Annotated in this window: 202 protein-coding genes and 1 tRNA gene (1 of these 203 only partly in view); 92 read left to right on the forward strand and 111 right to left on the reverse strand. The window is 52.1% G+C overall.

The window, feature by feature from the left end:
- On the reverse strand, window positions 1-335 hold the 5' portion of the coding sequence (locus CWE12_RS05775; RefSeq protein ID WP_126788728.1) for a PLP-dependent cysteine synthase family protein. The gene continues 631 nt to the left of window position 1, outside the view; 335 of the gene's 966 nt are visible here — the first part of the coding sequence; its start codon is at window positions 333-335; the stop codon falls past the left edge of the window.
- Window positions 336-524: 189 nt separating this feature from the next.
- Between CWE12_RS05775 and CWE12_RS05780 the strand changes: the two genes are divergently transcribed.
- Window positions 525-1,157, forward strand: coding sequence for a hypothetical protein (locus tag CWE12_RS05780; protein WP_241984144.1), 633 nt, complete (start codon window positions 525-527; stop codon window positions 1,155-1,157).
- A gap of 77 nt (window positions 1,158-1,234) precedes the next feature.
- Here the strand turns inward: CWE12_RS05780 and CWE12_RS05785 are convergent, their stop codons facing one another.
- From CWE12_RS05785 to CWE12_RS05805, 6 genes are all read right to left on the reverse strand, one after another.
- Complete coding sequence (locus tag CWE12_RS05785) at window positions 1,235-3,121, reverse strand: S8 family peptidase (protein ID WP_126788729.1); 1,887 nt, start codon at window positions 3,119-3,121, stop codon at window positions 1,235-1,237.
- 184 nt (window positions 3,122-3,305) lie between these two features.
- Window positions 3,306-3,938 (reverse strand): hypothetical protein, encoded by a 633-nt coding sequence (locus tag CWE12_RS05790; RefSeq protein WP_126788730.1) that lies wholly within the window; start codon window positions 3,936-3,938, stop codon window positions 3,306-3,308.
- Window positions 3,939-4,107: 169 nt separating this feature from the next.
- Window positions 4,108-5,664 (reverse strand): YifB family Mg chelatase-like AAA ATPase, encoded by a 1,557-nt coding sequence (locus CWE12_RS05795; RefSeq protein WP_126788731.1) that lies wholly within the window; start codon window positions 5,662-5,664, stop codon window positions 4,108-4,110.
- A 698-nt stretch (window positions 5,665-6,362) separates the two neighbouring features.
- Window positions 6,363-6,488, reverse strand: coding sequence for a hypothetical protein (locus tag CWE12_RS13710; protein ID WP_275540979.1), 126 nt, complete (start codon window positions 6,486-6,488; stop codon window positions 6,363-6,365).
- A gap of 711 nt (window positions 6,489-7,199) precedes the next feature.
- On the reverse strand, window positions 7,200-7,445 hold the full coding sequence (locus CWE12_RS05800; RefSeq protein WP_126788732.1) for a hypothetical protein: 246 nt from the start codon (window positions 7,443-7,445) through the stop codon (window positions 7,200-7,202).
- Window positions 7,446-7,601: 156 nt separating this feature from the next.
- Window positions 7,602-7,943 (reverse strand): HlyD family efflux transporter periplasmic adaptor subunit, encoded by a 342-nt coding sequence (locus CWE12_RS05805; RefSeq protein WP_241984145.1) that lies wholly within the window; start codon window positions 7,941-7,943, stop codon window positions 7,602-7,604.
- Window positions 7,944-8,224: 281 nt separating this feature from the next.
- On the opposite strand from CWE12_RS05805, the gene CWE12_RS05810 reads away from it, so the two are divergent.
- Genes CWE12_RS05810 through CWE12_RS05820 form a run of 3 tightly spaced genes read left to right on the forward strand, consistent with a single transcriptional unit; the run spans window position 8,225 to window position 10,694 of the window.
- On the forward strand, window positions 8,225-8,650 hold the full coding sequence (locus tag CWE12_RS05810) for a hypothetical protein (protein WP_126788733.1): 426 nt from the start codon (window positions 8,225-8,227) through the stop codon (window positions 8,648-8,650).
- Between the two features lie 4 nt (window positions 8,651-8,654).
- Window positions 8,655-9,134 carry a PH domain-containing protein gene (locus tag CWE12_RS05815; RefSeq protein WP_126788734.1) on the forward strand — a complete coding sequence of 160 codons (480 nt, stop codon included), beginning with the start codon at window positions 8,655-8,657 and terminating at the stop codon, window positions 9,132-9,134.
- 18 nt (window positions 9,135-9,152) lie between these two features.
- On the forward strand, window positions 9,153-10,694 hold the full coding sequence (locus CWE12_RS05820) for a PH domain-containing protein (protein WP_126788735.1): 1,542 nt from the start codon (window positions 9,153-9,155) through the stop codon (window positions 10,692-10,694).
- A 13-nt stretch (window positions 10,695-10,707) separates the two neighbouring features.
- On the opposite strand, the gene CWE12_RS05825 is transcribed toward CWE12_RS05820, so the two are convergent.
- The 7 genes from CWE12_RS05825 to ubiK form a co-directional block, all read right to left on the reverse strand.
- Entirely contained in the window at window positions 10,708-11,142 is a 435-nt protein-coding gene (locus CWE12_RS05825; RefSeq protein WP_126788736.1) for an EF-hand domain-containing protein, read from the reverse strand.
- Between the two features lie 80 nt (window positions 11,143-11,222).
- Window positions 11,223-11,939, reverse strand: a complete 717-nt coding sequence (locus CWE12_RS05830) for a response regulator (protein ID WP_126788737.1) — start codon at window positions 11,937-11,939, stop codon at window positions 11,223-11,225.
- Window positions 11,936-13,369 carry an ATP-binding protein gene (locus CWE12_RS05835; protein WP_126788738.1) on the reverse strand — a complete coding sequence of 478 codons (1,434 nt, stop codon included), beginning with the start codon at window positions 13,367-13,369 and terminating at the stop codon, window positions 11,936-11,938. Before CWE12_RS05835 ends, CWE12_RS05830 begins: the two co-directional genes overlap by 4 nt.
- Before the next feature lie 6 nt (window positions 13,370-13,375).
- Window positions 13,376-14,008, reverse strand: coding sequence for a PqiC family protein (locus tag CWE12_RS05840; RefSeq protein ID WP_126788739.1), 633 nt, complete (start codon window positions 14,006-14,008; stop codon window positions 13,376-13,378).
- Window positions 14,005-15,648, reverse strand: coding sequence for an intermembrane transport protein PqiB (gene pqiB, locus CWE12_RS05845; RefSeq protein ID WP_126788740.1), 1,644 nt, complete (start codon window positions 15,646-15,648; stop codon window positions 14,005-14,007). Before pqiB ends, CWE12_RS05840 begins: the two co-directional genes overlap by 4 nt.
- Window positions 15,632-16,894: a paraquat-inducible protein A gene (locus tag CWE12_RS05850; RefSeq protein ID WP_126788741.1), complete on the reverse strand. Its 1,263-nt coding sequence runs from the start codon at window positions 16,892-16,894 to the stop codon at window positions 15,632-15,634. The genes pqiB and CWE12_RS05850 overlap by 17 nt, the downstream gene beginning before the upstream one ends.
- Window positions 16,895-16,902: 8 nt before the next feature.
- Window positions 16,903-17,196 carry a ubiquinone biosynthesis accessory factor UbiK gene (ubiK, locus tag CWE12_RS05855; RefSeq protein ID WP_198675700.1) on the reverse strand — a complete coding sequence of 98 codons (294 nt, stop codon included), beginning with the start codon at window positions 17,194-17,196 and terminating at the stop codon, window positions 16,903-16,905.
- 93 nt (window positions 17,197-17,289) lie between these two features.
- Here ubiK and rep point away from each other — a divergent pair, with 93 nt between their 5' ends.
- The gene (rep, locus tag CWE12_RS05860) at window positions 17,290-19,305 is read left to right on the forward strand and encodes a DNA helicase Rep (RefSeq protein ID WP_126788742.1); all 2,016 of its coding nucleotides are present in this window, start codon (window positions 17,290-17,292) and stop codon (window positions 19,303-19,305) included.
- A 1-nt stretch (window position 19,306) separates the two neighbouring features.
- Here the strand turns inward: rep and CWE12_RS05865 are convergent, their stop codons facing one another.
- On the reverse strand, window positions 19,307-21,907 hold the full coding sequence (locus CWE12_RS05865; RefSeq protein ID WP_126788743.1) for a sensor domain-containing phosphodiesterase: 2,601 nt from the start codon (window positions 21,905-21,907) through the stop codon (window positions 19,307-19,309).
- Window positions 21,908-22,171: 264 nt separating this feature from the next.
- Window positions 22,172-22,597 (reverse strand): c-type cytochrome, encoded by a 426-nt coding sequence (locus CWE12_RS05870; protein WP_420836630.1) that lies wholly within the window; start codon window positions 22,595-22,597, stop codon window positions 22,172-22,174.
- 183 nt (window positions 22,598-22,780) lie between these two features.
- Between CWE12_RS05870 and dinB the strand changes: the two genes are divergently transcribed.
- The 11 genes from dinB (at window position 22,781) to CWE12_RS05925 (ending at window position 35,831) form a co-directional block, all read left to right on the forward strand.
- Window positions 22,781-23,851, forward strand: a complete 1,071-nt coding sequence (gene dinB / locus CWE12_RS05875) for a DNA polymerase IV (RefSeq protein ID WP_126788744.1) — start codon at window positions 22,781-22,783, stop codon at window positions 23,849-23,851.
- Window positions 23,852-23,931: 80 nt separating this feature from the next.
- The gene (locus CWE12_RS05880; RefSeq protein ID WP_126788745.1) at window positions 23,932-25,104 is read left to right on the forward strand and encodes a dicarboxylate/amino acid:cation symporter; all 1,173 of its coding nucleotides are present in this window, start codon (window positions 23,932-23,934) and stop codon (window positions 25,102-25,104) included.
- Between the two features lie 89 nt (window positions 25,105-25,193).
- Window positions 25,194-25,679, forward strand: a complete 486-nt coding sequence (purE, locus tag CWE12_RS05885) for a 5-(carboxyamino)imidazole ribonucleotide mutase (RefSeq protein WP_126788746.1) — start codon at window positions 25,194-25,196, stop codon at window positions 25,677-25,679.
- 4 nt (window positions 25,680-25,683) lie between these two features.
- Complete coding sequence (locus tag CWE12_RS05890) at window positions 25,684-26,781, forward strand: ATP-grasp domain-containing protein (protein ID WP_126788747.1); 1,098 nt, start codon at window positions 25,684-25,686, stop codon at window positions 26,779-26,781.
- A gap of 95 nt (window positions 26,782-26,876) precedes the next feature.
- Complete coding sequence (locus CWE12_RS05895) at window positions 26,877-29,111, forward strand: sensor domain-containing phosphodiesterase (RefSeq protein WP_126788748.1); 2,235 nt, start codon at window positions 26,877-26,879, stop codon at window positions 29,109-29,111.
- Window positions 29,092-30,582: a glycerol kinase GlpK gene (gene glpK, locus CWE12_RS05900; RefSeq protein WP_126788749.1), complete on the forward strand. Its 1,491-nt coding sequence runs from the start codon at window positions 29,092-29,094 to the stop codon at window positions 30,580-30,582. The genes CWE12_RS05895 and glpK overlap by 20 nt, the downstream gene beginning before the upstream one ends.
- A 38-nt stretch (window positions 30,583-30,620) precedes the next feature.
- On the forward strand, window positions 30,621-31,070 hold the full coding sequence (locus tag CWE12_RS05905) for a cytidine deaminase (RefSeq protein ID WP_241984146.1): 450 nt from the start codon (window positions 30,621-30,623) through the stop codon (window positions 31,068-31,070).
- Between the two features lie 16 nt (window positions 31,071-31,086).
- Window positions 31,087-31,884: a deoxyribose-phosphate aldolase gene (gene deoC / locus CWE12_RS05910; RefSeq protein WP_126788750.1), complete on the forward strand. Its 798-nt coding sequence runs from the start codon at window positions 31,087-31,089 to the stop codon at window positions 31,882-31,884.
- Complete coding sequence (deoA, locus tag CWE12_RS05915) at window positions 31,884-33,230, forward strand: thymidine phosphorylase (RefSeq protein ID WP_126788751.1); 1,347 nt, start codon at window positions 31,884-31,886, stop codon at window positions 33,228-33,230. The genes deoC and deoA overlap by 1 nt, the downstream gene beginning before the upstream one ends.
- A 14-nt stretch (window positions 33,231-33,244) precedes the next feature.
- Entirely contained in the window at window positions 33,245-34,447 is a 1,203-nt protein-coding gene (locus CWE12_RS05920) for a phosphopentomutase (RefSeq protein WP_126788752.1), read from the forward strand.
- A gap of 31 nt (window positions 34,448-34,478) precedes the next feature.
- A complete protein-coding gene (locus CWE12_RS05925) occupies window positions 34,479-35,831 on the forward strand; it encodes an NfeD family protein (RefSeq protein ID WP_126788753.1) in 1,353 nt (450 codons plus the stop codon).
- Here CWE12_RS05925 and CWE12_RS05930 read toward each other — a convergent pair whose 3' ends face one another.
- The 3 genes from CWE12_RS05930 to CWE12_RS05940 are packed head-to-tail and all read right to left on the reverse strand — an operon-like array spanning window position 35,832 to window position 38,999.
- Window positions 35,832-37,904: a S9 family peptidase gene (locus tag CWE12_RS05930; protein WP_241984147.1), complete on the reverse strand. Its 2,073-nt coding sequence runs from the start codon at window positions 37,902-37,904 to the stop codon at window positions 35,832-35,834.
- 14 nt (window positions 37,905-37,918) lie between these two features.
- Entirely contained in the window at window positions 37,919-38,578 is a 660-nt protein-coding gene (locus tag CWE12_RS05935) for an alpha/beta hydrolase (protein ID WP_126788754.1), read from the reverse strand.
- Window positions 38,579-38,615: 37 nt separating this feature from the next.
- On the reverse strand, window positions 38,616-38,999 hold the full coding sequence (locus tag CWE12_RS05940) for an OsmC family protein (RefSeq protein WP_241984148.1): 384 nt from the start codon (window positions 38,997-38,999) through the stop codon (window positions 38,616-38,618).
- 231 nt (window positions 39,000-39,230) lie between these two features.
- Between CWE12_RS05940 and CWE12_RS05945 the strand changes: the two genes are divergently transcribed.
- Window positions 39,231-39,680 (forward strand): Hsp20 family protein, encoded by a 450-nt coding sequence (locus tag CWE12_RS05945; protein ID WP_126788756.1) that lies wholly within the window; start codon window positions 39,231-39,233, stop codon window positions 39,678-39,680.
- Window positions 39,681-39,805: 125 nt separating this feature from the next.
- On the opposite strand, the gene CWE12_RS05950 is transcribed toward CWE12_RS05945, so the two are convergent.
- The 4 genes from CWE12_RS05950 to CWE12_RS05965 all read right to left on the reverse strand — a co-directional run bounded on the left by CWE12_RS05950 (window position 39,806) and on the right by CWE12_RS05965 (window position 45,742).
- Window positions 39,806-41,350 carry a leucyl aminopeptidase family protein gene (locus CWE12_RS05950; protein WP_126788757.1) on the reverse strand — a complete coding sequence of 515 codons (1,545 nt, stop codon included), beginning with the start codon at window positions 41,348-41,350 and terminating at the stop codon, window positions 39,806-39,808.
- A 75-nt stretch (window positions 41,351-41,425) separates the two neighbouring features.
- Entirely contained in the window at window positions 41,426-41,965 is a 540-nt protein-coding gene (locus tag CWE12_RS05955) for a choice-of-anchor V domain-containing protein (RefSeq protein WP_198675701.1), read from the reverse strand.
- Window positions 41,958-42,947: a Vgb family protein gene (locus CWE12_RS05960; RefSeq protein ID WP_126788759.1), complete on the reverse strand. Its 990-nt coding sequence runs from the start codon at window positions 42,945-42,947 to the stop codon at window positions 41,958-41,960. Before CWE12_RS05960 ends, CWE12_RS05955 begins: the two co-directional genes overlap by 8 nt.
- Before the next feature lie 122 nt (window positions 42,948-43,069).
- Entirely contained in the window at window positions 43,070-45,742 is a 2,673-nt protein-coding gene (locus CWE12_RS05965) for a bifunctional diguanylate cyclase/phosphodiesterase (protein WP_198675702.1), read from the reverse strand.
- Window positions 45,743-45,925: 183 nt separating this feature from the next.
- Between CWE12_RS05965 and CWE12_RS05970 the strand changes: the two genes are divergently transcribed.
- From CWE12_RS05970 to CWE12_RS05980, 3 genes are all read left to right on the forward strand, one after another.
- Entirely contained in the window at window positions 45,926-46,531 is a 606-nt protein-coding gene (locus CWE12_RS05970; RefSeq protein WP_126788761.1) for a hypothetical protein, read from the forward strand.
- A 101-nt stretch (window positions 46,532-46,632) separates the two neighbouring features.
- A complete protein-coding gene (locus tag CWE12_RS05975) occupies window positions 46,633-47,010 on the forward strand; it encodes a YidH family protein (RefSeq protein ID WP_126788762.1) in 378 nt (125 codons plus the stop codon).
- Between the two features lie 160 nt (window positions 47,011-47,170).
- Window positions 47,171-47,764 (forward strand): outer membrane protein, encoded by a 594-nt coding sequence (locus CWE12_RS05980; protein WP_126788763.1) that lies wholly within the window; start codon window positions 47,171-47,173, stop codon window positions 47,762-47,764.
- A 54-nt stretch (window positions 47,765-47,818) separates the two neighbouring features.
- On the opposite strand, the gene CWE12_RS05985 is transcribed toward CWE12_RS05980, so the two are convergent.
- Window positions 47,819-48,742 carry an SDR family NAD(P)-dependent oxidoreductase gene (locus CWE12_RS05985; protein ID WP_126788764.1) on the reverse strand — a complete coding sequence of 308 codons (924 nt, stop codon included), beginning with the start codon at window positions 48,740-48,742 and terminating at the stop codon, window positions 47,819-47,821.
- Window positions 48,743-48,956: 214 nt separating this feature from the next.
- Between CWE12_RS05985 and CWE12_RS05990 the strand changes: the two genes are divergently transcribed.
- From CWE12_RS05990 to CWE12_RS06000, 3 genes are all read left to right on the forward strand, one after another.
- Window positions 48,957-49,033, forward strand: a tRNA-Arg gene (locus CWE12_RS05990).
- Window positions 49,034-49,309: 276 nt separating this feature from the next.
- On the forward strand, window positions 49,310-50,641 hold the full coding sequence (locus CWE12_RS05995) for a HipA domain-containing protein (protein ID WP_126788765.1): 1,332 nt from the start codon (window positions 49,310-49,312) through the stop codon (window positions 50,639-50,641).
- Window positions 50,634-50,912: a helix-turn-helix transcriptional regulator gene (locus CWE12_RS06000; RefSeq protein ID WP_126788766.1), complete on the forward strand. Its 279-nt coding sequence runs from the start codon at window positions 50,634-50,636 to the stop codon at window positions 50,910-50,912. Before CWE12_RS05995 ends, CWE12_RS06000 begins: the two co-directional genes overlap by 8 nt.
- Window positions 50,913-50,974: 62 nt before the next feature.
- Here the strand turns inward: CWE12_RS06000 and CWE12_RS06005 are convergent, their stop codons facing one another.
- Genes CWE12_RS06005 through CWE12_RS06015 form a run of 3 tightly spaced genes read right to left on the reverse strand, consistent with a single transcriptional unit; the run spans window position 50,975 to window position 55,306 of the window.
- A complete protein-coding gene (locus CWE12_RS06005; protein ID WP_126788767.1) occupies window positions 50,975-52,204 on the reverse strand; it encodes a sensor histidine kinase in 1,230 nt (409 codons plus the stop codon).
- The gene (locus CWE12_RS06010) at window positions 52,204-52,908 is read right to left on the reverse strand and encodes a response regulator transcription factor (protein ID WP_126788768.1); all 705 of its coding nucleotides are present in this window, start codon (window positions 52,906-52,908) and stop codon (window positions 52,204-52,206) included. Before CWE12_RS06010 ends, CWE12_RS06005 begins: the two co-directional genes overlap by 1 nt.
- A 13-nt stretch (window positions 52,909-52,921) precedes the next feature.
- The gene (locus CWE12_RS06015) at window positions 52,922-55,306 is read right to left on the reverse strand and encodes a TonB-dependent receptor (protein ID WP_126788769.1); all 2,385 of its coding nucleotides are present in this window, start codon (window positions 55,304-55,306) and stop codon (window positions 52,922-52,924) included.
- Window positions 55,307-55,531: 225 nt separating this feature from the next.
- Between CWE12_RS06015 and CWE12_RS06020 the strand changes: the two genes are divergently transcribed.
- Entirely contained in the window at window positions 55,532-56,359 is an 828-nt protein-coding gene (locus tag CWE12_RS06020) for a MipA/OmpV family protein (RefSeq protein ID WP_126788770.1), read from the forward strand.
- 110 nt (window positions 56,360-56,469) lie between these two features.
- Here CWE12_RS06020 and CWE12_RS06025 read toward each other — a convergent pair whose 3' ends face one another.
- A complete protein-coding gene (locus tag CWE12_RS06025) occupies window positions 56,470-57,615 on the reverse strand; it encodes a serine hydrolase domain-containing protein (protein ID WP_126788771.1) in 1,146 nt (381 codons plus the stop codon).
- 61 nt (window positions 57,616-57,676) lie between these two features.
- A complete protein-coding gene (locus CWE12_RS06030; protein WP_126788772.1) occupies window positions 57,677-58,243 on the reverse strand; it encodes a helix-turn-helix domain-containing protein in 567 nt (188 codons plus the stop codon).
- Window positions 58,244-58,559: 316 nt separating this feature from the next.
- Between CWE12_RS06030 and CWE12_RS06035 the strand changes: the two genes are divergently transcribed.
- Window positions 58,560-61,514, forward strand: a complete 2,955-nt coding sequence (locus CWE12_RS06035; protein ID WP_126788773.1) for a di-heme oxidoredictase family protein — start codon at window positions 58,560-58,562, stop codon at window positions 61,512-61,514.
- A 37-nt stretch (window positions 61,515-61,551) separates the two neighbouring features.
- Here CWE12_RS06035 and CWE12_RS06040 read toward each other — a convergent pair whose 3' ends face one another.
- On the reverse strand, window positions 61,552-63,495 hold the full coding sequence (locus tag CWE12_RS06040) for a hypothetical protein (protein WP_126788774.1): 1,944 nt from the start codon (window positions 63,493-63,495) through the stop codon (window positions 61,552-61,554).
- 137 nt (window positions 63,496-63,632) lie between these two features.
- Complete coding sequence (locus tag CWE12_RS06045) at window positions 63,633-64,571, reverse strand: LysR family transcriptional regulator (RefSeq protein ID WP_126788775.1); 939 nt, start codon at window positions 64,569-64,571, stop codon at window positions 63,633-63,635.
- 96 nt (window positions 64,572-64,667) lie between these two features.
- Here CWE12_RS06045 and CWE12_RS06050 point away from each other — a divergent pair, with 96 nt between their 5' ends.
- The 3 genes from CWE12_RS06050 to CWE12_RS06060 all read left to right on the forward strand — a co-directional run bounded on the left by CWE12_RS06050 (window position 64,668) and on the right by CWE12_RS06060 (window position 66,410).
- Window positions 64,668-65,102: a DMT family transporter gene (locus CWE12_RS06050; RefSeq protein WP_126788776.1), complete on the forward strand. Its 435-nt coding sequence runs from the start codon at window positions 64,668-64,670 to the stop codon at window positions 65,100-65,102.
- A 9-nt stretch (window positions 65,103-65,111) separates the two neighbouring features.
- Entirely contained in the window at window positions 65,112-65,573 is a 462-nt protein-coding gene (locus CWE12_RS06055; protein ID WP_126788777.1) for a DMT family transporter, read from the forward strand.
- A gap of 132 nt (window positions 65,574-65,705) precedes the next feature.
- Window positions 65,706-66,410, forward strand: a complete 705-nt coding sequence (locus tag CWE12_RS06060) for a hypothetical protein (protein WP_126788778.1) — start codon at window positions 65,706-65,708, stop codon at window positions 66,408-66,410.
- 37 nt (window positions 66,411-66,447) lie between these two features.
- On the opposite strand, the gene CWE12_RS06065 is transcribed toward CWE12_RS06060, so the two are convergent.
- Window positions 66,448-67,005 carry a YqaA family protein gene (locus CWE12_RS06065; RefSeq protein WP_126788779.1) on the reverse strand — a complete coding sequence of 186 codons (558 nt, stop codon included), beginning with the start codon at window positions 67,003-67,005 and terminating at the stop codon, window positions 66,448-66,450.
- Window positions 67,006-67,162: 157 nt separating this feature from the next.
- Here CWE12_RS06065 and CWE12_RS06070 point away from each other — a divergent pair, with 157 nt between their 5' ends.
- The 4 genes from CWE12_RS06070 to CWE12_RS06085 all read left to right on the forward strand — a co-directional run bounded on the left by CWE12_RS06070 (window position 67,163) and on the right by CWE12_RS06085 (window position 74,164).
- Window positions 67,163-68,062, forward strand: a complete 900-nt coding sequence (locus tag CWE12_RS06070) for a cation diffusion facilitator family transporter (RefSeq protein ID WP_126788780.1) — start codon at window positions 67,163-67,165, stop codon at window positions 68,060-68,062.
- 476 nt (window positions 68,063-68,538) lie between these two features.
- Window positions 68,539-69,786 (forward strand): TolC family protein, encoded by a 1,248-nt coding sequence (locus CWE12_RS06075; protein ID WP_126788781.1) that lies wholly within the window; start codon window positions 68,539-68,541, stop codon window positions 69,784-69,786.
- On the forward strand, window positions 69,783-71,015 hold the full coding sequence (locus tag CWE12_RS06080; protein WP_126788782.1) for an efflux RND transporter periplasmic adaptor subunit: 1,233 nt from the start codon (window positions 69,783-69,785) through the stop codon (window positions 71,013-71,015). Before CWE12_RS06075 ends, CWE12_RS06080 begins: the two co-directional genes overlap by 4 nt.
- An 11-nt stretch (window positions 71,016-71,026) precedes the next feature.
- A complete protein-coding gene (locus CWE12_RS06085; RefSeq protein WP_126788783.1) occupies window positions 71,027-74,164 on the forward strand; it encodes an efflux RND transporter permease subunit in 3,138 nt (1,045 codons plus the stop codon).
- A 73-nt stretch (window positions 74,165-74,237) separates the two neighbouring features.
- Here the strand turns inward: CWE12_RS06085 and CWE12_RS06090 are convergent, their stop codons facing one another.
- The 6 genes from CWE12_RS06090 to CWE12_RS06115 all read right to left on the reverse strand — a co-directional run bounded on the left by CWE12_RS06090 (window position 74,238) and on the right by CWE12_RS06115 (window position 84,884).
- On the reverse strand, window positions 74,238-77,396 hold the full coding sequence (locus CWE12_RS06090) for an efflux RND transporter permease subunit (RefSeq protein WP_126788784.1): 3,159 nt from the start codon (window positions 77,394-77,396) through the stop codon (window positions 74,238-74,240).
- Window positions 77,397-77,401: 5 nt separating this feature from the next.
- Window positions 77,402-78,535 carry an efflux RND transporter periplasmic adaptor subunit gene (locus tag CWE12_RS06095; RefSeq protein ID WP_126788785.1) on the reverse strand — a complete coding sequence of 378 codons (1,134 nt, stop codon included), beginning with the start codon at window positions 78,533-78,535 and terminating at the stop codon, window positions 77,402-77,404.
- Between the two features lie 123 nt (window positions 78,536-78,658).
- On the reverse strand, window positions 78,659-78,967 hold the full coding sequence (locus tag CWE12_RS06100) for an antibiotic biosynthesis monooxygenase family protein (RefSeq protein WP_126788786.1): 309 nt from the start codon (window positions 78,965-78,967) through the stop codon (window positions 78,659-78,661).
- Window positions 78,968-79,083: 116 nt separating this feature from the next.
- Entirely contained in the window at window positions 79,084-80,466 is a 1,383-nt protein-coding gene (locus CWE12_RS06105; protein ID WP_126788787.1) for an efflux transporter outer membrane subunit, read from the reverse strand.
- Window positions 80,459-83,632, reverse strand: coding sequence for an efflux RND transporter permease subunit (locus tag CWE12_RS06110; protein WP_126788788.1), 3,174 nt, complete (start codon window positions 83,630-83,632; stop codon window positions 80,459-80,461). The genes CWE12_RS06105 and CWE12_RS06110 overlap by 8 nt, the downstream gene beginning before the upstream one ends.
- A gap of 10 nt (window positions 83,633-83,642) precedes the next feature.
- Window positions 83,643-84,884, reverse strand: a complete 1,242-nt coding sequence (locus CWE12_RS06115) for an efflux RND transporter periplasmic adaptor subunit (RefSeq protein WP_126788789.1) — start codon at window positions 84,882-84,884, stop codon at window positions 83,643-83,645.
- A gap of 478 nt (window positions 84,885-85,362) precedes the next feature.
- Between CWE12_RS06115 and CWE12_RS06120 the strand changes: the two genes are divergently transcribed.
- A complete protein-coding gene (locus CWE12_RS06120) occupies window positions 85,363-85,998 on the forward strand; it encodes a TetR/AcrR family transcriptional regulator (protein WP_126788790.1) in 636 nt (211 codons plus the stop codon).
- A gap of 103 nt (window positions 85,999-86,101) precedes the next feature.
- A complete protein-coding gene (locus CWE12_RS06125) occupies window positions 86,102-87,001 on the forward strand; it encodes an AraC family transcriptional regulator (RefSeq protein ID WP_126788791.1) in 900 nt (299 codons plus the stop codon).
- 7 nt (window positions 87,002-87,008) lie between these two features.
- On the opposite strand, the gene CWE12_RS06130 is transcribed toward CWE12_RS06125, so the two are convergent.
- Window positions 87,009-87,635, reverse strand: a complete 627-nt coding sequence (locus tag CWE12_RS06130) for a glutathione S-transferase family protein (RefSeq protein WP_126788792.1) — start codon at window positions 87,633-87,635, stop codon at window positions 87,009-87,011.
- Between the two features lie 120 nt (window positions 87,636-87,755).
- On the opposite strand from CWE12_RS06130, the gene CWE12_RS06135 reads away from it, so the two are divergent.
- A complete protein-coding gene (locus CWE12_RS06135) occupies window positions 87,756-88,700 on the forward strand; it encodes a helix-turn-helix transcriptional regulator (RefSeq protein WP_126788793.1) in 945 nt (314 codons plus the stop codon).
- 20 nt (window positions 88,701-88,720) lie between these two features.
- On the opposite strand, the gene nadE is transcribed toward CWE12_RS06135, so the two are convergent.
- The 5 genes from nadE to CWE12_RS06160 form a co-directional block, all read right to left on the reverse strand.
- Window positions 88,721-89,533 carry an ammonia-dependent NAD(+) synthetase gene (nadE, locus tag CWE12_RS06140; RefSeq protein WP_241984161.1) on the reverse strand — a complete coding sequence of 271 codons (813 nt, stop codon included), beginning with the start codon at window positions 89,531-89,533 and terminating at the stop codon, window positions 88,721-88,723.
- Window positions 89,534-89,591: 58 nt separating this feature from the next.
- Window positions 89,592-90,089 (reverse strand): CinA family protein, encoded by a 498-nt coding sequence (locus CWE12_RS06145; protein ID WP_126788795.1) that lies wholly within the window; start codon window positions 90,087-90,089, stop codon window positions 89,592-89,594.
- A 121-nt stretch (window positions 90,090-90,210) separates the two neighbouring features.
- Complete coding sequence (locus CWE12_RS06150; RefSeq protein WP_126788796.1) at window positions 90,211-92,601, reverse strand: zinc-dependent metalloprotease; 2,391 nt, start codon at window positions 92,599-92,601, stop codon at window positions 90,211-90,213.
- Window positions 92,602-92,706: 105 nt separating this feature from the next.
- Window positions 92,707-94,692 carry an acetyl-CoA hydrolase/transferase C-terminal domain-containing protein gene (locus CWE12_RS06155; RefSeq protein ID WP_126788797.1) on the reverse strand — a complete coding sequence of 662 codons (1,986 nt, stop codon included), beginning with the start codon at window positions 94,690-94,692 and terminating at the stop codon, window positions 92,707-92,709.
- A gap of 75 nt (window positions 94,693-94,767) precedes the next feature.
- Window positions 94,768-96,414 (reverse strand): methyl-accepting chemotaxis protein, encoded by a 1,647-nt coding sequence (locus CWE12_RS06160; RefSeq protein ID WP_126788798.1) that lies wholly within the window; start codon window positions 96,412-96,414, stop codon window positions 94,768-94,770.
- A 159-nt stretch (window positions 96,415-96,573) separates the two neighbouring features.
- On the opposite strand from CWE12_RS06160, the gene CWE12_RS06165 reads away from it, so the two are divergent.
- Complete coding sequence (locus CWE12_RS06165; protein ID WP_126788799.1) at window positions 96,574-97,314, forward strand: ZIP family transporter; 741 nt, start codon at window positions 96,574-96,576, stop codon at window positions 97,312-97,314.
- Between the two features lie 24 nt (window positions 97,315-97,338).
- On the opposite strand, the gene CWE12_RS06170 is transcribed toward CWE12_RS06165, so the two are convergent.
- Window positions 97,339-98,802, reverse strand: coding sequence for a phospholipase D family protein (locus CWE12_RS06170; RefSeq protein WP_126788800.1), 1,464 nt, complete (start codon window positions 98,800-98,802; stop codon window positions 97,339-97,341).
- A 186-nt stretch (window positions 98,803-98,988) separates the two neighbouring features.
- Here CWE12_RS06170 and CWE12_RS06175 point away from each other — a divergent pair, with 186 nt between their 5' ends.
- Window positions 98,989-99,834, forward strand: coding sequence for an oxidoreductase (locus CWE12_RS06175; RefSeq protein ID WP_126788801.1), 846 nt, complete (start codon window positions 98,989-98,991; stop codon window positions 99,832-99,834).
- 30 nt (window positions 99,835-99,864) lie between these two features.
- Window positions 99,865-100,821 carry an AraC family transcriptional regulator gene (locus CWE12_RS06180; protein ID WP_126788802.1) on the forward strand — a complete coding sequence of 319 codons (957 nt, stop codon included), beginning with the start codon at window positions 99,865-99,867 and terminating at the stop codon, window positions 100,819-100,821.
- Here CWE12_RS06180 and CWE12_RS06185 read toward each other — a convergent pair.
- Both CWE12_RS06185 and CWE12_RS06190 read right to left on the reverse strand, forming a co-directional pair.
- On the reverse strand, window positions 100,767-101,135 hold the full coding sequence (locus tag CWE12_RS06185; RefSeq protein WP_126788803.1) for a DUF6768 family protein: 369 nt from the start codon (window positions 101,133-101,135) through the stop codon (window positions 100,767-100,769). The two genes, CWE12_RS06180 and CWE12_RS06185, sit on opposite strands and share 55 nt — an antisense overlap.
- Window positions 101,136-101,139: 4 nt before the next feature.
- Window positions 101,140-101,682 (reverse strand): RNA polymerase sigma factor, encoded by a 543-nt coding sequence (locus tag CWE12_RS06190; protein ID WP_126788804.1) that lies wholly within the window; start codon window positions 101,680-101,682, stop codon window positions 101,140-101,142.
- A gap of 205 nt (window positions 101,683-101,887) precedes the next feature.
- Here CWE12_RS06190 and CWE12_RS06195 point away from each other — a divergent pair, with 205 nt between their 5' ends.
- From CWE12_RS06195 to zigA, 3 genes are all read left to right on the forward strand, one after another.
- Window positions 101,888-102,334 (forward strand): NfeD family protein, encoded by a 447-nt coding sequence (locus CWE12_RS06195; RefSeq protein ID WP_126788805.1) that lies wholly within the window; start codon window positions 101,888-101,890, stop codon window positions 102,332-102,334.
- 62 nt (window positions 102,335-102,396) lie between these two features.
- Window positions 102,397-103,332: an SPFH domain-containing protein gene (locus tag CWE12_RS06200; protein WP_126788806.1), complete on the forward strand. Its 936-nt coding sequence runs from the start codon at window positions 102,397-102,399 to the stop codon at window positions 103,330-103,332.
- A gap of 104 nt (window positions 103,333-103,436) precedes the next feature.
- Window positions 103,437-104,630, forward strand: coding sequence for a zinc metallochaperone GTPase ZigA (gene zigA / locus CWE12_RS06205; protein ID WP_126788807.1), 1,194 nt, complete (start codon window positions 103,437-103,439; stop codon window positions 104,628-104,630).
- A gap of 282 nt (window positions 104,631-104,912) precedes the next feature.
- Here the strand turns inward: zigA and CWE12_RS06215 are convergent, their stop codons facing one another.
- The gene (locus tag CWE12_RS06215; RefSeq protein ID WP_126788809.1) at window positions 104,913-105,743 is read right to left on the reverse strand and encodes a class II glutamine amidotransferase; all 831 of its coding nucleotides are present in this window, start codon (window positions 105,741-105,743) and stop codon (window positions 104,913-104,915) included.
- 3 nt (window positions 105,744-105,746) lie between these two features.
- Window positions 105,747-106,685, reverse strand: a complete 939-nt coding sequence (locus CWE12_RS06220; protein ID WP_126788810.1) for an ATP-grasp domain-containing protein — start codon at window positions 106,683-106,685, stop codon at window positions 105,747-105,749.
- A gap of 230 nt (window positions 106,686-106,915) precedes the next feature.
- Between CWE12_RS06220 and CWE12_RS06225 the strand changes: the two genes are divergently transcribed.
- Complete coding sequence (locus CWE12_RS06225) at window positions 106,916-108,703, forward strand: N-acetylglutaminylglutamine amidotransferase (RefSeq protein ID WP_126788811.1); 1,788 nt, start codon at window positions 106,916-106,918, stop codon at window positions 108,701-108,703.
- An 86-nt stretch (window positions 108,704-108,789) separates the two neighbouring features.
- Window positions 108,790-109,212: a CBS domain-containing protein gene (locus CWE12_RS06230; protein ID WP_126788812.1), complete on the forward strand. Its 423-nt coding sequence runs from the start codon at window positions 108,790-108,792 to the stop codon at window positions 109,210-109,212.
- A 64-nt stretch (window positions 109,213-109,276) separates the two neighbouring features.
- Here CWE12_RS06230 and CWE12_RS06235 read toward each other — a convergent pair whose 3' ends face one another.
- Both CWE12_RS06235 and CWE12_RS06240 read right to left on the reverse strand, forming a co-directional pair.
- Entirely contained in the window at window positions 109,277-109,558 is a 282-nt protein-coding gene (locus CWE12_RS06235; protein WP_241984149.1) for a hypothetical protein, read from the reverse strand.
- A gap of 136 nt (window positions 109,559-109,694) precedes the next feature.
- A complete protein-coding gene (locus CWE12_RS06240) occupies window positions 109,695-110,636 on the reverse strand; it encodes a YeiH family protein (protein ID WP_126788813.1) in 942 nt (313 codons plus the stop codon).
- 104 nt (window positions 110,637-110,740) lie between these two features.
- Between CWE12_RS06240 and dinG the strand changes: the two genes are divergently transcribed.
- Entirely contained in the window at window positions 110,741-112,867 is a 2,127-nt protein-coding gene (gene dinG / locus CWE12_RS06245; protein WP_126788814.1) for an ATP-dependent DNA helicase DinG, read from the forward strand.
- 9 nt (window positions 112,868-112,876) lie between these two features.
- On the opposite strand, the gene CWE12_RS06250 is transcribed toward dinG, so the two are convergent.
- On the reverse strand, window positions 112,877-114,253 hold the full coding sequence (locus tag CWE12_RS06250; protein ID WP_126788815.1) for an MBL fold metallo-hydrolase: 1,377 nt from the start codon (window positions 114,251-114,253) through the stop codon (window positions 112,877-112,879).
- 176 nt (window positions 114,254-114,429) lie between these two features.
- On the opposite strand from CWE12_RS06250, the gene CWE12_RS06255 reads away from it, so the two are divergent.
- The 3 genes from CWE12_RS06255 to CWE12_RS06265 are packed head-to-tail and all read left to right on the forward strand — an operon-like array spanning window position 114,430 to window position 117,250.
- Entirely contained in the window at window positions 114,430-115,974 is a 1,545-nt protein-coding gene (locus CWE12_RS06255) for a putative bifunctional diguanylate cyclase/phosphodiesterase (RefSeq protein ID WP_126788816.1), read from the forward strand.
- On the forward strand, window positions 115,937-116,497 hold the full coding sequence (locus tag CWE12_RS06260) for a gamma-glutamylcyclotransferase (protein WP_126788817.1): 561 nt from the start codon (window positions 115,937-115,939) through the stop codon (window positions 116,495-116,497). Before CWE12_RS06255 ends, CWE12_RS06260 begins: the two co-directional genes overlap by 38 nt.
- 15 nt (window positions 116,498-116,512) lie before the next feature.
- Window positions 116,513-117,250: a sulfite exporter TauE/SafE family protein gene (locus CWE12_RS06265; RefSeq protein WP_126788818.1), complete on the forward strand. Its 738-nt coding sequence runs from the start codon at window positions 116,513-116,515 to the stop codon at window positions 117,248-117,250.
- Between the two features lie 24 nt (window positions 117,251-117,274).
- Here CWE12_RS06265 and CWE12_RS06270 read toward each other — a convergent pair whose 3' ends face one another.
- Both CWE12_RS06270 and CWE12_RS06275 read right to left on the reverse strand, forming a co-directional pair.
- A complete protein-coding gene (locus tag CWE12_RS06270) occupies window positions 117,275-118,489 on the reverse strand; it encodes a GGDEF domain-containing protein (RefSeq protein WP_241984150.1) in 1,215 nt (404 codons plus the stop codon).
- 133 nt (window positions 118,490-118,622) lie between these two features.
- Complete coding sequence (locus CWE12_RS06275) at window positions 118,623-118,799, reverse strand: DUF1328 domain-containing protein (protein ID WP_126788819.1); 177 nt, start codon at window positions 118,797-118,799, stop codon at window positions 118,623-118,625.
- Window positions 118,800-118,952: 153 nt separating this feature from the next.
- On the opposite strand from CWE12_RS06275, the gene CWE12_RS06280 reads away from it, so the two are divergent.
- Window positions 118,953-119,468, forward strand: a complete 516-nt coding sequence (locus CWE12_RS06280; protein ID WP_126788820.1) for a protein tyrosine phosphatase family protein — start codon at window positions 118,953-118,955, stop codon at window positions 119,466-119,468.
- A gap of 36 nt (window positions 119,469-119,504) precedes the next feature.
- Here CWE12_RS06280 and CWE12_RS06285 read toward each other — a convergent pair whose 3' ends face one another.
- Window positions 119,505-120,053, reverse strand: a complete 549-nt coding sequence (locus CWE12_RS06285; RefSeq protein WP_126788821.1) for an Mpo1 family 2-hydroxy fatty acid dioxygenase — start codon at window positions 120,051-120,053, stop codon at window positions 119,505-119,507.
- A 102-nt stretch (window positions 120,054-120,155) separates the two neighbouring features.
- The gene (locus tag CWE12_RS06290) at window positions 120,156-122,144 is read right to left on the reverse strand and encodes a bifunctional 2',3'-cyclic-nucleotide 2'-phosphodiesterase/3'-nucleotidase (protein WP_126788822.1); all 1,989 of its coding nucleotides are present in this window, start codon (window positions 122,142-122,144) and stop codon (window positions 120,156-120,158) included.
- Between the two features lie 142 nt (window positions 122,145-122,286).
- On the opposite strand from CWE12_RS06290, the gene CWE12_RS06295 reads away from it, so the two are divergent.
- Complete coding sequence (locus CWE12_RS06295) at window positions 122,287-124,245, forward strand: DUF389 domain-containing protein (protein WP_126788823.1); 1,959 nt, start codon at window positions 122,287-122,289, stop codon at window positions 124,243-124,245.
- A gap of 14 nt (window positions 124,246-124,259) precedes the next feature.
- Here CWE12_RS06295 and CWE12_RS06300 read toward each other — a convergent pair whose 3' ends face one another.
- The gene (locus CWE12_RS06300; protein ID WP_126788824.1) at window positions 124,260-125,102 is read right to left on the reverse strand and encodes a prephenate dehydratase; all 843 of its coding nucleotides are present in this window, start codon (window positions 125,100-125,102) and stop codon (window positions 124,260-124,262) included.
- A gap of 104 nt (window positions 125,103-125,206) precedes the next feature.
- On the opposite strand from CWE12_RS06300, the gene CWE12_RS06305 reads away from it, so the two are divergent.
- Both CWE12_RS06305 and CWE12_RS06310 read left to right on the forward strand, forming a co-directional pair.
- Entirely contained in the window at window positions 125,207-126,829 is a 1,623-nt protein-coding gene (locus tag CWE12_RS06305) for a serine hydrolase (protein WP_126788825.1), read from the forward strand.
- Window positions 126,826-127,383 carry a hydrolase gene (locus CWE12_RS06310; protein WP_126788826.1) on the forward strand — a complete coding sequence of 186 codons (558 nt, stop codon included), beginning with the start codon at window positions 126,826-126,828 and terminating at the stop codon, window positions 127,381-127,383. The genes CWE12_RS06305 and CWE12_RS06310 overlap by 4 nt, the downstream gene beginning before the upstream one ends.
- Before the next feature lie 2 nt (window positions 127,384-127,385).
- Here the strand turns inward: CWE12_RS06310 and CWE12_RS06315 are convergent, their stop codons facing one another.
- Both CWE12_RS06315 and CWE12_RS06320 read right to left on the reverse strand, forming a co-directional pair.
- Window positions 127,386-130,448 (reverse strand): efflux RND transporter permease subunit, encoded by a 3,063-nt coding sequence (locus CWE12_RS06315; RefSeq protein ID WP_126788827.1) that lies wholly within the window; start codon window positions 130,446-130,448, stop codon window positions 127,386-127,388.
- 13 nt (window positions 130,449-130,461) lie between these two features.
- Entirely contained in the window at window positions 130,462-131,553 is a 1,092-nt protein-coding gene (locus tag CWE12_RS06320; RefSeq protein ID WP_126788828.1) for an efflux RND transporter periplasmic adaptor subunit, read from the reverse strand.
- Between the two features lie 136 nt (window positions 131,554-131,689).
- Here CWE12_RS06320 and CWE12_RS06325 point away from each other — a divergent pair, with 136 nt between their 5' ends.
- Window positions 131,690-132,622, forward strand: coding sequence for an SPFH domain-containing protein (locus CWE12_RS06325; RefSeq protein WP_126788829.1), 933 nt, complete (start codon window positions 131,690-131,692; stop codon window positions 132,620-132,622).
- Window positions 132,623-132,642: 20 nt separating this feature from the next.
- Here CWE12_RS06325 and ggt read toward each other — a convergent pair whose 3' ends face one another.
- From ggt to cysE, 6 genes are read right to left on the reverse strand one after another with little or no spacing between them, the layout of a single operon-like run.
- A complete protein-coding gene (ggt, locus tag CWE12_RS06330; protein WP_126788830.1) occupies window positions 132,643-134,382 on the reverse strand; it encodes a gamma-glutamyltransferase in 1,740 nt (579 codons plus the stop codon).
- On the reverse strand, window positions 134,357-135,700 hold the full coding sequence (locus CWE12_RS06335; RefSeq protein ID WP_126788831.1) for an amidohydrolase family protein: 1,344 nt from the start codon (window positions 135,698-135,700) through the stop codon (window positions 134,357-134,359). The genes ggt and CWE12_RS06335 overlap by 26 nt, the downstream gene beginning before the upstream one ends.
- A 57-nt stretch (window positions 135,701-135,757) precedes the next feature.
- Window positions 135,758-136,603 (reverse strand): ion transporter, encoded by an 846-nt coding sequence (locus tag CWE12_RS06340; protein WP_126788832.1) that lies wholly within the window; start codon window positions 136,601-136,603, stop codon window positions 135,758-135,760.
- Between the two features lie 13 nt (window positions 136,604-136,616).
- The gene (locus CWE12_RS06345; protein WP_126788833.1) at window positions 136,617-138,389 is read right to left on the reverse strand and encodes a serine hydrolase domain-containing protein; all 1,773 of its coding nucleotides are present in this window, start codon (window positions 138,387-138,389) and stop codon (window positions 136,617-136,619) included.
- Window positions 138,390-139,352 carry a cysteine synthase A gene (gene cysK, locus CWE12_RS06350; RefSeq protein WP_126788974.1) on the reverse strand — a complete coding sequence of 321 codons (963 nt, stop codon included), beginning with the start codon at window positions 139,350-139,352 and terminating at the stop codon, window positions 138,390-138,392.
- A gap of 54 nt (window positions 139,353-139,406) precedes the next feature.
- The gene (cysE, locus tag CWE12_RS06355) at window positions 139,407-140,216 is read right to left on the reverse strand and encodes a serine O-acetyltransferase (protein WP_126788834.1); all 810 of its coding nucleotides are present in this window, start codon (window positions 140,214-140,216) and stop codon (window positions 139,407-139,409) included.
- A gap of 131 nt (window positions 140,217-140,347) precedes the next feature.
- Here cysE and CWE12_RS06360 point away from each other — a divergent pair, with 131 nt between their 5' ends.
- Window positions 140,348-141,640: a metal-dependent hydrolase family protein gene (locus tag CWE12_RS06360; protein ID WP_126788835.1), complete on the forward strand. Its 1,293-nt coding sequence runs from the start codon at window positions 140,348-140,350 to the stop codon at window positions 141,638-141,640.
- Between the two features lie 13 nt (window positions 141,641-141,653).
- On the opposite strand, the gene CWE12_RS06365 is transcribed toward CWE12_RS06360, so the two are convergent.
- Both CWE12_RS06365 and yihI read right to left on the reverse strand, forming a co-directional pair.
- Window positions 141,654-142,106 carry a DUF2489 domain-containing protein gene (locus tag CWE12_RS06365; protein WP_126788836.1) on the reverse strand — a complete coding sequence of 151 codons (453 nt, stop codon included), beginning with the start codon at window positions 142,104-142,106 and terminating at the stop codon, window positions 141,654-141,656.
- 12 nt (window positions 142,107-142,118) lie between these two features.
- The gene (yihI, locus tag CWE12_RS06370) at window positions 142,119-142,634 is read right to left on the reverse strand and encodes a Der GTPase-activating protein YihI (protein WP_126788837.1); all 516 of its coding nucleotides are present in this window, start codon (window positions 142,632-142,634) and stop codon (window positions 142,119-142,121) included.
- A 651-nt stretch (window positions 142,635-143,285) separates the two neighbouring features.
- On the opposite strand from yihI, the gene CWE12_RS06375 reads away from it, so the two are divergent.
- Window positions 143,286-145,049 (forward strand): DUF885 domain-containing protein, encoded by a 1,764-nt coding sequence (locus CWE12_RS06375; RefSeq protein ID WP_126788838.1) that lies wholly within the window; start codon window positions 143,286-143,288, stop codon window positions 145,047-145,049.
- A 115-nt stretch (window positions 145,050-145,164) separates the two neighbouring features.
- On the opposite strand, the gene CWE12_RS06380 is transcribed toward CWE12_RS06375, so the two are convergent.
- The gene (locus tag CWE12_RS06380; RefSeq protein ID WP_126788839.1) at window positions 145,165-145,797 is read right to left on the reverse strand and encodes a c-type cytochrome; all 633 of its coding nucleotides are present in this window, start codon (window positions 145,795-145,797) and stop codon (window positions 145,165-145,167) included.
- A gap of 189 nt (window positions 145,798-145,986) precedes the next feature.
- On the opposite strand from CWE12_RS06380, the gene yihA reads away from it, so the two are divergent.
- Both yihA and CWE12_RS06390 read left to right on the forward strand, forming a co-directional pair.
- Complete coding sequence (gene yihA / locus CWE12_RS06385; protein ID WP_126788840.1) at window positions 145,987-146,631, forward strand: ribosome biogenesis GTP-binding protein YihA/YsxC; 645 nt, start codon at window positions 145,987-145,989, stop codon at window positions 146,629-146,631.
- Window positions 146,624-147,574: a DMT family transporter gene (locus CWE12_RS06390; RefSeq protein ID WP_275540980.1), complete on the forward strand. Its 951-nt coding sequence runs from the start codon at window positions 146,624-146,626 to the stop codon at window positions 147,572-147,574. The genes yihA and CWE12_RS06390 overlap by 8 nt, the downstream gene beginning before the upstream one ends.
- Here CWE12_RS06390 and polA read toward each other — a convergent pair.
- From polA to aroE, 5 genes are all read right to left on the reverse strand, one after another.
- On the reverse strand, window positions 147,571-150,354 hold the full coding sequence (gene polA, locus CWE12_RS06395) for a DNA polymerase I (RefSeq protein ID WP_126788842.1): 2,784 nt from the start codon (window positions 150,352-150,354) through the stop codon (window positions 147,571-147,573). The genes CWE12_RS06390 and polA overlap by 4 nt on opposite strands.
- 411 nt (window positions 150,355-150,765) lie before the next feature.
- Window positions 150,766-151,959: a DUF945 family protein gene (locus CWE12_RS06400; protein ID WP_126788843.1), complete on the reverse strand. Its 1,194-nt coding sequence runs from the start codon at window positions 151,957-151,959 to the stop codon at window positions 150,766-150,768.
- 38 nt (window positions 151,960-151,997) lie between these two features.
- A complete protein-coding gene (locus CWE12_RS06405) occupies window positions 151,998-152,717 on the reverse strand; it encodes a TetR/AcrR family transcriptional regulator (protein ID WP_126788844.1) in 720 nt (239 codons plus the stop codon).
- Between the two features lie 27 nt (window positions 152,718-152,744).
- Window positions 152,745-154,667 (reverse strand): SLC13 family permease, encoded by a 1,923-nt coding sequence (locus CWE12_RS06410; protein ID WP_126788845.1) that lies wholly within the window; start codon window positions 154,665-154,667, stop codon window positions 152,745-152,747.
- A gap of 62 nt (window positions 154,668-154,729) precedes the next feature.
- Window positions 154,730-155,536 (reverse strand): shikimate dehydrogenase, encoded by an 807-nt coding sequence (gene aroE / locus CWE12_RS06415; protein ID WP_126788846.1) that lies wholly within the window; start codon window positions 155,534-155,536, stop codon window positions 154,730-154,732.
- Here aroE and CWE12_RS06420 point away from each other — a divergent pair.
- Complete coding sequence (locus tag CWE12_RS06420; protein ID WP_126788847.1) at window positions 155,535-155,954, forward strand: group II truncated hemoglobin; 420 nt, start codon at window positions 155,535-155,537, stop codon at window positions 155,952-155,954. The genes aroE and CWE12_RS06420 overlap by 2 nt on opposite strands.
- 7 nt (window positions 155,955-155,961) lie before the next feature.
- Here the strand turns inward: CWE12_RS06420 and CWE12_RS06425 are convergent, their stop codons facing one another.
- From CWE12_RS06425 to dprA, 7 genes are all read right to left on the reverse strand, one after another.
- Window positions 155,962-156,657, reverse strand: coding sequence for a hypothetical protein (locus CWE12_RS06425; RefSeq protein WP_126788848.1), 696 nt, complete (start codon window positions 156,655-156,657; stop codon window positions 155,962-155,964).
- A 27-nt stretch (window positions 156,658-156,684) separates the two neighbouring features.
- Complete coding sequence (locus CWE12_RS06430) at window positions 156,685-157,527, reverse strand: pseudouridine synthase (protein ID WP_126788849.1); 843 nt, start codon at window positions 157,525-157,527, stop codon at window positions 156,685-156,687.
- Window positions 157,524-158,507, reverse strand: coding sequence for an oxygen-dependent coproporphyrinogen oxidase (hemF, locus tag CWE12_RS06435; protein ID WP_126788850.1), 984 nt, complete (start codon window positions 158,505-158,507; stop codon window positions 157,524-157,526). The genes CWE12_RS06430 and hemF overlap by 4 nt, the downstream gene beginning before the upstream one ends.
- A complete protein-coding gene (gene tsaC / locus CWE12_RS06440) occupies window positions 158,507-159,070 on the reverse strand; it encodes an L-threonylcarbamoyladenylate synthase type 1 TsaC (RefSeq protein WP_241984152.1) in 564 nt (187 codons plus the stop codon). The genes hemF and tsaC overlap by 1 nt, the downstream gene beginning before the upstream one ends.
- A gap of 101 nt (window positions 159,071-159,171) precedes the next feature.
- The gene (locus tag CWE12_RS06445; RefSeq protein ID WP_126788851.1) at window positions 159,172-159,729 is read right to left on the reverse strand and encodes a DNA topoisomerase family protein; all 558 of its coding nucleotides are present in this window, start codon (window positions 159,727-159,729) and stop codon (window positions 159,172-159,174) included.
- Window positions 159,730-159,732: 3 nt separating this feature from the next.
- On the reverse strand, window positions 159,733-160,206 hold the full coding sequence (locus tag CWE12_RS06450) for a DUF494 family protein (RefSeq protein ID WP_126788852.1): 474 nt from the start codon (window positions 160,204-160,206) through the stop codon (window positions 159,733-159,735).
- Window positions 160,207-160,209: 3 nt separating this feature from the next.
- Window positions 160,210-161,334 carry a DNA-processing protein DprA gene (gene dprA, locus CWE12_RS06455; RefSeq protein WP_198675703.1) on the reverse strand — a complete coding sequence of 375 codons (1,125 nt, stop codon included), beginning with the start codon at window positions 161,332-161,334 and terminating at the stop codon, window positions 160,210-160,212.
- Window positions 161,335-161,513: 179 nt separating this feature from the next.
- Between dprA and def the strand changes: the two genes are divergently transcribed.
- Genes def through trkA form a run of 4 tightly spaced genes read left to right on the forward strand, consistent with a single transcriptional unit; the run spans window position 161,514 to window position 165,735 of the window.
- Window positions 161,514-162,026, forward strand: coding sequence for a peptide deformylase (gene def, locus CWE12_RS06460; protein ID WP_126788854.1), 513 nt, complete (start codon window positions 161,514-161,516; stop codon window positions 162,024-162,026).
- Between the two features lie 3 nt (window positions 162,027-162,029).
- On the forward strand, window positions 162,030-162,995 hold the full coding sequence (gene fmt, locus CWE12_RS06465; RefSeq protein WP_126788855.1) for a methionyl-tRNA formyltransferase: 966 nt from the start codon (window positions 162,030-162,032) through the stop codon (window positions 162,993-162,995).
- Window positions 162,992-164,335 carry a 16S rRNA (cytosine(967)-C(5))-methyltransferase RsmB gene (gene rsmB / locus CWE12_RS06470; RefSeq protein ID WP_126788856.1) on the forward strand — a complete coding sequence of 448 codons (1,344 nt, stop codon included), beginning with the start codon at window positions 162,992-162,994 and terminating at the stop codon, window positions 164,333-164,335. Before fmt ends, rsmB begins: the two co-directional genes overlap by 4 nt.
- A 23-nt stretch (window positions 164,336-164,358) precedes the next feature.
- On the forward strand, window positions 164,359-165,735 hold the full coding sequence (gene trkA / locus CWE12_RS06475; RefSeq protein ID WP_126788857.1) for a Trk system potassium transporter TrkA: 1,377 nt from the start codon (window positions 164,359-164,361) through the stop codon (window positions 165,733-165,735).
- A gap of 38 nt (window positions 165,736-165,773) precedes the next feature.
- Here the strand turns inward: trkA and CWE12_RS06480 are convergent, their stop codons facing one another.
- The 3 genes from CWE12_RS06480 to CWE12_RS06490 are packed head-to-tail and all read right to left on the reverse strand — an operon-like array spanning window position 165,774 to window position 170,546.
- Complete coding sequence (locus tag CWE12_RS06480) at window positions 165,774-167,225, reverse strand: TrkH family potassium uptake protein (RefSeq protein WP_126788858.1); 1,452 nt, start codon at window positions 167,223-167,225, stop codon at window positions 165,774-165,776.
- Window positions 167,225-168,553 (reverse strand): Xaa-Pro dipeptidase, encoded by a 1,329-nt coding sequence (gene pepQ, locus CWE12_RS06485; RefSeq protein WP_126788859.1) that lies wholly within the window; start codon window positions 168,551-168,553, stop codon window positions 167,225-167,227. The genes CWE12_RS06480 and pepQ overlap by 1 nt, the downstream gene beginning before the upstream one ends.
- Window positions 168,516-170,546 carry a transglycosylase SLT domain-containing protein gene (locus CWE12_RS06490; protein ID WP_198675704.1) on the reverse strand — a complete coding sequence of 677 codons (2,031 nt, stop codon included), beginning with the start codon at window positions 170,544-170,546 and terminating at the stop codon, window positions 168,516-168,518. The genes pepQ and CWE12_RS06490 overlap by 38 nt, the downstream gene beginning before the upstream one ends.
- A 127-nt stretch (window positions 170,547-170,673) precedes the next feature.
- Here CWE12_RS06490 and fadB point away from each other — a divergent pair, with 127 nt between their 5' ends.
- The 3 genes from fadB (at window position 170,674) to tusA (ending at window position 174,372) form a co-directional block, all read left to right on the forward strand.
- A complete protein-coding gene (gene fadB, locus CWE12_RS06495; RefSeq protein ID WP_126788861.1) occupies window positions 170,674-172,815 on the forward strand; it encodes a fatty acid oxidation complex subunit alpha FadB in 2,142 nt (713 codons plus the stop codon).
- A 17-nt stretch (window positions 172,816-172,832) separates the two neighbouring features.
- Complete coding sequence (gene fadA, locus CWE12_RS06500) at window positions 172,833-173,996, forward strand: acetyl-CoA C-acyltransferase FadA (protein ID WP_126788862.1); 1,164 nt, start codon at window positions 172,833-172,835, stop codon at window positions 173,994-173,996.
- Between the two features lie 124 nt (window positions 173,997-174,120).
- Window positions 174,121-174,372: a sulfurtransferase TusA gene (tusA, locus tag CWE12_RS06505; RefSeq protein WP_126788863.1), complete on the forward strand. Its 252-nt coding sequence runs from the start codon at window positions 174,121-174,123 to the stop codon at window positions 174,370-174,372.
- A 5-nt stretch (window positions 174,373-174,377) separates the two neighbouring features.
- Here the strand turns inward: tusA and CWE12_RS06510 are convergent, their stop codons facing one another.
- Window positions 174,378-174,857, reverse strand: a complete 480-nt coding sequence (locus CWE12_RS06510) for a GNAT family N-acetyltransferase (protein ID WP_126788864.1) — start codon at window positions 174,855-174,857, stop codon at window positions 174,378-174,380.
- Between the two features lie 13 nt (window positions 174,858-174,870).
- The gene (locus CWE12_RS06515; protein WP_126788865.1) at window positions 174,871-175,464 is read right to left on the reverse strand and encodes a DNA-3-methyladenine glycosylase I; all 594 of its coding nucleotides are present in this window, start codon (window positions 175,462-175,464) and stop codon (window positions 174,871-174,873) included.
- A 100-nt stretch (window positions 175,465-175,564) separates the two neighbouring features.
- On the opposite strand from CWE12_RS06515, the gene glyQ reads away from it, so the two are divergent.
- The gene (glyQ, locus tag CWE12_RS06520; protein ID WP_126788866.1) at window positions 175,565-176,473 is read left to right on the forward strand and encodes a glycine--tRNA ligase subunit alpha; all 909 of its coding nucleotides are present in this window, start codon (window positions 175,565-175,567) and stop codon (window positions 176,471-176,473) included.
- A 13-nt stretch (window positions 176,474-176,486) separates the two neighbouring features.
- A complete protein-coding gene (gene glyS / locus CWE12_RS06525) occupies window positions 176,487-178,556 on the forward strand; it encodes a glycine--tRNA ligase subunit beta (protein ID WP_126788867.1) in 2,070 nt (689 codons plus the stop codon).
- A gap of 68 nt (window positions 178,557-178,624) precedes the next feature.
- On the opposite strand, the gene CWE12_RS06530 is transcribed toward glyS, so the two are convergent.
- From CWE12_RS06530 to dnaA, 5 genes are all read right to left on the reverse strand, one after another.
- Window positions 178,625-179,722 carry an alpha/beta hydrolase gene (locus CWE12_RS06530; RefSeq protein WP_126788868.1) on the reverse strand — a complete coding sequence of 366 codons (1,098 nt, stop codon included), beginning with the start codon at window positions 179,720-179,722 and terminating at the stop codon, window positions 178,625-178,627.
- 138 nt (window positions 179,723-179,860) lie between these two features.
- Window positions 179,861-182,275, reverse strand: a complete 2,415-nt coding sequence (gene gyrB / locus CWE12_RS06535; protein ID WP_126788869.1) for a DNA topoisomerase (ATP-hydrolyzing) subunit B — start codon at window positions 182,273-182,275, stop codon at window positions 179,861-179,863.
- A gap of 22 nt (window positions 182,276-182,297) precedes the next feature.
- A complete protein-coding gene (gene recF, locus CWE12_RS06540; RefSeq protein WP_126788870.1) occupies window positions 182,298-183,386 on the reverse strand; it encodes a DNA replication/repair protein RecF in 1,089 nt (362 codons plus the stop codon).
- Between the two features lie 3 nt (window positions 183,387-183,389).
- Window positions 183,390-184,490, reverse strand: coding sequence for a DNA polymerase III subunit beta (gene dnaN / locus CWE12_RS06545; RefSeq protein WP_126788871.1), 1,101 nt, complete (start codon window positions 184,488-184,490; stop codon window positions 183,390-183,392).
- 77 nt (window positions 184,491-184,567) lie between these two features.
- A complete protein-coding gene (gene dnaA / locus CWE12_RS06550; protein ID WP_420836632.1) occupies window positions 184,568-185,905 on the reverse strand; it encodes a chromosomal replication initiator protein DnaA in 1,338 nt (445 codons plus the stop codon).
- 288 nt (window positions 185,906-186,193) lie between these two features.
- Here dnaA and rpmH point away from each other — a divergent pair, with 288 nt between their 5' ends.
- The 6 genes from rpmH to mnmE all read left to right on the forward strand — a co-directional run bounded on the left by rpmH (window position 186,194) and on the right by mnmE (window position 190,936).
- On the forward strand, window positions 186,194-186,328 hold the full coding sequence (gene rpmH, locus CWE12_RS06555) for a 50S ribosomal protein L34 (RefSeq protein WP_055439485.1): 135 nt from the start codon (window positions 186,194-186,196) through the stop codon (window positions 186,326-186,328).
- 31 nt (window positions 186,329-186,359) lie between these two features.
- On the forward strand, window positions 186,360-186,731 hold the full coding sequence (gene rnpA / locus CWE12_RS06560) for a ribonuclease P protein component (protein WP_126788873.1): 372 nt from the start codon (window positions 186,360-186,362) through the stop codon (window positions 186,729-186,731).
- Window positions 186,686-186,964, forward strand: coding sequence for a membrane protein insertion efficiency factor YidD (gene yidD / locus CWE12_RS06565; RefSeq protein WP_126788874.1), 279 nt, complete (start codon window positions 186,686-186,688; stop codon window positions 186,962-186,964). The genes rnpA and yidD overlap by 46 nt, the downstream gene beginning before the upstream one ends.
- Before the next feature lie 4 nt (window positions 186,965-186,968).
- Entirely contained in the window at window positions 186,969-188,657 is a 1,689-nt protein-coding gene (gene yidC, locus CWE12_RS06570; protein ID WP_126788875.1) for a membrane protein insertase YidC, read from the forward strand.
- 104 nt (window positions 188,658-188,761) lie between these two features.
- Window positions 188,762-189,469: a hypothetical protein gene (locus tag CWE12_RS06575; protein WP_126788876.1), complete on the forward strand. Its 708-nt coding sequence runs from the start codon at window positions 188,762-188,764 to the stop codon at window positions 189,467-189,469.
- Between the two features lie 66 nt (window positions 189,470-189,535).
- Window positions 189,536-190,936 (forward strand): tRNA uridine-5-carboxymethylaminomethyl(34) synthesis GTPase MnmE, encoded by a 1,401-nt coding sequence (mnmE, locus tag CWE12_RS06580; protein WP_126788877.1) that lies wholly within the window; start codon window positions 189,536-189,538, stop codon window positions 190,934-190,936.
- A gap of 42 nt (window positions 190,937-190,978) precedes the next feature.
- Here the strand turns inward: mnmE and CWE12_RS06585 are convergent, their stop codons facing one another.
- From CWE12_RS06585 to CWE12_RS06595, 3 genes are all read right to left on the reverse strand, one after another.
- Complete coding sequence (locus tag CWE12_RS06585) at window positions 190,979-191,956, reverse strand: zinc-binding dehydrogenase (RefSeq protein ID WP_126788878.1); 978 nt, start codon at window positions 191,954-191,956, stop codon at window positions 190,979-190,981.
- Between the two features lie 61 nt (window positions 191,957-192,017).
- The gene (locus CWE12_RS06590) at window positions 192,018-192,692 is read right to left on the reverse strand and encodes a type 1 glutamine amidotransferase domain-containing protein (protein ID WP_126788879.1); all 675 of its coding nucleotides are present in this window, start codon (window positions 192,690-192,692) and stop codon (window positions 192,018-192,020) included.
- A 147-nt stretch (window positions 192,693-192,839) separates the two neighbouring features.
- The gene (locus CWE12_RS06595; protein WP_126788880.1) at window positions 192,840-193,433 is read right to left on the reverse strand and encodes a TetR/AcrR family transcriptional regulator; all 594 of its coding nucleotides are present in this window, start codon (window positions 193,431-193,433) and stop codon (window positions 192,840-192,842) included.
- A gap of 260 nt (window positions 193,434-193,693) precedes the next feature.
- Between CWE12_RS06595 and CWE12_RS06600 the strand changes: the two genes are divergently transcribed.
- A complete protein-coding gene (locus tag CWE12_RS06600) occupies window positions 193,694-194,368 on the forward strand; it encodes a DUF2959 domain-containing protein (RefSeq protein WP_126788881.1) in 675 nt (224 codons plus the stop codon).
- A gap of 40 nt (window positions 194,369-194,408) precedes the next feature.
- Here CWE12_RS06600 and CWE12_RS06605 read toward each other — a convergent pair whose 3' ends face one another.
- From CWE12_RS06605 to CWE12_RS06615, 3 genes are all read right to left on the reverse strand, one after another.
- Window positions 194,409-194,951, reverse strand: a complete 543-nt coding sequence (locus tag CWE12_RS06605; protein WP_157981935.1) for a YceB family lipoprotein — start codon at window positions 194,949-194,951, stop codon at window positions 194,409-194,411.
- 35 nt (window positions 194,952-194,986) lie between these two features.
- The gene (locus CWE12_RS06610; RefSeq protein WP_126788883.1) at window positions 194,987-195,571 is read right to left on the reverse strand and encodes an NUDIX hydrolase; all 585 of its coding nucleotides are present in this window, start codon (window positions 195,569-195,571) and stop codon (window positions 194,987-194,989) included.
- Window positions 195,572-195,656: 85 nt separating this feature from the next.
- Window positions 195,657-196,760 carry an AI-2E family transporter gene (locus CWE12_RS06615; protein WP_126788884.1) on the reverse strand — a complete coding sequence of 368 codons (1,104 nt, stop codon included), beginning with the start codon at window positions 196,758-196,760 and terminating at the stop codon, window positions 195,657-195,659.
- Window positions 196,761-197,018: 258 nt separating this feature from the next.
- On the opposite strand from CWE12_RS06615, the gene nhaD reads away from it, so the two are divergent.
- Complete coding sequence (gene nhaD, locus CWE12_RS06620) at window positions 197,019-198,461, forward strand: sodium:proton antiporter NhaD (protein WP_126788885.1); 1,443 nt, start codon at window positions 197,019-197,021, stop codon at window positions 198,459-198,461.
- Between the two features lie 16 nt (window positions 198,462-198,477).
- Here nhaD and CWE12_RS06625 read toward each other — a convergent pair whose 3' ends face one another.
- The 5 genes from CWE12_RS06625 to CWE12_RS06645 all read right to left on the reverse strand — a co-directional run bounded on the left by CWE12_RS06625 (window position 198,478) and on the right by CWE12_RS06645 (window position 203,202).
- The gene (locus CWE12_RS06625) at window positions 198,478-198,927 is read right to left on the reverse strand and encodes a hypothetical protein (protein ID WP_126788886.1); all 450 of its coding nucleotides are present in this window, start codon (window positions 198,925-198,927) and stop codon (window positions 198,478-198,480) included.
- Between the two features lie 34 nt (window positions 198,928-198,961).
- A complete protein-coding gene (locus CWE12_RS06630) occupies window positions 198,962-199,828 on the reverse strand; it encodes a patatin-like phospholipase family protein (RefSeq protein WP_241984153.1) in 867 nt (288 codons plus the stop codon).
- Between the two features lie 81 nt (window positions 199,829-199,909).
- The gene (locus tag CWE12_RS06635; RefSeq protein ID WP_126788887.1) at window positions 199,910-200,743 is read right to left on the reverse strand and encodes a patatin-like phospholipase family protein; all 834 of its coding nucleotides are present in this window, start codon (window positions 200,741-200,743) and stop codon (window positions 199,910-199,912) included.
- Between the two features lie 90 nt (window positions 200,744-200,833).
- Entirely contained in the window at window positions 200,834-201,694 is an 861-nt protein-coding gene (locus CWE12_RS06640) for a universal stress protein (RefSeq protein ID WP_126788888.1), read from the reverse strand.
- 26 nt (window positions 201,695-201,720) lie between these two features.
- Window positions 201,721-203,202, reverse strand: a complete 1,482-nt coding sequence (locus CWE12_RS06645; RefSeq protein ID WP_126788889.1) for a SulP family inorganic anion transporter — start codon at window positions 203,200-203,202, stop codon at window positions 201,721-201,723.
- Between the two features lie 330 nt (window positions 203,203-203,532).
- On the opposite strand from CWE12_RS06645, the gene CWE12_RS06650 reads away from it, so the two are divergent.
- The 14 genes from CWE12_RS06650 (at window position 203,533) to CWE12_RS06715 (ending at window position 216,001) form a co-directional block, all read left to right on the forward strand.
- Window positions 203,533-203,979: a flavodoxin domain-containing protein gene (locus tag CWE12_RS06650; RefSeq protein WP_126788890.1), complete on the forward strand. Its 447-nt coding sequence runs from the start codon at window positions 203,533-203,535 to the stop codon at window positions 203,977-203,979.
- A gap of 541 nt (window positions 203,980-204,520) precedes the next feature.
- A complete protein-coding gene (gene mnmG, locus CWE12_RS06655) occupies window positions 204,521-206,416 on the forward strand; it encodes a tRNA uridine-5-carboxymethylaminomethyl(34) synthesis enzyme MnmG (RefSeq protein WP_126788891.1) in 1,896 nt (631 codons plus the stop codon).
- 27 nt (window positions 206,417-206,443) lie between these two features.
- Window positions 206,444-207,082 (forward strand): 16S rRNA (guanine(527)-N(7))-methyltransferase RsmG, encoded by a 639-nt coding sequence (gene rsmG, locus CWE12_RS06660; protein ID WP_126788892.1) that lies wholly within the window; start codon window positions 206,444-206,446, stop codon window positions 207,080-207,082.
- Between the two features lie 81 nt (window positions 207,083-207,163).
- Window positions 207,164-207,955, forward strand: coding sequence for a ParA family protein (locus CWE12_RS06665; RefSeq protein WP_126788893.1), 792 nt, complete (start codon window positions 207,164-207,166; stop codon window positions 207,953-207,955).
- A 20-nt stretch (window positions 207,956-207,975) separates the two neighbouring features.
- Window positions 207,976-208,866, forward strand: coding sequence for a ParB/RepB/Spo0J family partition protein (locus tag CWE12_RS06670; protein WP_126788894.1), 891 nt, complete (start codon window positions 207,976-207,978; stop codon window positions 208,864-208,866).
- Window positions 208,867-209,040: 174 nt separating this feature from the next.
- The gene (locus CWE12_RS06675; RefSeq protein WP_126788895.1) at window positions 209,041-209,439 is read left to right on the forward strand and encodes an ATP synthase subunit I; all 399 of its coding nucleotides are present in this window, start codon (window positions 209,041-209,043) and stop codon (window positions 209,437-209,439) included.
- A gap of 14 nt (window positions 209,440-209,453) precedes the next feature.
- Entirely contained in the window at window positions 209,454-210,299 is an 846-nt protein-coding gene (gene atpB / locus CWE12_RS06680; RefSeq protein WP_126788896.1) for a F0F1 ATP synthase subunit A, read from the forward strand.
- A gap of 57 nt (window positions 210,300-210,356) precedes the next feature.
- Entirely contained in the window at window positions 210,357-210,596 is a 240-nt protein-coding gene (gene atpE, locus CWE12_RS06685) for a F0F1 ATP synthase subunit C (protein WP_111569431.1), read from the forward strand.
- Window positions 210,597-210,629: 33 nt separating this feature from the next.
- A complete protein-coding gene (gene atpF, locus CWE12_RS06690) occupies window positions 210,630-211,100 on the forward strand; it encodes a F0F1 ATP synthase subunit B (RefSeq protein WP_126788897.1) in 471 nt (156 codons plus the stop codon).
- Window positions 211,101-211,117: 17 nt separating this feature from the next.
- Window positions 211,118-211,651 (forward strand): F0F1 ATP synthase subunit delta, encoded by a 534-nt coding sequence (gene atpH, locus CWE12_RS06695; RefSeq protein ID WP_126788898.1) that lies wholly within the window; start codon window positions 211,118-211,120, stop codon window positions 211,649-211,651.
- 14 nt (window positions 211,652-211,665) lie between these two features.
- The gene (atpA, locus tag CWE12_RS06700; RefSeq protein ID WP_126788899.1) at window positions 211,666-213,207 is read left to right on the forward strand and encodes a F0F1 ATP synthase subunit alpha; all 1,542 of its coding nucleotides are present in this window, start codon (window positions 211,666-211,668) and stop codon (window positions 213,205-213,207) included.
- A 60-nt stretch (window positions 213,208-213,267) separates the two neighbouring features.
- Window positions 213,268-214,128 (forward strand): F0F1 ATP synthase subunit gamma, encoded by an 861-nt coding sequence (gene atpG / locus CWE12_RS06705; RefSeq protein ID WP_126788900.1) that lies wholly within the window; start codon window positions 213,268-213,270, stop codon window positions 214,126-214,128.
- A gap of 40 nt (window positions 214,129-214,168) precedes the next feature.
- Window positions 214,169-215,554: a F0F1 ATP synthase subunit beta gene (gene atpD / locus CWE12_RS06710; RefSeq protein ID WP_126788901.1), complete on the forward strand. Its 1,386-nt coding sequence runs from the start codon at window positions 214,169-214,171 to the stop codon at window positions 215,552-215,554.
- A gap of 18 nt (window positions 215,555-215,572) precedes the next feature.
- Window positions 215,573-216,001, forward strand: coding sequence for a F0F1 ATP synthase subunit epsilon (locus CWE12_RS06715; RefSeq protein WP_126788902.1), 429 nt, complete (start codon window positions 215,573-215,575; stop codon window positions 215,999-216,001).
- Window positions 216,002-216,088: 87 nt separating this feature from the next.
- Here CWE12_RS06715 and CWE12_RS06720 read toward each other — a convergent pair whose 3' ends face one another.
- A complete protein-coding gene (locus CWE12_RS06720) occupies window positions 216,089-217,072 on the reverse strand; it encodes a prolyl hydroxylase family protein (protein WP_126788903.1) in 984 nt (327 codons plus the stop codon).
- Between the two features lie 122 nt (window positions 217,073-217,194).
- Here CWE12_RS06720 and glmU point away from each other — a divergent pair, with 122 nt between their 5' ends.
- The 3 genes from glmU to CWE12_RS06735 are packed head-to-tail and all read left to right on the forward strand — an operon-like array spanning window position 217,195 to window position 220,711.
- Window positions 217,195-218,571, forward strand: a complete 1,377-nt coding sequence (gene glmU / locus CWE12_RS06725; RefSeq protein ID WP_126788904.1) for a bifunctional UDP-N-acetylglucosamine diphosphorylase/glucosamine-1-phosphate N-acetyltransferase GlmU — start codon at window positions 217,195-217,197, stop codon at window positions 218,569-218,571.
- A 15-nt stretch (window positions 218,572-218,586) separates the two neighbouring features.
- Complete coding sequence (gene glmS / locus CWE12_RS06730; RefSeq protein ID WP_126788905.1) at window positions 218,587-220,416, forward strand: glutamine--fructose-6-phosphate transaminase (isomerizing); 1,830 nt, start codon at window positions 218,587-218,589, stop codon at window positions 220,414-220,416.
- 28 nt (window positions 220,417-220,444) lie between these two features.
- Window positions 220,445-220,711, forward strand: coding sequence for a hypothetical protein (locus CWE12_RS06735; RefSeq protein WP_126788906.1), 267 nt, complete (start codon window positions 220,445-220,447; stop codon window positions 220,709-220,711).
- 12 nt (window positions 220,712-220,723) lie between these two features.
- Here the strand turns inward: CWE12_RS06735 and CWE12_RS06740 are convergent, their stop codons facing one another.
- From CWE12_RS06740 to CWE12_RS06765, 6 genes are all read right to left on the reverse strand, one after another.
- The gene (locus CWE12_RS06740; RefSeq protein ID WP_126788907.1) at window positions 220,724-221,737 is read right to left on the reverse strand and encodes a metal-dependent hydrolase; all 1,014 of its coding nucleotides are present in this window, start codon (window positions 221,735-221,737) and stop codon (window positions 220,724-220,726) included.
- Window positions 221,738-221,740: 3 nt separating this feature from the next.
- Window positions 221,741-222,346, reverse strand: a complete 606-nt coding sequence (locus CWE12_RS06745) for a TetR/AcrR family transcriptional regulator (protein ID WP_241984155.1) — start codon at window positions 222,344-222,346, stop codon at window positions 221,741-221,743.
- Between the two features lie 67 nt (window positions 222,347-222,413).
- Entirely contained in the window at window positions 222,414-223,088 is a 675-nt protein-coding gene (locus CWE12_RS06750; RefSeq protein ID WP_126788908.1) for an SDR family oxidoreductase, read from the reverse strand.
- A 92-nt stretch (window positions 223,089-223,180) separates the two neighbouring features.
- On the reverse strand, window positions 223,181-223,693 hold the full coding sequence (locus tag CWE12_RS06755) for an acyloxyacyl hydrolase (protein WP_126788909.1): 513 nt from the start codon (window positions 223,691-223,693) through the stop codon (window positions 223,181-223,183).
- Between the two features lie 213 nt (window positions 223,694-223,906).
- Window positions 223,907-224,467 carry a BON domain-containing protein gene (locus CWE12_RS06760; protein ID WP_126788910.1) on the reverse strand — a complete coding sequence of 187 codons (561 nt, stop codon included), beginning with the start codon at window positions 224,465-224,467 and terminating at the stop codon, window positions 223,907-223,909.
- Window positions 224,468-224,626: 159 nt separating this feature from the next.
- On the reverse strand, window positions 224,627-225,070 hold the full coding sequence (locus CWE12_RS06765) for a ferritin family protein (protein WP_126788911.1): 444 nt from the start codon (window positions 225,068-225,070) through the stop codon (window positions 224,627-224,629).
- Between the two features lie 208 nt (window positions 225,071-225,278).
- Here CWE12_RS06765 and CWE12_RS06770 point away from each other — a divergent pair, with 208 nt between their 5' ends.
- Window positions 225,279-226,607 carry a sigma-54 interaction domain-containing protein gene (locus CWE12_RS06770; protein ID WP_126788912.1) on the forward strand — a complete coding sequence of 443 codons (1,329 nt, stop codon included), beginning with the start codon at window positions 225,279-225,281 and terminating at the stop codon, window positions 226,605-226,607.
- Here CWE12_RS06770 and CWE12_RS06775 read toward each other — a convergent pair.
- The 3 genes from CWE12_RS06775 to CWE12_RS06785 all read right to left on the reverse strand — a co-directional run bounded on the left by CWE12_RS06775 (window position 226,604) and on the right by CWE12_RS06785 (window position 230,536).
- Window positions 226,604-227,320 carry a YebC/PmpR family DNA-binding transcriptional regulator gene (locus tag CWE12_RS06775; protein ID WP_126788913.1) on the reverse strand — a complete coding sequence of 239 codons (717 nt, stop codon included), beginning with the start codon at window positions 227,318-227,320 and terminating at the stop codon, window positions 226,604-226,606. The two genes, CWE12_RS06770 and CWE12_RS06775, sit on opposite strands and share 4 nt — an antisense overlap.
- 82 nt (window positions 227,321-227,402) lie before the next feature.
- Window positions 227,403-227,936, reverse strand: a complete 534-nt coding sequence (locus CWE12_RS06780; protein ID WP_157981936.1) for a DUF3617 domain-containing protein — start codon at window positions 227,934-227,936, stop codon at window positions 227,403-227,405.
- 143 nt (window positions 227,937-228,079) lie between these two features.
- Complete coding sequence (locus CWE12_RS06785; protein WP_241984156.1) at window positions 228,080-230,536, reverse strand: S8 family serine peptidase; 2,457 nt, start codon at window positions 230,534-230,536, stop codon at window positions 228,080-228,082.
- Window positions 230,537-230,686 lie beyond the last annotated feature (150 nt).

Raw genomic sequence — 230,686 nt, forward strand, 5'->3', positions numbered from 1 at the left:
ACTTCAGCGCCCATCGCTAAAAGGTTGTGCAGCTTCTCGCGGCTCATTTTGTCCGGCAGCACGATAACCAGCTTGTAGCCCTTTTGCATAGCAACCAGCGCTAATCCCAGACCGGTATTGCCAGCAGTCGCTTCGACAATGGTATCGCCTGGCTTCAGCTTGCCTTCTGCTTCGGCTGCTTCAATCATGCTCACGGCGATACGGTCTTTAATCGACAAGCCCGGGTTCTGAATTTCAAGTTTCAAATACAACTCGCAAGGGCCTGTATCAAGATTGCTAACGCGTAACATCGGCGTGTTGCCGATCATTTCCAGTGCATTTGCATATACGTTCATAGTGAATCTGCCTGTGGTGCTGGGTGAGTGGGTATGATACTAAAGCTGAAGACCAGTATCTATGCCAGCGTCTATGCCAACTGGTTATCAGCTATGTCTTTTATGTGCGTTCAAATGTAGCTAGACTGAGACAAATCGCAATTCGCGGACAATTCTGTTTACAAGATGCTTATAAATAAGGAAACCTGAATGCAACTTAGTACTTTTGCTTCTTCTCGCTTAACACGCGCTCTTCTCGGTGGCTCAGCGCTGCTCGCGCTGGCCGCATGCACGACTGCCGACGAGCCTCCTCAGGACCAGTTTTTTGATAGCCTGTTAGCACATTGTGGCAACGCGTACGCAGGTGAAGTCACAGAGGGAGACGAAGAACTGGATGCAAAATGGATCGCCAGTGACATTGTCATCGAATTACGTGAATGCAGTGAAGAACGGATTCGTATCCCACTTCACGTTGGCGAAGACCGGTCGCGTACCTGGGTACTCACCCGCACTCAAAATGGACTGGAACTAAAACACGATCATCGTGAAGAAGATGGCAGCCATGACCCGCTGACCATGTACGGGGGCGAAACCTTTAGTCCCGGTACCGCATCTTCACAATCATTTCCAGCCGACGAGTACAGTAAGCAACTGTTTGCCGAACTGGGGTCTACTGCTTCTATCCGTAATACCTGGTGGCTCGAACTACCTGACGAAAATACACTACGCTACCGGTTAGTGCGCGATGGACGCGAGTTCCAGGTCGATGTCGACCTCTCACAACCAGTTGAAGCGCCACCAGCACCATGGGGTTGGCAGGATAACTACGATTATCGCCAGTAAAATTTTTCCAGTATAAATAAAAAACCGGCCGCACTTAACAAAGTGACGGCCGGTTTTTTTATTCAGCGCTCAACAAATCATGGCTGATAGTTAGCTTCCAAATCTACGCCAGAATAAGCCTGATAAGCATGCACACCTAAATGCCAGGTGCCAGCCTGCGGGTTATCGATGGTGCAGATTTCATTGTTACCTGAAAGATACGGGCGACAATCCCAGTTCTGCAGGGTCGGAGACCCGGCGTTACGAACATATAGGTCAGCATCACCTGAGCCACCAGATATTTCGACCGTAAAGGTACTCATACCAGATGGAATATCGATGGTGAATCGGTTCCATTCGCCGGTTGCAGCGCTAAGGTTATCGACGCTGCCGCCACCTCCGGTATCGTCACCACCGCCGTTGTCGCCGCCATCACCTAACGCCAGTTGGACTGCTGCACCGGCATCCAGAATGCCCACGCCACAGCCACTGCACGACGCAGGGAAGCTGCGTGCACTGTCGGTCAGAATTTGCGCAACCTGATCTGGGGTAGCTGAAGGCAGTGCCTGTTTCACCAGCGCAGCCACACCAGCAACATGTGGAGCAGCCATCGACGTGCCCTGATTGAAGCGATAGCTGTCACTGCCAGGTGTCGTAGAACCTGAGTTATGAGTAGACAATACGCCTTCAGGGTCGTTGGCGAAACTCTGAGCCCCGCCCGGAGCCGCCAAAGTCACAGATGAGCCGTAATTAGAGTAGTAAGCACGGCCACCGTCACGATCGGTGGAGGCCACATTAACCACGCCTGAACAGTTGCCCGGGCTGAAGTTGTCCGCGTTTGAGTCGCTGTTACCTGAGGCAATCACCACAGTCGAACCGTTACTGCGCGCAGTATTAATTGCGCTTTGAGTAACCGACTGACAGCTGCCCTGCCCGCCAAGACTCATGTTGATCACATCGGCCGGGTTCTGATTCGCGGTTGTGCCGGGGACACTAGCACCAGACGCCCATAAAATGCCATCCGCGATATCGGCGGTGGTACCACCACAGCGGCCTAATACACGAACCGGAACAACCTGAGCGTCGTAAGCGACACCGGCGACACCCTGACCGTTATCAGAAACCGCCGCGATGGTGCCAGCGACATGGGTTCCGTGCCAGCTTGAGTCCTGGTCCTGGGCAGGTCGCCCACCTCCACAAGCGCCAGCGCTGACCCAGTCGCCCGGGTCACTGGCATCATTGTCACGGCCATCACCGTCGTTGCCAACAAAAGAGTCACTGATCATGTCGTAACCCGGTAACAGATTACCTGCCAGATCAGTGTGCGGTCGATAACCGGTATCCAGTACCGCTACAACCACGCCCTGTCCGGTAATACCCTGGGACCAGGCACCTTCGGTATTGGCACCGCCAACCGCTTCGTAATAGTGCCACTGCTGATTATATTGCGGGTCATTCGGCGCGTTTTGCGGATGGTGAAAGCGGTTTTCTTCAACCAGCTCAACACTTGGGTCACTGGCCAAAACTTCCATCATACGACGAACATTACGCCGTGAAGTTGGGTGCAACGATTGGGCGGAGCCACCAACAGCGTCGACCGCACGGAATACGTGGGTTCGGGCCAGGCCCATACTACGTACATAACTGATTTCCTGACCACTCAGCTGAGACATCTGCTGAGCCCGAGCTTGCATTAACGCGCCCCGTTCGCTCGGGTTGCCATTAACTTTAGCCATTACGTCAGGATCTTTTTCTTCTTTGAAGCGGATAATAAAACTGAGTTCGGGCCCGTTCTGACGCAATGACGTGCGACTCTGCCCGCTTTGTCCTGCGCCACCGCGGTTAACCTCTTTAACCTGTCCCGGAGGAGCTGGACGAGCGATCTCAGTCTGAGTCAGTTCATTCGCCTGAACGGCGCCGAGACCAAAGGAAGAAACTAGTGCTAAACCTAGCACGCTTAATTTTGTGTTTATAACTTTTTGCATAACGTTTTCTTTTTGTTTTAGAAAAGAAATCGGCTCAGATGAGCCCCGTAGTTCTGATTACTGCGGGTCTGATAAGGATCTAAACATCACCCAAAACGGCTAGCCCGTAAAGACCCTAACAAATTAAAAACGTTATTTTAACAATGTTTACAAAAAGATTACTAAACTGCTAGTCGGATTGGTTTTATTCTTCCCGGCATTGACGATAAAAGTCGCTGATCGAGTAGCGTTCTTCCTGCACCATGCGCTCATCCCAACGATAACGAATGTGCAGTTCATCCTCATCAATGTTCATATCGACTTCATTCACGGTCGCCAGACGGTCAAGATAGAGAATGTTTTTGTAGAGCAGCGTGTGATTACAGCTAAATACCACGTTTATTTGAGTGCGTTCTGCAACCTCCCCACCGCTGCGTACGGCATTAATCCGATACCCTTCACCTTCAATCGATTCAAGCACGGTATCGTCACTGACCTGGAACATGACAATAGCAAAGAGTGCCAGTAAGCCCACCAGACCGGTCCAGACCCAGGCCCCAATCCGTATCAACGGCCACTGCGGCATGTCGCCGACCGCGCGTTTGAGCATCACGACACCGGCAATCACTACAATCAGGTGAAGTACACTGACGATACTTTCAATCATTACCTGTTGCTCAGTCCAGCGCCAGGCAAACACATAAGTTCCCGGTTGCAATGCAATTTCGTACCATAAGGGAATCGTCAGAGCCACCATCGCCAGCGCCAGCCAGAGCAATCGCTGGCCGTCCGCTTTTGCATTTGAGCCTTGCGTTTTATTCATTCGTTGGTCAGTCATACTTGCCTCTTTTCACTTCCACTTCACTGGCTTGTCACAGTTGCGGCTGCTAAGCCCCAACATCGCTATCGTTCATTCTCTTTGCCAAGAGAGTACCGCTGCTTTAGCAACAGAGTACCACAGCAAAACTCACCATAGCAGAGCCTGGTATAGCGGAAGGCCTGTACAATCAGAGTTCACGTAACTGCCGTAACAATGCATCCAGCGCGCGGTAACTTAATGCTTCGCTCAAATGCTGACGACTAACCCGACCCGCAGCATCCAGATCAGCAATGGTTCGCGCCAGCCGTAAAACCCGATGGTAGGCGCGATGAGACATTTTAAAACGCTCCACTGCCGCGACCAGAAATTCATGGTCCGCCTCACTGAGCTGACAGATTTCGATCACGTCACAGGCTTTCAGTTCACTGTTAAGGCAATGCTGACGCTCAAGCTGCAGCTCCCTGGCTGCTTGCACCTTAGCTAACAGGCTCGAACTATCGGCGCTGTTCTCGCTGTTGTCCTCATTGCTACTTTGCGGACTGCGCTGTATGCCATGGCGCAACACATCAGGCTGCCTCGGCACTTCCACCTGCAAATCAATCCGGTCTAAAAATGGCCCGGAGATTTTACTTAAGTAACGCAGGATCTGATCCGGGGTCGCCCGGGCCGACGCGAGATCACCGTCAAAGCTACCGCACGGCGACGGGTTCAACGCACAGACTAGTTGAAACCTCGCCGGATACGAGGCCCGTTGCTTAGCCCGACTGATATGGACAATCCCTGACTCCAGTGGCTCCCGCAGACTGTCCAGAATATGACGATGGATCTCAGCCAGTTCATCAAGGAATAAAATACCGTGATCCGCCAGAGATATCTCACCCGGTCTGGCGTCCGAACCCCCACCAATCAAAGCCGCGGCCGACGAGGTATGATGCGGCGAGCGAAACGGCCGCTGACGCCAGCTTTGCGCCTGAAAGCCGTCCTGGCTTATCGACTGCACCGCCGCCACTTCCAGCGCCTGCTGTTCGTTAAGAGGCGGCAAAATACTCAACATGCGCTGCGCCAACATGGTTTTGCCCGTCCCCGGTGGCCCCACAAAGAGAATATTGTGCCCACCGGCAGCAGCCAGCAGCAACGCCCGTTTGGCCTGATGCTGCCCCTGTACGTCCTGCATGTCGCCATGGGCCATCGTCCTGACGGGCAAAGGTGACGGTTGGATAAGGGGGAGGCGTTGCGCGCCCGAAAGGTGCGCGACCACCTCCCGTAGGGTGGCGAAACCATAGGCCACCGCCTCACGCAGTAACGCCGCTTCTTCAGCGTTTTGGCTTGGGATCAGTGCTAAACGTTGCGCCTGTTGGCAGGCGATTAAACTCGGCAGGGTGCCGCGCACCGGGCGCAGCTCGCCATTGAGGCCCAATTCGCCATAGCATTCGATGTCATCAAGGTGCTCAAGGGTCAAGGTATCAGCCGCCAGCAATACCCCAACTGCAATAGCCAAATCGTAGCGCGCGCCCTGCTTCGGCAGCTCAGCCGGTGACAGGTTGACGGTAATCCGCCCCACCGGAAAACTAAAGTCACTGTTCAGCAGTGCCGTACGTACCCTGTCCTTCGCCTCTCGCACCGTGGTTTCCGGCATGCCAATAATCTGAAACTGGCCAATTCCCTTTGCCACACTTACTTCAACCTGAACCGCCGGCGCCTCCATGCCCAGCATCGCCCGGGTGTGCACCACCGCAAGCCCCATACGCCCTCTCCCTGGCCAATAACCTTCCCTAAGCCTAGTCAGCCGCGCGCCAGCTGCCTATGAGTCAATTGCGTATAGTGAAAAATCCGTCCTTTTACTGTATCGAGAATAATCGCTAAATCAACGGCAGGTGCATCACCGCCACGATCGCTCGCACCATGCTGTCATTGCTTGTTGAACTCAAGCAAAGAGACGCTCAAAAAATAGGGTTGTTGCTCTAACAGAGAGAAACGCAAGAGGCCACCAAATCAGGAAACTAGCCAAGGAAATCAAAACGACTTTTACGGTATTGCGCCTCTTCTGTATAAAAAGGTAGTAAGCACTCCCGATGACCCCAGAGAGGGCCAGCGCCAAAATACTCACAGTCTGACTTACCATATCTAAGGGCGCTAAAATCAGGACGAAGATGGGTAATAGATAAAGCGTATTTAATCTATTCTCTTGCATAATCCCCCCTTCGAGTAGCTATCACTTCAAACTAACTTATCTATGAGCGCTAGATAAAAAACCAAAAGTTTAATAACGTTACTTTGGCATCGACCAAGCTCGCCATTTTATTTCGGCCTTTCACAGACTGATAATAGCTAGTCCTGGCGCAACGCATGAAAGTAAAGCATCTCCTAAAACGAAAAAATATTGAGCGAGAAATTCTCAATAGACATCGCTATTATTCTAATTCTCAAAAATAACAATTAAAATCAAAGAACCTGCATTAAGCGCTCCAGCAAGTCAAAGAAACTAGTCGTTAAAACGTAACCAACGCCTAATCCACCAGTTAACCCAAGAACAATACCGAGTGAGTAAGAAAGCTGATCGTCTTTCATAGTACCAACCTTGCTATTCTAGAATTCAATAATGGCGAATATATTTCATCAGCTCATCGACTTCAAGCCCGATAACGACTCCTGAGCTCACGGAAACTACTTTCGTCCGGCGTGTAATATTAAATACCTCTGGACATGCTGGCATTACGCAAACGTCTGCAAGTCTAGGAACCTTTCTTTTTCTTCTTCTCTACCCACTCTAAATATCCGAACAGAGCTCCACCGAGTATGGCTACTCCAGACCATACAATCAATCCGAAAATGAAGTCTCCCTGTTCGCTGTACTCACCCCGAATGAACCCGGCCCCAAACATTATCAAAAAGAAAACGCCCCCCCATATCGCAATCCCTTTTATAAAAATAAAATTCCATATCGAACGATTGGCTATTTCTTTAGTTGATCTATCTCGCATTTTCATTTTATCCCCACCCAGTAAAAAGCAAGGGTAATTTGGCAGCATCTTTTTAAGGTCAAATATTTAGTCAGATTAGAATTACCAGGCTTCGACATCTGCGATAGCTAGTACCCTTATGCTTCAGTCTAACGGTTAAAATTCATAAGCCTAAGACGTAAAATGCGTCAGATCTCGAGCATCAAAAAATTAATTTGTTGAGTTTATCAATGGATTTCATATCCAAACATGGTAGATTTATAAAAACCTATTAGCCTACGTCAACTCGACAAGACTCCAATATGTCTAACACGCACTGCTAGCCAAGCCAATAGGGCTTGGTGAAAATAAGCACAAAAACTAAAAGCAACGGGTGAGCAAAAATTCTTGGGCCATCGTATTTCTTTTTATCTTGCTGAAACTCAGAAAATGACATACTTCCATATAATAAGTTTATCGGTAGCAGAGATATCGTTCCAATAATTGCGAACCCTATTTGATTCGTCAACCCAAGAACGATAAACAAGCCACATACAACGATTACACTCAAGGTCACTAATTTCATCTTCTTCTCCCAATTAGAGTAGCTTGCGAAAACAGGGGCTACTGGCCCCGAAACATCGAGTCTTATTGCGGGTCTTGAGCAGCGCTACCCATATATGTAGCAGCGCCCACGATAACACCAAGCTCAGCTCCAGGTAGAACTATTCCACCACTCACTTTATCCAATTCTTCGAACTTTAATTCTCGCATGAGAATCTCCAATAATACATTTCAAAGTTGCCCTTTCGGGCTTAACAGCATCCCCATAAGCGCGGATCTCTTGCGCAGCCAGCGTTGCTTCCACTCGGTATACTGGCTCCTGGGTTGCTTGCCCGGCCTGAACAAAGCCATAGGCCCTCGTTGGAATAAGTAGTACGGCTTTAAGCTCAGAGTTTTCGGGCACTATAGTTACAAGCGATTTTGCGGGCTGAAGATGATGACCGATCTCAGCAATTAAATTTGTTACTATGCCGTCAACTGGCGCGGTTATTAAAATTTCACCCCGCGCATTTAGCTCCAACTGTTACTGCTGGCGAACATCTTCCATCGCTAGCAACCTGGCGTTCGAGCTGGTTTTTACGGTTCGCAAGCAGATTAATTTGCTCGGTGAGGTTAGAGGCCATCAATGCGTTGAGGCTTTCGCCTCCAGCAAGATATTCAAGGGTACCTAGCAACATCAGGGATTGTCGCTGTTTTACCGAATCACCGTCCGCAACCCGTCGATAGGTCGCGGCCTACCAATTGCCGCCACTCGCGAAAACGCATACACTGACCTAGTAAAACAACAGGCATGGTTTAGGTATGTGGTTAGCAAACGCAGTCGGTAAAATCCCGTTCTGGATTCGGGTGGCTTTCGTGGTCGCCGTTTTTTCTATTCTGCTGGTGATGTCCGGTCCGGTTATCTTTAATCACGCCGGCTTTTTTCTGGTTTTGCTGTTCTTACTGTTTTTTGACCGCATTGTGGCCCGCACGGAACATAAGTCGGTGTATGTGGAAGATGTTATTGAGGCGGTGCAACTGGAAGGTGGCCGTCTGCGCATACTGGGCGAGTCCATTGAGGCGAGTCAGGTGCAACGCATTGCTATTGGCAGTAACGGTGAACAGGGTTACCTTCAGTTTCCGTTCAATCCTAAGTTCCGGGTCCGGTTGCTATTTCCTGCGGATCAGGTTGGTCAGCTCAGCCTGCATTTAAAACGCTTATTGCCCGACATTATTCTGGTGGAATAACGAAATGACCTTACCGGACTACCTGCATGTAGACCCCAAATATCGCCTGCAGCTGCGCATAGACGCGCTGATTAACTGGGGGCTGTTAATTGTGGCCAGCTTGATAGCGCTGGGGTGGATACCCGCTGAATGGCGCTGGGTTCCAGGCCTGGCGACAATTTTATTTATTTTGATCCTGTTGGTAATGCTGTTTTTTTGGGCGCCACGACGTTACCAGTTAACCGGCTACGCGGTCAGTGAACTGGACGTTCATTACCGCACTGGCGCCCTGTGGCGCACGCAAACCGCGGTGCCTGTGAACCGTATTCAGCATGTTGAAATAAGCCAGGGCCCGATTGAGCGCATGCTTGGGCTTAGTCGCCTGTCGTTGTATACCGCTGGCGGGGCTGGTTCAGACTTAGCGATACCCGGCTTAGCCAAATCACAGGCGGCGCAAATCCGCAGTCAGTTGCTCGGCCTTATCAACGAGCCGGACGAAGACTAAAGGAGCAGAGAGCTAACCGTGCAACGAGTCTCCGCCTATACGCTGATTTACTTTCTCGGCCGCTCGATCGTCCAGCTGGTCAGGCAAGGGAGTAACTTTATCCCGTTGCTGGTCATTCTTTTCGCTGGCGGCGAGCACCTACGCCAATTGGCGTTACCTGTGTTGCTCATTGCTATACCCGTTGGGCTTTGTTTGCACGCCGGGCTGTCGTGGTGGTTCTTCCGATACCAGAACGACAATACCCGGCTTTTTATCCGCAGTGGCATTTTTAAACGTACCCAGTTAACCCTGGATTATGCCCGTATTCAGCAGGCGGATATTCGCCAACCCTGGTACTTTCGCCCCTTAGGTCTGGCGGTACTCGGTGTCGACAGCGCAGGTTCAGAAAGCAAAGAGGTGGAACTCGCCGGAATTCCGTTTGCCCACGCACAGACCCTTAAAGAGCAAATGCTACATGAGTCACGCTCTAAAGGAAGCGTATCACAAGGCCACCCCGTCGACGGGAGCGAAGCCAGTGGAGACAACAGCCCCTCAACCATTTATCAGTTCACCCTTGGGCTAAAAGAAATCGCCCGCTATGGTCTGATGCATAATCCGGTGCTGCTAGCCCTGCCTATTCTGCTCTACCCACTCAGCCAGGGCGATATACTGGACGACCTGATTGATCAGCATCTGCAGCAACTGATGCAGTCTTTCAATCACATCAGTCAGGACGAAAGCGGCTGGGCGCTGTTAATAGCGCTGACCCTGGGTGCCATTGCGCTGCTGGTGGCGCTGTCGGTTGTTATCGCTATCGTTCGTTTCTATCGGTTCAGCCTGCATATTTTTGCTGGCACTTCAGATGGTACTGCAGCTGAGACTGCCAAAGACCCTGCGCATAAAAACCTGCACCGCTACCAGTCTCGTTTCGGCCTCTTTACTATCGCCTCACGTACCTTCCAGTACCTGCGGTTACAGCGTGTGGTCATTCAGCAAGGGTTGGTGGCACGCCTTATTTCACGCTACTCGATGCGGGTCAATCAAAGTGGTCAGGTGCAACGCCAGCAACAAAAAGCCTTTTTCCTGCCGGTACTGGACCAGTCTCGTCTCGATGACATAAAAATACAGCTCGGCTTAGCGCAGACCCCGGAATGGAAGCGGACCCACAAAGCCAGTATGGTGCTGCCGTTCCTGATTAGCGTCGCCTTTATAACTGCAGCTGCCACTCTGATCAGTTCATTCGATTTGAAAGTGATATTGCACGCTTTATGGATAAGCACGCTGGTTTCAGGGCTGGTGCAATGGTTGAGCTGGCGCAAACGGGCAGTATTTGTAAATGACCACTGGTTTGCGACCCAGCAAGGTATTCTCGGCAAGCAACAGCGTTGGGTGCCGGCACATAAAATACAGGCCCTGACATTACGCCAGGGCCCGTGGTTACGCTATTGGGGGATGCTCAGTCTGCAGGTATATAGCGCTGCCGGCCGTGAAACCATTAGCTGGTTGCCTGAATCTGAATTACAGCGAATTAGTGAGCACCTACTAACCAACAGCAAGACCTTCCATGGCCGATGGATGTAGTGTTGACGCTCGCTTAACCTTGCTGTTGCTGACGATCTGAACGATGGTTGCGCTCACCACGGTGTTTGTCACCCCGGGGGTGCCCTTCTTCCCGCCACTCGCGCATGCGTTCACGCATTTCCTGACGGCGCTCGGTTGTCCATTCACCACGTTTCTCGATCATTGCATTGAAATCATCTGCGGAAATTTCACCGTTGCCATCTTCGTCGATGCGCGCGAAGGCCGATGCCGCTCGTTCTTCCGCCCGTTGTATCGCGTTCGCAACAAATTCGCTTTCACTGATAATGCCGTCATTGTTGCTGTCAATCCGGGCAAACCAGTCGTGCTCCTCAACAGCCTCACCGGTTTCATCATTGGCCGTTGCAGCAGCACTTGCCAGCAGCATAGCCGAGGTTAAAGTTACCGCTGCAACGAGAGTTTTAAAGGTTAATTGCATTGATGTTTTCATGGTCGTTCTCCTTACCCGATTGGGTATCCTAAGTTGATACCTCTAATCTATTCCTCAAGTGTGCAGAGAGGGTGAGGGAATTAAGGAGAAACTGTGGAGATATCCGGTTCAAACCGGTAACCCACCCCATAGACCGACTGAATAAATTGCTGCTCTGCACGCACCTGTGTCAGTTTAAGGCGGATATTTTTGATGTGGCTGTCAATCGTGCGGTCCGACACCACACGATAGTCGTCGTACGCAGCATTCACCAGCTGGTCGCGTCTGAACACCCGCCCCGGGTTTTCAACCAGGGTCTGCAACAGGCGAAACTCAACCGGTGTTAACTCAATCGCCTGATTGTCCAGCTTCACTTTGAGTGCCGCCGGATCAAGCAATAAACCAGGTGTGCCCTGCTCTGCAGCGGAGCTACTCAGCCAGCGCTGACGCCGTAAAATTGCTTCCACACGGGCAACTACTTCACGCGGACTGAAAGGTTTGCAGATGTAATCATCGGCGCCAAGCCGCAGCCCCAACAAGCGGTCGATTTCGTCGTGGCGGGCGGTTAAAAATACCACCGGGACCTGAGAATGCTGGCGCAGTGACTGGCAAAGCTCCAGTCCATCAAGGCCTGGCAACATAATATCCAGAATCACCAGATCTGCCTCTAGTGCTCCTTCGGTTAGCGCAGTGAGGGCCCGGTCACCCTCGCCAAAGGTGGTTACTTGGAAGCCTGCATGCTGCAAATAGTCCGCCACAAGCTGCTGAATCTCCACTTCATCTTCAACCACGACGATATGGGCCTGCGGCTGGCTCATTGGCTGGTTACTCCCGGGTCCGGCAAGCTCAGACAAATTTGTAAGCCGCCCAGCGCGCTTTGCGTTGCTGTCAGGGTGCCCGCATGCGCCTGCGCAATCCGCTCACATATCGCCAGCCCCAATCCGCTGCCACCCAGTCGGCGGTTACGTGAAGCTTCGCCACGATACAAACGGCGGAAAATATCTTTCATTGCGCTTTCTGCCACGCCCGGCGCCGAGTCGCGAACGATCAATTGCACGGCATTGTCTGCCTGCGCTAGCTCAAGTTCAACCTCACCTGGCCCATCGGTATAGCGCATGGAATTGGACCAGACATTCATCAGTAACTGTTGCAATCGTTGCGGGTCAGCTTTGATGCTAAGGGGCTGCAACGGCAGTTTCAGCGTTGCTTTAAGGCCCGCCTGCTCTGCCTGATGGCTAAGCACCGGCCACTGCTCCTGTAACCAATTATTTAAGGTTAGCGGCTGCCACTGGTAACGTAACGAACCTGCATCGGCGTCAGCCAGCATATGCAGGTCGTCCACCAACTGCGTCAGTTGCCGAACCTGGCCCTGCAACAGGCCCATTTCCTGAGCGTCCAGATGGCGAATACCGTCTTCCAACGCTTCCAGCTCAGCCTGCAAAATAGTCAGCGGCGTGCGTAACTCGTGTGCAATGTCGGCCATAAACGCCTGTCGCTGGCCTGCTGCCGCACGCAGCGTTCGCGCCAGCGCATTAATATCGGCGGCCAGCGCCGTTAGCTCATCCCGCCCCTGCTGCGGCACTTCGACATCGTACGCTCCAGCGGCAAGCCGGCGGGTCGCCCGGGTCAGGGTACTCACCCGGCGTCGTAAACGTCGTGCCAGTATTGCTGCAACCAGCGCCGCGACCACCAAAGCAGCAAAACCCGCCAGCAGGATCGCCGCCATTTGCTGCTGTTGAAAGACCTCGTCTATTGGCTGCAACGGCCCTTGCGGCCGGCCCGTTCGTAAATAGCCCAGAGTCACTCCGCTGTCCGGCTCAACAATAGACACCTGAATAGGGTCATCAATCTCGCGGCCAAACAGTAAATCACCATCGGCGCTATACAAGGCAAGATTGCGAAAGCTGAAGCGTAGCGGGTCGAGCCCGTCGCTCTGGGGTTGCTGACGTGACTCACGCCACTGCGCGATGCTCAACCCAGCCAACAGTCGACGCACACCGCCCCGTTCAAGTTCACCGAGCTGCTCAAAGCGAAAATCCTCATCGCGTTCGGTCTGGCGTTCGTAGTAGTCGGCAATAAGCACAGCGAGCTCCTGCATCCGCTGCGTTTCCTGAGCACTGAGGTAATTATTGAAGTTATGAATAAAATAGAGGCGTATGCCGACCAGAGTGGCCATCACCAGAATCAATGCCACACCTGCGATGGCAATAAACAGCTGCCAGCCAGTGGATAAGCCAAGTTTTTTCACGCTGGGTTACTCGCCTTCGTCGGTATTCACGCTGCTTTCGCTTGCTTCGTTGAGGGTTCTCAGCAATTGCGTCGCAACTTCCTGCATGCTTCGCTGCCAGGCAATCTCCAGAGCCTCCACCATAGCGTCATATCCGTCCTCCGCCAATTGCTGATGTTCGCTAAAGCGACCACTGGCAAAGAAGTCCTGCTGATAGTTACGGGCCTGCCAGATCCCCGCCACCTCGACTTCCCCATTTGGCAACAGGTGAAAGCTGTCGATGTGCAGATCCAGGCGCAAGTCGTAGCTCCGCAAATGGCCGCTCCCGGCCACTGGCAGCCAATCGCTTCCAGCGAGTTGCTGGGTCAGACCGTGGCGAAGCTGCCGTTGCAGCTGGGAATGCAGAGGCTCAGCCCACTGGTGCTGCCGTGAGCGATGAATCTGCTGATTATTGAGTGCCTGAGTCAGGCTTTTTCCGGCCAGATAACTGGCCACTTCAACGTCGCCAACCACGACCCGTTTCTGCATCGAGTCGTCAATAACCTCAAATTCCGGTGTGCTCAACAGGTACGACACGGTTTGCGGCGGCTGGCTGCTGCACGCGCTGAGCCAGAAAATGCTCAGTACAAGGCTGATGTTTAAATAGATGGACTGCTTCATTGGCGAGGTCTCCGTGGCTCAGGATCGCGTTCCGTCGGGGGATTAAACAACAACGAGTTAGGTCGCTCACGCAGTTGCTCAGCAAACGGCTCCAGGTCATTGAGGATCTGTTGCAGGCTATCCAGCGAGCGTGACAAATCATTGTAGGCTGGTGCGTCACTGGAGTACCCAGCCATCATCCGTTCCAGTTCAGCTAATGTCGCATTCAGCCGGGCAGGCATATCTTCCATCGCCGGATCACTGAGTAAGCGGGTCACCTGCTGGCTTAACGAAGACACTGCTCGCAAAGTTTCTTCTGAAGTTGCCAGGGTCTGCTCCGCGTTGCTACCCAGTTGACCAAAATCGATCTGGTTGAGGTTGCTGATAAGTTCGCCCAGTTGTTTATCCAGACTGCCGCCGCTGCCTGACTGAACAGGGAAGACCGGGTAATCGGCATTGGCCTCCGTCACCGGGATGGTTCCATCCTCACTAAAACCAATATCCACGTACAAGGCGCCAGTCAGCAAGTTTCCGGCGCGCAAACTGGCGCTCAGTCCGCGCTCAAACAACCCTTCCAGCTGCTCTTCCCATAGATCCATATTAAAGCCGGCAAACCTGGGGCCTAATCGTTCTGGTTCCATCCGAATTAACACTGGTACCTGCCGTTCCAACAGATTTTGCCCCAGGTTTTCACCACCCGTATATGGAACCTGTAACACCGTACCGACTCGAATACCACGGTACTCAACCGGCGCTCCCGGGCTCAACCCGCGGACACTGTCCTCGACTAACAATAAGTAGTCTGCGTAATGCGTAAAACCTTCCTGCCGTGCCGCTTCCTGGTCTCGAAACAGGGTGAATTCGGCACCGTCTTCGGCCGGCTCGCCATAACGGGTGTCGACCAGGGTATCGAAGGTAATACCTCCGGCCAGCACTGATTCCAGCGAACCTATATCGATATTAACCCCATCAGCACCAAACTGCATCGAAACCCCAGAATTTTGCCAAAACCGTACGTCATCGGTAATAAGTGCCATAAAGGGTTCTTCAATAAATACTGAGAAGACGTTCAGCTGCTCTTCAATATCAAATTCGGTGGTTTCAATACGACCCACGGTGTGGCCGCGGAAGGTCACCGGGTCACCGGGGTTTAGCTGATTACCGTATTGGCCACGTAACTGAACTGTCAGACCATTCTCATCACCCCGTAGTACCGGAGGCTGAGCCAGGGCAACGAAATCTCGTTTCCCTGAGGCACCTTCGGCGGGCTGCATTTCAATATAGGCACCGGACAAAATAGTGCCCAGACCACTGATCCCTTCGCGTCCAATCCTCGGCTTTACCAGCCAGAATCGAGTCTGCTCAGTAAGCATGGCCTCGGTCCCATCAAACATTCGAATATCGCTAATGGCATGACTAAAGTCGTCCGACAAACGTACGCCTTCAACCCTGCCCACCGCCACATCTTTCACTTTAACCAGGGTTTGGCCCGCTTCAATTCCTTCAGCGTTGCGCAGTTCGAGTGTCACCAGCGGACCCCGCCCACTGACCGTATCAAAGGCCATCCACACGCCAATAGCCAGCGCCACCGCAGGGACTAACCAAATTGAGGATATCCGGCGCGCTTTGCGGCGAGAGGCTTTTTCAAAGGTGTCGTTCATGCTTCCATTCCTGTACGTCAAAGCGAGCTCGCTCGGGGTGCCAAAGTGCTTTCGGGTCAAAAGCCATAGCTGCAAGCATAGTTAAAACAACCACAGCTGCAAACGCCATCGCTGCAGGCCCCGGGTAAATGGACAACAAGGCCCCAGCCTGAATAAGTGCAACCATGATGGCCACCACGAAGACGTCAATCATCGACCAACGGCCAATAAATTCAACCACCCGGTACCAATACACCCGGCGCTCGACGCTAAGTGGCTGCGGCCGGCGAATGACAAAACAGAGCCAGCCCAGTACCGCTATTTTAGCGATTGGAATAATAATACTGGCAAAGAAAATAATTGCCGCGACCAGGTACGAGCCCATCTCGACCATTTGCCAAACGCCGCCGATAATCGTCGAATCGACGGTGCCACCCACAGTAACGGTTCGCATCATCGGGTAGAGGTTAGCCGGAACATACAGAATGCTCGCCGTCACCAGTAGCGCAAGACACCACTCAATACGGTGACGCCCGGGCATACGTAACTTACGAAAGCAGCGCCGGCAGTGGCCCTGTTCAATTCGATTAAGCAGGCCGCAACTGTCACAGCCAACCAGCCCCTGAGACAATGCATCCACGCCCACTTTGGCGACGTAAGGCGTTTTCGCCTCATGGCGCAACGCAAACCACATCCAGTCCGTGTCGATGTTAGAAACTGTCTTTACCAGCAGAATAACGTAGCCACAGAATGCCCAAAACGACATGCCCAGCTGGATATCTGCCATGCCCAACAATTTTACCAGGCTGACCAACACGCCGACCAAAAATACATCGGTCATTAGCCAGGGTTTGATGCTACTAATGGCCCTTGCTAACCAGATAGCGCCCGTCCAGTACTGGCGTAAAGCAATGGCGGAGTAGACATAGACCACCGCTAGTAAATACAAACCCGGTAACACCAGGACCGTTGCCGCGATCAGAATTGATAACAACGGCCAGTCGTTACTGCGAAAGGCAGTCGCGGTGTCCAGCAACACGATATCCTGTGCCTGCCCCCCTAAAGCGAAGGACATAAAGGAAAATGGCATGGTAAACGCCAGCATGATCAATGCCGACAGGGCATAGGCTAAAACACGTTCGGCAGGGGCGTGAGCACGGTAGGTTAATTCCCGTTTACAACGAGGACAATTCGCCGCCTGACCAGCCTTTAAAGCCGGCAAGGCGACGACAAGATCACATTCCGGACATGCTCGGCGCCGTTTCATGAATGCACTTAGTTCGTAGTATCCACTGGGTTCGCATCGTCAGCGCCCTTCGCCATGGCTGGCTGACTTGCAGTGTCTTCGTGCGCGGCTTTTTCCAGTACTTCGATACGCTGGCGCAGGCGTAACAGCATTTGTTGCTGAATTTCAAACTCTTCACGTGTTACCACATCGAGCTTGCTGAGCTGTTGCTGCAAGGTTAATTTCACCCGGTTTTCGATATTATCGGCCATATCACGTACTCCCGGCGGGATGCTGTCGGTGATCTGCTTGGCGAGTTGTTCAATTTTTTTGGTATCAATCATTAGGCTTAATCCGTTTTTACTTCATGTTTAACTCTTGCCTTAACTATAGCACGGGAAATGGGGTACACTCTGCGCGTTTTCTTCGAGGTATTTATGCAGTTAAATCCACGTCAGCGCGAAGCAGTCACCTACATTGGCGGCCCATTATTGGTGCTGGCCGGTGCTGGCAGTGGTAAAACCCGGGTCATCACCGAAAAAATTGCTCATCTGGTCCGCCATTGCGACTACCGGGCGAAGGACATTGCCGCGGTCACCTTTACCAATAAAGCCGCGCGTGAGATGAAAGAGCGCATTCACAAAACTCTTGGTCGCCAGGCCTGCCGTGGACTCCGTGTTTCCACCTTCCACACCCTGGGTCTCGATATCATCCGCCGGGAAACCGCCACCCTGGGTATGAAACCTGGCTTTTCGTTGTTTGACGACCAGGACTCAATGGCTCTGCTGAAAGCGCTGACCGACGATGAGCTGGATGTCGATAAAAGCTGGCTTAAATTAGCGGTCAGTAAAATCAGTAACTGGAAGAATGACATGCGCTCGCCTGATGCCGTACTGGCCTCTGCTGAGGGTGACGACCAACTGTTTGCGGTGGTTTACGAGCAATATCAGCGCCATCTGAAAGCATACAACGCACTTGATTTCGACGACCTGATCCTGTTGCCAACGGTGCTGCTTCGTGATCACCCAGCCGTTCGTGAACGCTGGCAGAAACGCATCCGTTACCTGTTGGTCGACGAATATCAGGATACCAATACCAGCCAGTACCAGCTGGTTCGACTGTTAGTTGGCGAACGCGCTCGCTTTACCGTGGTGGGTGACGATGATCAGAGTATTTATTCATGGCGTGGTGCGCAGCCGAAGAACCTGGCATTGCTACAGGACGATTTTCCACAGCTGCGCGTGGTCAAGCTCGAGCAAAATTACCGGTCCATGGAGCGGATCCTCAAATGCGCCAATATCCTGATTGACAATAACCCGCATGTGTTTGAAAAACGTCTGTTTTCCGATATGGGGTATGGCGAGCCGTTACGCGTCATCTTTGGCCGCAACGAAGAAAACGAAGCCGAACGGGTGGTCGCCGAGATAGTCCGCGAGCGTTTCTTAGAAAAAACACGCTATGGTGACTACGCCATCCTCTATCGCGGCAACCACCAGGCACGTGGGTTTGAAAAGTCACTGATAAACAACCGTATACCCTACAAAATGACCGGTGGTCAGTCGTTTTTCTCGCGCGCTGAAATCAAAGACATCATGGCGTATTTGCGCTTGCTGGTGAATCCGGACGACGATAATGCGTTTTTGCGTATCATCAACCTTCCGCGTCGAGGCATTGGCCCGACTAGTATGGAACGAATTGGCGAGCTGGCCAATCAGGAACGGGTTAGTCTTTTTTCTGCCTGCCAAATTCATGGCCTGAATACTTTGTTAAGTGCACCTGCCTTTCATGCGGTGCAAAGCTTTGTTGAGCTTATCCAGCGAACCGCACGCAAAGCGGCTGAACCCGGTGAACAAAGCGTCCATGCCATCCGCGATTTAATTAAGTTCATTCAGTACGAAGAGTGGCTGTTCGAAAGCAGCCCAAGTCCGGCCGCCGCCGAAATGCGGATGAAGAACGTTAACGAGCTGTATCGCTGGGTCAGCGACATGCTAAAAGACGACGATGACGAGGCGCTGAGTCTCGAACAGGCTGTGAATAAACTGATGCTGCGCGATATGCTCTCGCGACAGGATGAAGAAGACGACGGCGATCAGGTGCAGCTAATGACGCTGCACGCTTCAAAAGGGCTCGAGTTTCCTTACGTTTTTATGGTCGGCATGGAAGAAGGCTTGTTGCCGCACCAGTCGAGTATTGATGAAGGCAATATTGAAGAGGAGCGGCGCCTGGCCTATGTCGGTATTACCCGCGCCCAACAACGACTTATTTTCACGCTGGCGCGTGAACGTCGCCAGTATGGTGAAACCATACGGCCCGAACCCAGTCGCTTTTTATTCGAGCTGCCGCAGGATGACGTTAAGTGGGAAGATAGTCAGACCAAAGTCAGTCATGAAGAAAAACAACAACGCAGTGCCAGCAACATTGCTGCATTGCGCAACATGCTGAAAAAAGACTGACTTAAGCGTAGGCTTCTTGTTCGTCGCTGGCTCCGTTATCGCTTTCCTGCAACGGTTGTGCTGCGCTAAACAAGTTGCCCTGGCCATGATGCACGCCCAGTTTACGCAATTGTTTAAGTAGTGCCTTTGACTCAAGCCCCTCCGCTGTCAGACGAATCGAAAGTTCTTCGCATAAGGTGACCACATGTCGCACCATCGCGCGGGCGCGCGGCTTGCGACCTGTTTGGCGAACGAAGTTGCGGTCCAGCTTAATAATGTCAAACGGATAATTATAGATAAACTGCAACGGCCCTGACCCCCGTCCAAAATCATCCAGCGCCAGCTTGACACCGAATGCGTGCAGCCGACGCAGACTGACCAGCAGTCGTCGGCCTTCCTGTCTGAGCAGGTTCTGCTCGTCAAACTCCAGTACTACCATGTCCTTAGGTATCGGCAACGCATCGATGGCGTCTTCCAGGGCTTTCAGATGGCGCATGGTCATCAGGTGCTGTGTCGACAGATTAAAGTGAATCGGTGCCTGTGGTAATTCGCCCTCTTGCTGCTCCAGCACCAACGCTGTCTGTTTAATGACCCAGTGATCGATATCCAAAATGGCGCCTGAACGCTCTGCCTGCTTAATAAAAGACCCCGGGGCCAATAACTTATCACCTCGTTGCCAGCGCAAGAGGATTTCGTGCCCTTCGATACGGTCACTATCAAGCCCATAAATAGGCTGATACCACAAACGAAAATCGCGGTAGGTATGCGCACTTCGCAGCGCCGATTCCTGGCTAACTGCTGCCACCAGGCCGTGGCGGATGGTATCGTCGAAGACCACATAGCGGCCGCGGCCAGAGCTTTTCGCTTCATACATAGCGGCGTCTGCGTCGCGCAGCAGGCGATCTACACTTTCATTAATATCGCGGCTTAATGCAATGCCAATACTGGCCCCGGAAAAATGCTCCTGGTCGTCCAGGATAAAGGGCGCCCGCATCATCTGAATAATTGACTCAGCAACCTGCTGGGCCTGCTCAAGGCTTTCGATATGTTCCAGCAAAATCACGAACTCATCACCGCCGATACGGGCAATCAGATCATGTTGCGAGACTGAACTGCGCATGCGTTGGCTGACTTCAAGCAGAAACTGGTCACCGGCCGAATGGCCGAGGGTGTCATTAATATTTTTGAAGCGGTCGAGATCGATAAAGAGCACCGCAAAGTTGCCGTTTCGTTCACGTTGCTTCCGGCGAATCGCTTTTTCGACCCGCTCTGTAAACATAGGCCGGTTGGGTAATCCGGTCAGGTTGTCATGGTGGGCATCGTAATACAGTTTTTCTTCAATCTTCTTGCGCCGTTCAATTTCCTCGACCAGCTCCTCGGTTCGTTCCGCAATACGTTTTTCCAGAAACACATTGGCCCGAGCCAGCTTTTCGGCTGAACGCCGCCGTTCAATAGCGACTGCCACGTGCTGAGAAACGAAGTTAAGCAGTTCGAGATCATCGCTCGAATAGGTCGACTCGTTATTGTAGCTTTGCACCGCCAGCACGCCGAACACGTCGTCATTAATTGATAGCGGCGACCCCAGCCATTGCTGTGCCAACATACCGTTGTCACCGCCAACCACAATCTCACCGCGGCGCACCAGCTCCTCACGTTCACGACTGCCGATCATAATGGGCGAGCCCTGGCGTAGAACGTACTCTGTCATCCCTTTACGCAAGCGCCGCTGCTTGGCTTTACGATCGTTTTCATCGACATAATAAGGGAAATACACCTGCTGGTTATTTTCTGTCAGCAGCGCGACGTAGAAGTTTTGCGCTTTCAATAACTTATTGATCTGTTTATGCAGCTCACTGTAGAAACTGTGCATATCTTCAGAGCTATTGGTCAGTTCTGAAATAGCAAACAGCACCGACGTTTGCAGCTCAGCCTTTTCGCGGACGGTAATTTCTTTCAACAGATCTTCATTGGTGACCCGCAGTTCCGCTGTCTGCCTTTTAATCTCGGCCTGCATCAACTCCCGTTGACGAAAACGTTCCAGCGCATTGACCACATGCTGCGAAACGAACATTAATAATTCGAGATCCTGCTGGCTGTAGCGAACGTCTTCCTGGTAACTCTGCACCACCATCGCGCCCATGATCTGGTCGCCAGATAATAAGGGGACACCCAGCCAGTCCACATGCAGCGAACCCATTTTATCGATTTCACCGCTGTGCTCTAATTCGCGGAAGGTGTCCTTGGTCAACAACAAAGGTTCACCTGTGCGCAGCACATAGCCGGTTATACCGCGCTTCAATTTTTCGGCGGGCATTTGGGTCAGGGTGTCGAGGTTATCCTGCTCGTCAACAAAATAGGGGAAGTGAACCGTTTCAGAGGCCGCGTCATACAAGCAGATATAAAAGTTATTGGCGGCCATAAGCTCACCAATAATGGCGTGTACCGACGCATAAAGCTGGTCCATGTCACGTGCCGAAGCCGCCAGCTCAGAGATCCTGAACAGCGCTTTCTGTACCACCTCTGCCTGGCGGTACTTATGCGTAAGCAGCTTCAGCCGCTCAATCACCTTTTGCTGGCGTTTGAGCTCTGAGAGCTGCTCGTTGGGGGCGGCAACTTGTGTCATGTTGTTAGACTAGTACCCTATAGTAAGTGGTCAGTCATTAAGTTATAAAACATCAGCATATAAGCACCCACTACTATACATGGGTCACAAAAGTCTGAAAAGCGTCCAATTAGTTTAAAATAATATTAATATTTGCTCTTTAAATAGTACAAAAATAAGACTTTTCAAGTTATTGACGGAAATGAGTTCGGCGCGGGCAAGCTGCAGACAAAAAAAAACCGCCTTCAATGAGGCGGCTTTATAGAACTCAAATTTTTACCGGGCTTATAAGCCCGCGATCATGTGCTCAACGGCGGCTTCGATCTCTTCATCCGAGCACGCACCGCAACCACCACGAGGAGGCATCGCGTTAAAACCATTAATAGAATGGTCTAACAATACGTCCATCCCTTTGGCAATACGTTCTTCCCAGTCACCGGCGTTACCTTTTTTCGGTGCACCCAGTACACCACCGGCGTGACAGGCAGAGCAAGCCTGGTTATACACTTCTTCACCTGAACGAGGCTCGCTCGAACCTGCGCTTTGCGCTGCAGACGACTCACCTGCCATACGAACCTGGCCCGCTGGCTTTATGCGTTCTGCAATGCTGTCTTCTGACATATCCTGTGCAACAGCAACACCGCCTGCGATAGCCATTCCTGCCGCCATCGCTACCCAAGTCTTCCAATTCGCTAATTTCGCTACTTTCACAGTTATCTCCTGAGATTGCCAAACGACGGCCTACCCCATTCGCAACCTTTGCCTGGGGGGTTATCACCGTACTTAGAGGTTTAAACCTCCGCCGATTATAGCCACAAACCTTGCTCGGTTAAATAGCTGTCTCTTTTCATTACCATTCGTATGGGAAAAAGATCACTGTGATAAACTCAGTGGATGGACCCACATGACCGTAAAATTGCCTTACTTGACCTCGATGCCTTCTTTGCCGCGGTGGAAGTAAAAAAAGATCCAGCGCTGGCAAGCGTGCCGTTTGCAGTAGGCGGTGGTGGTGAGCGAGGAGTGGTCGCAACCGCCAATTACCTAGCCCGCCAGTTTGGTGTCCGCAGCGCCATGCCCGGCCATCAGGCGCGCCGGCTATGCCCGCAGCTGCATTTTGTGCGACCCGACATGGCTGCCTATAAAGATACGTCAATGCAAATCCAGCAACGTTTACTTGAAGTAACGCCGCATATGGAACCTGCCTCGATCGATGAGTTTTATCTCGACCTGACTGAAAACCAGCTGTGTAAGGGCAGTGCGTCAATGACTATGGAGATGATCCGTGACGAGTTAAGGGACTTTGGGGTCACTGGCTCTGCCGGTATATCAAACCAGAAGATGGTCGCTAAAATTGCCTCGGAAGAGCACAAACCCGACGGCCAGACCCTAATTACACCTGATCAGGTATTCAGTTATATTGGTCAGTTGGCACTGGCCCGGATTCCAGGGATCGGGCCCAAAAGTCAGCAACGTTTACACACCATGGGTTGGCATTACGGCGCCGATATCCAGGCATTGCAACTCGACCAACTGCAAAAAGTACTCGGCGACAAGGCGGGCTATGTGCTCCACCAGCGCTGCCTGGGGATTGATCTTCGCGAGGTCGTTACCACCCGCGTCCGCAAAAGCGTCGGCACCGAAGAAACCTTGCGTCAGGATCTGACCTCGCTGCGCGCAGTGGAGCAATTCACGGAACGCGAACTGCTGCCATCGTTAAAGCGGCGCCTGCGTATTGACCGCTGGCAGGATGCCCGCATCAAAACTCAGACCGTTAAGCTGAAGTTTAATGACTTTCAGCAAACGACGGTCTCCCGCGCCAGCAATCGTATCAGTCCCTCGATATTTTATAGCCTGCTACGCGAAGCCTGGGATCGGCGAGCGTTGCGCTCAGTTCGCTTAATTGGCATCAGCGTCACCCTGCCCGACCCTGACTCTTCACGTCAGCTTGAGTTAGACCTCGAGTAAGCCAACACTGGTCGGCTAACGCCGTTAGCTCAGCTGTGGTAATCTCCGTTACCCCCTGACCAACCTGTTACAGCTGTATTATGAAACTGATATTGAAATTAATTGCCGGTATTCTCGGCGGCATCCTGATTGGCCTGTTCGCCCCGGAATGGCTGAACCGTGTTTTGCTCACGTTTAAAGATCTGTTCAGCGAATTGCTCACCTTCACCATTCCTTTATTAATTTTATTTTTTATTACCAGTGGGATCGCAAATCTGCCGCAAAAGTCCGGCCATTTGCTTGGGCGGACCCTGGCTATTGCCTACGGCTCGACTATTGTCGCCGGTAGCATGGCCTATTTTATAACGGCGGCCGTGGTGCCTTCGCTCACCGCAGCAAGCGGTTCGGTTGAAAATCTCGGCGCCCATGGCGTGCTGCCATTGCTTACCCTTGAAATCCCGCCATTACTCAGTGTTATGACAGCACTGGCAGCCGCTTTTGTGTTTGGCCTCGGGATCAGCGCACTGCAGGCTACGTCGTTGCGTCAGGTTTCAGACGAAGGTCGTGACGTGATTGAACTGCTGCTAACCAGAGTGATTATTCCACTGCTGCCGTTTTACATTGCCGGTGTGTTTGCTGACCTGGCGCTGTCCGGTACCGTGTTCGCAACCCTGCAGACCTTTGGCATTATCCTGCTGTTGGCCGTCGCCATGCACTGGCTCTGGCTCAGCATTATGTTCGTCAGTACTGGCCTGGCCATGGGCGAATCCCCCCTGCGCCTGATCAAAAATATGCTACCTGCCTATTTTACCGCACTAGGGACCATGTCCAGTGCCGCAACCATTCCTGTCACACTGCAGGCAACCAAGCAAAATGGGGTCAGCAAACGCATTGCCGACTTTACCATTCCGCTGTGCGCCACTACGCACCTGTCGGGCTCGATTATCACCATCACTACCTGCGCCGTTGCTGTCATGGCAATGCGCGAAGGGCTCGCTATCCCGAACTTCTTCGACATGCTGCCATTTCTGCTGATGCTCGGCGTCGTCATGCTCGCCGCACCAGGCGTCCCCGGAGGAGCCGTCATGTCCGCCATTGGTCTGCTCACGAGTATGCTTGGCTTCGGCGAAGGGGCGGTAGCGCTAATGATCGCACTCTACATGGCACAGGACAGCCTGGGCACCGCCTGCAATGTAACCGGCGACGGCGCCATTGCCCTGTGGGTGAATAAGTTTGCGAAGAAAAACACTAACGCAACAGATGACAGTGCCTAAGCAGTGCTTTTGTTCAATAAATCTGCTAAAATCCAGCGCTTTTCAAATCTAACTGGAAAGCGCACTTCGCGCTCAAAGAGGCAAGAATCATGGCATCCGTACTGATTTTAATGGGCTCGCAATCCGACTGGCCAGTCATGCGCCATGCAGCAACCATGCTGGATGACCTGGGTGTCGACTGGGAAGCCCGCGTGGTTTCGGCCCATCGCACCCCGGACTTACTGCAAAGCACGATGCAGGAAGCCGAACAGGGCAATGTCCGGGTGATCATTGCCGGCGCTGGTGGCGCCGCGCATTTGCCGGGCATGTTAGCAGCTTTCACCCACCTGCCGGTATTTGGGGTTCCGGTGCAGAGCCGCACCCTAAAAGGCATTGATAGCTTATTGTCGATTGTGCAAATGCCCAAAGGGGTCGCTGTTGGCACCCTGGCCATTGGCGATGCCGGTGCAGCCAATGCTGGCCTGCTTGCCGCACAGGTAATTGGCACCCATGACAGCGATGTAGCCGGACGTATTAAAAGCTTCCGCGCAGCGCAACGTGACAAAGTAATGCAGAACTCAAAGCTGGAGTTATAACGTAGTGAATATCCTTATTCTGGGGAATGGCCAGTTGGGGCAAATGCTTGGCCGAGCCGCGATACATTATGGGCACGCATGCCTGTTAGTCGATACCAAAACGGACCAGGTCATGCCGGTCGCCGCCTACGAACCATTACCCATGGATATCGCCGCGGCGACTGAATGGGCCGACGTGGTCAGTTGGGAGCACGAACAACTCGCCCCTGCGCACGTTGCCATTTGCAAGGCTAAATTTCTGTCGCCCACCGACAACATCCTGGCATTAACGGACCGCGAGCTGGAAAAGTCGCTGTGCGATGAACTCGCCCTGGCGACCTCGCCATGGCAGGCTTTCAAGACCCGGGATGAGTTGCAGGCCTGCCTGCAGCAGACACAAAATGCGGTGGTAATTAAAGCAGCCCAGGGCGGTTACGATGGACGTAGCCAATGGCGTCACAACCCACAAGCGGATAGCAATATAGCATCTGAGTTGCTGCAACAAGCCGGCGCCCAGCGCGGTATTGTCGAAGACATGATCGACTTCACCTGTGAAGTTTCCCTTGTCGGCGCGCGCAATGCGCAGGGCGACATTTGCTGCTTCCCGCTGGTCGAGAATGTCCACCGCCAGGGTATCCTCAGTCATACCCTGGCTGGACTAACCGAATTGCCAGAGCATTTACAGGCTCAGGCCGAAGACTTCTTCAAACGTTTGACCGACCATTTGCAGTATGTAGGCACCCTTGCAATTGAGTTTTTTGTGGTTGGAGAGGCGAGTAGCGCGCGCCTGCTAGTGAATGAAGTCGCTCCCCGCGTACATAATTCAGGTCACTGGACACTGACAGGCAGCAGTTGCGATCAGTTTGACCTGCATATTCGGGCTATTACCGGTATGCCATTTCCGGCAGCATTGAATACCCAGGCTACGGTTATGTTAAACGTGATTGGGGTCAGTCAGATCGCCGAACATCTGTGGCCAAGCGACGCCGACCCATACTGGTATGGCAAAGATGCCCGCCCCGGACGTAAGGTCGGTCATATTAACTGGCGCACCACGAGCCGTGGTGAAGCACTGGCCTTCGTTGATCGCGAGCAGCCGCAGGCACAACAACTGGCTGACTGACATCTGGCTGCGCCGTAAAGAAAAACTGGCTGTCGAATGAACCATTCAGTATTTATGAACGTTTAGATAGCACACTCTTTATTTCAGTTGGGTTCATGAACGCAGCCTCCATATTTCAGCGGCATTTTGCCCGATTACCTGTTTGGCAATGGCTCTTTCTGGCCGTTGCCACCTTAGGTCTGTCCGCTGCGTCCCGCTTGCTCACCTTACCTGATGTCGCCTTTTCGGCTTTGTGGCCAGCCTCAGGTATATTCCTTGGTGCTGTGCTCGCGCTGGGTAACCGCCCGTTATGGATACTGGTCCCTTGCATGGTGTTCTGGTCATCCATGCTGATGAATGAGCCCTGGGCCATGGCGCTTTCCGGTGCAGCAGGACTTGCCTGCGGAAGTCTCGTTGCGCGACTATTGATTGAACGCGGCAAACATAGCATCAGTGCTCGCGGCACCCTGTCCCCTCTGCATTATCTTCCCAATCTGTATTTTAAGGGCGCTTTCGTCGGTAGCGGTATTTCCTCGTTAATCGGCTCCCTTGGCTATCGTTTCTCGGTGCCGGCCGCCGCCGAATTCGCCTGGCAGGATGTCTGGCTAGTCTATTGGCTGCTCGAGGGCCTCGGCGTTATTCTCTTCGCGCCACTGTTTTTCTTTATGCTGCGCCGACCGTCGTTTACCTGGCAGTCCATTCGCGTCGATTTTGCGAAAAAGCCGATCCTTATCTGGGCCATCATGGTGCTCCTGGCAATCACGTTGTCAGTTATTCTCGGCCAACTGGGCGACGACCGTTACGCGCCCATTTTCGCCCTCGCTCTATTCCCGCTGGTCTGCTGGTTTGCCTCTGAAGCCAGCCCGCCGTCCCTGGATAGTATCATTCCAATTTTTGCCGCTATCTTCGTTGTTTTTTCCATTTACCAGTGGGGTGGGTTACCCGCCGTTGAGGACATTACCGGACTACTCCGCGTCTTACTTCAGGTTGGTTTTCTGGCAGTTATGGCACAGCTGGTCGCTAATATTAATCACCAGCGCCACCTGCTGCTCGACCGCTTTCGCCGTCAGGCGTATCAGGACTATCGCACTGGCCTGGCAAATGACCGTGGGTTATATCAGGAAATAAAACAGCTACTGGAAACCAACCGTAACGGTCAGCATTATCTGGCTTACATTAGCCTGATCGATATTCAAATCATCAAAGAGTTATTAGCGCTGGACGGTGCCATAACCGTCGAGAGCGTTCTGACCCAGCAATTACAGCAGTTTGCCGTAGACAACGCCGTGATCGCCCGCTTAAGCGAGGGCCGCTTTGCCGTACTCCTGCCAAACAGCACTAAAACCCAGGCCGAGATAGCGGTCAATGACTTGCAGCAACGCTTGTCGCGGCCAGTGGATGAAGCCGGGATGCGCTCCAATTTACGTATCTCGATCGGAGTCACGCCGGTTAATGGCCAGCTTTATAGCCCCCAACAGTATGTCAGTGTGGCTGCTCAGGCGGCTAATATTGCCAAGCAGCATTCGTTGAATGTGTTCTGGGTAGACAACCCCAAACAGGTTGCCGCGGACCACTACACCAAGCTGAATCGCTTTGGATTATTAAAAGACGCCATCGAGAACGATGAACTTGAACTCTTTGCTCAGGAGATCCGTGCTCTAAGGGAGCCGGAAGAAGGCAGAGCCTTTGAAGTCCTGGTGCGGATGCGTGACGAACAAGGCGAGCTTTTAACCCCCGCCCAGTTTATGCCAGCCGCCGAGGCTTTTGGCCTGATGCCCGCACTCGACCGCTGGGTTATCCACCACACGATGGCGTTTCTTGCCGCCGACAGCACTCGTCTTGAGGGCACCTGCAAATGTGCGATCAACCTCTCCGGGGCATCATTGTCAGACCCTGATCTTGCTAACTACATTGCCCAGCAACTGAGTTATTTTCAAATACCGGCGAGCAAGCTAACCTTTGAAATAACAGAAACCGAAGCTATAACCAGCACCCAACAGGCCACCAAATTTATTCTTGATGTGCATGCACTCGGCTGCCGGGTTGCCCTTGATGACTTTGGCACTGGCCTGGCGTCGTTTGAATACCTGCGCCAATTCCATTTTGACGAGATAAAAATCGATGGGGTTTTTATCCGTGAACTCGCAAACAACGACGTCGATGAGAGCATCGTCAACGCAATTTGTAAGGTCGCGGCCGCAATGCAACTCAAAACTGTTGCTGAGTTTGTGGAGAACGCTGATTTGTCAGATCGCCTGGCAAACCTTGGCGTGGACTACGCGCAAGGGTATGGTATTGGCAAACCTCAACCAATAGGCGACCTCTTCACCCATGGCAAACGCTCAAGCTGACACTTATCTTCTGGCCCTCGACCAGGGCACAACCTCCAGCCGTGCCATCTTGTACAACTCACTGCTACAACCTCAGTGCAGTGCCGCGTTTGAATTCGAACAGCATTATCCGCACAACGGCTGGGTGGAGCACGATGCCGAAGACTTGTGGCAAACCACGCTGCAAAGTTGTCAGCAGGTTATTCGCGACAGTGGTATTGAACCACACCAGATTAGAGCACTGGGTATCACCAACCAGCGTGAAACGACCTTGCTATGGGAGCGTTCGAGCGGCAAAGTTTTATCCAACGCCATCGTCTGGCAGGACCGACGCACCGCACGGTTTTGTGACAACTTAAAGCAACAGGGACTGGAACCCTTGTTCCGCGAACGTACCGGGTTGTTGCTCGACCCCTACTTCTCGGCAACCAAGCTGCGCTGGTTACTGGACAACGTGGAGGGCGCTCGCGACGCTGCCCGGCGCGGCGAACTTTGTTTTGGTACCGTCGACTGTTACCTGCTCTGGCGTCTGACCAACGGTAAGGTCCATGCGACCGATGCCAGCAACGCCTCACGGACACTGCTGATGAACTTAGCGACCCGGCAATGGGACAACGAATTGCTGGAGATCCTTGATATACCTGCCTCGGTGTTGCCTGAAATCAGAGACAATGCCAGTGATTTCGGCCATACCGACACCGAATTTTTTGGCCACCCTATCGCAATCTCAGCCATGGTTGGCGATCAGCAAGGCGCATTAATAGGTCAGGCATGTATTCATAAAGGCATGTTAAAAAGCACCTATGGCACCGGCTGCTTCGCTTTGCTCAATACAGGTCCGAGCCCGATATTTTCAGACAACCGACTACTCACCACGCTCGCCTATCAGCTTAACGGCGAAGCGACCTACGCCCTGGAAGGCAGTATTTTTATGGCCGGCGCCATTATTCAGTGGCTCCGCGATAGCTTAGGCGTGCTAAGTACGTCAGCGGAGAGCGAAACCCTCGCCGAAGGAGTTGATTACCAGCAAAGCGAAATTCTGGTGCCAGCTTTTACTGGCCTCGGTGCCCCCTATTGGGACCCTGACGCACGAGCAGCGTTGTTCGGTATGACCCGCGATACCGGTCGTGAAGAACTGGCAGCTGCCGCGTTAAAAAGTGTCGCCATGCAAAGCCAGGATTTACTGCAGGCAATGGCCGGTGATGGTCAGCCCGCAACCCGTTTGCGGGTTGACGGCGGCATGACGGACAACCGCTGGTTTTTACAGGCGTTGAGCGACATGACCGGACTGCCGGTGGAACGGGCCGCTATCAGTGAGGCAACATCGCTCGGCGCTGCCTTTTTGGCCGGGCTGCAGAGCGGGGTTTTCAGCAGCCTTGACGATATAACGGCGCTGCATCAGGTCGATATTGAGTTTAACAGCAATCTGAGCGCGTCAATTCGCGATGAGATCCGGCAAAGATGGTTAGCCGCAGTGGCCAAAATCCGCTAAACTACTTGCCCTTTTTTTATTGTCAGGGTTGATTGAAAGTGACTAAACAACTTTCGCAACAAGATCGGCAGCCCGGTCCTGATCACGAGGCTATGGTAGAGCTTGCGCGTCAGGCTATGGCAAAAAGCTATTCGCCCTATTCAGATTTTAAAGTCGGCGCGGTGGTGGTCAGCCGCAATGGCAGCGTATTCAGTGCCTGCAATGTCGAGAACGCCTCCTACCCGGAAGGTACCTGTGCCGAGGCCGGTGCCATTTCAGCAATGGTGATGGCGGGAGAACAGCGAATTCAGGCTATCTACGTCATTGGGGCCGGTGATGGTCTGGTCAGCCCCTGTGGCGGCTGTCGTCAGCGTATCCGCGAGTTTGCCGATAGCACAACCACCGTTCATATTTGCGGTCCGGAAGGCATTCGTAAATCGCTTCTGCTTGATCAGCTACTACCCTATTCATTTGGTCCGCAGCATCTGAACGTCACACAGGCGGATTAACCAGCAAGGAACCTCTATGAACCAGCAAGCCAGACAACAGATTGCCGCAAAAGCCGTCAGCCTGCTCGATCTGACCAGCCTCAACGATGATGACAACGAGGCAAGTATTCGCGCGCTGTGTGAACAGGCCGTGGTAACCGACCACGACGGCCAGGCGCATAGTGTGGCAGCACTTTGTATTTATCCGCGCTTCATTCCCTTTGCCCGTGAAACCCTGGATGCGCTCGGCTTCTATCAGGTGCGTATAGCGACGGTCGCTAACTTCCCCCATGGCCGTGCTAATATTGATACAGCGGTAAAAGAGACCCAGGCTTGTGTTGCCTATGGCGCTGATGAAGTCGATGTTGTGATGCCCTATCAGGCGTTACTCGACGGTGATGAAAAAACTGTATTTAACTTAATTGCTGCCTGCAAAGCGGCCTGCGGAACCCATGCCCAGCTAAAAGTTATCCTCGAAACAGGTCAACTTGAATCTGCTCAGCTGATTAAACGCGCCAGCGAACTGGCTATCCAGGCAGGTGCAGACTTTATCAAGACATCCACCGGTAAAGTAGCCGTCAGTGCCACCCCTGAGTCAGCCCGAATTATGCTTGAATGCATCGCAGCACAACCACGCCAGGTCGGTTTCAAACCTGCCGGAGGAGTGCGCAACCTGGATGACGTCACCACCTATTTTAACCTGGTAGAAAACAGCGTAGGGGCTGAACGATTGACCCCGGCGCTATTCCGTTTTGGCGCCAGCTCATTGTTGAACGCCTTAAAAGACGAGTTGACGGGTGCAAAAACCACGTCATCCGAGCAAGGAGCCTATTAATGTTACCGCAGGAAGTTATTCGCGCTAAACGAGACGGAAAAAACCTCTCAGATGAACAAATTGCCTTCTTCGTCAACGGCATTACCAAAGGCACCGTGACCGAAGGCCAGGTCGCTGCGTTCGCTATGGCGGTGTACTTTAACGGCATGAACCTGCAGGAGCGAGTCGCGCTGACGCGTAATATGATGCACTCCGGCAGTGTCCTCAAGTGGGATGATCTCGACTTACCCGGCCCGGTAGTGGACAAGCATTCAACTGGCGGTGTCAGCGACATGGTCAGCCTGATGCTGGGGCCTATGGTTGCCGCCTGCGGCGGCTATGTACCGATGATTTCGGGGCGAGGGCTTGGCCATACCGGCGGCACCCTGGATAAATTCGACAGCATTCGTGGCTACAACACCAGCCCCGATTTAGCGACCTTTCGCGATATCGTAAAAAATGTAGGGGTCGCGATTATCGGCCAGACCAGCGATCTGGCGCCAGCGGATAAACGTTTCTATGGCATCCGTGACGTCACCGCGACCGTGGATTCAATGCCGCTGATCACAGCTTCTATACTGTCGAAGAAATTAGCCGCAGGACTCGACGCGCTGGCGATGGATGTGAAAACCGGTAGTGGCGCCTTTATGTCTACTCTAGATGATGCTACCGGGCTGGCCGAGAGCATCGTGAAAGTGGCAAATCAGGCGGGTGTTCGCACCTCTGCAACCATAACCGATATGAATCAACCGCTTGGTAGTACCGCTGGCAACGCGGTGGAGATGCTTGAAGCGGTAGACTACCTGACCGGTAAACATCGTAACCCACGTCTGCACCAGGTCACCATGGCCTTGTCCGCACAAATGCTGACGCTGACAGGCTTAGCCAGCAATGACGAAGACGCTCATCAGCAACTTCAGCGTGTGCTCGATAATGGTAAAGCCGCTGAAGTCTTTGCGCAGATGGTGCATGCATTAGGTGGCCCGTCCGACTTTATTGACAAGCCGATGGCCGCGATGCCCGCTGCCCCTGTGATAGTGCCAATCCTTGCTGAGCAAAGCGGTTTCATTCATCGTATTGAGACCCGCGATCTCGGTTTGGTAGTCGTCGAGTTAGGCGGTGGTCGCACCAACCCTGCAGACCCGGTTGACCATGCAGTCGGTCTCACTCAGCTACCTGAGGTGGGCGACCGGGTTGAGCAAGGGCAGCCAATCGCCACCGTGCATGCCCGCACCGAACAGGCAGCACAACTGGCTGCTCAGCAGCTGCGTGCCTGCATCGAAGTAACCAGCACGCAACCTAAGCCAACCCCGGTTGTCTATTCCACTATCAGCCCGCAACAAGCGGAGCAGATCCGCATCGACTAGCGACGAGGTGAGCCATGCCGCGCAGTATTATCTTAATGATGGATTCGTTTGGCGTAGGAGCCAGTGAGGACGCCGCGGAATTTGGCGATACCGGGGCGAATACACTCGGCAGCATAGCGCGGCATGCCAAGCTTAGCCTGCCCAATCTGGAGCGCCTAGGGCTGGGCCTGTTGGCCGAACAAGCCAGTGGCGAACGCCCGCAAGGCCTTACCTACAACGGCCCGGTAGACGCCTTATACGGCTACGCCGCTGAAGTCAGTCGCGGCAAGGACACTCCAAGCGGGCACTGGGAAATGGCCGGCGTGCCGGTACTGTTTGACTGGCATTATTTTCCTCAGCAGGCACAGTGCTTTCCGGCGCAGTTTATCCAGCAACTGATTCAACGTAACCAGTTACCCGGGGTGCTCGGTGAATGTCACGCATCCGGCACCACCATCCTGGAGCAGCTCGGTGACCGCCATTGCCAGAGCGGCATGCCGATCGTTTACACCTCGGCAGATAGCGTGCTGCAGATTGCGGCCCATGAAGAACACTTCGGCCTCGAGCGACTACTCGGGCTTTGCGAAGATGCCCGTCAGTTACTCGATGACATGGAACTGAATGTAGGCCGTGTTATTGCACGACCTTTTGTCGGTGGCAGCCAAAGCGGTGACTATACCCGCACCGGCAATCGCCGCGATTATTCTGTTTTGCCGCCAGCTGACACCGTTCTTGACCGGTTAAAAGCAGCAGGCGGTGAAGTTATCAGTATTGGCAAAATTGCTGACATCTATGCTCATCAGGGCATTACCCAAAAAGTGAAAGTCAGTGGCAATGACGATATTTTCGCGGCCACTCTGGAAGCAATGCGTTCAGCCCCGGATAACAGCCTCATATTCCCGAATTTCGTCGACTTTGATAGCCAGTACGGCCACCGTCGGGACATTCAGGGCTACGCCAATGCGCTTAACGAGTTCGACGCGCGGTTACCACAGTTGATCGCGCAGTTAAAACAAGGCGACCGGGTCTTCATTACGGCCGACCACGGCTGTGACCCTAGTTTCCCCGGCAGCGACCATACCCGTGAATTTGTTCCGGTAATTTGCTTCGGACCGGGCGTTAAAGGCGCAAGTATAGGCCGACGCGGCACTTTCGCCGACATTGGCCAGAGTATTGCTACTCACCACAACCTGCCGCCACTGGACTATGGAAAAAGCTTTCTAACTTTGCCAAGCTAAGCCTAGTATTCCTTAGCTAAGAGGACAGGCTGTGAAAAGGTTTCGCTTACTCGCGAGTATGCTCCTGCTCGGTCTCGCGTCGCTAAGTCTGTGGCTGACCAGTACCCATGCCAACCAGCCCCATGTAGCCCAGTTATTGATTGAAGGGCCGATCGGTCCGGCGACCACGGATTACCTCGAACGCAGTCTGCAAAAAGCACAGAGCCAGGGTGCCCGACTGGTTGTGATTACTATCGACACACCCGGCGGCCTGCTCAGCACCACGCGTGACATCACCCGGCTATTTATGCAGTCTGACATACCTGTAGTCACCTACGTCGCCCCTGAAGGCGCGCGAGCGGCGAGTGCCGGTACCTTTCTGGTCTATGGCAGTCATATCGCGGCGATGGCACCGTCGTCACAGCTCGGGGCAGCAACGCCGGTACAGATGCAGGGCGATGACCTGGACAGTGCCATGCGTGACAAAGTCACCAATGACGCTGTGACCCACATCCGCTCGCTGGCCGAACGCAACGGCCGCAATGCCGACTGGGCTGAACAGGCGGTACGCGAGGCGGCTACCCTTGGCGCCGAAGAAGCGCTGGCGGCGAATGTAGTCAATTACGTTAGCGCATCGGTAGAAGCGCTGCTGGCCGATATTGACGGCCATGAGGTCAGCCTGCAAGGCGAAACTCTATCGCTGCGTACCGCTGACCTTGAGATTCGTCAGTACGCCCCGGACACCCGCAATCGAATCCTGAGTTTGCTTGCAAACCCCCAAATAGCCTACTTATTACTGTTGGTGGGTATTTATGGTTTAATCTTTGAATTAATGAGTCCGGGCGTGCTGGTCCCCGGCATTACTGGCGCCATTTGCCTGCTTTTAGCTGCATTTTCTCTGCAGATACTACCTATAAATACCGTTGGACTGCTGCTGATCCTATTCGGTGGAATTCTGATAGTTGCCGAGTTTTTTGTCCCCAGCTTCGGCATCATCGGCGTGGGTGGGGTCATCTCACTAACCGCCGGTTCGCTGATGCTCTTCGACAGCTCAGTCCCGGGGATGGAGTTATCGATGAATTTAATTTACGCAGTCGCACTGGTGGCATTGGCCTCAGTCGCTTTTATCGCCCTGGTGATGGCGCGCAGCCGGATGCGCAACCGTAAACCCAGTGACCGCAATGTGGTCGGCGAGCAAGGGAAGGTGATTGAAAACCTTAATCCGCAAGGGCTGATTCAGCTAGGCAATGAAGTGTGGCCAGCCACCGCCGAATCAAGCCGCCTGATAACCCATGGCAAACTGGTCCGGGTCACGTTCCAGCAGGGCACCATGGCCTTTGTTGAAGAAATAAAAAAGACCGAGCAGCAACCTGCCCGGCCTTTCTGGAAACCCAAACCACGCTAACTAGTCGTGGTCTTTTTTATAACGCTCAAACCAGGCCAGCGCATGTTCCACTTTGGCAATCATATTAGAGGGCCGCGCCGATACACCGTGATAAGCGTCCGGCACTCGTACCATCGCCGTATCAACACCCCGTAACTGCAGGGCCTGATAATACTGCTCCGTGTCGCTGATAGGGGTGCGCCGGTCCGACTCACCGGTAAACAGCATGGTCGGTGTGGTCACATTGCCCACCAGTGATAACGGTGAACGTTGCCAGTAATGGTCGTGCGCTTCCCAGGGCGTGCCCGGGAACTGATTCTGGATCTGACCGATGTAACTGTCGGCAGTCAGCACTTTGGAAACCCAGTTGATCACCGGGTTGGTAGCGGCCGCCGCGTTGAAACGGTCGGTCAGACCCACTGCATAAGTTGCTGCGATGCCACCCGCAGACCCACCGGCAATAAAGAGGTTCTCTTCATCAATGAAGCCCATTTCCATCATCGCATCCACCGCCGACATATGGTCACCAAAGTCATCCACCGAGGCATACTTATTGTTCAGCAACATGGCAAAATCTTCGCCGTATGAGGTACTGCCGCGGTAGTTGTTGTACACCACCACGTAGCCTTCTGCCGCATAGCGTTGCAACTCAGCACTGAAGTGGGGGCCGTAATTCAGGTGTGGACCACCATGAATTTCAAGCACCAGCGGGTAGCTCTTCTCCGGATCAAAATTTGGCGGTGTAATGTACCAGGCCTGGATTTCACTATCATCGGTCTGCGACTGATAGGTAAATTCATGCACCTCGCCGAGGGTTCGCTGTCCCAACACGTCGCCATTCAGATCAGTGAGGTAGCGAGGTTCGGTGTCTGCCGACTTAAAGCCGACATCACCCAGGCGTGTCGCATGACCACGGGTGTAAGCAATATCGCCCTGCTCATTCATGCTAAACATGCCACTGTTATAAGGCCGACCGGACGGCAACCCTGATACATCCTCAAGGATATCGAGAATTCGGCTACGCAAGGTCACCCGGGCAATTTTTGTTCGCCCACGGTCCTGGTAACTCACCACCAGGGTCTCGTTTCCAAGCCAGTGCGGGTTGCCAACTGAGCGGTCAAAATCGCTGAGCAGTTGGTCGCTTTGCTGGCTCTCCCAGTTCATCACCCGCAGTTTGCTATTGGCATAGGGTACGGCTTCTCCTGTACCCTGAATATAAGCAAGACGCTGGCCATCCGGCGAGAACACCGGATTGCGTTTAGTCCCGGCTTCATCCGTTAACTGTTCAATGTCGCCGTCCAGGCTCACCTGGTAAAGGTGGCTAAGCCGGCTCTCAAACTCAAAATTCTCGCTGCGGTTGCCAGCAAACACAATGGCATCGCCCTGCGGCGTCCATGCAAGCGTTCCACCGTGGTTGAAGTTCCCTTCAGTCAACTGACGCGCGCTGCCGCCATCCGCCGGTAATACAAAGATGTGGCGATACGCCGAACGCATGACGCCGCGGCCATCCGCCTGATACTGAGCCCGCTCAACCACCACTGGCCGTTTAGCCCACTCAGCCCCGTCAGGCATAGCTGGCCGATGCACCGAACTGGCAAATTCAGTTGCTTGTGCCTCAACTTCCATACTAAATGCGAGCTGGCGTCCGTCCGGTGACCAGCTCAGGCTTCCCGGCGCAGCGTCAAGCTGGCTGACCGCCGCACTACGCTCTTGCTCGAGCCAGTGGACATGGATCTGATTACGTCCACTCTGGTTACTGACAAACGCCAGTCGATCGCCCTCAGGTGACCAGGTCGGCTGGGTATAGCTGGCATCATCAGCGTACAACGGATAGTGTTCGCCCGTCGCGGTATCGACAATCCACAGGTTGCGCCTGGTATTGTCCTGCATAATGTCGTTGCTGTTACGCACATAGGCAATCTGGCTGCCATCCGGTGATACCTGCACATCGCTGGCATACTCCAGTGCAAAGATATCTTCGGCACTAAATACCTGCTTTTCCTCGGCAGTCGCGGGCAGACTCAGGCCAGCGGTTGCCAGCATGGCGAACGCAGCAACTTGTATAAGCCAGCTTGCTGTAAATAAAGAACGCATAAAAAACCTCTTTGTTAAGCCAGTCGCGACGTTAGCCAGTCACGAATATCGGCAATTTGCTCAGCGCATAGCTGATGCTGCATTGGATAACTTTTAAATTCCACCTGATAGTCACGCGCCTGCAGCCAGTCGCGAGCCTGTTCCCCCAGGGACTGTGGAACCACTGGATCCATCGAGCCGTGGTGGATTAGAAAGGGTGTGGTCTGTTGCTCTGCGCTAAGGCGGATAGTTTCGCGCGTCGCCAGGTAGGTCGATAAACACATCACCCCGGCGAGTTTTTTCTGGTAACTCAGCGCCGCCTGGTACGCCACCGCCCCACCTTGGGAGAAGCCAGCCAGAATAATACGCTCTGCCGGAATACCGCGTTCAATTTCGCGTTCAACCAGGGCAATCACCGCCTCAGCAGACTTACAAAGCTGTTCGTTATCGACCTTGCGGTCGAGGCTCATTTCCAGAATGTCGTACCACGCCGGCATTTGCATACCGTTATTAATAGTCACAGCAATCCGCGGCGCATGCGGGAAAACATAACGGATGTTGACCCCAGCCGGTTGCGCCAGATGTGGTACTACCGGTTTAAAATCATTGCCGTCCGCGCCCAGCCCATGCAACCAGATGACTGAGGCATTAACGGGTTCGCGGCTTACCACTTCTTCGCAAGGTAAATAGGTCATCGTGCTAGGTCCTGTTCTAATAAAGCAACGTTGCATGCTAAAGCAACTTGGATTCAATCTCCAGCGCCCCGGTCAGAGACTTATGCACCGGGCACTTGTTGGCAATCTCAAGCAGCCGTTCGCGTTGCTCGTCGCTCAAATCCCCTTCAATCTCTATATGGCGAATGAACTTATCACTCTTGCCATCTGCAGCGCCTTTCTTCACATGCAATAAGGTCACCGAGACTTTATCCAGCGACCACTTTTTATGCTGTGCGTACATCCGCATCGTCATGCTGGTGCAGGCACCAAGTCCAGCCAGCACCATTTCAAAGGGAGCTGGCCCCTGGTCCGCACCACCCATGTCTTCCGGCTCATCGGCCAGCCACTCGTGCTTCGCTGTAACTACCTGGTTGGTGAAGGGTAAGGTCTGTTCAGACACTTTAACCACTCCGGGTTTTAATCGACAGCTGGACATATTCACCTCCGCGTTTACGCTCTGAATTCAGGAAAAATAAATCTTTATAAATCAATTAGTAACATAATTCTCAGTCGCCCAAGTCTTGAAACCTGGCAGTCTGCGCACATTTAAAGAGTGTAGGCGGCGGGTCTCTGAGAGAGCGCCAGCCTGCACAGGTGAAACAATTTATATCGCTCAAAAGAGGATAGACCTATGAACACGATTGACTTAACTCCACTATACCGCAGCAGCATTGGCTTTGATCGCCTTGCTTCGATGCTCGACAACGCGTTACGCAGTGACACCAGCTCCGGAGGTTACCCTCCTTACAATATCGAAGCGCTGGGTGAAAACCGTTATGGCATTACCATTGCCGTGGCAGGTTTCGCGGAAGACGAACTCGACATTCAGGTCGAACGCGACGTGCTAACCGTACGCGGACGTAAGTCTGACGACGAGCAAGAGCGCAACTATTTATATCAGGGTATTGCGGCACGTGCATTCGAACGTAAATTTAACCTCGCAGAACACGTTAAGGTCACCGAGGCAGAAATGCGCAACGGCCTGCTCAATATCCATCTGGTTAAAGAGGTTCCGGAAGCACACAAGCCTCGCAGCATCAGCATTAAAAACGCCGACGCAGCGATTGAGCATAAGAGCTAACCTCTAATCCGCAGTAGTACTAACCTTGTGTAACCCTTGTGTAACGTAAAAGGCAGCTCATCCGAGCTGCCTTTGTCTTATATTAGCCTTTCTATTTGTCTACGCATCGAACGCTAACCAACGCCTTACTGCTGCGCTGAATACTGGTAAACCCATTCCGTCAGCAAACGCACGCCGTAGCCAGTTGCACCCGCAGGGTGAATACCGTTGGGTGATGAAATCAACGCATTACCGGCCATATCAATATGCGCCCAAGGCGTGTCACCGGCGAATTCACGCAGGAACATTGCACCTGCCGACGCGCCCGGCGAACCACCATTGATCAAGTCAGCCACATCACTGCGAATCGATGCCATGTAATTCTCATGCATTGGCAGCTGCCACACTAACTCGTCAACTGCATCGCCAGCGGACTTCAAGGTTTCAAGAATACGCTCATCGTCGCTGAATATTGCTGAGTAATCGGTACCAACAGCGCCAACTTTGGCGCCGGTTAGGGTCGCGATATCAACCATCGCTCGTGGTTCAAACTGACTGCGCGCATACCAAAGACCGTCAGACAGTATTAAACGTCCTTCCGCGTCGGTGTTATTGATCTCAACGGTAATACCGCTGCCCGTGGTGACCACGTCACTTGGTAGCTGGCTGTCGCGGGAGATCATATTCTGAGTTAGCGGTACAACCCCGACCACGTTAATGGCGGCATTCTGCATCGCCAGCGCTTTGATAGCACCAACCACGGCGGCACCACCTGCAGAATCTGTTTTCATCGAACGCATTCCGCCCGAACTTTTTACATTAATCCCACCGGTATCAAAGGTGTTCCCTTTTCCAACCAACGCCAACGGGGCATCGTCACTACCACGCCACTGCAGCGCCAGCATATGAGCTCCATCCCGACTAGCCTGACCAACCCCGTACAGGGCACCCATGCCCATTTCGCGCACCTGTTCAGGTCCTAAAACCGTAATCTCGACGCCCATGTCCTCAAGGTGTCTTACACGCTCAATGAAAGCCATCGGTGCCGAATCGCTGGGCGCTATATTAACCAGCTCACGCGCTAAGAATACGCCTTCAGCCAGGCCATTGAGGCGATTGTACTCACCTTCTGCCTGTTCAGTAGCACGCCAGGTAAAGTTCTGCTGAGGACGTTCCGCTGGCTCGCTCTGATATCGGTCAAAACGGTAGTTACGTAAGTCGACGCCATGCGCGATGTTAGCAATCAGAAGTGCCGGGTTAGAGGCGGCGTTGATCATTTGGGTATCGACAACCACGGTTTCCGCGCTGGTATCGGCCAGGTGAGCCGCCAGCGACGCCCCCGCTTTCTCAGCATCGGTCCGCGACAGCGTGCTTACTTCGCCAACACCTAACAGCACAATGCGATCTGCCTGCGAATCGGCTGGTGCCATCACATCCAGCACACTGCCTGCACTGCCATCAAATTCAGAAACCCGCATTACACGTTCAAGATGTTCGCGGGTGGCGCGCGTCAGCCCGGGGACATCCAGCCGTTCAGTGTCAGCCGGAACCAGGACAACCACGGTATCTGCCTGCTCTAACTCAGCCTGCTGAGTAAACGCAATACTGGTGTTGAGATAAGAATCTGCCAGCACTGGCGTGGAGGTAAGTGCTAACGCAGCACCAAACATTAATGATCGTGCAAGTTTCATAAAAAAATAGCCCTTGTCTGAAACAACAAAGGCTATAGCATGCGTTTTTTACAAAATGAAAACAAGTTCGCCGCGTTAATCCGCCGTGATTTTGCGACTTAAAGTGTACACATTATCACCTAAGGGCGAGGCATCGGCATCCGCGGCAACTGCAGCGACCGAGATCTCAACCGCCTGGTCAGCCCCGGCTTTCCAGTGGATATACCAGCGGGTACGTTGTTGATCTCCGTCCGCCGAGGCTTCGGCTGGCTCAGAATGGCTGAGGTAGGTTATCCCTTCCGCCTCAAGCCGCTGCTGACCAGACTGCGGCTCAAACTGACCACTCGGTGCGCCGGTCCCAGCGTTTCTAATCGCTATCTGGAAGCCACCAACTCGCTGTTCGGGGTCGCGCACAGTGAGTTCCAGCTGATAGGTGTTCCCCGGTACGAGTTGCTGAGCAAGGCCAGCGAGTTCGACCCCGCTTCGTTCGGATTGCGGCGGACCGGCGAAATGGCAGGCGCTGCAGTCTGGCTGCTCCCAGCCGCCGGTATAACCAGGTTCCGCGCCCTCCGGAAAAGCAGATACGGTAAAGCTCGTGAGCAACCCTGCGGCTATAAGCGCTACTCGGTTAATCACTGATAGTCGCTCTGCCAATGGTGTTCTTGTCGGTACCGAACCAAATCGAGTTGGTTTCCTCGTCAAACACCATGTGGCGTACGCTGCCCCCTTCGCTCGGCACTTCAAATGGCCGACTGAACTGTTCGCTTTCAGGATCAAACGCAACAAAGCGATTCGGCTGAATGCCCGTTTCCACAAACCAGATACGGCCTTCTGAGTCATTGGTCACCGCATAGGGCTTTGAGTCAGACTCGCCTGGTGCACGCCACTCATCAATTTGTTCGGTCTGCGGGTTGTAGCGGCCAATATAGCCCTCTGCATAATCGCCATAGAAGAGCATGCCGTCGTCCGTCACCGCGAGTCGGCGTGGACGGGTATTCTCTCTCGGCAGATCAATTTCCCGCACGCTGCCATCAACCACAGTCGCGAGTTTATTGGTGCCGAAAAGCACGTACCACGGCTGGTCATCGTGAACAATTACGCCATACGGCCGCGCTCGCTCTGTCTCCACGTCATACATGGTAAATTCGTAGGTTTCAGTGTCCATAAAGCCGATTTGATTTCCGCCCTGAACGCTAAACCACAAGTCGCCGTCGCTGGTAAAGTCAAAGGTGTGCACGTCTCTGGGCCCATCCCCAGGCAATGGAATTTTGGTGATTTCATGTGTCTCGCGGTCGATATGTCCGATATGCGCAGCCCGGTTACCGGCGTACCATGCCCCCCGGTCATTGACTACGACGGTATGTGGTCCGGCGCCATCTTCAAGATCGATCTTGGTAAACTCTTCGGTCGACGGGGTGAACATACCAACGTAATGAGAACGTTGGCCCACGAACCAAATCTCGTCACTGTTAACAATCCAGGGGTCACGTGAACGTGAGCCTTCAAACGGAACCTCCCATTCTTCAATAGTGAGGTCAATATTCAATTCTTCAGCATGAGCGGCCTGAGCAACGATCGCCAGTGCCGTTGTCAGCACTAAATTTATCGCAGTTTTCATCTGTTAACTCCATTGATTAACCAATTCAAACGAGGTTACAAAACGCTAACCTTGCATTCTCTGATTACAACTGTGGTTCATATTTGCACAGTTTGCGACCTGAAAACGGTAAAATTTAATCATCAGGGAAGCTGGTCAGGCGGCACCGGTTTAGCGAAATAGTAGCCCTGGAAGCGGTCGCAGCCAAGCGCCAGCAAACTGCGGAAGTGCTCTTCGCTCTCGACGCCTTCGGCAATAGTAGTCAGTGACAAAGTATGTCCAAGCGACAGGATGGTGCGGATCAGCACTTTGTGATGCTCCCCCTGATTCATGTCACGAACAAAACTCTGGTCTATTTTTAGTTCATCAATAGGCAAACGGTTCAGGTACCCCAGCGATGAATACCCGGTACCAAAATCATCCAGTGAAAATTTAACGCCGACGCGCTTCAGGCGGGCCATTTTCTCGATCACCTGCTCGGTATCCACAAGTAACATCGACTCGGTGATTTCCAGCACCAGCTTGTCCGGTTTGGCCCCGGTTTCGGCCAGCGTAATCAGTACTTTCTCAGCGAAATCTTCAGCCCGCAGCTGGCGTACGCTTACATTCACCGCAATGGTCCAGTCACTGCGGGTTGCGTGGTTCTGCCATTCAACCAGCTGGCGACAGGCTCGTTGCAGGATCCAGTCACCAAGGGCGACTATCTCGCCACTTTGTTCAGCGATATGAATAAACACACCGGGCATCACCATGCCACGGGTTGGATGGTGCCAACGAATCAATGCTTCAACACCTGCCACCTGCTGCTCACGGTCGAGCTGCAGTTGATAGTAGAGCTCTAACTCGTCGTGGTTCATCGCATGCCGCAAGTCCTGCTGCAACTCAAGCTGTTCGGTAATCATCTGCTGAATATTGGCGTCGTAAAAACACTGGGTGTTGCGCCCGGCATCTTTCGCCCGGTACATCGCCTGGTCCGCTTGCTGCAGAATAATATCGATGTCGTCTTCACTGCCATCAATCAGGGTAATACCGGTGCTCAGCGTAATACGGGTGGTTTGCTGGCCAATCCGAAATGGCTCGTTGAGCAAGCGTTCTATCTTCTGCAACACAACTTCGACCTCAGCCGCCGCTTTGTCACTCTGGTTGCTAAGCCTGCTCAACAAGACTACAAACTCGTCGCCACCCAGTCGCGCGACTGTATCGTAATCGCGAACCAGTTCTTCCAGCCGATCACCAATCTCGCGCAGCATGCGGTCGCCTTCGGCATGACCATAGCTATCATTGAGTTGTTTAAACTTATCCACATCAATGAACAGCAGCGCCGCAAATTCTTCTTTCGCAGTCGCAATACGCACCGCTTTCTCCAGCCGTTGCCGCAGCAGGCGGCGGTTTGGCAACTGGGTTAAAGCATCATAAAAAGCAAGCAGGTTTATCTGGTGTTCCGCTTCTTTACGTTCAGTAATATCAGCTACCACGCCATTCCACAGACGACCATTTTCACTCGGCTCGTTGCTCGGTACCGAGTGCACGCTGACCCATCGCTCCTTCTGCCCCTGAATCAGTCGCCCTTCCCAGTAGAAGTCGCGGGTTTCCTTGGTGGCACGTTGCTGCTGCTTATAAAATGCCAGCGCATCTTCAGGATGAAGCTGGTTATACACATACTGAGCAAGGCTGTCAGACTGCTCGAGGGCGTCCTCCAGGCCAAGCAACTCACGAAAACGTTCGCTGGTGTAGGTCATTTCATGGCGACCTTGTTGAGTCAGTTTAAACTGATAAACACCGATGGGAATCAAGCGAGTAAGCTCATGATACTGGGAAATCGAACGCTGCAATGCTTCACGCTTATCCTGCACCTCACGGTCAGCCCGTCGCAGCAAGCGCGCGGCGCGCTGGTAACCAAGCCAGGTCACCAGGGCAAAAATAAGCCACAACAGCGATGGCATGACCATATTGTTCATCCAGCGTTGCACAACTGCGCTTTTGGATGTCGCGGAAATGACTGCCAGGTCGTAGTCAGCTACGGGCTCGACCCAAAGGTAGGAGGCGCCCGGGCCGGTTAATGCGGTATCCTGATAATGGTAGAAGCCGCGCCCCTGAGTCAGAATATCCTGCAAACTGGATGGCACGACATGAGTAAAAAGTTCTTTCCGGCGCTGCTGTTCAAGGGGCAGTGGATGAAGGTAATTCAGGTAACCATCCGCACGCACTACCGACAGGTAAGTCGCTGAGGACGTTGGCATTCGTGCCCAGCTAGCGTGGCCCCCATCAAGCCGATTACCCGCGGTGAGCACAGCTCGAAGCTGACCCTGGTCATCGTAAACAGGTACCCGCATCGGTATAATCCATTCGCCAACCGCCTCAAAAAGATAGGGCCGGCCAATATGAAAGCGTCCTTCTTCCACCACTCGCTGAAAACTTTCTCTGCTTTCACCATGGGTCACGACATTAGGCAGAGGAGCGCGCAGATCCCGGGTGCTCGCCGAAATAAACTCGCCATCCAGCCCAACCAAGCCAAAACCGACCAGCCCCACATCGGTTTCCTGAGCACGCGCTAAAAACGCATCGCCCGCCGCCGGATTGTTAAACACATCCCGATAGACCAGTTCATCCGCCATGCTGTTCAGCAGTAATTCGAATGTACTGAGGTGGCTGCGCATGCCCTGAGCCATCAATTGTCCGGTATGAGCCAGTCGTTGATGCTCGTTGCTAACGGTGCGCTGCCAGGTCAGAAACGCAAGTAACAGCGCCGTCAAAATAAGAATCACGGAAAACAGCCGCGCAAACGTGCGTAGCACGGACTCACGGTTCTCACTCACTAAAGAAGCCCTTGGCGACATATAATTCTCTGCTAGGTGTTTGTATTTTTTATTATTCAGCAGGCTCACAGTAATAGAATCAAAAAGCGAAAGCCAGCAGGCCAAACCTGCCTGTTTACCAATTAGCGCAAAATCTTGAGCTAAACTGAACGTGGGAACAATAACAAAACGGTACACTTTACTATGCTTATTCGCGTGCCCTACTTTAATTCCACCCTATTTACTCTCGCCACCCTGTTCTTAGTTTGCTGGTCGGGCAGTGCTCAGGCCATCGGGTCTGAACCCTCTACTCGTTATGTATCGGCGACTTATCAGGAATTTGAAGATCAATTCGACTTTGATGGTGCTGGCTTCGACGTTTCAGGGCGACTCGGTCAACGCTGGCTCCTTGCTGGTAGTTATGCAGAGGTATCGGCGCAAACCGAAGAGATAGAAACCGACTGGGATATAACCTCAGCACGTCTTGGCTACATGCTGTATGAAGGCGATGGTGTCGCTTTGTATAGTGGACCCCAGGCTCTGTATATCAGTTACCAGCATGAAGGCGGTATGTCTGAAGACAGCGAAACTAATTTTGGTGCCTTCGCCACGCTTCGGTATATGGCGACCCTCAATATCGAGCTCAATGGGGAAGTGAGCTACATCCACTTTGACACCATCAGCGGCGATACCCTACTCCAATACAGTGCAGGCACCCGCTTTTTCCTGTTTGAACATCTAACTGTAGATGCCACCGCGAGGTTTGGTGAATGGAGCGGTTTTCAGGTGGGAGTAAGTTTTCACTTTTAACTGGGCCGCCTGTATGTTTTCTATACCAAAACGCATAAGCGCCTGACAGATCGGAAGTTTTCGTCTAACGTTAATGGTGAATTTTTAGTCAGGAGAAGGTTATGACTCCAGCTCTAGCTCTCGGGCTCGCCTGTATACTTTTTTTATGGGCCGTCCTTTTGGGTATAATGTTGGCCTTTGCTCGGTTCGGCAAAGAAGCGAACCCACCACCTGTGCTCGTCTGGTGGCATGGTGGCTTTGCAATCACTGGGTTTCTTATCTTGTTGTATGGAAGCTTTTTCGTCGGCTACCCGATGCTGGCAAACATTGGCGTCGCGCTCATAGCGTTGGCCGCGTTTTTCGGGCTCTGGATGTATTTTCGCTATCACCGTAATGACCAGCTGATCCCCCCGGTTATTGTCTGGGGCCATGGTTTAGTCGCGGTTGTCGGCTTTATTCTGATCCTATCCGCCATGCTCAATCTTCAAAATACCGGTTAAGCGTACATGACGAACGATTAAAAAGACGCCAGATCATCTAAAGATCTGGCGTCTTTACGCATTTTAACGACATTTTTACACCTTTTAGCCGCCGTTTTACTTGCGATAACCAGCATATCAACAAGACTTTGTGTGGGACTTGAATAAAAGGAGAGACCACATGAAGATTAAATCGCTTGTTATTGCTACCACCCTTGCATTGGGTGCTGCCACCACCGCGATGGCAGAAACACCATCATTTTCTTATATCGAAGGCCGCTATGTCGAAATGGATGAAGCGGAGACTACATTCGACGGGTATGAAGCTGAAGTTTCCGGGCGCTTAGGTAACTACATGTTTATCTCTGGGAGCTACGGCGAAACATCTGGCAACTGGTCTGAACTAGGCAATGTCGACTTAGACATCGCAACCGGTCGCCTGGGCTTCATTTTTGGTCAGGACGAACCCGTCGCAGCCTACGTAGGCCCACAAGTCAGCTACATTCAAAGCACATACGGCCTGGGTTCTGACGGCGGCTGGGAACTCGGTGACGACAGCACCACCGACTGGGGTGCCTTTGCTGGCATACGTGCGATGATTCTACCGCGCGTTGAGATCAACGGTGAAGTCAGCTACATCGACTTCGAACGTGAGAGCCTCACCTCGTACACGGCAGGTACGCGTATCTACCTGACGCCAAACCTGGCAGCCACAGGCCAGCTACGTATGGGTGACCTTGACGGATTCGCCGTCGGTTTAAACTACTCATTCTAAGTGCGTCGTAACCACCACAAAGCCCGGCCTAGTGCCGGGCTTTTTTATATCGCATTATGAAGACGCATCGTCTTCTTCCTTCATTCGCTGCCGGATACCGCCGTCTATACAAATCGTTGTCTCCATGGGCTCATAGATCGCCCCACAGTTTGGTTCAGCATGCATGGCTTTCTGCACTGATTTTTGCGCCACCTTTGCAGTCATGAACTCACTAAAATTCGCAAAAATCCGATGCGACACATTGGAAGACCGTGCTTTCCAGCCTACGGGTTGCTCCTCTTTGGGGTTGGTACAGGCATCAACAATGGCATCGATCACGATTTGCGGGTCGTCCATTGCCGCCATCCGTGGAGCATGCCCGGTATAATTTGCGGCATGAGTCCACCAGGGCGTATCAACCGCCCAAGGCATAATCGTACCGACTTTAATCTTGTCGTAACCAGCCAGGCGTAACTCTGCATTCAAAGAACGGCTTATACTTAACACCGCAGATTTCGTTGACGCGTACACCGTTTGATATGCCAGCGGCACCTCGCTGTCGATGGAACCCACATTCACCAGTGTACCCTGACCCTGTTGCTGAAAATGGCGGATTGCGACATGGGCGCCGTAAACCACACCTTTCAGATTTACGTCTATAACGCGGTCATAGTCCTTTAAAGGAATATCCCAGAACAGACCCAACGCACCTATACCGGTGTTATTTATCCATACATCAATGCTGCCAAAGCGCTCAATTGCCGCATCGGCCAGCCGCTGCACCGCTTCCGCATCACTCACATCTGTCGTCACCGCCAACGCGGAGCCACCATTTGTCTCAATGGTATGCTGCAGCTCCTCCAGCGCCGCCGTTCGCCGGGCCGCCAACACCACATGAGCCCCCAGCTCAGCAAGCTTGAGCGCCACGCCCCGGCCAAAACCGCTGGACGCTCCTGTAATAACTATCGTCGCATCTTTTACATTCGTAATTGGTTGCATGGTTCGGCCTCCGCCTGATTTCCAGTCTCTTAGAGAGTCTAGTCCACAAGCTCCGCCTTCCATCATTCGGCCACAACCTTTACCCTGCGATTCGCCGCCACTCAGAGCTAGACATACGCCGAAGAATTCCCTACAATCCCCGCTCGCTGGCATATCAGATGGCCGCGAATTAGCATCCGCCCTTGTCGGGCACCCTTGCTAACACCTGTAAAATGCGCCCGTAGCTCAGCTGGATAGAGCGCTGCCCTCCGGAGGCAGAGGTCAGAGGTTCGAATCCTCTCGGGCGCGCCATTACAGAAACTCCTTCCATGATGGTAACCACTTACAAATTTGTTCTTGTGCCAGATCTGTGACAAGTTTGTGGCATCCATTGAAAATTGATCAGCTCAATTCATTCCGCGAGTGGTTCTAATAATGGGAGCCTGTCATCAATTTTCAATTTAGCATCGGCTAGCGACCAGTAGTTTGATTCCGGTAAAACCCGTAAACCCTTACATATAAGGTAGACTGCTACCGTTTCATGGTCTATATTGAATTAATATCAGTATCAAACTACCGAGTTCGACTATGAAAACCGTAACCCTGCAGCTTTTTAATCGAGGGCAATGGTGGAATGCCGCTGAGCTTAGCTTTGGCGGAAATAAAATGAATAGCCATGTGACCTTATCATATCTCCCCGATTATATACGCCATGTACCACGCTACGACCTGAGCGATAGCTGGGCATGTAGTGTAAATGCACCGGTCAGCATCGTGCCCATTGATTACCCAGGTTGGCCGGCGTTATTAGACGATTTACTACCTGCAGGTGAATCTCGTACTTGGTGGCTCAATTACCTCAATGTCAGCAGAAGCAGTGCGTTTGAGCAAAGCTACGCGCTTCTCACGAAAGCATGCATGGCGCCTATCGGTAACTTGCGAATTCAAGAAGCCATCGAGCAAATTAATTACGATACTGCTCACCGTTTTCCTATCGAATCTGTCGTTCAGCTGCAACACGATTTCTTAGAATATGCGAATGAGCAAGGTGCGGCTGTTGGAGGGGCAACCGGCGCCGGCGGTGCTGCGCCGAAGTTACTGCTGATGGTTGAAAATAACCAAGTATTCATTGACGGTGACTTTGCTGGAAAAGCCCTCTCTGCAACTCCATACCTCACTAAATTCGCCAGAAATACGCGCTCTCCTCGAGACAATAACGTGCTTAAAGCTGAAGGCGTGTTTTATCAGGCTCTGGCAGAAATACTCCAAGGGACTGACATCGAAACTATTGATGTAGACCGTCTCATGGTAAAAGAGCATCAAGGCCAAGTAAGCCTATGGTTGCCTCGGTTTGATGTAGCCATAGAAAATTCAGTTGCCGCTCGTATTGGATTGGAAAGTATTTACTCAATCATCAATGCCGCGCCTGGTAGCTATCAAAATCACCTGACCGTTATGCACACAGTGTGGGAAAGAATTAGAAACACCACACAGATGTCTAGTTTCGAGTTTGCCACACAATACCTTGCCCGAGACTTGCTGAATTTGGTTTTTGGTAACTCCGATAATCATGGCCGTAACATGTCCTTTTTAAAGTTCGAAAATGATATCCGATTCGCACCCATTTACGACTTTGCCCCGATGAAAGCAGATCCAGAAATGGTGACTCGTTTATTTAAGTGGAGCGACGACTGTGAACGTAGCGGTACTGTCAGGTTTGACCAGGTTGTCGAAAAGCTTAGTGACTTTGGTGAACCTGATTCGCTTTTGGCGTATTTGAAAAACCTCGCAACACCTCTCATTGAGCTTCCTAATTTGCTGACCAAGCTAAATTGTCCAGAAGAGATACTTGAGTACCCTGCAATTGGGTTTGCCAATATCCACCAAAAATTAGTGAGCTATGGAGTCTATCATGCATGACCTATCCGCTGATGAGCGCAAAGCACTGATAGCACAAATAGAAGCGGCGTTGGCTTCCAATAGCATTTCCATTGGTGAGGCAGTGAAGCAAATTAGAACGGAGCTCTATGGCATGAATCAGAACGATTACGCCAGGTTTATCAATGTTTCCGACAAAACCCTGCGCGATGTCGAGAAAGGAAACACCGATCCGCGACTATCAATAGTTAACAAGTTACTCGCACCGGGGAGTTTTCAGGTCAGTGCTAGAGTAGTCAAAAGAGTCATTTAGTGTCGAAATATTTCAGTAACCACGCTTTGCCAGCTTTTTACGTATTCTGAAAGACGCGAACGTCACCACGAAAGGCGAGCGGCGACGCGTGTTCCATCCACATTAAGGACGAACGACCAGCCATTGCGCTCACACAGTCGCTGGACGATCCCCAGGCCTAACCCATACCCATGAGATGATGCCTCTGCTGGCATATAGCGCCTATCAGCATCAATGCTCACATGATTGGCGACTAACAGCTCGCGCTCGTTAAGCAGAATGGTAATCGGCCCCTGCCCTTCATGAGCATGTTCGAACGCATTTCGCACCAGATTGTTTACTGCAATATAAAAAGCCTGGGGATGCCCGCTGACTCGGGGCGTTGCGCGGTCATCGATATCAACATCGACGAACTTGTCGTTTAGCAGGTGGCGCTGCTGCTCGACCGCCTGACTCACCATCGGCATCACGGCAAACTGTTCTTCATACAATCCGTCATCGGTTTCGCGCGCAAGACACAGGAACATTTCAATCGTAGTTTTCATTTCGTGCGTCGCACGCCGAACTCGATCTAGCACCTTTGCGTCAGCCGCTGATAAATCGCTTTGCTGCAGCAACTCAAGCGCGCCAGTTATGACCGTGACCGGCGTGCGCAACTCATGACTGGCTGAGCCGGTGAAGTATCGCTCCCGCACAATAAATGCGCTGATACGTTCAAGCGTCTTCTCAATGGTTCCAGCCAACATACCCACTTCATCATCGCCGAAACGGCCAGACTCGATGCGTTTATGGTCACCGGCGGACAGATGTTTCAGGTCGATGCTCGCGACCACTTGAGCGAGTTCAGCGACCGGGGCGACTGCCCTGCGAATCACCACCATGCCCAGACCAAAGCCAAGCAACCCAAGCGTACCCACGACACCGGTGATGACGAGCAACCACCACCAATCCTCTGACGAGTCAGCCTCAATTCCAGCAACATCAAAAACCACAAATGCTCGCCCCTGCTCATTCTCGGTGGGGACGACCGCAACATGAAACTCGTCGGCAGTAAATTCGTAAGTTCCCTCAGCGGGGTCTGTGCGGGCCCACTCTCTGAGCGATTCCGGCAAGCTATCAATCTGATCGTAGCCGCGAGGGTTCATCGTTAAAGCCGGGTAGCTTCCAGCAGCATGCTCCAACTGATGCGTCATCACACGGTCTTCGCTCAACTTAATTGCAGCAAAGAACGCGAATCCCCAAGCCACACTCAGTACCGCAACACAAACCGCAAATGCAATGGCGACACGTTTGCGCAAACTATGACGGTACATTACTCAGGTTCCTCCGCAATTCGATAGCCAATGCGATGCACTGTATGAATAAGCGGGCTATCAAACGGCCTATCGATAATCTGACGCAACTTGTACATATGCGAGCGAAGCCCATCACCATCGGGAGGCTCATCAGCCCATAATAGCGTTTCCAGCTCATCGCGGGCCACAACGGACGGCGCCGCTTCCATTAATCGTTGCAACACCTTCATGCCTGCCGGCGTGATATCAATGCGTCGCCCCGCTCGATGTACTTGCAGCGTGGCCCTGTTCATCGTTAAATCACCCACGGTTAACAGGTTGGTCGCTTGTCGGTGACTACGTTTGTAAAGCGCCTGCAGGCGCGCATGCAGCTCTTGTAACTCGAACGGCTTACTTAAATAGTCGTCTGCTCCCGCCGTAAACCCTTTGAGTTTATCATCTAGCGTATCCCTGGCCGTTAGCATCAAAATGGGCGTTTCTAATGCACCTTCGGTACGTAATTTCTGGCAAACGCTTAACCCATCCATCCTTGGCAGCATCAAGTCCAGAACAATAACGTCGAACGAGCTGGTCAACGCAAGCTGCACCGCGCTCATACCATCATAAGCAAAATCTAAGACATAATTATGCCTTTCAAGGTACTCGGCAATGTTGCCGCAAATGTCACGGTTGTCTTCGACAATCAATGCTCTAATCGGCGTTGGCGCAAGCACCTGTCCCATTTACTTACTCCCTTTACCAGGCGTAATCGAATCGCAGACCAATGAGTGGCTCCGCTTCGCTACCATCTTCCACTGGCACACCTCGACGATAATCAAACTCGGTATCGTCGCTCGAAGACGCAGCCGTTACGTTGATAACATCGAGAAACGCCGTTACATCTACTGGGCCAAGAGCACGCCGATAGTCAACGCGAACGTTAAACAAACCGGATCCACTTTTACGGCCAAAGTTACGCGCTGTGATCTCTTTAGAGTAGCGCAACGGCTCCTCTGGTCCTAACACGTCAGCGTGAATAATAAAGTCGTTGTCAGGTCTGCCAGAAAGATATTTGTAGCGTCCTGCAACCTTCCAGCGATTGTTGATTTCCCAGGTCAAACCGATCGTAGCGACATGGTTACGGCTGAATTCAGCCGCAACGTCACCGCGACCGTCTTTGCGGTCGACTACGGCATCGTTATACGAGTAGCTTGCGGTCGCGTAAAGGCCCTCAGTAAGCATACCGTTGGCCACGATATCTACGCCGTACGATGCACCGTCACCTATGTTTGCGAAAGTCCCGTTTGCTCTATCAAGATCGACCACCAAATTGTCGAGGCTTTGATAATAGGCTTCTGTCAACACCGACCAACGCTTGCTAGGAAAGAACTGCAAACCGACACTGCTGTGCGTGATCTGTTCGTTTTCAAGGTTGTTCGACTCGTCGGCAGCCAGGTCTAAAAACCGGGGCGACTGATGAAAGAGTCCAGCGGTCGCAAAGTATCGTATGGTTGTGCCCGGCCGCCAATTGACGCTGAAACGGGGCGACACCCGGCTTTCGTCTGCAAAGCCATCCCGTTCTAGCCGCAGGCCGGTGCTAATATCCCAGTCGCCGCGCTCAAAAACCTGCTCAGCATAGCCTGCATAATTCGTTTCTTTTTGATTTAGTGAGGAATTGATGTTTTCCGGCGTCAGTACAATGTACTTCTGATCGGGGTCAGGTCTGAAATCATCGTCGTCGTAAACGAATCGGATCCAATCGCCGTCTAAAACGGTATCGTAATCCAGTTCAATTTGCGTTAATCGAATACCAGCTTTAAACACACCCCATTGGTTCATTGTCTCGAAGTCGCTACGCCAGCCGAACTCCGTTTCCTCCTCACCGATGGTAAGAATGTTTTCCCGTACCGGAAAACTCGACGCGGGAGAACCCTCTGGTACAAGGTCAGGAAACGCTTCACCTTCTGAGCTGACTTTGTCGCTTCTGCGATAGTACACTTTGTTGGTCCAGATGGCTTCTTCACCAATCCATGAACGCAGTGTCAGACCATACAAACTGCTGTCTTGCTCAGAATCTTGCAGCGCCGCATCTTCGAAGTTGGGCGATTCTGCAACGTGGGTCACGCCGCGAGTGTAGTCCTCGTGTGTATCTATCAGTAAAACTTCTAAGGTCTGGTTGTCGTTGATGGGTGTGACCGACTTTACGAGAACGTCTCGCAATACCGGCTCACCAATATCTAATTCCTCAATGGTTTCAAATAATTGACCGAAATCGAGTCGTCTTGCGGAAACCAGCAAAGTAGCGTCGTCGGTGATGCCGCTTGGACCGTCATAACCCACTTCATAGCCCGCAAGATCGTAGCGAAAACTAGCGGAAGGGCTTGGATTACCATCGGCGACGTCCAGTTTAAGCAAAGATGCAGCCCGGCCCCCATAAGCCGCACTCCAGCCACCCGGCGAAAATTCTGCGCCACTGATCACGTTCGGTGCGAAAATTGAGAAACGACCACCCCCACCGACATCTTCTTCTTCACCCAGGGTGGCATCAAAATGAATCGCTTTATCAAACGGAAATTCATCGACGAATAACAAATTATCCCTTGGGCCACGGCCGCGCACGCTGAAGCTCGCGAATTCACTGGCGGATGCCAGGCCAGGTAAACCATCTAGCGACAGGAGGGGATCTGCGCCACCGCCAACTGCACTTCGCAATGCTTCTCTATCCAGATAAGTACTGCTCCCTGATGCGTATGTTTCAGCACGTTGCCCTTGAACTAAAATTCGCTCAATGGCCTGCTCTACAAGTTCGAATTCAACTTTGACATTTTTGCGAGTGATCACGCGAATGCTTGGCTCATAAGCTGGAGCGAATCCGTTTTTGGTTACGCTGACGGAGTAGAGACCGGGATCGAGGTCTTCCACCACGACGCGACCTTGTGAGTTGGTTTCTACCGACTGTATGGCATTGGTTTTGCGTTCCGTGAGCGTAACCTGCGCAGTTGATAGTGGCCGGTCAGTTTTCTGATTTTTTATTATAAAAGTCAGCGCACCGGATGCCTCAGCTGCATGCGCAGAAAGTGGGACACTAAGTAGAAGCCCCCACAGCATCACCAACGATACCTGTTTCAAGTACCTGCTCATATTCGTATTCCTCTAACGATCAGCCTTAGTGAGTTTATGAAGCGCTGATAGGTTAGCAAAGCCAATGTGACTAAAAAGTCGCTGAAATATCGAGAACCAGCAGGAGTACATTGCATACCCCCTATAACACTAATCTGAGATCTCTTTTCCGAGGATGCTCGTATATACCTTGTAATAACCATATCTCGGGCATCCATTGCCCGGTTACACTCAGGAAAATTTTTCATGAAAAACGTCACAAGTTTAATGCTGGCCTTGCTTCTACAAGGTTTCTTATTTCAAACAGCTTTAGCGCAAGAAGAAAAAACAGTGATGGTGCCCTTGCCATCGCAGGACGACTTCACCCGCGGCGAAGACGGCTGGGCCTTAGGGTTGGGACTTGGTATTGAATATGAAACCGCCTACGAAGGGTCGGACGAATTCGGCTTTGAGATTGACCCAGCCGGTGCGTTGCAATGGCGCAGCGGCGACAACATTTTCTATTTCGCCGGTGAAGCTTTCGGCTGGCGTGGCCTGCGCGCCGACACCTGGCTACTGGAAGCGCTAGTCGGGTTTGAAGAAGGCCGTGAAGAAGGCGATTCCGACAAAGGCTATTTAGATGGGCTCGGTGAAAGCGATGAAGGACTAGAACTTGTCTTGCAAGCTCGCTATGCGTTCACCGAAGACTGGCGCTACTGGCTGGTTAGCCGCGTAGTTGCCAGCGAGAACGGCAACCTTGGGCTATTTGGCGTGGGTCGCCGCTTTGGTGACCAGCTAGACGGTTCTGGCCTGGAGGTGAACCTTGTTGCGGTATTCCACGATAGCGACTATGCCAACAATGGTTTTGGCATTACCGCCCAGCAATCGGTGGCATCAGGGTTGGACGAAACACGAATCAGCAGCGGACTGCGCTCTGTGGGGATCGATTTCAGTTATCGTCACCATATCAACGACAGCTGGCAGATCTACGGCGAAGCACTGTACGAGTACTTTAGCAGCGATGTTCGCTCTAGCCCAATCGCTCGCAGCAACTATGAGACTGAAATAGGCGTCGGGTTCATCTACGTATTCTAGGTTGGTTACATTGTCAGACTGCGCGTGCTCGGGGGGACCCAGATACCCCCCCCGCGCACACGCAATACTGTTCGCCAGCGGCGGTGTCGCGGCACGTTGCCACCGCTCTGCTACTCAGCCCCTCCAACAAATATCTGAAAAAACTTCAACGCTAGCGGGTTCTCCTCAATTTGCGCTTGGGTGAGAGTGTCTATTTCGTGTCGCAGCCCGTCGCCGTTGCTAAGTGCAACTAAAGTGAGGCCATCATCTGGGGCCTTTAGCAAGAGCCCGGCATAGGCATCTGGCCACCAACCGCTGTGCCAGACGAGGCGATGGTCCTGCCAGTTTTGCACGTACCAACCATAGGCGTAGGGCATTGGATTGCCTTCTGTGTCGTTTGTTGGTGTCCACATGTGTTCACGTAAGCTTGCCGACATGATCCGTTCGTCATCCAGGGCAATGGAATACTCAGCGAGTGCTTTGGCGCTGGCGATAATTCCTGAACTTGCGTTGAGTTCGGTATTTGGCAGTACCCATGGTGTTGCCCAGTTTGAACTGTCGGGTGTATTTTTAAACGGCGGTGCGAAATGGGTTAGTACCCCACTGGCATTGGCATCACGCCAGCCGGCAGCTATATGCTCCAGTTCGCCCGGCTCAATGACATACTTTCTCATCCAATAACGCCAGCTTTTGTCGGTGTTCTCTTCGACCCAATTCGATAGTCGACCAAATACAATCGGGTTGTAGAAGAAGCTGCTACCCGGTTCGCCATTGACCTGGTGCTGCAGCACATGACGCAACGTTATCACTTGATCACAGGTAATATCCGGTACTTGATAGCCGTTTTCCATTGTGCCACCACCAAACAGGTTGCCGCTGGTGGTTAGCCAATGACAGCGGCGGTCCCAATCACTTAAGGTCGTGAAATCCGCATCGAGGTCAATGTGACCATCGGCTTCCATGCCTAACAAGGTTGCGGCGGTGAAGGTTTTGGTAATCGAAGCGGCCAGGTAAGAGGTGTTTTCCGTGGTAGCTTCTTCGGCATCGTGGTCCTGAAATCCAATGCTTTCCACTAAAATGATCTCGCCGTCTTTTACTACGGCCACAGAAAGGCTAGGAATGTGCTTCTCCTCGCGAAACGATCGTAGGTACCGTTGAAACTCCTCCAGTTGTTGCTGCGTTGTGGCCGACTCGGCGACGGCTTCATTGATGAAAAGAGTACTCACTGAAAAACAGGCAGCCGCCGTCAGCAGCGCACCATAGATGGTTGCTTTCATAATGCTTCCTTTAAATTTAAGAGTGGTGAATGTGTCGTCGTTCGCGGAACGAAGCGGCCTGCTAGCCGCTCCTTAGGAATGGAATAGCTGGGTAATAAAATTTCTGCTTTTGGATGACGGCAATGATATTGATCAGCATGATTGTTACGACAATGGGAATAACGCTCATAAAGAACAAAAACCCGTATCCCCGCACAGTCACCAGTGCCACCAACGAGAGAATAAATAGCAAAGTGCTGGTGATTTGAAAATTCACGACGGCGCGGCCATGGGTGTCGTACATGGGGTCGTCGCCGCGCTTATAGGTCCAAAGTAGCAACGGCGCAATAATATTCAGCAGAGGAACAAATCCGGCAAACGGAGAAACATGCAGCAGTAGCAGCCACTTGAGTTCGGGTGTTTGCGCTATGCCGGCATTTGGCGTCGTGAGTTGCAGCAAGTCATCTACTTCAATATCTAAAACGGCTGCTAACAGCTTTACCGTTCTCAGATGAGGCGTGACCTGCCCTTTTTCAATACGCTGAATGGTTCGCACGGTCACATTCGTACGATCCGCCAACTGCTCCTGCGAGAGGCCTTTGAGTTTGCGTTGATAAATTAATCGCTTGGCAATGTGAGAATGGTTCATAGATGCTGCTCAGCTTTTTCGCCCGTTTATTTGAATTAAACCATAGCGAAGAACCCACGACACTGTCACGACATTACGCTGTCATGTAGGTGCCATTTCTCATCCTCATACCCCAGCAAACTTCACCCGCGAGACTCTCCCACAGCAGACTTTTCCTGAGCAACGTTGGGAAGAGGTCAGTCCAGTCCAGGCTTAATTGCTAGGTATAAAGATAAAGAATAAACGATGGATTTATAGTTCCTATTATTGAATTTGGCTTGTGATTTCCCAAGCACTGAACGACATTCTGAATAGTACATACTCTGGAGTAATGGTAATGAGTGTTTGGTTTTTTGTTAAGCCAATCGTAAATAGGGACACTGCATTAGCTTGGTTGCTGGTCTGTTTTCTGGCGTTAACTACGTCGGCATGTGGTGGTGGTAGCACTGATGATGGGCCTGTCGCAACGCCACCCGAGGAAACACCGCCCCCGACTGGTTCTCTGCCAGAACCGGATTTTGAATCAGCCCCTAGCGCAAACACTCCGTCGTTGCCGAAACCGGATGGTCCCTCCTTGCCACCACCGCCCACCGAGCTTCGACTCTCTTCGAGTTATGTTAAGAGTGATCAGTCTCAGCCGATTAGCGGTCTTACGGTAAGCTCTTCAGAGGATGAAAATGCCACTAACACCCCAGATAAAGTAATCGATGGGGACTTAACTACCCGTTGGGAAAGTGCCTGGAGCGACGCTGGTGATAGTGCTGACGACGCTTGGTTGCAGTTTGATTTTGGCGCTAAAACTGCGATTGGTTATATGAAGCTTTACTGGGAAAATGCATACGCTGACGAATATGCTATTTATGTCTCTGATGATGCACAAAACTGGTACCAATTGCGTTACATCACCGGAGCTCAAGGGGGCACAGAAGAGTTTTTTAATCTCGATATTGATGTTCGCTATGTTCGTCTACAAGGTATCAACCGACACACTCAATATGGGTATTCATTGTTTGAGGTTGAATTTAAAACCCCGGGCCTCGACACCTCAATGCCAGTGCTGGATACCTCTTATGAATCTTTCCCATTAAGCGGTAGTGGTCGACAACCGTTGCCAGCCCCGGCCGAACCAGTTGAAAGCCTGAGCTTCACGTTAGCTGACGGCACTTTAGTGACCCGGTTTGGTATGGTGGGACGTTCACGTCACGCTCGAGAACGCGGTGAAGAATGGAACGAATACGGGTTTGGCCCGAATGAAACCGTTGATACGTATGGGGACCCGGTTGATCTGGGGCCTGGCGCACATCTAAATTTTGTCGCTAATTATTTTAATAATCGTACCTGGGGTGTGGAGTTTATCGACAACAGCAACGTTGCTGGTGTCACTGCCCCGGAAATTATTGTTAACCAGTATTATCAGCAAGCGCAAAAAGGCGGAGGGCACTCCTTTGTACGCCGGTTTGATGACCCGAACGTAACGGGCTTTGGCTGGATGAGCCCAGGTGATCTGCTGGATGATTCAACGTACCTTAGTGACGGGGCGCCCTGCCCGGTCGTTGAAAAACCGGCCAACGGCGTATTATTAAATCCTAGCAGCGGTTATGACGGTGTTATTGGGGCCAATGATGGCTGCAGTGTGGTATTTGACACGTACCCAGCCCATCAAGCGCTTTCTGCCAATGCCGATGGCGTATTGGTGCCAAACGGGGATACTGTGGCAGCGAGAGCGTTGAAAAAAGGCGATATTATTGAATTCACGGGCTCATTTTTTTCTACTCGTGAGGTTATGGATTCTCTTGGCGATAACGGTGGTTTTCGCTATTACACCAACGAGCTGACGTATGTTATGGGTCAGGGCTTACGCCCTTGGTATGGTGTGCAACCCAGGTTAATGAATCACCCCTTACCTGATAGTACCTTACAAGGTGGGTTGGGCTCCGTGTCTTACGATTACGCGGACAATGCTACTTTTATGTTTCAGCAGCCCCATAACCATATTGGTATGCAAAATATCCAGCGCTTTATGGAAGGGCGGCGTTGGCTACATACTAATTTATGGAGCGGCGAACATAATGAAGATGGCAATGACCGCAATGAGGCAGGTCGATTCCTGCAAGGGCCGCATTTTAATCAGTCATCCTGCTTAAGCTGCCACGTTAGCAATGGCCGCAGCGTAGCGCCGGCCCTGTTGAACCAACGGCTGGACACTATGGCAGTACGTGTTGGTGCCACCAGTAAAAATGCCAACGGTAACTACCTGCCACATCCGATTTACGGTCAGGCAGTACAGATGAACGCGCGCTCCACGACCTCAGGGGTCGTGCAAAATTGGGGTAATGCGGTAACTGTTACTGGCTTCGAAACGAAAAATGTGCAACTTGCCGATGGCACTGTGGTAGAGCTACGCAAACCTGAAATTGCCTTTGAAGGCCCGACTCCTGAAGCCTATTCATTGCGCTCAGCTCAACCATTAATCGGGATGGGCCTATTGGAAGCAATCGCAGATGAAACTATTTTAGAGCGTGTTCGCACCACTCCTGATTCCGATGGCGTTCTTGGTACCGCTAATTATGCTTACGATCCGGAAACCGGTGATGTACGCTTAGGGCGTTACGGCTGGAAAGCCTCTAAGGTTAGCCTGCGTCATCAGGTCGCGAATGCGGCTTTACTGGACATGTCTGTTACCTCATCCATTTACCCGAATCGAGACTGTTTGGCTGGCCCCAAATACTGTGATGCTGCAAGCGGAACAGAACCAGGTTTACCAGATGATGCGTTGCAGTTAATGACAGAATATCTGCATCTGCTAGCCGTACCGGCACAGCGAAGCTTGGTTAGTGGGTTTCCTGAAGGTGTGTCGCCAATGGCATATTTAGATGTTGAACCAGCACAAATAGCTCAGGGCGAGCAAATCTTTGAAGCCATCCGCTGCAATGCTTGCCATGTCAGCGAAGTGCAGACGAGCGCCCGCTCACCGTTTGATGAAGTACGCAATCAAACTATTCGACCTTATACTGACATGCTACTGCATGATATGGGCGAAGACCTGGCTGATAATTTTTCCGAAGGTCTGGCAAGCGGAAGCATGTGGCGAACGCCGGCATTATGGGGTCTGGGATACACTGAACATGTTGCTGACGGTCTACCTGTCGGGTATTTACACGATAGCCGCGCGCGCACGCTGACCGAGGCTATATTATGGCATGGCGGAGAAGCTGAGGTTATTAAAAATCGTTTCATGGACCTGCCTACAGATGAGCGTGAAGCGCTACTGGCTTTTTTGACGTCGTTGTAGCACCAGGACACCAGTAGCTGGCTCGGTTTCTCATCCGTTACAGTTCCGTTTCCACCGTGAAATCAACGATGTCCAGTTCGCCCGGATACCAGACCTCAATGGTCTCAGGTTGACCATAAAAGTAGTAGGTCTGATAGCGTGGTTCACGCTCATCAGGGACATAAACAGACTGTTCCCGCAACACGGCCAGATAACCATGCTCATCTTTGGCCATAAGTTGATAGTCAGCTATTAACGCAGTATCTTTTTTAATTGATTCGACCTCTGGCGCATTAAATACATCCAAGTCGACCGTCAAGCGATTGCCAGTAAAAGTTAATCCGCTAGGTAATTCATCAATCGCGTATTGTACTTGTCGCATGTTGGGTGCGGTGACGAGAGATATTTTGCCAGTAATACTGGCTGGACGATCCGGCCAGAGTTCAGGGTCATAATCGAGACGCGCCGCCATAAATGGCGCTTCAATGCCGCCGAAGTTGAGCTCCGACGCATAATGAATGTCGCCATCAAGGTCTGCATAAAATGCTTCAATAGCAGGGTCAATTAAGGGCTTGCCCTGATCGTCCAGAAACAGCAACATCGAGGCACTGGTTTTTATGACCCGTTTCTGCCGGTTCAACAATAGATCACTACGCAACGGCGGGTAAAACCAGGCGATCTGTTTCGGGTAATCTCCGGGCCGCAGAGAGCTTGGGTCAAACAACGTAAAGTTGCTTTGCTCAACCAGATTATCCATCTCGTCTGCAGGTAATTCGGCACGCTCCGCATTCACGCTGACACGTTTGTCGTAAACGGCCGAGGTGATGTCGAGTTCTGCCAACGCCTGTTCAACGTCGGCATCCGCTGGTACTTCAGTCACCAATTGTTGCACTGGAAGCTGCAACTGCTCTTCAATGACAGGGTTACCCTCTTCATAAATCATCAAGGTCATCCGCACTTTATCGATATCGCCATTGTAGGCACGCGCGAAATACAAACGACTGCTCTGCTCTTGGTTAAACTGCCGTTGTAGCGCTTCCAGTTCAGCACGCGCCTCATCAACGTCGACATCATTCTGTTGCGCGCGCCGAATAAGATCATGAACGACTTCATCGACCAGCGGCACTTCTGCCATGGGTCTCCGCCGTGTCGCGTGCCAGGTTAAATAGTGACCATTGCTTGCCTGTGCTTCGGCAACAACATCACGCGGGCGAAAACGCTGTCTGGCATCGTTCGTTGGGGTCCCTATGTACACCTCAAAGCGGTTATCCTGCCAGGCCTGCACGGTCAACGAGTAACCCTGTTGGGTGAGGGTTTTACCAAGATCTTCGGCGCTAAATTCAAACTCAATCATAGTACCGGGCAGTTGCGCCCTAAAATTGGCACTAACCGACTGTGGCGCCAATGGCTTCTTTGCACTGTTGAGTATGCAATACGCATCACCGCTTTTTACTACCGATTGATAGGCTCGGGCTGGATTGCTTTCGTCGAAGAATGGAAGAATATCATCATTGGCTAGCGTTGCTTTGTAGTAATGCAGCTGATAGCGAAATGGAAACTCAAAACCTGTATCAAGTTGCAGGGCTTGCTGTGAACCAAGACGTGAACAGCGCGGCTCGAAGTCGTTTTGCAACGCGGTCAGACTGCCCAAATAGGCGTTCATTAAGGCTTCGGAGTCGGCATAGTCATTCAACCGGTTTAACTCAGCCGGTTGGTATTCGGTGTTATAGGCTGGCGCATGAAAACTCATACGGTCCAAACCGCGAAAATAATTAGCGCGCTCTTCCCGCCACAGTAATTGTGCTAAATCCTGGTCAGACAGCGATTCCAATATGTCATAGTGAGCATCGTAGAGCGCTTCGCGTTGTTCGTACCACTGCACGATCTCTGCCTCAGTCATGTCCTCTACCATCACGTTATCCTGCTTGGCGGTACTCGCAATAGCACTGAATAGTAGCGGGGTGCATACAGCTACGGTAAGGATGATTTTCAAAGCGCCCATCAGCGAGTTCCTTGATCCGGTCAATTGTGGATTTGCTCTGAAAAGACTATCAGGTAAGCCGAATAAGTGACATCAGAAATAACTTAGAAACCGTTAATTTACAATGTGTTAACAGATATTTTCGGATGCCTGATTGGCTATTCGCTGTATTGCCAGTACGGCGGCGAACCAAACACCGTAACGAAGTAGTCAATGACCGCCCTGACATTGAGCGGCTGGTGCCTCGAATCAGGATAAATAGCCGCAATATATTGCGGCGTGGTTTTAATCGCGGTAGGCAGGTCTTTAAGTAACTTCACCAAACTCCCATTTTTTAAATAGTCACCGATGAGCCAGTCCGGAAAAAGCACAATGCCGGTACCATTTAGTGCAGATGTGAGTAAGGTCTCTGCATTGTTGGACGCTAAAATGGGGTCAACCATCTGCTGTTCCCAGGCTCCATTGGGTGCCTTAAAAAGCCAACGGTTCGGCCCTGACGAGCCGCTATAGACCAGACAGTTATGTTGGGTTAAGTCCTCTGGAGCTTCAGGTTGCCCATGCATTTTCACATACTCTGGGCTCGCCGCCAGATGGTAAACCTGGTTTCCTAAAACCCGCGCATGCAGGGATGAATCATTCAGTGTATCAATACGAAAAATAACATCCGCAGGCTCGAGATGTGGGTCGATATAGTCATCAGTTAGCGTTAGTTCAACACGAAGTTTGGGATGGCGCAGGAATAGCCCCGGTAACCAGGGCGCGAGGTGCCGCTGGCCAAAAAAGACAGGCGCATTTATTCTGACAACCCCTTCAGGCTCCTCCTTTCGGTCCTGCAGTTTATTGCGTACATCAAGCAACTGCTCGCTCGTCTCACGAGCAAATTCGATAAACAGGCGAGCCGCCTCGGTTGGAATAATCGCTCGGGTATTGCGATAGAACAGTTGCTGCCCTAATGCGTCCTCTAATTGCTGGATCACACGCGAAACCATCGAGGGCGAGACCCCTTCCCGTCTTGCCACGACTGAAAAGCTTTTGCTGTCGTACACGGCAATAAAAAACTTCAGTGCTCTGATGTTGATTGCGTTAACTGAATTCATTTGTGCAATATTCGCAAAGGTGTTTAGTGCACTTTCCCATTTTTCAGTTGATGAGTCTAGGGTAGGCTGCTCCTCTTGAAACGTAAGGAGTAGCGTATGCAAATTATCATGGTTTTATTGACGGTACTGGCCGGCATGGGACTTTCAGTCGAAGCCGGTCTGCTTGGACCGCTTGGAGAACAGGTCGGAAAGCTCTGGGCGACATTCAGCATTTTCGGAGTTGGTGCCGCATTGACCTTCCTCCTCATGCTGTTTTTCAGTCCACGCAACAGCCCGTCGTTCTCATCGCAGCCCGCGTGGACGCTTTCAGGTGGCTTGCTAGGACCTGTCTATGTCGTCGCACTGACCGTAACTGTTCCTGTGATTGGCATTGCCATGACTATGATCGGGATTCTGGTCGGGCAAATTACCAAGAGCTTTCTCATTGACCACTATGGTCTGTTCGGTACACCGCCACGCAAAGTCGACCGCAGACGCATCGCCGCTTTGTGTTTCATTATTGTCGCTCTCGCTCTCATGGCTCTCGATTAAGGAACTTTTATGACTTTAATAATGATTATTATCGCCATTGCAGGCGGTGCAGCACTTAGTATTCAGGCCGCCGTAAACGGCGAGTTAGGCAGTAAAGTCGGCGTCTTCAGAAGTGCCTTTTTGACCTTCCTCCTGGGCGCCATTATTACCGGGTTGCTTATCTTTTATTTTGAACCCAGCTACGCAACGACACTGGCAGATGTGCCGAAATGGCAATTACTCGGTGCTTTATGCGGAGTTCCCTACATTGTCATCATGGTGATGGCCGTACAGAAAATTGGCACCGCCGTCGCGACAGTGGCGGTTATCTTCGGTCAACTCGCAATGAGCATTCTGATTGACACCCTTGGCTGGTTTGGTAACTCAGAAGTAACCCTATCGCTTTCACGACTTGGCGCTGTGCTTTGCCTGGGCATTGCTTTGTATTTCATACATTCGAGTATTAAAAACGAGAAAAAGAGCCTGGCTTAGGACACGGACGGGTATGCCGTTTGCCTTCGCGCATAAACGACACTAAATTAAAGTAGTCTTGAAAGTATCGAGCTAAGATCGGCGAGCCCAGCAGCAATGCCGTGTAGCTCGCAGGCGAAAGAGGAACCTAGTATGGATTTTTCTTCTCTCGACTACCGCCTTATTTCTACTATTGCCTCGGTGGTAATGACGCTCGCCTGGGTTGCTTATCTGCACCTTGCCCTCACTCAGTATATGCGGGCCAATCGTCCTTTTTTAGTGATTCAGCATGCGCATGAAAACGATCCATCGGCGCTGTGCCTGTTTGTGAACCTGAGCAAGGAGCCTGTTCACCTACAGGCGGTCATTGCCCGGGTTCATAGAGGCGATGATTGTACGTCGTATCGAATTACAAATTATGAACGCATCACGGCCACCGAACAGCATGTTCAGTCAAAACTGCGGCAGGGGCCGATTCAACCGGGCGGATACCTGGTGTTAGGCTCCTTTGCTGATATCATGCTTGGCAATCAGTCGGCGGACGAAAGCAGCAACGAATCGACGACTGACCAGCTTTCGCAAATTGATAGCCTCGAGCTGTGTGTGGCTGTGGTATACGCATCCAAGAAACACCACATTGGTGCTCGACGACACTTTTTCCTCGAGCACCTCGACGAAAAAACTAAAATTCACGCCTACAGTATTTTCACTGAGCAACTTGTACGCCGCAAGCACCGCCATACGGTAAGAGAATGGGTCAAGGCCGGAGTTGACCCCTGGCAGGAACAGGACACTGCAGACGAGAGTCAAAGCCAGTCCAGCTCGTCGATAGATAAAACATCGAACCGAGGAACGTAGAGAAGAACTCTCCGCATTATGCGAAGGTATTGAAAAGCTACCACAGTAATACCACCACCGCGGTCAGCCCTATAACGGCGAGTACTTTATAGCGCTTAATTAAAGCCTCGGCCTTATTACCAGCAATATAGACCACCGCAGCCAGGCCAAAATAACGAACAGAACGGGCAACCGCTGTAGCAAGCACGAAGTAAAGTAGCGAAAATTTGGTAGCACCTGCTGCCAGCATGGCTATCTGAAACGGCACCGGGGAAATCCCCACGGTCATTACGAACCAGAACCCCTGACTTTGCATCTGCTGCTTAACCCGATCAAACTGCTCCTGATTGGAGAATGTTTGAATGAACCAGTCGCCAACCAGGTCAAACAGAAAATACCCCATGGCATACCCGAAAACAGCACCAACTATGCACCCAAGGGTCGCCATTAAGGCAATCAGCCACAGGCGCTCACGCCGCGCCTGCATCAGAGGGATAAGCATCGCCTCCAAAGGCACGGGGACTATCGTAGACTCAAGAAAAGACGCTAGCGTAATGCCCGTCAGCATGTTCTTTGAATGAATCATCTTGTGTGTCTTTTCTTTGATCCTACCCATAGTCTCGCCTTTTCCTGAGTGTCGTACCGAAGCCCACCCTGTTCCAATGCCGAAAAGATATGGTGCACAGGTTTTTTGGGAAACGGTTGTAGTACTAAGTGTATTGTCAGTACTCTAGTCCTGATTTTCAAAATAAAGAATCAAGAAGGTATTTGCCATGGGACATAATCACCAACATGGTCATGATCATTCGAAGGATATACCCTCATCCCGCCTAGGCTGGGCATTTTTCCTTAATTTTGCTTTTACTATTATTGAGTTTATCGGCGGTGCCCTTACTAATAGCACCGCCATCTTAGCCGATGCGGTTCATGACCTCGGTGACAGCCTCTCGCTAGGGCTAGCCTGGATACTGAATAAGCTGGGTAGCAAGCCAGCCAGTCAAGAATTTACCTACGGTTACAAGCGCTTAAACCTTGCAGGCGCGTTCATTAACGCGGCAATACTGATCGCCGGTTCCGCCTGGGTGTTAGTTGAAGCCATTCCACGGTTGTGGGATCCGCAAATGCCTGTTGCTGACGGCATGATTGCCCTGGCGGTGTTGGGTATTACTGTGAATGGTTTCGCGGCTTATAAACTTTCGCGGGGGAAAACGCTCAACGAGCGCATCATTAACTGGCACCTGTTAGAGGACGTCTTAGGCTGGGTCGCTGTGCTGATAGTGGGTATAGTATTGCTGTTTGTTGACTGGCCCGTTCTTGACCCTATCCTTTCTATAGGCTTTACGCTATTTATACTCGTCAATGTGCTTCGCAATCTATGGTCTACTCTGAAACTCTTCATTCAGGCCGTTCCGGATCAAAAAACATATCAGGAAGTTGCTGAGTCATTAAAACGACTACCAAACGTATCCGATGTCCACCATCTGCACTTCTGGTCTCTCGATGGGGAATCCCATGTACTAACCGCACATTTGGTATTATCAGGAAACCTGGAAATCGACGACCTTGATGCTTTAAAAAAGAACATTGACAAAGCGTTAGCAAAATACCAGCTCAGCCACACCACAATTGAACTTGAGCACCCTGATGAAACCTGTCGCGATGCTAACGCATAGCTTTAAGCTACGTTGGGAGCCATTAGCCATTGAGTTTACTGGCGTCTGCCTGTTACTCTTAAGTACGATCCCGGTTGTATCCACAGGTAGCTAGCTTGTCAAAACTTGTCTGGTCATTGGTTATGGTTATGCTTCTTCACAGTTTTTTCACCTGTGCGGTTGCGGCTGGGCACGTTGAGGATACTCAGCATACATTCGATTATGCGTATCAAAACCACAGCCACACTGACCACGACACGAGCTCACCTGAAAGCCCCGATCTGAATCATGAACATCAATTTCACTCCCATGTAAGCTGCATTATCGGCTACGCGGCATTGCGTTCGGAAGGACCTTCACCAGCACCCGCGATAGCGCACATAGATCTAACGTTCGACAGTAACGATCACCAACCACCTGTCCCCCCACCGAACTTTTAATCTTCACCCTTAAAATCTGTGCGTTACGCACAATCATTTTTATTGTGGAGATGAATCATGAAATTAGTCTATTTCGTGATTGCTGTATTAGTGGGTTCACTGGTTGTGCCCCTTTCAGCAATCGCAAATGAGTTGACCTTGCGGGATGCCTTAGAAAGAGCGGTGCAAGACAATCCGGGGTTACAAACGTACCCGTATCAACAACGGATGGCTGAAGCAGAAAAACTGCAGGCATCTTTAACGCCTAATCCAACACTTGGCATTGAGCTCGAAAATATTGTTGGTAGCGCCAGCAACCGGGGAATTGACAACGCCGAGGCGACTTTATCATTTAGCCAGTTGGTTGAGCTGGGCGATAAGCGGAGTCGACGCGTTGACGTTGCATCTGCTGAACAGCAGCAACTTGATGCTGAATTTAACTACGAAAAAGTTGAAGTTCTGGCTGAGACCGCCCGTCGTTTCTATGAACTTGTTCTTTTGCAGGCGCTGGCGAACTGGAGTCAGCAACAAGAGCTACGGCTGGAAGATGCACTTGATATAGCGACAGAGCGCGTGGAGTCTGGTGCGGTACCGCCTTCGGAAGTTACCCGCATTCGCCTGCAACAACGTCAAACTGTTGCCAATTCAGAAGAAATAACCGGAAAAATTGCGCAAGCTAAATCCAATCTCAGTGCCATGTGGGCTGCAGAGCCTCACTTTTCCCGGGTTGTCGGCGAGTTTGACGACTCTATTCATTTGCCTTCAACAGCGGATGTTGAAAGCGCAGTGAATCAAGCCCCGGAATTTCTCCGCCTGGTTGACTCAGAACGCTTGTTGGCAGCTAAAGCGAACGCATTGGAAGCAGCTTCAGTCACCGACTTAACACTTGGAGTTGGCGTCCGTTACAACAACCAGTTCAATGAGTCGAGCCTGGTTCTTCAGGCATCTATGCCACTTCAGCTGACCAACCCCAATCAAGGCTTAGTTCGATCGAACCAGGCTGAGAGGAACTTGCTCCTCGACCAGCAACGCATAGTGCGCGAACAACTGCGAGTTTATACCCGCGCTATCTTGGCGCGGTTGCAAATGAATCAAAACTATCTGGAGCGTATTCAACTCGATTTGCTGCCGCTTGCTCAGCAATTAGAGCAAGAGACCACCGCTGGTTACGTTAAAGGTATTCATAACCTCTTGATAGTGCTTGATGCGCAAGAAGAACTCGCACAGCTGGAGTATGAGCAAATTAATCGCCGTTACGCTATTTACCAAGACATTCTTGAGCTTGAGCGAATGACAGGGCAATCATTTTTGGAATCCGCATTATGAACCTTATTAAATCAATTTTTATCCTCCTAAACCTGTTCATTGGGTTAGCCGTAACACAACCGACTTACGCTTCAGCTGAATCCAGTCATGGACATTCAGAAACAGACGTAAATGGGCCTAACGGCGGAACACTGCTCACTGAAGGCGACTTCGCGGTTGAAATAACCATATTTGAATCAGGCATTTCACCGGAAATGCGCGTTTATGCCTATTCGGGAGGTGAACTTATCAATCCTGCGCAGGTAGAGCTTGAAGTGGTACTTCACCGGCTGGGCAAGGTCAACGATACTCTTAACTTTACGCCTGAAGACGATTACCTGGTTAGCAATAGCCCTGTCACTGAGCCGCATTCCTACGAAGTCTCTGTTAGCGCGTCTACTCAACACAATCGGGGCGAATGGCATTACGAAAGTTTTGAGGGACGAACAACCCTCCCGGACCGGATAATCGAAGAGGCCGGTATTCAGGTGGAAAGAGCGGTACCAAGAACATTGAAGTTCAAAGACCGGTTATTTGGTGTGGTCGCGCCTGTAAGCGGGCAGATGGCGAGCGTAACAGCAACATACCGGGGCACAGTGTCCGATGTCCTGGTCACTGTCGGCGAGCAAGTGGCAGAAGGGCAGACGTTGGCCAGGGTCATCAATGCGGGCAGCGGTGCCAGTTATGAAGTGGTCAGCCCAATTGCCGGCGAGGTGACTGAGCGGTTCATTACCGCGGGTGAAGTTGCCAATCAGCAAGTGCTCTTTGAAATAGTGGATTTATCCAGTGTTTGGGTGGAGCTTTCAGCATTTCCTGAGAACATCGAAAAACTGAAAGTAGGGTTACAGGCGGAGGTATTTGACTTACATCAACATGAGCGCGTCAGCGGAGAGATTATCTATATTGCACCTGTGATGACAGGTGGACACATCGCACGGGCTCGTGTGCTGATCGACAATGACCACGGCCACTGGCGTCCTGGAATGCATGTTCAGGCAGATGTGACCACTGGCGAGAGAAACGTGGCGTTGGCAGTAAACGTCGACGCCGTGCAAACCTTTCGCGATAGGCAGGTAGTCTTTGCTCAATATGGCAATACCTTTGAGGTGCGGATGCTTGAGCTGGGTGATAGCGACGGCGCCTATATCGAAGTAAAAGACGGCTTAGCGCCCAATACACCCTATGTGTATGGCAATAGCTATTTATTGAAAGCCGATGTGCTGAAAGACGGCGCAAGTCACGACCACTAGAGGGCGAACTTATGATTGATTCATTTATCCGTTTCGCTATTCAACGCCGTTGGCTGGTGATTGCGGCAACATTGCTTGTTGCAGGACTTGGCGTTTATAGCACCTTAAAACTGCCAATTGATGCGGTCCCTGACATTACAAATGTTCAGGTACAAATAAATACTGAAGCTGCGGGCTATTCCCCATTAGAAACAGAACAGCGTATTACCTACTCGGTGGAGAATGCCATGGCCGGTATTCCTGATCTTGATTACACACGGTCTATATCACGTTACGGGCTGTCGCAAGTGACCGTGGTGTTCGAGGAAGGTACTGACATTTATTGGGCACGGCAGCAAATTAGCGAACGCTTACAGATGGTTCGCAGTGAATTACCAGACGATGTTGAGCCAGCCCTTGGACCCATCGCTAGCGGGTTGGGTGAAATATTCACCTATATTGTGCGAGCGGAGCCGGGATCCCGGGACGAACAGGGCCGGCCTTATACCGCCGAATCCCTGCGTACGCTGCAAGACTGGGTGATACGTCCCCAATTAGTGAAAGTGCCAGGGGTTACTGAAATCAATACCGTCGGTGGCTATGAGCGCGAGTATCAGGTGGCACCTAATCCCGGCAACATGTTGGCTTACAAAGTCTCTGTCGCTGATATTTTCAAAGCTTTGCAGTTAAACAATGACAATGCCGGGGCCGGTTATATCGAGCGAAATGGTGAGCAGTGGTTGGTGCGCTCACCTGGGCAGCTAGCATCTCTGGACGATATTGGCGACGTGGTGATCACCAAACGTGATGATGCGCCAGTGCGAGTAAGAGATGTTGCTGAGGTCTATTTTGGTAAAGAGCTGCGTACTGGTGCTGCCACTGCAGATGGTGAAGAAGTAGTGCTTGGCACCGCTATGATGCTAATCGGTGAAAACAGCCGTATTGTCTCAGAAGCAGTTGCTGAACGATTGCAAGAGGTGCAACTGAGTCTCCCTGACGGGATAACCGTGGAGCCGGTCTATAACCGCACGACCTTAGTAGAAAAGACAATTGCGACAGTTGAAAAAAACCTTTTCGAAGGCGCGGTATTGGTCATGGTGGTGCTGTTCCTGCTGTTAGGAAATATGCGCGCAGCCCTTATTACTGCGCTGGTAATCCCGTTAAGTATGCTGTTCGCAGTTACCGGAATGACGGCCAATCGCGTTTCCGGCAACTTGATGAGCCTAGGCGCAATCGATTTCGGCATTATTGTTGATGGTGCCGTTATTGTTGTTGAGAACGCACTGCGTCGCCTTGGCCTGGCGCAAAAGCGATTGGGCCGACTACTAACCACCAAAGAACGGTTAAACGAGGTTTTTGAAAGCACACGCGAAGTTTTTAACCCCGCAGTTTTTGGTGTGCTTATCATCATGCTGGTGTATTTGCCGATATTCGCACTCAGTGGTGTCGAAGGTAAAATGTTCCACCCAATGGCGTTTACTGTGGTATTTGCTCTGTTGGGCGCTCTCATTTTATCGATGACCTTTGTGCCCGCAGCGATTGCCATTTTCGTCAAGGGGAAGGTGAACCACGAAGAAAACCGCATTATGCGGGGGGCTCGTCGGTTGTATGAACCGCTCTTAAGGGTAACGCTCAAGCAACCCTTACTCATCATTGTTATCGGGTTTAGTTTATTTATTGGTTCGCTCTATCAAGCATCAAAAATGGGCACCGAATTTCTGCCCCAGTTGGATGAAGGGGATGTTGCTATGCATGCACTCCGAATTCCGGGGACAGGATTACAGCAGTCCGTCGATATGCAATTGCAGCTTGAGTCAGTCATTGCTGAATTCGATGAAGTAAAGCGGGTCTTTTCGAAAATAGGTACACCGGATGTCGCCACAGACCCGATGCCACCGAGCGTGGCGGATACCTTTATTATTCTGAAACCCCGGGATGAATGGGCTGATTCGTCGAAAACGAAAGATCAGTTCTTAGCTGAACTGCGTGAGGCAGTTGAACAACTGCCCGGGAATAAGTATGAGTTCACGCAGCCTATCGAGATGCGATTCAACGAGCTTATTGCAGGCGTTCGGGCTGATTTAGCGGTGCGTATTTACGGTGATGATCTTGAACAACTTAAAAGACTGGGCGATGAGGCGGTGCAGATCATCCAGGGGGTTAGCGGTGCGGTCGACGTTCGTGCTGAACAAATGACTGGCTTACCCACGTTGTCTATTTCCCCGCAACGTGATCATCTGGCGCTCTTAGGCTTGACGGTTCATGACGTGCAACGGGCAGTGCAAAGCGCTGTTGGTGGTCTCGAAGCGGGCACTATTTTCGAGGGTGACAAACGGTTTCGACTTATGCTCCGCCTGGATCAATCCTGGCGCTCAGATATAAACTCATTGAGGCGTCTGCCCGTCGCTGTTCCCGAAGCGGACAATCCGGAGCTTCAGTATGTGCCGCTTGGTGAAATTGCCGACGTTGAACTGACCGTTGGGCCGAATCAAATCAATCGCGAGAGCGGCAAACGTAATATGGTTGTCAGTGCCAATGTGGCTGACCGTGATCTTGGCTCATTTGTCGGTGCCATACAGGAGCAGTTGCAATCTGACTTGTCGCTTCCTGCGGGATACTGGATTGACTACGGCGGCACATTCGAGCAATTGCAATCAGCATCGCAACGGCTGGCGATCGTGGTTCCACTAACACTGCTGCTAATTTTTGGACTGCTATACAGTGCCTTTAACTCACTGAGCAATGCGTTGATTATATTCACTGGTGTGCCACTGGCCCTAACTGGCGGTATTCTGGCGCTCACATTGAGAGGAATGCCGCTGTCAATTTCCGCCGCTGTCGGCTTTATTGCGCTATCCGGTGTTGCGGTGCTAAACGGCGTGGTGATGTTGTCGTTTATTCAGCAGCTACGAGACGGCGGCAAGACCATCATGGAGGCTGTGTTTGAAGGTGCACGCCAAAGGCTGCGGCCAGTACTCATGACCGCCCTGGTCGCTAGTTTTGGTTTTATACCCATGGCTTTCAATACAGGTACTGGCGCTGAAGTACAACGGCCGCTGGCGACCGTTGTGATTGGTGGGATTGTTTCTTCAACACTGCTGACCCTGGTCGTCCTTCCTGCGCTGTATCTACTTATTAATAAGTTACGGCGAGTGGCCTCTTCATCCTGATCCGCTGAAAACCAGGTAGGCGTTGAGCCGCTTCAAGCACACACGACCCTGTGGTCGTGTGTGCTTCCTCTGGCTAACTGGTAGTCGAAGACTCCTCCAGCCGCTCCCGGCGTCGGAAAATGCGGCCGAACAGCCGGGCTAACAGCCCTTTCAAATCGTCGAGGATCAGATACAGACAAGGTACCAGCAGCAGGGTAATCATGGTGGCAAAAAGCACTGCAAAGGCGAGTGAAATAGCCATCGGGATTACGAACTGCGCCTGCAGGCTCTTCTCAAACATAATCGGCAGCAGGCCGAAGAAGGTGGTCAGTGAAGTCAGGATAATCGCCCGGAAGCGTTTTCTACCGGCACCCATGACTGACTCATACATAGACAGGCCCTGGCTGCGTGCATAGTTTACGTACGAGGTCAGTACCAGACTGTCGTTGATAACCACACCAGCAGCCGCAATAATGCCGAAGAAAGACATCATCGATAGGTCATAACCGAGAATGAAGTGCCCCCAGACGGCGCCGATCATGCCGAACGGTATCACCGACATCACAATCAGCGGCTGCGAGTAGCTTTTCAGTGGAATCGCCAACAGGATAAAGACAGCCAGTAAACCAGCGACAAAGAACATCACCATCTCAGCTGCCTGTTGTTGTTGCTCAGCAAAATCCCCACCCAGCTCTGTTCTTACCCCGGGGAAGCGCTCGAGTAGTTCAGGCATAAGGTTCTCGCTTACGGCCGTCGCAACCTCACCGCTGGTCGTCACCGCCTGGTCGACACTGCCGAAAACGCGCACCGTACGGAACCCTGATTCACGGTTGACCCGGGCAACACCTGGCACTTCCTCCAGCTGAGCCACGTCACCAAGCATCACAAAGTCACCATTATCTAAACGAATACGGGTGTATTCCAGCTCCGAAATTTGTTCGCGGTTTTCACGTGGATAACGCACCATCACCCGTACTTCATCGCCGTCGCGGATCATACGCTGAGCTTCTGCCCCATAAAAACCGTGGCCAACCTGAGCGACAATTGCGGCTGGTGTCAGACCTAGTTGGTGAGCCCTTGGTTTTAGCGCAATATTGAATTCCCGGGCCGAACTATCAATGGTTGAACTAATATCAATAAACCCTGGAATACGGCGCAGTTCAGCCGCCAGCCAGTTACCAGCATCATTCAACTGATCCAGATCACGACCAAACAGACGATATCCTAAATCACCATCGCCTCCCCCTGACGTCACCGAATCATAAATTGTTAACTCACGCAGCCCGGCGATCTCTGGCATGGCTTCACGCCAGCGGCGGGACAATTCAAACGAGTTATACGGCCGGTCGTCTTCCGCTACCAGGGTCATAAGTATACGCCCCTGAGTCTGGCCATTGAGGAAAGCCAGTATATTGACCATCATTGGCTGACCAAACTCTTCCTGACTTTCCGCTTCGACCTGATGAAACATTTGCTCAAGCGACTGCAACGCGGCCAGCGTTTGCTGCTCCGACGCGCTCTGATTCATTTCAAAGTTTATCGACGGGTAATCATGGGACACTTTCGGCTGCCCCACATTCCGCACATGGCCTGAGGTAATCAGGCTCATACTGATAATGAATAAGGCTACGAACACCGCGAAGGTCATATAACGATGAGAGATACAGCGGTTTAATAACGGCTGATACACATTGTTTATAAAAGCCTGGAAGCGTCGGTTAAAGCGGGCACGGATATCATTTTCTTTGAGTGGCTTGAGCTTGGTGTGCGCAAGGTGAGCAGGCAATATCAGCTTTGACTCAATCAAGCTAAACACAAGACAGAGAATGACCACCCCGGCCAACGGTTTAAAGAAAGCCGCTTCCATGCCCTGAGTCATAAGGAAAGGCGCAAATACCGCTATCGTCGTAAGCACACCAAAGGTGGCGGGCACCGCTACGTGCTGCGCTCCCCGCACCACATTATCAACGCTGTGCCCGTTCACCTCGGTTTCAGCATAAGCACTTTCCCCGGTCACTATGGCATCGTCGACCACAATACCCAGCACCATAATAAACGCGAACAGCGAAATAATATTAATGCTGATACTAAAGAATGGCATTAACCAGAACGCACCTAAAAAGGCAACCGGCAGGCCCAGCATGACCCAAAACGCGACCCGCATGCGTAAAAACAGCATCAGCATCAGGAACACCAGGACACCACCCTGCAGCATATTGGTCAGCATCATAGTCAGCCGCCCATTGAGGTAGTAGGTCATGTCAACCAGTACATTCAGCTCAAAACCAGGCGGCAGATCGGTATTTTTCCATTCCACATAGTCATTCACCGCACCCGCTACATCTGGCAACGACTGCGAGCTGCTTGCGTTTATTGCCATATATGCTGAAGGCTGACCGTTATAGCGCATGTAGTTAATACGCTCTTCAAAGCCGTCATGAATGGTGGCGATATCACCCAGGTACACGATTTCGCCCTGGTTACCGACAATCACCGGAATCTGCGCGAAATCATCGCCTCGGTATGCCCGCTGTTCAGAACGAATCGCAATCATGCCCGATTCGGTGCGTATATTACCGGCCGACAAATTATCCGAATACTGGCGGATCGCGGTGGCTACATCCTGCAGCGTAATCGCGTATCGACGCAGTGTTTCAGGAGCAACTTCAACCCCGATCTCCCAGGCTGGCATGCTATTGAAGTCGACAAAACTGACATTGTTCAGTTGCAGCAGTTCGCGCTCGATATCCCGTCCCATTTCTTTTAGCTCAATGGGGTTGTCACTGCCGGTGAGTACCAGTTCTACCGCCTGCTGACGAAACTCTACCTGGTAAATGGTCAAAGGCTCCATGCCCGCAGGAAAGGTAGCTATTGAATCGATATTTAACTTCACCTGGTCCAGACGCTGGCTTATATCTTCGCCTTCATCCAATTCGATAGAGACCTGCCCGCCACCACGCCAGGCCACGCTGCGAACGCGTTTAATGCCTTCGACGTCCTGCAGTGCCTCTTCTACCTTAATCAGGATGCCTTCTTCAATTTCCTGTGGCGCGGCACCGCGGAAAACACTATTCACATGAATATAGTTAACTTCCATTTGCGGAAACATCTGCCGCTGCGCTGTCGCATAACCAATCAGGCCCAGCACGATGATAAACACCATCAATAAGTTGGCTGCCACCGGGTTATTGGCAAACCAGGCAATAATACCAGTGGGCCGCGGCTGGTCCTGAGTCACATGGTCCTGAGTCATCGGTTTTACTCCTGCGCTGTCAGCGTATCTTCAGCTACAGGGCGAACTTTCATGCCATGTTGCGGGAAATTAGGAGGCATCACGACCAGCGTATCGGTGGAGGAAATGCCTTCTGTAATCAATACGTCGCGACCTTCTTTGCGCAAAATATCAACCTGCTGGCGCTGCAGTGTATTGTCATCGCTCACCAGCCATATGCTGTCCCGCACCAGAGCTTCCTGAGGTAAACGATAGACTTGATTGATTGACTGCCCTTCAATATGAACCGCTACAAACTGGCCAAAGCGTAAGGTCGGTTTATCGCTATGCAAGCCATAAGGATCGTCAAGACTGGCTACTAAACGTGTCATCCGGGTCTGCGTATCGATAATGCCTAAATCCCGCACGATGCTGACTGGCCGCGGGTCCGTCAGGGTGTCGATGTAGGCCTGACTACCCACCACCTGTTCCTGTAAAAACTGCAGATCAAAACTAGCGATAGGCAAATGAATTTCGGCCCGTTCCACGTTATAAATTTCTCCCAGAGTGGTTCCCATCGAAACTACCTGCCCTACCCCGGTATTGCGCGATCTCACTAATGCGTCATAAGGCGCTCTGATCTGAGTTCTGTCTAAATCCCGTTGCGCTTTTTGCAAGCCAGCTTCAGCCGACTTCACAGCAGCTTCTGAGCTTTGTAACTGAGGTAATCGTAAAGCAAGTGGGGTTGGGTCCTGAGTATTCCGCCATTCCTCCTGCGCAACACGGGCCAGGGCCTGTTCTTCCTGCAACTGAGCCTGTGCTGCGGCCAGATTTGACTCGGCGCTAAGCAGTGCGGTGCGATAGTCGGAATCGTCGAGCCTGACCAGCACTTCATCTTTTCGTATTAACCCACCTTCGATGAAATTTTCATGAAACGCGATAACACGCCCTGTCACTTCAGGTGTTAAGGTTGTTTTCTCCCGCGGCTGCAGTTCGCCCCACGAGGTCACGCTAAACTGATGAGATTCAGGATTGACGCTACGCACCGTCACAACAGGTCCGGGTGACGCTTCGTTGACAGGTTCAATCGGCGGTGTGCCAGTTGCATTTATCACCGCCGCACCCGTAATACCAATAACAATTACAGCAACGGGTAATGAAATTTTCAGCCAGGTTTTCATACATTCCTCTGGTACACTAACTCAGTTATATTAAGCGCAGGATAAAGGCTCTTGTGCGGTTAGGCGAGCACTATAATGTTAGAAGTTGTAACAGAGAGATGCGGCCGGGCTACGACTAACCCTTTATGATGAGCGTACAACCCACTCGGGGTCGGCAAACTCGCCAAGCGGTCGAATTTCACAATAGAGCGCTGCACTGCGAATAATCGCTGCGACCTCTGCATTATGCTCTGATTCCATCGCGTCCCGCGCTGCTTTACTTTCCCAGTGAGCTATAGCAATCAATACCTTAGGGTCATCCAGCTTACGGTGCAGCTCGGTACCTAACGCGCCAGGTGCACGCTGAATAATGGCACTGGCTTTTACCCAGGCATCAGCATATTGCTCTGCGGTATGCCCGTCTTTGATCCGCACTTCAAAAATATATTTCACCTGCTCTCCTCCCTAAATAGTACTCAACTCGTCGTCCAGTGCATTCGCTCACTGTGCCGCAGCGGCCAAACAAGCAAGCCGGACAAGGGTCCGGCTTTTAGATTCAGACGTCAGCACTAAATCAGCTCAATACCACCGCCAAAGCTGCGGTAAATACTCACTAAGCGGATAAAACTTTGCTGCTGCAATTGTGCCAGCTGGTCGCGACTTCGCAGTAGCTCGCGTTCAGCGTCCAGCAGCTCAAGAAACTCTCCGGTGCCCGCATCATAACGCTGACGGGCAATCTGCACCGCCTTATTACTGGCCTCCCACTGCAGTTCGGAGCTTATTTGCTGTTCCCTGCTCAAATTATAGCTGTTAAGAGACAACTGCATTTCGTTAAGGGCATTGAAGACCTGTTGCTCAAATTGAGCAAGCGCCATTTGCGAACTCGCCTCGGCCTGGCGAATGCGTGCTTTTACCGATCCTAAATCAGCCGCCTGCCAACTTAGGGTCGGCGCCACTGACCAGCTTTGGGTTTCACTACCCAGGGTTAAGCCTGGCCCGGAAACGAATCCCAGAAATCCACGCACGGACAAATTGGGGTAGAGGTCAGCAGTGGCGATACCAATTTGTGCTGTGCGCGCCGCCAGCAAGCGCTCAGCGCTGGCTACGTCAGCACGATAGCGCAGGTAATTTTCACCATCCACGACCGCCACCGGGTGTTTCAACGCCGGCAAGTCAGGCTCCGCCTCAAGGTCCAGCTGGCCGGGCTGCTGCGCCAGCAGAGCCGATAAGGTCGCTTCAGCCGTTAACAGTGCCACCCGATGCACCGGCACCGAGGCATGTATCTGATATAACTGCGCGTCGATTTGCGCCACTTCCAGCTCAGAGGCCATACCGGCCTCCAACCGCGCCAGCACGATAGCGCGGCTTTGCTGTAAGTTCTGCAAGTTTTGCTCTGCCACCACTAACCGCAACTGCGCCCCCCGGTATTCACCATAACTGGTGGCCACCTGGCTTATAAGCTGAACCTGAGCGTCGTGCCACAGAATGTCGGCCTGTTGCGCTTGTGCCTCAGCCGCTTCGCTGGCGCGACGTAACTTGCCAAACAAATCCAGGTCCCAGCTTACCCGGGCTCCGGTACTGTAACCCCGGGTGATCACACCATTGTCGTTTGTGGCCAGAGTCGCATTTTCACTGGCCTGGTAATCAGCATCCAGGCTTGCGTCAGGCAGACGGTCAATCTCTGCATTGCGAAATACAGCATAAGCCCGGTCGACGTTAGCTCTGGCTTGTGCCAGCGTTCGGTTCTCCATAAGCGCGTGGCTAATGAGCTGGTTTAAAACCGCATCATCGAATGCCAACCACCAGCTTTGCGCTTGTTCAGCCTGCTGATACGGGCTGTTGAAGCTGATATCGGCTACTGCCTCCGGCGCTTGGTAATCCGGCCCTACAGCGCAGGCGCTTAAGGATGCGACCAGCGCGGCGATAACTGTGAGTTTTAGTCCACTACCCATGACTTATCTCCTCATTGCTTGTCTTTGCTGCAGCTGCCTGCGCTTTGTCACCGCGCTTCGCCAACATGTAATAAAACAGCGGGGTTAAAATTAAACCGAAAATTGTCACACCTATCATGCCGGAGAACACCGCAACCCCCAGCGCCTGTCGCATTTCTGCCCCGGCCCCGCTGGAGAACGCCATCGGCACCACACCCATAATGAACGCGATAGAGGTCATCAGAATTGGCCGTAAGCGCAGGCGGCTTGCCTCCAGAATCGCGTCCATGGCGCTCATACCATGGTCTTGCAGCTCTTTAGCAAATTCGACAATTAAGATGGCATTTTTGGTCGCCAACCCAACCAGTACAATCAATCCAATCTGGGTCAGGATGTTGTTATCGCCCCCATAGATCATGACGCCGCTCAGCGCTGATAACAGAGTCATGGGGATAATCAGAATAATCGCCAGCGGTAAGCTCAAGCTTTCGTACTGCGCGGCAAGCACCATGAACACCAACAGAATAACCAGCGGGTAGACAAACATCCCGGCATTACCAGCCTCAATTTGCTGATAGGTCAGTTCGGTCCATTCATAGCTCATACCGTTGGGCAGGGTTTCAGCTAGAATACGCTCAATCGCTGCCTGCGCCTCACCCGTGCTGTAGCCGGGTGCCGCCCCACCGTTAATTTCCGCGGTCGTAAAGCCGTTGTAATGCATCACCCTGTCTGGCCCTGCGGAATCAGTGACATTTATAAAGGAGCCCAGCGGCACCATGTCGCCCTGCAGATTACGCACTTTTAGCTGGCTGATTTGCGCCGCGCTTTGGCGGAATTGCTCGTCAGCCTGCATATTCACCTGATAGGTGCGGCCAAACTGATTAAAGTCATTCACATACACCGAGCCCATATAAGCCTGCAGCGTCTGGAATACTTCATCCAGCGCGACGCCTTGCTGTTTAGCTTTGGTGCGGTCTATATCCAGGTCCAGTTGCGGCACATTCACCTGATAACTGGAGAATACCCCCGCCAGCTCTGGTGTCGCCCAGGCTTTTTGCATGACCTGCGTGGTGACGTTGTACAGCTCTTCATAGCCGTGGTTCGCGCGGTCCTGTATTTGCAATCTGAAACCACCGATGGTACCCAGCCCCTGGACTGGTGGGGGTGGGAAGATAGCGATAAATGCATCTTCAATACCGGCAAATTTCTGGTTCAGTGCCGCCGCTATCGCGTTACCAGACAGCTCCTCACTCTCCCGTTCATCGAACCCGTCGAGCCCGACAAATACGATTCCGGAGTTAGGGCTATTGGTAAAACCGTTAATGCTTAATCCAGGAAACGCTATCGAGTTAGCTACCCCAGGATGATCCAGGGCAATACGCGACATTTCTCTGATTACGTCGTCGGTACGCTCCAGCGAAGCGGCATCCGGTAACTGGGTGAAAGCAACCAGGTATTGTTTGTCCTGACCTGGCACGTAACCGGTCGGTGTGGTTGCAAACTGCAGGCCGGTTACGCCGACCAGGGCAACATACATCACGCCAACAATGACGCCATAGCGAATAACCTTTTTCACCAGCCAGCCGTACCCGCTGGATAAGCGGGCAAAGAAGCGGTTGAAGGGGTTAAACAGCCAACCGCCGAGTACTTTGTCCATGCCGCGGGTTAACACATCTTTTTTCTCGCCCGGGCCTTTTAAAAGTAATGCAGACAGCGCCGGACTCAGGGTTAGTGAGTTAATCGCCGAGATAAAAGTCGAAATAGTAATGGTTAACGCAAACTGTTTATAAAATTGCCCGGTTAACCCCGACATAAAGGCTGTCGGTATAAACACCGCCGCCAATACCAGTGTGGTCGCCACAATAGGGCCGGTCACTTCTTTCATTGCTTTTTGGCTAGCCGCCAGTGGTGACAGGCCTTCACTGATATTACGCTCGACGTTTTCCACGACTACAATGGCGTCATCCACCACGATACCGATGGCCAATACCAAGCCGTACAAGGACAATGCATTGATCGAGAAGCCGAGCAGGTGCATAAAGGCAAAGGTACCTACCAAAGACACCGGCACAGCCACCAACGGGATAATAGAAGCCCGCCAGGTTTGTAAGAACAAGACCACCACCAGCACCACTAACAGCACTGCTTCAAGTAAAGTTTTTACCACTGCTTCTATTGAACCGCGCACAAATACTGTCGGGTCATAGACGATGTCATAGGCTAAACCTTCCGGGAAATCGTCGGACAGCTCACTCATTCTGGCGCGCACATCATCCGAGATCTGAATAGCGTTGGAGCCGGACGCCTGAAAAATCGGCAGTGCAACGGCGTCTTTGTTATTAAGCAGCGAGCGCAATGCATAGGTCGAAGCACCCAGCTCAACCCGGGCCACGTCTTTTAACCGACTGACTTCGCCATTGGCACCCACTTTGATAATAATATCTTCAAACTCTTCCTCGGTGGTTAAACGCCCTTTCACATTAATTAGCAGCTGAAATTCAGCATCTGCGCTAGGCTGTGCGCCGAGACTACCGGCTGCAGCCTGCTGGTTTTGCTCACGGATAGCAGCCGTAATTTGCGCCGGCGACAGGTCCAGTGCCGCTACTTTGTTCGGGTCGAGCCAGATGCGCATGCTGTAGTCGCCAGCGCCGAATAGGCGCACGGCTCCCACGCCTTCAATCCGCGCCAGCTCGTCGCGAATATTCAGCGCAGCGTAATTAGACAGGTAGAGCATGTCATATCGGTCATCCGGCGACGTTAAATGCACCACCATGGTTAAATCCGGAGACGATTTCTCCGTCACTACGCCCAAGCGCTGCACTTCCTGTGGCAGACGCGGCATAGCTCGATCAACCCGGGCCTGAACCTGGGTTTGCGCTAAGTCGACATCGGTGCCAATGGCAAAGGTAATGGTTAAGGTCATCCGGCCATCAGAGGTAGCCTGTGATGACATATACAGCATGCCTTCCACGCCGTTGATTTCCTGCTCCAGTGGCGAGGCGACGGTTTCTGCGATCACTCTCGGGTTTGCACCCGGGTAGTTGGCGGTCACCACCACCGTAGGCGGCACCACTTCCGGGTATTCAGTAATAGGTAGTTGCCATACGGCTATCGCACCGGTAATAAAAAACAACAGTGAGATAACCGCGGCAAAAATGGGTCTTCTGATAAAAAACTGCGAGAACATAACGCTTTCCTTAATCCTGATTCGCCGCACGGTCTGCCTGTGCAGTCAGTGCTGTAGTGGTTTGATCCAGCAATTCCTGCTCTTCCCGTAAATCGCTTATTTGCTCCGCGCTTGCCATGTCCACCAGCCGGGGTTCTATCTCCATATTTGGCATCACACGCTGCAGCCCGTTAACCACAATTTTGTCGGTCGGGGTTAAGCCTTCGCGCACGATGCGCAGTCCGTTCAGTTTCTCGCCCAGAGTGACTGCACGGTATTCCAGCTGGTTATCGTCATTCACCACCAGCACAAACTTGTTGTTCAAATCGGTGCCTATTGCTTTTTCGTCAATCAAAATGCCATCGTAGCTTTCGCTGCCTGCCAGTCTGATGCGAGCAAACAGACCCGGTAACAGGTTGCTGTCGTTATTGGCGAAGCTGGCCCGGATACGGATAGTGCCGGTCTGCTGATTGACCCGGTTATCAACGAAATCAATGCTGCCGGAGTGGTTGTAACTGGTGTCACTGGCGAGCGCCATGTACACCGGATTTGCACTCGCATCGCGGGTGTCCGCCCTTTCACCGGCATCTGCCAGGCGGGCATATTTGAGGTAGCTCTGCTCGTCAACGTCAAAGTAGGCGTACATTTTGTCGGTCGACACAATGCTGGTTAGCTGACTTTGGCCGGCGTTCACGTAGTTTCCGGCGGTTACCATTGCATAGGACACCCGTCCGCTAATCGGCGCAGTGATATCGGTGTAACTAAGTTCCAGCTCGGCGCGTTGCAGCGCGGCCTCGACCGAGGCTACCGTGGCGGCGGTTTGTTGCTGACGCGCTAAACGGCTATCCAGCAATTCCGCTGAAATAGCCCGCGCGGCACTTAATGTTTCTGCCCGCTGATACTCGTTAGCGGCGTGGCTGGCGGCGCTCTGCGCAACTTGCAATTCAGCGCGCAGCCGGGCTACTTCTGCAGCAAAGGGCCGCGCGTCGATTTGCAGCAATAAGTCGCCTTGTTCCACCAGTGCCCCTTCGCTAAAGTGAACCTGCTCGATATAACCAGATACCCGCGGTATCAGTTCCACCGTTTGTGGCGCCTGCAAACGGCCGGTGAATTCATCCCACTCGGTGATCCGCTCATAGACCACTTCTGCCACGCTCACCTGAGGGGCTGCTGGCGCCTGACTCTGGCTAGCTGCTTCCGGATTGCCACAAGCAGCCAAAATGACAGCCACGCTGCCTAACATAAAAGTTCTTACTAAGTTCGTAGTGCTCATGACGATTTCTCCGAGTTGTTCCTGAAAACAGCAAACGCTAAATTAAAAAACTGCTACTTGTGTACCGAACGGTAAATATATAAGACGGAGAAATTCCGTCAACTGATTTTTGTAACGATCGGTAAATAAATTTTGTTATATGTAAGACGAATCCGGTCTAAAACAGATCCGCACTGCTACAGTTCAAAGTAAATACCGGGTCGGTAGGGGTACCGTCAGGCTACCTCATCAGTGTACGTAGAGAGTCGGCTATGTTTAATGCCGAATACTTGAGAGTCTTTGCCTGAAACTACAGCACGCACTTTTCGACACAAAATGGACTACCAATCCAGACTGCCAATTCCAGCGTACTAAAGTTACATTTTATACTGCCTGGTATTTTATACTGCCTGGTAAATAATCCTTGCTGGACACTTGCTGGACAAAGGTGGGGCGGATTGTTTACTATACAAACAGTTTTCCAAATAGGAGCTGAACAATGCCATCCGTAAAGTCATTCGCAAGTTGCACTCCTTGTATTGGTCGCCCACGCGCCTTTGATATCGACGCCGCACTTGAAAAAGCGCTGGAAGTGTTCTGGCGTAAAGGCTATGACGGCACGTCGCTAACTGATTTAACCGACGCGATGGGCATCAATAAACCCAGCTTGTATTCGGCCTTTGGCAATAAAGAACAGTTGTTTTTGAAGGCAATAGAGCTATACGAAAGTCGGCCTTGCGCTTTTTTCCTGCCCGCTCTGGAAAAACCCACTGCTTATCAGGTAGCGGAGCATATGTTATATGGCGCGGCGATGAATATGACTGACACCAACCATCCGCAAGGGTGTGTCATCGTGCATGGCGCCTTGTCCTGCAGTGAAGCAGCCTCGACGGTAAAAGAAGCGCTTCTTAGCCGCCGGGTAGAAGGCGAGCAAAAACTAAGAGAGCGTTTTAAGCAGGCCAAAACAGAAGGTGACTTACCCGCGCATGTTGACCCCGACGTGCTGGCCCGATATCTGGGAACCGTGCTGCAAGGAATGGCGATTCAAGCCAATAATGGTGCCAGCACCGACGACTTACGTCAGGTCGCCGCAATGACATTGCAGAGCTTCCCCAGAAATAATCAGATTGCCTGATACTCCACACTTATTACCTATTCCTCTAATCCTGCTGTGAGAGAATAGGCAAAGCAAAGTCCGCTGATTATACTTTGGTTATCGCTACGATGGAGAACCAAAGATGACTGATGACCGCGAGTCTTTGCGCCAGAAAATGCTAGTGCCGGTGTTGAAAGCTATTGATGCACCGGGCTTAACCAGCACCCGCATACCCGGGGTAAAACTGTACCGTAGTGACGACCTGACCACAGCCGCACCCGCTATTTATGAGCCCAACTTATGCTTAATCCTGCAGGGGGAAAAAGAGGTGTGGCTGGGCGACGAGCTTCTGGAGTACGGTGAGCTTAGGTATCTGTTAGCGCCCGTCACATTACCGGTAACCTGCAAAATTATTACTGCGAGTAGGGATAAACCCTATCTGGCGTTAAGCGTCAGCCTGGACCTAGATGAACTGACAGATCTTGTGATTGATATGCCTCGCAAGAGCACAACTGGGGAAACCCCCACCCGCGGTATCGCGGTTGGCGATGCTGATTTAACACTTATTACGGTTTTCCATCGACTAGTCGAACTGCTCGACTCGCCGGAGGATATTCCGGTCGTGTTACCGTTAATTAAGCGTGAGCTCTTATACCGCGTGCTGCTTAGCCCTTTAGGCAGCCGCCTGCGGGAGTTTGCGCGGGTTGACAGTCAGGCCTATCGCATTAGTAAGGTGACCGAAATACTGCGCGCACAATATAAGCAGCCACTGCGGATTAAAGAGCTGGCCGAGGCCGCACATTTAAGTGAGTCCGGTCTGTTTCAGGCCTTCAAGGCCGTGACCTCGATGTCCCCGTTGCAGTTTCAAAAGCAACTTCGCTTAAATGAAGCCCGCCGTATTATGCTCTACGAAGGGGCAGAAGCGTCCACCGCCAGCTACAAGGTCGGCTATGAAAGCCCTTCCCAGTTCAGCCGGGAATACAGCCGGCTATTTGGCGCGCCACCGAGAGCCGATGTGACCCGCTTCCGCCAATCGCTGTGACCTCAGGTCATTTACTCAATTCATCATCCAGCGCAGTCGCTCGCTGCGCAGCTGGGCGGGCTTCGATTCGCTCGACATAGCGTTTAAATGAAGGCCGCTCTTCCAGAGTTTTAAAGTGCATACCCCAGCTAATATGGCTACCTACGTACACATCGGCCGCAGTAAACTGCTCGCCGCAAATGAAAGGCCCTTTGCTAATCGCCAGCTCAAGTGCAGCCACAATATCGTCGTGCGTACCGGAACCGATCATTTGCCGGTTTTCATCAAGGTTCCAGCCACAGGCCTTCGCAGTGGTTGCCATTTCTAGCGGCCCTGCTGCAAAGAATAACCAACGGTAGTAAGTACCACGTTCAGGGCTATCTACCGGCGGCGCCAGGTTCTTTTCTGCAAACTGATCCGCCAGATAGGCACAAATAGCAGCCGTTTCAGTGACCACAAGATCCCCATGCTGAATAGCCGGCACTTTACCTAACGGGTTAATTTTCAGGTACTCAGGCGTCTTCATCTCACCTTTGTAATTGAGCACCTTGGTGGTGTAAGGCACACCGACCTCCTCCAGCATACGCCGGACAATACGAGCCCGGGATTCAGGGTTGGTATAAAAAATCAGTTCTTTGGTATCGTTTTGCATCATCCTCTTCCTTTTGTTGTGGGTTTTACGTCTGTTGAGAACTATATTGGCTATATAGGTCACTATTGGTCCTATATAAAATATATTTGCGCATTTATTTTCAGACGAATGCAAAGGACAGACATGACCGGCCCGACAACACGAGTATTAGCTTTACTGGAGTTACTGCAGTCGCACAGGCGTTTGAACGGTAGCGAGCTGGCGCAAATGCTGGGGGTAGATAAACGCACGGTCAGGCGTTACATCACCGCGCTTGAAGAGTTAGGTATTCCGGTAACCACGGAGCAAGGGCCCCATGGCGGTTACATGCTGGTCGCGGGCTATAAACTGCCACCGATGATGTTCACCCACGAGGAAACCCTCGCTCTTTCGTTAGGGCTGCTGGCCGCGAAAACACTCCAGTTTACTGATGCTTCTCCAGCCTTGAACAGTGTTCAGGCGAAGCTGGAGCGCGTTATGCCCGCGCACATTCAGGCACGGGCTCGCTCCATTACCCAACACACCAATCTGCTTTTGCCAGACGCCGGTTTACCGCAGGAGCAGTCGCTGCTCATGCCATTAATGGAAGCGGTAGAAAGTCAGCGTCGGGTACTGGTCATATATATTGGTAAAGACAAAACCCGACTGGAACGTGAGCTGGATCCCTATGGCATGCTGTATCGCCTCGGCCATTGGTATATTGGTGGCTTTTGCCACTTACGGCAGGCGCTGCGCACGTTTCGACTGGACCGACTGGCAACGGTAACAGTACTCAAAGCGACTTTCGAAAGGCCAGCCAACTACAACGCCGCCGACCATTTCAAACAAAGCCTGTGCGCGATGCCCGGCAACCTGAAGGTTCGTGTTCAATTGCACACCGATATCGACACAGCCAGCAAAGAACTAGGTTCAAATGCCATGCTGCTGCATCAGGAAGGCGACTCAATATTTATTGAAACCACGGTCGACAGCGCCTACTGGTTCGCATGGTGGCTCTCTCGCCTGCCCTTTCCCTTTACCATTATAAGCCCGCAAAGCTTAAAACAAGCTTTGCGCCAGCGCGCCGAACAGCTTCTAAGTTACTGCTAGCAGCACCATTTACTGTTTAGCTATTCAGGTTCTTTCGGCAATTTTCGTTTATGCATGGTCTTTTTATAGCGGCTGGTAATGGTGTCGTACGCGGAATCACTCACCTGCTTACCTTCTAAGAAATCATCGATTTGGTCATAACTCACCCCGAGTGCATCTTCGTCGGCTTTACCCGGACTAAGACTTTCCAAATCCGCTGTTGGCGCTTTGCCTACCAACCGGTCAGCGGCGCCAAGCTCTGTTCCTATTGCACGCACCTGACGCTTTGTCAGTCCTGTCAAAGGAGCGACATCGCAGGCGCCGTCACCGTGCTTAGTGAAGAATCCGGTCACGGCCTCAGCAGCCTGGTCCGTACCCAACACCAGTCCGCCACGAGCGCCCGCGACTGCATACTGGGCGACCATTCGTTGGCGGGCCTTAATATTGCCCATATTGAAATCACGATCGTCCGCACCGCCGAATGTGAGTCCACCGGATTCCAGAGCATCGAGCAGCGCGTCGCTGGCCGGTTTTATGTTAGTGCTTAGCACCTCATCCGCATCGATAAACTGCAAGGCTAACTGAGCGTCGTCTTCATCATGCTGCTCACCATACGGCAACCGCATGGCGACGAAGCGAGCATCCTTAATGCCCTCCCGGCGTGCTTTTTTCACCGCTAACTGGGCCAGCTTGCCAGCCACAGTCGAATCAACTCCACCACTAATGCCCAGAACCAGCGTATGCTGGCCGGTGTGCTTTATTTGCTCATATAAAAAAGCAACCCGCCGTCTAACTTCCTCAATGGGATCAATTGACGGTTGAGCCCTTAATGCGGTGATAATCTGTTGCTGAATATCGTCGTTTATAGACTTATTCACGGTTAACTCCTGTGATCTCTGCTTTCTCGGTGCTCTAATCCTGCTCTTGTGCCTTGCGATGATAATAAAGAAGTCGCTCGAGGGCATAGTGGGCCGCCGTTAAACGGACCTGATTGCGGTCACCGTCGAAATCACAGGTTTCGCTATATTGATAGACCTGGTCCCCGCACCGTATCGCCCAGCCAAAACACACCCGGCCAACCGGGGTTCCATCGTCACTGGTCGCCGGCCCCGCCACGCCGGTATTGGAAAGTGCTGCACTGGCATTGTTTCGGTTGATAGCCCCTTCAACCATCTCCAGCGCAACTTGCTCACTGGTAAGGCCGTAGTGATCTATCGTGTCAAAACCAACATCTAAGTAACGATTTTTAGACTGTGGAGAATATACCGCCAGCCCGCAGTCAATACAGCCACCGCTTCCGGGAATGCGCGCCAGCTCCGAGACCACTAACCCAGCTGTACAGGATTCCGCAGTCGCTAAAACAATAGCCTGCTCTTTCAGATAATCGACAATCTTTTCCAGATCAATCACCGCCAGTCCTCCTCAAGCCTGCCTACGAGCGATAGTCGTTTAGCTTCAAGTGTAGCCTTGGCGAAATGAACCGCAAACAGGAGCAAGGTAAGGGGGTCCGGCCAGGGGCCCCTCGGTTGTCTTAAATCGGCGAACCAGGCGGCATGGATGCGGGGCTAAAAGCCTCCGGCCAGGCGCCTTGGTCCAACCCATCGGCGATCAAACCAGCTAAATAGGTGGCGTAGTAACCGGATTGCGACGCCAGTGCTTCCTGGGCGCGATTAAGCGCGTGATTAAATTGCCCGCGCACTTCCGGTACGGTCCGCTCATCATGCAGGGCATTCACCAGGTGATACAACGACAGATAGGCAATGCGCTGGCGAACCGGGTTACCGTCTACGTCGCTAAGTACCTGATCAAGCAAACGATTGGCGATAGATACCGGCGCCAGCTCTGCATACTCATTGTCGCGTGCCTGCCAATGCAACCGATTCATGCGCTCAGCATTAAATAATAACTGCAGGGTATGGTGCGCACTGGTTTCAGCAATGGTGACTGGATCAGTAAACAGCCCCCAGCGTGACGGGAAGTCCTCGCGCGAGTCATCTGAGCCGTAGGTTTTTGGCACCAATAACGCTTCAATGTGCTCAGGGATAGTTAAGAACTCCGCTTCTAGCGTACCCAACAACGCGTTCAGCGCCCGATTCTGTGCATTCGCTTCGACAGGCCGATAGTCCGGCTCCCCTGCTCCATTGAGTAAGTACCGATAGTGCATGCCGCCAACCAGTTTAACCGCGCCTTCAACCTGATAGCGATGGAGCAGGTACATGGGTACAAACACTTGCTCTAGTTCATCCAGTGGCCGGTTGGGGGCCAGGTTACCCGTCCCAAAGTGCGCCATCACAGTGCGCCGTATGTCTATCAGTCGCTCCAGTTCGTCGGTCGCATCGGCGCCGTTGTTCCAAAGGTGGGCAGTCGGGTGCCCTCCGTGGACGGGCCGTGCATCCCGGTCAGAAATGAAGTTCAGGCCCTGCGCTTTGGTTTCATCGAGCAAGGCCTGCAGAGCCTGCCGTTCCTCATCAGCGGATGCGAACTGGGAATAGCCGTAGGCGACAGTAAACTTATCCCACACCCCAAGGCCTGTGTCATACGCATCGCGCAGGGTAATTTCGCCATCCCCGGTCAGGGTAACCAATGGGTGCGGGTAATCCATAACTGACGCACGATCCTGCGAGTTCGCTGCAAAGTTATGCGCGATCCCTAGTGTATGCCCGATTTCATGCGCAGACAGCTGACGGATACGGTTTAGCGCCATGGCCTCTATATCTGCCATCATCTGCTCGCTGTCGCGTCCTTCAGCGAAGGGCGCCAGCAGCCCCTGAGCTATCAGCATATCCTGACGTACGCGCAGTGAACCCAGGGTTACATGCCCTTTTAATATCTCCCCGGTGCGCGGGTCTGTGACTGACGAACCATAGGACCAGCCGCGGGTTGCACGGTGCACCCACTGAATCACGTTGTAACGCACATCCATCGGATCGGCGTCGTCAGGAAGGTCCTGCACCACAAACGCGTCTTTAAACCCAATCGCTTCGAAGCCTTCACTCCACCAGCGGGCACCTTCTAAAAGCGCAGTGCGGACAGGCTCGGGAACACCTGGGTCCAGATAATAAACAATAGGTTCGACCGCTTCGCTGACCTGTGCCGTGGGGTCTTTTTTCTCTAAACGGTGGCGGGTGATAAAGCGATGGTCCATCGACTCGCCCAGCGGCGCTGCGTAGTCCTGAAAGCCTCGCGCATAATAGCCACTAGTGGGGTGAAAGCTGCGCGGTTGATAGCCATCATCCGGCAATGCAATAAAAGAGTGGTGTAAATGCACAGTAATCGCCGTCGGCTCAGGTGTGACCGAGCGCACATACTGCCCCGCTCCGTCACCGGTAAACGTCACCTTGGCCTCAAATTCTATATTCTGCGGAAAGGATTTGGTGCGCTCAGGCCACAGAACTGAACGCGTGGCATCGACACTGAAATCACCTTCATCCAGCTCTTTTAAGCGAGGTCCAATGCCATGGATATCGGTATACAGAAAGGGCGTGTAATCAATTAATACATGGTCGTCTGATTGCGCAACGACATCGAAGCCCCACAGTACCGATTCAGCGAAAGCCTCTTCGACACTTCTGCGCTCCGCGTCGTTATCGGTCAGTGCCTGGTAATCTGTGTTTTTCTCGCTGAGTAAAACCCGATCTCCGTGCACCGAAAACTCCGCCAGGCGGGTTTTGCCTAATTGCCCCCGGTCCAGACCAAGGTCATTCGAGCCGACGCCTCGCGGTAAACTACTTTGAAAAATAAAGGCGTCACTTTGCTTGGGAACTGCCAGGTAAAGTGCATCGTCAGCGGCATCAATGTAAAACGTGTAATAGCCAGCCTGCTTTTCCATGTCGCCGGTGAAGTCATCAATTTCGTCGGCGGACACTGAGCAAGCGACGAGTAAAAGCGCAAAAGCAGCTACCCGGGATAAGCTATATAGCATGGTGAATTCCTTGGGCTGTTAACAGAACATCAGGTTTCAGTCGATGTCTGAACGTAGCAAGTTCGCCATGTGAAAGCCAGCTTCAATGATCGCCAGGCACAGAGCTCAGAGCCCCGCTTTTTTCAGCCCCCGAATTAATAGACGGCGCTCCAGCCAGGTGCCCACACTATCTGTGTTATCTAATTGCATCCGTTGTAACAGCGACGCATAGTCTTTACCGCCAGTGCCTGACAGCAATGCCCTTAGCAGGGTCAGCAGTTTACCTGTGCGCGTGGACGTATCGGCTTTTAACTGTTTCAACGCCTTGCCTATTTTCAGTTCGTCATCAGTAAACTCACACCCGAAAGGAAATGGCGGAAACAGGTCCTGCTGCTGGAGTTCATTCAAACTGTGCCCGATAGCAGCGGGTGTATTGTTTTGCCACCCAGCAGGTAACTCAAAGTTCGTGTTCACTTTGCCTGCGTCCTGCGCCTGCTCTAGCAGGCCGCGCTGGAATCTGGAGTCGGCTATACGGATCAGTGCCAGGTAAACCTCTTCATCGGATTTACCCCGCAGGTCAGCAATGCCATATTCAGTGATAACAATGTCCCGCAGGTGACGCGGGATAGTGCAGTGTCCGTAGGAAAAAACGATGTTTGAGCTTGTCTTAGCGCCTGACGTGCGTGTGCTGCGTATGGTCAATATCGAGCGCGCGTCTTCCAGTTCATGGGCCATCGCGACGAAGTTATATTGTCCGCCGACGCCGCTCAGCACCCTGCCATCTTCCAGTCCGTCCGACACCGCGGCACCATCCAGTGTGCATTGCATCGCTGAGTTAATAAAACGACCAGACACCCGTTGCGCGACTTTGAGCCTTTGGTTACCAAAGCGATGGTCATTCAGGTCGTTAATGTAATTTACGCTGCTCATGCAAATAAGCTGACGTTGCTCAGCCGTCAGCTGTGCTAATTTTTTATAAAAATTACGCGGGCCCAGATAGAAGCCTCCGTGCATCACAACCCCCTGCTGTAGGCGAGCATCGTTTGCTAACCCCGGCTCTGAACGGCCCTCGTTGACCTGCTCTTGCAGTTCCGCATCCGGATAGACTTGTCGGGTTAAAACGCCAGCTTCCATAAGGTAGATAAAGCCGTCGACCATCATTTCGCTGCAACCATACAGGCCTTTGCTAAAAGGCTCGCGGCCACCACATTTATCAGCAACCGGAAATCGTTCTGCTACCTCAAGCTTCCGGTACAGTTGCTGCCACACGGCGTTGTTCTGATGCCGTAAACAGGTACTGTAGATTAACGCTGAGCCCAACGAACCTATCCCCACCTGCAAGGTACCGCCATCCTTTAACAGGCAACTCGCATAGAAGCCAATCAGGTGATCTGAGGCACTTATCGGGGTTTGCGGGACTGAAAAGAGCGGGTAATCCGGCTCTTTGGTTTCTAAAACCAGGTCAAACGTGTTCACCGGCAGCGCCGCGTCGCGCCCGAAAAACGGCAGGTTAGTATTGCACTCCGCAACCAGCGCTATGGGGTTAGCGTCGGTTTCCGCGGCTCGCAGGTTAGTGAATAAGTCCAGTGACAAGTCGGGGTTGCAGCTAAGGCTAAACTGCTGTGGGTAATCGGCATCCGTATCTGGTGCTACTAGCTGGCCGACAACATTCACGCCTAACGCTATCAGGTCGCGCATGGCGTGGGTGTAATTGGTACAGATATAGCGCTGCTGCTGTTCTTTATTGTCTAGAAAATTACCAGCCTGGAAGAAAAACTCCGAGACCTTCACGTTGTCCGGCAGATTGTGAGCAAGCACATCACGGGCGTATTCCAACTCAGGAATATCACCATACAAACGCTCGATAAACGGGTCCATAAAGCGCTTCTCAAGACCTGCCGACGGTTCCGGGGCCACCAGTGACAGCGCCGTCACTATGTGAAGCTCCAGCGAGGGGTCCGCTTTTGCCCGTTGATACAGGGCATTGGCGAAATGGATCGGCTTCCCCAAACCAAGCGGCAAACCCAGCGTTATTTTTTTACCTACCCGCTGAATGACCTGATCAACGCACACACCACTGTCTGAAACTCTCTGCGGGCTCTTCCCGGGCATTATCGAACTCCTCGTACTGGTCTATGAACATTGCTTACCCCTCATTGACGTTCAAAGACAGACGCAAGTCAATAACTAGGCTTTAAACTGCTGCCAGCCCGCAGCAAGATACTCCGTTTGCTGGCTCATATTGGCACTGGCATCTGCAGCATTCAGGGCAGCGCCTGAAAGCCGGGTAATTTCTTCGTTTAACTGGGTAATATTTTCTGCCGTGTCGTTGGCGACTTTTTGTTGCTCATCGGTTGCTGCGAAAATCTGTTGGGTGACGTCTGCAATACCCGCGATTGCCTTGCGAATATCGGCAAAATGCTGCTCGCTGTTCTTACTTAAACCGACTGTCCGCTCCGCCTGAGTCTTAACCGAGGTCATTGTCTCGACAGCCTGGCCGGCTTGCTGCTGCAACTGTTCAATCATAACCCGGATCGACTCAGTGGCGTCGCGGGTACTCGCGGACAATGAGCGGACCTCGTCAGCAACCACCGAAAAGCCGCGTCCTGCCTCGCCAGCCCGGGCCGCTTCAATCGCCGCATTTAACGCCAGCAAATTAGTTTGCTCAGAAATCTTACGAATAACATCCAGCACATCTGAAATCTTTTCAGAATCTCGTTGCAAACCAACCACCACCTCAGCGCCAAGCGATACCTGATGAGCAAGCTGCTCAATCATGCCTGCGTTTTCCTGCACAATGGTCTGCCCTGCGTTGCTCAGCGCTTCTGTGTCACCTACCCGTTCCGCACCATGTTCGGCATGGTTAGCTACCTGCCTCGCCGCTGCGCTCATTTGCGCGATCGCCGCCGCCAGCGTTTCCGATCGAGAGGCCTGGGTTTGAGTACCAACGGAGATATGGTCACTGCTTGATTGAACCAGTTTCGCCTGCTCATTGAGTGTAGACGAGTTCGTTGCCAGGTCCTGAATCAGTCGCTGCATATGCAACAACATGATATTCAAGGCTTTCGCCGCTTCTGCGACTTCGTCCTCGCCACTGTCATCAGCACGCAGTCGCAGATCAGAGTTCGCGGCCACCTGATTCAGCAAGTTACGCAAACCCTCTAAAGGGAGTCGAATACTGCGCTGGATGACCCAAATAAACACCACAACCCCAACCAGCAGAACACCGCCGCCTAACAAATAAATCCAGCCCAGCAACCAGGTTAAGCGCTCTGCCTGGTCACGTACCACGACAGCGGACTCAATTTGCTGCTGCACAAAGCCATCGACCAGACTGCTAAAGTGATTTATATACTGGTTAATTTCCGAGGTAATTGTGGACTCGTTCAGAATTCGCACAGTGAGAGCGTCGCTGCCTGCTGGGGTTAGCCATTCTTCATACTTTGCAATGGCCTGAATAAAGCTTTCATCCAACTCGGTATAATCGACCCCGTCGCTGTCATCAGCAGACGCAAGCGGCGGCCGCAACGCTTCGAAGGCCTGCCAGTGAGTCGCGGCCTGATTTAGTAAAGCGCGTACACTTTCGTCGGTAGCTTCGGCGGAGGACCAGCCCGTTCGATACTGGCGTATCTGTTGTAATGCATCCTGCTGCAGCAGCTGCTGAGTGGCCATAACATCTGCCAGTACCGCCAGGTGCTCGTCATACAGTTGGTCAAAGTAACGATCCTTGGTATTCGCCACCCACACCGAAACCACCAAGATTAACAAAAGAAAGGCTACTGGGATGCCACCCAACAGGATGACCCGGGTACGAATTTTCAGTCTCGACAACATCTTTGTTTACCGCTCCACTACAGATGGCGGCAACTGTACTTATGCAATATGACTTTATTATTACGTTTAAGCGTTTCGTTTAGGCATAAAGGAATTTGCTGCAAGTTGCTATCGCGTACTAACCTGAACTAAGTTTTAGCGCAAGAAAGCGAGATGCCTATGTTGTTGCAACTTACTCTGGTTATTACGCTTGCCTTTATCCACGCCTATGCAGCTAAGCTGCTGAGGCTAAAAGAGATCCCCCGCAGCGCAGCGCTGTCATTCGCTGGCGGGGTGTCGGTCGCGTATGTTTTTATTTTAATATTTCCGGAACTGGTGGAAGCTCAGGAAACGATCAGTGGTCACGGCCTGGTTGCCTACATTGAGCATCATGCCTACCTGGTGGCGCTCGTCGGGCTCACCGTCTTTTATGGTCTGGAGCGCTGGGTCAAGCGTTACCGGCAACCACGTCCCCAACCAGAAACCCACCCAGACTCCGGTCACCACCATGCGCCCGGCATCGGCGTCTTCTGGCTGCACATTGTCTCGTTCTCACTGTATAACGCACTGGTTGGGTATTTGCTGGTCTATCGCGAATCCGCGACCTTCGAATTGGTTTTATTTGTGTTGGCGATGGGGTTTCACTTTCTGGTCAACGACCACGGGCTGCTCCAGCATCATCGTCAGGCCTATCTCAAACGTGGTCGTTGGTTACTCTCAGGCGCCATATTATTGGGCTGGGCTGCCGGTCACCTGGTCGAAGTCAGCGAAGCCGCAACCAGCGTATTATTTGCTTTCCTGGCTGGCAGTATCATCCTTAATGTGCTCAAAGAGGAGCTCCCGGAAGAGCGGCAGAGCCGCTTTCTGCCCTTCGCCTCAGGCGCCGGCATCTATGCTGCGTTGCTGCTGGTCGCAAGCTGACTGTGGGTAACTTAAGAGTCAGTACTAGAAGGTACTCAACCCGGTGGCTTCCATAACCCGGTACAGTAGTCGGGGCCACACACCATCATCGGCGTAGGTCGCGTAGTCGACGCTGAACTCGCGCCCGTCGCGGTTATGCCACTGGTCATCAAACCATTGTTGGCCTTGCTGTAAAGGCCCGGACCCGATGGCACCGCGCACTACTACGCTGGTCTCCAGATTGAGGTTATGCAAATTGCGTCGGGTAAAATTGGTCGAGCCAAGCAGCATACTGGCTTGGCCCTGGTTGTCTCGGTATAGCATCCATTTAGCGTGACACTGTTCGCCCTGGGTGTTGCACCAGCGCACAGGGATTCCGGCTTCAGTTAGTTCATGCGCCACAGGCCGGTTCGGTACGCCATTCTTCTCGCGACCAAATGCATCTTTGTTGGGGTCAAGCAACACGCGCAACTGGACACCGCGCTGCGCCGCCCTTGTTAATGCGCGCACCACATCACGGTCTGACAGATAGAAGATAGCCATATCCAGCGCCTCGCCCGCTTCTGCCTGGTCAATTATTCGCAACAATGCACGTTCCACTGCACGCTCGGTAACCACTTGTACGCTTAGCGCACTTTCGTTGGTGGCTGCTGGTTGCAAACCTGTATCCGGTGCAGTCCCGCCGGAAAACTCCAACACGGTCGCTTCGCTATCAAGTAAGTCCCACGCCGCTGCACCGTTAAAACGCAGCGCCACATTACTATGTGCGCTGCTACCATCATGAGGGTTGGCCGAGGTTACCAGTGCACTGAGTTGATTGCCGCTATCGGCAATCACCAGTTTGCGGTGATTGGCTTTAAAGTTCAGCAACGCCAGATAGCTACGCAAAGTCACCTTGCCCTCGCCAAACGGGTTCGGCAATGTATCGCCTTCGCTATTACCAAACGGCTGGATAAGCGGCCGCCATAGGGCCGAATACAACGGGTTGCTATCACGCAGGCGGGTCAGGTCAGTAAGCACTACCGGAATGCCGGCTTCCTCCAGCGCGGTAAAATGTGCGGACGACTGTCCGCCATAGACTGTATTTAACGGATCAGAAATGACATGTACTTCCAGCTCGGGGTAACGCTGCTTCTGCGCAATCAGTGCCGCTGTCAGTTCGGTGGATAAGGCCCGATGGGTTTCACTCAGCTCGCCCTGAAAGTCGTTAAACAGAAACATATCCACAAGCACGAACTGCCGTGCTTCAGCGATCATGTCAAACACCGCATCGAAGATCTGCTGCTCCACCTGGCGCTCACCGCTGGCATCGAGATAGGTTCGGTCGGCCAGAAACTCGACGTTGCCAGCGCTTCGTGGTGGCGCTTCAAGGTCTAAACCCGCAGGTAGTGGCTTGTAGACCTGATATATAGCGATAGTCACTAGCACCACTACCAACAGGCCTAACAGACGTTTGCCAGTACTTTTGCCGGTAATAAATGGAGTGAATGAGCCTTTCTGTTTTTGCATGATGTATTGGTGTCCGAAGAAGAAGTTGGCTGCTCGCATCAGCCGTGGAGGGCCGATTGGCGTCGCGCTAAAATTTGTATTATTGGGCAAGTAGAAAGTAGCATTATGCTAACCACTTGCACTGCTCGCTGCCACTATATACCCGTTATCACAACCTACTCTAGTATAGTGACGAGGGCATATAGTATGGCGAATCAACAGATAAAGACCTGGTTTATCACCGGAGCCGCACGCGGCCTTGGCTTTCAGGTCGCAACTTCGGCAGCGGCAGCCGGTGACAATATTGTTGTCACCGGGCGTAATATCGAAACATTGCGAGCGGCGTATAGCGCGTATGGCGATAACGTCTTATTACTCGAATTAGACGTTTGCCATCATGACCAGGTTGAGGCTTGTGTAAAGCAGGCTGCAGACCATTTTGGCCGAATTGATGTGGTAGTCAATAATGCGGGCTATGGGCAGCTCGGAATTTTCGAAGAAATTGCAGCCCCCAAAGTTGAGATGCAATTCAACACCAACGTCTTTGGTCTGATGGCGGTAACCCGCGCAGTATTGCCGTATATGCGCCAGCAAAAAGCAGGGCATATTATTAACCTTTCTTCCATTGGTGGCGTCGCTGGCTTTGATGGTGCGTCGGTTTACTGCGCGACCAAATTTGCGGTCGAGGGGTTCTCTGAAAGCCTGGCACTGGAAGTGAAGCAATTCGGCATCGGCGTGACGATTGTCGAACCGGGCTTCTTTCGCACGGACTTTCTTGACCCCAGCTCGGTCAGCTACGGAGATACTAAACTGGAAGACTATCAAGCCTACTCTGAACAGGTCATTGGCTCGTATCAGAGCCATAATCATCAACAGGCTGGCGACCCGGTCAAATTCGGTCAGGTGATAGTAAAACTAGCCAACGAGGCGAAGCCACCACTGCATTTTGTCGCGGGTTCAGATGCCATCGAACTGGTTGGTAAAGCGTATCAGGGCCGACTGAAAGAGCTGATAGACTGGGCTCACCTGTCCACAACCACTGACATTGAGTAATACCCAGACCACTTAAAGAGGGTTACCGACATGACGAACATTGCTCAGCAAGCTCAGGCACTGGCCGTTAAAATACAGCAGCGTTTTCCTGCTGACGGTGTATTTCAAACTGCAGTGCCACGTCTGTCTGTGACCCGCTTTTCAGGCCCCACGCCTGCTATTCCGGTGGTTTACCAACCAGCGGTGTGTCTGGTTGTTCAGGGGGCCAAGAAAGTTATTCTCGGGGAGCGTATTTTCGAGTACAACATGGCCCGCTATCTGGCCGTGTCGGTCGATGTACCAGTGACCGGGCAGATCACTGAAGCGTCGGACGAGGCGCCCTACCTCTGTCTGAAACTAGACCTGGACCTCAACCTGCTCAGTGAACTGATGTTAAAAATGAACAGCCCGCGACCTGCCCGACCAGCCGGCAGTGAAACAGCCATTGCAGTTAGCCTGGTCACCGCTGAACTGTTGCAGGCCTTTGAAAGGCTGCTTCTACTCACGGAATCTGCCGAGTCGATTCCGGTTCTCGGGCCTTTGACTGAGCAGGAAATTCTCTATTGGCTACTGCAGGGCGAACAAGGCTGGGTCCTGCACCAGTTGATTAGCGGGGACAACCGCCTGGCGCAGGTTAACAAGGCGATTCAGCACCTTAAATACCATTACCGCGAACCCTTTAGTAAAAGCACATTGCTCGAGCTGACCTGCATGAGTGCGACCAGTTTCTTCCAGCACTTCAAAGACGTCACTGCTATGACCCCGCTGCAATACCAGAAACAGCTGAGGCTGCAGGAGGCGCGCCGCTTACTGCTGACAAACGAATTCGATGTCAGCGGCGCTGGTTACCAGGTCGGCTATGAGAGCCCATCGCAGTTCACCCGCGAGTACAGTCGTCTGTTTGGGCTGCCACCTTCAAAAGATCTCCAGCTACTCAAGGGCGACACAAAACATCATGCTCTGGATTTCAAGCGCAGCTCCAGTAGCCGTATTTCCCGTGCTGTGTGATTACGGTTGGTCTGCATATAGATCCACAATTTAGTCGCCACCTGAGCATTAAAAGTGAGGATAAACAACACGCCCCAGAATAGTTCAGTGTCAGCAGTAGCGGTAAAAAAGCGATAACCGCAGATGACCAGTAGCACGGAGAATATTGCACCAAGCCCATAGGCAACCTTGACCACCCAGCCAATATCGTATTTAAAGCCCTGCTTTAAATACCCGGTCAAACCTTCCCCAGTGTCCATTAATTTATCCAGCTCGCGAGCTTGTTCAGCCAGGTCTTTTTCAATTTGTTGATCAACATCTTTGTTGCTAGTCATTGTGCTACTCCTCGTTTGAATAGATATGGCGTAATTTCTCGCGAGCGCCGTGTAGTCTGGATTTCACGGTTCCCACGGGAATCGACAACACCAGAGCGGTTTCGTTGACCGACAACTCGCTCAGATAAAACAACTCCATGACCTCCCGTTCTTCCTTTTTCAATGCAGCTAGCAGTGGCGCCACATCTTCTATATCGGGCCGATAATCGTATTCAATCGCGGCTTCTTCATAGCCGTTCTCAGCGGTTAAGTGGTCAACCGATGCAACCTCAACTTTGCTTTGTCGCCGTGCCCAGTCAATGATCTCCCAGCGTAGTGCGCGATAAAGCCAGCTGCGAAATACCCGGGCATCGTTCATCAGACGCAGCCTCTTACCCACTTTTAACCACACGTTTTGCACCAGGTCTTCGGCCAGAGCCATATTCTGAACCCGCAGCATTGCATAACGTTTCATCGGCGTGAAAAAGTGCCCGTAAAGTGCTGCCATAGCACCACGCTTGCCTTCCTGCGCCCTAAGCACCAGCACTTCAATCTGTTCACTATCCATTTCACGGATGCCTTCTTAGTCACTAGGCGAGCAAATCATATATTTGCATCCTTACCTCATCAGTATGGTAATAAGACGAACAAACGCTGAGTCTGGTTCGAACCACGACAAAAAACGCCTGCGGGTACGAAACAATTCACTTGAAGATCCCCTCCACTCAACGGAGAATACAACCTGGCTGAGCTAATAAATACAAGGACTTAACATGAGTATCGCCGTAATCTGGATTACCATTGGTGTGTTACTGATACTATCGGAATTACTGGCAACCAGTGTGGTAGCAGTATTTTTTGGTGTCGCGGCTATTCTGGTAGGGCTACTGCTGCAGTTTGGTTTAATTGAAGCTGCCAGCCTGCAGTTCCTGTTATTTGGCATTATCAGCCTGGCGTTATTGTTTACCGCCCGAGGCCGCTGCAAGCGTTGGTTTGTAGGCTATACGGTCGACAATAACGAACAACCAAGTAAATTAAGCCAGGACATTGGCAACCGCGTACTTGTTCATGCCGACTTTATTCAGGGCGCTGGTCGTGTTGTGCTAAACGGTGTGCAATGGGACGCCCGTTCTGATGAACCGCTTAAATCGGGCGACGTTGCCTGGGTTGTGGATAACGACGGTATTCACCTGCATGTCTCTGCAACGAAACCCAGTTAACCAAACCTTCTGAATAATCCAAACTATTCACGAATAGAATCACCTCTCAAGGAAACGAAACAATGCAAGACGCACAAATAAGTGTAAGTTTGATTCTGACAATTGGTTTTGCCATTGCGGTCATTATCACCATTGCGAAAACCGCACGCATCGTCCCCCAACGAAGCAATTTCGTCATCGAGCGACTGGGTAAATACTCTCGCACACTCGACTCAGGCTTTCACATTCTGATCCCTTTTATCGATAAAGTCGCTTATATTCAGACGCTTAAAGAAGAAGTCATTGATGTACAACGACAAACCTGTGTCACCAAAGACAACATCCAGGTAGGTATCGATGGCGTTCTCTATATTCAGGTCGTCGACTCACATAAAGCCAGTTACGGCATTAACGACTACCGTTATGCAGCATCACAACTAGCGCAAACCACCATGCGCTCAGTGATTGGCCAGACCGATCTGGATAAAACCTTTGAGGAACGCGCCAAGATAAACGAAGAAGTGGTCAAAGCACTCGATGAAGCGGCATCTCCATGGGGCGTAAAAGTGCTCCGTTATGAAATCTCTGACATCGAGCTACCAGCCAGTATTAAAGACGCCCTTGAACAACAAATGCGTGCTGAACGTGAACGTCGCGCCGCAATTGCCAAGTCAGAAGGTGAGCGTCAGTCAATGATCAACGTCTCGGAAGGTCACAAACAGGAAGTTATTAACCTGTCTGAAGCCGACAAAATGCGCCAGATTAACGAAGCCGAAGGTCGTGCCCGTGAAATCGAATTGGTTGCCGTGGCGACCGCCGAAGGTATTCGTCAAATCGCTGAATCGATCAACCACCCTGGCGGCTCTGAAGCGGTTAACCTGCGTGTTGCTGAACAGTACGTGAAAGAGTTCGGTAACCTGGCGAAAACCAACAACACCATGATCGTGCCGGCTGAACTGGCCAATATCGGCGGTGCTGTTGCTGGTCTGTCCGAAATGCTGAAAAGCGCACAACGCTAAGCATTGATCCATTAGATAAATAAAGCCTGGTTTTAAAACAGCCTTTTGAAGATGGTTTTTAATATGTTATAACATAACAATACCATCTTCCTGAGGCTGATTTTATGCAACCATCAAAACTACCCGTCACAGTACTCTCCGGTTTTCTCGGTGCAGGCAAAACCACACTATTGAAACACCTGTTAAGCAACCGCGATAACCTTCGTATTGCGCTTATCGTCAACGACATGAGCGAACTCAACATCGATGCCGACTCGCTAAAAAATGACGTCGAGTTACGTCGCGCCGATGAAAAACTCATCGAACTCAGTAATGGCTGTATCTGTTGCACCCTGCGTGAAGACTTACTCACGGAAGTCACTGAATTAGCTCAAAGTGGCAAGTACGACTATTTAATTGTCGAAAGTACCGGCATCTCCGAGCCGTTGCCTGTCGCCGAAACCTTCACCTTCGAAGACGAAGACGGCCAAAGCCTGTCGTCCATTGCAACGCTTGATACCATGGTCACAGTGGTCGATGCAGTCAATTTCCTCAGCGACTACAACGAGGCCGACTCATTGCAGGAGCGGGGGGAGCATTTAGGCGACGACGACCAGCGCAGTGTCTCCGACCTGCTCGTCGACCAAATTGAGTTTGCCAATGTGATTGTGGTTAGTAAAAGTGATCTGGTGATTCCGGAACAACTGCAAAAAGTCATTGGGATAGTCAAAAGTCTTAACCCGGATGCCAGGGTTTATCCGATAGAAAACGGCGACATATCGCCCAGCCTGGTACTTCATACCGGCCTTTTTGATTTCGAAAAAGCGTCTCTGGCACCGGGCTGGCTTAAAGAAATGCGCGGCGACCACGTTCCTGAAACCGAAGAATACGGCATCGGCAGCTTCACCTACACCGCCCGACGCCCGTTTCACCCAGCCAAGTTTCACCAGTTCCTGCATCAGTCATGGCCATCCGGTAAATTAATCCGTTCAAAAGGCTATTTCTGGCTCGCCAGCAGACCCCACCAAGCGATGCAATGGAACCAGGCTGGCGGTATTGCACGGTATGGCGAGGCCGGTTACTTCTGGAAAGCGGTGCCCAGCAATGACTGGCCAAGCGATCAGGAAAGCCTGGATTATATCAATGAGAAGTGGCAGGAACCCTTTGGTGACATGCGTCAGGAGCTGGTTTTCATTGGCCAGGGAATCGAGAAAGACGACATCATCGAGCAGTTAGATCAATGCCTGCTGAATGACGAGGAACTTGCAGCCGGTGTTCCTTTCTGGTTACAAATGGAAAGTTCGTTTCAGGGGGCTTAACGACAAGGCTGAGGCTCCGACCTCAGCCACTCTCACTGAGAGCCCGTCCACCATCCGGCCACAACACCGATTAAAATAGCGGCCACAACTAGCGTTACAGCCCATAAGGCGCCTTTCGGTTGCCCCAGATTCAGGGTCCAGCCTAGAGCAGGAACCTGCTTAGGAACCCAACTTCGCGTATCTTTCTTACTAAAGTAGAGACCTAGCCACCGAGGCCGCGACCAATTTTCAGAACGCTTCCACTCGTTTTGGTTGATTTCTTCCTGACTCATCAGTGTTAGCTTAAAGGAAGGTTTCGGTAGTGACCTGATTCTGCTTAATGGTCGTGAAGCAGTTGTTCTCTATCTTCTGCCATTTAGAATCAGTGTGATCCAGCGGTTCCGAGACCACGACGGTGCACCCATTAGGAATGGGGGGTATCTCGTCATTTTCAAACTCTTCCATACAAGAGGGATCTGTTGAATAAAATTGAGTCATTGGCGCTTCATTATGAGAGAAGCGCAAGGTATACAATTTAAGACCATCTGAGATGGCGAACGATAAATTAAGCACGCCATCTTTATCCTCTCGTTCAAGTATTTTCAGTACTTCTTCAACCATCCGCTGTAAAGCACGCTTCGGATTTTCCATCAGCCCATAGGTAAGCGCCAGCAAAAAGAAGGTTTCGCTATCGGTATTGCCGTGGATAGCTGGAAATAGTTCAGGGGCGATTGAAAGCTGCAATTCCCTTCTCAAACGGGGAAAATGGCTGATCTGCCCGTTGTGCTGAAAAAGCCAGTTTTTATAGCTAAAGGGATGGCAGTTGGTACGCTGAATATCACCGGTAGTCGTCGCTCTGACATGTGCCATAAAGGTATGAGCTCGAATATGGTGACAAAGGTTAGCCAGGTTTTTGTCATGCCATGCAGGGATATCGTCTTTAAAAACGCCAGGTTCAGGGCGATGATCATACCAACCGATACCGAATCCATCGCCATTGGTGGACAATAGCTGGCCCGCATTATTGTAATTTAATTTACTATTCAGACTCTGCTGAACTAATGAATGGTCTGGCTGAGTTATGAGTGTATCAAGATAAATAGGGTCGCCGGTATAAGCAAGCCAACGGCACATAAACTAACCCTCCTTCGACATAGAATTACACATTTGCAAAAGGCGATGATTGGCGTAGAAAGGCTGAGTTTGCTGAACCACAAAATCAACAATAGCACCCGCAATATCTATTCCAGTCACCTTTTCTATCCCGTGATCGCCAGTGAAATCGGGCGACACGTTAATTTCCAGCAATAAAGGTCCGCTTTTGCTACGAATAAAATCGACGCCGGCCACGTTTATACCAATAGCTTCTGTCGCAGCGAGCACCGTTTTCTCTTCATGCTCGCTCAGTTCGCACGGGTCAGCGGTAGCGCCCAATGACACATTGGCGCGAAAGTCGCCATCAATTGAATGTCGTTCCATCGCCGCTACCACCCGGCCTCCTACCACAAAGGCTCTGACGTCAGAGCCCGCTGCTTCGCCAATAAAGCTTTGAATGACGTAACTTGCCCCAAACCGAGTAAAGGTCTTTGCCAAATTATCCAGTTCTTTTCTGGTGTTAACCACAAACACGCCCACTCCTTCGGTGCTGTCGATAAGTTTTACCACCACCGGTAACCCGGTATGCCTGGCCAGATCACTAAACCCTTCTGGTCGATACGAAATGCAGGTGGTAGGAAAAGGAAGCCCCTGAGCTAACAGGTACTGCAAGCATTTGAGCTTGTCCCGGCCCAGACGCAGAGCATCTGGTGTCTCACTGACATAAATCTGGCTGCAAATGAATTGCTGTAATACGTTAATGCCGTAATCAGAGCAATTGACGTTCAATCGGGGGATAATCACATCAAATTTATCGGTGATATCCTCGTTCCCCGCATAAACGCATGGCTGATGAGTACTTAACGCGAGACGAATATCCTGCATACGGTAGATACAAGCCTTATGTCCTTTCTCAAGTGCCGCCTCCAGAATACGGTTATCATCGTCTTCCTGATCCGTTGACAAAATACAGATATTCACGATCTGAACCCTCGTTGCAGTTAATACTCAAGCCAGATGAACTACCGGACTGTAGCTTTAACCATAAGAGCTGAGTGCTGCCTCGCCAGCTTCGAAAACGTAAAAATACCGTAAAGTGATTGCACGTCTGTTTACATTGTAAAAACTTTGCAAGTAGCTCGATCTGTACCTGAAACATTCGAAACTGATAGATATTTCATTCTTTTTACTCGAACCATTACGAGGCGACTATGTGCGGCATCGCGGGAGAGATACGCTTTAGACACCATGCAAATACCCAATGCGTCGAAAAAATGTTGCATAAACTGGCACCCCGAGGCCCCGATGGGAAGGGCGTTTTCAGTCACGGTCATACCTGTTTTGGACACCGGCGGCTCAAGGTCATCGACTTAAGCAGCCATGGCGATCAGCCCATGCATGATGCGGAACTAGGACTCACACTAGTGTTCAACGGCTGCATATACAATTACCGGGCGTTAAGGGACGAACTAAGCGCCCTCGGCTACCATTTTCATTCAACCAGCGACAGTGAAGTCATTCTTAAAGCCTATAGTCACTGGCAGGAAAAGTGCCTGGATAAACTCTCTGGCATGTTTGCCTTCGCCATTCTCGACCGGGCATCGGGCGACGTATTTTTTGCCAGAGACCGGCTAGGAATCAAGCCATTGTATTTTCACCATAATGACAATGGCTTCTGGTTCGCTTCGACCCTACCCGCGTTGCTTCAATGTGAGTTTGTGCCAACCCAGATAGACCCAATTGCTTTGCATCACAACATGTCATTCCGGGCCATTATTGGAAGTCACACCTTATTTAAGAATGTACACAAACTGGAGGCAGGGCACTGGATGAAAATCGATAAGACAGGAAAGCGAATTTGCCAGCAGTACTGGTCTCTGCCCACCTATAATGATCAATCCGGCAGTCGCGCTGATTACAGTGAGGACGCGTGGAAAGAAAAGCTGAGAACAGCGCTCTACCAAAGTGTCGAAAGGCGGCTGGAAGCGGACGTCCCAGTCGGTGTTCTGCTGTCAGGCGGACTCGATTCGTCGTTAGTTGTGGGAATACTGGATGACCTTGGTCAACGTAATATTCATACCTTCTCAATCGGTTTTGAAGATGTCGATAACGAAAGCGGCAATGAATTCCAGTACTCAGACCGCATCGCCCGGCATTACTCAACGGATCATCATAAAATCCACGCTCAGCACTCGATGCTACTGACCCATCTTGAGCCATGCGTTAAAGCCATGTCAGAGCCCATGGTGAGCCATGATGTCATCGGCTTTTACTTATTATCTAAGGAAGTAAGTCAACACGTTAAGGTGGTGCAGAGCGGGCAAGGCGCCGATGAGGTTTTTGGCGGCTACCATTGGTACCCGCCAATGGCAGAAGCAAAACCCGATGAAGCAGCTAGAATTTATGCAGCCAACTACTTTTCCTGGCGTGAGGAGGACCTCAACAAGGTGCTCGCTCCAGCTTACCGTAACCACACCCACGCCATGGATTTCGTGAGCGATTATTTTAACCAGTGCAAAGCGACCTCGGCGGTCGATAAAGCACTGCATTTAGACAGCGCTGCGATGGTCGTCGATGACCCCGTAAAGCGCGTCGACAATATGACAATGGCATTCGGACTGGAGGCGCGGGTACCTTTTCTCGACCACGACTTAGTTGAGCTGGCGTTTCAGATACCGCACCAGCTGAAAGTTCGTGACGGTGGCAAATACCTGCTCAAAGAGGTCGCCCGCGAGATCATTCCAAAGCAGGTGATAGACCGCCCGAAAGGGTACTTCCCGGTGCCAGCGTTACGCAAAATGCAGGGTGAGTATTTAACGCTCGCACGTTCTATTTTCAGCCAGCCACGAGCCCGACAGCGTGGAATCTTTGATATGACCTATGTCGATCAAATGCTTGAATCGCCGAAACAGTTCACCGGCCCATTTGGTTCAAAATTATGGCAGGTCACCTTACTGGAACTTTGGCTGACCACTCATAATATTTCGTTAAGTCACTAATTTCAGGGAAGGAACTTTAACTCAGCAGGAGGACGCTTTCTATAATGCGACTTATCAACGTCGCACTAAATGTAGGAGGACACATTATGCTTGTTAAAGATATTATGACCACCCGACCCCACTATTTGAGCGATAACGCCACCATCCAGCAAGTAGCGGAGTCGATGCGAAAGCATTCAACAGGTTTCGAGCCACTCACTAATGACGATAAAGTGGTGGCTGTCGTAACCGATCGGGACTTGGTTATAAACGGCCTCGCTCGGGGCAAAAATGCCGATGGACCCGCGAAAGAGTTAGCAACAAAAAAAGTGCTTTATACCTATCAGGACACCTCTGTTGAAGAGGCGTTATCAAATATGTCGGAACAACAGGTGCAACGTTTGTTAGTGCTCGATAACCCTGACAGCAAACAACTGGTAGGTGTAGTGACGGTTGGCGATATTGCTGATCATTGCGGTGATTCAGATTTAACGGCTAGTTTAATCAAGGCTATTAGTCACTATCACTAAATGAAAAATCGACCCGGGCGTTCGCAGGACGCGAACGCCGTTTTACGACAGGGTAATGAAGCGCTTATAAGTGCCAGGGTTTGCTTAAGGACGGGTGCGGGCCCCCTTGTTCCTTTTTATGAATGCTATTAATAATTCTGCGCAAACCAATAAACGCCCACAACCAAAATACCGCATGCATCACCCCAAGCATAAAGATTGCCATTGACGATGGCATCACAAAGTCAAAATGAACAAAATTGACCAGTATCTGAAGAATAATCGCACCCACCGCCAATAAAAAACACAGGCCAGCAAACCCTCGCAGTACTCGTAAAAAATTCAGCATACCAACAGATCCCACCATAATCAGTGCCACCTTATGATCGAAAAAATACGCGACTTATGTGATAAAAGCCTAGCAGCAATCGGTAGTTAGTAAAAAGAAGTTATCAACTTCCGCACCAGGACCTCTCCTAGAGCTTGCCTGAAAGGCCGCTTAGCTAGAGGGCTGGCGAGTACGCCTGCAGCCACATCAGAGACCCTACCGCTACCAATAGCCACAACAACACCGCCAGTAACAGGGGTCGGCTGCCCGCCTGCCGCAGTTGCGCAGGCTGCAAGCTGGTTCCGAGTAAATAGATGCTGACCACCAGAAGCTGTTGCGCCAACCAAATCAGATGCTCAAATAGCCACTGCAATTGGGGTACTACCTGAGCGAGCACCACAGCGACAAGAAACCAGGGCAAAAAGGACGGCAATGCGCTTAAGGTCTGGCGGGCTTTAGGTGCCTGGCGGGCAAACAACCAGACGCTGAGTAACACCAGCGGCACAATAAAAACGGCTCTGGCCAGCTTAAGGGTGGTCGCGGGTGCCAGTGAGTCGGGGTGAAAGGCTTGCGCGGCGCCCACCACCGACGAGGTATCATGAATGGCAACGGCCGCCCAGACCCCAAAGGTTTGCGGGTCAAGCGCCAGCCAGTGACCGATGACAGGAAAAATAATCAGGGCCAGGCCGTTGAGGATAAAGACACAACCAAGCGCTATCGCGATCTGTTCGCTACGGGCACGAATGGCCGGAGCTACCGCGGCAATGGCGCTGCCCCCACATATTGCGGTCCCGGCGCCGATTAAGAAGCCGGTTTTTCGCGCCACACCTAACCAGCGAGTGACCCACCACGCCACTAGCAAGGTCAGTAGAATCGAGCCAATCAGTAAGCTCGCGTAGTCCCGGCCCAGGGTCACCGCGGTGCTCATCTGAACGCCAAAGCCTAGCCCCACCACTGAGCACGCCAGTAAGGTTTTACTGACTTTTGCTGTGTTCAGCCTGACCGGCGCGGCACCGGCAAAGGCGACCAGCAATCCTAATAGCAGAGCATGCGCCGCGTGCACTTGCGGGTGCAGGCAGGCCAGTAATAAAACAATAAAAAGCAGTCGTTTCCACATCCGCGCTAGTGTAGCCTGACAAAGGCTACAACGCACCCCCTTGCTTGGGTATACTAGCGCCCCGTTGCTAACGCAGTCTTTTCTTAACCCGAGGTCTTTTGCTGATGGTTCCTGACAATGTAAAACAAAGCATGCAAAAGACGCTCAATGCGCTACGTGACACGCCTGGCTTTACCAGCCGCAAAGGCCAGATGACGATGTTCGCTGAAGTGGCTAAGACGTTATTTGGGGTCTATCAGGAAGGCGACCAACCGCATCGCTCGCTGGTGATTGAAGGCCAGACCGGTGCTGGCAAAACCCTCGGTTACTTATTACCGGCGATTGTAAGTGCGATTAAGCTGAAAAAGCATGTGGTAGTGGCAACCGCCAATGTCGCCTTGCAGCAACAGATCATGAATCATGATTTGCCGCGCCTGCGCAAAGCAGGTCTGCATTTTGAACAAGCGTTTGTGGCGGGTCGTGGTCGCTATTTTTGTCGCCGTGACGCCGAAACCTTCGTTAACGACCAGGATGCGCCGGATCTGCTAACCGACGAAGCGGATGTGCAGCACCAGCGCAAGCATCGAACTCAGGTGGAGCAGCTGATTACCCTGTTCGATGCCAATCAATGGAATGGCCTGAAAGACGACTACCGCGGCAAACTAAGCCTTGAGCAGCCCTGGTGGTCGCAGGTGAATGCCAACCGCGACACCTGTTCACGGCGCAACTGCGCGCACTACGACAACTGCGCCTTCTTCGATGCCCGTAAAGATGTCCGTGACGCGCAGGTCATTGTCACCAACCACGCCATGCTCTACGCCGATATGCTGCACGTGCAGCCGGAAATGCGTTTATTGCCAGCAGCGAAAGACAGTATTTTTGTTTTTGACGAAGCGCACCATATTCGCGATACCTTTCGCAGCTCGCTCGCCGCCGAGCTTAACTTCGAACTGTTATCGAAGCTGGATCGCAACAGCGGCCGCCTGGTGAACCATATTCAAAGTCTGGTCAACGGGGCCTCTCTGGATGTGGTCAACGTCGACAACCTGGCCGTGCGCATGCGGGATGACTTTAAACTGATGAGCAGCGCGGCCAGCCAGATCATTGACTGTGCGCATGGCTATTTAGGCGAGGCTCGCGCCAGCGCCTTTAAAAAACCAGTTCATCGCTTTGAGCAAGGCGCGCTGCCGGAGCAACTGCAACTGCTGTTAAGCGAGCAGCTGCAACCAGCGCTGGAAGGGCTTAATGGAGCCTGTCAGAAGGTTAATGAGAAAATCAAAGACGCGCAGGAAAAAGCAATTAGCGACGACAGCCGTTTGCAAAACTACCTCGGTAGCCTGCGCAACCTGACTCAGACCGTGGAAAGCGCACTCAGTGCCTGTGTGTTACTGAAAACTGAAATTAACCCTAAGCAGGGCATTGCGCGCTGGTTAACCCGCCATTCTGACCTGCGGGTCGATATTACCCTAAGTGCCACGCCGATTCAGGTTGGCCGCCAGTTTGAGCGCGAAATTGTCACCCCGGCCTTTGCCACTATTTTCACCTCGGCGACGCTGCAGTCACTGGGCAGCTTCCGCCGCTTTAGCGAGCAATTGAGCCTGTACCAAAAAGATGGCGTGCAGTTTTTGGTGATTGAATCACCCTTTGACTACAAAAAAGCGCAGCTGGTGACCTACCGTGACTTACCCGAGCCGAACTTTAACAATGAAGCAGCGCACACCAGTGCCATGCTCAAACGATTCGGCAACGACCTTGGCGAGCATAAAGCAGCACTGGTGCTCTTTGCGTCCAAGCGACAAATGCAGAGCTTTGTCGACAAGTTGCCAGCGGCACTGGCTGCTGACAGCCTGGTGCAGTACACCGCCACCCGCGACAGCTTGATTCGTCGCCATAAAAAGCGTGTTGATGATGGTAAGCGCTCGATTTTGATTGGCTGCCAAAGTTTTTCAGAAGGTCTCGACCTTCCCGGCGCTTACCTGACCTTTGTAGGTATCGCCAAACTGCCCTTTGCCGACGTCAATTGCCCGATTGCAGCCTCGGAAAGTGAATTTATTGAAGCGCAGGGCTTACACCCTTTCGCCATGATCGCGCTGCCCGATGCCAGCCGCCGCCTGGTGCAATGTGTTGGCCGGCTCATGCGCAGTCAGGATTGTTATGGCGAAGTGCGAATTTATGACAGCCGCCTACAGACCAAAGGGTATGGCAAGCAATTACTGAATTGCCTGCCGCCTATGCTGCAACGAGTGGAGTAACCCCTGAATTTAATCAGTATACGGCTCGGTGCTATAGCTCTGTTGCCAGGCCTGCATGCCGCCCCACAACACTTTAACCTGGTCAAAGCCCTGCCGCTTTAACAACGAGGCGGCGACGACTGCCCTTGTTCCGGAACCGCATACGGTCACCACCGGACGGTCTGAACGCAGGCCGCCCAGCTTACTGGAAAGCTGACCCAGGTACGCGGTATAGGCGCCGGAAATCACCCCGGTATCTTGCCACTCATCGAGCTTACGAACGTCCAGGATCTGGGTCTCTGACCCGTCCTGTAAGGCCGATGCCAATGCCGCTGCGGTGATATGCTGAAGCTGATTAACCTGGCCACGTTCAATGGTCCACTGGTTGGTATTCAGTTTCCAGTACCCACGTACATTGTCAAAGCCGAGACGGTAAAAATGCGCATACGCGGTGTTCGCCTGCGCTTCGTTTTCAGCCAGCAGTACCAGCGACTTCTCTGGGTCCAGTAACCATCCGGCATAGGCGGCTATCATGCCAATCGGCAGGGACAGTGTGCCGCCCAGGTGCTGGCCACTGAAGCACTCCGCCCCCCGCACATCAACCCAGCTGCAGTCGTTCAGCTCGCTCAGTTGCTGCATGCTCAGTGCCGGTAGTTCCTGCTGCAGCACAGGCGCCTGTCCATCCAGATTGCGTTGCTCCATCAGTTTGAAATACGGAGGCATATAGTGCTGCTCAGAGGTTTTATGGGCAATAAATGCATCCCGGTCACCGAGTAGCCGCAACGCAGGGTTGGTCAGTCGCTCATGGCCAATAGACGAGAACTCGCGGTCGGACAAACCACCGCCGCAGACCGACCCGGCGCCATGTGCCGGGTAGACCAGTACATGGTCTCCCAGTGCCACCAGCTTCTCGAGGCTGTCATGCAGCAGACCGGCGACCTCCTCGGCCCGGTCGGGATAGAAATCAGTCCGCCCGACATCACCAATAAAGAGTGCATCCCCGGTAAACACTGCGGTTGGGATACTGTTGTCGGCCTCGGTGTCGTAAAGCACAATCGAAATGCTATCGTCGGTATGACCAGGGGTGGTCAATACGTCAAGCCGCAAACGCCCAAGCTGAATCGAGAAGTCGTCATCAAGTAACCTTGCATAAGCGATCTCACCGTCCGGATTAGGGCCATGGTAAACGGTGGCCCCGGTTCGTTTGGCCAGAACCGGGGCACCACTGATAAAGTCTTCGTTACGATGGGTTTCGAAAATGGCCCGAATACGGCACCCATGTTCACCTGCAAGTTGCTCATACACCCGGGTGTCCCGTCTGGGATCAATAACTACCGCTTCTTCCTGGTCACCAACCAGATACGATAAATGGGCCAGTCCGTCGGTTTTGATCGTTTCAATAAACATGCTGTTCCCACCTCTGCCTGTAAATACGGTTACCTAGCAAGGCTAGCTCAAAGTACGGCTTTCACAACCGAACGAGCCACAACGTAACGAGCTTCCCACAACTCGCTTCCATTGCTACAGTAGACATTAACTGCTGCTAAATTATACAAGCATCCTACTCCAGCAAAGGGGGCACTATGGCTCCAGCCAAAGCCGCAATGCGAATGACGGCGATTTATATTTTGATCGGTTTGGTGTGGATCCTGTTCTCTGACAGAGCGGCCGAATTTCTGGTTGTCGACCCGGCGTCATTAATGCGTGTGCAAACCTATAAAGGCTGGGCCTATGTACTCGTCACCGGTCTTTTATTTGGTCTGTTGGCGTGGGTATGGCTGCGCCGCCAACAGCAACTGCATGAACGGGACGCCCTTACCGGGCTTCTCAACTTATATATGTTTCGTGACGTTCTCTCCGAGCAGCTCGATGCCGCCCGCAGTGCCCACCAGCCATTGGCCTTAGTGGTCGTCAATATTGACGATTTCCGTCAGCTCAACAGTCAACTCGGGCAGCGCCAGGGTGACCACCTGTTACAAGGGTTTGCCGAGAAACTACGGACCCATTTTCCGCTCCACGCTTCCATTAGCCGAATCGCTGCGGATGAATTCTGCGTCGCTTTGCGTGGTGTGTCGCCGCACGATAGCTTACTCACTCAACTGGAAACCTTACAAACGGAAATCAAAGACACCCTGTTGGGTACAAGCCTGCGTCAGCAAAGTCCAGCCGCCGCCACCTGCAGTATCGGCATTGCCTATTTCCCACAGGACGCCTCTCACAGCAAAGAGTTAATGAGCGCCGCCAATCTGGCTTTAACCGAGGCTAAAGAACAGGGCCGCGGCCAGCGCTGCGTGTACCGCGAATCCTATGGCGAAAGCATTAATAAACGTGCCCAGCTAACGGCCGACCTGCGCCAGGCCCAACAACGCGGTGAGCTAAGTATGGTCTATCAGCCTCAGTTCGCTGCCGGGGGGCAGCGTCTGGTTAGTGTAGAAGCTTTGCTCCGTTGGTCGCACCCCTTGCACGGCCAGGTGCCACCGGATGTCTTCATTCCACTGGCGGAGCAACAGGGTATTATCCGGGCGCTAACCGACTTTGCCTGTCAGCGGGTTCTCGATGACCTGACCCCTCTGAAGCTTTTTAGCACACTCGATCATGTGTCTGTTAACGTCTCAGCGCACGATATTAATGATAGCAATGCACTGGCCTCCTTCATCAGCCGTTTTTCCCACAATGCGCAGGGCGCTGAACTTATTGCGGCGGGTAAAATACAGCTTGAGATTACCGAAACCGCGGTGATGCAGAACATCGACCACAGTCTTCAATTATTGCAGCAACTAAAAGATAAAGGCTTTCGTATTGCAATTGATGACTTCGGTACCGGCTATTCGTCACTCGGCATTCTAAGCCGGTTGCCGGTCGATGAGCTCAAAATCGACCGGCTTTTTGTGCGCGATATCGAGCGCAATCAAAACGATTTATTGATTGTCAGAACCATTGTAGCGATGGCCCACGCCCTTGATCTTCGAGTGGTAGCCGAAGGTACTGAAACGAAAAACCAGGTCGATTTACTGACAGAGCTTAACTGTGACCGTCTGCAAGGGTATTATCTGGGCAGGCCCGTTCCCGCAGCTCAACTAGAGGCACTCCATGGCACACGACACCCAGACTCTCAATCAGACCCGTAACCTGTTTGGTGACCAGCAACAGATATGGTTGTTTGGCTACGGCTCGCTGATTTATAAAGTTGACTTTGACTACCTCGCACGCCGCCCGGCTCACATAGAAAACTGGACCCGCCGTTTCTGGCAAGGCTCACATGACCACCGCGGCACACCGGACGCGCCGGGGCGTGTCGCCACACTGGTGGAAAAGCCGGGCGCCATTTGCAAAGGAATGGCCTACCTGATTACCCCGGCGGTATTTGACCACCTCGACCACCGTGAGAAAAACGGCTACCTGCGCTTCACCACCGAAATGACCTTCGATAACGGAGATACGGCGCAAGGGTTGGTGTACATCGCGACCGAGGAAAATGCGGCGTTTCTCGGTCCTGCATCGGCCTATGATATTGCCCGCCATATTAAATCCTCGACCGGCCCAAGCGGGCCGAATGACGAGTACTTGCTGAAACTGGAAAGTGCGCTGCGTGACATGCAGGCCGACGACGAGCATGTCTTTGAGATCGCTAGTCACTTACGTGAACTGTAACAACGAAGGGAAGGTATGAGCTGGGAGTTTGTAGTACTCGGTATCTTTGTCGGCATTGCCTTTACCAGTGAATCGATAACTGGTTTCGGCAGCATTGTTATTGCGGTGGCCTTGGGCAGCCTTTTATTTCCGATCCCGCAATTATTGCCCATTCTGGTGCCGTTAAGTGTCTTTATGAGTAGCGCGTTGTTTATCCGTTTCTTTCGCGACATCGACTTCCGGTTGCTTTTTAAACGCATGCTGCCGTTTATGCTGGCAGGTATGTTGCTTGGCATCGCCCTCTTGCAGGTGCTGAGTTCGGATGCACTCAAGGCTGCCTTCGCGGTCCTGGTGTTATGGTTTGCTCTACGCGAATGGTACAAATTGCAGCGCGGCATAATCACCCGTCCGAAACCAGTGTGGTGGCAACCCTGGTGGACATTCTGTGCCGGCATTACCCACGGCCTTTTTGCCTCTGGCGGGCCGTTACTGGTGTATTCGATGAATACCTTTGCCATCGCCAAAGCCAATTTCCGCGCCACACTGGTCTGTGTCTGGCTCGGTCTGAACCTGACCTATTCGGCTATTATGTGGCAGCAGGGCCTGATTCAACCTGTGCTACCGGTTATTCTGGCTTACCTGCCGGTACTGGCAATCGCCTTCTGGCTTGGTCACCGTATTCACAAACGGGTTAACGAACGGCAGTTCAAACAGATTGTTTATGCCCTGCTGACCTTTTCCGCCAGCGCCATGCTGCTGTCGACGATTCCTTAGCTTTGTAGCAGACGCTGAACGAGTTTACAGAGAAACAAGGGCACAGTTACGACCGGCGTTCTTCGCCTTGTAGAGAATACTGTCAGCACGCTTTAGCATGGCATCGGTACTCTCGCCGAGGCGGCGAATCGCGCAGCCAAGACTAATCGTCACTTTAACTGTTTTCACCTTACCAGCACCGCCGCCACGTTTTTGCTGGCCTTTCTTACCGCTCACCGGCCGCCGCTGCGAACGCAGGCGTAACGGGTAATTGGCTACGCGCTGGCGAACAGACTCCAGCCGCTGGGTAATTTCCTCTTTATCCGCATGGCTAAAAATAAGTGTGAACTCTTCGCCGCCGTAGCGGAATGCTTTACAGCCAGGCTCTTTGCGTAACTGAGCTGCAATCAAGCGCAAAACCTGGTCGCCGACATCGTGACCATAGGTGTCGTTAAACTTTTTAAAGTGGTCCACGTCGAGCATGGTCACCGCACTGCGTCGACCGAGCTTACGCATTTCATTCATTAATGCCCGCCTTGCTGGGAGCTGGGTCAGCTCATCAACGTAGGCAAGATTGAGCATTTGCGTGGTCAGACCGAGTAACAGAGTCAGCGCCATGGCAAACGCCGCCAGATTCATTAACAACGGCTGTTGCGTGGTCAGTAACATCAACAACAGGAGCAGGGTGACCGCCAGTTCGGTCCATTCGCGCGGCTGACCGCTACGTTTGGCCCGGGGGATAAACCACACCCCAACCACCAGCAATGAAAACAGCAACAATGGCCAGCTTAGTGACAAACCAGCCACCAACGGGCGGGCGGCGAACAGATTAAAGCCCCACCAGTGCTGGACCCCCGCAAGTGGTAATAACAGCAATAGCAGCGGCAAACCGACCACAACCGCCAGCAGGGTAAGGCCAAGGGGTCGCCATAATGGAGGTTTCGGCAGCAGGCTCAGCAGCAATACCAGGGCAACCATTAACAACGGCAGAAATACCTGCAACACCGCTACGCCGTCCTCGGTGAGCGCCTCGCCCAGTACCCGCTGAGAGACAAAAAAGACACTGGCGACTAGCCCCAGCCAATACCACCACGACCACTGCCGCATTAACCCAGCCAACGCAGCGACCGCGCTGAGGCTGAGCCAGATGACCCAGCTTGAGGCAAGTGCATTGATAACCGGTTCAGCAACCGTGAATAAAGGCGGGATCACACTGACTGCAAGCCAGCCAAGCAAGGGTAAAATAACTAAGAATGGCAAGGGGAACCCTCAATGCAGCAACGACAAAATGTCAGGCCTAACGAATACCCGTATAGTACTGAAGAGTCGCCGAAAAAACAAAACCCGCACACGGCGGGTTTTGACAGAACTCTCAGCTGATTAAGACACCAGGTCAGGCTTTAGGCCCTCGACCTCGCACCGCATTTGCAATCAAAGAGATAACCAACAGAACAATGAAAATAAAGAAAATCACCTGAGCAATTGAAGAAGCCGCACCTGCGATTCCACCGAACCCCAATACAGCCGCAACGATCGCGATAATGAAAAATAACAGAGCCCAACCTAACATGTATGTCTCCTTCCGTTCAGTTCAATTTAATACCAACTAAAACATAGCAGTAAATTTTCAGTGCGCACGTCTGCAGATTTCATTACTGCCTGCTAACATTAAGTGAAACCGCGTCATAACTGACGTAGCGACTCACCAAGGAGAAACGTAAAGATGATTAAAATATTGAAAGTACTCTTGTTTTCGGCACTTGTAAGTATGCCAGCCTGGGCCTCAGGCATTCCGGCGTCGGTGCAGGAGGTTTCTCACATTCACCGTCCGAATGACATGCATTACACCGCCGGACAACCCACTGAGTCACAACTGCAAGCCTTCGCTGAATTAGGAGTACGTCATGTGGTCGACTTGCGCCCACCGGAGGAATCCAGCGACATTAACGAAGCAGCCTGGGTGTCTGCCAGTGGTATGGCCTACTATCATATTCCTATTGCCAGCGGAGAAGACTTAAATTCTGAGCATGTGGAGGTTCTCGATACCATCTTACAGCGCATCGGTGACGAACCAGCACTCTTGCACTGTGCCAGTTCCAACCGGGTCGGTGCCATGATCGCGTTACACGCGGTATGGCATGACAATATGGAACTGGAAGACGCGATTGAACGTGGTAAGGACTATGGCCTGACAAGCCTGGAAAGCGTGGTTCGCCAACGCATCGCTGAAAACGATTAGACAGTACCCTCACAGAGACACTGCCAGCGCTTAGTTTCAGTCGCTGGCAGATGCCGCTTGATCAGGATTCTGTTCAACCTCGGTCATCAATACGGCCACCCGGTCTTCGACATCATGTCGCAGTGAGCGGCGTAAACCGAGCATGAAAACCACTTCCGCAACCACAAACAACGGACCTATAGCCAGTCCGATAATGTCATCAACAAAGGCTGGCTTGCGCCCTTCAAAGTAATGGCCGACGAACTGCCACACCCAGCCCACAATAAATAATCCAATGCCCCAACTTAACCAGGCAGCGGTCGTCAACCCGGCAAATTCTGCCGCAGCCCATAAGGCCAGCGCCAGAAGCACCGCCATCAGCAGCCCTAACCCCCTGTCCAGGCGAACGTAATAGACAACCGCGGCGATACTAACCAGCAACGCCGGGGTGACTGCGAGCCCCGCTACTGAAAATAGTAACGGCCGCGAAAGCAAGGTCAGTAACGCCACGACGATAAGCGGTATACCGATAAGATGGGTAGCGATGTTCTTTCTATTGCGGTGATAACAAGCGTAATTCGCGAGCTGCTCAGTCACGGTTTTCATAGCGGTGCTCCTTTTTTGTTTTAGCATACGCCGAGCATAGCGCGACGGCAAGTACGCCCGCACTGCCTTTGCAGCTGCGGTTCTCAGGCTCCTGCCGGGCTCTTATGGGAGTACCCGATAGACCGCAAAGCCTTCGTCGAATTCATGGTCATCGTAGTCTGGCAAATACTCAATATCACGCAATTGAGCGGCCTCTTCCCGCGCCGCTGCACTTCCCGCCGACTGCATCAGGGCGCGTGCACCACGAGGCAACGCCAGGTGCCAGTGTATATCCAGTTCAGGGGCCAGAACTCCCTCATTCATTGCTGCCTGTTGACGCAAGTAGTCTGCTACCAGCTGACGAGTCTGCTCGGCGCTCTGGTACACCGTTAAACTGCCATCCAGATGAGGAAAGTTACCGCCCCCTGAGGCCCGGTAGTTATTGGTGACGACTAAAAATTCGTCGTCCCGCGAAATCAGCTGCCCCTGATACCGCAAATTGTAAACCCGGTGATGACGTGAATGGATTAGCTCACCGTCGGCATCAAAACGGGCTGGGTGGTGCGGCTGAATTTCGTACGTAACACCGCGAATAATGTCAAAATTGTAGCTCGCGACATCCTCTCGCAGCAGCCATTCATTGCTCTCCGGTTGCATACTAATCTGTTCATAGGCCCGCGCGCTCATCTCCAGCCAGTCGCGCAACTGCGCGCCATTCACCCGCACTACCTGTAAGGTATTGGGGTAAACATACAGGTCACTCAGGTTGCCCAACGTAAGCTCGCCGGCTGCAATACTGGTGTAATCAGAAGCCCCCTGACTGCCGTTTCGAAAGGGTGCGGCAGCACTTAAAACCGGTAAGTCTGTGGGTAAAATGCCCTGTTGTTGCAGTGTTTCGCCATGCGTCTGTTGCGCTTCATTGATCAACTGCACCGTCAGCTCCGGTGCCACCATTGCAAAATGATTCCGTAACGGGGTTTGCAACGATGCCACGGGCTGATTTAAGCGTTGCAGTGTCTCGCTGTGGGCGTTTGCCACGCTGGCGTCCACCTGAGCAAGAGTACGTTCGTCGATTTCACGCAGGCTCACCTGACTGCCCGCAACCTGCCAGCCCTGATCGTAACGCAGCTGCAAATCTATCAGTCCGAGGTGGCTCCCCCAGTAACCCGGCTGCACCGCAGGCACCCCATGAATGTAGCCGCCATCGTTATCGACGCCGGGTAAACCATCGTAATCACTTGCGCCCGGAAATACGCGGTGCTGATGGCCAAATAAAATGGCGTCAATGCCCGCCACTTTGGCCAGCTGCAGACTGGCCTGCTCAGCAAATTGCGGATAATGGTCAAAATTCTGCAACCCCGAATGCGGAACCGCAACCACAATGTCGGCCCCCTGCTCTCGCATCACCGGGATATAATGCTCGGCCGCTTTGACCATATCCTGAACCTGGATTTTACCGTCCAGATGATGGGCGTCCCAGTTCATGATCTGCGGAGGCACAAAACCAATCACACCGATATTCAGCTGATGTGTGCGACCATCACTGGCAACAAAGTCACGCTGCAAAATGACATAAGGTTCGACCAACGGCTCGGCAGAGCCAAAAGGAACGTCCTTTTTGCCGCTGCTCTCTGCGCTCGGGGCTATAAAGGTATTCGCACTAACAAAAGGAAAGTCTGCCTGGGAAAGCGTCGCTTGCAGAAATTCGAGGCCAAAGTTGAATTCATGGTTACCCAGGTTGGCGACGTCATACTGCAGGGTGTTAAGCGCTGCAATCACCGGGTGAGTCTGCTGCGTTAAGTAGGAAACCCCTTCGCCAGCGACATAATCGCCCAGCGCTGAGCCCTGAATCACATCGCCGTTATCAATCAGCACCGAGTTGGCGCTTTCACTGCGCGCCTGCTCAATAAGAACCGCCGTGTGAGCGAGTCCGTAGTCGCTGGTCGGCTTTTGAGCAAAGTAATCATAGCCTTTCATATAGGCATGCAGATCCGTGGTCTGCATCAGCCGAACCTGCATACTGGTGCCGGGTTTGGGGCCTTGGGTGGTGGCACAGGCGCTGACAAGAATCGTCCCGGTAACAACACTGGCAATAAATAAAGATGACTTCATTGGTGGCTCCTCGTAACATTCAACACAGTCCGCAAGCGAGCGAAGCAAACACAAAGTGGTTAAGGCTACCCTATTCTAAGCCACGGACTCCAGCAGCGCCGACTATTTTAGGCAAAGATTTACCCGCCAACGGAGACATCAGATGACCACGGAAAAAAATAACACCAGGTATGTCGAGAAAGCGCTGGTCGTTTACCCCAAAGATCAGTTTCCGTTGCTGGAAAGCATCCATAGCTTTGCCCTGACCCATCAAATCGAGTTAATCGATGCTGAGCTCGACGATTTTCTCCAGCGACCCGGTTATTACAGTGACCAGGCTGACCATGTGGTGGCCCTGGCCACCGACATGAATGTTCGTGAATTCATCGACTTAGCTAAAACACTAAACTTTTCGTTAGGCTTAGTCCCGTTAGAAAAGGGGCTCATGCTGAGCCAGTGGTTTAAGCTACCCAAACAAACCAGCGACGCTATCCGTCTGGCCTTTGAGAATGACCCGGAAGCGCTCGACATTCTGCGTTGCAATGATGAAATTGTGCTCGGGACCATGAACCTGGGTGAAACACCATTCCTCAATCAACGCAGCAGCCTTTACCTGCGCCGAAACCAGTCCGCCTGGCGGTTTTCACTCTATTGGCTGGCATTGCTCTGGTCCAGTATCCAGACGTTGTTTTCTATCAGAGCGGTGCCGGTGGTTCTTTCTACCACACGCAAACAGAAAATCCGCACTGTTATCACCGGGCTGATTGCGTTTGAAAACGATCTGCAAGGTGGTGCGGCACGTCTGCTCAATACCAGCCTCTCGGCACAGGATGCGCGTTTCTCGGCCATTGTTATTGCGCCTAAATCCATCGTCCAGTACCTGGCCTTCATTTTTGCCACCCTAAGCCGTAAACGTCGCTCGTTGCAACGCCTGCCAGCCGCGCTCAGTTATATCAAAGCCGATACACTGACCATTGAGTCCGCGCAGACACTGAAATTCTATCTCGATGGCCGCCCCCGCAAAGCGAGTACCATTGAGCTGACCATGTTCCCGCGTGCCGCGCGCATCAATATGAGTGACGCCTACCACGACATGCATGTGGCCCGGGATGACAACAAAGACACCATGCGCATCGAGAACCTGCCACAGAACGAAACCCGGGTTGCCAATATTAGCCGTCGGTTGCCGTTTTTCACCCATGCCCTGGAAGATGATTTTAAGGAAGCCTTTGTCCAACTGCGCGAGAATGCGACCCCAAGCCCAGATTACGTGGCGTTAATGATGCTCAGTACCATGGTTGCCGCCATGGGTCTGTTCGTGAACAGTGCGGCGGTGATCATCGGGGCGATGATCCTGGCGCCATTAATGGCCCCGCTGGTCTCCGCGGCGATGGCGATTCTGCGCGGTGAAGGCAATTTATTTGCCCAGTCGGCGCGAACCATTGGTATAGGGATTGGCTTATCACTGGCAACTGCCGCGATCATCGCCCGACTGTTTCCGATTGAGCAGATAACCCCGGAGATCCAGGGCCGGCTGCAACCTGCCATTCTCGATTTAGGCATCGCGATTGCCTGTGGTGTCGCAGGCGCCTATGCCTATGCCCGCAGCTCGGTGATGCGCAGTCTGCCGGGCGTGGCGATCGCCGTGGCGCTGGTGCCACCTCTCTGTGTGGTCGGCATCGGGCTCGGCTGGTGGCGATGGGACATGGTCTACGGGGCAGGCCTGCTGTTTGTTACCAACTTAGTCGGCGTGATAGGCGCCGCGGTCATTACCTTTCTGGTCCTTGGCTTCGCCCCGGTTCAGCGCGCCAAGCGGGGTCTGGCAATAACCGCGGTGTCAATTGTGCTGATTACCATTCCCCTGTCGCTGTCGTTTGCCGGCATGTACCAGCACTGGCAGTTCGAGCGTGACACGGCGCAACGGGTGTTCCTGTTATCTGATGTTGAGGTACGTCTGGTCAATGTCGATGTCAGCCTGAGCCAGGATACTATCGTCCTTCGAGCTGAAACGCTGGCGGCGGCACCCTTGTCGCCGGAGCAGGCGTTGCAGCTGAAAGCGCAGCTGGAATCACGCTGGGAGCGCGACGTCGTGCTGGAACTTGGCCATCGAATTCGCCTTTAATATGGTCCTTAGCTCTAGCCATAGCAGCCGAGCACTTTGACCCGGGTGATTTGTTGCAATGCCCGCAGCGCGCCCTGCATAGCGATATTGTTCAGACTCGCTTCGACGTCCATAAAGAAATGGTATTGGCCAAACCCCTGGCCGGTGGGTCGCGACACAATTGATGACAGGTTCAGGCGCCGGGTCGAAAAGCAGTGCAGCACTTGCTCAAGCAAACCCGGCCGGTCATTGTCATTCATCACCATCAGCGACGTTTTACGGGCTCTGCCGTCGTCTTCAATAACGTCTTCAACCTGAGCAGGCCCGGGTGCCAGCAGCAAAAACCGGGTGGCATTGTGACTGTAGTCGTGTACGTTAGCCTGCCGCCAGGGCATCGTTTCCGCCGCGGCGTCGGCCAGTAAATGGTTCGGCACAATGGCCATCGCCCCCTGACCGTATTCCGCCGCCAGTAGCAGTGACTCGCTGTTGCTTTGCGTCGTCAGGATCTCCACATCACCCAGTGCATCGATAAAGTCCCGACATTGGCCGCTGGCAACAAACTGCACATACAAGCGCTTACACTCAGAAAGTTCCGTCACCGCCCCGCAGGCACTGAATTCAATCGACTGGTAGTGCTCACTGACAATATGCAGATCGGCACTGACCAGATAATCCAGCACGACAGGTACGAAACCTTCTGATATGTTCTCTATCGGTACCACTGCATAGTCAGCTTCATCGGGCAGGGCCTGCAGGCAGCGTTGCAGATGACTGTAGTAGACCAGCCGGGCACCGAAGACGACGCCGGGTTGCTGCTGATACATAGTCGCAACCACATCAGAGTAAGTGCCTGGTGGCCCCAGGGTCGCAAGTTTCACGGCGTACCTCGTGGTTAAAAGCTCGATACTATTTCAGCCAGCTTGCCGGTTGCAAGTACTTCCGTGACCACGTTTTTTTATTAATCGTTACTAAAAGGCCTCCCATGTTAAGTTCATCCCGCCTCTCCATCGCTAATTTTCACTCTGCCATGCGCCAGCTTGTCGTTGCCGCCAGTGCCGCAGCGGTGCTTTGCCTGCCGGTGGCAACTCAGGCCGCTCAGCTTAACCCGGATGGCAGGGTCAGTCTGGATGACTACATCGAACGTGGTCGCGTTCAGTGGCAGGTTCCCGGCCTGGCGGTCGCCATCGTCCAGAATGACCAAATCATTTACGCCAAAGGCTTTGGCGTGCTCGGTCTTGACCAACAACAGGCGGTCAACCCGCACAGCCTGTTCGGTGTCGCTTCAACCACCAAAGCGATGACCGCCGCAGCGCTCGGAATACTGGTCGATGAAGGCAAGCTCGACTGGGACGACCGCGTGACTGACCATTTACCTTACTTCCAGTTAAGTGACCCCTGGGTGACCCATGAGGTTCGCATCCGCGATTTGTTAAGCCATCAGGTCGGCGTCGGCCGGATGACTGGTAACCAGCTGCGCTACATGCCAACCGCCAGCCGCGAAACCGTGATCCGACAAATGCGCCACCTCGAGCCTGAAGCGCCGTTCCGCTCCCGTTATGTGTACAGCAACGTTATGTATTCAGCCGCAGGGGAGATTGTCGCAGCCGTGTCGGGCATGTCCTGGGATGATTTTATTGCCGAGCGACTGTTTGCGCCACTGAACATGGCGCGCAGCAACACCTCGATCACCCAGTTCACCGCCGACGATGACAATATCGCCTGGCCACATCAATATATTGAAGGCGACATTGTTCCTATTCAACGACGGAATTTCGACAATGTTGGTCCTTCCGCGTCAGTCAATACCAGCGCTCATGACATGGCTCAGTGGATCCGTTTACAGCTCGGTGAACCTGGGGTCTATGCCGGGGAGCGGCTGATAAGTGAAGAAACGATGCAACAGATGCATCATCCGCAGATCGCGCTTTCCCGAAGCGACCGCAATGAGCCCGTGCGAGCTTACGGATTTGGCTGGACGCTGGACAGCTATCGCGGACTCGCTACATCCTCTCATGGTGGTGCTACTGACGGCTTCAATACCAGTTTAACCCTGGTTCCGGAGCTTGATCTCGGCATCGTTGTGATGACCAATACCTTTGAAAACTACCGTCCCGCTGTGGTCAATGAAATCATTGACCGGGTCGCTGAGTTGCCAGCCAAAGACTGGCAAAGAGAGTACTTTGATGCCTACCAGGCCCGCTTCGAACAGGCCATGGAAGAGCGCGAGCGCATAGAAGCGACGCGCCAGACGGGCACGCAGCCAAGTTTCACCCTGACCCAAATGGCTGGCCGCTATGTTGATGACCTCTACGGCGAGGTTGAAGTCTATGTCAATGACAACGGCGGCCTGTCGCTGCACCTGTGGAATGATGGGCAGAGTCTGCTCGATCTTGAACACTGGCATCACAATACCTGGCGGGCCAGTTACCACAACCGCGCACAACGCGAGAAGTTCGTCTATTTTAGTATGGACGCTCAAGGCAGGGTCGAAGGTCTGAATGTACGTTTCACCCTGCGTCCTGTGCTGACGCAGGTAGGACTCTACCCGACTAATTACTATCGCGACGTTCATTTCAGCCGCGAGACAACGCCGGAGGCGCCATGAAACATGCCGCATTACTCAATCGTCACAGCAGTTTTTTATTGCTAATTGATATCCAGCAACGCCTGGCGCCTGCCATTGCCGACAGTCAGGCAATTGTAGAGCGCAATAGCTGGTTGCTGCAGGTCGCTGCTGAGTTGGACGTGCCCGCGATTGTCACTGAGCAATATCCGCAAGGGCTTGGCCACACGGTGAGCGAACTGACGGAGCTGGTGAAAGCGGCTGAAGTAATGGAAAAAACCCATTTCAGTGCCTTCGCCGAAGACGATATTGCTACCTGTCTGAAAGCGTTAAAGCGGCCACAGGTTATTCTGACCGGCACCGAGACCCATGTCTGCGTATTACAGACGGCCCTCGACATGCAGGCTGCCGGTTTTCAGATCTTTGTGGTGGCAGACGCAGTCGGTTCGCGCGACTCCACCAATAAAGAACTGGCCCTACAGCGCATGCGGGATGCTGGCTGCGTTGTCGTCAGTAGCGAGATGGTGGCCTTTGAGTGGCTTCAGCAAAGCGCTACTGACGAATTTCGTCACATTAGTAAAACCTATATCCGCTAGTCTTAGTGTCGAATCCGCTCTTTAAAGCGAGCGCCCAAAACCAGTAGCACAGGGGTTAACAGTAAGGTCAGCACCGTGGCGAATGCCAAACCACCAGCAATGGCACTGGAGAGCTGAGTCCACCACTGCGTAGACGGCGCGTCGATGCCAAGACTTGGTTCCATCAGGTTGACGTTGACCCCGAGCACCATCGGCATCAGCCCCAGGATCGTGGTGATGGCGGTCAACAATACCGGCCGCAGACGCAGCGTGCCGGTTTCAATCGCCGCCTCGACCGCACTTTTGCCCTGTCCACGAAATTCGTTGTAGGTGTCAATCAATACAATATTGTTATTCACCACAATCCCGGCCAGCGCAATAATGCCCATGCCAACCATCACGATGCCGAACGATTGTCCGTTCAGCAGTAACCCACCGAGAATACCGGCTGTTGACAGTAAAATGGCCGACAGCACAATGAAGGTCTGGTACAGGCTGTTAAACTGCAACACCAGGATCAGGGTCATCAGGAAGATAGCCACCAGGAACGCCATCATCAAAAACTGCGCCGCCTCCTGCTGGTCTTCGCCTTCACCGCCGATAGAGATAAATACGCCATCCGGCAACTCATTGAGGACTTCCTGCTGTAGACTCTGCAGGCGCTCATCCAGTTGATACCCCGCTTCCAGATCCGCTTCTATGGTCACCGCGCGCCGCCCGTCCATCCGTCGCAGTGTTCCTACTTTAGGCGCCGCTTCAAGCTCGACCATATTGGCGATCGGGATCTGCCCGCGTGATGACTGCACCGTGAGCTGTCGTAGCTGATCGATATGACGCCAGCTCTCAGGGAAGCGCAGACGGATGTCTACTTCATCAATCGCATCACTGGGACGGTAACGCGCCAATAAAATACCATTGGTCACTAATTGCACCGCGTTGCCCACTGTCAGCACGTCAGTACCAAGCCGGGCGGCTTCTTCACGGTCCACCTGAATTCGCCATTCGATGCCCGGCAGGCTGCGATCATCGGCCACATCCGTAAAGCCCCCGATCTCATCCATCGCCGCGCGGATACGAGTGACCTGCTCATTGATCATCTCCGGCTCAATCGCACTCACCGTCAGCTGAAAGGGTTTCCCTTCCCCAGGGCCCTGCTCTTGCTCCCGAAACTCGAGCACCAGTCCGGGGATATCAGCGGTGCGTCGTTGCATTTCCGCGAGTATTTCCCGCGCAGGCCGGCGTTGGTGCCAGTCGATGAACTGAAACTGCAAAATCCCTATGGTGTCGACACCGGCATTCCAGTCTGGTGCCGCTATCGAGCGTGCATAGAGCGCCCGCACTTCGGTCATGTCTGCAAGGCGCTGTTCGACCTGACGCACCATGTCGTCTTTTTCATAGACTGAGTAGTCCCCGCGTGCGCGCACTACAACCTGAGCGGATTCTGGTTCAACCGCAGGAAAGAATTCGACACCATGATTAAATTTTCCGTACAGTATGTATATTGCAGCAATAACCAGCAGCACTCCGCCCAGCGCCCACCACGGCCGTGTCACGGCGCGGGTCAGAGACGACTTATACCAGTGAGTGAAACGCCCTTCCACAGTCTCTTGCCGGGCCTGGGAAACCCCTGAAATGGCGCCCAGAGTGGGTAGAAATATAAGTGCCATTACCAACGAGGCGCTTAGCGCAATAATTACCGTCGCCGGAAGATACTTCATAAACTCACCGACTACCCCAGGCCAGAAAAGCAAGGGCACGAACACTGCCAGCGTCGTTGCGGTCGACGCAATGATTGGCCAGGCCATGCGGGTCGCTGCCTTTGCCCAGGCGTCGTAAGGGTCATCCCCCTGCTGCCGGTTACGGTCAGCCAGTTCACAGACGACCACGGCGCCATCCACTAACATCCCGGCGACCAGAATAAGCGCAAACAGAACAATAATGTTCATCGTATAGCCGATGGTTAAGAGCACCAGAATGGTGGCCAGAAATGCACCGGGGATGGTAAGGCCTACCATCAACGCGGAGCGCACGCCCATGGTCGCGATGATAATGATCAGAACCAGAATAACCGCTGTCATCACATTGTTAAGCAGCTCTGATAGCATCTGCTCGACTTCGCTCGACTGGTCAAGAATATAATCAACCTGCAAGTCTTCCGGCATCACCTCACCGGCATCCTCAAGCAGCTGTTGTACATTGCGCACCGTATCGATGACATTGGAACCCGTTCGTTTTGAGATCTCCAGCACCACCGCGGGCTGGCCGTTAATACGGGCAAAGCCTTCCGGATCAAAAAAGGTGCGTCGCAGCCGGGCCACGTCGCCAAACGTAACCACATTATCGCCATCGACCTTGACTGGCACTGAAAGCACATCTTCTACGCTTCCAATTACACTGGGCACTTTGATTGAAAAGCTACCGCTTTGCATGTCCAGGCGCCCTGCGGCGACCAACTGGTTGTTGTTCGAAACAAGACTGAGTAATTCGCTGTACACAATGTTGTAACTGGCGAGCACCTGCGGGTCGACGATGATTTCCAGCAGATCTTCGCGGTCACCACCTATGGTCACCTCGAGAACTTCGGTAAGCCCTTCTATCTCTTCTTTAAGCAGTCGCGCAGTGCGGATCAGCTCCTCTTCGGAGATCGGGCCGGATAAACCAACCGACAGCACCGGGAACAACGCCACATTCACTTCATGTACACTGGGCTCTTCAGCTTCCTGGGGAATGTATGCGCGGGCACGGTCGACCTTCTCGCGAACGTCCTGCAGTGCCGCGCGGGAATCAAACCCGGCATCAAACTCGAGCGTTACCGAGGCATGCCCTTCGCCGGCGATGGCGGTCATTTCCCGCAAGCCTTCTATCGAGCGAAGCTCCTGCTCCATCGGCCGCACCATCAAACGTTCTGCATCTTCAGGGCTGACCCCCTCATACACCATGGAGACGTATATAATCGGGATAGGCACGTCCGGATTCGCTTCCTTGGGGATAGTCTGGTACGCAAATAAACCGCCAGCCAGCAGGATAACGAACAGCAGAATGGTTGCTCTGCTACGTTGCTGGGCGGCTCGTATTAGTAATTCCAATGCTCCGCCTCCACTACTCGTTATCGACTATCTGTGCGTCGACCTTATCCCCTGGACCAACGAACCCGGCACCCTGGGTAATAAGTAACGCCCTGGCCGGTAACCCCTTAACCCACAATGACTCTCGTCCCATGCTCAGTATTTCCACGCTGCGCTCAGCAACCTGGTGCTGGTCGTCGAGCAAGCGCACTGTGGTCCGTCCGTCGCCATCCAGGCGCAACAGCGATGGAGGAATTTGATGCGCGTCGGTCGCATCCAGGGCAATCCGCAAGTTAGCACTCGCTCCTGCTGCTGCAGCTTTTGCGTCGTTGGCTACTTTAACTTCGATATGAAAACTTCTCGTTTGCGGGTCCGCAATATGGCTGGTATGAATCACTTCGCCCTGGAGTCGGGTGCCATCAAGTAGCTCGACCTGAACCTGCTGACCGGAGTGGACTTCATTAATGCGTTGTTGAGGGATACTGGCGCTGACTCTTAGCTGACTAATATCAGCAAAAATTAACAGCTCCTGGCCAACACTCACATACTCGCCCGGGTCAATTAGGCGGCGGTCGAAGATTCCGTTAAAGGGCGCTTTCGGCTCGGTGTATTCCAACTGCAGCTGCGCCGTCTTCAATTCGGCCTCGACTCGCGCCAGCTCCGCACTTAAGCGCAAGCGTTCGGTTTGTGCAATCAGGTTATCCTGTTGCAGCCGTTGAGCAGCAGCCAATTCAGCAGCGGCAACCTCCTGATCAGCCAGCAATTGCTCAAGCCTGGCCGTTTTATCCTCGGCTTCGATTCGCAGTAGCACCTCACCCGCTTCAACTTCGCTGCCTTCGGCCTGCTGCAAACTGAGTACTTCGCCAGCGACGCGAGCCCGCAGCGAAACCTGTTGCCAGGGTTCGAGCTGTCCTTGAACCGGTAGCTGCGGCTGATAACTCTCGGCCGTGAACCACTGTGCCTGGACCCGGGTCACTTCCTCACTGGCTTGCTCCTCATCAGGTTGCGGAGCCTCGTCACGGGCACTGCGCAAAGTTCCTGATATCAACCAGACAATCAGCACGATAACCAGCGCCAGCGCTATCAACTGCTTTTTATCTGCTTTAATTCGTTTAAACCTGCTCAACGCTGACTCCTTATCACTCGTTAATCAATCGCCCGTTCGACTGCATTAAACCTATCGTAACCGACATAGAATGCTAATCTAAATCGTAACAAGCTATGTACAATATGATTTGGTCCGCAAAACAGCTGGAGGCTTTATGCAAAATTTACCTTTTGAGTACGCAATTATTGCACTTGCCGTACTTGTTATTCTTGCGATGTCGGTTCGTTTAATTCCGCACCGGCACGTCGCTCTGGTGGAACGCTTCGGTAAATACACCCGCACCCTCGAACCCGGCCTTAACTTCATTATTCCGTTCGTGGAAAAAATCTCGCACAAGCAGTCGTTACGTGTGCAACAACTGAATGTCAGCATTGAAACAAAAACATCCGACAATGTCTTTGTTATTGCCCGGGTCAGTGTGCAGTATTTTGTTGAGTCCGCCGAAGCGGCTTACAATGCTTTCTATCAGTTAGACGATCCGGAAGAGCAGATTACCTCCTACGTTTATGATGTCGTCCGTGCTCAAATCCCGCGCCAGACTCTGGACAATGTCTTTGATAACAAAGATGAGATCTCTAATGTTGTGATGGACCAGCTGCAACAGGCGATGGAAGAGTTCGGTTTCCGTATTCGTAATACCCTGGTCACTGACATCGACCCGAATGAAGACGTTAAACGCTCTATGAACCGTATCAATGCGGCGCAACGCGAACGCCGCGCGGCGGAGCATGAAGCCGAAGCCGAGCGGATCAAAATCGTCAAGAAAGCGGAAGCGGACCGGGAGTCGAAGATCCTTGCTGGTGAGGGTATTGCCGGTCAACGCAAAGCCATCGCCGAAGGACTGCGCGAATCGATTGACATGGTCGTCGACGAAAAGAACGGCATCGGCGCTGAACATGTGGTCTATTTGCTGACCTTTACCAACTACGTCGATGCACTGGAGTCAATCGGCAAAGAAGGGACCGTTATTATGGTTCCCCAGCCAACCGGGCAACTCGACCAGATGGATGAAATCCGCAACGCCATCATCAGCGGTTCCACGGTTAGTAACGCGGCGAAAAAGAAGGTTAAAGAGCAGCCCGAGTAGCACTCTGCGGCTGTGTATGGCTAGTCGCCGTAGACAGCCCCTTCCATCCGCTTATCCGCCGCTCCGCGCCAGCCGTCGTCGACCCGTTCGATACCATGCACGCCGCTGTCGAGCGTTTCCAGGTCGACCTCATGCCCGAGCGCTTCAAGTGCCTCGACTCTGTCTTGCAGATTCGTGCCTCGCTCTACTTCAAGCCGTTCGCCGCGGTGCAGCAGATTGGGCAGGTCAATCGAACGCTGCAGGCTCAACTGCCAGTCAATAATACCTATCACGGTTTTGGTGACATAGCCGATAATCCGGCTGCCTCCACGAGAACCTAGGATGTACGTCAGTTCACCTTCCGCGTTAAAAATAAAAGTTGGAGCCATCGAGCTGCGCGGTCGTTTACCCGGCTCAACCCGGTTTGGTGACAGGCGGTCACTTAAGGTCGGTTCAAAGGCAAAGTCAGTCAGTTGGTTATTCAGCATTAAGCCAGCGGCTACCATGCGGCTGCCAAAAGGCGCCTCGATAGACCCGGTTAGCGCCACTGCATTGCCCTTGCTGTCGACCACACTTAAATGCGAGGTACCGTATTCATCGTCTTCGCGCACTGGTTCGGCATCATCAATCTCCAACCGGCCATAAGGTTCACCGGGGTTGGCCTGCCGGGCCGCGCGACCGGATCGGATCAGGCGCGAACGCTGCGCCAGATAGTCAGGGTTAACCAATGCTTCGCCGTCCACCGTCGCAAATGCCGGATCACCGATATAGTACTGACGGTCAGCAAATGCCAGCCGACTTGCTTCCGCATATAAATGAATAAACTCAGGGCTGTCCGGCTGCATCGACCCCACATCGTGAGGCTCCAGCATGCCCAGAATCTGCAGCATGGTAATACTACCGGACGATGGCGCCGCAGCACTGCAGATGCGCCAGCCCCGATACTCTCCACATAACGGGTCGCGTAAAACCGCTTCATACGAGGCGAAGTCTTCCGCCGTCAACTCACCTCGCATCGGCCAGCGCTGAGCGGCGCGGGCGCGGTACGCATCGCCAATACTACCGAGGTAAAATGCATCAGGCCCCTCTGCGGCGAGGCGACTTAAGGTGGCGGCAAGCTCCGGGTTACGCAATCGGGGTTCGTCGCTGCCCAGCGAGGTTTCAAACATGTCTTTTACATCCCCAAACCAACCCAGGGTTCTGTCCGCCGCCATCTGCCGCTGCAGTCGCGGTGGCATCGGGATACCTGCATCAGCCAACTCAATAGTGGCGGTAAAAAGCTCGTTCCACTCGAGCTGCCCATGGTCCTGGTGCGCCTTGTGTAACATCGCCAGCATGCCCGGTACTCCGACCGAGCGCCCCCGGGTAACCGCCAGATAATGGTGCAGCGGCCAACCCCACCATTGAAACCAGTCTTCTTCGGCAGTAGCCGGAGCGATTTCACGGCCGTCATACATAAACTGCTCGCCGCTTTCAGCATCAAAATAAAGCATAAAACCACCGCCGCCGAGGCCGGTTTCATGGGGTTCAACAAAGGTCAGTGCAATCTGGCTGGCGACCGCTGCATCCATCGCATTACCGCCGGCACGCAGAATCTCGCGGCCAATCTCACTGGCGTGCTTGTTTGAGGTTACCACCGCATGAGTACGGTGGATGTGGGCATTCCGCTCGCTGTGGTCTTCAAGACTGACATCTGACTGGGAGCAGGCGGATAATACCAGGGTCAGGCTCGTAACCAGCGAATACAGAACGGAGTTAGTCGCCTTGATAAGCGGCCTCAATCTCTGCTAATCCCTGATCAAGCTCGTCCCGGTTTAGCCAATGGCCTCGCACAAGGACGCCTTCAGGGTGACTGAGTGTAGATAGATCCAGTAACGGATTATCCGCTAGCAGCAGCAAATCGGCCCGGTGGCCAGGCCGGATCTGACCAAAGGTATCCTTGTCCTGAAAATACTGCCCGACCGCGACTGTGCCGGTACGCAGCACCTCATAGGGTGTCAGCCCTGCCGCTTCCATCATCGCCAGCTCATGCTTAAGCCCGAGCCCCGGCACACTGTATACCTGTGGCGCATCTGTCCCCATCAGAATTTCGACCCCTTCCTGATGCAGAATTTGTAATAATCGTTGTCGGTTTTGCTGGTGAACAACTGCATTTTCTCCGCTGTAATACCGCGATTCAGCAGCATTATCCAGATACCGTTGCCACCCGTTTACAACCGACTGAGGCATGTAGCGAACTTCGTCATACTGGCTCAATTGTTCAGTATCGGCGGCGCCAATCAGGGTTGCCCACAATGCCTGCGTCGGCACCACCCCGACACCGCTCTGCTTAGTAAGTTCGGCAAGCGAGCGCAGTTCTTCGTCGCTCGCTACCCGGTCAAGTGCATCAATAAATTCGAGATAGCCATCCAAATGGTCGATGGTGCGGATGCCCAGCTCCATGGCTCGATCCAGCGGCACTGACTGAGGAATATGACCAGCAAACGGCATCCCCTGTCGAGCTGCTTCTTCAGCAAGCGCGGTAAATTCTTCCAGTTCCAGGCCGGGATGCACTTTCAGTAAATCCCACCCTGCCTCACTATGCTGCTGCACCATTTGCCGCGCCTGTTCAGGCGACTGCACCGAGTTTCCGTTAAAACTTGGCCCCGCGAGATATAAGGTCGGTCCTAAACGGGTGCCGTTTGCCACCTCGTCTTTTAGTTGCAACTGATCATCATGTCCGAGCATGCCGCGGACTGTGGTGACCCCACCAGCGAGGTACAGGAATAGCGTATCGTCAAGATAACGCTGAGGAAATTGCTCACTCTCCCGAGGCGGCACATGACCATGCATTTCACTTAAACCCGGCAGCAGGTAGCGCCCCTCTCCATCGATAAGAGTTGCATCGTGCAGCGGCTGAAAGTCGTCCATTGGCAGCACAGCGGTAATCCTGTCGTCGCTAATAACAACCGCATGATCCCTTAATACCTGTTCCTCATCCATAGGTACCACATGGACGTTCGTAAACACGATATTCTGAGCATCGGCATGTGCCGCCACTACCAACAGGCAGGCCCCGCCGAAATATGTAAATACTGTTCTAAGGGTCTGTTTCAACATTATTATTTACCTTAAGTGACGGTTCACTGAACTGGCTTCAGTATAGCGCAAACGGCGCTATTTGCTGTCAGAAGGCGTCTGCTGTCTGGTCAGCATCCGCTCCATACGCTGCAACTGGGTTTGCATATCATCGACGCCCTGGCGTAACGCTTTGATGTCCGCCGCTTCGCCTTCACCCTGCTCAATGTCATGCGCAGCACTTTCCTTTTGCATCGTTTCCAGCACGATACCAATCATCATATTGAGGAAAATAAAAGCACTGAGAAAGATAAAGGAGACATAGTAAATCCAGGACCATGGGTGAACCTCCATCGTCTCGTACATGATCGCGGTCCAGCTTTCGAAGGTCGCAATACGAAATAAGGTAAGCACCGAAATTGCAATGTTTTCCCAGTAGAATGGGTTGATGTCATGAAACAGAAAACTACCGACGGCCCCGTAAATGTAGAAAATAATAAACATAAACAGGGCCACATACCCCATTCTTGGCAGGGCTTTTAGCAAGGCGTTCATCAGCATCCGCAGTTCCGGTACCATCGACACCAACCGCATCACCCGGAAAACACGAAGCAGGCGGGCAATGAGCACGGTTTCGCTGTTCTCAACCGGGATCAAACTGGCAACCACGATCACGAAATCAAAAATATTCCAGCCCGACCGGAAGAAGCTGCGCAAACGCGGTTCGCTGAGCATACGAATAATGATTTCGACCAGGAAAAACAGGGTCACCGCCCAGTCAAGAATATTCAGAATCGGCGTATAGCGACTGGTCTCCTCATAAGTTTTCGCTCCGACCATCAGCGCCGATATCACGATGATGGAAATCACCACGGTTTCAAACATCTTGTTTGAGCGCAGGGTCAGAAAACTCTGCTGCCAGTTTTGTAAGTCTTGCCTTTGCATCTTTGCCTACCTGCTACCAGGCCCAGGTTCGAAGTGCGAACCATCCTGAGGTTATAAACCAGACAGCAAACGCGACCGCGATGACTGCACCAAGAAGATTTCTCCATTTCGCCCGGAGGTCCGGCTCACGGCGCCAGTAAAACAGGCTACTTAGCAGACCCGCCAGGGCGAACAATGGAAATAAGAACGTGAATATAAACAGCAACACACTACGCCAGTTGTCGGTGCTTGCCTGCTCCAGACTCAGACTGCCGGCAACAAATGCAGCCAACAGCAGACACCACGCCGCTGCCGTAGTGAGATGCCGGGAGGTTGGGTAGCGCAGGCTATTGCGACGGGCAAATGGGTGGCTTAACAGCACCAGCAAACCCAGTATGACCAACAACGGCGGCGCTAACGCATTGACCACCGGGGTTCGCTGACGCACCTCAGTATGGATTTGGATCCGTTGAGTGCCGTATTCGTCACTGAAAAGCACCCCAACTTCACTGCCATCTCCACGGTGCGCCAGACGACTACCATCAACGGAGCGCAGCGGCACCGTAGCCGACACCCAGGGTTTCAATGTAAGGTTGGCGCCATCCCGACTGACATAGGCAAGGTCAAAAATAGAGTGCAAAGGCGCCAGAATGGCATGTTCCGGATTCTCTAACCGATACCACCCCTGCCAGCGCTGCTCCACACTGACGCCGCCCGGTACATTAACCACGCCCTGTTGCTCAACCAGCAAATGCTGCCACACCAGTTCGTCTAGGGCAGGCAGAAAGCTCTGATGATCGGTCGCAATGACATAGCCCAGGTCAAGCTCCGGGTTATAACGAAACTGCGTGCTGTACCCGGCAAGACTGCTTTGGCGTCCGCGCCAGAGACCAAATCTGGCTCGTGTGTCGAGGCCGACTGCGTAGCCGTATTCAAGCCCGGCGTCTGCAGCAGCCGTACTGCGCGGGCTTTCCATGGCGATAATACTGTCAGCGCGCAACACCGCAGACGCACTGCTTGCACCGCGGCTTAAGAAGAATCGTCCGAGTGTGACAAGATCATCACTGCGCAGCCACAGCCCGTCCGCTTCAGCGAAATAGCGAGCTACAAAGGGCACTTCTTCTGCCGGTAAACCATGTGACCCTGGGCGAACGTCGCCTGCGCCGGAACCTGGCTGAGCACTTTCAATCCCAAGCGGTTGCAACACCTCAGTCTCGATGACCTCCCACCACGACAGATCGTAGTGGCGCTCCAGCATCGCAGCCAACACTGCATAATTAAGGGTGCTGGGACTACTGGCGGAACCTGGTGCCCAGCGCACCTTTAACGCAGCTTGTTCCTGCGCCAGGCGCTGCATCAATGGCGGTTGTTCTGTACCGCTTTGCAGATGACTTTTAAACCGGCGCTGATCAAACCCGCTGGAATGCTCCAGCAAATGAATAATCAAAACAGGTGCCTGCTCCTGATATGGGTTCTCGACCGCCAGTTCAGGCAAACGCTGATCGATCCGGTCAAACAGGCTCCATTGCCCCTGTTCGACCAGTCGCATCACCGCCAACGCGGTCAGTGTTTCAGTCACCTGGCCAACAAAATACAGGCGGTTCTCATCACTTTGCCCCACAGAGTGGCGCCAGCGAGCACCCTGACCATCAAAGATAATCACCTCGGCCTGGCCAATACTAAGCCGTTCTGCCCGTTCCTGCAGCGCAGCAGCTAACGCCGCATTCGTTGTTTCATCAGTATCAGCCACCGCACTAACGCTCACCAGCGTCAGTAGAACGGTCAGCCATAGGCTGAAGCGTCTCATTTAGGGTTCAAGCTCCTGGCTGGTAAATACATCTTTGAACAGCGGCGTGCTTAAATAACGTTCTGCCGAACTTGGTAATATGACCACAATGCTTTTTCCATCATTCTCTGCCTGCTCAGCCAGACGTACGGCCGCAACCACCGCAGCGCCGGACGAAATGCCCGCAAGAATACCTTCTTCGCGCATCAACCGGTGCGCCATTGCCATCGCCTCGTCGTTACTGACCCGCTCAACACCATCAACTAAGGCCAGATCTAAGTTCGCTGGTATAAAGCCAGCCCCAATGCCCTGTATTTTGTGGGGGGCAGGGGTGAGTTCTTCCCCCTTCAGCGCCTGTCCAATAATCGGCGAATCTTCCGGCTCAACCGCAACCGCCTGCATAGCGCAGCCTTTGTCTTTAAAGTAACGAGCCACGCCGCTAATAGTGCCACCGGTCCCAACACCAGCCACAAAAATGTCCGGTGCTCCACCCAGTGCCTCTTCGATTTCGGGCGCGGTGGTCTGAAAATGGATGGCAGGGTTCGCCGGGTTCTCAAATTGCTTCAGTTGGACGTAGGTCTCTGGCTCTGCCTGTTCCAGTCGTTCCGCTTCGGCGACCGCCCCTTTCATGCCCAGTTCGGGTGGGGTCAGAATCAGGGTGGCACCCAGTGCTTTCAACAGTTTACGTCGCTCAAGGCTCATTGACGCAGGCATCGTTAACACCAACGGGTAGCCGCGCGCAGCGGCTACAAATGCCAGCGCAATCCCTGTGTTACCTGAGGTCGCTTCGATGATTTTTTTGCCTGCTGTTAACAGGCCCGCTTCTTCCGCCGCCCAAATCATACTCGCACCGATGCGGCACTTGACGCTATTAGACGGGTTACGACTTTCCATTTTCACCAGCACGTTGGAGCTGGTTATGCGGTTCAGGCGCACCAACGGTGTGCGTCCAATGCTGCTGGCGTTGTCATCAAATACTTGCATGCTGGATTCAGCCATGGTCCTTCCTTAAGTTAACTACGACCGGGCACTTGCCGGTTAGATACTGGGGTCAAAGCGGTCTAATGCGTCTTTGCGACTTTCCGCCGCGCGCTTTTCTGCTTCCCTGAAATCTTCATCATCCATTTCAATGCGTGGTAAGTCCCCACACACATCACCGCCGAGTTTGTTTACCGAGCTACACAGCTCGCTGACCCGCTCGTCCAGCAAATTGACATGGTCGAGCATATTGCCGATCGCCATTGCCACCGGATCAGGGTTATCTTCTGACACAGCGTACGCATCAAACCCATATTTCTTTGCCATCGCGGCCCGCTTTCCGTCGGTAGGAATATCTTTCGGCGCCACAACTCGCCCCGGAATACCGACCATGGTTGCCCCCGCAGGAACATCTTTCACCACCACCGCATTCGAACCGATACGTGCATTGTCGCCGACATAGAGTGGCCCCAGCACTTTAGCACCAGCACCAATAACCACGCCATTGCCCAGGGTTGGATGGCGCTTTCCCGCGGTCCAGCTGGTGCCACCTAAGGTAACACCATGATAAAGGGTGCAGTCATCGCCAATTTCAGCGGTTTCCCCAATAACCACGCCCATTCCGTGGTCAATAAAAAAACGGCGACCGATTCTTGCCCCCGGGTGTATTTCTACCCCGGTAAACCAGCGCGCCAGTGTCGATAGAAAACGCGCGAGCCAGCGCAGCTTCAGCAGCCATAAGCGATGACTAAGCCGGTGCCACCAGATTGCATGAAGCCCGGGGTAGTTGGTCAGCACTTCGAAGAAATGGCGCGCTGCAGGGTCTCTTGCATAAACGCTGGCAATGTCTTCTCGTAAGCCTTTAAACATGTCGCTGGTCCTAATTCAGGTGTGGGGCTTTGCCGCAGTATAACGTGAGCACGTCGATTCGGTGAAGCGTACATCTATGAACTCTGTTATGTTGGGGTGCAAATTAAAAAAACAATAGTGAGGAGTGCCCAATGAAAGCAATCTTAGCCACGCTCGGCGTTACTGCCAGTCTTGCTTTTTCCAGCCAGCTGCAGGCTGCGACCTATATTCATGCAGGAACCCTGATCGACGGAACCGATAACGACCCTCGCAGTGAAGTGACCATTGTTGTTGAGGATGGTCGCTTTGCTCGTGTAGAGTCTGGTTTTCAACAGCCATCCGACGATGACACTCTGATTGATTTACGCCAGTCCACCGTCATGCCCGGCTTTATTGACAGCCACACCCACCTGTCCAGTCAGCTGAGCCAGGGGTCGTATATGAACCGGTTCACCGACAACCCGGCGACCACGGCGGTGCGCGCGGCACATTATGCCCGACTGACCCTTCACGCCGGCTTTACCACGGTGCGCGAACTTGGTGACAGTGATCACGTTTCCGTCGCCCTGCGCAACGGCATCAGCCAGGGGCTTATCGAAGGCCCACGCATTTTCGCAGCTGGCAAGTCACTCGCCACCACCGGCGGTCATGCGGACCCAACGAATAATACACGTGACAGCTTAATTGGCGATGCCCCGACGCCCGCTGATGGCGTGGTCAACGGCCCTATCGAAGCGCGCCAGGCAGTGCGTAAACGTTACCAGGACGGTGCTGATCTGATCAAACTGACCGCCACCGGCGGCGTTCTCAGCATGGCCTCAAGTGGTGACAATCCTCAGTTCATGATGGATGAACTGGAATCTATTGTCACCACCGCCCAGGATTACGGCATGACGGTTGCTGTTCACGCTCACGGACGCGAGGGGATGCTGCGCGCCGTTCGCGCCGGGGTGGATTCAATCGAACACGGCACCTACATGGATGAAGAGGTAATGGCAGCCATGCGCGAGCACGGCACTTACTACGTGCCCACTATTACCGCAGGTAAGTCAGTTGCCGAACGAGCTGAGATAGATGGCTTTTTTCCAGAGATGGTGCGCCCTAAAGCACGCGCGATAGGCCCGTTAATTCAGCAAACATTCGCCGATGCCTATAATGCGGGCGTGAACATTGCATTCGGTACCGACGCAGGGGTATTTGACCATGGCGAAAATTACCGTGAATTCGGTTACATGGTTGAAGCTGGTATGCCTGCCATGGAAGCCATTCGCAGCGCGACCTATCATGCGGCAATGCTGCTTAAGCAAGACGATGAACTGGGTACTGTTGAAGCTGGCAAACTGGCCGATCTGGTCGCTGTCGAAGGCGACCCTCTGGCCGATATCAGCATTCTAAGTGATATTCACTTTGTGATGCGTGACGGCCAGGTCTTTAAGCAGAACTAAAACCCATTTACCGTTAAGCGCGCTGTCGGCGAACCCACACCAGCAGCGCGCTGATATCTTTTTGAATCGGCTCTGCCAACTCCACCTCATACCCTTCCCGTTCCCGGTCCATTTCACGAATATCCTTTTTCGGATGCTGCTTGCGCGCTTCGTGGGTTGGCATATGTTTAATCCGGTGATACATATCATGGATTGCAGGGTAGTCCTGCTCATAGGTTTTGTCGCCCGGCAACGCGAGATGGTCAAGTAACACCGTAAGCCGCAGCGACCCCTCGGATAGCGGGCATTGTTCCTGCTGCATCGCCAATGCAATCGTTTCGATGCTCTCAAAGAGATTACTATTGCGTTTGCCGATGGCCGTATCCCGGATCTGCCGTTGGCGCCGTAATTGTGCTAACAGCGAACCTGCGTAGTACGCCAGTGCCGCAATAATAATACTACCTACAATCAATGCTAACCAAACCATTGCTTTCTCCTGTTACACCCAGTCTTTCGGGTTTTCAAAACGTTGCCACGGCTCTAAATCATCGTCACTGTCGTCATCGTCGTCCTCGAGGTCGATCCCCAGTTTCTCCGCAAGAGCCCGGTAGCGGGTTAACTGGCGGTCCACCCATTGCTGGTCCTCAGCACTCAACGCTTTGCCATCATCCAGCCTGGCTAACAGTGTCTGTAACCGTTCGTTCTCTTCCAGCGCGGCAAACTCCTGCTCAGGCGACAGCGGTTCAGCAGTTGCTTTTTTCGCTGTGACTGGCGCTGGTGACGGCGCATTCAATGGGATCTTACGTTTACTTCCTACTCTCGGATCGTTCTGACGTGACTCGCCAGTGGCAACGGGTGATTTCGCGGCGCCTTCGGCGTGCCGGTTGCCGGCGGGCTTACCTTTACTGCGCTGCGGCTTTTTGCTGTTGTCGGTGGCACCATGTTCACGTAAATTTTTGGGCTGAGACTTCACGCCCAGCGGACCTTGTTTGCGTGTTTTTTTGCGGCGGGTCATTATCCGTACCTCACTATAACTATCTTGCTATATGGTAACGCATAAGGACATTCAGAGCAGTGAATTTGCGCAGAGAAAATAAAAAAGGCGATGAAATTGCTTTCATCGCCTTACTTGAACCCAATGCACCCTAAGGTGTTTCGAGAACTGTTGTCGCTACTTTCGTAGTTATTATTGTTATTACGTCTTGTAAGCTTTTAGCCATTATTATTGTCGATGCGCGACAGTAACTGCTGTGCATCCCTTTGTTGGCACGTCGACCACATCCCATGGTTAACTTATATGTCGCCTCCTGGCGTTATTATTCTTCCTTGTTTAATCTGCGCGCTTTTTACTGCACTTTTTATAATTATTATTTTTATAGCTTTTAGTATTTTTGTTATTGGTGCTGCTACTTGAAAAAGACAAACCAACAAATGATTAACCTTTCATCTGGCCAGCACGCTTTATGGAGTCCTAGGTTACGGTTTTTGAGCAGAGTATCAACAACTTTATTGCTATAAAAAACGCGTTTCTTATTACCGTTCGTTAAATTTGTGTAAAGACCAGCGGTATAAAACTGTTCTCAGGGTCGCAACCGGACGCTAATTAAGCGTACAATCAATGTCTTGATAGTATGACGTTGCGATTAACCCGTTTAAAGGAGTCACCATGCGCCTCTCTCTTGTCGCCGCTTCGGTATTAATGCTTAGCGCCTGCGCCAGTACCACGCCGTCGCCTTCAACTCAGTCTAATCAGGCTCAATCTCAGACTCAAAGTCACCCTGACCGAGCATTTACCAGTCTCGCTCAGCAGGCCTGGGACTATCAGAAAGAGCAGAGCCACCCTCAGGACGGGTTACTGGACATTTCTCCTCAGGCGCTCGCTGAGCGGCATGCTCAGCGCCTTGAGTTTTTTCAGCAGCTTGAAGCCATTGATGCGCGGACACTAAGTACTCAAAACCGTATTAACCGCGACATGATTATGTACAGCCTGGCCAATGACATTGATCAATATGAATTCAATGCGCACCTGATGCCGCTAACCAACGAATTTGGTTTCCACAGTGCGATTGCCAGTTTAGCCGGGCAAGCACAGCTCGTCAGCGAGCAGGACTACGCCAATCATTTACAACAGCTGCGTGCAATTCCGGCCTATTTCGAGCAGCAGATGGCCTATATGCGTCAAGGCATCGAGCAGGGTATTACCCAACCCGCGATTGTGCTTTCAGGGTTCACCGATGGTATTCAGTCCTATGTTGCCGGAGACCCCAGAGAAAGCGTTTTTTATCGGCCTTTCGCACAGAGTTCGTCGCACCTAAGCGAGCAGCAGTACAGTGAATTCGAAATGGAAGCGCAGACCGTCATTGCCACCGAGGTCAACACCGCGTATCAGGACTTCTATGACTTTATGCAGAATGAATACCTGCCCAATGCGCGACGCTCTATAGCCGCGACTGCTTTACCCCATGGAGAGCGCTTTTATACCAACCGGGCACAGCATTACACCACCACCGACTTAACCCCGGCAGAAATCCACCAGATCGGGCTTGACGAGGTCGCCCGTATTCGCGCTGAAATGCGTGAGGTTATTGAAGAAGTTGGTTTCGATGGCAGTTTTGCTGAATTTATTCAGTTCCTGCGCAGCGACGATCAGTTCTATGCCGGCAGTGACGACGAACTACTGCGCGAGGCAGCTTACATCGCCAAACGGGCCGATGCTGCGTTACCCGCCTTGTTCAGACATTTGCCACGCACGCCGTATGGTGTTGAGCCGGTTCCGGCCGAAATAGCCCCCAATTACACCACTGGCCGCTATGTCCGAGCCAATCGCGATGATCAGCCTGGTTTTTACTGGGTTAATACCTACGCGCTGGACCGTCGGCCGCTGTATGAACTGGAAGCCCTGACCTTGCACGAGGCCGTTCCAGGCCATCACCTGCAAATTGCACTGGCGCAGGAAATGGACCAGTTACCTGAATACCGCCGTGAGATCTACATTTCCGCATTCGGCGAAGGCTGGGGACTGTACGCTGAGTATCTGGGGCTCGAAATGGGCTTCTACACAGACCCCTACAGTAACTTTGGGCGTTTAACCTACGAAATGTGGCGCGCTGCTCGTCTGGTCGTCGACACTGGCATGCACACCATGGGCTGGAGCCGCGACCGAGCGGTCGAGTACATGGCCAGCAATACAGCCTTGTCGATGCATAACGTGAATACCGAGATAGACCGCTACATCAGCTGGCCTGGCCAGGCGTTGTCATACAAACTAGGTGCTCTGAAGATCAAAGAGCTGCGTGCGCTGGCTGAAGAACAGCTGGGTAATGACTTTGATGTTCGTGAGTTCCACTACCAGATACTCAAAAATGGCAGTGTGCCGTTACAAACACTGGAAGCCAATATTCAACGTTACCTGGAGGAAACCGCACAGTAAGCCACTGTCCAGGTTAAAAACCAGATACAAAAAAGCCCCTCGTTGCGAGGGGCTTTCGTTAAGTAGCAGGCGCTAACTGATAGAGCTTAGCACTTAGCTAGTAATCACTTAGCTATTAATAAAGACCGCTGATGTAACGGGACAGCAGTTCAATGTCTTCGTCGGATAAACGGCTGGCAATGTCACGCATCATTGCGTTCGGATCATTGCTTCGCTCTTCACTGCGGAACTGCTCAAGTGCATTGCGCGTGTAGGCTGCATGCTGGCCGCTAATCATTGGGAATGCCGCCAGCCCCATGCCGTTGCCTCGAGGGCCATGGCAGGCTGCGCAAGCTGTAATGCCACGCTCTTCGTCACCACCCATATACAGGGCCTGCGCCTGAGCCTGCTCTTCTTCACTCAGGTCGGTACCGATAATTTCATGTTCCTGTGCTGCGAAGTATGCTGCCAGATCACGAATGTCCTGCTCACTTAAGCCTGCAACCTGGTCGGCCATCAGTACGTTGTAGCGACCACGCTCGCCCTGGCTTTCATTGCCAGTCTGGAAATCGTGCAACTGTTTAATTGTGTATTTATTATGCTGCCCGGCAATAGTCGGAAAATCTCCGCTTGGGCTGTTCCCGTCTGCGCCATGACAAGCTGCACATGTTTGCGTCAATTCCTGACCGCGCTCGATATCACCTTCTTCTGCCAAGGCTGCATTGCTGGCAAAAAGTACTACACCACATAAAATCGCGAATTTCTTCATGACTTGATCTCTGCATCCATTATGGGCATCCGCCCAGACTTAAAGTCGCTGTTAACGTACTAAACTGGCATACATTTTACACGATTCTCGGCATGAATAAATGCCTAATCCCACCGAGTGTACAATGGATTAGCTGAACGGCACGAAATCCGGCATAATAGCCGCCCAATTTCTGTGCAGAGGTGTAGCGTGACAGATTCAGTAATCAATTTTGGTCAGGCCCAATTTCTGACCAGTGCCCCCGATATCCGTAAGCTCCCTGCTGACCAAGGCATTGAAGTGGCGTTTGCTGGCCGCTCCAACGCCGGTAAGAGTAGTGCGCTCAATGCGTTAACACGGCAACGGCAGTTAGCCCGCACCAGTAAAACGCCGGGCCGCACTCAGCTTATTAATGTGTTTACCTTGTCCGATCACCAGCGTTTGATTGACTTACCCGGATATGGGTTTGCCAAAGTACCGCTTGAAGTCAAACTTAAATGGCAAAAGTCCCTTGGTGAATACCTTCAGATGCGTGAGTGTCTGCGAGGCTTAGTGGTGCTGATGGACATTCGCCACCCATTTAAAGATCTCGATCAGGAACTCATTCACTGGGCTGTGGAGAGCGACATTCCTGTTCTGGCGGTGCTGACTAAAGCGGACAAGCTGAAATCCGGGGCACGAAAAAAGGCGCTCATGGACGCTGAAGAAGCAGTTCCAGGCTTTGGTGGTGATGTCCGGGTTATTACCTTTAGCTCGTTGAACAAACATGGTTTGCCTGAGCTTGAATCAACCCTGAATAGCTGGCTTACCCAGCCTGCTGAGCCAAGAGAGAATGACACCGCACACGATGACTAACTATCCGCTTTCTACCTGGTTGAAGTTATTACTCCTCGCACTGGTCTGGGGGAGCTCTTTCATGCTGATTAAAAAAGGCCTGTTGAGCTACACGCCAACCGAAGTAGCGGCGTTACGCCTGGCTGCGGCAGCCGCCGCGCTAGCTCCATTCGCTCTGTGGCGGCTGCGTACGGTAAAAGGTAAGCAATGGCTGGTGCTGTTATCCGTGGGTATGACGGGTAGCCTGCTCCCTGCTTTCCTGTTTGCGTTTGCGCAAACCCAGCTGGATAGCGGTGTAACCGGCACCTTAAATGCTTTAACCCCACTCTTCACCCTGATTATTGGCGCGCTGTTATTCTCTCAGTGGGTCAGTCGCCGCACCATCGTAGGCCTGGGTATTGGCTTTGCCGGCACCTTGCTGCTGGTTTTAGTCCAGGGCAATGGCCTGGTGGCCTTAAATGCCTACGCGTTATTCATTGTGCTAGCCACATTATGTTACGGCCTTAACCTGAATTTCATCAAAAACTACTTACCTAATTTGAGTCCGGTCACCATTACCGGGGTTTCATTATTGATGGTATTGCCAGTGGCTGTGCTGTACTTAGCCGGCCCAGCCGACGTCGTCAACAAGCTCGCGAGCGGACCGCAAGCCTGGTGGTCACTGCTGGCTGTAGTCACCCTGGGCGTCATCGGTACGGCACTGGCCTTGGTTCTATTTAACCACCTGGTACAGATAGCCAGCGCCATTTTCGCCAGCTCAGTGACCTACCTGATCCCCATTGTGGCCATTACCTTAGGTGTGCTTGATGGTGAACTGATTTCTATCTATCAGGTTGCAGGGATGGCGTTGATCCTATTCGGCGTCTGGTCGGCGAATCGCCAGCCATGTACCCCGGTCGCCGGAGCGAATGCCGCCACGGTCAGTGAAAGTCTGGACGATCTAGAAGCCGACGAAGCGCGCTAGTGCGCTTCGTCCCAATTATCACCAATTCCAGCTTCAGCAACCAGCGGCACATCCAGATCAGCGGCCTCTTCCATCACTGAACAAAGAGCGGGCACAATCCGATCCAGGGCCTCTTCTTTTATTTCAAAAACCAGTTCATCGTGAACCTGCATGGTCATGAAAACCTCGTCCTGTTGCGGCTGTTTCGCTAACCAGTCGGCGACTTTAATCATCGCTCGTTTGATTATATCGGCCGCAGTACCTTGCATCGGTGCGTTAATCGCAGCCCGCTCGGCAGCCTTCTTGCGAGGAATATTACGCGCTTTAATTTCCGGCAAATACAGTCGACGACCGAACAGGGTCTCGACATAGCCTTTGTCCGCCGCCTGCAGGCGGGTACGCTCCATATAGTCCTGAACACCAGGGAAACGCTCAAAATAAGTGTCCATGTAATGTTGGGCGTCATTCCGCCCGATGCCGAGTTGCCGCGCCAGGCCAAAGGCTGACATGCCATAGATTAGGCCGAAATTGACCGCTTTGGCACTACGTCGTTGCTCGCTGCTAACCGACTCAAGAGGCACTCCAAAAACTTCCGCTGCGGTGGCGCTATGGATATCGAGCCCTTTGGCAAAGGCGTCGAGCAGGCTTTTATCCTGCGATAAGTGCGCCATGATACGAAGTTCAATCTGACTGTAATCGATCGCTACTACTTTGTACCCGGCAGGCGCGATAAATGCTTTACGAACACGGCGTCCCGCCTCATTTCGTATCGGTATATTCTGCAGGTTGGGGTCACTGGACGACAAGCGCCCGGTGGCCGCGACAGCCTGGTGGTAGGAGGTATGAATTCGTTGCGTGGTGCGGTTCATGACTTTTGGCAGCTTGTCGGTATACGTCGACTTGAGCTTGGCCATACCCCGGTGTTTCAGAATTAAATCCGGCAGCGGGTAGTCCAGTGCCAGCTCCTGCAATACTTCCTCAGCGGTACTTGGTGCCCCTTTGGGGGTCTTTTTGCGCACCGGTAGTTCGAGCTTTTCGAACAGGATGGCCTGCAGCTGCTTGGTCGAGTTTAGGTTAAACTCCTCCCCCGCAATGGCAAACGCCTCTTCCTCAATCTGGCGCAGAGCCAGTTCAAGCTCTTTACTCTGGATTGCGAGTAAGCCAGGGTCCACCACCACACCGCGACGTTCCATCCCCGCCAGAATACTGAGCACGGGCAATTCCATGTCGACTAACACCGAACGCAGGCCAGGCTCGTCCTGCAGGCGCTGCCATAAAGCGTGATGCAAACGCAGCGTGACATCCGCATCTTCGGCAGCGTAAGGCGCCGCCTCATCGAGTCCTATCTGATTAAAGGTTAGTTGCTTGGCACCTTTGCCAGCTACGTCTGTAAAGGAGATAGTTTTATGATTCAGGTATTGCAGGCTTAGCGTATCCATATCGTGCCGTGAACTAACGCTATTCAGCACATAGGAGGCCAGCATGGTGTCATTAAGGATGCCGCGTAAACCAATGCCGTAGTTAGCCAGAATATGCATATCGTATTTCAGGTTCTGACCTACCTTGCGCGGCGTCGGGTCTTCCAGCAATGGTTTCAGCTCAGCCAGCACCCAGTCCATATCCAGCTGCGCAGGCGCGTCCAGATAATCGTGAGCTAACGGCAAGTAGGCCGCTTCGCCTTCCTGCACAGCAAACGACAAGCCAACCAAGCGCGCATCCATGTAGTTAAGACTGGTTGTTTCGGTGTCCAGCGCAAACACCTCGGCCGCCTTCAGCTTCTCCAGCCAGCGAGTGAATGCCTCTTTGCTCAGTATGGTTTCGTACGCACTGGTATCGATGCTAGCTGTCTTGGTCTCGATGTCGCTTCCCGCTTTGCGTTCGTCAGGCGCGAGCCCGAGTGCCTGGTCAGTCGCGGCGCCCTGCTCAAGTACTTCGCCCAGCCAGCGACGAAACTCGCACTGTCCGTAAAGCTGCACCAGGGCCTCAGTATCGGCAGGCTGAATGGTTAATTCGTCCGGCTTCATGCTCAGGCTAACATTTTCATCAATGGTGGCTAACTCGCGTGACAGCAACAACTGCTCTTTGTATTCCATAAGCTTTTTCGGCATGCTTTTGGCGCCGCGAAAGCCGAGTTCAGTCAGTTTCTCCGGCGCTTCCAGCATCGCATCAATACTCTGCATGCCCTGCAACATCGCCTGTGCTGTTTTATCGCCGACTCCCGGCAGACCGGGAATGTTGTCCGAACTGTCGCCCATCAGTGCCAGGTAATCAATAATCTGCTCCGGCGAGACACCAAATTTGCTTTTCACACCCTCGATGTCGGTAATAGTATCGGACATGGTATTGATTAGGATGGTATGTTCACCAACCAACTGCGCCATGTCTTTATCGCCAGTGCTGATCAGGGTCAGGCGGCCTTCTTTCTCTGCTTGCCGGGCCAGCGTGCCAATAACGTCATCGGCTTCGACACCATCAATACATAGCAAAGGTAACCCCATCGCCTGGACAATTTTGTGCAATGGCGCAATCTGGCTGCGCAAGTCATCGGGCATCGGCGGCCGGTTCGCTTTGTACTCTGCATAAAGGTCATTACGAAATGTTTTACCTTTAGCATCAAAAACCACTGCCATATGGCTTGGTTTGTAGCGCTTCAACAGGCTGCGCAGCATGTTGACCACACCGTAGATCGCACCAGTCGGTTCACCAGCACTATTGGTCAGATGGGGAGGCGCATGGTAAGCGCGAAACAGGTACGAGGAACCATCGACCAGAATAAAAGGGTTTTCAGGGATCTGGGTCATAGCAAAGCCGTCTGATTAAAGAAATTATATAGCGTATAGGATGCCACAAGGCGGCTCTTTTCACCATGTTGACGGGCGCTTGAAGTGATCTGAATAAGCTGTGGATAACTCTGTGGGCAAAACAAAGGCACCGTCTCCGTCAAAAAACAAGGATCCAGTGGGGATTTATCATAATATACTGATTTATAAGGCTTTACGGCTGTAGCCTTTGGTATAAGCAGGTCGTTTTTTTAGAAACTTCTGCTTACTTTAGACTGTGGATACTGCATAGAACACACTGCATGTTCTGTCCTGGTCATTTTCATTCTGTCCCGCTACAGGGTCTAACTAAGCGGGTCGATAAGACTACCACAGGGGGGAATAAGCGCCAGCAATTTTTTGCGATAAAAAGGCCGGCGCTTATAGCAAGAATTAATGAGCCGGTAAATCCAGGGCTTCGCCGTTGATACTAAGCTCACCATCTTCTAATTCAATTAACCAGGGTAACTCACCGCTAATGACTCCGCTTAACGGCATCATCAACATTTGCGGTAAATCAAGAACGTTCATCTGACCATTAAGATAATCACCAAACTCAGCATCGTCGGTACGTGGGAAACCTTCACGCAACCAGAACTCACCGTTGGCTTCAACCCGACCAAAATCCTTGATCGTAGTTTGCAGTTGCTTAATGATTAGCTTGCCGTCGTTTTGCTGAGTTGCTTCCAGTAAAGCGAAATCTGCGCCTTCCTGATCAGCATTTTGCTGAAACTGTTGAAACGCTGCAAATGGAATATTTTCGACCATGACATCTAACTCGAGATCGGCCATAAAGCCCATGTAATCGATTTCTTCGACAGACAGATCAGACTCGAACTGAAGATTATCACCAATCCGCTCTGCCCGGATCTCATTCACAAGCTGGCGCAGGCTCATCTGGGCCTGATCATCCGCATTATTGAAGGCAACATACTCAACGCCCGATTCGCCGGTACTTAGCAAAAGCTCCCCGTCGTCCGGGTCAAGCCGCGTCTGAGCAGAAAAGTGCAGCCCTTCAAAATACACGCCCTCTTTCGCATGAGACTGCTGAGTCGGCGTCACACGCAACCATTCAACCCGTGCCTGGCTATGCTGCTCGTCTTCTTTCAATACAACATCCAGCGCAAAAGGTGCAGCCATAAATACAATATCTGAGGCCTCGTCAGCCATTTCAATCGCCGGCACCTGATAGCTCAGGCGTGCTCCGCCCAGCCCGACTCGGCCATCAAGAATAACAGGTTCACCATTTAGCAAGCGGGTATTAATCGACTCACCGCCTAACGATGCTTCAAGCTCACCGGCGACCGCCGCACCCAAAGCCCCATGACGAAGACGCATAGTGTGAGTAATCACCAGGTTACCCAGCGGCTCTACGTCCATTTGCACCGTAACTAAGCCTTCTGAACTCCAGAAGCCCGTTTCAGTCCATTCAATTTCTAAATCCACTTCAGGTGACTGACTGGCATAGGTCTGGAACTGCTCGCTGGCAACCTCACGCGCTTTGGAGCCGGTGATACCGACCAGTGCCAGGTACACAGCAACCCCAATTACAAGTAGCGCTACCACCCATTTTGCTATACGACTCATGAATATCCCTTCTCTTTTTTAGTAAATTAGGTTAACTGTTAATTTCTGCGGAACAGGCGGTTAAGCACACCTGGCCCCTGCTCGTGCTTGCGCTGCTCATCAATAAAGTTGCGCCAGAGTTGCTCTAAAGCATGCCGTGTAACCTTTTCAAAGTCAGGTTGTAAGACCTTGAAACCAGGCCCTCGCAACAACTTTGCGATACTCGACGGCGGGTTACAGACCTGCCATTGGCCAAGGATAAACGCGTAGCTTTGCATTAGCATAGGTTCAACTTCTTCACTGAACTTATCCGATAGCTTAAAGTGCTCGCGGATCGCTTTGCCGCAGCGTTTGAAGCGTTGTGCCAGCTTGGTCTTGTAAGACAACAACTCTTTGCTATCGATGTTCAGCTCGATCACCGAATGACTTAAACTCGCCAGTGGCCACAAATTAGGCTGTCGCTCCGTGAACGCCATCAACGCGTCGACTAGTTTATCAACTTCATCCCCGCCGACGTAGCTTAATTGTTTTTCAATATGTTGCAGCCAGTCATACAGCTCATCTTCCAGCAACGCCAGATAGATCGATTCTTTGGTATCGAAGTAGATATAGGTGGTCCCTTTCGATACCCCGGCCCGTGTCGCTATGGCGTTCATGGTCGGCAACGCGCCTGGCTTTGCCAGAAAAAGTTCCAACGCGGACTGGACAATACTGTCGCGGCGACGGTCCTTCTCTTTAGCCGTACGGGCGCGTTGTTTGTCGCCAAGTACATTGCTCATCTGTTACCTCATCTATCGCGGTTGCATTTACAATGGCCAGAACAGCAGCAGCGCTGGAATGCCGACGCACAAGACTATCACTTCCAGGGGCACACCGAGGCGCCAGTAGTCACCAAATTTAAACCCACCCGGTCCAAGAATCAGGGTGTTATTCTGGTGACCTATCGGGGTCAGAAAGGCACAGGATGCGCCGATTGCCACTGCCATTAAAAACGTGTCGCTATTCACACTGAGGGCGGTCGCGCTACTCAGTGCAATAGGGCACATGACCGCCGCAGTGGCCGCATTATTCATAAAATCCGACAACACCATGGTAATAATTAAAATCGCCGTCAATGCGATAATGGCATTTTCCTGCGCCACCACAGCAAGCAGAAAGTTCGCCAGCAAGTCTGCGGTGCCGGTACTGATCATGGCGCCAGCAACCGGGATCAAAGCCGCTAATAACACGATTACCGGCCAGTCAATCGCCGAGTATATCTTACGAGGCGCTACGACTTTCAGTGCCATCACAGCCAGCGTGCCAGCGGCAAAGGTAATTGCAGCAGGAAGCAAACCAAATGCAGCGCCTGCGATAGACCCGGCCATCACCAGGCTTGCCAGCATCGCTTTACGCTTATTAGGAACGCGAATCGAGCGCTCCGCCAACGGCACACAACCAAACACCGATGCAAACTCTGCCAGCGCCTCTGAATCGCCTTGCATCAGTAGTACATCACCAGCCCGCAGCCGCGTGTGCCGTATGCGCCGAATATTATGAGTACCCTGGCGTGAAACCGCCAGTAAATTTACCGAATAACGGGTCCGCAATGCCAGCTCGCTGGCGGCGCGTCCAATAATGTCTCCATCCGGTAACACCGCCAGCTCCAGTATAACAACATCGCCAGCCGCCTTTTGCCGCGCGTCTTCTTTTTCATCCGCGGTCTGATCTTCATCATCCAGCGCGTCAGTACCCCGCGAGTAAGCAGTCACCCGACGGCCCATAAAGGCCTTCGGTTTAACTTTCGGCGACGGATTCACTGCGTCCTCTTCCTCTCCGTTGTCCTCCTCGCGTTTGGGCCGCTGACTTTCTTCAAGTTTTAACCCCAGGCTGGACAGCGCAGCACCAAGACTTTCCGGATCCGCTTCAATGACCAGAACATCTTCTGCTTTCAAGCGACGCTGAGGATGCGGAGCCGTCACTTGCTCGTTGCCACGCAAAATTCCGACCACCTGCGCATCATGTTCGTCTAGCGATTTTTCCAGCTCATTAATGCGCAGCCCTTCGGCTTTACTGCCTTCACGGACCCTGACTTCAGTAATATACGCCGCAGTATCGAACCCCGAGGCGTCGGCCCGCTCCCGCGCCGGCACTAAACGCCAGCCAAGCAAGGCAACAAACACCACACCGGCGAGAGCAATTAAAGCCCCGACGGGCGTGTAATCAAACATAGCGAACCCAGATTGCCCGTTTTCGATACGAAATCCGGAAACTATCAGGTTGGGAGGGGTACCAATTAACGTGGTCATACCGCCAAGGATTGAGCCGAACGACACCGGCATCAGCACGCGGCCAGGCGGGAGCTGCAAACGACTGGCTAACTGAATAGCAATGGGCATCAAAAGCGCCATCGCTCCGACGTTATTCATAAAGGCTGACATCAGCGTGGCGAGCCCCGTCAGCATTGCAATACTGAAGGTCGGCCCGGACTGTTTAGGAAGGACTTTTTGTGCCAGCACGTCAACGGCGCCGGATGCCTGCAGTGCACTACTTAACACCAACACACAGGCCACGGTGATAACTGCAGGATGGCCAAATCCGGTAAATGCACTATCTGCCGGCACCAGGCCAAGAAAGACGCAGGCGAGCAATGCCCCCAGCGCAACCATGTCATGGCGCCAGTTGCCCCAGATAAACATTACCATGGCAGCCAGCAGTACCAGCAAAATCAGAATTTGGTCGAGGTTCATAGCGCGCCGTTAATATCCTTTTTGCCTTAGCTTAGCAGTATCGCAAAGAAAGCTCGCTCGTTTTACACGCGCAGTGTCTGCAGCGCCTGTTCAATGTCAGCCTGCACACCGGTCCACAGCTTAAAACTGGCGGCACCCTGAGCAACCAGCATACCCAGGCCATCACTGACCTGAGCAGGTTTACGTAACAGCGAGCGGGCCGTTTGCAGAAAAGGCACCGCAGCATCAGCGTAACTCAGATCATACGCCAGCCGTGCCTCAGTAAACCACTCGCCGCGCAGATTCGCGACCTGTCCGCCGTGGCCCCCCGCGGAGGCATTTATAATGATATCAAACGAAGCCCGTTCATCGGTTTCGGTATAGCAACGTAAGCGCTCGTCAGCAAACCGGTCAACAAGCCGGTGTGCCCTTTCAACCGTCCTGTTGCTGATAACAACGCTCGCCGGGCCAGCCTCCAGTATGGGTTGCAGAATCCCCTGTACCGCGCCGCCAGCGCCGAGGATCAAAATGCGAGTGCTTGTAATCGAACCGAGCAAACGCTCGAGGTCCGTTAACAGACCCTCACCATCGGTGTTGTCTGCCAGCAAGCTATTGTTTTTGTGCAAGAGTGTATTCGCAGCACCCGCCCGCAACGCCCGTGGAGTCGCCTGGTCAGCCAGCGACAGTGCCGTTTGCTTATGCGGTAAGGTAATATTGGCGCCGACACCACCGGCGGCAAAAAACTCACGGAGCTGGTGGGCGAAGGTTGCACTGGGTGCTAAAATAGCGCGGTAATCGACTGCCAGCCCTGCCTGTTGCGCAAACAACTGATGCAATCTGGGAGACACGCTGTGCGCGATAGGATCGCCGAAAACCGCCAGAGGTATCATGTTTTCTCGCTTTTTTGCTAAATCTAAGACAGAGGACCCTTACGCAGGCTCGCAATATAGCCAGCTTGGCGGAGACCCCGGCGTCGAGGCCATGGCCAATCGATTCTACGATATCATGGAAAGCGAGCCTGCTGTGCACGCTTTACTGGCGTTGCATCCGCAACCGCTCGATAGCGTTCGAGGGCGTTTCTTTGATTTCCTCAGCGGCTGGTTGGGCGGGCCGCAACGCTTTGTCGAAAAGTATGGCCATCCACGTTTACGCGCTCGCCATTTGCCTTTTAAAATCGACGAGAGCATGCGTGACCAATGGCTTTACTGCATGTATCAGGTCATTGACGAACAAGTTGATGACACCCTGCTTAAACAGCAGTTACGCGCTCAGTTCACTCAACTTGCTCATCATATGATCAACAGCTAAGCCGCTGTTAGTCTTTTTCCTGCTTTGCTTTCAAGCGTTCAATACGTCCCTGATAGCCTGTTTTAGTCCCATCTTTCAGACCATAATCCAGTGCTTGCTCACAGACCGAAATGGCTTCGGCATATTGCCCGCGTTCACCCAGCACACTGGCATAATGTTTGAAGGTACTCACCTGCGGTAACTTCCCGCCATTAACCTGCGCCAATCGCTCCCGGATATGCTCGAACTCATCCAGATGTGCCTGTGCATAATGCATCAGTGCAATCCGGCCTTGCTCAGTATCGCGTTCGCGATAGCAGGTATCGACAATTTGCTGGTACAAACGATGTCGCGCTAACGGATCGGTTGTTTCGGCCAGCCCCGCCGCCTGCGGTTCTACTTCGCCCGGTACTGGCGGTGCGCTGTTGGTAGCAACACCAGCGCCGGCTGCCCGTTCAAGGTCACTCTTGGTAGCCTCACCAGCCTTTTCAATGTGTGCTTTTTCGGCCGCTTTGACTGTCGCTTGTTGCGCTTCCGCCTCACCTGTAGCGGAGGCTTCAATAGCAGTACTGTCCGTTTGTTCTGTTCTGGTTGTCTCTGCTGCCGTTTTCTCTGCTGAGTGAGTAACAGGTTCACTATTATTCACCTGGCGTTTAACCACTATACTTCTGGCCACTATTGCCACGACAGCAATAACAGCAACGAACATTAAAAAGTTAATCATCGGTAGAGTCCCATTTACCAATGCAGATTAACGTTTGCGGGCACGAAATCCTGGTTTACCCCGTTTCTCTGCGGTTTTTGCCTTGGCTCCGCGTGGTGACCGCGCCTTTGACGGACGTTGTTGCACCACAGGTGGCCGAGAAGCTTCTTCTGTTTTTATAGAGTGAGATAGCACTCGCTCCAGTACTGCTAACTCCTTCCCGGCTAATTGCCGGTACTCACCTACGGCCAGGTCGCCTAACGCAATGTGCATAATGCGCACCCGCTTCAAAGTGACCACTTCGTGACCAAGGTATTCCGCCATACGCCGAATCTGCCGGTTTAAGCCCTGGGTTAAAACGATACGCAGGGTTCGACCGGAGATGCGTTCCGCAACACAAGGTTTGGTTACGGTGTCCAGGATCGGTACGCCGCTGCGCATCTGTTGCAAGAAGGCATCATCGAATCGTTCTGCTAAGGTAACTATGTATTCTTTCTCATGTTCGTTACCTGCACGCAATATTTTGTTTACAATATCACCATCATTAGTGAGTAAAATCAAACCTTCTGATGGCCGATCGAGCCGACCCACCGGAAAAATGCGCTGCGAATATCCCACCGCATCGACAATATTACTGCGAACTTTTCGCTCCGTAGTGCAGGTCACACCCACTGGCTTGTGGTAGGCGAGATAAACACGGTCGGGCTTTTTACCCAGCGGCTTACCCCGCACCTCGACTCTGTCATCCGGCCCCACGCGGACGCCCATCTCGGCCACCGCGCCATTCACTTTGACCGCCCCATCGGCGATCAGCTTGTCCGCTTCACGCCGTGAGCAAATGCCCGTTTCACTGATCCATTTATTCAGGCGGGTACCGTTCGCATCGCTCACTTTAGCCAGTCCTGTGGTTGCAGGTATCGTTCATACAGGCGCGCTTCGTCGCTGTTTTCTTGCGGTTGATACATATACTCCCAACGCGCCAGCGGCGGCATCGACATCAGAATCGACTCTGTTCGGCCACCGGTTTGCAAACCAAACAGCGTTCCGCGGTCATACACCAGGTTGAATTCGACATAACGGCCACGGCGATACAGTTGAAAGTCCCGCTGCTGCTCGGTGTAGGGCTCGTTTTTACGGGCTTCGACGATAGGAACATAGGCTTTGACAAAATGGTCACCCACCGAGCGCATCAGGCCAAAGGCATGTTCAAAATCAAGTTGGCCGCCTGGATTTGTGTTCAGATCATCAAAGAACAGCCCACCGACGCCCCGTGTCTCGTTGCGGTGCGGAAGGTAAAAGTAGTCGTCGCACCAGTGTTTAAACTTGTCGTAATAACCAGAACCAAACGGGTCACACGCGGCTTTCGCAGTTTGATGCCAGTGGATAACGTCGTCTTCGCGGGGATAAAAAGGTGTTAAATCAAAGCCACCACCAAACCACCAGACCGGGGCTTCACCCTCTTTTTCGGCGATGAAAAACCGAACATTGGCATGGCTGGTAGGAATATGCGGGTTGTTCGGGTGCAGCACCAGCGACACACCACAGGCATGAAAACTTCGTCCGGCAAGTTCTGGACGATGCGCTGTTGCCGACGCAGGCATAGTCGCCCCATAGACATGAGAGAAGTTGACACCGCCCTGCTCGAACACCGCGCCGTTCTTGATAATTCGCGAGCGGCCGCCACCACCTTCTTGCCGGGTCCAGCTGTCTTCTTCAAACTGTGCCTTGCCATCTGCGGCGGCCAGCGTTTGGCAGATATGGTCCTGTAACTCAAGCAGGTACGTCTTCACCTGTGCCAGATAGCCATGCTCATGACTGGACTGTTGGCCAGTGGCCGGTGACTGAGCTTGCGATTCAAAGCGGTCTGACATTAACGCAGTACCTTATTAGTCAATGGGTTAATAATAGTGCTCGGGGTTGTGGCGCCACCCACTGGTGCATCCATTACCCACGCCACCTGATCACTAAACTGTTGGCGGACTTCGTCTGCTGTTGTGCATGGCGCTTTGCCGCTTAAGTTGGCACTGGTTGATACCAGCGCTGTACCCAGAGTTTTGCAAAGTTGCCGGGCAGGTTCGAAGGCAGTAACTCTGACCGCTATGGTGTCATGCTCCCCACGCAAAAATTTAGGGACATCATCACGAGCGGGCAGCACCAAGGTGGTGTGGCCAGGCCAATGAGAGAGCACTTTAAAGCGAACATCCTGGCCAATTTTGCGGTCATCCACATAATCGAGCAACTGACTGTAATTGGCCGCAATCAAGATCAGCCCTTTTGCCGCATCGCGCTGTTTCAATGCCAGCAACTTACGTACGGCGACTTCATCATAGGGGGCACAGCCCAGGCCGAACACAGCCTCTGTCGGATACGCGATTACGCCATGATTCAACAATGCCTCACGGGCTTCAACGAATTGCTCTAACTGCTCGTTCACCGGGGGTTCTCCTTAATCGCGCTAACGTTGAGCCTGTTATTTTTGCAGGTATAGCGCGGGACAATCGCGCGTTTAACAAAACACAGGTGAATAGTTGGTTATTATAAAGGCTTTGACTTGTAATCGCAGGTCTTTTGCGGACAACTCAGGCGTTTACCTGCGGCAGATGCTTTTTCCACCAAAACCGGATAACCACAGTCCGGACAGGGCTGTGCAACAGGCTTTTGATTGAGCGCGAACTTGCAGCTTGGGTATCTGTTACATGGGTAAAAGTGTTTACCAAATTTATTTGTTCGTTCAACCAACTGACCCTTGCCGCATTGCGGACAATCGCACAATGGGCTTTCAGGGTCTGGCTCCGGATCTGCCATGTAGTCGCACAACGGAAATCCACTACAACCGATAAAGAACCCATAACGGCCTTTTTTCAGTAACAGGGGTTTTTCACACAGGGGGCAAAAGCTATCAGGCAGAGGCTCGGGAGCGAATGCCTCTTCTTCATGCAGAGATCGGGTATATGTGCACTGGGGGTACGATTTACACCCCCAAAAGCTGTTTTGGCCAATATGCTTAATAACTAAAGAGCCCTGACAACGAGGACAGGGCTCCGAGTTATTCGACTCAGCCAACTCAAATAAGGTATCGTCGCGTCGACTCATGGCCTAGTGAAGGAAGCCTTCTGGCTCTTCAAACAGTAACCCTTCCATTTGCGAGTAGGCATCTTCCCGACCTGGCACATTGAAAAGTACCATCAGCACGACCCATTTAAGATCTTCCAGACTAAATTGCTTGGCATCCAGCTCCATTACCCGATCCATCACCATCTCACGGGTGCTGAAATCGAGTACGCCGATTTGCCCGAGGTACATCAGGAAGCCCTGGCTCGATGTATCTAAGCGCGCCTGCTCATCGGCGGTAAATACCCGAAACGCGGCCTGAGGCGACGTTTGCAGATAGGGTGTTTTACCGCTGTCCTGTAAGTCTGCAAGACGCTCTAGCCACGCCAGTGCTTTATTGATTTCCTGGTGGTGAAACCCGGCCCGAGTTAACTCATCGGTCAGTTCTTCGTGGTCGACAACCACTTCCATTTCTGAATGAATGTAGTTCTCAAACAAGTACATGAGGATATCAAACATCGCTTATTCCCTCCTCACCCTGACATACCCGCCAGGAACTGCTGTTACCCATCCATCCAACTCAAGACTGATGAGCTGGTTCATAACCTCGGCCACTGGCAGGCGGGTACGTTCGACCAGGCTGTCAACGGACGTGGTCTCAAATCCTACGTTAGCTAACATTTGCTCGTTTGCCAAGCACGGCTTGCCAGTTACACGCTTTCCTACTATATCGGGCCGCAAGGCTAAAACTTCAAGCGGCGTATTGCAAACTAGTGGCGGCAATTCATCTAAAATGTCCTGACCACTGGTAATTAGTTTAGCACCCTGCTGAATTAAGCTGTGATTACCGGCGTAACTACTTTGGGTAATGGGCCCGGGGACTGCCATCACGCTGCGATTTTGCTCTAGTGCGAAGCGTGCCGTCGCCAGGGAACCGCTGCGAGCGCTGGCTTCGCACACCAGCACCGCCTGGCTAAGACCACTTATAATACGGTTACGGCGTAGAAAATGATCGCTTCGCGCCGCCGTGCCAGGGAAAAATTCACTTACCACCAGACCATCGTTTCGCAATTGGTGGTACAAGTCTCGCTGCCGTGGGGGATAACAGATATCTGGCCCGGTGCCTAACACCGCTAAGGTAACCCCGCCCGCACTAAGTGCAGCTCGGTGCGCTGCGGCGTCGACCCCCATCGCCATTCCGCTACAAACCCCCCACCCTGCAGCAACCAGCTCCCCGCTTAGCTGTTCGGTTTGCTCGAGTCCATAAGGGGATGCCCGGCGACTGCCCACTACTGCAATCAAGGGGTTACCCAGTCGCGCCACATCACCCTCAACAAACAGCAACGGCGGAGCGCGGTCAATCTGTCTCAGGTGCTCAGGGTATTCACTGCACGCCTGGCTAACCACCGCTCGCTGCTCCCCTTCTTCAAGCCAGGCTACCGCGGCCTTGAGCACCTGTGCAGAGCAGCCGGGAAACTGTTGACGCCAGAACGACGTTAACCCATCCAACGGCTCCTTCATGTTGTCACCGACAACGATGCGGTGCTTTTCAAGCAGCGTTAATAAGGACCTCGGCGCCAGAGTTAACGAAATCCAGTCGCTTAGTGCGGCCACTAAAAGTTTTGCCTCAGTATTTGCGTTTAACATCGAACATCCTTGTTTCACCATTTGTGGAAACATATATAGTCAGACAAATTAGCGACATCACAAGGGCGGCACTAGGATTTACGCGCCGTACAGGTTAAAATTAAGCCATTGCGTGTGGTGTTATCTGAAACCCTGTAACCATACGTCCGAAAGCAATTGCAAGTGAGGCACTATTACCCATGGCGAAGTTAGACATTTTACAATACCCGGATGAGCGTTTACGCACCGTCGCGAAGCCTGTTGGCGAGGTAGATGACGGGCTGCGAGCTACCATCGACGCCATGTTCGAAACCATGTATGAGTCGAACGGGGTTGGCCTGGCGGCCACTCAGGTCGACGTACACAAACGTTTTTTTATTGCCGACTGTTCAGAAAATAACGACCAACCACTGGTTTTCATCAATCCCGACATTATTCAACGCGACGGGATGCATGAAAATGAGGAAGGCTGCCTGAGTTTTCCAAATGTTTACGCAAAAGTGGAACGTGCCAGTACGGTCACGGTTAAAGCGCTGGATCGGAATGGTGACGAATTTGAGATGGAGGCTGAAGGCCTGCTCGCGATTTGCATTCAGCACGAAATAGACCATCTTGAAGGCAAGCTGTTTGTTGACTATTTATCGCCACTGAAGCGCAGTCGCATTCGCAAAAAGTTAGAGAAAGAAGCCAAACTGGCAGCGCGCCACGCATAGAGGATTAGCATCGTGCGAATTATTTTTGCCGGGACTCCGGACTTTGCAGCGCGTCATTTAGACGCGCTTATTCATTCTGAGCACGACATTGTCGCCGTTTATACTCAACCAGACCGCCCCGCAGGGCGCGGTAAAAAACTCCAGCCGAGCGCCGTTAAAACCTTGGCAATGACCCACCAGCTCAAGCTTGAACAACCTGCAAGTCTTAAAGATGAAGATGCGCAGCGTCTGCTCGCCGAGTATGAAGCCGATTTAATGGTGGTGGTGGCATACGGGTTGCTGTTACCCCAGGCCGTTCTGGATGTTCCGCGTCTGGGCTGCATTAATGTGCATGGTTCGCTACTCCCGCGCTGGCGCGGAGCGGCCCCAATCCAACGGGCCATCTGGGCGGGTGATGAAGTAACCGGGATCACGATTATGCAAATGGATGCCGGACTCGACACTGGCCCAATGCTACTTAAGCATAGTGTCGCCATTGACCCTCAGGAAACATCCGCCACTCTGTATAGCAAGCTAGCCGAATTCGGTCCTCAGGCATTATTGGAAGCGGTCACCAAGCTTGAACAGGGTGGGCTGGACGCTGAGCCACAGGATGACAGCGCGGCAACCTACGCCAAAAAACTGCATAAGGATGAAGCGCGGATTAATTGGCGGGACAATAGCGCGGTATTTATTGAACGTTGCGTGCGCGCCTTTAACCCCTGGCCCGGCACCGAATTCAGCATTGACGGCCAGCGCTTTAAAGTCTGGCACGCAGAGGTTGTTGATGCGAAGTCCGATCGGCCTGCCGGCACTATTGTGTCAGCGGATAAACAGGGGATCTGTATTGCCACCAGCGACGGTCAGTTGAATATCACTCAGCTCCAGCCACCCGGTAAGAAAGCAATGGCCGCTGCCGATGTACTGAACGCACGCGCCGATCTGTTTCGCCCGGGTAAGCACGTTGATCAGGCCGGGGCAACGCAATGAGCCAACCCCATGCGGGAGCATCCGGCGCGCCAGCGCGTGCCGCTGCAGCCTCAGCGTTACAGCAGGTGCTTCAGCATCAGCGTTCGTTAAATGTAGCTTTGCCTGAAGCGGCGCAGAAATATAAGCTCGCTGCGGCCGACAAAGGACTGGCTCAGGCCATCGCGTTCGGTGTGCTGCGTGACTTACCGACACTCGAGTGGTTAGTTGCCCAACTCGTCGATAAGCCGCTCAAACCAAAGGTGCGCATTGTTCACTACCTTTTACTGGCCGGCCTCTACCAGTTACGCAGCATGCGCACCGCGAGCCACGCCGCTATCTCGGCCACCGTTGATGCCGCGGTACTGGTGCGCCAGCAAGGTCTTAAAGGCCTGATTAACGCAGTACTGCGCAGCTACCAGCGCAGACAGGATGAGTTTGAAGCTGAGATAAATACAGCGAGCGAACTGAGCGGTAACCATCCAGGCTGGATTAAAAAACGTTTACAGCAACGTTACCCGCAAAGTTGGCCGCAAATAATCGCCGCCAACCAACAACAACCGCCAATGTGGCTGCGGGTAAACGCTCTCCATCACAACGCAACCTCGTACCAGGCATTGTTGACCGAGGCAGGCATTGAAAGTCATAGCTACCCGGGACTTGATCACGGGTTACGTCTGCAGCAACCCCTCGATGTCGCAACCCTGCCAGGCTTTGCTCAGGGGTGGGTATCAGTCCAGGACGCCGCCGCTCAGTTTGCAGCCCCTTTATTAGGCGCCCAGCCGACTGAAAGAATACTGGATGCTTGCGCGGCTCCAGGCGGAAAAAGTGCGCATATACTTGAAGCTGCGGCGTGTGAGCTGACCGCACTAGATATCGAAGCGAGTCGCCTTGAACGGGTCAAAGACAATCTTCAACGACTGGCTCTTAACGCGACTATCGTCGAAGCCGATGCCACCGCCAACGACTGGTGGGATGGCGAGCTTTTTGACCGTATTCTGCTCGATGCACCCTGTTCGGCGACGGGTGTTATTCGTCGTCACCCCGACATCAAGTGGTTACGCAGAGAGAGTGATATAGCGGATCTGAGTGACCTGCAGCAAACCATACTGACCAACCTTTGGTCGATGCTGAAGCCAGGCGGACAGTTACTCTACGCCACCTGTTCGGTGCTGCCAGAAGAGAATCAGCAGCAAATTACCCGTTTTATTGACGCAAACAGCGATGCCGAGTGGGACGAATTGCCTCCACCTCCTGCCTGGCTGGCGGTCGACCCGCTTGCCGGCAAAGGCTGGCAGTTGCTACCGAAAATCGATGGACACGACGGCTTTTATTATGCACGCTTGAAAAAGCAGCAGCATTAATGGCATAGGATATACCCGGCACTATGAAAATCATCATTGTTGGAGCAGGACAAGTTGGTACCACACTGGCCGAGAACCTGGTCGGTGAACAGAATGAGATTACCATTATCGATCCTGATCGCCATCGGCTTAGTGAGCTGCAGGAAAAGTTTGATCTCCGGGTGGTCATTGGTAATGGCGCGCACCCCGATACACTGGAGGCGGCAGGTGCCGACGACGCCGATATGCTGATTGCGGTCACCAGTACCGATGAAGTGAATATGCTGTCCTGCCAGATCGCTTATAGCATGTTCAATACACCGACCAAAATAGCTCGCATCCGCTCTGAGCAGTACATTCGCTACAAAGACAAGCTGTTCCATAACCAGGACATGCCGGTCGACCACCTAATCGCGCCGGAGCAGCTGGTAACCAATTATATTAAACGCTTAATCGATTACCCCGGCGCATTGCAGGTGATGGAATTCGCATCGGGCAAAGTCAGTCTGGTCGCGGTAAAAGCCTATTATGGTGGCAAGCTTGTTGGTCGCGCGATTTCCGCGCTGAAACAACACATACCTAATGTAGACGCGCGCGTAGCGGCTATCTTTCGTCAGGGCCGGGCCATCCGGCCGTTGGGCAGCACCGTAATCGAAGCAGACGACGAGGTCTTTTTCGTCGCTGATACCGACAACATTCGTATCGTGATGGAAGAGTTACAGCGTCTTGAGGATACCTATCGGCGCATTATGATTGTCGGCGGAGGCTTAGTCGGCGCCGGCCTCGCCAAAGCACTTGAGCATACGCACCGGGTTAAACTGGTCGAAACCAAGCTTGAGCGAGCGGAGTACCTCTCAGCGACCCTTGAACACACCCTGGTCCTTCATGGCGACGCATCGGATCAGCAATTGCTGAGCGAAGAGCATATCGAAGACATTGATGTGTTTGTCGCTGTAACCAACGATGATGAAGCTAATATCATGTCAGCGATGCTGGCAAAGCGCATGGGAGCAAAGAAAACCATGGTGCTTATCCAGCGTAGCGCCTATGTCGACCTGGTTCAGGGAGGTGATATCGACATCGCGATTTCGCCGCAGAACGCGACCATTTCCGCCTTGCTGCGCCATATACGCCGTGGTGACATTGTTAACGTGTACTCTCTGCGCAAAGGCGCAGCTGAAGCCATTGAGGCCATTGCGCATGGCGACGAGAAAACATCTAAGGTGATTGGTCGTTCAGTGAATGAAATAAAGTTGCCGCCGGGCGCGACCATCGGCGCCATTGTGCGCGGTAACACAACCATTATTGCCCACGGCGAAACCGTTATTCACACCGACGACCACGTGGTTCTGTTTCTGGTCGACAAAAAGTACGTCAGCGATGTTGAACGGTTGTTCGAGCCTAGCGCACTCTTCTTCTGAACGAGTTGAATCCGCACCAGGCGATGCCCGGTGCGAGGTTATCCCCGCCAAAACGTCGGCGTGAATAAGACCAGTAACGTAAAGACTTCAAGGCGACCGAACAGCATTGCCAGTATGGCGACCCATTTACCCACTGTGCTCACATCCTGAAAGTTGGAGGCGACGGCACCAAGACCCGGCCCCAGGTTGTTGAGGGTCGCTGCGGTAGCGCCAAAAGCTGAATAGTCGTCAAGACCGGTCGTAATGAAAGCCAGCATAATGAACACAAAAACCAGCGCATAGGCAGCAAAAAAGCCCCACACAGCCTGCACTACCCGATCCGGCAATGGTCGGTTGCCATATTTGACACTGAATACGCCGCGCGGATGAACCAGGCGGTTTAGCTCCCGCACGCCCTGACGAAATAACAGCAGTACCCGGATGACTTTAAGTCCCCCGCCGGTAGACCCTGCTGAGCCTCCAATAAAACTGGCGAAGATTAGCAGCACCGGCAGGAATACGGGCCACACACTGTAGTTATCGGTGGTAAAGCCGGCAGTGGTAGCGATGGAAACAGCTTGAAAGGCACCATGTGAAATCGAACTAAGAATATCGTCATGCCACTGCAGGACTGCCAGGGTAAAGGCGCAAATCAGCATAAGCACAAACTGGATCAGTAAGAAGGCGCGCAGTTCGGGGTCATATAGATAGCCACGAATGGTCTTCCCCCGCACGGCACCAAAGTGAAGCGCAAAGTTCACCCCAGCGATTAATAGAAAGACAATGCAGACCAGATTAATCCAGCCGCTATCGTAGTAGCCAAGGCTGGCGTCATGGGTCGAAAAGCCGCCAATGGCGACCGTTGAGAACGAATGACCAACGGCATCAAATACGCTCATCCCAGCCAGCCAGTAGAAAAAGGCACAGGCAAGGGTCAGTCCGAGGTAAATGTACCAAAGATGTTTAGCAGTATCGGCGATGCGGGGGGTCATTTTATTGTCTTTCATTGGCCCCGGAGTTTCCGCCCGAAACAACTGCATGCCACCGATACCAAGCAGCGGTAATATTGCCACCGCCAACACGATTATTCCCATGCCGCCAAACCATTGCAGCTGCTGACGATAGAAACGATACGAATGCGGGAGCTCGTCAATACCGGTCAGGATAGTAGCACCCGTGGTAGTTAACGCAGAAAATGACTCAAACATCGAGTCAGTGAAGCTAAGTGTGAATTCATCAGGCATCCAGAACGGAATCGCCCCCACTGAGGCCAGTACCACCCAAAACATCACCACAATGACGAAGCCCTCGCGGGTTTTTAAGTCACGACGAAAACTCTGGTTCGGATACCAAAGCAGGAAGCCAATCAACAGGCTCAACAGAAACGCAAAGAAAAACGCCCCCGCGCCCCCGTCATTGTAATAGAGGGCTATGCCAATAGGCGGTAGTAAGGTACTGCTAAATAGCGCAACCAACAGCCCTAGAATTCGAAGTATTGTGCGAACCTGCATCAAGCAAGACCTTGTTCACGAGTGAGATTACGGGCGCCCTGCTCGGTAATGAGCAAATTATCCTCTATGCGGATACCACCAAAGTTACGAAGTTCGTCAAGCTTAGCCCAATTAACGGCTTTCGCATCAGGCCCGTTGGCTAACTGCTGCATCAGTGAATCAATAAAATACAAACCAGGTTCAAGTGTAACAACCTGACGCGGTTCAATTTTACGGGTTGTCTTTAAGTTTGCATAGCGCGCTGGTGGCGCTATTATCTTTCCACTGGCATCAGGCAAGCTACCGCCGGTGTCGTGAACCTGAAGCCCGAGCATATGGCCGAACCCATGGGGCATGAATTTATCGACAATCTTCCGCGATATCATGGTATCGACATCCATTCTGACAATATCAAAGCGTTTTAGAATATCAGCGATACCCAGTAACGTTTGCTCATGCAACCAGACATAGGTACGGTTTGGACGGATCTGTGCAGTCAGGTCTAACAGTAACGAATCGACACTTTTTACCATTGCCGCGAACTCGTCATCCTCAAACGCATAGGTTCGACTTATATCTGCAGCGTATCCACGAACCTGGGCGCCAGCGTCAATCAGCATCGAATGCATTACCGCGGGCGCAAACGTCTGCTTACCCCGGTAATGAAGCGTTGCCGCATGCTCATTGAAACCAATAATAGCATTGTATGGCATCTCATCTGGCCCCTGCCGGGTTGCCGCCATATATGCAAGCCAGCAATCAAACTCAGATGCCTGGCTAAAAAATGCGGCTTCCGCCGCTTCGTGGCCTTGAGCTGCGAGTCGGTTTGCCTGCTCAATGCAGGCTATTTCGTAATCGCTTTTAAATAACCTGGCATAATGAAGATAACTGAGCACCGCTTCAGGGTTAACCTCTAAAATACCTAACGCCTGAGCCACTTCGATGTGTTCGCCTAGATACACAGTTCGTGATTTATCGTAAGGAAGGTATTTATCCACAGCCTCTGGGGTACTGATTAGTTCCACGTGGAACATACTCAGCCAGTCCTGTTGGTCGATATACGGCGCGTCGTGCCAAAAGTCGTCACTGGCAAAGAGCACCAGAGTCGGTTTCTGTTCTGGGCGCATCAGAACCCAGCTATTGGTCGACTGCAGGAGTGGACATACCGCTTTAAAGTGAGGACTAACCCGGAATGCGTATTCACTGTCATCCATAAAATGACGCTTCAACTGACCCGCGTGGATAGCCAGGACCTCAATGTCCTTAGCTATCAATAGGCGGTCATATTTTTCACGTAACTGGGAAAAGTGTTCAGCAAAGTGAGGTAAGCTGGGCTGGACTCTCGACATTGGTGCAGATGCCTCCATCAGGATGAATAAGCATACTATGCATGTGTTGCATCAGCTTGTCATCCTGCCCCAGCAAATTCGCATAGATCTGCTGATAGGTCAGTACGGCTTTTACATAATCGCGGGTTTCCTGATAAGGAATCGTTTCAATCCAGATATCCGCCGCAACCTGAGCTTCAGGGACCCACTCCTGAACCCGCCGATAGCCAGCGTTGTAGCTCGCTGTGGCGAGTAGCCAATTACCACGGTTTCTGCTGAGCAAATCAGCCATATAGCGTGTTCCCAGGCGAATATTGTCCTCAGGCCGGTCAAGCCGCGGAGGATGACGGTTCGTAGGCCCAGGGGTATTGCGTTCGATATAGTCCGCGGTTGTCGGCATAATCTGCATCAATCCCCGGGCTCCTACTGGAGACCGCGCATCAGGCTGAAAGGCACTTTCCCGCCGGATAATGGCGTAAACCCAGGCTAAGTCGAGTCCCCAGTGCCCTGAATGCTGGGTCAGCAGTTGCTGATACCCTAATGGAAAGCGACGCTCCAGATCTGAATAAAGGCCCAGGTTTGAGAATTCACGGATACTCTGGTCCAGCCATTGCCACTGGCTTGCTAGCACAGCAGCAACCTCTCGTTCCTCGTCCGGCAGTCGAGCCCGTACCAGATTCCACTCCCGACGCGCATCCAGATAGCGCTCTAACTGAAGGAATTCATAGGCACGCTGTACCTCTGGACGGCTAAGTAACCTGGATCTGGTCGCCTCATCAATAATCACCGACTCCCGATGCAGATTCGGAGGGAGATCCAGTTGAGCAGCGGCCATAAAACCGTAGTAATGGCGTTGTTCAGCCAGCTCCTGCCAGATGGGCTCTGCTTCGAGTGGCCGACCAAGCTCGCTTAAGGCCCGGGCCTGCCAGTAGCGGTATTGAGTGGAGGCATCAGGCAGTGACTCAGTCAGGTTAAGAATTGCAGTAAAATCCTGTTGCCGTAACAACGTGGCTAAATACCAATGTCGCGCAGAGTCACTCAAGCCCTCAACGGGTAGCTGTTCTAACCATTCGCGTGCGTCTTTTTCTTCACGCACCGCAAGCACAACCCCAACCAGGCTATTCACTTTTTGCCGCTGCTCATCGCTAAATGAAAAATGAGCCTGCATCCCCTCCCATACTTTCCGCACGACGCCGATATCACGCCACGCCAGCTCAAGGGCCGTCGCGATCACGTGAGCTTTTGCACGTTCCGAATCAGCGGGCAATTGATGATACTCAATAATTCGCTGAGGCCGCTGGCGCAATAACAGAATGTTGTCAGCCAGCGCGATGCTTTGTTCATTCGTCAACAGGCTACGCAGATAACGCGCCATACCCCAGTTCTCTGCACCTATCGCAAGATCAAATCGCTCCCAGACCACAGCGTCCGTTCGTTGTCCGGCTTGCTGCCAGGCAGTAAACGCCGGGTCGCAGGTCCGCGGCTGGCTCTGTGGCTGCACCCAGCGTCGCTCGACCATTTGCCAAAGGGCGTCTGTTGGTTCATCCGTCAACTGCAGACGATATACCAGATAACGACACATCTGCTCCTTGCTACCACGATCGACAAAGTCCCGGACGAAACGCTGCTTATCATTGCGCCGGGCCAGATAGCGTAGCCAGCTATCACGCAAACTCCGTTCCGCCGCTGTGCCGTAGTAGAGTTGCATGAAGTTCCGAATTCGGGATTCCCGCCCAAGGCTCAGGTTTGCTTCGAGGTAAGCGGCTTCAATGTACGGCCATAAAGGGTAATGGTAGAAGCGTTCTGTTAACTCAAAGAATTCCTGCGCATCCGCCCGCCCGGCCGACCTTTCCGCCTCGACAAACTCGCTACGAAGCGCGCTTAGGTTCTCTGGTAAGGGCCGAACATCCGGCTGAGTAGGCCGACGTTGCTCGACCTCGCCTGACCAGACTGAAAAGGAACTAATAAAAGCCAGACAGCCACTTAGCACAAGCCAACGAAAGCTTTTAAACACCTGTTTAAATCCAGGTTGCAATGTGGGATGATTAGTGCCACATTTTTGTTCCATACTTTGAGCACCATATTCGTTATTCGTTGTAAAAGGTTAACGGCATCCGCCGTAAACAAACGGGAGACCCACGATGATTTACCAAGGTGAAAACCTGCACGTCGATTTTGTTGAAGACGGTATTGCCGAACTTCAATTCGACGCCCCAGGCTCCGTCAATAAGTTTGACGAGAAGACTCTGAACCAATTCAGTGACGCGTTAGACGCCCTCCATAAAGAAAGCGGACTTAAAGGCGTTCTGGTTACCAGCAGCAAATCTACGTTTATTGTAGGCGCTGATATCACCGAGTTCCTGACCCTTTTTTCTGATATCGAGAAAACAAAAACCTGGGTTCATAAAGCATCACGCGTCTTCGACAAGCTCGAAGACCTGCAAGTTCCAAGCGTAGCCGCTGTCAGTGGCTTTGCGTTGGGCGGTGGCTGTGAAGCTATCCTTGCCTGTGACTACCGCATTGTCGACGAAACCGCAGTTATTGGCCTGCCTGAAGTGAAGCTCGGTTTGATCCCAGGCTTTGGTGGAACGGTTCGCTTACCTCGGGTAATTGGTCCGGATAATGCACTGGAAGCGATTACCACTGGTGCCAATCACAAGCCAGAAAAAGCCCTGAGCATTGGCTTAATCGACGCCATTACCGTGCAGGATAAGTTGAAAGACGCGGCTATTAGCATGCTAAAAGACGCGATTTCCGGCGATCTGGACTGGAAAGCGAAACGTCAGCCAAAACTTGAACCGTTGAAAGCTAACGACACCGAACGCTTAATGACATTTAGCACCGCCAAAGCACTGGTCTTTGCTAAAGCAGGTAAGCATTACCCTGCCCCGCATGCTGCTGTCGAAGTTGTTGAGCGTGGTGCCGGCGAAGGACGCGAAAATGCTCTGAATATCGAAAACGAGCTGTTTGTAAAGTTAACGCAAACGGACGCAGCGCGAGCTCAAGTCGGTATTTTCCTGGCTGACCAACTGGTCAAAGGGAAAAGTAAGAAAGCCGCGAAATCCGCCAGCAAGCAAATCAAACGCGCCGGCGTATTAGGCGCGGGTATCATGGGCGGTGGTATCGCCTATCAGTCAGCTGTTAAGGGCGTTCCTGCGGTGATGAAAGACATCAAACAGGAACAACTGGATTTAGGTCTCAACGAAGCGGCCAAGATCCTCGGTAAAGGGGTTGAGCGCGGTAAAGTTTCACCAAAGAAAGTCGCTCAGACCCTGAACAATATTGTACCTACGCTGCACAACAACGAGCTTGAGAACGTTGATATCATCGTTGAAGCCGTGGTTGAGAACCCGAAAGTGAAAGGCGCCGTGCTGGCAGAGATCGAGGGCGTGGTCGCTGATGATGCCATCATCACCTCGAACACCTCGACGATTTCAATTGACCGTCTGGCGTCGAACTTAAAGAATCCTGCCCGCTTCTGTGGCATGCACTTCTTTAACCCGGTCCATAAAATGCCGCTGGTTGAAATCATTCGTGGCAAGGACACCTCAGAAGATACCATTTCAGCTGTCATCGCCTACGCTCTGCAAATGGGCAAAACGCCTATCGTAGTGAATGACTGCCCTGGCTTTTTCGTTAACCGGGTACTGTTCCCCTACTTCGCAGGCTTCAGCTTATTGCTTGACGACGGCGTCGACTTCCCGAAAATCGACAAGGTCATGGAAAAACAGTTTGGCTGGCCAATGGGCCCTGCCTACTTGAGTGACGTGGTGGGTATCGACACCTCAGACCATGCCACGCACGTTATGGCTGAAGGCTTCCCTAGCCGCATGCCACGTGACGAAAACGGTGCTATTGCCAAACTGGCAGCGGCCAACCGTTACGGTCAGAAAAACGGCAAAGGCTTTTACGAGTACAGCACTGATAAGCGTGGACGCCCGGTTAAAGAGGTAAACCCTGAGGTTTACGAAGTTATTGGTCAGAAGACCGGTGACGCTGAAGCCGACGAAATTATCGCTCGCTGCATGATTCCGATGATCAACGAAGTCATTCGTTGTTACGAAGATGGCATCGTAGCCAGCGCCGAAGAAGCCGACATGGCATTGCTCTATGGTATCGGCTTCCCTCCATTCCGTGGTGGTGCATTCCGCTATCTGGAAACCATGGGTCTGAAGAAATTTGTAGAGTTGGCTGACAAGTATGCTCATTTAGGTGAGATGTACCAGGTGACCGACGGTTTGCGTAAGAAAGCAGAAGCCGGCGAATCCTACTTAAACAGCTAACTCGAACGGAGAAGATTATGAAAGACGTAGTCATTGTAGATTGTATCCGCACGCCAATGGGCCGTTCGAAAGGCGGCGTATTCCGTAACGTGCGTGCTGAAGACCTCTCAGCAGAATTAATGAAAGGCTTAGTTGAGCGCAACCCGGGTTTTGATGTCAACGAAATCGAAGACATCTACTGGGGCTGTGTTCAGCAAACCCTTGAGCAGGGCTTTAATATTGCGCGCAACTCATCACTGATTGCTGGTCTGCCGCACAGCATTCCGGGCGTTACCGTAAACCGCTTATGTGGTTCATCGATGCAGGCGATTCACGACGCAACCCGTGCCATTCAAACCGGCCATGGCGATATCTATATCGCTGGTGGTGTTGAGCACATGGGCCACGTGCCTATGATGCACGGTGTAGATTTCCACCCGGGTATGAACAAGTCGGTGGCTAAAGCGTCAGGCTCTATGGGCATGACCGCGGAACTGCTGGGGCGCAAGTTCGGTATTAGCCGCGAAATGCAGGACGAGTTTGGTGCCCGCTCGCACAAGCTGGCGCATAAGGCCAACATTGATGGCGGTTTTGACAACGAAATCCATGCCATTAATGGCCATAACGCAGACGGCGCGCTGCACCGTGTTAAGCACGACGAGGTGGTACGCCCTGAAACGACCGTAGAAGGCTTAGCAGGCTTGCGTCCAGTGTTTGACCCGGCTAATGGTACGGTCACCGCTGGTACGTCATCAGCAATCTCTGATGGCGCCGCAGCGACCCTGATCATGTCAGCCGACAAAGCGAAAGAACTGGGCTTAACCCCTCGGGTTAAAATCCGTTCTATGGCGGTGGCAGGCTGCGATCCGAGCATTATGGGCTATGGTCCGGTGCCGGCAACGCAAAAAGCATTGCAACGCGCAGGCTTGAGCCTGGCCGACATCGACCTGTTTGAGCTCAACGAAGCTTTCGCAGCGCAGGCATTATCGGTAATGAAAGGTCTCGATATGCTGGATCTGATGGAAGACAAAGTGAACCTGAATGGTGGCGCCATTGCCCTGGGTCACCCACTTGGCTGCTCAGGTGCACGTATCTCGACCACACTGATCAACCTGATGGAGCGTAAAGACGCCACCTTAGGTCTGGCCACTATGTGTATTGGCCTGGGTCAGGGTATCGCGACCGTGTACGAGCGCGTATAAAAATATCCGCTTAAAAATTAGAAAGCCGCAGCGATTTGCTGCGGCTTTTTTTATACCTGTCGTGTTAGAATTATTTTCGACAACAGACTGCGTTAACGATATTGGTTTCACTGGAGCATCGACCATGGCCCCGTTTCAAAATGCTGACCATCAACTCGATACAAGCGGACTGCGCTGCCCGGAGCCAGTCATGTTAATTCGGGCCAAAGTTCGCAAAATGGAAGAAGGTGACACCCTGCTGGTTATCGCCGACGACCCGGCGACGACCCGTGACATTCCTAGTTTTTGCCGCTTTATGGACCATGAACTACTGGCCCAGCAAACGGCGGAAGTACCCTACCAGTACCTGATTCAAAAGGGTCTGGTTAAGGATTGAGCCAGCTAGAGCTTGTATTCCCAGAATTCAGCCTGACCTAACGTCGGATCCAGCTGATAGGGCTTAAAGCCAAAACGTAAATACGCATGTCGCGCACTTTCGTTGCCCGTTAACACCTCCAGGGTGACTTTGCAGCAGCCACGTGCCTTGGCGGCTTCACAAACTTTATCCATCAGCTGCTGGGCGATACCTTCACCGCGGTGCCCATCGAGGACTGCAATATCGTGGATGTTGCACAAGGGTTTTGCCGCGAAGGTTGAGAACCCTTCAACGCAGTTCGCCAGCCCAACCGCCTGGCCGTCTTTATAGGCGATAAAGCTATACACCCCATCACGTTTGGCCATTTCTGCGATGAGCGTTGCTTTGGTTGTCTCCGGCAGGGCTTCACCACCGCCCATAGGATCCCGTGCGTACGCATCCAGTAAGGCTAACAGTTCATTGGCCTGAGTTTGATCGCTATAATCTACCGCTCGAATTTCTAACATGGAGTACCTGTATTTATTTGCTGTGTGTTCGTACATGACAGTCCTGCAGGTGGTCATTTACCATGCCGACCGCCTGCATGAATGCATAACATATGGTTGGCCCAACAAAATTGAAGCCGGTCTTTTTCAGTGCTTTTGACATTGCTTCAGAAGCCGGAGTTTGCGTTGGTATATCAGCCATTTTATTGGGTTTTACATCCACAACCCGGCCGCCTACAAACTGCCAAAGAAACTCGGAGAAGTCCTCTCCACCGTCCTGCAGCGCCATATAGCCATCTGCATTTCGGAATATCGAATTAATTTTAAGACGGTTACGTACAATCCCGGCGTTCTGCATCTGCCGCTCAACAAAGGATTCACGTTCAGCGCCCTGAATGGCATGCAGGCGTTCAGGGTTGAACTGCAAAAACGCCTCTTCGTAGGCCAATTGTTTGCGTAATATGGTGATCCAGCTCAGGCCGGCCTGCTGGCCGTCAAGGCAAAGTTTGGCAAACAACTCGTGACTGTCGTACACCGGCCGTCCCCAGACTTCATCGTGATATTTTTGATAATCTGGCGCATCACCACACCAAGGACAGCGTTTAATTGCATTTAGTGCGTTATTCAACCTCTATCCTCCCTATAAATCGGGCTTTAGCTCAGGGTATAATCACACAAACTTTTAGCGCTGGACAGCGTAAATTCGGCCGACTGTAAGTGGAACTCTCATGGAAAAATTTAACGTTAAGACATTTCAGGGCCTGATCCTGGCTCTGCAGGATTTCTGGGCTCAGAAAGGCTGCGCCATTGTACAGCCGCTAGATATGGAGGTTGGCGCCGGTACCTTCCATCCACAAACATTTTTACGCTCAATCGGCCCGGAGCCAGCCAACTTTGCCTATGTGCAACCATGCCGCCGCCCGACCGATGGCCGTTATGGTGAAAACCCGAATCGCCTGCAGCATTACTATCAGTTCCAGGTTATCTTAAAACCCTCTCCGTCGGACATCCAGGAACTCTACCTCGATTCGCTGCGGATGCTGGGTTTTGACCCCTTAGTCCACGATATTCGTTTCGTCGAAGACAACTGGGAATCACCGACTCTGGGTGCCTGGGGTCTTGGCTGGGAAGTCTGGCTAAACGGCATGGAGGTCACCCAGTTCACCTATTTTCAGCAGGTCGGCGGAATCGAGTGTAAGCCAGTCGCTGGTGAAATCACCTATGGTCTTGAACGCCTGGCAATGTATATCCAGGGCGTCGACAGCATTTATGACCTGGTCTGGACCGACGGCCCCCGCGGCAAAATCCTCTATGGCGATGTCTTCCTGCAAAACGAGATTGAGCAGTCGACCTATAACTTCGAATATGCCGATGTTGATGTGCTGTTCGCTCGCTTTGAAGCCTGTGAGAAAGAATGCGAGCTGCTCATTGAGCACAACCTGCCGTTACCGGCCTATGAACAAGTAATGCGCGCATCGCACGCTTTTAACCTACTCGACGCACGACACGCAATTTCTGTGACTGAGCGGCAACGCTATATTCTTCGGGTACGCACTATGGCGAAGGCCTGTGCAGAGGCCTACTTCGCAGCGCGTGAAGCGCTTGGATTTCCACTAGCAAATGTAGCGGCCAAGTAAGGGAGTGCTATCCATGACCACACAAGACCTATTGATCGAACTTGGCACCGAAGAGCTGCCACCTAAAGCGCTGGTTCAGCTGGCGCAGAGTTTTGCCGACAGTATTAAAACCCAGCTCACCGCTAGTGAGTTAGCATTCACTTACGTTAAATCCCTTAACTCCCCTCGCCGACTTTCTGTGATTGTTGAAGGGCTACAGACTCAGCAAGTTGACAAAGAGGTTGAAAAGAAAGGTCCCTCCGTTGACGTCGCATTCGATGCCGACGGTAACCCGACCAAGGCCGCACTCGGCTGGGCCCGGGGCAACGGTATTAGCATAGAACAGGCCTCACGCTTAAAAACCGACAAGGGTGAGTGGCTGGTACATAAAGCCACCGAGAAAGGCCAGCCAGTGACCGCACTACTGCAGGATTTTATCGAGCGAGCCATTAAGCAACTGCCGATCCCGCGTCCTATGCGCTGGGGTAACAGCGAACATAGCTTTATCCGCCCGGTCCATCACCTCACGGTGCTCCTCGGCAACGAGGTAGTCACCTGCTCAGTACTTGGTATTGAAAGCTCAAATACGGTGACCGGTCATCGCTTCCACCACCCTGAACTGGTCACCATTGCCAATGCGTCCAGCTACATTGAACAAATGGCAGACGCTCATGTGTTGGTTGATTTTGAACAGCGCAAAGCGGTTATTCGCGAGCAAATTGAAGAGCTCGCGGATCAGGAAAATGCGACTCCAGTTATGGACGAAGCGCTATTGGATGAGGTCGCCTCGCTCGTTGAATGGCCAGTTGCCCATGTTGCTCATTTCGAGGAGCGTTTCCTTCAAGTACCTAAAGAAGCCCTGATCTATACGATGAAGGATGACCAGCGCTATTTCCCTCTGGAGGATAACCAGGGACAGCTCCTTCCTCGCTTCATTTTTGTTAGTAACATCGAAAGTAAAGATCCGAAGCAGGTCATTGAGGGCAATGAAAAAGTGATTCGCCCCCGTCTTGCCGACGCCGAGTTCTTCTTTGCTACCGACCAGAAAACGCCACTTGCTCAACGCGTCGAGGGATTGCACAAAGTGCTATTCCAGAAACAACTGGGCACGTTAGGAGAGAAAGCAGAGCGTATTTCTCGCTTGTCCGGTGCTATTGCGACACTATTAAATGACGACGCTAAAGCGGCGGCCCGCGCGGGGTTATTGGCTAAAGCCGATTTGATGTCAGACATGGTAATGGAATTCCCCGAGGTTCAGGGCGTTATGGGCATGTACTATGCGCGCCTGGACGGCGAAAGTGACCTTGTGGCGAATGCGATAGAAGGCCATTACCATCCTCGTTTCGCTGGTGACACCTTACCTGACAGTAAAGTCGCCTGCGCCGTTGCACTGGCAGATAAGCTCGACACCCTGGCTGGTATTTTCGGCATCGGACAAAAGCCGAAAGGCGATCGTGACCCCTTTGCCCTGCGCCGTGCAGCTATAGGCCTGCTGCGAATTCTTATTGAAAAGGAACTGCCCTTAGATCTGCCACTATTGGTGGATGAAGCGATTAAAGGATATGGCGACAAGATCAAAGCGAGCAGCGCGTTAACTGATTCAATCGTCGATTTCCTGCTAGGACGCTTCCGTGCTTACTACGAAGACCAGTCGGTTCCGGTGGATGTCATTCAGGCAGTGATGGCACGACGGCCGACGGTTGCGTTTGATTTTGATCGTCGTGTGCATGCCGTGCACGCGTTTAAATCGAACCCTGAAGCAGACGCACTCGCCGCAGCCAATAAACGGGTTAGCAACATTCTGGCGAAAGCTGATCAGGTTGGTTCAAGCGTCGACCCGGACTTGCTGGCTGAAGCCGAGGAAAAAGCATTACACCGTGCGCTGGATTCAGTTCGAAACGACGTCAGTGCCGATGCAGAGCAAGGAAACTACGACGCGGCGCTGAGCCGTTTAGCGAGCTTGCGGGAACCTGTGGACGCATTCTTTGAACAGGTCATGGTAAATGCAGACGATAGTGCTGTGAGAGCGAATCGACTTGCCCTTCTAAGTCAGTTGCGAGCGCAATTCCTCAATATAGCCGATATTTCGCTACTGCAATCCTGAACCAAAAAGCCCGCTTACCTAAGCGGGCTTTTTTATACATTGCAATCAAATAGGTAGCCGTTAGCCGCCTACCCCTCTATAACGTTGGACTCCATCCAGCGTATCCAGGCGCCAAAGTCGTCGGTGTCCCAAAGAATCATGCCGTGATGCGTGCGCGGTTGCACCGCATGCAGGGTGATATCCTGATCACTGGCTGCAAGCTCCTGTAGCCGGCCCAGGGCGGTTATCCGGTCTTCGACCGAGCCCATTATAAGTGTCGGGATTCCAAGCTCGCCAACGCGCTGTACGGCAGCCGTATCGGCCTGCGTCGTACCTGCTTCATTAAGTGCATAGCGAGCCCCCTTTTTAAGGCTACTTTCCGGCACTAAGTGAGCACTGCGAGTATAGGCTCTTCCCGCATCAACGAACGAATCGACAAACTCAAGCATTGGAGCAAGCAGCAACAGGCTTTCGATATCGTCGCGCAAAGACGCAAGATGACTTACCGCTGTACCACCCATTGACATGCCGGCCAGGTGGAGAGGTCCGGTGAAATTGTTTGCCTCTATGAGCTGATTAACAGCCTGAGCTTCAGGTTTTCCACTAAAGGTAAATGCACCTTCCGAGTTACCATGACCATACAGATCGACTAAAACGACATCAAACCCCGCAAAGCGCATACTTTCGGCAACAAAAAAGAGTGATTCCTTATTGGTTCGGAATCCATGAATCAGAATATACGTCCCGCGAGTGGCTTTCGGTACAGCACCATCAAGCAGTAATTCGACCTGGTCGCTACCCCGGGTCGTATCCAGTTCGATCTCATAACGCATAGCCGTGCGTCGACTTCGATCCGCTGCTGTTTTCTCCGCATACGGCCAGAATCGTAAACGGACCTCCATTGCCTCGGTCTCAAGCGGGGCCTGTTGCGCCCAGCTATCTGCAGCATCAGCCCAGATCTCACGCCCCTGATTGTCGTAGGCAGGGGCAACTGAATACGCCAGGCAAGGCTGTCCGTCCGGGCAGTAGGTCGCGCTCTGATAACCAATTCGCTGGTATTCAGCGGTGGGTAGTAGTTGAAAATCCAGCATTGGAGGATGCAAAGCGCTACGACCAATTAGGTTGGCACAACCGGTTAAAATGAACAGCCCAATGAGAATGGTAAGAGAGTGTCTGACTAAGTGCATGGTGACGTTCCTTTGTGATAATTCCTGTTGTGTTAGCCATATTCTTACAAAAAAGCCTCTGCAAAACAGAGGCTTTTACATAAAATTAAATTTTAGTTGCCCGCGCCACTATGACCAGCCGCAACGGCAGACATCCATCTAAACATCGAGGTTAGACACTTTCAACGCGTTACTTTCGATAAATGCACGGCGCGGTTCTACCTGATCACCCATCAATGTTGAGAACAGTTGGTCCGCCCCAATCGCGTCTTCAATTCTGACCTGAGTCATACGACGATTATTTGGATCCATTGTGGTTTCCCACAACTGTTCCGGGTTCATCTCACCCAAACCTTTGTAGCGCTGAACATACAAGCCGCGTTTGGACTCGTTGATAAGCCATTCAATGGCTTCAACGAAATCTTTAACGACCTGTTTACGCTCTCCACGCATCACAAAGCCGCCTTCTTCAACCAGGCCATTGATCTCACCGCCGATTGCAGTCATCTTCTCGTAGTCTCGACCTACGATAAATTCGTACGTTAATGGGAAATCAGTATCGATGCCGTGTCGACGCAATTTAATCACAGGCAGGTAAGCTCCGCGCTCGTCTTCCTCAACAAGATGAACCTGATAGCTTGCTGAGTCCTTTTCATGCCGTGTTAAATCAGCAGCAAAGTCCTCTGCCCATTGCTCCATCCGAGCCTTATCTTTTACCAGCTCTGGAGTTAGCTTTGGAGCGTATACCAATCGATTCAGCATGTGCTTAGGCGTGCGTCGGCTCAAGCGCTTGATAGTATCAATCGCGAACTGATAGTCCTGCACCATTTTCTCCAATTGCACGCCGGTTATACCTGGCGCATCGGCGTTGACGTGCAAAGACGCTTTCTCAAGAGCGAGACTGGCTAAATACTGGATTAGACCTGGGTCGTCCTTGATGTAGGTTTCCTGCTTCCCTTTCTTCACCTTATAAAGAGGTGGCTGAGCGATATAGATATACCCCCGCTCAATGATCTCCGGCATCTGACGGTAGAAGAACGTTAGAAGCAAGGTCCGGATATGCGATCCGTCGACATCGGCATCGGTCATAATAATAATACGGTGATAACGGGTTTTATCCGGGTTGTACTCATCACGGCCAATACCACAACCCATGGCGGTAATCAGAGTCGCCACTTCCTGCGAGGAGAGCATTTTATCAAAGCGCGCTTTCTCAACGTTGAGGATTTTACCTTTCAACGGCAGAATAGCCTGATTCTTACGATTACGTCCTTGCTTGGCAGAACCTCCTGCCGAGTCACCCTCCACAATGTAGAGTTCAGATAACGCTGGGTCTTTCTCCTGGCAGTCTGCAAGCTTACCAGGCAGGCCGGCGAGGTCTAATGCGCCTTTACGTCGTGTCATTTCACGCGCTTTACGCGCAGCTTCGCGGGCACGAGACGCATCAATTATTTTCTGTACGATAACTTTAGCATCTGTCGGATTCTCTAAAAGGAACTCGTTGAGATACTCGTTCATCGCTTGCTCTACCGCACCTTTTACTTCCGACGAAACCAGTTTGTCTTTGGTTTGCGAAGAAAATTTAGGGTCTGGTACTTTTACTGAAATCACAGCGGTCAGGCCCTCACGAGCGTCATCGCCAGAGGTCGTGGTCTTCGCTTTTTTCGCATAGCCTTCCGCTTCCATGTAGCTATTCAGTGTCCGCGTTAATGCAGCACGGAAGCCTGCCATATGGGTACCACCATCCCGCTGTGGGATGGTATTGGTAAAGCAGTAGATGTGCTCCTGGAACGAATCATTCCATTGCAGACCTACTTCTACGCAAATTCCATCGTCCCGTTCCATTGAGAACTGGAACACCTTAGGGTGGATCGGAGTCTTTTTCTGGTTCAGATACTCAACAAAGGCAGCGATACCGCCATCGTATTTGAAGTGGTCCTTGCGGTCACTCCCTTCGTCTACCAAATGAATAGAAACGCCAGAGTTCAAGAACGACAATTCCCGCACACGCTTGGCTAGAATGTCGTAATGGTAGGTAATATCGGTAAAGGTTTCTTCGCTCGGCCAGAAACGAATTTCAGTTCCCGACTTATCTGTATCAGACACTGGTTCAATAGGAGCATCCGGCACACCGTGGGTATAGGTTTGCTGCCATTTTTTACCACCGCGCCATACGGTCAACTGAAGCGTTTTACTCAGCGCGTTAACAACTGATACACCGACACCATGTAAACCACCGGACACTTTATACGAGTTATCATCAAACTTACCGCCTGCATGCAACACCGTCATAATAACTTCTGCAGCCGACACGCCTTCCTCATGCATCTCAACGGGGATGCCTCGACCATCATCGCGAACCGACACTGAGCCATCCGCATGCATAGTCACATAAATCTCATTGCAGTGACCAGCCAACGCCTCATCAATTGAGTTATCCACGACCTCAAAGACCATGTGATGCAAACCCGTTCCGTCATCGGTGTCACCGATGTACATACCTGGGCGTTTACGCACGGCGTCCAGACCCTTAAGGACCTTAATACTCGACTGATCGTAGTTGTTCTCTGACATAAAAATATTCCTACTCGTGTCTTTAAATTGTTCCATGTTCCACGTGGAACAATTGAGTTTCGGTATCGCTAAAGTGTGACCTTATTTTGGCTTCATCAATCGCGGTAATAAATACCTGACTGCCACTATCTTTTAATGCGCTACACAACGTTTGCTGGTTCTTTTCGTCCAGCTCTGCCGGTAAGTCATCCACTAAGATGATACACGGCTGCTCCCTTCGGAGCTTGTAATCCTGTCCCTGCACCAAACGCAGTGCAGAGACTAATAACTTTAACTGACCTCTGGAGAGTCGCTCTCGAGCGTCCACTCCATCAACCTTAATTTGCCACTCTGCTTTATGGGGGCCCACGCTAGTGAAACCCTGTCTGCTATCCGCTTCAAATTTTTGCTTCAATGCATCTGCAAGTGTTTCATCGTGGCGATGCCACCCATGATTCAGCTTAAATTTAAAATCATACTGAGGCAGAAATAACTGACAGTAATCGTTTAATAAGCCATTCAGCCCGTTTACATAGTCTTCCCTGGCTATCGCGACCTCTTCCCCGGATGCTGCTAACTGCTGGTCCCAGTAGGCACCAGCTTGCGCTTGGTGGGTGCCCTGTCTCAATAAGCTATTTCGTTGCTTTAGCAGCCTTACATAACCTGCCCACTGAGGAAAAAACGATTGTTCCACGTGGAACAATCCCCAATCCATAAACTGACGCCTCTCCTTCGGCCCACCCGTAATCAGCTCGACGCTTTCAGGCGTTATCAGTTGAACCGGGACCAGGCGTGCAAGTGCCGCAAATCGCTTTTCAGTATCTCCGTCGACTTTGACCTGAGATTCACCACTTCGAAAGCGGCGGTAACCTATGCGATGTTCAACGGGGTCGTCGCTACCATTTTCCAGTAACTTTGCAAACAGAGTAAATGCCTGTTCACCGTCCTGAACTACTTGCCTGATTTGGTGGGTTCGAAAGGAACGGCCAAAACCGAGACAGTAAATAGCTTCCAGAATACTGGTTTTGCCACTACCGTTTGCACCACAGAGCATATTCACCTTCGACGACAGCTCCAGCTGTGCGTTGGAAAAATTCCTGAATTTCTCTATGTGCAAACGTTCTAGTCGCATCGACTACAAGCGCATGGGCATAACAACGTACAACGCCGAGTCATCCGCGTTGTCTTCAACCAACGCACTACTATTGGCGTCGCTTAACGTGAACTTCACTTGCTCACCCTGAATAGAACTCAACACGTCGAGGACGTAGGTTACGTTGAATCCGACTTCCAGAGCGTCGCCCTGATAATCCACTTCAATAGCTTCTTCCGCTTGTTCTTGTTCCGGGTTATTGGCAGTTAATGCCAATTCGCCTGAACTCAGATTCAAACGTACGCCACGAAACTTCTCATTGGACAGAATCGATGCCCGGGCACAGGCGCTACGCAACAGGTCTTTATCAGCAATTACCGTCTTATCACCACCTTGCGGAAGCACACGTCGATAGTCAGGAAAGCGACCGTCAAGCAGCTTACTGGTAAACACCATGCCTTCGCTACGAATCCGGATATGGTTCTGGCCAATGGCCACCTGAATAAGTTGGTCGTCCTGCTCCAGCAGACGCATCAACTCAGTCACACCTTTGCGCGGAACGATCACCTGCCGTTGTGGTAAGCCAGACTGCTCGAGTTGCATCCCGGCCATCGCCAGACGGTGTCCGTCCGTGGCAACCGTGCGTAACTGATTGTCATTGACTTCGAACAACATCCCATTCAGATAGTATCGAACATCCTGATTCGCCATCGAAAAATGAGTTCGTTCCATCAGGTGTTTCAGTTCCCCCCGAGCAAGCTCAAAGGTAACTTCAGCCTCCCACTCATCGATGTCCGGAAATTCGCTTGCCGGCAACGAACTCAAAGTAAACTTACTGCGGCCTGAACGGAGAATGATTTTATCACCATTCGACTCAAGCTTAACGTCATGTCCCTCCGGTAAGCTGCGAACAATGTCCAGCAGCTTTTTAGCAGGAACCGTCGCTTCGCCTTCTACGGCGCCTTCCAGGCTGACCTTAGAGACCAACTCTACCTCCAGGTCAGTGCCCGTCATGCGCAGCTCATCGCTACTCACCCGAATTAACACATTGGATAAAATCGGTAAGGTGTGACGCCGTTCTACCGCACCGCTAACAACCTGCAGTGGCTTCAGTAGTGCATCCCGAGTGGTGCTAAAGTTCATGTGCGTTATCTCCCATACTGTTGCGAGCCGGTTTGTGGCGCGCTATGTCCGTACCACAGCATATGCAGACATGTTCGTTAAACCGACAATGTCCGGTTAAGATTGCGAAAGTCTTCCTGGATCTCATGATCCAACTCTATCAACTCTTTTATTTTGCGACAGGCATGCAATACCGTGGTGTGATCCCGGCCGCCAAATGCATCGCCTATTTCAGGCAAACTATGGTTGGTCAGTTCCTTGGCTAAGGCCATCGCTAACTGACGAGGGCGGGCAATCGAACGACTGCGCCGCTTTGAGGTCAGATCTGCCACTTTAATATTGTAATACTCCGCCACCGTGCGCTGGATATTATCAATCGTTACCAGTTTTTCCTGCGCAGCGATTAAGTCACGCAGCGCCTCTTTGACGAAATCAATGGTTAGCTCTCGACCAGTCAAATTTACATTCACCGCAACCCGGTTCAACGCGCCTTCCAGTTCCCGAACATGGGAACGAAGACGTTTAGCAATAAAAAAGGCTACTTCATGCGGTAATTTGATGCCCCGCTCTTCGGCTTTTCGCTCCAGAATTGCGACCCGTGTGGGCAGCTCAGGCGGCTCAATGGCGACGGTTAAGCCCCAGCCAAAGCGCGATTTCAGGCGGTCATCAACCCCTTCGATTTCTTTAGGGTAGACGTCACTTGTAAGTATAACCTGCTGATTTCCCTCAAGTAACCAATTGAACGTGTGGAAAAATTCGTCCTGGAAATGTTCTTTACGGGCAAAAAACTGAACATCATCGATGAGCAAAGCATCCACCGAACGATAGCTCTCTTTGAACGCGTCAATTTTATTGTGCTTCATGGCATACACCATGTCCTGCACAAAGCGCTCAGCACGAAGGTAGTAGACCTTGGCATCCGGTTTACGCGCCAAAATACCATTGCCGACCGAATGCAATAAGTGGGTTTTACCCAGGCCCGTACCGCCGTAGATAAACAGTGGGTTATACGCTCCGCCCGGATTCTCGGCGACCTGAAGGGCTGCCGCACGCGCCAATTGATTGGACTTACCTTCGACAAAGTTTTCAAAGGTATAGGAACGATGCAAGTTACTGCTTTGTAGCGAAACCGGGCGATCATCATCAGATGTCCGGCGCTGAGGCCGTGGCCGTTGGTTCGAAACAGACTGACTGCTGGTTTTACGGCTACCATTCAGGCTGCTGTTATTGGTATTGCTATTTGTTCGCGCTCCACCGACTTTCAATTCAACATTCGGTGGTTCCTTGCCCGCTTCTTCGCGCAGGAAACTAATAATTTGCTCGAGGTATTTATCCTTCACCCAATCCATCACATAGGTATTGGGTGCGTACAAAAACAGGGTGTTATTCTCTAGTTCGACCTGCAAAGGTCGAATCCAGGTATTAAAATGCTGCATGCTTAACTCGCTTTGTAAACGAGTGGAACACTGCTGCCAAAGCGACTTACTCACGCTTCACTCCTGCTATCCTGTTTTTATCATTGAATGGATGTGACGAGCGGCCAAACCCTGGCTCGCGATCAAGCCACCATAATACGGAATTAGGCGGCCGCACGCCAGTCATTTACTAGTAAAAAGGCAAGTTATCCACAGCAATTAGTGATCACTTTACGTTGACACAGATCCTTTATTTTTGTAGAATTCGCGCTCAAATTTTAAGACACGTTCACGTACGGAAGTATTGTTATGAAAAGAACATTTCAACCAAGCGTTTTAAAGCGCAAGCGCACTCACGGTTTCCGTGCTCGTATGGCTACCAAGAATGGTCGTCAGGTTTTAGCACGTCGCCGCGCCAAAGGTCGTAAAGTACTGAGCGCTTAATGCTCAGTACTTTTTTACTCAGGCTACCTGAGTGACTCAGAATACATATCCGCGGGAGTTACGTCTGTTAACTCCCGCGGATTTTCAATTCGTATTTGATAACCCTCCAGTTAAAGCTGTTACTAAAGAAGTAACCGTTCTTGCCAAACCAAACTCCCTTTCGCACCCTCGGCTGGGCATTACAGTCAGTAAAAAACGAGCGCGTCTGGCGGTAGAACGCAACCGCATAAAAAGAATTATGCGTGAAAGCTATCGGTTACAGCAGCACAATCTGTCAGGGTTTGATATTATCGTCATCGCAAAACCTGGTATCACCAATTTGGATAATCAGGCATTGCATGACTTGATGAATTACCTATGGCGAAAATTAAGCAAGCGCTGCAAGCAATACCAATCGCGTTAATTCGCGTCTATCAGCTTGTTATTAGCCCTATACTGGGGCCGCGCTGCCGTTTTTACCCTACGTGTTCACATTACGCCATCGAAGCAATTCGCATCCATGGCGTGCTCAAAGGCAGCGCACTCGCTGCTAAGCGCATTGTGAAGTGTCATCCGGGAAACTCCGGTGGCATTGACCCAGTGCCAGGTTCTCAACTTGAAGCGGAAACGCAACAAAGGCAAAAAGAGACAAAGTAACCCTATGAATTCGCAACGTTCCCTACTCATTATTGCTTTGCTGGTCCTTAGTTTCTTTATGTTCCAGCAATGGCAAACCAGAGACGCAGCGTCCACTCCGGGAGTTGATGCCGCTAGTAAACCTGAACCCACCAATGTTTTACCTACTGTAGGTAACGACGAGTCGAGCAACCTGGTGCCAGGCACTGCCGACGACCAGCCAGACTCAACCTCTGCGGACATGCCTCTGAGTACGGATGCAGAATCGGGTGATACCATTCGCGTGCGCACTGACGTATTGGATGTCGAAATTGACCTCCTTGGCGGTGATTTAGTTAACGCGTACTTGCTTGAGTTTGCTGAACGTCAAGGTGAGGCCGAGCGTTTTAATATCATGCATCGCCGCACCAACCACACATACATTGCGCAGAGTGGCCTGGTAGGTCGCGACGGTACCGATTCGCCAAACGAGCCGCGCCCGACTTTCAGTGCTGAGCGCAACGACTTTTCGCTGGATTCAGGCGATGTTTTAGAAGTCCCGTTGACCTACGTCAGTGACGACGGAACTGAATTCACTAAAACATACGTGTTCCGCCGCGGTGACTATGCCGTGGATGTTCGCTATGACATCGCTAATAACGGCGAAAGTGCCAAGCGTGTCGCGCTATATGGCCAGTTACGCCAAAGCATGGTTAGCGACTCCGGCAGCATGTTTATGCCAACGTACCGCGGTGCTGCGTTTTCAACCCAGGACACGCGTTATGATAAATACAGCTTTGATAAAATCGAAGACCGTAACCTGAATCAAACCACAGTCGGTGGTTGGGTTGCGATGCTTGAACACTATTTTGTCAGCGCCTGGGTACCAAACCAGGTTGGCCAGAACGTTATCTACACCATGGCTGCGCCAAACAATGAAGCGGTTATCGGGTTTACCAGCCAGACCATTCAGGTAGAGCCAGGTTCACGCGGCCAGGTTGAAGCCAGCCTGTTCCTTGGACCAAAAGATCAGGACCGCCTTAGTGACCTGGCAGAGAACCTCAATTTAACCGTTGATTACGGATTTATGTGGTGGCTGGCTATTCCTCTGTTCAGCCTGATGCAGTTTATCTACGGCATTTTTGCCAACTGGGGTGTCGTTATTATCCTGGTGACGCTGATTGTTAAGATGATTCTGTATCCACTGACCAAAGCGCAATACACCTCCATGGCAAAAATGCGCATGGTCGCACCGAAAATGAAAGCGCTTAAAGAGAAGCATGGGGAAGACCGGCAGAAGCTTGGTCAGGCCATGATGAAACTCTATCAGGAAGAAAAAGTGAATCCGCTCGGTGGCTGTTTGCCGATGCTGCTGCAACTGCCTATTTTCTTAACCCTGTACTGGGTGCTGTTAGAGTCTGCCGAATTCCGTCATGCTGACTTCGTGCTCTGGATTACTGACTTATCCAGCCGTGACCCATTCTTCATTCTGCCATTGCTGATGGGTGGCTCGATGTTCCTGATGCAACGGTTACAGCCAAGCCCGGTTACCGACCCAATGCAGAAGAAGATCATGCAGCTGATGCCTGTTCTGTTCACTGTGTTCTTCTTGTTCTTCCCATCTGGTCTGGTTCTATACTGGCTTACCAGTAACCTGGTCTCAATTTCGCAGATGCTCTGGATTTATCGACAGATTGAGAAGAAAGGCTTCAAGGGCCAGAAAAAGAAAGCGTAAGCGCCCCTTGGACTGTTAACCTTAACTAGCCCGGCATCTGCCGGGCTATTTTTTTGCTAGGCTAGAAGTGCGAACAACCGCCCATTTACCAGAGGTAATTCAGCATGCGCCGTTCCCGTTCAGTGTTTCATTTGCTCTATTTGATTGTTATTGCCGTACTCCTGACCCTGCTCTATGTAGAACGTTATGAGGACACCGAAACAACTTCGGATACGGACCAGCAGGCAAACGTCAGCGCTACCCGGGAAGACGACTACCAGGCGCAACACCATGCACTAGTGGACCAGTTAGAAACCCTCGAGACAACCCTGCTGGACCAACTCTCCGCCCTGCAGCAGCAGCTCACCCGACTGGAGGATGCAACTGGCAACAGAGCGCCTGGTTCTACTGAGACAACAGAACAAACCCCTGCCGCAGGCAGTCCCCAACAGCCAGTAACGGTTGATACCACGATGCTGGATGATTTTGCCTCCCACCAACAGCGTTTCGATATTCAGTCGGTAGACCCTGACTGGGCGTATCGTACCCGTGAACGTATCGTCGAGCTATTTGCTGATGACCCGGCACTGAAACACTACCAACTCAACGATATCGAATGTCGCACGACCCTATGCCAGGTAGACATCCGCGACCGCCGTCCGACAAACGAGAACAACATCGAAGCAAGCCTGCAAAACCCAGAACACCTGCGTCAGGCATTAGATCTGGTTAACAACAACGACCACGGTTTGCACTATCTGATTCGAATGGACAGCAACAATGGTCGGTACCGGGTTCTGCTCGAGCGAACCAATGTCAAAAACGACGACTAAGCTTCGATGGACGCGTTGCTGCTTTTTCCCGATAATACAGCTCTTAATTTCTAATCTGGTGCCCTCATGAGCAGACCGCAGGCTGAGCAATTCTCCAACGACAGCATCGTCGCCCAAGCAACTCCTCCCGGCAAAGGCGGCGTGGGCATTGTCCGTGTCTCAGGGCCACAGGCTGAGTTGGTGGCACACCATCTGCTAGGCCACTGCCCTAAACCACGCTATGCAGACTACACGCCGTTCAGCGATGGCAAAGGCCAGGTGCTGGATCAAGGCATCGCCCTGTTCTTTAAAGGGCCGAATTCATTCACCGGTGAAAATGTACTTGAATTGCAGGGTCACGGTGGCCCCGTCGTCATCGATATGCTGATTAGGGAGATCCTGACGTTACCTGGCCTGCGCATGGCCCGACCAGGAGAATTCAGTGAGCGGGCCTTCATCAACGACAAGCTCGACCTTGCCCAGGCTGAAGCGATTGCGGATTTAATCGACACCACCTCAGAGCAGGCCGCACGGATGGCCTTACAAAGCCTGCAGGGGGAGTTCTCGCACCGGATTGATGTACTGGTCGATGCGGTTATTCAGTTACGTATGTATGTCGAAGCCTCAATTGATTTTCCCGACGAGGAAATTGATTTTCTTAGTGATGGCAAAGTGGCGAACGATCTCAACCGCATCATTGATAATCTCCTGGCTGTCGAACGCGAAGCCCGCCAGGGGTCTTTATTGCGAGAAGGCATGCGGGTTGTTATCGCCGGCCGGCCGAACGCCGGTAAATCCAGTTTGCTTAACGCATTGGCGGGCCGTGAATCAGCGATTGTAACGGACATTGCAGGGACCACCCGCGATGTCCTTCGCGAACACATTCAAATTGATGGGATGCCACTGCATATCATAGATACCGCAGGGCTGCGGGAAAGTCCGGATAAAGTTGAGAAAATAGGTATTGAACGGGCTTGGCAGGAAATCGAGCAAGCCGACCGTGTGCTATTTATGGTCGACAGCAGTGAAACATCCGCAAATGACCCAATGGATATCTGGCCGGAATTCTTTCAGCGGCTGCCTGAGCATATCCCCTACAGTGTAATTCGCAACAAAGCGGATTTAAGCGATGAACCGGCTACTATTCAACACCACCAGGGCCACAACCAGCAAAACGTGCCAGTGTTGAACCTGTCCGCTAAAACCGGCCTTGGCATCGAACTTCTGCGCTCTCATCTGAAAGAATGCATGGGCTTCAATGACAACATGGAAGGGGGCTTTATGGCCCGCCGCCGCCATCTTACCGCACTGGAAATGGCCCGAAATCACCTGCTATCAGGCAAGGAACAGCTGGAGCTGAACATGGCGGGGGAAATCCTCGCCGAAGAACTGCGCCTTACCCAACAGCATTTAAATGAAATCACCGGTGAATTCACCAGCGACGACCTGCTTGGTAAAATTTTCGGCTCTTTCTGTATCGGCAAATAAAAAGCTACCATTGGATCAGCGCAATGGTAGCCAGCTGGCGACTCAGGGTTTGAGCAGGACTTTGCCTTTGCGGCCCGGCTCAAGGGTAGCCCGGGCAGCCTCGGCTGCCTCGGCCAGTTCATAAACACTGTCAACAGAGAGTTTCAGCTCACCACTCAGGGTACGCTTTAGAAGCTCTCCAACCAGACGTTGTTTGTTCTCTGAGCTCATCTCCTGACTAACCTTACTGCCCCAAAATCCTTTCACTGTGGCTTGTTTGAAGATCACATCCCCGGAGCCAATGCTCATCGGCTCACCGGTCATTGAGCCAAAGGAAACCAGGGTGCCGCCTTCGCCAAGCAGCGTCATCAAGTCCCCGCTCGCCTTGCCTCCAATAGAGTCGACGGCAGCGCTAATAGAATTGTCACCGACCAGAGCCCGAACCTGATCCTGCCAATCTGCCTGAGCGGTAGAAACCGCATTGGTAATACCCAGCTCGGCCAATTCATCAACACCTGCATCACGGCGTACCAAATTGATGGTATGCACACCGCGAGCAGCTGCCAACATCGCCAGGGTTTTCCCAACGGCGCCGTTTGCCGTGTTTTGCACCACCCACTGACCAGCCTCGACCTGCAGGAACTCAAGCAGCATCAACGCGCTCAGTGGCATTGCAATCAACTGAGCCGCGGTTTCATCTTTAATCTGGTCAGGCATCGGGATTGTCATTCGCGCTGGCGCGGTGAAATACTCGGCCCAGGTGCCGTGTGCGCTGGCGACAGCGACCCGTTGCCCGACCGACAGACCGTCCACACCTTCGCCAAGCGCGTCGATTACGCCGACGGCCTCGCTTCCGCCAATGGCTGGCAGCTCGGGTTTATAGCCATACTGGCCGCGTATAGTCCAAAGATCATGATGGTGTATCGAACCCAACAGTGTCTTAATCCGGACTTCGCCCGGGCCAGGCTGTGGAACTGGGCTATCGCCGAGCTTGAGAACATCAGCAGGTTCACCGAATTCAGTATAAATAGCACTGCGCATATCAAATTCCTTAACTAAATAAATTCCAAATAACCGTTTCTTGTCGAGCCAGGCTGGCCGACTACAACAGTTTAAGTAATGCTGAAGCAGTCGCTTCGGAGCTAGCCGGGTTCTGACCAGTCACCAAATACCCATCCGTCACCGCCAGAGGTTCCCAGTCCGGGCCTTTTTCATACAGACCCCCTAACCGTTTAAACTCATCTTCGATCAGGAAAGGTACCACCTCAGTCAGGCCCACAGCGTCTTCTTCACTGTTCGAGAACCCGGTTACCCGGCGACCCGCCACTAACGGCTGACCGTCAGCGTCGCGCACCTTTACCAATGCGCCAGGTGCGTGACAGACTAAAGCAAGCGGCTTGTCAGCACGGGCAAAGGCTTCGAGTAAATTAATTGAGGTTGTATCAGTCGCAAGATCCCACAACGGCCCATGCCCTCCAGGATAGAACACAGCATCGAAATCAGCCGCATCAACCTGACTCAGTGCCAGGGTCGCTGCCAACTGCTTGTTCGCCTCGTCGTCCTGGCGAAAGCGCTCTGTCGCAGCGGTCTGTGCTGATTCGTCGTCACTCTTAGGATCCAGCGGCGGCTGGCCACCAGCGGGGGATGCCAGGGTAACGTCCGCGCCAGCGTCTTTAAATACATAGTAGGGTGCCGCTAACTCTTCCAGCCAGAAGCCAGTCTTCTCTCCGGTGTCACCTAAACGATCATGAGACGTTAAAACAACTAAAATTTTCATAGGTCATTGCTCTCTTCTATTTCTAAACTGAAGTGAATTTCTACATTGAAATGAAGCAGCCAATGCTGCTGCAGGAGCACCATCTTATTTAAAATTAGACCAGTCGTCTAGAGAAGTAAAAATCAGACCCATAAAACTGTTATGGGTCTAATCTAAGCCCAACATCCGTTTAGTAGCCAGCAGGGCTGACTCAAGTGGTTTCCGATCGCGGGTTATTTTGGCACGCAGACTGGCTCCCATCCATAGCTGATAGAGACTGGTTGCTGCTTCGCTACTTTCAGTCCAGGGACGCAATGAGTCATCCGCAACACCTTGCTCCAACGTCTGCGCAAGGCGCGCAATAATAGCTCCAGTTCCCTGTTCGAGGACCTTACGCATGCCTTCCGACAAGTCACTAACCTCAGCGGCGAGCTTAACCGCCAGACATTTGCCTTTAGGGTCGCAATCGGCCTCAATATCGAGCCAATATTGCCAGTATCGCATGAGTCGCTGCGCGGCAGAGGCGCCCGGCTGGGTCAATACAGTTTCAAGCTGGAGTAAATAATCCGCAAAGTAGGTTTCCAGCAAGGCTTCACCAAAGGCTTCTTTCGACTTGAAATAGTGATAAAACGACCCTTTGGGAACGCCTGCGGTCTGTAGGATTTCATTCAGCCCGACGGCAACAAAGCCTTTACTGCTGATAATTGGCTTGGCCGTGTCGAGGATATGCTGCCGAACATTGCTGGTTGCTGATAGTTTCATAGCCACATTTTATAACTTGATTAGACCAGTTGTCTACAAAGCCGAGCTGTTCTGCTAAATACGCAGTCCAGGAATGTCGAAGTAAGTAAGCGCTCACATCATAAATCAAAAAGTAAGTGCTTAGTAACGGATTGGTAAGTATCGAAGCGCAAACCTAAGGACTGTTCTCTTGCAAGACGGTCCTGTCGAACCTCGCTACGCACCTTTGTCGAAAAGCAACTACACTACTAACTATCGCAATAATAGAGTGAGACAAAGGCATGCATTTGAAAACCTTCCCATTTTCTTTAACCATTATTAAGCTAGCCGCCATTGCAGCAACCTTGCTCAGTGTAGGCGCCTGTAGCAGTGTCTATTACGATACCATGGAGAAATTCGGCTACGAAAAACGCGACATCCTGGTATCACGGGTTGAAGACTCGCGCGACGCTCAGTCAGATGCTCAGGAAACCTTCCGCAGCGCCTTAGAACGCTATCAGAGCGTTATCGATACCCCGGAAAGTGACCTCCGTGAAAAATACGAAGAAGTCCGGGAAGCATATGAAGACAGCGAAGAGGCCGCTAAAGAAGTAAGTGACCGCATCGCGGAAGTCGAAGATGTCGCAGATGACCTGTTTGATGAATGGGAAGATGAACTCGATCGCTATACCAATCAGCAGCTTCGTGCTTCCAGCGAACGTCAGCTGGGTGAAACGCGCCAGCAGTATGAAAGTCTGATTAGCCGTATGCAACAAACAGAAGAACGTATGGGCCCGGTATTGCGCGCTTTTGAGGACCAAATGTTGTATTTGCGTCACAACCTAAACGCGCAATCCATTGGCGCGCTGGAGAGTGAACTTACTCAGATCAGAAGTGATGTTGATACCCTGATCCGTAATATGGAAACTTCGATTGCGGAATCTGAAGCCTTCATCCAACGCTTAAGAAGCCAGTAACTAATTTTTTAATGCCAATCAAGCAGCGTAAAGCGACGTTTCAGTCGCTTTGCGCTTGCCCACGATCGGCACTTTTTATCCGCAGTTGTCCGGGCTCCACCACCAGATCCATTCCCAGCCGTTGTAATAGCTGATAACGGCTATCGTCCTGATCGAAACGATACACCGGATGTTCATCCAGATAATCATGCAGCAAGCGGTATATCTCCGTGTGTAAGCCGTTTAAACGAAGCGAGCCAAGCCCTGTCTCGACGGAGGAGTCTTCGAGCACCAAATCGCGAATAAAAATTGCGTGATGTTCGGCGCTGTAACTAGGAGCGCCGGCCATACTCAAATCAACCGCAACCGGGTATTGCTGACCAAACACAGTCGCATTCAGCGTTGACTGGGTGCGAACCCGGACTTTGCCATCACCGTCCTGGCCAATATCAAGTTCCAGTGCATCAACATTCAGCGCCGCACTTAAACCCGCAAAGTCGACCTGATAGCGGGTTGACTGCAGTTCATTCAGCGCCAGCTGCTCCAGTTCATCCTCACTGATGGTGTAATTAATCAACTGACCCATTTGGGCGCACGCTGTCATCAGGCACCCTGCAACTACAACTGTTATCAATCTAATCATAATGACGCTTCCCGTTCACTTGGTGGTTGGCCTGGCTTTTCTGTGTCACCAGCTAAGAGTTCACTGGCAACCCGTTCCATAACCAGTGTCTCACGCCCTATAGATATGCCCATACTGTCAGGCCGACGCTGCATTACCTGACGGTTATGACGAATCGCGTCATTCAGCGCCACCCACTCGACCGACATACCATTGCTAACTTCATAGTGTTCCAGCTGATTCGCAACCAATGGCTGGTTGAGTTTGCAGTGGTACCAGTAGGAGGTCTGAAACATCATGTCCCAGTCCGCTTTCCAGGTAGGCTGATGTTCCGTGACTTTGCCAAAAGGCGCGATGATATCAATATCATGGGCACCGGCTTCTTCATGCAGTTCACGGCGCAACCCCAGCTGAGGATCTTCGCCCGCATCCAGTCCACCCCCAGGGAAGCTGAAGTCGTCATAGCGTGATGTATACATCAATAGTATTTTTTCATCGCGCAGAACAATACCGCGTGCTGCTTCACGTTTTAGCACTTTCAGATCTTGCTGGTTACCCAGGCTTTCAATAGAGTGGTGGGTAAGGTGCGCTAACAACCGCATACAGGGCGCTCCGTTGCTTGATAGATTAACTGGACAAAAAAACAGCGCAGAGTATACATCAGGCACCCACTAAAAGAGAGGGGCGTTACTTACGCAACACGTCCGCCAGCGGCTTTAACCTCGGAATATGCGATATCACGACCATAATAACAGTCATTACCGGCACTGCGAGTAACACCCCGACAGGTCCCCATAGCCAACCCCAGAAAAAGATAGAGACAAAAACGATGATCGGGTTAACCGCTAAACGCTGGCCGTGAATGTAGGGTTCAAGAAAGAAGCCGATAACGGTAATCAAAAGCACAAACGCCCCCGGAACCAGGAGAATTTGCCACAGCTCCTGGAACGTAGCCACCGAAACCACCAATAGCAGACCCGTACCAAGAATACCGCCAATGTATGGAATAAAACGGACTAAACCAGCCACTAGTCCCCACAATACAGGCGTGGGTAAACCAACGGCCCAGGATAACAAACCAACCGCCACACCAATGCCGACATTAACTGAGGTGATTACTCCCAGGTAACGGGCTATCTGCTCCTGACCGGAACGCACGATGCATAGAAAGATATGCCGCCGCTGGCGACGCATTTGTTGCGCCAGATTGCGCACCAACACATCACCGCTGACCAGAATAAAATAGGTTAGCGCCAGCGCTAACGCGAGACCCGTTACGCCACTTTGTACTTGTGTCGCAAGCCGGTTCTGCCAAAGTTCACTTTCATGAATAATAACCTGAGGTTCGTCCGACTCTTCGACTTCATCTTCAACTTCGGCCTGAATATCTTCGGCCGCTCGTTGTAACTTTTCCAAATCCTGCTGAACTTCGCTACGCCCCTGCAATAACCTTTCAACCGCACGGGGCGCATCTTCCGCCCATTGTGTTAGCGGTGCGAAAACCCCGTAACCAATACCGGCAAGTGCAGCAATAAAGGTTAGGATCAAAGCCAACGCGCTTATGGTGCGCGGAATATGCCAGCGTTTGCCGGCAGTCGCGACCGCCGGTGCCATCAACAGGCTTAACAGCAACGCAAAAACAATCGGCAGCAAAATTTCACTGGCCAGAAACAAAGTATATAAAACCGCAAAGGTGAACAGCCCATAAATAGGCGTGCTTAAATCCTGTTTCTTGATGGTTTTTAGTAAGCTGGAATTGCTTTTGGATTCAGGGTTCTGACTGCTTTGCATAAACCGCCTCAACATATCTTATTGTTATAACTGCTGCTAACTATAGCTTACTGCGGCATTTCTAAATGATAAGTTTTTCTAAGTTAACAGATACTATAAATACATCTTCAAAACGCTAAAATTTTGTTGAGAAACGCGCAAAAACCAAAGCCAGCTGCTAGAATCCGCCCGTCTCAGGTTGTCCTCCGACCTGTCTCACCGAGCAATTATCTTTGCTAGCAACAAACACAACTAATCACTGAATTAGAAGAGTAAAGCATGAAACGAAGCAAACTTGGCCTCCTCGGCCTTGGGCTTGGTCTTGCACCCGCCCCCGTATTCGCCGCCAGCGGCACTCTTGACCTGACCACCTCAGGTGTTGGCTATATCGCCCTAATTATTTTCACCCTAGCCTATTTACTGGTCATGGGTGAAGAAAAATTGCATCTGCGTAAATCGAAACCTGTACTCGTCGCCGCCGGTATTATATGGGCTCTGATTGGCTGGCACTATGTCCAGGCGGGCCTGCCTTATGAAACGGCAGATGCCTTCAAGCACACCTTGCTTGAATTCGCCGAACTGATGCTCTTCTTGCTGGTCGCAATGACCTACATTAATGCGCTGGAAGAACGTCGCGCATTTGATGCGCTGCGGGCCTGGCTGGTGCGGAAAGGCTTTAGTTACCCAGCACTGTTCTGGATTACCGGCCTGTTGGCGTTTTTCCTTTCCCCCATCGCCGATAACCTCACCACCGCCTTGCTGATGTGCGCGGTGGTCATGAAAGTGGCAGAGCACGACAGCAAGTTCATTGGTTTAAGCTGCGTCAATATTGTCTTAGCCGCCAATGCGGGCGGTGCGTTCAGTCCATTCGGCGACATTACCACACTGATGGTGTGGCAGGCCGGCGTTATCAACTTCCAGGAATTTTTTGTGCTCTTCATTCCGGCAGCCGTCAGTTACCTGGTGCCGGCCTGCGCAATGTATTATTTTGTGCCAAAAACCAAACCAGGTGGCGTGATCGAGAACGTCGAGCTGAAACGAGGCGCTATCCGCATTGCCTGTCTGTTTGTCTTCACCGTAATTACAGCGGTGTGCTTTAAAACCTTACTTAACTTACCGCCGGTCATGGGCATGATGATGGGCCTGGGTTACCTGCAGTTCTTTGGTTATTTCCTGCGCATGACGTTGCCGGGCTCACTGGCCCGTAAACGGGCAAAAGCCGAGCAACGTGGCGATCAACAGGCATTGAAACGGCTTGGTGGGGTAGTTCCTTTTGATGTCTTCAGCCGGGTTCAGCGGGCCGAATGGGACACCTTACTCTTTTTCTATGGGGTCGTGATGTGTGTCGGTGGCCTCGGCTACATGGGTTATCTCGCCGTACTCTCCAACTTCCTCTATCTGGACTGGAATGCAACCGGCGCCAACATTGTGCTTGGCTTGCTCAGTGCCGTGATCGATAACATTCCAGTAATGTTCGCTGTACTTACCATGATGCCAGATATGAGCCATGGTCATTGGCTGCTGATCACGCTTACCGCAGGTATCGGTGGCAGCCTGCTATCCGTCGGCTCCGCAGCAGGAGTCGCTTTGATGGGACAGGCCCGGGGTCATTACACCTTTTTTGGACACCTGAAATGGTCCCCGGTCATCTTATTAGGCTATATAGCCGGGGTTGCGGTTCATCTCTGGCTCAACGCCAGTTACTTCGCTATTCATTCATAGTGGTATCGACCACAGGTTATCCCGTGATGCGCGGTGGTCGTTTGCGATTGTGACCCGTAGGAGGCGCCAGAATTGGCGCTTTCTTGTATTTACGCCGAACCCAGTTAATGGTTCTAAGAACCCCCGGCTGCAGCACAACCCATCGCTCCATTCTGTATTTGCCCGGCACGTCCGACATAATCAACGCGGCCAGTAATGTCAGTAAACCCTGTCCGGGCAACACCAGCATCAATAGCCCCGCCACCATCAGCACCAGTGCCAGCAGATTGCGCGCCGTAGTGAACCAGTACGACGACAAACCACGACGCCTGCGCCGATGCGCACCTAGAAAGTAGTCTTTCGGCATATAAATAATCAGCACCGGCAGGACCACTAAGGACACCACAGCAAGTATAACGCTGATGGAGGTTAACCAGGGGAGATATGGCTGAATCCAGTCAAACGCTGCTACTAAGCCCTCGATCATCCTTGTTCCCTGGCCGATAAGCACTCTAAATTCACTACTCAGCCCCTCCTTTCTTTACCTGCGCAATAAACTCTTCTCCAGCATGTTTACCATGCAAATAGCCTTTGCGTAAGCGTAAACCATTGCGCGAGAGGCGACCGACTTTAAATTCAGGTCCAGGAGCGAGCATACGCATATTGCAATCCGCAGGCGGCTCGTCGATAAAATCAAGCGAGCGATTGTAATGCTGATAACGGTCTTTGGTCGCCCTGGCTAGCGCAGGTTGTTTGCGCAAAACCAGGTTCATAAAGGTTTTGTTCGCTGGTCGTTTGCGGTACCCATGGCTTTGCGACAGGATCACGGTAATATCGCGGGCACCCCAGGCGTACGCAGTCTCGACGGGGATCGAATCGCTTAATCCGCCATCGGTCATCGCCATCCCTTTCACTTTGGGATAATCGCGATAGGCAAGGGGAATAGCACAGGTCGCTGGCAACACATGACCCAGGTTATCAAGATCTATCTGGCTGTAGCAGGGTTTGCCGTCCCGAATCCGGGTCGACACCACATAGAGAGGAATTCCGCGCCGCAAAAACATCGCCTCATCAAGCACCTCATCCTTCGCCGATTCTTCAATGAGCCAGCGCACATCGGTCAGGTGCCCACCAGTTAACGCGCGCCGAAAGTTAATAAACTCGGGGCGGGTAGCATGGCTTTGGAATACCTTGTAGGTTCGTTGGAAATCCCCTGAAAGGTAGCTTAACGCAGCGGTGGAACCCGCCGAGACACCAATCACAAAATCAAATGGATAGAAGTCAGCCTGAATAAACGCATCCAGTACCCCAGCCGCAAAAATGCCACGCATAGCGCCGCCTTCCACCACTAAAGCTCGTTTACCTTTTGGCTTATGAGGCATCAGCATAGGGTCGACCGCCAACCATCTTGTTGTATTCGAATGTAGTACTGCATACCATCTGCCCCCACTCTAACTACCTACTATAAACTATAGCGAGATCTCAGCAAGGTAGGCTTGTGCTTTACTGGTTCCATGCTTAAAGCCTTTGTCTAGTTTACGCGTATCGCGGGTAAAACGACCGACGTTAAACGTAGTATCAGGGGCTATCACTCTAACCTTACAATCAGCTGGTGGGTTCGCTATGAAGTCCAGCGCATCGTTATAGCGTTGATGACGGGAATGCACTGCTGCACACAGCGCCGGATGTTGTTGTAGTAACCAGTTTGCCAGCCAGGGGGTGCGTGACTGGCGCATTCGATAGCCCAGCGGCCGTGACAACACCACCGTGATATCGCGGGCTCCCTTCTCATAGGCATAACGAACCGGAATCGAGTCGCTGACACCTCCATCGGTCATCGCTTTACCATCCAGCTCCGGAAACTCACGAAAGACAACCGGAATTGCACAGCTGGCAGGGAAGGCCTGATGCAAATTCTGTTCATTGATCACCGTGTAATGAGGTTCGCCGTTGTCAATCTGGGTACTGACCACATGCAGCGGAATGCTGCGTTCAAGATAGCGGTCAAATGACAAAGGCACCTCCTCAAATGAAGTAAACCAAAGCCAGGCAACATTGCAAATATGGTCCGTTTTACTCAGCAACGCCCGCGGACGAATAAACTCTGGCCTGATCGCATACGTGGTAATGACTTTATGGTTTCTACCCAGATCACCAGCCAGGTATCCAATCAAATTGGTCGCGCCCGCTGATACGCCGACAGCGAAATCAAACGGGTTATAATCCTGCTCTAAAAAATAATCTAAAACCCCCGCTGCAAATATTCCGCGCATCGCGCCACCTTCGACTACCAGTGCCTGCATATATCCGTTATCACTCCAAATCCATAAAAAAATAAAAAAAACCGCTTACAGGTCGCAAGCGGTTTCTTTAACACTCAGTAAAACCAGGCCCTAACGCAGTAGCAAAAGTGGAATCTTAGTACTGGTTAACAAACGGTTGGTATGACTGCCAACGAAAAACTCGCGAATTCGTGAATGGCCATACGCCCCCATCACCATCGCATCCATTTTTTCATCTTCAGCATACTCAAGCAGTGTCTTTTCAACGTCGCCCGGCTCAAGGACCGCAGTGACGGTAAAGCCAGTCTGTTGCAGACGCTCTTTCGCCCAGTTCAAATCTGCCAAATTGTCATGGTTCTCAACCCCCACCATCATCACATGCACGGGAATACCTTTAAACAGTGGGCTGTCAGCCACCATTTCGGTCGCCTTGCGTGAGGTGGCACTGCCATCATAAGCCAGTAAAATACGCTCAGGCGCTTTAAACTTACCCGTCACCACCCAAACCGGACGGCTGACCGCGCGAATAACGCGCTCAACCTGATGGCCGATATGCTGGCCAACCCCTTCACCGTGGCGACCCTGCTTGCCGACCACCAATAAGCGGGTTTCATTTTCCACCTCAAGCAAGGTATCAACCAGATCGCCATGGCGTTGACGGGTCGCCACTTCAGCCAGGTCGGTAAACGACTCCTTAATGTGCCGCTCAGCAGCGTCCAGTACCATCAGCCCCTGACGACGTGCCAGTTTAGCGCGCTTTTCTTCAATTTCCGCCAGCTCGACCAGCAGATTCTGCCGGGTATCAACCCCAATATTGCCACTAAAATCGATATCAGTCGGAGTACGTACATCATCTAATACATTGAGTAAAACCAATGCATTGTCCAAACGCAGGGCAGACCAGGCTGCGTAATCACAAACCGTTTGGCTCAGCGAGCTGCCGTCAACACAAGCAATAGTGTGAGTGCTCATAATGTTATCCTTTTTATAATCGAAGTTTAGTGGCCATCCATTAGTTTAGCAGTGGCTTCGGGATCATTCGCCACACCAAACTTATCTACCACCGTTTCGGTGGCTTTATTCATTCCGACCACTTCAACATCAGTCCCTTCGCGACGGAATTTAATAATGACCCGGTCAAGCGCTGAAACTGAGGTGATATCCCAGAAATGCGCTCGTTCTAAGTTAATCTCAACCTTATCAAGGGCTTCTTTAAAGTCAAAAGAATCGGTGAACTTTTCAGCGGAACTGAAGAAAACTTGACCTGCAACATCATAACGGCGACTTCTGCCGTCCTCAGACAATTTAGACGCCACGTGCATGTAGTTGCCCACTTTGGCAGCAAAGAACATCGCAGCCAGTAGCACCCCAACAAATACACCATAGGCCAGGTTATGGCTCCATACCACCACCACCACAGTGGAAACCATCACAATATTGGTACTCATCGGGTGTTTCTTCAGATCTGTCACCGATGACCAGCTAAAGGTACCTATCGATACCATGATCATTACAGCGACCAGAGCCGCCATTGGAATTTGCTTCACCCAGTCAGCCAGGAATACAACCAGGAGGATTAGCACGACACCTGCCACCAGTTGCGATAAACGTCCACGGCCACCCGACTTCACATTAATAATAGACTGACCAATCATCCCGCAACCAGCCATACCGCCCATAAAACCAGCACCTACATTAGCGATACCCTGACCACGACACTCTTTATTACGGTCACTCTTAGTGTCAGTCAGGTCATCAACAATGGTCTGCGTCATCATCGACTCAAGTAAACCAACCACTGCCAAAGGTAGTGCGTAAGGCAAAATAATCATTAAGGTTTCTAAGTTAAGCGGAATTTGAGGGATCAGGAACACGGGAAGTGTATCAGGCAATTCTCCCATATCGCCCACGGTGCGAATATCCATGCCCAAATACATTGCCAGCGCAGTCAGCACCACAATGCATACCAGCGGTGATGGGATTGCTTTGGTGAGATAAGGCAGACCATAAATAATCGCAAGTCCGCCAGCCGTCATTGCGTAGACATGCCAGGTCACATTAGTAAGCTCTGGAAGTTGTGCCATAAAAATCAGAATCGCCAGTGCATTGACGAAACCCGTAACAACCGAGCGCGAGACAAAGCGCATTAACACGCCTAATTTGAGCACCCCGAATACAATTTGCAGAAGACCTGTTAAAACCGTTGCGGCCAGCAAATACTCAAGCCCGTGGTTCTCCACCAGCGATACCATAAGCAATGCCATAGCCGCTGTTGCTGCTGAAATCTGGCCAGGCCGCCCACCGACAAATGCCATAATCACACAGATACAGAAGGAGGCATATAATCCAACTTTAGGGTGGACACCAGCAATAATTGAGAACGCAATCGCTTCCGGGATCAGCGCCAGAGCAACAACAAGTCCAGCTAATACATCACCACGAATGTTCGAGAACCAGGTTCTCTGAAGATTGGCTAACATGGGTTTTCCTTCTTAGATCGATAAAAATCATATAGCACCCGCTATGGCAGGGGCCACTATAATCATTAAATGTTAAAAAATGGTGAAAAATCACACAACGTAAAATACTGCGAGAAATGCAGGTAGAATGAGCTCTCCGGAACAGGAAAGATCACAGAAGATTATGGAAACCTTCAGAAATGGGCGGTTTTCTAGGGCGGCGTGATAGGCACTATGAAAATCCTACTTTTCTATTGAATTAACAGCCTGTTTACAACAGGATGAATAAAATTTGGAGCGCGAATACTACTGTAATTCTGTGCGTAAAACAATCAATACAGGGAGATCAGCATGGTTATTGATATTTTAGTCGGTACTACTTCAGGAAATACCGAATTTCTCGCAGACATGCTTCACGAGGAACTAAAACAACGTGGCCACAGCGTGCGCTTCCACGACAACCCGCAACTAAGTGACTTACCCACCAACGAAGGGTTCTGGTTGATCTGTGTCGCCACCCATGGCGCCGGCGAAGTCGCCGACAGCATGCTCGATCTAAACGACCAACTGCAACAGCAACAACCTTCACTTACAGGCGTACAGGGCGCGATACTGTCAGTCGGTGACTCAAGCTACGATACCTTTTGTCAGGCCGGTAAAGACATCGAACGCTTAGTAATCGGTCTGGGTGTGCATCTAATAAGCCCTCGTTTCGATATCGATATGATGAGTGACAGCGATCCCGAGCAAAGCGCGATGAACTGGCTGCAAAGCTGGGCAGGCAAACTTGAGCGTTGATCAAAACAGTGCTTATCCACAACAAGGATCGCATACAGATAAGCCTCTCGACCTTAACCGACATGGTTTACTAACAGCTTTTAAGCTTAGTTACCCCCAAAATTGAAAAGGTGTGAATAGATCATGATCAAAGCTGTGATCACAGGCAGGGACAACTATGGGGATAAAACCCATTGTGGATAAGGGCTCTTTTATACCACTGGTTACCCCAGCATAAGATCGCTGTTTATGCACAAGGATCATGATCGCGTAAGATCCTGATCCTCAACACGAATAGCTGCTTACCCACAGAAAAGACGCTCGCTAATAGTAAAAGTAATAAAGAGATCTAAAATAAAAGATCTTTATATTAGATCCTTCTCTCAAGGCTTAATTCGCTTTCGTCGCTACTCACCAGATTTGCGCAAAGCCTCTGTAAAAACCTGCAACTAAGCGATATAAGTCATTTCTTCATCACCCCCATTCATGTAAAATACCCGCCCTTGCGATCCTAATGATCGGATCCGCAATCTATGCTCTGAATAACCATGGTGACTGACCTATGACTGAACAGTTTGATGTGATTGTAATTGGTGGAGGCCACGCCGGTACTGAGGCTGCTCTCGCTGCTGCCCGTATGGGCCAGCAAACCCTGTTACTGACTCATAACATCGATACACTTGGTCAGATGTCATGCAATCCAGCCATAGGCGGTATTGGCAAAGGTCACTTGGTGAAAGAAATCGATGCCATGGGCGGGATCATGGCAAAAGCTGCAGATCATGCAGGTATTCAGTTTCGAACCTTGAATGGATCGAAAGGGCCAGCCGTTCGGGCAACCCGAGCCCAGGCAGACCGTGCGTTATACAAAGCCTATATCCGCCAGGCACTTGAACATCAGCCCAACTTGAAAATTTTTCAGCAAGCCTGCGATGATCTGATTGTTGAAAGTACTGGCCAGGGTCAGCGTGTTACCGGGGTTATTACCCAAATGGGCCTGACCTTTAAAGCTAAAACCGTTGTTCTGACCGTAGGTACCTTCCTCGGTGGACAAATTCATATTGGTTTAAGCAATTACCGCGGCGGACGTGCTGGCGATCCTCCGTCGATTGCCCTGGCAGACCGTCTGCGCGAATTGCCATTACGGGTTGATCGCTTAAAAACTGGTACACCACCACGAATTGACGCCAATAGCATCGATTTTTCAATGCTGCAGGAACAGCCCGGCGACAATCCCACGCCTATTTTCTCGTTTATGGGCACTGCTGCTGACCACCCGAAACAAATTAGTTGTTATATCACCCATACCAACGCCAATACCCATGACCTGATCCGCCAGGGGTTGGATCGCTCACCGATGTATTCAGGCGTGATAGAAGGGGTCGGTCCGCGTTACTGCCCATCGATTGAAGACAAAGTGATGCGTTTTGCCGATAAAGACAGCCATCAGATTTTTGTCGAGCCAGAAGGGTTAAGCTGCACAGAGGTCTACCCCAACGGTATATCCACCAGTTTGCCATTTGATGTGCAGGTCGCTTTGGTGCATTCAATCAAAGGCTTTGAAAATGCGCATATCACGCGACCTGGTTATGCCATCGAGTATGACTTTTTCGATCCCCGTGATTTAAAACCCTCGCTGGAAACAAAATACATTGATGGTCTGTTCTTTGCCGGACAAATTAACGGTACCACAGGCTATGAAGAAGCCGGTGCTCAGGGGCTTATTGCAGGTATGAATGCAGCCTTGCAGGTACAGCAGAAAGAAGCCTGGACCCCACGCCGCGATGAAGGCTATATCGGTGTTCTGATTGATGATCTGGCGACCTTAGGGACCAAAGAACCTTATCGTATGTTCACCTCCCGTGCTGAATATCGTTTGCTGCTGCGGGAAGACAATGCGGATCGTCGTTTGACTGCAAAAGCACGCGAACTGGGTCTGGTTGACGATGCTCGCTGGGCACGGTTTAACAGCAAAATGGAAACCATTGAGACTGAATTGCAACGTTTTCGTGGCACATGGGTGCACAAAGACCATCCTGCTGTACCAGCACTCAACCCGATGCTAAAAAGCCCGATCAGCAAAGAGGTCAACCTCGAAGAGCTGTTACGCCGGCCTGAAGTGACCTACCAACAGCTGACCTCAATTGAAAGTTTAGGGCCTGCGCTGGATGATACTCAGGCTTCTGAACAAATTGAAATTCAGACTAAATATGCTGGCTACATTACCCGTCAGCAAGACGAAATTGCTAAAGCGTTACGCCATGAACACACCAAATTACCGACTGAATTTGATTACTCATCGATTTCTGGTTTATCCAATGAAGTGGTGGCGAAACTTGCTGAGCACAAACCACAGACCGTTGGCCAGGCAGCGCGTATTTCCGGAATCACTCCGGCGGCTATTTCGATGCTGCTGGTGCATTTGAAGAAACAAGGCTTGCTGCGAAAAAGCGCCTAAGTTCACATACCGAGGATGAAACAGAAAATGTCCGACGCAGCTCAGCTTGCGCAGAAGCTTCAGCAACTACTTGCGAAGACCTCATTGGCAGTCAGCGAAGCGCAACAAAACCAGTTAGTCCAGTTGGTTTTACTGCTAAATAAATGGAATCAGGCTTATAATTTAACCTCGGTACGCGATCCCCAGGCCATGTTGATCCGCCATATTATGGACAGCGTCGTGGTTTCCCCTTACCTGCAGGGCGAACGGATCGTGGATGTAGGCACTGGTCCGGGTCTGCCAGGCTTACCCCTGGCGATTCTCAATCCGGATAAAGAATTTGTTTTAGTAGATAGCTTAGGAAAGCGGATTAATTTTATTCGTCAGGTGGTTCATCAGCTCGGCCTGAAAAATGTCACTGCAGTCCATAGTCGGGTTGAAAATTATGAACCTGATCAAGGGTTTAGTTCGGTTATAAGTCGGGCATTCGCGTCACTTGCAGATATGCTTAGCTGGTGTCATCATCTACCTTCTGCGGAGGGAAGCTTTATTGCGCTGAAGGGCCAATTGGACGAAGATGAGCTTACCGCTGTTCCTGCAGAATTTACCGTCGAATCCAAGGTACGGCTGAATGTCCCCGAGCTTGAAGCAGAGCGTCATCTGGTGGTGATACGGCAACACCAGTAAACCAGGTTGAGCCATTGCTTGGTTACGATTGTGGACATCCTGTGTAACCATCCGTCTATCTATAACAAGTAAGAGGCAGCTTTGGGCAGAGTTATCGCAATAGCGAATCAAAAAGGCGGCGTTGGCAAGACAACGACAGCAGTGAATCTGGCAGCGTCGATGGCTGCAACCCGGCGTAAAGTGTTGCTGATTGATCTCGATCCGCAAGGCAACGCCACCATGGGAAGCGGTATCGACAAATATGATCTTGAGTACACCGCCTACCATATTCTGGTGGATGACAAGCCGGTGCAGGACGTTGCCGTGCATAGTGAAGACGTCAAGTTTGATATCATTGGCGCCAATGCGGACGTAACCGCAGCTGAAATTAAGCTGATGGAAGTGTTTGCTCGCGAAACCAAGTTACGCCGAGCCCTCGAGCCTGTGCGTGATAAGTACGACTTTATCTTTATCGACTGTCCGCCATCGCTGAATTTATTAACGGTCAATGCAATGGCCGCGGCAGACGCTATTCTGGTTCCCATGCAGTGTGAGTACTACGCCCTTGAAGGCTTAACCGCGCTCATGGACACCATTGAACAACTGGCGTCGGTGGTCAACCCAAACCTTGTCATTGAAGGGATTCTGCGTACCATGTACGACCCGCGCAACCGCCTGGCCAATGATGTTTCCGAACAATTAAAAAATCATTTTGGCAGCAAAGTGTACCGGACAGTCATTCCGCGCAATGTGCGCCTGGCTGAAGCACCAAGTTTTGGTGCACCGGTTATGTACTATGATAAGTCATCAACTGGCTCAAAAGCCTATCTGGCATTAGCAGGCGAAGTAATTCGCCGTGCTGAGCAGGAAAATCAAGCGGCGCAAACATCCTAATTTAGCGAAGGTCAACATTCATGTCAGCGAAAAAACGAGGCTTAGGGCGTGGTCTGGACGCTCTGTTAACCAACAGTGCAAATGCAGCAGCGCGGCATGAAAGTCAGCGTCCGGCTATCGAAGATATAGCGGCAGACAAAGGCGAATTGCAAAAGTTACCGGTGGAGTTTCTCCAGCCTGGTCGTTTTCAACCACGCAAAGACATGGCACCGGAAGCCCTTGAAGAATTAGCCAACTCCGTTCGTGCCCAGGGCATCATTCAGCCGGTTGTGGTTCGCCAGTTAGGTGATAAAAGCTTTGAAATTATTGCCGGTGAACGGCGCTGGCGCGCCGCCCAAATAGCAGGGCTGGATACCATTCCATGTCTGATTAAAGACGTCAGTGACGAAGCCACTGTTGCCATTGCCCTGATTGAGAATATTCAACGTGAAGATCTCAATGCGATGGAAGAAGCCACAGCGCTGGCACGTTTGCAGGATGAGTTTAATATGACTCACCAGGGCGTGGCCGATGCGGTTGGTAAATCGCGTACCACAGTAACCAATTTACTGCGTCTGAATAACCTCAACACGGACGTCAAAACGTTACTCGAACGCGGCGACATTGAACTTGGCCATGCCAAAGTCTTGCTTGCGGTAGAAGGCGACCTGCAAAGTGAACTGGCCAAACTCATTGTGGCCAAGGCGTTAACTGTGCGTGAAGCAGAAAAGCTGATTAACAAAGCCTTGAACCCGACCGAAAAGAAAGAACCAGAACCTACAGATCCCAATGTACAGCAGTTGGAAGAGAGTTTAAGTGAACGGCTTGGAGCCAGCGTTGCGATTAGCCATAATCGCAAAGGAAAAGGTAAGCTGGTAATCAACTACTCAACCCTGGATGAGCTGGACGGGATTTTGGCCCACATAAAGTAAGGTTACCCTTAGTCTTTTTATTGTTATTCCCTTGTTGGTTGCCTTTAATTTCAACGGCTGGCGGGCCGTATAGGTTAGCAATAAAGTTGCAATTTTCTGCTGAAACTTTATAATCGGCCGAGTTTTTGTGCTGTATTTATTTCAGGCAGCACGCTTAAAAGCAGGATATCGGTCATGTCACGGTCAGCCCATCGAATAATGAATACATCGGGCCGCCGCGTCGCGCGACGTTTATTGACCTTGCAGTTTGCGGTATCTGCGATTTTAGTTTGTCTATTTTGGGCATTTTCCGGCGCAGCAGCCGCGTTAAGTGCAGCGACCGGTGCAGTCATTGGCCTGGTCCCCAACAGTATTTTTGCCGTGCTTGCTTTTCAGTTTAGCGGCGCGCGATCGGCACATAGTGTCGTAAACAGTTTTATGGCCGGTGAAGCATTGAAACTGATGCTCAGCGTGGTGTTGTTAGTAGTGGCGTTGAATCTCTTAAGCGAACCTCTGTTACCTTTGTTCGTGGTATTTGCCCTCCTCCACCTGCTGCATTTGCTGGCCCCGATTTTACTTTTAAAAACTAACTAACTTAGGTTGTTAACATGGCTGCAAATGGAAACATTACAGTCCAGGGATACATCAACCACCACTTAAACGACATGACTGTAGGTGAAGGCTTCTGGGCCATTAACCTCGGTGCGTTAGGCTGGTCGATTATTCTTGGTTCATTATTTGTCATCAGCTTTGCTCTGGTGGGACGTAAAGCAACAACGGGTGTACCGGGTAAGTTCCAGTGCTTCGTTGAGATGATTGTAGAGTTCGTTAGTGGCTCAGTGCGTGAAACCTTTCATAGTAAAGATCGCCTGATTGCCCCGGTAGCGCTGACTATTTTCATGTGGATCTTCCTCATGAACCTGATGAAGCTGGTACCGGTTGACTGGTTCCCTACGATTGCCGGTTTCTTTGGTTTGCTGTTCAATAGCAGCGCGTTACCAGAGTACGCGCAGAACTATTCATACCTTGAGCAAATCATGTCGCACCCATGGAGCTATCTGAAAGTAGCACCGACCACCGACATCAATATTGCAATGGGTCTGGCGCTGGGCGTGTTTGTGCTGATCCTCGGTTACTCAATTCGCTACAAAGGCGTTGGCGGGTTCGCTAAAGAACTGAGCCTGACCCCTTTCAATCACTGGTCGCTGATTCCATTTAACCTGGTTCTCGAACTGGTGCAGCTGATTTCGAAGCCGGTTTCACTGGGTCTGCGTTTGTTCGGAAACCTGTATGCAGGTGAAGTCATCTTTATTCTGATTGCGTTGGTCGGTCTGGGGCAGTTACCGCTGCACTTCGCCTGGGCGGTCTTCCATATCATGGTTATTTTGTTGCAAGCGTTCATTTTCATGATGTTAACCATCGTGTATCTGAGCATGGCAGCTGAAGACCACTAAGCACGATTTTTTTACTTTTACTTTTAACCTTAACTTTAGAGAAAACTGGAGAAACCAATGGGTATTGAAACTGCAACTTTGTTCGCTGTAGCTATCATCCTGGCAACCGCTGCACTATCAACTGCGTTAGCATTCGCACTGATGGGTGGTAAGTTCTTAGAAGCGACTGCACGCCAACCAGAAATGGCTGCTCAGTTGCAAACTAAAATGTTCATCCTTGCGGGTCTTATTGACGCAATCGCTATGATCGGTGTTGGTATCGCGCTGTTACTATTATTCGCTAACCCGTTTGCGTAAGAGTCCCTGTAACCAACCAATAGGAGGCTCGTTGTGGATATCAACGCAACTCTGATAGGTCAATCGATAGCAATGGTCGTGTTCGTGTGGTTCACCATGAAATTTGTGTGGCCACCACTGAACAATGCCATTGAAGAGCGTCAGAAGAGAATCGCTGACGGTCTTGCGGCTTCCGAGCGTGCCGAGAAAGACCTTGAAAAAGCACACGAGCAGGTTGCAGCGGAGCTTAATAAAGCTAAAGCTGATGCCGCTGAAATCATCGAACAGGCGCGTAAGCGTGCAACTAAACTGGTTGATGACGAAACTCAGCGTGGCCAGGAAGAGCGTGAGAAAATCATTGCCTCTGGTCATGCCGAGATCGAAGCGGAACGTAACCGTGCTCGCGAAGAACTACGTAAGCAGGTCGCTATACTGGCAATTGCCGGCGCTGAGAAAATTATTCAGCGCGAAGTAGATGCGGCTAAACAAAGTGACATAGTTGATAAACTGGTCGCTGAACTGTAATCACGGGGGTTGAGCAAATGTCAGATTTGACTACGGTGGCTCGCCCCTATGCGAAAGCAGCTTTTGATTTTGCTGTTGAGCAGGGCGCGTTACAGGAATGGCAGGACATGTTGGCGTTTGCCGCGCAGGTAGCGGACGATGCAACCATGCAGACGTTCCTGAAAGGTGCCGTTAGCCGGGATAAAGCCACTCAGCTATTTTTGAGTGTGTGCGGCGAACAGCTCAACGAGAAAGGCCAGAACTTTATTAAAGTTCTGGCTGCTAACCAACGCTTAAATGCATTGCCAGCAATTTTAGAGAAATTCTCTGAATTGCGCGCTGACCATGATAATGAAGTCAGTGTCGATGTCACTTCGGCCAGTGAGCTCAGTACTGAGCAACAAGCCAAGTTAAGTACTGCGTTAGAAAAACGTCTCGCACGCAAAGTTAAGCTCAATTGCAGTGTAAATCCTGACCTTATGGGTGGCCTTTATATACAGGCCGGCGACACCGTCATTGACGGGACCCTGAAGAGCCAGCTTTCGAAGCTGGCGCACTCACTGCAATCATAATCGGGGACGAGAGCATGCAACTGAATTCAAATGAAATTGCAGAACTGATTAAAAAACGAATTGATCAGTTTGAAGTCGTCAGTGAAGCTCGTAACGAAGGTACCATCATCGCGAATACCGACGGTATCATTCGTATCAACGGCCTTGCAGATTGTATGCAAGGTGAGATGGTCGAGCTTCCTGGAAATCGTTACGCTATCGCACTGAACCTGGAGCGCGACTCTGTAGGTGCGGTCGTTATGGGTCCTTATGCAGATTTGCAGGAAGGAACCAAAGTTAAGTCAACTGGCCGCGTACTGGAAGTTCCAGTGGGCGAAGCGTTACTGGGTCGTGTGGTAAACACCCTGGGCGCGCCAATCGACGGTAAAGGTGCTATTGACGCGGCTGGTTTCGAACCGGTTGAGAAAATCGCGCCGGGCGTTATCGAACGTCAGGCCGTTGATCAGCCAATCCAGACTGGTTACAAATCTATTGATGCGATGATTCCAATCGGCCGTGGCCAGCGTGAGCTGATCATCGGTGACCGTCAAACCGGTAAAACCGCGATTGGTATCGATGCCATCATCAACCAGAAAGGCACCGGCGTTAAATGTGTCTACGTGGCTATCGGTCAGAAGTCTTCGACCATCGCCAACGTAGTACGTAAGCTGGAAGAGCACGATGCGTTAGAGCACACGATTATCGTTGCTGCGTCTGCCTCTGAGTCTGCTGCACTGCAGTACCTCGCGCCATACGCTGGTTGTACCATGGGTGAATTCTTCCGTGACCGCGGTGAAGATGCACTGATTATTTACGATGACCTGTCAAAGCAGGCCGTTGCGTATCGTCAGATCTCACTGTTGCTACGCCGTCCACCAGGACGTGAAGCATTCCCAGGTGACGTATTCTACCTACACAGCCGTCTGCTGGAGCGCGCTGCTCGTATTAACGAAGCAGAAGTTGAGCGCTTAACGGATGGTGCTGTAAAAGGTAAAACCGGTTCACTGACCGCCCTGCCTATCATTGAAACCCAGGCCGGTGACGTATCAGCATTCGTACCAACCAACGTGATTTCAATCACCGACGGTCAGATCTTCTTAGAGTCTGATTTATTCAACGCGGGTATTCGTCCTGCGGTGAACGCTGGTGTGTCGGTTTCACGTATCGGTGGTGCAGCTCAGACTAAAATCATCAAGAAGCTGGGTGGCGGTATCCGTCTTGCCTTAGCACAGTATCGTGAGCTGGCAGCATTTGCCCAGTTCGCCTCTGACCTTGATTCTGCGACCCGTGCTCAGTTAGAACACGGCCAGCGCGTCACTGAGCTGATGAAGCAGAACCAGTATAAGCCAATGAGTGTCGCTGACATGGCAGTATCGATTTACGCTGCTGAGAAAGGTCATCTGAAAGGTATCGAAATCAGCAAAATTTTGCCGTTCGAAGCCGCTCTGATCGACTACATGAAAAGCGAGCACGCTGAGCTCATGGCTACTATTAATTCAACTGGCAATTACAACGACGATATCGATAAACAGCTTGGTGCTGCTATCGAGAAGTTCAAAGCTACGCAAACGTGGTAATTGAGCAGCCGCTGCGTTTACGCGTAGCGGCTAAAGTCGTTTAATCGCAGGAGAAAAGTCATGGCCGGCGGTAAAGAGATAAAAACCAAGATCGGGAGTATTAAAAATACTCAGAAGATCACCAACGCAATGGAAATGGTTGCTGCGTCCAAAATGAAACGGGCGCAGGAGCGTATGGAGCAGTCTCGTCCTTACGCCGATGCCATTCGCAATGTGATTGGACACATCGCTCAGGGCGACCTTGATTTTACGCATCCTTATTTGGAAGAGCGTGAGGTTAAGCGTGTTGGTTACATCGTCATCTCAACCGACCGTGGACTGTGTGGTGGCTTGAACGCAAACGAGTTCAAAGCCGTATTACGCGATGTCCAGCAATGGGATGAGAAAGGCGTTGAAGTCAGCTTCGCAGCCGTGGGCAGTAAAGCAACTGGTTTCTTTAAACGCATTGCAGGTAGCTTAGCCTCACAGGCTTCTAACCTGGGCGATGCACCATCTGTGAATGATGTAATTGGAACCGTTGCGGTAATGCTAAAAGCATTCGATGAAGGCACGATTGACCGCCTGTTTCTGGTGTACAACAAGTTCGTTAACACCATGACGCAGGAGCCCGTGATCAATCAGCTGTTGCCTTTGCCGAAAAGTGATGAAGCCAAGCGAGAGTACTCGTGGGACTACATCTACGAGCCGGACGCTAAAACCATTTTGAATACACTGATGAAACGCTTCGTTGAAAGCCAGGTGTATCAGGGTGTCGTCGACAACACTGCAAGTGAGCAGGCGGCACGAATGGTCGCGATGAAAGCTGCAACTGACAATGCGGGTGAACTTATTGATGACCTGCAACTGGTCTACAACAAGGCCCGTCAGGCAGCAATCACGCAAGAGATTTCGGAAATTGTATCCGGCGCCGGTGCGGTATAAGGCAAAGGTCTTAAAGATTTAAAGAGTTAGAGGAAACGTCATGAGTCAAGGTAAGGTCGTCCAAATCATTGGCGCCGTCGTGGATATCGAATTTCCACAAGACGCAGTGCCAAAGATCTATGACGCGCTCCGTATCACCGAAGGTGAGCTGACAGGTTTGACCCTCGAAGTTCAGCAGCAGTTAGGCGGTGGTATCGTCCGTGCAATCGCAATGGGTGGTACTGACGGACTGCGTCGCGGTGTGAGCGTAGAAAACAGCGGTGAGCCAATTATGGTCCCGGTAGGCCTGGAAACTCTGGGTCGTATCATGGACGTATTGGGTGAGCCAATCGATCACGCGGGCCCGGTGGGTGAAAAAGAGCGTATGTCTATCCACCGTGCGGCGCCTTCATATGAAGAGCAGTCGAGTTCGGTAGAGCTGTTAGAAACAGGTATTAAAGTCATCGACTTAATCTGCCCATTTGCTAAGGGTGGTAAAGTTGGTCTGTTCGGTGGTGCGGGTGTTGGTAAAACCGTCAACATGATGGAGCTTATCCGTAACATCGCTATCGAGCACAGCGGCTACTCAGTATTCGCCGGTGTTGGTGAGCGTACCCGTGAAGGTAATGACTTCTATTACGAGATGAAAGAATCGAACGTACTGGATAAAGTTGCGCTGGTATATGGTCAGATGAACGAGCCACCGGGTAACCGTTTGCGCGTTGCATTGACCGGCCTGACGATTGCGGAAAAATTCCGTGATGAAGGTCGCGACGTTCTGTTCTTCGTTGATAACATCTATCGTTACACCCTGGCCGGTACTGAAGTATCTGCACTGTTGGGTCGTATGCCGTCAGCTGTAGGCTACCAGCCTACCCTGGCCGAAGAGATGGGTGTATTGCAGGAGCGTATCACTTCAACCAAAACTGGTTCAATCACGTCAATCCAGGCCGTTTACGTACCTGCGGATGACTTGACTGACCCGTCACCAGCAACCACCTTCGCGCACTTGGATGCGACCGTGGTACTGAACCGGGACATCGCGTCACTGGGTATCTACCCGGCGGTTGATCCGCTTGACTCGACCTCGCGTCAGCTGGATCCACAAGTGATTGGTGAAGAGCACTACAACACTGCACGTGGCGTACAGTCCGTATTGCAGCGTTATAAAGAGCTGAAAGACATCATCGCAATTCTTGGTATGGACGAATTGTCAGAAGAAGATAAGCGTACAGTGGCGCGCGCTCGTAAGATCCAGCGCTTCCTGTCTCAGCCGTTCTTCGTTGCAGAAGTATTTACCGGTTCACCTGGTAAGTACGTGTCGCTGAAAGACACCATTGCCGGCTTTAAAGGCATCCTGAATGGTGACTACGATGACCTGCCAGAGCAAGCGTTCTACATGGTTGGTTCCATTGAAGAAGCGGCTGAAAAAGCAGCTAAAATGTAATCGAACCGGAGGTTTGTGATGGCGGTAAATACAGTACACCTGGATATCGTAAGCGCGGAAGAGAAACTATTCTCGAAGAAAGTGCGATCGATGACGGTGACAGGTAGTGAAGGTGAGCTGGGTATTTTACCTGGTCACTTGCCTTTACTAACCGCCTTAAAGCCCGGCATGGTACGAGTGGTTTTAGAAGACGGTCATGATGAATTGTTCTATATCGCCGGTGGCTTTATGGAAGTTCAGCCTGACCATATCACGGTACTTTCAGACACCGCTGTACGTGGTGGTGATCTGGACGAGCAAGCAATCAACGCGGCTGAAAAACGTGCCCGTGAAGCCATGGCTGATGCCAAAGGCGACACGAGTTACGCCGAAGCGGCTGCTGAGCTTGCCCGTGCTATGGCACAGCTACGCGTGTTGCAACAACTGCGTCGTCGCAAAGGTGGTTAACAGCCTAAGCTAGTAACCCTAGTAACGAAAAACCCGGCCATGCTGCCGGGTTTTTTATTGCGCGGGATTTTTACTGCAATAATCGGGTTAATCCAGCAGGCCGCGGCGCAGCCAATGCGGTTTTTGTCGGCTCCACAGGGTTGCGACCCACTTCTCGCCACTTTCGACTGGGCTACCGCAGTGCAGTGATGCAGGTATTGGAAGGCCTGCTTCGTTGGTATTGTTAAAGGTGACCATGCCGCCTGTTGGTGGCTTCACCTCCTGTTTCCAGTGTTTGAACCGGGTAGCGCCACCACTGAATTCATCATTTAAATAAAGCACGCTGGTTTTCACCCGTTGTCCAAATACTGCTATTTCGTCCTGCACCGCAGGCGCGTCACTGACAATGTAGTCGTGATGCCATTTAAATTCTTCGCCTTGCTGATAACGATAAAAAATCAAGGGTTCACTATGGCTGACTGGTTGCTGCTGGGCGGCTGCCATCAGTCGGGTTAAAGACGCCACCACCAGATCGGTGGCCGGTACCTCTGAGATAAATTGTTTGTTGTTACGCACATCGGTCAGGATCTGCTGCTCGTTCTTATCACCGTATAGCAAGGCATCTTCCAGTTGACGATGGGTATGGTCAATCAGATAGCGTAGTGACAGTTCGGGTAGCGCCAGCTGGGTTTGCCGTAGATCTGCATTTAACGACTGCTCTGAAGTAAGCAATCGAGTCGGCTCAGTCAGCGCCTTCCACAGCGACGTTGCTCGCGAATTTACAGTTATTGCAAACTCTGCCAACGTGGTGCGGAATCTCTCGTTGTTATCCTGTGTGGCGATTTCATGCTGCCAAAATTGCTCAAGCAACTTCAGTCCTTCAAGGTCGTGCTCAGAAGCAAAGTGAAGCGCCAGAGCGATTTCCTTATCTGAAGCGGAGCTTGCCAGCGCATGGGCAAGCCAGACATTGGTAAATTCGGCAGACCGGCTCGCCAGCTCGATAAGAGTAGCGATGGGGAGTCGCTGGCGATGAAAACCTTGCTGAATAATTTTCAGCAGTAGCTGGTGGGCTTGCTCATGTTGAGTTGTCATTACTACCTCTGTCACTACATTACATCGATGATAGCGTTGCTCGTGCTGCTTTTCAATTTAAGGGTGGCGAAGTAAGTGGTAGACTAGCGGACTAGCAGGTTTTATCGATATGGTTTGAAGCAATGGAACAGAATAAGCTCAATGCAGTCATTCTGGCTGCTGGCAAAGGCACCCGAATGCGCTCCGCGCTACCTAAGGTGCTGCACCCCGTCGCGCACAAGCCGATGGTGGCGCATGTCATTGAAACAGCGCAGGGTTTAGGCGCACAGGCGGTTCAGTTAATCTATGGTCATGGCGCTGATCAGTTGCAGACAACGCTGGCTGGTTATCCGGTTAATTGGGTCGAACAGGCTGAGCAGCTCGGCACCGGCCATGCGGTTCAGCAGGTGGTACCGCATCTCGCAGATGACGACACTGTACTCATTCTATACGGCGATGTGCCCCTGATTCAGCAACAAAGTCTGCAAGCCTTGCTCGAAGCGAAAGGCGACAGTGCGCTGGCATTACTCACCGTGACCTTGCCAGACCCCACCGGCTACGGGCGTATTCTGCGCGACGATCAGGGCACCATTACCGGTATTATTGAACACAAAGACGCAACCCCTGCCCAGCGCCTGGTAACCGAAGTAAACACGGGGATTATGGCGGCCCAGGGGATAGACCTGAAACGCTGGCTTAGTGCGTTATCGAACGACAATGTGCAGGGTGAATACTACCTGACTGATATTGTTGCGATGGCTGCCAATGAAGGCGTGCAGATTGCCAGTAGCCAGCCGCAAAGCGCGAGTGACGTCGAAGGCGCCAATAACCGTGTGCAGCTAGCGGCCCTTGAGCGCGCGTATCAAAAACGTCAGGCAGAACAGCTGATGCTGGCGGGCGCTACCCTGATGGACCCGGCGCGTATCGACGTGCGCGGCAAGGTCGAGATCGAAAATGATGTGGTGATTGACGTCAACGTCGTTTTTGAAGGTGATGTTTATCTGGCTGAAGGTGCCGTGGTTGAAGCAAACTGCGTATTACGTGACTGTCGCATTGGCAAGCGTGCACGGGTTAAAGCCAACAGCGTGATTGAAGGCGCGGTACTGGGTGAAAATGCCCAGGCAGGCCCCTTTGCCCGTTTGCGGCCAGGCGCCGAACTGGCCAAAGGCGCCGCCGTTGGCAACTTTGTCGAAATGAAAAAGTCCTACCTTGGCGAAGGTGCCAAGGCTGGCCATTTAAGCTATCTTGGCGATGCCCAAATTGGCGCGGGCGCCAATATCGGCGCCGGCACTATTACCTGCAACTACGATGGGGTGAATAAATTCACCACCGTCATTGGTGAACAGGCTTTTATTGGCTCAAATAGTTCGTTGGTAGCACCGGTCCAGATTGGTGACCGTGCTACGACCGGGGCTGGCTCTGTGGTGACTCAGGATGTCGAAGCAGATCAGCTTGCTGTCGGGCGGGCACGCCAGCGCAACCTGACTGGCTGGAAACGGCCACAGAAAAAATCAGATTAAGCAGAAGGATTCATTATGTGCGGGATTGTCGGGGCAACGGCTGAGCGTCGTGTTGCAGAAATTCTTTTAGAAGGCTTACGCCGTCTTGAGTATCGTGGTTATGATTCAGCCGGTATGGCGCTGCTGAATGACCAGGGGTTAACCAAAGTGCGCCGGGTCGGCAAAGTGAAAGAGCTGGCCGATGCGGTTGAACGAGATGGTATCAACGGTCATGTGGGTATTGCCCACACCCGCTGGGCAACTCATGGTGGGGTTACAGAAGCCAATGCCCATCCGCATGTATCTTCGGGTTCACTGGCGGTGGTCCATAACGGCATTATTGAAAACCATGAGAGTCTGCGCACTAAGTTGCAGGCGCTCGGCTATGAATTCGAGTCGCAAACCGATACCGAAGTTATTGCTCACCTTGTGCACCACGAGCTGAAAACGGCAGCTAACTTATTAAAAGCAGTGCAGACTGCGGTAAGCCAGTTAGAAGGTGCCTACGGCACCGTGATCATGGATGAACGTGAACCAGGTCAGTTAGTGGTCGCTCGCTCTGGTAGTCCTTTGGTTATAGGGCTAGGTATTGGTGAGAACTTCGTTGCGTCCGACCAGCTGGCGCTGTTACCTGTAACCCGCAAGTTTATCTACCTCGAAGAAGGTGACGTGGCCGCCGTCTCGCGGGATGACGTTGCTATTTTCGATCAGCAAGGCAACGCCGTTGAGCGCGAAACCATTACCTCGGATCTGCAGTACGACGCCGGCGGTAAAGGTGAATATCGCCACTTTATGCTCAAAGAAATCCACGAGCAGCCGTTTGCGGTGCGCAATACCTTAGAAGGTCGCGTGTTGGACGGTAAAATTGCGCTGGATGCGTTTGGCGACAATGCCGATGAGATTTTCAAAACCATCCAGCACGTGCAGATTATTGCCTGTGGTACCAGTTACCATGCCGGCATGGTCGCCCGCTATTGGCTTGAGCAGTATGCCGGGGTGTCCTGCAACGTCGAAATCGCCTCAGAATTCCGCTACCGCAAGTCCCATGTCTTTCCGAACAGCTTGTTGGTGACTATTTCTCAGTCGGGCGAAACAGCCGATACCCTGGCCGCGCTGCGTCTGGCAAAAGAAATTGGATACACCGCCAGCTTAACGGTGTGCAATGTGGCTGCATCATCAATGGTACGTGAGTCGGATCTGGCCTTCCTGACCCGGGCTGGCGCCGAAATTGGTGTTGCCTCAACCAAAGCGTTTACCACCCAATTGGCTGGCTTACTGATGATGACGGCCGCCATAGGTCGTTACCATGGCATGTCAGCTGAAACCGAAGCGCGCATTGCGCAGGCACTATCCGCGTTACCGACCAAGCTGGAAGAGTGTCTGACCATTACTCAGGATATCGAGAAGCTTGCTCCTGAGTTTGCCGACAAAGAGCACAGCCTCTTCCTTGGCCGCGGTGACCAATACCCGATAGCTATGGAAGGTGCGCTTAAGCTGAAAGAAATCAGCTACATTCACGCCGAGGCCTATGCATCCGGCGAACTGAAACATGGCCCCTTGGCGCTGATTGATGCCGACATGCCGGTTATCGTGGTGGCACCGAACAACGAGCTGCTGGAAAAGCTCAAGTCCAACGTTGAAGAAGTGCGCGCCCGCGGCGGCATCATGTATGTCTTTGCTGATCGCGATGCAAACTTCAAAGGCGACGACAGCATGCGGGTAATCAACCTGGCCCACATTGATGAGCTGATTGCACCGATTATCTATACCCTGCCATTGCAGCTACTGAGCTACTATGTGGCAATCATCAAAGGGACTGACGTTGATCAGCCGCGCAACCTGGCGAAGTCGGTCACGGTGGAATAGTTTAGTCAGGGTAAAATAAGGAAAAATGATGCACCGACGTGGTGAAGAAACCGAGGCACAGAAGCTTCGCAATAAGCTGATTTTCTATCCCATTTTGCTGCTTGTTGTAGGCTTACCAAGTTACCTGCTGGCGAAGGGAACCTTCGGCTGGATAAGCGGCGCCTGGTTCGAGATCAACTTTGCCCATTGGGGCGTCTGGATTGCACTGGGGATTACGACGCTGGTGTATGCCGTGGTGCTACTGATGATTGCAGTGCAGACGGTGTTGGGGTTTATGCTGGCGTTAAAACGCTAGTTACTCTGTGGTTTAACGACGGCGGACCCTGGTCGAGCCGTCGGTGTGAGTACAGAGGCCGTACTGAAACGGCGGTTGCATCTGCGGTACCACGAACAAAAGGTCGGTAAACCAAAGGCAACTGCTGTCATTGTCGAGGTACGCCGGGTAGCTCATAAAATCACGTACTGCCTGAAAGTCGGGATGCTGCCAGGCTGTCTCGGCCTCAGGGGTCGGCTGCCTGGGGTGGAACGTCCATTCCGCGTCGTTGCGAGCGAGGTAGGCGTTGGCGCTTTGTTGCATCCAGTTGAAGGGCCAGTCTAGCGGGTCTGAATCGCTGACTCTGAGGTCCATGGCCCACACCCCATCGTTCGCGTTCTGTAACAACTTCCAGTGATAGAGTGAAAATGGCTGCGGCCAGGCTTGCATGGCGTGTCCGCTAAGCGGTGCTGCTTGCCTGGCATATTGCTTGGCATAGGTTAGCGCAGCGTGTTTCTGCACAGCAGCAAAGCTGAGCCAGATAACGGGGCCGAAAAGCGTTAAAACGGTGACTAAAAGGCGCGGGTTTGGCTGTCTCGCCTGCCAGTAGATCACGCCCAGCGCCAGCACGATGCTGGCGCTAAACACCGGATCGACAATAAATAGCAGCCCCAATGACACCCGCTCGTTACTCAGCGGCATCAATACACCAACATCCCAGGCTGTCAGCAGATCTGCAGCAATGTGGGTACAAATACCTGTTAGCCCCAGCCAATACAGCAAAGCAAAGGGGAGCGCTGGCCCTTTGCTGTGTCTTTGTATGCATCGAATGAGAAGCGCAAACAGCAGCGCCCATGCCGGTGCCAGCAGCAACGAATGGGTGTACGTACCATGCCAGTAGGCGTGGTAATAAAGCGGGCTGACTAGCAAGGTAACACTATCGATGTCGGGAAAAAGCCCGGCCAGGGCACCGAGTCCGGTCGCTGCTTTCACTGAATGCCGATCAACCACCCTTGCCACCCCCGCGCCGCCAAGAGCACCCAGCGCTGCGTGGGTTAACGGGTCCACGGATTATTTCCAGAGCTGAACACGCTGCCCCCGGCGAAGCGCCTTTTGCAGCGTCTTTTTGGTGTGGCACTGCTGTGGTGAGGTGTCTTTCAGCCAGTGAATAAATACCCTTATAAACAATCCGGTAAGTGCAACTTCCTGACCGATTCGCTGGAGATGACTGGCTCTGAGCTCTGCTGCCTCGCGAAACCATTGCACGGTGCGGCTGACACGTAATAGCCCGGCAGCCTGCAGATGAATATGCCCGGGTTCGAGCTTGTAGAGCAGCATTTCACCAGTCAGCCTGTGGTACGGCGATAACGCATCCAGCCAGCTTTGCATGGCACTGCCAAGGCGTAAGGTGTTCAGTTGCAAGGTGAGCGGGCTTGTAGGGTTGGCAGGCCGTGGTTGTGGGAAGCTCTTCAACATGGCTCTGTCAGCCCGGTCTAGCCAGGCATCGACGAGTTCGTCTTTCTGCGCGAACTGTGTGTGGATAACAGCAAGTGACGTATTCAGCTGGCGCGCTAGCTGATACAGCGTGAGCTGCTCCCAGCCGGTTTCATTACCCAGCTTAAGAGCAGCATCCAGAATGGCATCCCGCGTCAGCGTGTTGTCCATATAAAACCTCATCAGCACTAACCTAAGCCTTAGTATAGAAAAGGCTCAGGTGTTTGCTGATCAGGTTGTGATTAACAGCCTAGTAGGCAGGCATCAGGAAAATTTCGCGCACGCAATTGCGGGGGTTGGCATTCAGCGCATGTAGCACCGCATCGGCGACGTCGTTTGCATCGAGTTTGTCCGGTTTTGGCTCATCGAAGAAAGGAGTGTTGACCATCCCAGGCGCGATAACGGTGCAGCGGCCCTGCCATTCTTTCATTTCTTCGGCCAGATTCGATGCAAAGCCGTGTACGAACCATTTGGTGGCGCCATACACCGAGCCTTGAATAGTTCGACGACCAGCCGCTGAACCAGTCATAATAAAGTGCCCGGTGGTTTTACGTAAATGCGGCAGGGTCAACTTAGCGGTATAGAGTAAGGCATTGATATTAATATCGATCATCTTCTGCCACTGGTCGGGCTCACCGGCCTCCACGCCAGGGCTGTTAACGCCCATGCCGGCATTGGCAAACACCGCATCAAGCTGACCAAAGTGGTTCACCCCTTGCTCGACTACCGTACTTAGTTGCTGGTAGTCGGTAATATCGGCGGCGATGGCAAAGGCATGCTCCGAGCCTAATTCACTGACTAATTCCTGCAGGCGTTCCTCGCGGCGTGCGGTCAGAATGACTTTCACTCCATCTTTAACCGCTGCTCGTGCCGTTGCTTCGCCGATACCGCTCGACGCACCGGTAATTAACATTACTTTGCTCATTGCATCCTCCGTTTGGCGATAGCCCCTTAGGGGCTATCGCCATCTTAGTTTTGCATTTTGTCTGGCATCAACCTTAGCAGACCTGACGGGCTTTAAAAGCCGCGGCGGTAGGACAGGCTGAGAAAGTCCATGCCCGGGTTATTGCTTGCCAGGCCGGCATTTGAATAATGCATGTAGCGCAGACTCAGGGTATGTTCGTCGCTCACCTTCAGAACGACCCCGATCCGGTCTTCGAACTGAAAATGAGAGCCCATGTTCTTATGTGCAAACAAACGCTCATCGAGAAGGCTGACACCGATACCAAACTCCCAGAAAAGCGGCTTATTGGCCAAAGCGGCAAATTGTCGGGTAATAACCGGAGAGAGTGCTAATACATTCACTTGTTGATGCTCATCGCCAGCGTCTTGTTGCCAGCGATTAAAACTGGCTTCAAGGTGCCAGTTGAGATTCCAAAGCGGCAGCCGTTGCGGCTCCATCGGCTGCAGTGCAACCCGGATCCCCGACGTCGAATATTCCCCAGCCAGGTAGTCGACCCCCATTTGCTTCGCATGTGAGTTCAATGGTAACGAGAGCGATAACAGCAGCAATACAATACAGATTCGCATGACAACACCTCGTAGTTAGTAGAAGGCTATTATCCGGGGCCGCTGTAAATTATTAAATGCGAATATTCAAATGGCAGCGATTGGTTTTTTCGTCGTTTTCTGCACTTTTAGTTTTGCCGAAAACCTGTACGGCTGGCGGGTGTCGGGTTGCTAAAATGAAAAGCGGCCGCACGGGGGGCCGCTTTGTTAACTGGTTCTAAATCGTATCCGCGCTTAACGACCTCTGATCCGCAGGTTGTCCCGAACATCGCGAACTCCATTGGTGTTGCGCGCCATTTCAACGGCCAGATCACGCTGCGCTGAGCTTTCTACATGGCCATTTAAGGTTACCACGGCTTCTTCGACTTCGACTTCGATATCGCGGCCGCTAACCTCGCCCGACATCAGTAAGCGGGATTTGAGGACGGTAAAAATACGCCCATCGTTGAGTGTGGCACGGACTCCACCCTCGTCATCATCGTCGCCGTCGTCCTCGTTGCGCACGGTGAGGTTATTCTCAACCCCACTAACACCTTCAATCCCTTCCACCAGTTCTTCGGCTAAGGCTTTGTCGGTACTGGTCTCTACTTCGCCCTCCAGGGTCACCACCCCGTCTTCCACCGACGAGCTGATACGGAAAGCATTGAGGTTGGTATTCAGCATCAGTGAGGTCTGAGCTGAACCATGGATCCAGGCGTCCCGCGATTCACCTTCCCAGTCAGTATTTGCCTGAGCACTGATGCTGGCGCTGCCTAATGCGAGCGTGACTAACGCGGCGGTTAAGGTACGTTTCATTTTGTATCTCCTGTATAGAAGTTCAGGGAGTTACTAGCGAAGCCCGTGCCATGTTTTGTAACTCATTGATGAATATTGAATTGTTAGCGCTACGGACGGGTTTTAAGCAGCCTTTAAGGGGTGTGCTATGAAATAATTACAGGGTGGATGGTAATTATTTCAGGGCGCTGAGGGGGTAAGTTGGTGTTGCACCCGATACTGCTCTTTAAGTGCCGCCAACTGGTCTCTGGAGATTTGCAGGTAGGCGGCAAGCTGCGCCAGGCAGTGGCTTAACTGCTCGTCAGTAGATTTTTTGACATCTCGTTTGAGGATATCAAGGGTAAGCCGCTCCTGTGCTTCGAGTAAATCAAGAAAGATAAAGTTATCAAAGACTTGAATTGAGCGTTGTGCAGTTTCAAACCAGTCGCTACAGGCCTGGATGCGGTCTTCTTTGTTGGAGTCAGGGTGAGAGCCGTATTGAGCGACCACCTCTTGCAGCTGCTGATGAATTTCGAACCGTTGCTGAAATATACGGCGGATGTTGTAGTCGTCGACGTGATGCGTGGCGAAACGATAGAAGCTGCACCCTGCCTTGCTTAACGCATAAATATCATTGAGAGGCATAGACACTCCTGAATTAAATCTTTTGCGCGGTCTGAACAGATAGCCATCCGACACCGGGGTGTTCAGTTTCGGTTTAGGTTCCGGTGACCCATACAATAGTCGTACCAAAAATCAAATAAATGTAAATGTTCACGCTGGCCGTGACGCCCTTTTCTATACTTGCTTGACGCAGATTCACTCAACGTTGCTATCAAGGAGTGGCCGGGTGATGGCTAGACCTCGTTTGTTTCTTCATATTAAAGATCCGTCGCTGGACAAGCGTCTGCGTAGCCTGCCGGTGGTAAGCAAATTCTCGCTGATAACAAGCCGCGGAGATCCTGACTGGCCTACCCACATGGTGACCGCTAAACCCACTGTCGCGTTAGTAGAAATGAATCAGCTTTGCGACACAGAGCGGCAGCAGCTTCGTCGGCTGCGTCCGTTTCAACGGCGTGACTATATTATCCTCAGCCAGGGGTCGCCCAACCCTGATATAGATAATCAGCTACTTCACCATGCAGGGTTTCATTTTCGCGCGCCCTATTGTCTGCAGCAGATCGAGGCTACCCTGCAGGACTTCTACCACAGGGGACAACGTGACCAGGCGGTTAGCGAACAGATTTTACATAGTGAACTGGAGCAATTCGGCTTGTTGGTGGGATCCTCTCAATCGATGCGTGACCTCTACCAGACCATCCGCAAAGTCGCTGACTCGGCGGCGCATGTGCTGGTTAGTGGTGAAAGCGGCGCAGGTAAAGAGCTGGTCGCAAATACCATTCACTCTGCCAGCGCCCGAGCGGATAAACCCTTCATTGCATTGAACTGTGGCGCCCTTAGTCCTGACCTGATAGACAGCGAATTGTTTGGTCATGTCAAAGGCTCATTTACCGGCGCCCTTCGTGATCATAAAGGGGTTTTCGAACAAGCTGACGGGGGCACCCTATTTCTCGACGAGATAACCGAAATGCCGCTTGAGCAGCAGGTTAAATTGCTGCGCGTGCTGGAGTCGGGTGAGTATCGTAAGGTGGGTGGTTCAGGCACTCAGTTGGCGAATGTGCGAGTTATAGCGGCCACCAACAGAGAGGTTCAGGATGCGGTTGAACACGGCTTTTTGCGTCAGGATTTATATTTTCGCCTGGCCCAGTTTCCAATTCGGGTGCCTGCGCTTCGCGAGCGTGGCGAAGATATTGAAGGCCTGGCCAAGCACTTTTTAGCCTATCGCAATGCCTGTGAAGGCACCGCGAAGTCGATTACACCAGCTGCATTGGCGCAGATCGGTCGCTACCACTGGCCGGGTAACGTGCGCGAACTGAAACACACGCTGGAAAGAGCCTATATCCTGGCTGACAATGTTATTGAGCCGCGTCATATTGCGCTTGATGGCGCTAGCAAGCCGTGTGTGCTGGCGATGCCCAGTGGAATGCCGCTGAAGGAGTTGGAAGCCGCTGCCATTCAGCAGACATTGTTGCGCAATCAGGGCAACAAAACGTCGTCTGCTGAACAACTCGGGATTAGCGTTAAAACGCTGTATAACAAACTTGAAAAGTATCAGAGCTAAAACTGTGCGTTGTGATACACCTTCTGTACATCATCACAGTCTTCCAGCATGTCGAGGAATTTCTCCATCATCGCCACATCCTCCTCACTGATTTCAACTGCGGTCTGCGGCACCCACTGGATATCATCGGTGGCGAAGTCAATATCAGGGTAGGCTTCGAGCAGCGCCTGACGCGTTTTAGCGTATTCAGTGTGCGGGGCAAATACAGTGACCATGCCGTCTTCCGCTTCGACATCCGTCACATCAACGTCGGCTTCCATCAGTAACTCAAGGACGCTGTCTTCATCGTCACCTGCAAATGCGAAAATCGCGACATGGTCGAACATGTGCGAAACCGTACCCGGGGCCCCAATTTTGGACTTGGTTTTAGTGAAGCAGTTGCGCACGTCTGTGTAGGTGCGATTACCGTTGTCGGTCAGGCAGTCAACGATGACCATGCAGTTACCTGGGCCGAACCCTTCATAGCGAGCGGTAGCATAATCTTCACCACCGCTACCCTGTGCTTTATCCAGTGCTTTGCTGATCACGTGGGCGGGTACCTGATCTTTCTTAGCCCGCTCAATGAGCGAACGCAGGGTCAGGTTCATGTCCGGATCGGCGCCCCCTTGTTTTGCCACTACATAGATTTCACGGCCATATTTACTGTAGACACGGCTTTTTGCGGTTGCTGTTTTAGCAATCGATTCTTTTTTATTCTGATAGGCTCGGCCCATGACTTCATCCTGTTAGACAATACATAACACACACGTGAGGGCGAATTTTACACACTGTTGGCAAATTTATCTATGTCCTGATCTAGTTACACTCCTCTCTCAGCCAACGCCCTTGCTGGCGGATTTGGATGGTTTCGGGATTTCCGGCCATGCGCGTGGTAAATTCCGCGTTGCCTTCGTATTGCTCGTTATTTAACACAACGATTTGGCCCCGGCCTTCGTACGGAGGGTCACCGGCACACTGAAAACTAAAGTGGTAGGTATCGCCTTGCTGGGTGATGGTCTGGTCGCAGCCGTCCTGCTGTGGAAGATTCCCTTTGCGGATATCTTCTTCGGTCAGACAGACCTGCACACTGGACCCTGCCAAATCAAGGTTAATCCCCTGAGATGCCATCATTTGCTCGACCATCCGACGCTGACTTTGTGGAAGCTGCTCCAGTTGCTGTAATGCTTCTTCAATTGCCCTTTCCATTTGCCCACTTTCACTTTGCATGGAAAAGCTGTGCTCCCAAAGTCCGGGGCGAATATCGAGCTCAAGTTCATCTTCGGCCGCTGCAGTGGAAAGCGAGCCAAGGACCAGGGCCATGCTAAGCCCGAGTATAGAGTGTCTGTTCATGTTGATGCCTCGTTGATGCTTCGTCATTGCGCGATGTCGCGCGGGTCTTCTGGGCTTAAGTAAAGAAGGGCGCCTGCAATGCAGACGCCCTTTAAACTTACCAGTATTATCGAGATCTTGCTAAGTTTGCTGTGGTTACCACCTTAAAACTGGTGGGTGACCTCACCGCATTTGTCAGCAGGACCGTCCGCTGGACATACTTCATACGTTACTTCGTCTGCGTCCGTCATGAAGCTGTCACGTAAACGGTTACCAGTATAAGTGCCTACCAGTTCGCCGTCCCGATATACAACGACTTCACCGTCAGCGTTGTCCCAACGTAGCTGAACGACTGCCAGACCAGTGCGTAACTTACGCGCTGAAGCAACTGAAACTTCAATCTGGTCGAGGTTGATAGTAATGGTCTTAGTCACTGAATCAGACTGATCATCGCTATCCGTTACTACCAGGCTTACGTCGTAGCTGCCCTGTTCCGCATAGGTATGCATGGGGTTCTCTTCAGTAGAGCTTGCGCCATCACCGAAGTCCCATTCATGACTTACCAGATCCAGGTCTGCTTCGCTTTCGTCAGTGAAATTAACGGTCATCCCGTCAATGCTATAACTGAAGTCTGCAGATGGCGCATCTGGCTGTGGCTCTTCGTCACTGGCGGCACTGATAACCAGTGACCAGAAGTTCAGAGTGCCGGTATCAGCAGCTGCGTTATCCGAAACAAACAACGTCCAGTCACCTTGCATCGACTCACCGTTGAACGCGTCCACAGACCAGGTTTGATCGATATCCTCGGCGCTACCACCATCGCGGTCGTGAAGCACATGCTCAGTTCCGTCAGGAGATGTTAGCGTGATGATCAAGTCACCAATCCAGGTATGGGTAATGTTGACTGACACGTCCGTGCCAAACACCAGGCCTTCTTCAGCAACGCTGATTACACTGGTGATGCCTTCAGGATCTGCATCAGGAATCGATACCGGGTTGTTGTTCTCATAAGGGAAGTCGACCAGGTTAGCAGGTAATACCATCAGTGAGCTGGCAGCAGACCCTGTTAACTCACCAGTATCAACATCACTTGCAGTTAGGTTGATATCGTACTCACCCCATTGGGTATCCTCATCCGTGTAGACGGTTAAAGTGACTTCTTCACCGGCAAACGCAGTGTCCGCAGAGAGATCAAAATCAAGTGCCGGGTCAATACTTGCACTTAAGTCCACTTCACCTGACCAGTCAGCAATACTGAGCACCTCAATGGTGTATTCAGCGCTGTCACCAGCCGATACTTCCTGTGCAGCGGGCTGCATGATTAAGGCAAAGCCCGGTGTTGGGTCAGCGTCCAGTAATGCCTGATAAGCATTCAGACGATTTCCGGTTACGGTGCGGCCAGCCAGTGCAGGAATCGGGTCACCCGAATCGAGCAGGATCTGTTTTACTTCAAACAAATCCAGATGCGGTGCGATGGACCAAATCAAAGCAGCGGTGCCAGCGACATGAGGGGATGCCATTGAGGTACCAGAGGCTGTTGCGTAACCGTCGTTCAGATAGGTGGATAAAATAGCGGATCCTGGGGCGCCAAGGTCAACCGACGTTAGTCCGTAGTTCGATAATACGGCCAGTTCGTCATTGCGGTCAGTATTGGCAACCGAGATAATACCATCCAGGTCATAAGCGGCCGGGTATGCAGGTATGGCGTCTGAATCGCTAGCTTCGTTACCTGATGCAGCTACAAACAAAATACCGGCATCAATACCGTCTGATATCGCGGTGCGTAAGGTTTCTGAATATGGGCCACCGCCCCACGAATTATTGGTCGCAAGCAGATTGACACCATGATTGACTTTCAGGTTGGTGAAATAGTCAATACAGGCGATTGCACCTGCAGTGGAACCAAATCCGTCTGCATCAAGGAACTGGCAACCAGCAACCTTCACATTCCAGTTTACACCGACCACTCCGAGATTATTGTCGCCGACGGCGCCAATCGTCCCTGCTACATGGGTACCGTGACCATTTTCGTCCATCGGGTCGCCATCATCATCGATAGCCGAATAGCCGAAACAATCGTCAATGACCCCTGTGCCTGTGTCATCAATGCCGTTGTCACAAATTTCACCCGGGTTCTGCCACATATTTGCGGCAAGATCCGGGTGCGTGTAATCAACGCCTGAGTCAATCACCCCGATCACGATGTCACTGGAGCCAGTGGTGATATCCCATGCCTCCACAGCGCTGATATCGGCGTCAGGTGTGCCTCCCGCCTGCCCCGTGTTATGCAGACCCCAGAGATTGCCAAAGTTTGGATCATTGGGAACGGCTTGCGCCTGAATATCATTGATCGAGATGGTGTAGTTCGGTTCTGCCACCTCAATTAACGGGTGCGCGGCTAAGCGTTTTATCGCGCGGTCACGTTGAGCAGAGTTTGCTACACGAATTTCATTAATGCGACCCTGTGCGACATGTCGCATACGAAGGTCGCGGCCAAGTACGTCAGTTTCACGCAGAATACCGCCAACACCGCGAATTACCTCTTCTCGTTGTTCCTTGGAAACCGATTCTTTAAACATCACCAGCAAAGAGTCTTCCTCTGCTTGGGTGCTCGCTGCCATAGCTGAGCCCGTAAATAGGGCTAAGGAAATGCCAACGACTAATTTAGTTTTATTAGTCATTTTATTCTATTCCTCAATTTATACGAAGGTTTGTGTTCTTATAAATGCGGATTTTCCGCACCAAGAAGATCTAGCATAAATAATCGAGTT

Source organism: Aliidiomarina sedimenti (genome assembly GCF_003986955.1).
GTDB lineage: Bacteria > Pseudomonadota > Gammaproteobacteria > Enterobacterales > Alteromonadaceae > Aliidiomarina > Aliidiomarina sedimenti.

Coding starts and splice junctions, on each gene's coding strand:
- CWE12_RS06000 (WP_126788766.1), top strand. CDS start 50,634: ATGCATGACCTATCCGCTGATGAGCGCAAAGCACTGATAGCACAAATA.
- CWE12_RS06770 (WP_126788912.1), top strand. CDS start 225,279: ATGGCTAGACCTCGTTTGTTTCTTCATATTAAAGATCCGTCGCTGGAC.
- dinB (WP_126788744.1), top strand. CDS start 22,781: ATGGACCCACATGACCGTAAAATTGCCTTACTTGACCTCGATGCCTTC.
- hemF (WP_126788850.1), bottom strand. CDS start 158,507: ATGTCAGACCGCTTTGAATCGCAAGCTCAGTCACCGGCCACTGGCCAA.
- CWE12_RS06650 (WP_126788890.1), top strand. CDS start 203,533: ATGGTTATTGATATTTTAGTCGGTACTACTTCAGGAAATACCGAATTT.
- CWE12_RS05790 (WP_126788730.1), bottom strand. CDS start 3,938: ATGACTGACCAACGAATGAATAAAACGCAAGGCTCAAATGCAAAAGCG.
- CWE12_RS06405 (WP_126788844.1), bottom strand. CDS start 152,717: ATGAGCAATGTACTTGGCGACAAACAACGCGCCCGTACGGCTAAAGAG.
- CWE12_RS05785 (WP_126788729.1), bottom strand. CDS start 3,121: ATGCAAAAAGTTATAAACACAAAATTAAGCGTGCTAGGTTTAGCACTA.
- CWE12_RS06340 (WP_126788832.1), bottom strand. CDS start 136,603: ATGCAAAGGCAAGACTTACAAAACTGGCAGCAGAGTTTTCTGACCCTG.
- CWE12_RS06160 (WP_126788798.1), bottom strand. CDS start 96,414: ATGTTGTCGAGACTGAAAATTCGTACCCGGGTCATCCTGTTGGGTGGC.
- CWE12_RS06780 (WP_157981936.1), bottom strand. CDS start 227,936: ATGAACAGACACTCTATACTCGGGCTTAGCATGGCCCTGGTCCTTGGC.
- CWE12_RS06585 (WP_126788878.1), bottom strand. CDS start 191,956: ATGCGCAGTGCTATTTATACTGAATTCGGTGAACCTGCTGATGTTCTC.
- glyQ (WP_126788866.1), top strand. CDS start 175,565: ATGGAAAAATTTAACGTTAAGACATTTCAGGGCCTGATCCTGGCTCTG.
- CWE12_RS06410 (WP_126788845.1), bottom strand. CDS start 154,667: ATGAACCTCGACCAAATTCTGATTTTGCTGGTACTGCTGGCTGCCATG.
- CWE12_RS06610 (WP_126788883.1), bottom strand. CDS start 195,571: ATGCGGTTGTTAGCGCACCTTACCCACCACTCTATTGAAAGCCTGGGT.
- rsmB (WP_126788856.1), top strand. CDS start 162,992: ATGAGCCAACCCCATGCGGGAGCATCCGGCGCGCCAGCGCGTGCCGCT.
- CWE12_RS06635 (WP_126788887.1), bottom strand. CDS start 200,743: ATGCAGGCACTGGTAGTCGAAGGTGGCGCGATGCGCGGAATATTTGCA.
- CWE12_RS05985 (WP_126788764.1), bottom strand. CDS start 48,742: ATGCAACCAATTACGAATGTAAAAGATGCGACGATAGTTATTACAGGA.
- CWE12_RS06720 (WP_126788903.1), bottom strand. CDS start 217,072: ATGACAACTCAACATGAGCAAGCCCACCAGCTACTGCTGAAAATTATT.
- atpG (WP_126788900.1), top strand. CDS start 213,268: ATGGCCGGCGGTAAAGAGATAAAAACCAAGATCGGGAGTATTAAAAAT.
- CWE12_RS06195 (WP_126788805.1), top strand. CDS start 101,888: ATGAGTATCGCCGTAATCTGGATTACCATTGGTGTGTTACTGATACTA.
- CWE12_RS06055 (WP_126788777.1), top strand. CDS start 65,112: ATGACTTTAATAATGATTATTATCGCCATTGCAGGCGGTGCAGCACTT.
- CWE12_RS06510 (WP_126788864.1), bottom strand. CDS start 174,857: ATGTTAGAAATTCGAGCGGTAGATTATAGCGATCAAACTCAGGCCAAT.
- CWE12_RS06175 (WP_126788801.1), top strand. CDS start 98,989: ATGGCGAATCAACAGATAAAGACCTGGTTTATCACCGGAGCCGCACGC.
- CWE12_RS05780 (WP_241984144.1), top strand. CDS start 525: ATGCAACTTAGTACTTTTGCTTCTTCTCGCTTAACACGCGCTCTTCTC.
- CWE12_RS06280 (WP_126788820.1), top strand. CDS start 118,953: ATGATTAAAATATTGAAAGTACTCTTGTTTTCGGCACTTGTAAGTATG.
- cysK (WP_126788974.1), bottom strand. CDS start 139,352: ATGCAAGTATTTGATGACAACGCCAGCAGCATTGGACGCACACCGTTG.
- CWE12_RS06030 (WP_126788772.1), bottom strand. CDS start 58,243: ATGAACCATTCTCACATTGCCAAGCGATTAATTTATCAACGCAAACTC.
- CWE12_RS05865 (WP_126788743.1), bottom strand. CDS start 21,907: ATGACACAAGTTGCCGCCCCCAACGAGCAGCTCTCAGAGCTCAAACGC.
- CWE12_RS06785 (WP_241984156.1), bottom strand. CDS start 230,536: ATGGCAGCGAGCACCCAAGCAGAGGAAGACTCTTTGCTGGTGATGTTT.
- yihI (WP_126788837.1), bottom strand. CDS start 142,634: ATGACCCGCCGCAAAAAAACACGCAAACAAGGTCCGCTGGGCGTGAAG.
- CWE12_RS06625 (WP_126788886.1), bottom strand. CDS start 198,927: ATGATCGAGGGCTTAGTAGCAGCGTTTGACTGGATTCAGCCATATCTC.
- CWE12_RS06200 (WP_126788806.1), top strand. CDS start 102,397: ATGCAAGACGCACAAATAAGTGTAAGTTTGATTCTGACAATTGGTTTT.
- CWE12_RS05895 (WP_126788748.1), top strand. CDS start 26,877: ATGAACGCAGCCTCCATATTTCAGCGGCATTTTGCCCGATTACCTGTT.
- CWE12_RS06090 (WP_126788784.1), bottom strand. CDS start 77,396: ATGACTCAGGACCATGTGACTCAGGACCAGCCGCGGCCCACTGGTATT.
- CWE12_RS06275 (WP_126788819.1), bottom strand. CDS start 118,799: ATGTTAGGTTGGGCTCTGTTATTTTTCATTATCGCGATCGTTGCGGCT.
- atpH (WP_126788898.1), top strand. CDS start 211,118: ATGTCAGATTTGACTACGGTGGCTCGCCCCTATGCGAAAGCAGCTTTT.
- dinG (WP_126788814.1), top strand. CDS start 110,741: ATGGTTCCTGACAATGTAAAACAAAGCATGCAAAAGACGCTCAATGCG.
- CWE12_RS06045 (WP_126788775.1), bottom strand. CDS start 64,571: ATGAATTCAGTTAACGCAATCAACATCAGAGCACTGAAGTTTTTTATT.
- CWE12_RS06675 (WP_126788895.1), top strand. CDS start 209,041: ATGTCACGGTCAGCCCATCGAATAATGAATACATCGGGCCGCCGCGTC.
- CWE12_RS06420 (WP_126788847.1), top strand. CDS start 155,535: ATGTTTTCTCGCTTTTTTGCTAAATCTAAGACAGAGGACCCTTACGCA.
- CWE12_RS06120 (WP_126788790.1), top strand. CDS start 85,363: ATGCCATCCGTAAAGTCATTCGCAAGTTGCACTCCTTGTATTGGTCGC.
- CWE12_RS05960 (WP_126788759.1), bottom strand. CDS start 42,947: ATGAAAACTGCGATAAATTTAGTGCTGACAACGGCACTGGCGATCGTT.
- fadA (WP_126788862.1), top strand. CDS start 172,833: ATGAAAGACGTAGTCATTGTAGATTGTATCCGCACGCCAATGGGCCGT.
- CWE12_RS05880 (WP_126788745.1), top strand. CDS start 23,932: ATGAAACTGATATTGAAATTAATTGCCGGTATTCTCGGCGGCATCCTG.
- CWE12_RS05830 (WP_126788737.1), bottom strand. CDS start 11,939: ATGAGCCAGCCGCAGGCCCATATCGTCGTGGTTGAAGATGAAGTGGAG.
- dprA (WP_198675703.1), bottom strand. CDS start 161,334: ATGTTAAACGCAAATACTGAGGCAAAACTTTTAGTGGCCGCACTAAGC.
- CWE12_RS05840 (WP_126788739.1), bottom strand. CDS start 14,008: ATGAAGCAGTCCATCTATTTAAACATCAGCCTTGTACTGAGCATTTTC.
- CWE12_RS06015 (WP_126788769.1), bottom strand. CDS start 55,306: ATGAGCAGGTACTTGAAACAGGTATCGTTGGTGATGCTGTGGGGGCTT.
- atpE (WP_111569431.1), top strand. CDS start 210,357: ATGGGTATTGAAACTGCAACTTTGTTCGCTGTAGCTATCATCCTGGCA.
- CWE12_RS05920 (WP_126788752.1), top strand. CDS start 33,245: ATGCCGCGCAGTATTATCTTAATGATGGATTCGTTTGGCGTAGGAGCC.
- polA (WP_126788842.1), bottom strand. CDS start 150,354: ATGACCCAGATCCCTGAAAACCCTTTTATTCTGGTCGATGGTTCCTCG.
- CWE12_RS06255 (WP_126788816.1), top strand. CDS start 114,430: ATGGCTCCAGCCAAAGCCGCAATGCGAATGACGGCGATTTATATTTTG.
- CWE12_RS06250 (WP_126788815.1), bottom strand. CDS start 114,253: ATGTTTATTGAAACGATCAAAACCGACGGACTGGCCCATTTATCGTAT.
- CWE12_RS05970 (WP_126788761.1), top strand. CDS start 45,926: ATGCTTATTCGCGTGCCCTACTTTAATTCCACCCTATTTACTCTCGCC.
- CWE12_RS06065 (WP_126788779.1), bottom strand. CDS start 67,005: ATGGGTAGGATCAAAGAAAAGACACACAAGATGATTCATTCAAAGAAC.
- CWE12_RS06105 (WP_126788787.1), bottom strand. CDS start 80,466: ATGGGTAGTGGACTAAAACTCACAGTTATCGCCGCGCTGGTCGCATCC.
- CWE12_RS06170 (WP_126788800.1), bottom strand. CDS start 98,802: ATGCAAAAACAGAAAGGCTCATTCACTCCATTTATTACCGGCAAAAGT.
- CWE12_RS05950 (WP_126788757.1), bottom strand. CDS start 41,350: ATGAAACTTGCACGATCATTAATGTTTGGTGCTGCGTTAGCACTTACC.
- pepQ (WP_126788859.1), bottom strand. CDS start 168,553: ATGTCGAGAGTCCAGCCCAGCTTACCTCACTTTGCTGAACACTTTTCC.
- pqiB (WP_126788740.1), bottom strand. CDS start 15,648: ATGAACGACACCTTTGAAAAAGCCTCTCGCCGCAAAGCGCGCCGGATA.
- CWE12_RS06125 (WP_126788791.1), top strand. CDS start 86,102: ATGACTGATGACCGCGAGTCTTTGCGCCAGAAAATGCTAGTGCCGGTG.
- CWE12_RS06715 (WP_126788902.1), top strand. CDS start 215,573: ATGGCGGTAAATACAGTACACCTGGATATCGTAAGCGCGGAAGAGAAA.
- yidD (WP_126788874.1), top strand. CDS start 186,686: ATGGCGAAAATTAAGCAAGCGCTGCAAGCAATACCAATCGCGTTAATT.
- CWE12_RS06185 (WP_126788803.1), bottom strand. CDS start 101,135: ATGACTAGCAACAAAGATGTTGATCAACAAATTGAAAAAGACCTGGCT.
- atpB (WP_126788896.1), top strand. CDS start 209,454: ATGGCTGCAAATGGAAACATTACAGTCCAGGGATACATCAACCACCAC.
- CWE12_RS06360 (WP_126788835.1), top strand. CDS start 140,348: ATGAAAGCAATCTTAGCCACGCTCGGCGTTACTGCCAGTCTTGCTTTT.
- CWE12_RS06190 (WP_126788804.1), bottom strand. CDS start 101,682: ATGGATAGTGAACAGATTGAAGTGCTGGTGCTTAGGGCGCAGGAAGGC.
- CWE12_RS06135 (WP_126788793.1), top strand. CDS start 87,756: ATGACCGGCCCGACAACACGAGTATTAGCTTTACTGGAGTTACTGCAG.
- CWE12_RS06240 (WP_126788813.1), bottom strand. CDS start 110,636: ATGTGGAAACGACTGCTTTTTATTGTTTTATTACTGGCCTGCCTGCAC.
- CWE12_RS06605 (WP_157981935.1), bottom strand. CDS start 194,951: ATGACAGCGTGCGCCCAAATGGGTCAGTTGATTAATTACACCATCAGT.
- CWE12_RS06005 (WP_126788767.1), bottom strand. CDS start 52,204: ATGTACCGTCATAGTTTGCGCAAACGTGTCGCCATTGCATTTGCGGTT.
- CWE12_RS06595 (WP_126788880.1), bottom strand. CDS start 193,433: ATGAAACTATCAGCAACCAGCAATGTTCGGCAGCATATCCTCGACACG.
- CWE12_RS06310 (WP_126788826.1), top strand. CDS start 126,826: ATGAAACATGCCGCATTACTCAATCGTCACAGCAGTTTTTTATTGCTA.
- glmU (WP_126788904.1), top strand. CDS start 217,195: ATGGAACAGAATAAGCTCAATGCAGTCATTCTGGCTGCTGGCAAAGGC.
- CWE12_RS05935 (WP_126788754.1), bottom strand. CDS start 38,578: ATGACCTATTTACCTTGCGAAGAAGTGGTAAGCCGCGAACCCGTTAAT.
- CWE12_RS06450 (WP_126788852.1), bottom strand. CDS start 160,206: ATGTTTGATATCCTCATGTACTTGTTTGAGAACTACATTCATTCAGAA.
- CWE12_RS06040 (WP_126788774.1), bottom strand. CDS start 63,495: ATGGGCGCTTTGAAAATCATCCTTACCGTAGCTGTATGCACCCCGCTA.
- CWE12_RS06085 (WP_126788783.1), top strand. CDS start 71,027: ATGATTGATTCATTTATCCGTTTCGCTATTCAACGCCGTTGGCTGGTG.
- deoA (WP_126788751.1), top strand. CDS start 31,884: ATGTTACCGCAGGAAGTTATTCGCGCTAAACGAGACGGAAAAAACCTC.
- CWE12_RS06735 (WP_126788906.1), top strand. CDS start 220,445: ATGCACCGACGTGGTGAAGAAACCGAGGCACAGAAGCTTCGCAATAAG.
- mnmE (WP_126788877.1), top strand. CDS start 189,536: ATGAGCAGACCGCAGGCTGAGCAATTCTCCAACGACAGCATCGTCGCC.
- CWE12_RS06400 (WP_126788843.1), bottom strand. CDS start 151,959: ATGAGTCGTATAGCAAAATGGGTGGTAGCGCTACTTGTAATTGGGGTT.
- nhaD (WP_126788885.1), top strand. CDS start 197,019: ATGAAACGAAGCAAACTTGGCCTCCTCGGCCTTGGGCTTGGTCTTGCA.
- CWE12_RS05975 (WP_126788762.1), top strand. CDS start 46,633: ATGACTCCAGCTCTAGCTCTCGGGCTCGCCTGTATACTTTTTTTATGG.
- purE (WP_126788746.1), top strand. CDS start 25,194: ATGGCATCCGTACTGATTTTAATGGGCTCGCAATCCGACTGGCCAGTC.
- CWE12_RS06095 (WP_126788785.1), bottom strand. CDS start 78,535: ATGAAAACCTGGCTGAAAATTTCATTACCCGTTGCTGTAATTGTTATT.
- zigA (WP_126788807.1), top strand. CDS start 103,437: ATGCAACCATCAAAACTACCCGTCACAGTACTCTCCGGTTTTCTCGGT.
- CWE12_RS05930 (WP_241984147.1), bottom strand. CDS start 37,904: ATGCGTTCTTTATTTACAGCAAGCTGGCTTATACAAGTTGCTGCGTTC.
- CWE12_RS06070 (WP_126788780.1), top strand. CDS start 67,163: ATGGGACATAATCACCAACATGGTCATGATCATTCGAAGGATATACCC.
- CWE12_RS06775 (WP_126788913.1), bottom strand. CDS start 227,320: ATGGGCCGAGCCTATCAGAATAAAAAAGAATCGATTGCTAAAACAGCA.
- CWE12_RS06375 (WP_126788838.1), top strand. CDS start 143,286: ATGCGCCTCTCTCTTGTCGCCGCTTCGGTATTAATGCTTAGCGCCTGC.
- CWE12_RS06225 (WP_126788811.1), top strand. CDS start 106,916: ATGTGCGGCATCGCGGGAGAGATACGCTTTAGACACCATGCAAATACC.
- CWE12_RS05815 (WP_126788734.1), top strand. CDS start 8,655: ATGACCTTACCGGACTACCTGCATGTAGACCCCAAATATCGCCTGCAG.
- CWE12_RS06035 (WP_126788773.1), top strand. CDS start 58,560: ATGAGTGTTTGGTTTTTTGTTAAGCCAATCGTAAATAGGGACACTGCA.
- CWE12_RS06745 (WP_241984155.1), bottom strand. CDS start 222,346: ATGAGGTTTTATATGGACAACACGCTGACGCGGGATGCCATTCTGGAT.
- CWE12_RS06075 (WP_126788781.1), top strand. CDS start 68,539: ATGAAATTAGTCTATTTCGTGATTGCTGTATTAGTGGGTTCACTGGTT.
- mnmG (WP_126788891.1), top strand. CDS start 204,521: ATGACTGAACAGTTTGATGTGATTGTAATTGGTGGAGGCCACGCCGGT.
- CWE12_RS05980 (WP_126788763.1), top strand. CDS start 47,171: ATGAAGATTAAATCGCTTGTTATTGCTACCACCCTTGCATTGGGTGCT.
- CWE12_RS06345 (WP_126788833.1), bottom strand. CDS start 138,389: ATGAGACGCTTCAGCCTATGGCTGACCGTTCTACTGACGCTGGTGAGC.
- CWE12_RS06020 (WP_126788770.1), top strand. CDS start 55,532: ATGAAAAACGTCACAAGTTTAATGCTGGCCTTGCTTCTACAAGGTTTC.
- CWE12_RS06335 (WP_126788831.1), bottom strand. CDS start 135,700: ATGTTGAAACAGACCCTTAGAACAGTATTTACATATTTCGGCGGGGCC.
- atpA (WP_126788899.1), top strand. CDS start 211,666: ATGCAACTGAATTCAAATGAAATTGCAGAACTGATTAAAAAACGAATT.
- yidC (WP_126788875.1), top strand. CDS start 186,969: ATGAATTCGCAACGTTCCCTACTCATTATTGCTTTGCTGGTCCTTAGT.
- CWE12_RS06050 (WP_126788776.1), top strand. CDS start 64,668: ATGCAAATTATCATGGTTTTATTGACGGTACTGGCCGGCATGGGACTT.
- glyS (WP_126788867.1), top strand. CDS start 176,487: ATGACCACACAAGACCTATTGATCGAACTTGGCACCGAAGAGCTGCCA.
- CWE12_RS06615 (WP_126788884.1), bottom strand. CDS start 196,760: ATGCAAAGCAGTCAGAACCCTGAATCCAAAAGCAATTCCAGCTTACTA.
- CWE12_RS06590 (WP_126788879.1), bottom strand. CDS start 192,692: ATGAAAATTTTAGTTGTTTTAACGTCTCATGATCGTTTAGGTGACACC.
- CWE12_RS06265 (WP_126788818.1), top strand. CDS start 116,513: ATGAGCTGGGAGTTTGTAGTACTCGGTATCTTTGTCGGCATTGCCTTT.
- rpmH (WP_055439485.1), top strand. CDS start 186,194: ATGAAAAGAACATTTCAACCAAGCGTTTTAAAGCGCAAGCGCACTCAC.
- atpD (WP_126788901.1), top strand. CDS start 214,169: ATGAGTCAAGGTAAGGTCGTCCAAATCATTGGCGCCGTCGTGGATATC.
- CWE12_RS05995 (WP_126788765.1), top strand. CDS start 49,310: ATGAAAACCGTAACCCTGCAGCTTTTTAATCGAGGGCAATGGTGGAAT.
- CWE12_RS06760 (WP_126788910.1), bottom strand. CDS start 224,467: ATGAAACGTACCTTAACCGCCGCGTTAGTCACGCTCGCATTAGGCAGC.
- CWE12_RS06155 (WP_126788797.1), bottom strand. CDS start 94,692: ATGCCCGGGAAGAGCCCGCAGAGAGTTTCAGACAGTGGTGTGTGCGTT.
- CWE12_RS06445 (WP_126788851.1), bottom strand. CDS start 159,729: ATGAGTCGACGCGACGATACCTTATTTGAGTTGGCTGAGTCGAATAAC.
- rsmG (WP_126788892.1), top strand. CDS start 206,444: ATGTCCGACGCAGCTCAGCTTGCGCAGAAGCTTCAGCAACTACTTGCG.
- CWE12_RS06480 (WP_126788858.1), bottom strand. CDS start 167,225: ATGCAGGTTCGCACAATACTTCGAATTCTAGGGCTGTTGGTTGCGCTA.
- CWE12_RS06530 (WP_126788868.1), bottom strand. CDS start 179,722: ATGCACTTAGTCAGACACTCTCTTACCATTCTCATTGGGCTGTTCATT.
- fadB (WP_126788861.1), top strand. CDS start 170,674: ATGATTTACCAAGGTGAAAACCTGCACGTCGATTTTGTTGAAGACGGT.
- CWE12_RS06295 (WP_126788823.1), top strand. CDS start 122,287: ATGACCACGGAAAAAAATAACACCAGGTATGTCGAGAAAGCGCTGGTC.
- CWE12_RS05945 (WP_126788756.1), top strand. CDS start 39,231: ATGAACACGATTGACTTAACTCCACTATACCGCAGCAGCATTGGCTTT.
- CWE12_RS06600 (WP_126788881.1), top strand. CDS start 193,694: ATGCATTTGAAAACCTTCCCATTTTCTTTAACCATTATTAAGCTAGCC.
- CWE12_RS06080 (WP_126788782.1), top strand. CDS start 69,783: ATGAACCTTATTAAATCAATTTTTATCCTCCTAAACCTGTTCATTGGG.
- CWE12_RS06180 (WP_126788802.1), top strand. CDS start 99,865: ATGACGAACATTGCTCAGCAAGCTCAGGCACTGGCCGTTAAAATACAG.
- CWE12_RS06575 (WP_126788876.1), top strand. CDS start 188,762: ATGCGCCGTTCCCGTTCAGTGTTTCATTTGCTCTATTTGATTGTTATT.
- CWE12_RS06670 (WP_126788894.1), top strand. CDS start 207,976: ATGTCAGCGAAAAAACGAGGCTTAGGGCGTGGTCTGGACGCTCTGTTA.
- CWE12_RS06165 (WP_126788799.1), top strand. CDS start 96,574: ATGTTGTTGCAACTTACTCTGGTTATTACGCTTGCCTTTATCCACGCC.
- CWE12_RS05850 (WP_126788741.1), bottom strand. CDS start 16,894: ATGAAACGGCGCCGAGCATGTCCGGAATGTGATCTTGTCGTCGCCTTG.
- CWE12_RS06630 (WP_241984153.1), bottom strand. CDS start 199,828: ATGCTGATGCCTCATAAGCCAAAAGGTAAACGAGCTTTAGTGGTGGAA.
- CWE12_RS06110 (WP_126788788.1), bottom strand. CDS start 83,632: ATGTTCTCGCAGTTTTTTATCAGAAGACCCATTTTTGCCGCGGTTATC.
- CWE12_RS06425 (WP_126788848.1), bottom strand. CDS start 156,657: ATGATTAACTTTTTAATGTTCGTTGCTGTTATTGCTGTCGTGGCAATA.
- CWE12_RS05795 (WP_126788731.1), bottom strand. CDS start 5,664: ATGGGGCTTGCGGTGGTGCACACCCGGGCGATGCTGGGCATGGAGGCG.
- tusA (WP_126788863.1), top strand. CDS start 174,121: ATGGCCCCGTTTCAAAATGCTGACCATCAACTCGATACAAGCGGACTG.
- CWE12_RS05825 (WP_126788736.1), bottom strand. CDS start 11,142: ATGAAAACATCAATGCAATTAACCTTTAAAACTCTCGTTGCAGCGGTA.
- CWE12_RS06025 (WP_126788771.1), bottom strand. CDS start 57,615: ATGAAAGCAACCATCTATGGTGCGCTGCTGACGGCGGCTGCCTGTTTT.
- CWE12_RS06750 (WP_126788908.1), bottom strand. CDS start 223,088: ATGAGCAAAGTAATGTTAATTACCGGTGCGTCGAGCGGTATCGGCGAA.
- dnaA (WP_420836632.1), bottom strand. CDS start 185,905: ATGCAGCATTTTAATACCTGGATTCGACCTTTGCAGGTCGAACTAGAG.
- CWE12_RS06215 (WP_126788809.1), bottom strand. CDS start 105,743: ATGTGCCGTTGGCTTGCTTATACCGGCGACCCTATTTATCTTGATACA.
- CWE12_RS06130 (WP_126788792.1), bottom strand. CDS start 87,635: ATGATGCAAAACGATACCAAAGAACTGATTTTTTATACCAACCCTGAA.
- deoC (WP_126788750.1), top strand. CDS start 31,087: ATGAACCAGCAAGCCAGACAACAGATTGCCGCAAAAGCCGTCAGCCTG.
- CWE12_RS06150 (WP_126788796.1), bottom strand. CDS start 92,601: ATGCTATATAGCTTATCCCGGGTAGCTGCTTTTGCGCTTTTACTCGTC.
- CWE12_RS06285 (WP_126788821.1), bottom strand. CDS start 120,053: ATGAAAACCGTGACTGAGCAGCTCGCGAATTACGCTTGTTATCACCGC.
- ubiK (WP_198675700.1), bottom strand. CDS start 17,196: ATGATTGATACCAAAAAAATTGAACAACTCGCCAAGCAGATCACCGAC.
- CWE12_RS06640 (WP_126788888.1), bottom strand. CDS start 201,694: ATGAGCACTCACACTATTGCTTGTGTTGACGGCAGCTCGCTGAGCCAA.
- CWE12_RS06325 (WP_126788829.1), top strand. CDS start 131,690: ATGCAAAATTTACCTTTTGAGTACGCAATTATTGCACTTGCCGTACTT.
- CWE12_RS06390 (WP_275540980.1), top strand. CDS start 146,624: ATGACTAACTATCCGCTTTCTACCTGGTTGAAGTTATTACTCCTCGCA.
- CWE12_RS06235 (WP_241984149.1), bottom strand. CDS start 109,558: ATGGTGGGATCTGTTGGTATGCTGAATTTTTTACGAGTACTGCGAGGG.
- CWE12_RS06755 (WP_126788909.1), bottom strand. CDS start 223,693: ATGCGAATCTGTATTGTATTGCTGCTGTTATCGCTCTCGTTACCATTG.
- CWE12_RS06010 (WP_126788768.1), bottom strand. CDS start 52,908: ATGGGACAGGTGCTTGCGCCAACGCCGATTAGAGCATTGATTGTCGAA.
- CWE12_RS06290 (WP_126788822.1), bottom strand. CDS start 122,144: ATGAAGTCATCTTTATTTATTGCCAGTGTTGTTACCGGGACGATTCTT.
- CWE12_RS06765 (WP_126788911.1), bottom strand. CDS start 225,070: ATGCCTCTCAATGATATTTATGCGTTAAGCAAGGCAGGGTGCAGCTTC.
- trkA (WP_126788857.1), top strand. CDS start 164,359: ATGAAAATCATCATTGTTGGAGCAGGACAAGTTGGTACCACACTGGCC.
- CWE12_RS06230 (WP_126788812.1), top strand. CDS start 108,790: ATGCTTGTTAAAGATATTATGACCACCCGACCCCACTATTTGAGCGAT.
- cysE (WP_126788834.1), bottom strand. CDS start 140,216: ATGTTTAAAGGCTTACGAGAAGACATTGCCAGCGTTTATGCAAGAGAC.
- CWE12_RS06260 (WP_126788817.1), top strand. CDS start 115,937: ATGGCACACGACACCCAGACTCTCAATCAGACCCGTAACCTGTTTGGT.
- CWE12_RS06305 (WP_126788825.1), top strand. CDS start 125,207: ATGTTAAGTTCATCCCGCCTCTCCATCGCTAATTTTCACTCTGCCATG.
- CWE12_RS05810 (WP_126788733.1), top strand. CDS start 8,225: ATGTGGTTAGCAAACGCAGTCGGTAAAATCCCGTTCTGGATTCGGGTG.
- CWE12_RS06115 (WP_126788789.1), bottom strand. CDS start 84,884: ATGAGCACTACGAACTTAGTAAGAACTTTTATGTTAGGCAGCGTGGCT.
- CWE12_RS05800 (WP_126788732.1), bottom strand. CDS start 7,445: ATGAAATTAGTGACCTTGAGTGTAATCGTTGTATGTGGCTTGTTTATC.
- def (WP_126788854.1), top strand. CDS start 161,514: ATGGCGAAGTTAGACATTTTACAATACCCGGATGAGCGTTTACGCACC.
- CWE12_RS13710 (WP_275540979.1), bottom strand. CDS start 6,488: ATGAAAGACGATCAGCTTTCTTACTCACTCGGTATTGTTCTTGGGTTA.
- glmS (WP_126788905.1), top strand. CDS start 218,587: ATGTGCGGGATTGTCGGGGCAACGGCTGAGCGTCGTGTTGCAGAAATT.
- CWE12_RS06060 (WP_126788778.1), top strand. CDS start 65,706: ATGGATTTTTCTTCTCTCGACTACCGCCTTATTTCTACTATTGCCTCG.
- CWE12_RS06645 (WP_126788889.1), bottom strand. CDS start 203,202: ATGTTAGCCAATCTTCAGAGAACCTGGTTCTCGAACATTCGTGGTGAT.
- glpK (WP_126788749.1), top strand. CDS start 29,092: ATGGCAAACGCTCAAGCTGACACTTATCTTCTGGCCCTCGACCAGGGC.
- CWE12_RS06365 (WP_126788836.1), bottom strand. CDS start 142,106: ATGGTTTGGTTAGCATTGATTGTAGGTAGTATTATTATTGCGGCACTG.
- rep (WP_126788742.1), top strand. CDS start 17,290: ATGCAGTTAAATCCACGTCAGCGCGAAGCAGTCACCTACATTGGCGGC.
- gyrB (WP_126788869.1), bottom strand. CDS start 182,275: ATGTCAGAGAACAACTACGATCAGTCGAGTATTAAGGTCCTTAAGGGT.
- aroE (WP_126788846.1), bottom strand. CDS start 155,536: ATGATACCTCTGGCGGTTTTCGGCGATCCTATCGCGCACAGCGTGTCT.
- dnaN (WP_126788871.1), bottom strand. CDS start 184,490: ATGAACTTTAGCACCACTCGGGATGCACTACTGAAGCCACTGCAGGTT.
- recF (WP_126788870.1), bottom strand. CDS start 183,386: ATGCGACTAGAACGTTTGCACATAGAGAAATTCAGGAATTTTTCCAAC.
- CWE12_RS06380 (WP_126788839.1), bottom strand. CDS start 145,797: ATGAAGAAATTCGCGATTTTATGTGGTGTAGTACTTTTTGCCAGCAAT.